The sequence below is a fragment of the Oceanobacter kriegii DSM 6294 genome, from assembly GCF_000422845.1.
Classification (GTDB): Bacteria; Pseudomonadota; Gammaproteobacteria; order Pseudomonadales; family Oceanobacteraceae; genus Oceanobacter; species Oceanobacter kriegii.
In genome coordinates this window covers 174,126-404,811 of the sequence record NZ_KE383931.1, presented here as the reverse complement: position 1 = coordinate 404,811, position 230,686 = coordinate 174,126, and the positions used below count along the sequence as shown (strand labels likewise).

The 230,686-nt window shown below is 55.4% G+C and carries 204 protein-coding genes and 1 tRNA gene (1 of these 205 running past the window's edge); 77 read left to right on the top strand and 128 right to left on the bottom strand.

Annotated features, from left to right (window positions below; all coding sequences use genetic code 11):
• A protein-coding gene (locus G516_RS0115150) for an AAA family ATPase (protein ID WP_028294354.1) crosses the window boundary here: on the bottom strand, window positions 1–553 show its 5' portion. The gene continues 407 nt to the left of window position 1, outside the view; only the first 553 of its 960 coding nucleotides appear in the window; its start codon is at window positions 551–553; its stop codon lies beyond the left edge, outside the window.
• A 229-nt stretch (window positions 554–782) separates the two neighbouring features.
• Here G516_RS0115150 and G516_RS0115145 point away from each other — a divergent pair, with 229 nt between their 5' ends.
• Window positions 783–5,630 (top strand): NAD-glutamate dehydrogenase, encoded by a 4,848-nt coding sequence (locus tag G516_RS0115145; protein WP_028294353.1) that lies wholly within the window; start codon window positions 783–785, stop codon window positions 5,628–5,630.
• 405 nt (window positions 5,631–6,035) lie between these two features.
• Window positions 6,036–7,145: a S8 family serine peptidase gene (locus G516_RS0115140; protein ID WP_028294352.1), complete on the top strand. Its 1,110-nt coding sequence runs from the start codon at window positions 6,036–6,038 to the stop codon at window positions 7,143–7,145.
• 64 nt (window positions 7,146–7,209) lie between these two features.
• Here the strand turns inward: G516_RS0115140 and G516_RS0115135 are convergent, their stop codons facing one another.
• The 6 genes from G516_RS0115135 to G516_RS0115110 are packed head-to-tail and all read right to left on the bottom strand — an operon-like array spanning window position 7,210 to window position 13,507.
• Window positions 7,210–8,037 carry a PilW family protein gene (locus tag G516_RS0115135; protein WP_156879059.1) on the bottom strand — a complete coding sequence of 276 codons (828 nt, stop codon included), beginning with the start codon at window positions 8,035–8,037 and terminating at the stop codon, window positions 7,210–7,212.
• Entirely contained in the window at window positions 8,022–8,654 is a 633-nt protein-coding gene (locus G516_RS0115130; RefSeq protein WP_028294350.1) for a prepilin-type N-terminal cleavage/methylation domain-containing protein, read from the bottom strand. The genes G516_RS0115135 and G516_RS0115130 overlap by 16 nt, the downstream gene beginning before the upstream one ends.
• Window positions 8,651–9,145, bottom strand: a complete 495-nt coding sequence (locus tag G516_RS24055) for a GspH/FimT family pseudopilin (RefSeq protein WP_051219481.1) — start codon at window positions 9,143–9,145, stop codon at window positions 8,651–8,653. Before G516_RS24055 ends, G516_RS0115130 begins: the two co-directional genes overlap by 4 nt.
• A 2-nt stretch (window positions 9,146–9,147) precedes the next feature.
• On the bottom strand, window positions 9,148–12,492 hold the full coding sequence (locus tag G516_RS0115120) for a PilC/PilY family type IV pilus protein (RefSeq protein ID WP_028294349.1): 3,345 nt from the start codon (window positions 12,490–12,492) through the stop codon (window positions 9,148–9,150).
• An 8-nt stretch (window positions 12,493–12,500) separates the two neighbouring features.
• On the bottom strand, window positions 12,501–12,854 hold the full coding sequence (locus G516_RS0115115) for a hypothetical protein (RefSeq protein WP_028294348.1): 354 nt from the start codon (window positions 12,852–12,854) through the stop codon (window positions 12,501–12,503).
• A complete protein-coding gene (locus G516_RS0115110) occupies window positions 12,854–13,507 on the bottom strand; it encodes a pilus assembly PilX family protein (RefSeq protein WP_156879058.1) in 654 nt (217 codons plus the stop codon). Before G516_RS0115110 ends, G516_RS0115115 begins: the two co-directional genes overlap by 1 nt.
• Window positions 13,508–13,865: 358 nt before the next feature.
• On the opposite strand from G516_RS0115110, the gene G516_RS0115105 reads away from it, so the two are divergent.
• Window positions 13,866–14,114: a DUF2835 domain-containing protein gene (locus tag G516_RS0115105; RefSeq protein WP_245582677.1), complete on the top strand. Its 249-nt coding sequence runs from the start codon at window positions 13,866–13,868 to the stop codon at window positions 14,112–14,114.
• 54 nt (window positions 14,115–14,168) lie between these two features.
• On the top strand, window positions 14,169–15,191 hold the full coding sequence (locus G516_RS0115100) for a quinone-dependent dihydroorotate dehydrogenase (RefSeq protein WP_036536723.1): 1,023 nt from the start codon (window positions 14,169–14,171) through the stop codon (window positions 15,189–15,191).
• Between the two features lie 153 nt (window positions 15,192–15,344).
• On the opposite strand, the gene rmf is transcribed toward G516_RS0115100, so the two are convergent.
• Window positions 15,345–15,542 carry a ribosome modulation factor gene (gene rmf / locus G516_RS0115095; RefSeq protein WP_028294344.1) on the bottom strand — a complete coding sequence of 66 codons (198 nt, stop codon included), beginning with the start codon at window positions 15,540–15,542 and terminating at the stop codon, window positions 15,345–15,347.
• Between the two features lie 177 nt (window positions 15,543–15,719).
• Between rmf and rlmKL the strand changes: the two genes are divergently transcribed.
• Together rlmKL and G516_RS0115085 are read left to right on the top strand one after the other, a co-directional pair.
• Window positions 15,720–17,921, top strand: coding sequence for a bifunctional 23S rRNA (guanine(2069)-N(7))-methyltransferase RlmK/23S rRNA (guanine(2445)-N(2))-methyltransferase RlmL (gene rlmKL / locus G516_RS0115090; protein ID WP_028294343.1), 2,202 nt, complete (start codon window positions 15,720–15,722; stop codon window positions 17,919–17,921).
• A 616-nt stretch (window positions 17,922–18,537) separates the two neighbouring features.
• Window positions 18,538–19,749, top strand: coding sequence for an ammonium transporter (locus G516_RS0115085; RefSeq protein WP_211225137.1), 1,212 nt, complete (start codon window positions 18,538–18,540; stop codon window positions 19,747–19,749).
• A 74-nt stretch (window positions 19,750–19,823) separates the two neighbouring features.
• Here G516_RS0115085 and G516_RS0115080 read toward each other — a convergent pair whose 3' ends face one another.
• Window positions 19,824–20,129 carry an antibiotic biosynthesis monooxygenase family protein gene (locus tag G516_RS0115080; RefSeq protein WP_028294341.1) on the bottom strand — a complete coding sequence of 102 codons (306 nt, stop codon included), beginning with the start codon at window positions 20,127–20,129 and terminating at the stop codon, window positions 19,824–19,826.
• 258 nt (window positions 20,130–20,387) lie between these two features.
• On the opposite strand from G516_RS0115080, the gene G516_RS0115075 reads away from it, so the two are divergent.
• On the top strand, window positions 20,388–21,551 hold the full coding sequence (locus tag G516_RS0115075; protein WP_028294340.1) for a PilT/PilU family type 4a pilus ATPase: 1,164 nt from the start codon (window positions 20,388–20,390) through the stop codon (window positions 21,549–21,551).
• Window positions 21,552–21,619: 68 nt separating this feature from the next.
• Here G516_RS0115075 and G516_RS0115070 read toward each other — a convergent pair whose 3' ends face one another.
• From G516_RS0115070 to pgm, 7 genes are all read right to left on the bottom strand, one after another.
• Window positions 21,620–23,644 carry an SWIM zinc finger family protein gene (locus G516_RS0115070; protein ID WP_028294339.1) on the bottom strand — a complete coding sequence of 675 codons (2,025 nt, stop codon included), beginning with the start codon at window positions 23,642–23,644 and terminating at the stop codon, window positions 21,620–21,622.
• Window positions 23,641–24,750 carry a VWA domain-containing protein gene (locus G516_RS0115065; protein ID WP_028294338.1) on the bottom strand — a complete coding sequence of 370 codons (1,110 nt, stop codon included), beginning with the start codon at window positions 24,748–24,750 and terminating at the stop codon, window positions 23,641–23,643. Before G516_RS0115065 ends, G516_RS0115070 begins: the two co-directional genes overlap by 4 nt.
• Window positions 24,735–27,020, bottom strand: a complete 2,286-nt coding sequence (locus tag G516_RS0115060) for a DUF5682 family protein (protein WP_028294337.1) — start codon at window positions 27,018–27,020, stop codon at window positions 24,735–24,737. The genes G516_RS0115065 and G516_RS0115060 overlap by 16 nt, the downstream gene beginning before the upstream one ends.
• A complete protein-coding gene (locus G516_RS0115055) occupies window positions 27,008–28,060 on the bottom strand; it encodes an AAA family ATPase (RefSeq protein ID WP_084645098.1) in 1,053 nt (350 codons plus the stop codon). Before G516_RS0115055 ends, G516_RS0115060 begins: the two co-directional genes overlap by 13 nt.
• Window positions 28,054–31,722 carry a DUF4132 domain-containing protein gene (locus G516_RS24050; protein WP_051219480.1) on the bottom strand — a complete coding sequence of 1,223 codons (3,669 nt, stop codon included), beginning with the start codon at window positions 31,720–31,722 and terminating at the stop codon, window positions 28,054–28,056. Before G516_RS24050 ends, G516_RS0115055 begins: the two co-directional genes overlap by 7 nt.
• A gap of 148 nt (window positions 31,723–31,870) precedes the next feature.
• Window positions 31,871–35,671, bottom strand: coding sequence for a DUF4132 domain-containing protein (locus G516_RS0115045; RefSeq protein ID WP_084645096.1), 3,801 nt, complete (start codon window positions 35,669–35,671; stop codon window positions 31,871–31,873).
• 171 nt (window positions 35,672–35,842) lie between these two features.
• The gene (gene pgm / locus G516_RS0115040) at window positions 35,843–37,492 is read right to left on the bottom strand and encodes a phosphoglucomutase (alpha-D-glucose-1,6-bisphosphate-dependent) (protein WP_028294334.1); all 1,650 of its coding nucleotides are present in this window, start codon (window positions 37,490–37,492) and stop codon (window positions 35,843–35,845) included.
• Window positions 37,493–37,648: 156 nt separating this feature from the next.
• On the opposite strand from pgm, the gene G516_RS0115035 reads away from it, so the two are divergent.
• Window positions 37,649–38,815, top strand: coding sequence for a DNA alkylation repair protein (locus G516_RS0115035; protein WP_028294333.1), 1,167 nt, complete (start codon window positions 37,649–37,651; stop codon window positions 38,813–38,815).
• Between the two features lie 11 nt (window positions 38,816–38,826).
• Here G516_RS0115035 and G516_RS0115030 read toward each other — a convergent pair whose 3' ends face one another.
• The 4 genes from G516_RS0115030 to cobB all read right to left on the bottom strand — a co-directional run bounded on the left by G516_RS0115030 (window position 38,827) and on the right by cobB (window position 45,047).
• Window positions 38,827–39,702: an oxygenase MpaB family protein gene (locus G516_RS0115030; protein ID WP_028294332.1), complete on the bottom strand. Its 876-nt coding sequence runs from the start codon at window positions 39,700–39,702 to the stop codon at window positions 38,827–38,829.
• 136 nt (window positions 39,703–39,838) lie between these two features.
• Window positions 39,839–42,982 carry an efflux RND transporter permease subunit gene (locus G516_RS0115025; protein WP_084645095.1) on the bottom strand — a complete coding sequence of 1,048 codons (3,144 nt, stop codon included), beginning with the start codon at window positions 42,980–42,982 and terminating at the stop codon, window positions 39,839–39,841.
• Window position 42,983: 1 nt separating this feature from the next.
• A complete protein-coding gene (locus G516_RS0115020; protein ID WP_051219479.1) occupies window positions 42,984–44,108 on the bottom strand; it encodes an efflux RND transporter periplasmic adaptor subunit in 1,125 nt (374 codons plus the stop codon).
• 183 nt (window positions 44,109–44,291) lie between these two features.
• A complete protein-coding gene (gene cobB / locus G516_RS0115015) occupies window positions 44,292–45,047 on the bottom strand; it encodes a Sir2 family NAD+-dependent deacetylase (protein ID WP_051219478.1) in 756 nt (251 codons plus the stop codon).
• Between the two features lie 300 nt (window positions 45,048–45,347).
• Here cobB and alr point away from each other — a divergent pair, with 300 nt between their 5' ends.
• The 7 genes from alr to G516_RS0114980 all read left to right on the top strand — a co-directional run bounded on the left by alr (window position 45,348) and on the right by G516_RS0114980 (window position 51,583).
• The gene (gene alr / locus G516_RS0115010) at window positions 45,348–46,469 is read left to right on the top strand and encodes an alanine racemase (protein ID WP_028294328.1); all 1,122 of its coding nucleotides are present in this window, start codon (window positions 45,348–45,350) and stop codon (window positions 46,467–46,469) included.
• A gap of 13 nt (window positions 46,470–46,482) precedes the next feature.
• A complete protein-coding gene (locus tag G516_RS0115005; RefSeq protein ID WP_028294327.1) occupies window positions 46,483–47,274 on the top strand; it encodes a putative hydro-lyase in 792 nt (263 codons plus the stop codon).
• An 18-nt stretch (window positions 47,275–47,292) separates the two neighbouring features.
• Window positions 47,293–48,033: a 5-oxoprolinase subunit PxpA gene (locus tag G516_RS0115000; RefSeq protein ID WP_028294326.1), complete on the top strand. Its 741-nt coding sequence runs from the start codon at window positions 47,293–47,295 to the stop codon at window positions 48,031–48,033.
• A gap of 9 nt (window positions 48,034–48,042) precedes the next feature.
• Window positions 48,043–48,726 (top strand): 5-oxoprolinase subunit PxpB, encoded by a 684-nt coding sequence (pxpB, locus tag G516_RS0114995; protein WP_028294325.1) that lies wholly within the window; start codon window positions 48,043–48,045, stop codon window positions 48,724–48,726.
• Window positions 48,719–49,675: a 5-oxoprolinase subunit C family protein gene (locus tag G516_RS0114990; RefSeq protein ID WP_028294324.1), complete on the top strand. Its 957-nt coding sequence runs from the start codon at window positions 48,719–48,721 to the stop codon at window positions 49,673–49,675. The genes pxpB and G516_RS0114990 overlap by 8 nt, the downstream gene beginning before the upstream one ends.
• A 36-nt stretch (window positions 49,676–49,711) precedes the next feature.
• The gene (locus tag G516_RS0114985; protein WP_051219477.1) at window positions 49,712–50,602 is read left to right on the top strand and encodes a DUF4392 domain-containing protein; all 891 of its coding nucleotides are present in this window, start codon (window positions 49,712–49,714) and stop codon (window positions 50,600–50,602) included.
• Between the two features lie 123 nt (window positions 50,603–50,725).
• Entirely contained in the window at window positions 50,726–51,583 is an 858-nt protein-coding gene (locus G516_RS0114980; protein ID WP_028294322.1) for a D-amino acid aminotransferase, read from the top strand.
• Between the two features lie 50 nt (window positions 51,584–51,633).
• Here G516_RS0114980 and G516_RS24765 read toward each other — a convergent pair whose 3' ends face one another.
• On the bottom strand, window positions 51,634–51,786 hold the full coding sequence (locus G516_RS24765) for a hypothetical protein (protein WP_156879057.1): 153 nt from the start codon (window positions 51,784–51,786) through the stop codon (window positions 51,634–51,636).
• A 115-nt stretch (window positions 51,787–51,901) separates the two neighbouring features.
• The gene (locus G516_RS0114975; protein ID WP_028294321.1) at window positions 51,902–53,059 is read right to left on the bottom strand and encodes a patatin-like phospholipase family protein; all 1,158 of its coding nucleotides are present in this window, start codon (window positions 53,057–53,059) and stop codon (window positions 51,902–51,904) included.
• 238 nt (window positions 53,060–53,297) lie between these two features.
• On the opposite strand from G516_RS0114975, the gene G516_RS0114970 reads away from it, so the two are divergent.
• The gene (locus G516_RS0114970; protein WP_028294320.1) at window positions 53,298–53,945 is read left to right on the top strand and encodes a riboflavin synthase; all 648 of its coding nucleotides are present in this window, start codon (window positions 53,298–53,300) and stop codon (window positions 53,943–53,945) included.
• A gap of 47 nt (window positions 53,946–53,992) precedes the next feature.
• Here G516_RS0114970 and G516_RS0114965 read toward each other — a convergent pair whose 3' ends face one another.
• The 4 genes from G516_RS0114965 to G516_RS22770 all read right to left on the bottom strand — a co-directional run bounded on the left by G516_RS0114965 (window position 53,993) and on the right by G516_RS22770 (window position 56,768).
• The gene (locus G516_RS0114965) at window positions 53,993–54,265 is read right to left on the bottom strand and encodes a hypothetical protein (RefSeq protein ID WP_028294319.1); all 273 of its coding nucleotides are present in this window, start codon (window positions 54,263–54,265) and stop codon (window positions 53,993–53,995) included.
• Window positions 54,258–55,874: a PepSY-associated TM helix domain-containing protein gene (locus G516_RS0114960; RefSeq protein ID WP_028294318.1), complete on the bottom strand. Its 1,617-nt coding sequence runs from the start codon at window positions 55,872–55,874 to the stop codon at window positions 54,258–54,260. Before G516_RS0114960 ends, G516_RS0114965 begins: the two co-directional genes overlap by 8 nt.
• A complete protein-coding gene (locus tag G516_RS22775; RefSeq protein WP_084645094.1) occupies window positions 55,871–56,179 on the bottom strand; it encodes a hypothetical protein in 309 nt (102 codons plus the stop codon). Before G516_RS22775 ends, G516_RS0114960 begins: the two co-directional genes overlap by 4 nt.
• Window positions 56,180–56,525: 346 nt before the next feature.
• Entirely contained in the window at window positions 56,526–56,768 is a 243-nt protein-coding gene (locus tag G516_RS22770; protein WP_051219476.1) for a glutaredoxin family protein, read from the bottom strand.
• 85 nt (window positions 56,769–56,853) lie between these two features.
• Between G516_RS22770 and G516_RS0114945 the strand changes: the two genes are divergently transcribed.
• Window positions 56,854–57,618 carry a sulfite exporter TauE/SafE family protein gene (locus tag G516_RS0114945; protein ID WP_036536719.1) on the top strand — a complete coding sequence of 255 codons (765 nt, stop codon included), beginning with the start codon at window positions 56,854–56,856 and terminating at the stop codon, window positions 57,616–57,618.
• Window positions 57,619–57,836: 218 nt separating this feature from the next.
• Window positions 57,837–58,169 carry a DMT family transporter gene (locus tag G516_RS0114940; RefSeq protein ID WP_028294316.1) on the top strand — a complete coding sequence of 111 codons (333 nt, stop codon included), beginning with the start codon at window positions 57,837–57,839 and terminating at the stop codon, window positions 58,167–58,169.
• 176 nt (window positions 58,170–58,345) lie between these two features.
• On the opposite strand, the gene G516_RS0114935 is transcribed toward G516_RS0114940, so the two are convergent.
• The 3 genes from G516_RS0114935 to purE form a co-directional block, all read right to left on the bottom strand.
• Window positions 58,346–58,900: a DUF2058 domain-containing protein gene (locus G516_RS0114935; RefSeq protein ID WP_028294315.1), complete on the bottom strand. Its 555-nt coding sequence runs from the start codon at window positions 58,898–58,900 to the stop codon at window positions 58,346–58,348.
• A gap of 18 nt (window positions 58,901–58,918) precedes the next feature.
• Entirely contained in the window at window positions 58,919–59,998 is a 1,080-nt protein-coding gene (locus tag G516_RS0114930; RefSeq protein ID WP_028294314.1) for a 5-(carboxyamino)imidazole ribonucleotide synthase, read from the bottom strand.
• Window positions 59,999–60,104: 106 nt separating this feature from the next.
• Window positions 60,105–60,599 carry a 5-(carboxyamino)imidazole ribonucleotide mutase gene (purE, locus tag G516_RS0114925; protein WP_028294313.1) on the bottom strand — a complete coding sequence of 165 codons (495 nt, stop codon included), beginning with the start codon at window positions 60,597–60,599 and terminating at the stop codon, window positions 60,105–60,107.
• A gap of 453 nt (window positions 60,600–61,052) precedes the next feature.
• Between purE and yaaA the strand changes: the two genes are divergently transcribed.
• From yaaA to G516_RS0114910, 3 genes are all read left to right on the top strand, one after another.
• Window positions 61,053–61,841, top strand: coding sequence for a peroxide stress protein YaaA (gene yaaA, locus G516_RS0114920; RefSeq protein ID WP_028294312.1), 789 nt, complete (start codon window positions 61,053–61,055; stop codon window positions 61,839–61,841).
• Window positions 61,834–62,442 carry a YajG family lipoprotein gene (locus G516_RS24045; protein ID WP_028294311.1) on the top strand — a complete coding sequence of 203 codons (609 nt, stop codon included), beginning with the start codon at window positions 61,834–61,836 and terminating at the stop codon, window positions 62,440–62,442. Before yaaA ends, G516_RS24045 begins: the two co-directional genes overlap by 8 nt.
• Window positions 62,443–62,717: 275 nt before the next feature.
• Window positions 62,718–63,566 carry a hypothetical protein gene (locus G516_RS0114910; RefSeq protein WP_028294310.1) on the top strand — a complete coding sequence of 283 codons (849 nt, stop codon included), beginning with the start codon at window positions 62,718–62,720 and terminating at the stop codon, window positions 63,564–63,566.
• A gap of 40 nt (window positions 63,567–63,606) precedes the next feature.
• Here G516_RS0114910 and G516_RS0114905 read toward each other — a convergent pair whose 3' ends face one another.
• Window positions 63,607–66,567: a transporter substrate-binding domain-containing diguanylate cyclase gene (locus tag G516_RS0114905; RefSeq protein ID WP_028294309.1), complete on the bottom strand. Its 2,961-nt coding sequence runs from the start codon at window positions 66,565–66,567 to the stop codon at window positions 63,607–63,609.
• Between the two features lie 149 nt (window positions 66,568–66,716).
• Window positions 66,717–66,911: a hypothetical protein gene (locus tag G516_RS0114900; protein WP_028294308.1), complete on the bottom strand. Its 195-nt coding sequence runs from the start codon at window positions 66,909–66,911 to the stop codon at window positions 66,717–66,719.
• Here G516_RS0114900 and G516_RS0114895 point away from each other — a divergent pair.
• Window positions 66,910–67,545, top strand: coding sequence for a LysE family translocator (locus G516_RS0114895; protein ID WP_028294307.1), 636 nt, complete (start codon window positions 66,910–66,912; stop codon window positions 67,543–67,545). The genes G516_RS0114900 and G516_RS0114895 overlap by 2 nt on opposite strands.
• A 107-nt stretch (window positions 67,546–67,652) precedes the next feature.
• Window positions 67,653–68,273, top strand: coding sequence for a DUF3750 domain-containing protein (locus G516_RS0114890; RefSeq protein ID WP_322785994.1), 621 nt, complete (start codon window positions 67,653–67,655; stop codon window positions 68,271–68,273).
• Window positions 68,274–68,300: 27 nt separating this feature from the next.
• Here G516_RS0114890 and G516_RS0114885 read toward each other — a convergent pair whose 3' ends face one another.
• The 4 genes from G516_RS0114885 to G516_RS0114870 all read right to left on the bottom strand — a co-directional run bounded on the left by G516_RS0114885 (window position 68,301) and on the right by G516_RS0114870 (window position 71,886).
• A complete protein-coding gene (locus tag G516_RS0114885; RefSeq protein ID WP_028294305.1) occupies window positions 68,301–69,188 on the bottom strand; it encodes a LysR substrate-binding domain-containing protein in 888 nt (295 codons plus the stop codon).
• Between the two features lie 60 nt (window positions 69,189–69,248).
• Window positions 69,249–70,019, bottom strand: a complete 771-nt coding sequence (locus G516_RS0114880; protein WP_211225127.1) for an amino acid ABC transporter ATP-binding protein — start codon at window positions 70,017–70,019, stop codon at window positions 69,249–69,251.
• A complete protein-coding gene (locus G516_RS0114875; RefSeq protein WP_036536967.1) occupies window positions 70,012–70,968 on the bottom strand; it encodes an amino acid ABC transporter permease in 957 nt (318 codons plus the stop codon). Before G516_RS0114875 ends, G516_RS0114880 begins: the two co-directional genes overlap by 8 nt.
• A 102-nt stretch (window positions 70,969–71,070) precedes the next feature.
• The gene (locus G516_RS0114870; RefSeq protein WP_028294302.1) at window positions 71,071–71,886 is read right to left on the bottom strand and encodes a transporter substrate-binding domain-containing protein; all 816 of its coding nucleotides are present in this window, start codon (window positions 71,884–71,886) and stop codon (window positions 71,071–71,073) included.
• Between the two features lie 316 nt (window positions 71,887–72,202).
• On the opposite strand from G516_RS0114870, the gene G516_RS0114865 reads away from it, so the two are divergent.
• Complete coding sequence (locus tag G516_RS0114865) at window positions 72,203–73,120, top strand: homocysteine S-methyltransferase family protein (protein ID WP_028294301.1); 918 nt, start codon at window positions 72,203–72,205, stop codon at window positions 73,118–73,120.
• Between the two features lie 157 nt (window positions 73,121–73,277).
• On the opposite strand, the gene G516_RS0114860 is transcribed toward G516_RS0114865, so the two are convergent.
• Window positions 73,278–74,174, bottom strand: a complete 897-nt coding sequence (locus tag G516_RS0114860) for a DMT family transporter (protein ID WP_028294300.1) — start codon at window positions 74,172–74,174, stop codon at window positions 73,278–73,280.
• 258 nt (window positions 74,175–74,432) lie between these two features.
• On the opposite strand from G516_RS0114860, the gene G516_RS0114855 reads away from it, so the two are divergent.
• Both G516_RS0114855 and G516_RS0114850 read left to right on the top strand, forming a co-directional pair.
• Window positions 74,433–75,332: a helix-turn-helix transcriptional regulator gene (locus G516_RS0114855; RefSeq protein WP_028294299.1), complete on the top strand. Its 900-nt coding sequence runs from the start codon at window positions 74,433–74,435 to the stop codon at window positions 75,330–75,332.
• Window positions 75,333–75,380: 48 nt separating this feature from the next.
• A complete protein-coding gene (locus tag G516_RS0114850; protein WP_028294298.1) occupies window positions 75,381–76,307 on the top strand; it encodes an NAD(P)-dependent oxidoreductase in 927 nt (308 codons plus the stop codon).
• 198 nt (window positions 76,308–76,505) lie between these two features.
• On the opposite strand, the gene G516_RS0114845 is transcribed toward G516_RS0114850, so the two are convergent.
• From G516_RS0114845 to G516_RS0114595, 50 genes are all read right to left on the bottom strand, one after another.
• Complete coding sequence (locus G516_RS0114845; RefSeq protein WP_028294297.1) at window positions 76,506–77,147, bottom strand: hypothetical protein; 642 nt, start codon at window positions 77,145–77,147, stop codon at window positions 76,506–76,508.
• A gap of 6 nt (window positions 77,148–77,153) precedes the next feature.
• Entirely contained in the window at window positions 77,154–79,058 is a 1,905-nt protein-coding gene (locus G516_RS0114840; RefSeq protein WP_028294296.1) for a hypothetical protein, read from the bottom strand.
• Window positions 79,051–79,689 carry a putative phage tail protein gene (locus G516_RS0114835; RefSeq protein WP_028294295.1) on the bottom strand — a complete coding sequence of 213 codons (639 nt, stop codon included), beginning with the start codon at window positions 79,687–79,689 and terminating at the stop codon, window positions 79,051–79,053. The genes G516_RS0114840 and G516_RS0114835 overlap by 8 nt, the downstream gene beginning before the upstream one ends.
• Window positions 79,686–80,264 (bottom strand): phage tail fiber repeat family protein, encoded by a 579-nt coding sequence (locus G516_RS0114830; RefSeq protein ID WP_028294294.1) that lies wholly within the window; start codon window positions 80,262–80,264, stop codon window positions 79,686–79,688. Before G516_RS0114830 ends, G516_RS0114835 begins: the two co-directional genes overlap by 4 nt.
• A gap of 20 nt (window positions 80,265–80,284) precedes the next feature.
• Window positions 80,285–81,334, bottom strand: a complete 1,050-nt coding sequence (locus tag G516_RS0114825; RefSeq protein WP_028294293.1) for a baseplate J/gp47 family protein — start codon at window positions 81,332–81,334, stop codon at window positions 80,285–80,287.
• Window positions 81,334–81,795 carry a phage GP46 family protein gene (locus tag G516_RS22760; protein WP_051219475.1) on the bottom strand — a complete coding sequence of 154 codons (462 nt, stop codon included), beginning with the start codon at window positions 81,793–81,795 and terminating at the stop codon, window positions 81,334–81,336. Before G516_RS22760 ends, G516_RS0114825 begins: the two co-directional genes overlap by 1 nt.
• Window positions 81,792–82,460, bottom strand: a complete 669-nt coding sequence (locus G516_RS24040) for a phage baseplate assembly protein domain-containing protein (protein WP_051219474.1) — start codon at window positions 82,458–82,460, stop codon at window positions 81,792–81,794. The genes G516_RS22760 and G516_RS24040 overlap by 4 nt, the downstream gene beginning before the upstream one ends.
• Window positions 82,457–83,515, bottom strand: a complete 1,059-nt coding sequence (locus G516_RS0114810; RefSeq protein WP_028294292.1) for a phage baseplate assembly protein — start codon at window positions 83,513–83,515, stop codon at window positions 82,457–82,459. Before G516_RS0114810 ends, G516_RS24040 begins: the two co-directional genes overlap by 4 nt.
• On the bottom strand, window positions 83,512–84,729 hold the full coding sequence (locus G516_RS0114805; RefSeq protein ID WP_028294291.1) for a DNA circularization protein: 1,218 nt from the start codon (window positions 84,727–84,729) through the stop codon (window positions 83,512–83,514). Before G516_RS0114805 ends, G516_RS0114810 begins: the two co-directional genes overlap by 4 nt.
• 8 nt (window positions 84,730–84,737) lie before the next feature.
• Window positions 84,738–86,657 (bottom strand): phage tail tape measure protein, encoded by a 1,920-nt coding sequence (locus G516_RS0114800; protein ID WP_028294290.1) that lies wholly within the window; start codon window positions 86,655–86,657, stop codon window positions 84,738–84,740.
• 99 nt (window positions 86,658–86,756) lie between these two features.
• Window positions 86,757–87,077 carry a hypothetical protein gene (locus G516_RS0114790; RefSeq protein ID WP_028294289.1) on the bottom strand — a complete coding sequence of 107 codons (321 nt, stop codon included), beginning with the start codon at window positions 87,075–87,077 and terminating at the stop codon, window positions 86,757–86,759.
• A gap of 9 nt (window positions 87,078–87,086) precedes the next feature.
• Window positions 87,087–87,440: a phage tail tube protein gene (locus tag G516_RS0114785; protein ID WP_028294288.1), complete on the bottom strand. Its 354-nt coding sequence runs from the start codon at window positions 87,438–87,440 to the stop codon at window positions 87,087–87,089.
• 12 nt (window positions 87,441–87,452) lie between these two features.
• Window positions 87,453–88,913 carry a phage tail sheath subtilisin-like domain-containing protein gene (locus G516_RS0114780; protein WP_028294287.1) on the bottom strand — a complete coding sequence of 487 codons (1,461 nt, stop codon included), beginning with the start codon at window positions 88,911–88,913 and terminating at the stop codon, window positions 87,453–87,455.
• The gene (locus tag G516_RS0114775; RefSeq protein WP_028294286.1) at window positions 88,910–89,089 is read right to left on the bottom strand and encodes a DUF2635 domain-containing protein; all 180 of its coding nucleotides are present in this window, start codon (window positions 89,087–89,089) and stop codon (window positions 88,910–88,912) included. Before G516_RS0114775 ends, G516_RS0114780 begins: the two co-directional genes overlap by 4 nt.
• Window positions 89,086–89,628, bottom strand: a complete 543-nt coding sequence (locus G516_RS0114770) for a phage protein Gp37 (RefSeq protein WP_028294285.1) — start codon at window positions 89,626–89,628, stop codon at window positions 89,086–89,088. Before G516_RS0114770 ends, G516_RS0114775 begins: the two co-directional genes overlap by 4 nt.
• Window positions 89,625–90,101 (bottom strand): phage virion morphogenesis protein, encoded by a 477-nt coding sequence (locus G516_RS0114765; protein ID WP_028294284.1) that lies wholly within the window; start codon window positions 90,099–90,101, stop codon window positions 89,625–89,627. The genes G516_RS0114770 and G516_RS0114765 overlap by 4 nt, the downstream gene beginning before the upstream one ends.
• Window positions 90,098–90,514, bottom strand: a complete 417-nt coding sequence (locus tag G516_RS0114760; protein ID WP_036536715.1) for a gp436 family protein — start codon at window positions 90,512–90,514, stop codon at window positions 90,098–90,100. Before G516_RS0114760 ends, G516_RS0114765 begins: the two co-directional genes overlap by 4 nt.
• Window positions 90,515–90,516: 2 nt before the next feature.
• Entirely contained in the window at window positions 90,517–90,759 is a 243-nt protein-coding gene (locus G516_RS22750) for an HI1506-related protein (RefSeq protein WP_036536712.1), read from the bottom strand.
• Between the two features lie 69 nt (window positions 90,760–90,828).
• A complete protein-coding gene (locus G516_RS0114750) occupies window positions 90,829–91,725 on the bottom strand; it encodes a Mu-like prophage major head subunit gpT family protein (protein ID WP_028294282.1) in 897 nt (298 codons plus the stop codon).
• Window positions 91,726–91,756: 31 nt separating this feature from the next.
• Window positions 91,757–92,158 (bottom strand): hypothetical protein, encoded by a 402-nt coding sequence (locus tag G516_RS0114745; RefSeq protein WP_028294281.1) that lies wholly within the window; start codon window positions 92,156–92,158, stop codon window positions 91,757–91,759.
• A gap of 38 nt (window positions 92,159–92,196) precedes the next feature.
• Window positions 92,197–93,219: a phage protease gene (locus tag G516_RS0114740; protein ID WP_028294280.1), complete on the bottom strand. Its 1,023-nt coding sequence runs from the start codon at window positions 93,217–93,219 to the stop codon at window positions 92,197–92,199.
• A gap of 69 nt (window positions 93,220–93,288) precedes the next feature.
• Complete coding sequence (locus G516_RS0114735) at window positions 93,289–93,987, bottom strand: hypothetical protein (RefSeq protein WP_028294279.1); 699 nt, start codon at window positions 93,985–93,987, stop codon at window positions 93,289–93,291.
• A gap of 240 nt (window positions 93,988–94,227) precedes the next feature.
• Complete coding sequence (locus tag G516_RS24480) at window positions 94,228–95,754, bottom strand: phage minor head protein (RefSeq protein WP_084645093.1); 1,527 nt, start codon at window positions 95,752–95,754, stop codon at window positions 94,228–94,230.
• Window positions 95,754–97,379, bottom strand: coding sequence for a DUF935 domain-containing protein (locus tag G516_RS0114725; protein WP_028294278.1), 1,626 nt, complete (start codon window positions 97,377–97,379; stop codon window positions 95,754–95,756). The genes G516_RS24480 and G516_RS0114725 overlap by 1 nt, the downstream gene beginning before the upstream one ends.
• Window positions 97,380–97,412: 33 nt before the next feature.
• Window positions 97,413–98,951 (bottom strand): terminase large subunit domain-containing protein, encoded by a 1,539-nt coding sequence (locus G516_RS0114720; RefSeq protein ID WP_028294277.1) that lies wholly within the window; start codon window positions 98,949–98,951, stop codon window positions 97,413–97,415.
• Window positions 98,948–99,073 carry a hypothetical protein gene (locus G516_RS25200; protein WP_281168044.1) on the bottom strand — a complete coding sequence of 42 codons (126 nt, stop codon included), beginning with the start codon at window positions 99,071–99,073 and terminating at the stop codon, window positions 98,948–98,950. The genes G516_RS0114720 and G516_RS25200 overlap by 4 nt, the downstream gene beginning before the upstream one ends.
• Complete coding sequence (locus tag G516_RS0114710) at window positions 99,073–99,645, bottom strand: DUF3486 family protein (RefSeq protein WP_028294276.1); 573 nt, start codon at window positions 99,643–99,645, stop codon at window positions 99,073–99,075. Before G516_RS0114710 ends, G516_RS25200 begins: the two co-directional genes overlap by 1 nt.
• A gap of 2 nt (window positions 99,646–99,647) precedes the next feature.
• Window positions 99,648–99,941 carry a VpaChn25_0724 family phage protein gene (locus tag G516_RS0114705; protein WP_028294275.1) on the bottom strand — a complete coding sequence of 98 codons (294 nt, stop codon included), beginning with the start codon at window positions 99,939–99,941 and terminating at the stop codon, window positions 99,648–99,650.
• Window positions 99,941–100,258 carry a DUF2730 family protein gene (locus tag G516_RS0114700; protein ID WP_028294274.1) on the bottom strand — a complete coding sequence of 106 codons (318 nt, stop codon included), beginning with the start codon at window positions 100,256–100,258 and terminating at the stop codon, window positions 99,941–99,943. Before G516_RS0114700 ends, G516_RS0114705 begins: the two co-directional genes overlap by 1 nt.
• 8 nt (window positions 100,259–100,266) lie before the next feature.
• Entirely contained in the window at window positions 100,267–100,491 is a 225-nt protein-coding gene (locus G516_RS0114695) for a TraR/DksA C4-type zinc finger protein (protein WP_028294273.1), read from the bottom strand.
• On the bottom strand, window positions 100,491–100,796 hold the full coding sequence (locus G516_RS0114690; protein ID WP_028294272.1) for a hypothetical protein: 306 nt from the start codon (window positions 100,794–100,796) through the stop codon (window positions 100,491–100,493). The genes G516_RS0114695 and G516_RS0114690 overlap by 1 nt, the downstream gene beginning before the upstream one ends.
• Complete coding sequence (locus G516_RS22740; RefSeq protein ID WP_051219473.1) at window positions 100,793–101,296, bottom strand: N-acetylmuramoyl-L-alanine amidase; 504 nt, start codon at window positions 101,294–101,296, stop codon at window positions 100,793–100,795. The genes G516_RS0114690 and G516_RS22740 overlap by 4 nt, the downstream gene beginning before the upstream one ends.
• A gap of 105 nt (window positions 101,297–101,401) precedes the next feature.
• On the bottom strand, window positions 101,402–102,202 hold the full coding sequence (locus G516_RS0114680; RefSeq protein WP_028294271.1) for a hypothetical protein: 801 nt from the start codon (window positions 102,200–102,202) through the stop codon (window positions 101,402–101,404).
• Between the two features lie 13 nt (window positions 102,203–102,215).
• A complete protein-coding gene (locus G516_RS24035) occupies window positions 102,216–102,635 on the bottom strand; it encodes a Mor transcription activator family protein (protein WP_051219472.1) in 420 nt (139 codons plus the stop codon).
• Window positions 102,625–103,005, bottom strand: coding sequence for a hypothetical protein (locus tag G516_RS24760; protein ID WP_028294270.1), 381 nt, complete (start codon window positions 103,003–103,005; stop codon window positions 102,625–102,627). Before G516_RS24760 ends, G516_RS24035 begins: the two co-directional genes overlap by 11 nt.
• A gap of 9 nt (window positions 103,006–103,014) precedes the next feature.
• Window positions 103,015–103,461 (bottom strand): hypothetical protein, encoded by a 447-nt coding sequence (locus G516_RS22730; RefSeq protein WP_051219471.1) that lies wholly within the window; start codon window positions 103,459–103,461, stop codon window positions 103,015–103,017.
• A complete protein-coding gene (locus G516_RS0114660; protein ID WP_051219470.1) occupies window positions 103,452–103,955 on the bottom strand; it encodes a gp16 family protein in 504 nt (167 codons plus the stop codon). Before G516_RS0114660 ends, G516_RS22730 begins: the two co-directional genes overlap by 10 nt.
• Complete coding sequence (locus tag G516_RS0114655; RefSeq protein ID WP_028294268.1) at window positions 103,952–104,134, bottom strand: hypothetical protein; 183 nt, start codon at window positions 104,132–104,134, stop codon at window positions 103,952–103,954. Before G516_RS0114655 ends, G516_RS0114660 begins: the two co-directional genes overlap by 4 nt.
• Window positions 104,131–104,568: a hypothetical protein gene (locus G516_RS0114650; RefSeq protein ID WP_028294267.1), complete on the bottom strand. Its 438-nt coding sequence runs from the start codon at window positions 104,566–104,568 to the stop codon at window positions 104,131–104,133. Before G516_RS0114650 ends, G516_RS0114655 begins: the two co-directional genes overlap by 4 nt.
• Complete coding sequence (locus G516_RS25195) at window positions 104,555–104,677, bottom strand: hypothetical protein (RefSeq protein ID WP_281168043.1); 123 nt, start codon at window positions 104,675–104,677, stop codon at window positions 104,555–104,557. Before G516_RS25195 ends, G516_RS0114650 begins: the two co-directional genes overlap by 14 nt.
• A gap of 61 nt (window positions 104,678–104,738) precedes the next feature.
• Window positions 104,739–105,233: a hypothetical protein gene (locus G516_RS0114640; protein WP_028294266.1), complete on the bottom strand. Its 495-nt coding sequence runs from the start codon at window positions 105,231–105,233 to the stop codon at window positions 104,739–104,741.
• Between the two features lie 2 nt (window positions 105,234–105,235).
• Entirely contained in the window at window positions 105,236–105,409 is a 174-nt protein-coding gene (locus tag G516_RS24755; protein WP_156879056.1) for a hypothetical protein, read from the bottom strand.
• Window positions 105,406–106,038 (bottom strand): DUF3164 family protein, encoded by a 633-nt coding sequence (locus G516_RS0114630; RefSeq protein WP_028294265.1) that lies wholly within the window; start codon window positions 106,036–106,038, stop codon window positions 105,406–105,408. Before G516_RS0114630 ends, G516_RS24755 begins: the two co-directional genes overlap by 4 nt.
• A gap of 20 nt (window positions 106,039–106,058) precedes the next feature.
• The gene (locus G516_RS0114625) at window positions 106,059–106,340 is read right to left on the bottom strand and encodes a hypothetical protein (RefSeq protein WP_028294264.1); all 282 of its coding nucleotides are present in this window, start codon (window positions 106,338–106,340) and stop codon (window positions 106,059–106,061) included.
• Between the two features lies 1 nt (window position 106,341).
• Window positions 106,342–106,692 (bottom strand): helix-turn-helix domain-containing protein, encoded by a 351-nt coding sequence (locus tag G516_RS0114620; RefSeq protein ID WP_051219469.1) that lies wholly within the window; start codon window positions 106,690–106,692, stop codon window positions 106,342–106,344.
• Window positions 106,692–107,312: a hypothetical protein gene (locus G516_RS22725; protein ID WP_051219468.1), complete on the bottom strand. Its 621-nt coding sequence runs from the start codon at window positions 107,310–107,312 to the stop codon at window positions 106,692–106,694. The genes G516_RS0114620 and G516_RS22725 overlap by 1 nt, the downstream gene beginning before the upstream one ends.
• Window positions 107,309–108,022: an AAA family ATPase gene (locus tag G516_RS0114610; RefSeq protein WP_036536706.1), complete on the bottom strand. Its 714-nt coding sequence runs from the start codon at window positions 108,020–108,022 to the stop codon at window positions 107,309–107,311. The genes G516_RS22725 and G516_RS0114610 overlap by 4 nt, the downstream gene beginning before the upstream one ends.
• A gap of 42 nt (window positions 108,023–108,064) precedes the next feature.
• Window positions 108,065–110,236 carry a Mu transposase C-terminal domain-containing protein gene (locus G516_RS0114605; protein WP_028294261.1) on the bottom strand — a complete coding sequence of 724 codons (2,172 nt, stop codon included), beginning with the start codon at window positions 110,234–110,236 and terminating at the stop codon, window positions 108,065–108,067.
• Window positions 110,233–110,715, bottom strand: coding sequence for a hypothetical protein (locus G516_RS0114600; RefSeq protein ID WP_028294260.1), 483 nt, complete (start codon window positions 110,713–110,715; stop codon window positions 110,233–110,235). The genes G516_RS0114605 and G516_RS0114600 overlap by 4 nt, the downstream gene beginning before the upstream one ends.
• Window positions 110,716–110,825: 110 nt before the next feature.
• The gene (locus G516_RS0114595; RefSeq protein WP_028294259.1) at window positions 110,826–111,107 is read right to left on the bottom strand and encodes a helix-turn-helix domain-containing protein; all 282 of its coding nucleotides are present in this window, start codon (window positions 111,105–111,107) and stop codon (window positions 110,826–110,828) included.
• Between the two features lie 226 nt (window positions 111,108–111,333).
• Here G516_RS0114595 and G516_RS22720 point away from each other — a divergent pair, with 226 nt between their 5' ends.
• On the top strand, window positions 111,334–112,050 hold the full coding sequence (locus G516_RS22720) for a S24 family peptidase (protein WP_084645090.1): 717 nt from the start codon (window positions 111,334–111,336) through the stop codon (window positions 112,048–112,050).
• A 488-nt stretch (window positions 112,051–112,538) separates the two neighbouring features.
• On the opposite strand, the gene G516_RS0114585 is transcribed toward G516_RS22720, so the two are convergent.
• Window positions 112,539–115,682: a DUF11 domain-containing protein gene (locus tag G516_RS0114585; protein WP_028294258.1), complete on the bottom strand. Its 3,144-nt coding sequence runs from the start codon at window positions 115,680–115,682 to the stop codon at window positions 112,539–112,541.
• Window positions 115,683–116,049: 367 nt separating this feature from the next.
• Between G516_RS0114585 and G516_RS24030 the strand changes: the two genes are divergently transcribed.
• A complete protein-coding gene (locus G516_RS24030; RefSeq protein WP_084645089.1) occupies window positions 116,050–117,204 on the top strand; it encodes an aminotransferase class I/II-fold pyridoxal phosphate-dependent enzyme in 1,155 nt (384 codons plus the stop codon).
• Between the two features lie 15 nt (window positions 117,205–117,219).
• On the opposite strand, the gene G516_RS0114575 is transcribed toward G516_RS24030, so the two are convergent.
• Window positions 117,220–117,816: an NADPH-dependent FMN reductase gene (locus G516_RS0114575; RefSeq protein WP_028294257.1), complete on the bottom strand. Its 597-nt coding sequence runs from the start codon at window positions 117,814–117,816 to the stop codon at window positions 117,220–117,222.
• Window positions 117,817–117,977: 161 nt separating this feature from the next.
• On the opposite strand from G516_RS0114575, the gene nfsA reads away from it, so the two are divergent.
• Window positions 117,978–118,715, top strand: a complete 738-nt coding sequence (gene nfsA / locus G516_RS0114570; RefSeq protein WP_028294256.1) for an oxygen-insensitive NADPH nitroreductase — start codon at window positions 117,978–117,980, stop codon at window positions 118,713–118,715.
• 47 nt (window positions 118,716–118,762) lie between these two features.
• Here the strand turns inward: nfsA and G516_RS0114565 are convergent, their stop codons facing one another.
• Window positions 118,763–119,650, bottom strand: coding sequence for an AraC family transcriptional regulator (locus G516_RS0114565; protein WP_084645088.1), 888 nt, complete (start codon window positions 119,648–119,650; stop codon window positions 118,763–118,765).
• 131 nt (window positions 119,651–119,781) lie between these two features.
• Here G516_RS0114565 and G516_RS0114560 point away from each other — a divergent pair, with 131 nt between their 5' ends.
• Window positions 119,782–121,221, top strand: a complete 1,440-nt coding sequence (locus G516_RS0114560) for an SLC13 family permease (RefSeq protein WP_084645087.1) — start codon at window positions 119,782–119,784, stop codon at window positions 121,219–121,221.
• Between the two features lie 78 nt (window positions 121,222–121,299).
• Here the strand turns inward: G516_RS0114560 and G516_RS0114555 are convergent, their stop codons facing one another.
• Entirely contained in the window at window positions 121,300–124,008 is a 2,709-nt protein-coding gene (locus G516_RS0114555) for a nitrate reductase (protein WP_028294253.1), read from the bottom strand.
• Between the two features lie 934 nt (window positions 124,009–124,942).
• Between G516_RS0114555 and nirB the strand changes: the two genes are divergently transcribed.
• Window positions 124,943–127,522, top strand: coding sequence for a nitrite reductase large subunit NirB (nirB, locus tag G516_RS0114550; protein ID WP_028294252.1), 2,580 nt, complete (start codon window positions 124,943–124,945; stop codon window positions 127,520–127,522).
• Between the two features lie 20 nt (window positions 127,523–127,542).
• Entirely contained in the window at window positions 127,543–127,857 is a 315-nt protein-coding gene (gene nirD, locus G516_RS0114545; protein ID WP_036536701.1) for a nitrite reductase small subunit NirD, read from the top strand.
• Window positions 127,858–127,993: 136 nt separating this feature from the next.
• On the opposite strand, the gene G516_RS0114540 is transcribed toward nirD, so the two are convergent.
• Complete coding sequence (locus G516_RS0114540; RefSeq protein ID WP_156879054.1) at window positions 127,994–128,542, bottom strand: hypothetical protein; 549 nt, start codon at window positions 128,540–128,542, stop codon at window positions 127,994–127,996.
• Between the two features lie 97 nt (window positions 128,543–128,639).
• Here G516_RS0114540 and G516_RS24745 point away from each other — a divergent pair, with 97 nt between their 5' ends.
• Together G516_RS24745 and G516_RS0114530 are read left to right on the top strand one after the other, a co-directional pair.
• Complete coding sequence (locus G516_RS24745; protein ID WP_169449544.1) at window positions 128,640–129,104, top strand: GNAT family N-acetyltransferase; 465 nt, start codon at window positions 128,640–128,642, stop codon at window positions 129,102–129,104.
• 197 nt (window positions 129,105–129,301) lie between these two features.
• Window positions 129,302–130,588 (top strand): nitrate regulatory protein, encoded by a 1,287-nt coding sequence (locus G516_RS0114530; RefSeq protein WP_028294249.1) that lies wholly within the window; start codon window positions 129,302–129,304, stop codon window positions 130,586–130,588.
• A gap of 329 nt (window positions 130,589–130,917) precedes the next feature.
• On the opposite strand, the gene G516_RS0114525 is transcribed toward G516_RS0114530, so the two are convergent.
• The gene (locus G516_RS0114525; RefSeq protein WP_028294248.1) at window positions 130,918–132,417 is read right to left on the bottom strand and encodes a RimK family protein; all 1,500 of its coding nucleotides are present in this window, start codon (window positions 132,415–132,417) and stop codon (window positions 130,918–130,920) included.
• Between the two features lie 212 nt (window positions 132,418–132,629).
• Here G516_RS0114525 and G516_RS0114520 point away from each other — a divergent pair, with 212 nt between their 5' ends.
• Window positions 132,630–133,736 carry a GNAT family N-acetyltransferase/peptidase C39 family protein gene (locus G516_RS0114520; protein WP_051219463.1) on the top strand — a complete coding sequence of 369 codons (1,107 nt, stop codon included), beginning with the start codon at window positions 132,630–132,632 and terminating at the stop codon, window positions 133,734–133,736.
• Window positions 133,737–134,082: 346 nt separating this feature from the next.
• Here G516_RS0114520 and G516_RS0114515 read toward each other — a convergent pair whose 3' ends face one another.
• Complete coding sequence (locus tag G516_RS0114515; RefSeq protein WP_051219462.1) at window positions 134,083–135,381, bottom strand: NAD(P)/FAD-dependent oxidoreductase; 1,299 nt, start codon at window positions 135,379–135,381, stop codon at window positions 134,083–134,085.
• Window positions 135,382–136,387: 1,006 nt separating this feature from the next.
• Between G516_RS0114515 and G516_RS0114510 the strand changes: the two genes are divergently transcribed.
• Together G516_RS0114510 and G516_RS0114505 are read left to right on the top strand one after the other, a co-directional pair.
• Complete coding sequence (locus G516_RS0114510; protein WP_028294245.1) at window positions 136,388–137,854, top strand: NarK family nitrate/nitrite MFS transporter; 1,467 nt, start codon at window positions 136,388–136,390, stop codon at window positions 137,852–137,854.
• 146 nt (window positions 137,855–138,000) lie between these two features.
• Complete coding sequence (locus G516_RS0114505; protein ID WP_028294244.1) at window positions 138,001–139,743, top strand: bifunctional protein-serine/threonine kinase/phosphatase; 1,743 nt, start codon at window positions 138,001–138,003, stop codon at window positions 139,741–139,743.
• Between the two features lie 132 nt (window positions 139,744–139,875).
• Here the strand turns inward: G516_RS0114505 and G516_RS0114500 are convergent, their stop codons facing one another.
• The 4 genes from G516_RS0114500 to G516_RS0114485 form a co-directional block, all read right to left on the bottom strand.
• Complete coding sequence (locus tag G516_RS0114500; RefSeq protein ID WP_028294243.1) at window positions 139,876–141,042, bottom strand: alginate export family protein; 1,167 nt, start codon at window positions 141,040–141,042, stop codon at window positions 139,876–139,878.
• Between the two features lie 283 nt (window positions 141,043–141,325).
• On the bottom strand, window positions 141,326–142,165 hold the full coding sequence (locus tag G516_RS22710; RefSeq protein WP_036536692.1) for an ABC transporter ATP-binding protein: 840 nt from the start codon (window positions 142,163–142,165) through the stop codon (window positions 141,326–141,328).
• Between the two features lie 105 nt (window positions 142,166–142,270).
• The gene (locus G516_RS0114490; protein ID WP_028294242.1) at window positions 142,271–143,275 is read right to left on the bottom strand and encodes an ABC transporter permease; all 1,005 of its coding nucleotides are present in this window, start codon (window positions 143,273–143,275) and stop codon (window positions 142,271–142,273) included.
• 188 nt (window positions 143,276–143,463) lie between these two features.
• Complete coding sequence (locus G516_RS0114485; RefSeq protein ID WP_156879076.1) at window positions 143,464–144,849, bottom strand: CmpA/NrtA family ABC transporter substrate-binding protein; 1,386 nt, start codon at window positions 144,847–144,849, stop codon at window positions 143,464–143,466.
• A gap of 445 nt (window positions 144,850–145,294) precedes the next feature.
• Here G516_RS0114485 and G516_RS24740 point away from each other — a divergent pair, with 445 nt between their 5' ends.
• The 8 genes from G516_RS24740 (at window position 145,295) to G516_RS0114450 (ending at window position 151,698) form a co-directional block, all read left to right on the top strand.
• Complete coding sequence (locus G516_RS24740; RefSeq protein WP_156879052.1) at window positions 145,295–145,471, top strand: hypothetical protein; 177 nt, start codon at window positions 145,295–145,297, stop codon at window positions 145,469–145,471.
• Between the two features lie 332 nt (window positions 145,472–145,803).
• Window positions 145,804–146,085: a glycine zipper domain-containing protein gene (locus tag G516_RS22705; RefSeq protein ID WP_051219461.1), complete on the top strand. Its 282-nt coding sequence runs from the start codon at window positions 145,804–145,806 to the stop codon at window positions 146,083–146,085.
• Window positions 146,086–146,145: 60 nt separating this feature from the next.
• Window positions 146,146–146,634, top strand: coding sequence for a hypothetical protein (locus G516_RS0114470; RefSeq protein WP_028294240.1), 489 nt, complete (start codon window positions 146,146–146,148; stop codon window positions 146,632–146,634).
• 74 nt (window positions 146,635–146,708) lie between these two features.
• Entirely contained in the window at window positions 146,709–147,167 is a 459-nt protein-coding gene (locus G516_RS0114465; protein ID WP_156879051.1) for a hypothetical protein, read from the top strand.
• 212 nt (window positions 147,168–147,379) lie between these two features.
• On the top strand, window positions 147,380–149,788 hold the full coding sequence (locus G516_RS22700; RefSeq protein WP_051219460.1) for a YgiQ family radical SAM protein: 2,409 nt from the start codon (window positions 147,380–147,382) through the stop codon (window positions 149,786–149,788).
• A gap of 122 nt (window positions 149,789–149,910) precedes the next feature.
• Complete coding sequence (locus G516_RS24475) at window positions 149,911–150,105, top strand: YHS domain-containing protein (RefSeq protein ID WP_084645085.1); 195 nt, start codon at window positions 149,911–149,913, stop codon at window positions 150,103–150,105.
• Between the two features lie 99 nt (window positions 150,106–150,204).
• Window positions 150,205–151,230: an isopenicillin N synthase family dioxygenase gene (locus tag G516_RS0114455; protein WP_051219459.1), complete on the top strand. Its 1,026-nt coding sequence runs from the start codon at window positions 150,205–150,207 to the stop codon at window positions 151,228–151,230.
• 258 nt (window positions 151,231–151,488) lie between these two features.
• A complete protein-coding gene (locus tag G516_RS0114450) occupies window positions 151,489–151,698 on the top strand; it encodes a cold-shock protein (protein WP_028294237.1) in 210 nt (69 codons plus the stop codon).
• Window positions 151,699–151,786: 88 nt separating this feature from the next.
• On the opposite strand, the gene G516_RS0114445 is transcribed toward G516_RS0114450, so the two are convergent.
• The 4 genes from G516_RS0114445 to G516_RS24470 all read right to left on the bottom strand — a co-directional run bounded on the left by G516_RS0114445 (window position 151,787) and on the right by G516_RS24470 (window position 154,383).
• Window positions 151,787–153,142: a sigma-54 interaction domain-containing protein gene (locus tag G516_RS0114445; protein WP_084645084.1), complete on the bottom strand. Its 1,356-nt coding sequence runs from the start codon at window positions 153,140–153,142 to the stop codon at window positions 151,787–151,789.
• A 216-nt stretch (window positions 153,143–153,358) separates the two neighbouring features.
• Complete coding sequence (locus tag G516_RS0114440; RefSeq protein ID WP_028294235.1) at window positions 153,359–153,805, bottom strand: hypothetical protein; 447 nt, start codon at window positions 153,803–153,805, stop codon at window positions 153,359–153,361.
• Window positions 153,806–153,859: 54 nt separating this feature from the next.
• Complete coding sequence (locus tag G516_RS0114435) at window positions 153,860–154,162, bottom strand: hypothetical protein (protein ID WP_051219458.1); 303 nt, start codon at window positions 154,160–154,162, stop codon at window positions 153,860–153,862.
• Between the two features lie 56 nt (window positions 154,163–154,218).
• Window positions 154,219–154,383, bottom strand: coding sequence for a DUF1328 domain-containing protein (locus G516_RS24470; RefSeq protein WP_028294233.1), 165 nt, complete (start codon window positions 154,381–154,383; stop codon window positions 154,219–154,221).
• A gap of 351 nt (window positions 154,384–154,734) precedes the next feature.
• Between G516_RS24470 and G516_RS0114425 the strand changes: the two genes are divergently transcribed.
• Window positions 154,735–156,378: a diacylglycerol kinase family protein gene (locus tag G516_RS0114425; protein ID WP_169449543.1), complete on the top strand. Its 1,644-nt coding sequence runs from the start codon at window positions 154,735–154,737 to the stop codon at window positions 156,376–156,378.
• A gap of 367 nt (window positions 156,379–156,745) precedes the next feature.
• On the opposite strand, the gene G516_RS24025 is transcribed toward G516_RS0114425, so the two are convergent.
• Complete coding sequence (locus G516_RS24025; RefSeq protein ID WP_051219457.1) at window positions 156,746–159,040, bottom strand: methyl-accepting chemotaxis protein; 2,295 nt, start codon at window positions 159,038–159,040, stop codon at window positions 156,746–156,748.
• Between the two features lie 319 nt (window positions 159,041–159,359).
• On the opposite strand from G516_RS24025, the gene G516_RS22690 reads away from it, so the two are divergent.
• Window positions 159,360–160,124 (top strand): DeoR/GlpR family DNA-binding transcription regulator, encoded by a 765-nt coding sequence (locus G516_RS22690; protein ID WP_036536690.1) that lies wholly within the window; start codon window positions 159,360–159,362, stop codon window positions 160,122–160,124.
• A 213-nt stretch (window positions 160,125–160,337) separates the two neighbouring features.
• Window positions 160,338–160,826, top strand: a complete 489-nt coding sequence (locus G516_RS0114410; protein WP_028294231.1) for a hypothetical protein — start codon at window positions 160,338–160,340, stop codon at window positions 160,824–160,826.
• Between the two features lie 20 nt (window positions 160,827–160,846).
• Here the strand turns inward: G516_RS0114410 and G516_RS0114405 are convergent, their stop codons facing one another.
• The gene (locus G516_RS0114405; protein WP_084645083.1) at window positions 160,847–162,253 is read right to left on the bottom strand and encodes an aspartate aminotransferase family protein; all 1,407 of its coding nucleotides are present in this window, start codon (window positions 162,251–162,253) and stop codon (window positions 160,847–160,849) included.
• Window positions 162,250–163,305: a phosphotransferase enzyme family protein gene (locus G516_RS0114400; RefSeq protein ID WP_028294229.1), complete on the bottom strand. Its 1,056-nt coding sequence runs from the start codon at window positions 163,303–163,305 to the stop codon at window positions 162,250–162,252. The genes G516_RS0114405 and G516_RS0114400 overlap by 4 nt, the downstream gene beginning before the upstream one ends.
• A 331-nt stretch (window positions 163,306–163,636) precedes the next feature.
• Between G516_RS0114400 and fabG the strand changes: the two genes are divergently transcribed.
• Window positions 163,637–164,416: a 3-oxoacyl-ACP reductase FabG gene (gene fabG, locus G516_RS0114395; protein ID WP_028294228.1), complete on the top strand. Its 780-nt coding sequence runs from the start codon at window positions 163,637–163,639 to the stop codon at window positions 164,414–164,416.
• Window positions 164,417–164,485: 69 nt separating this feature from the next.
• Here the strand turns inward: fabG and yghU are convergent, their stop codons facing one another.
• Both yghU and G516_RS0114385 read right to left on the bottom strand, forming a co-directional pair.
• Window positions 164,486–165,337: a glutathione-dependent disulfide-bond oxidoreductase gene (yghU, locus tag G516_RS0114390; protein WP_028294227.1), complete on the bottom strand. Its 852-nt coding sequence runs from the start codon at window positions 165,335–165,337 to the stop codon at window positions 164,486–164,488.
• A gap of 343 nt (window positions 165,338–165,680) precedes the next feature.
• On the bottom strand, window positions 165,681–166,781 hold the full coding sequence (locus tag G516_RS0114385) for an NADH:flavin oxidoreductase/NADH oxidase (RefSeq protein WP_028294226.1): 1,101 nt from the start codon (window positions 166,779–166,781) through the stop codon (window positions 165,681–165,683).
• A 107-nt stretch (window positions 166,782–166,888) separates the two neighbouring features.
• Here G516_RS0114385 and G516_RS22685 point away from each other — a divergent pair, with 107 nt between their 5' ends.
• Window positions 166,889–167,800, top strand: a complete 912-nt coding sequence (locus G516_RS22685; RefSeq protein WP_051219456.1) for a LysR family transcriptional regulator — start codon at window positions 166,889–166,891, stop codon at window positions 167,798–167,800.
• A gap of 606 nt (window positions 167,801–168,406) precedes the next feature.
• Window positions 168,407–169,408, top strand: a complete 1,002-nt coding sequence (locus tag G516_RS22680; protein ID WP_211225126.1) for a DMT family transporter — start codon at window positions 168,407–168,409, stop codon at window positions 169,406–169,408.
• A gap of 112 nt (window positions 169,409–169,520) precedes the next feature.
• On the opposite strand, the gene G516_RS0114370 is transcribed toward G516_RS22680, so the two are convergent.
• The 13 genes from G516_RS0114370 to G516_RS0114305 form a co-directional block, all read right to left on the bottom strand.
• Entirely contained in the window at window positions 169,521–170,297 is a 777-nt protein-coding gene (locus tag G516_RS0114370; RefSeq protein WP_051219455.1) for an amino acid ABC transporter ATP-binding protein, read from the bottom strand.
• 17 nt (window positions 170,298–170,314) lie between these two features.
• Window positions 170,315–171,451 carry an amino acid ABC transporter permease gene (locus G516_RS0114365; protein WP_245582676.1) on the bottom strand — a complete coding sequence of 379 codons (1,137 nt, stop codon included), beginning with the start codon at window positions 171,449–171,451 and terminating at the stop codon, window positions 170,315–170,317.
• 2 nt (window positions 171,452–171,453) lie between these two features.
• Window positions 171,454–172,650, bottom strand: a complete 1,197-nt coding sequence (locus G516_RS0114360) for an amino acid ABC transporter permease (protein WP_036536686.1) — start codon at window positions 172,648–172,650, stop codon at window positions 171,454–171,456.
• Between the two features lie 67 nt (window positions 172,651–172,717).
• Complete coding sequence (locus G516_RS0114355) at window positions 172,718–173,731, bottom strand: amino acid ABC transporter substrate-binding protein (protein WP_036536683.1); 1,014 nt, start codon at window positions 173,729–173,731, stop codon at window positions 172,718–172,720.
• 958 nt (window positions 173,732–174,689) lie between these two features.
• Window positions 174,690–175,577 carry a hypothetical protein gene (locus tag G516_RS0114345; protein WP_028294221.1) on the bottom strand — a complete coding sequence of 296 codons (888 nt, stop codon included), beginning with the start codon at window positions 175,575–175,577 and terminating at the stop codon, window positions 174,690–174,692.
• On the bottom strand, window positions 175,577–176,293 hold the full coding sequence (locus G516_RS22675) for a hypothetical protein (RefSeq protein ID WP_051219454.1): 717 nt from the start codon (window positions 176,291–176,293) through the stop codon (window positions 175,577–175,579). Before G516_RS22675 ends, G516_RS0114345 begins: the two co-directional genes overlap by 1 nt.
• Window positions 176,294–176,648: 355 nt before the next feature.
• Window positions 176,649–177,356: an electron transport complex subunit E gene (locus G516_RS0114335; protein WP_028294220.1), complete on the bottom strand. Its 708-nt coding sequence runs from the start codon at window positions 177,354–177,356 to the stop codon at window positions 176,649–176,651.
• Window position 177,357: 1 nt separating this feature from the next.
• The gene (gene rsxG / locus G516_RS22670; RefSeq protein ID WP_051219453.1) at window positions 177,358–178,020 is read right to left on the bottom strand and encodes an electron transport complex subunit RsxG; all 663 of its coding nucleotides are present in this window, start codon (window positions 178,018–178,020) and stop codon (window positions 177,358–177,360) included.
• On the bottom strand, window positions 178,020–179,081 hold the full coding sequence (gene rsxD, locus G516_RS0114325) for an electron transport complex subunit RsxD (protein WP_028294219.1): 1,062 nt from the start codon (window positions 179,079–179,081) through the stop codon (window positions 178,020–178,022). The genes rsxG and rsxD overlap by 1 nt, the downstream gene beginning before the upstream one ends.
• Window positions 179,081–182,164 carry an electron transport complex subunit RsxC gene (gene rsxC, locus G516_RS22665; RefSeq protein WP_036536678.1) on the bottom strand — a complete coding sequence of 1,028 codons (3,084 nt, stop codon included), beginning with the start codon at window positions 182,162–182,164 and terminating at the stop codon, window positions 179,081–179,083. The genes rsxD and rsxC overlap by 1 nt, the downstream gene beginning before the upstream one ends.
• Entirely contained in the window at window positions 182,161–182,805 is a 645-nt protein-coding gene (gene rsxB / locus G516_RS22660; protein WP_051219452.1) for an electron transport complex subunit RsxB, read from the bottom strand. Before rsxB ends, rsxC begins: the two co-directional genes overlap by 4 nt.
• Before the next feature lie 22 nt (window positions 182,806–182,827).
• A complete protein-coding gene (gene rsxA / locus G516_RS0114310) occupies window positions 182,828–183,409 on the bottom strand; it encodes an electron transport complex subunit RsxA (protein WP_028294218.1) in 582 nt (193 codons plus the stop codon).
• Window positions 183,410–183,712: 303 nt separating this feature from the next.
• Window positions 183,713–184,615 carry a hypothetical protein gene (locus G516_RS0114305; RefSeq protein ID WP_028294217.1) on the bottom strand — a complete coding sequence of 301 codons (903 nt, stop codon included), beginning with the start codon at window positions 184,613–184,615 and terminating at the stop codon, window positions 183,713–183,715.
• Between the two features lie 476 nt (window positions 184,616–185,091).
• On the opposite strand from G516_RS0114305, the gene G516_RS0114300 reads away from it, so the two are divergent.
• The 4 genes from G516_RS0114300 (at window position 185,092) to G516_RS0114285 (ending at window position 195,003) form a co-directional block, all read left to right on the top strand.
• Window positions 185,092–188,040 (top strand): cadherin-like domain-containing protein, encoded by a 2,949-nt coding sequence (locus G516_RS0114300; protein ID WP_028294216.1) that lies wholly within the window; start codon window positions 185,092–185,094, stop codon window positions 188,038–188,040.
• A 59-nt stretch (window positions 188,041–188,099) separates the two neighbouring features.
• Entirely contained in the window at window positions 188,100–190,982 is a 2,883-nt protein-coding gene (locus G516_RS22655; RefSeq protein WP_051219451.1) for a TonB-dependent receptor plug domain-containing protein, read from the top strand.
• Complete coding sequence (locus G516_RS0114290) at window positions 190,969–194,256, top strand: M16 family metallopeptidase (protein ID WP_028294215.1); 3,288 nt, start codon at window positions 190,969–190,971, stop codon at window positions 194,254–194,256. The genes G516_RS22655 and G516_RS0114290 overlap by 14 nt, the downstream gene beginning before the upstream one ends.
• Window positions 194,257–194,601: 345 nt before the next feature.
• A complete protein-coding gene (locus G516_RS0114285) occupies window positions 194,602–195,003 on the top strand; it encodes a hypothetical protein (RefSeq protein WP_028294214.1) in 402 nt (133 codons plus the stop codon).
• A 90-nt stretch (window positions 195,004–195,093) separates the two neighbouring features.
• Here G516_RS0114285 and G516_RS0114280 read toward each other — a convergent pair whose 3' ends face one another.
• The 3 genes from G516_RS0114280 to G516_RS22650 are packed head-to-tail and all read right to left on the bottom strand — an operon-like array spanning window position 195,094 to window position 199,969.
• Window positions 195,094–197,565, bottom strand: a complete 2,472-nt coding sequence (locus G516_RS0114280) for a transglutaminase family protein (protein ID WP_028294213.1) — start codon at window positions 197,563–197,565, stop codon at window positions 195,094–195,096.
• A gap of 26 nt (window positions 197,566–197,591) precedes the next feature.
• Window positions 197,592–198,908, bottom strand: coding sequence for a DUF58 domain-containing protein (locus tag G516_RS0114275; protein WP_028294212.1), 1,317 nt, complete (start codon window positions 198,906–198,908; stop codon window positions 197,592–197,594).
• The gene (locus G516_RS22650) at window positions 198,908–199,969 is read right to left on the bottom strand and encodes an AAA family ATPase (RefSeq protein ID WP_245582675.1); all 1,062 of its coding nucleotides are present in this window, start codon (window positions 199,967–199,969) and stop codon (window positions 198,908–198,910) included. Before G516_RS22650 ends, G516_RS0114275 begins: the two co-directional genes overlap by 1 nt.
• 187 nt (window positions 199,970–200,156) lie before the next feature.
• Between G516_RS22650 and G516_RS0114265 the strand changes: the two genes are divergently transcribed.
• The 7 genes from G516_RS0114265 (at window position 200,157) to G516_RS0114230 (ending at window position 210,142) form a co-directional block, all read left to right on the top strand.
• Entirely contained in the window at window positions 200,157–202,469 is a 2,313-nt protein-coding gene (locus tag G516_RS0114265; RefSeq protein WP_028294211.1) for an ABC transporter substrate-binding protein, read from the top strand.
• Window positions 202,469–203,446, top strand: coding sequence for an ABC transporter permease (locus tag G516_RS0114260; protein WP_028294210.1), 978 nt, complete (start codon window positions 202,469–202,471; stop codon window positions 203,444–203,446). The genes G516_RS0114265 and G516_RS0114260 overlap by 1 nt, the downstream gene beginning before the upstream one ends.
• A gap of 11 nt (window positions 203,447–203,457) precedes the next feature.
• Entirely contained in the window at window positions 203,458–204,831 is a 1,374-nt protein-coding gene (locus G516_RS0114255; RefSeq protein WP_028294209.1) for an ABC transporter permease, read from the top strand.
• Complete coding sequence (locus G516_RS0114250) at window positions 204,831–206,438, top strand: ABC transporter ATP-binding protein (RefSeq protein WP_084645080.1); 1,608 nt, start codon at window positions 204,831–204,833, stop codon at window positions 206,436–206,438. Before G516_RS0114255 ends, G516_RS0114250 begins: the two co-directional genes overlap by 1 nt.
• Before the next feature lie 429 nt (window positions 206,439–206,867).
• Entirely contained in the window at window positions 206,868–207,962 is a 1,095-nt protein-coding gene (gene apbC, locus G516_RS0114240) for an iron-sulfur cluster carrier protein ApbC (protein ID WP_028294207.1), read from the top strand.
• 183 nt (window positions 207,963–208,145) lie between these two features.
• On the top strand, window positions 208,146–209,888 hold the full coding sequence (locus tag G516_RS22645; RefSeq protein ID WP_036536668.1) for a subtype B tannase: 1,743 nt from the start codon (window positions 208,146–208,148) through the stop codon (window positions 209,886–209,888).
• 38 nt (window positions 209,889–209,926) lie between these two features.
• Window positions 209,927–210,142, top strand: a complete 216-nt coding sequence (locus G516_RS0114230) for a hypothetical protein (RefSeq protein WP_028294206.1) — start codon at window positions 209,927–209,929, stop codon at window positions 210,140–210,142.
• A gap of 110 nt (window positions 210,143–210,252) precedes the next feature.
• Here the strand turns inward: G516_RS0114230 and G516_RS0114225 are convergent, their stop codons facing one another.
• The gene (locus G516_RS0114225) at window positions 210,253–210,768 is read right to left on the bottom strand and encodes a lytic transglycosylase domain-containing protein (RefSeq protein ID WP_084645130.1); all 516 of its coding nucleotides are present in this window, start codon (window positions 210,766–210,768) and stop codon (window positions 210,253–210,255) included.
• A gap of 95 nt (window positions 210,769–210,863) precedes the next feature.
• The gene (locus G516_RS0114220; protein ID WP_028294204.1) at window positions 210,864–212,594 is read right to left on the bottom strand and encodes a proline--tRNA ligase; all 1,731 of its coding nucleotides are present in this window, start codon (window positions 212,592–212,594) and stop codon (window positions 210,864–210,866) included.
• Window positions 212,595–212,789: 195 nt separating this feature from the next.
• Between G516_RS0114220 and G516_RS0114215 the strand changes: the two genes are divergently transcribed.
• Window positions 212,790–213,434 carry a DUF938 domain-containing protein gene (locus G516_RS0114215; RefSeq protein ID WP_051219448.1) on the top strand — a complete coding sequence of 215 codons (645 nt, stop codon included), beginning with the start codon at window positions 212,790–212,792 and terminating at the stop codon, window positions 213,432–213,434.
• Here G516_RS0114215 and G516_RS0114210 read toward each other — a convergent pair whose 3' ends face one another.
• Window positions 213,435–213,770, bottom strand: a complete 336-nt coding sequence (locus G516_RS0114210) for a hypothetical protein (RefSeq protein WP_028294202.1) — start codon at window positions 213,768–213,770, stop codon at window positions 213,435–213,437.
• Window positions 213,771–214,570: 800 nt separating this feature from the next.
• The gene (locus tag G516_RS22640) at window positions 214,571–216,700 is read right to left on the bottom strand and encodes a carboxy terminal-processing peptidase (RefSeq protein ID WP_051219447.1); all 2,130 of its coding nucleotides are present in this window, start codon (window positions 216,698–216,700) and stop codon (window positions 214,571–214,573) included.
• A gap of 251 nt (window positions 216,701–216,951) precedes the next feature.
• On the opposite strand from G516_RS22640, the gene G516_RS0114200 reads away from it, so the two are divergent.
• Window positions 216,952–217,395: an acyl-CoA thioesterase gene (locus G516_RS0114200; RefSeq protein ID WP_028294201.1), complete on the top strand. Its 444-nt coding sequence runs from the start codon at window positions 216,952–216,954 to the stop codon at window positions 217,393–217,395.
• Window positions 217,396–217,451: 56 nt separating this feature from the next.
• Here the strand turns inward: G516_RS0114200 and G516_RS22635 are convergent, their stop codons facing one another.
• Both G516_RS22635 and G516_RS22630 read right to left on the bottom strand, forming a co-directional pair.
• Entirely contained in the window at window positions 217,452–218,369 is a 918-nt protein-coding gene (locus tag G516_RS22635; RefSeq protein WP_036536661.1) for a LysR family transcriptional regulator, read from the bottom strand.
• 195 nt (window positions 218,370–218,564) lie between these two features.
• Window positions 218,565–219,464, bottom strand: coding sequence for a DMT family transporter (locus tag G516_RS22630; RefSeq protein ID WP_051219446.1), 900 nt, complete (start codon window positions 219,462–219,464; stop codon window positions 218,565–218,567).
• A gap of 345 nt (window positions 219,465–219,809) precedes the next feature.
• On the opposite strand from G516_RS22630, the gene clpB reads away from it, so the two are divergent.
• The 13 genes from clpB (at window position 219,810) to G516_RS0114125 (ending at window position 230,684) form a co-directional block, all read left to right on the top strand.
• Entirely contained in the window at window positions 219,810–222,410 is a 2,601-nt protein-coding gene (gene clpB / locus G516_RS0114185) for an ATP-dependent chaperone ClpB (protein ID WP_028294200.1), read from the top strand.
• A gap of 278 nt (window positions 222,411–222,688) precedes the next feature.
• Window positions 222,689–223,144 (top strand): protease complex subunit PrcB family protein, encoded by a 456-nt coding sequence (locus G516_RS0114180; RefSeq protein WP_028294199.1) that lies wholly within the window; start codon window positions 222,689–222,691, stop codon window positions 223,142–223,144.
• On the top strand, window positions 223,141–223,683 hold the full coding sequence (ruvC, locus tag G516_RS0114175) for a crossover junction endodeoxyribonuclease RuvC (RefSeq protein ID WP_028294198.1): 543 nt from the start codon (window positions 223,141–223,143) through the stop codon (window positions 223,681–223,683). Before G516_RS0114180 ends, ruvC begins: the two co-directional genes overlap by 4 nt.
• A gap of 68 nt (window positions 223,684–223,751) precedes the next feature.
• Complete coding sequence (ruvA, locus tag G516_RS0114170) at window positions 223,752–224,363, top strand: Holliday junction branch migration protein RuvA (protein WP_028294197.1); 612 nt, start codon at window positions 223,752–223,754, stop codon at window positions 224,361–224,363.
• Window positions 224,360–225,382 carry a Holliday junction branch migration DNA helicase RuvB gene (gene ruvB / locus G516_RS0114165; RefSeq protein WP_028294196.1) on the top strand — a complete coding sequence of 341 codons (1,023 nt, stop codon included), beginning with the start codon at window positions 224,360–224,362 and terminating at the stop codon, window positions 225,380–225,382. The genes ruvA and ruvB overlap by 4 nt, the downstream gene beginning before the upstream one ends.
• Window positions 225,379–225,789, top strand: coding sequence for a tol-pal system-associated acyl-CoA thioesterase (gene ybgC / locus G516_RS0114160; RefSeq protein WP_036536657.1), 411 nt, complete (start codon window positions 225,379–225,381; stop codon window positions 225,787–225,789). The genes ruvB and ybgC overlap by 4 nt, the downstream gene beginning before the upstream one ends.
• Window positions 225,790–225,815: 26 nt before the next feature.
• A complete protein-coding gene (gene tolQ / locus G516_RS0114155) occupies window positions 225,816–226,523 on the top strand; it encodes a protein TolQ (protein ID WP_028294194.1) in 708 nt (235 codons plus the stop codon).
• A 1-nt stretch (window position 226,524) separates the two neighbouring features.
• Window positions 226,525–226,980, top strand: a complete 456-nt coding sequence (tolR, locus tag G516_RS0114150; protein ID WP_028294193.1) for a protein TolR — start codon at window positions 226,525–226,527, stop codon at window positions 226,978–226,980.
• Window positions 226,970–227,869, top strand: coding sequence for a cell envelope integrity protein TolA (tolA, locus tag G516_RS0114145; protein ID WP_169449542.1), 900 nt, complete (start codon window positions 226,970–226,972; stop codon window positions 227,867–227,869). Before tolR ends, tolA begins: the two co-directional genes overlap by 11 nt.
• The gene (tolB, locus tag G516_RS0114140) at window positions 227,863–229,143 is read left to right on the top strand and encodes a Tol-Pal system beta propeller repeat protein TolB (protein WP_028294191.1); all 1,281 of its coding nucleotides are present in this window, start codon (window positions 227,863–227,865) and stop codon (window positions 229,141–229,143) included. The genes tolA and tolB overlap by 7 nt, the downstream gene beginning before the upstream one ends.
• Window positions 229,144–229,178: 35 nt before the next feature.
• Window positions 229,179–229,754, top strand: coding sequence for a peptidoglycan-associated lipoprotein Pal (gene pal / locus G516_RS0114135; RefSeq protein ID WP_028294190.1), 576 nt, complete (start codon window positions 229,179–229,181; stop codon window positions 229,752–229,754).
• Between the two features lie 3 nt (window positions 229,755–229,757).
• Window positions 229,758–230,549, top strand: coding sequence for a tol-pal system protein YbgF (gene ybgF, locus G516_RS24020; protein ID WP_051219445.1), 792 nt, complete (start codon window positions 229,758–229,760; stop codon window positions 230,547–230,549).
• 59 nt (window positions 230,550–230,608) lie between these two features.
• A tRNA-Lys gene (locus tag G516_RS0114125) sits at window positions 230,609–230,684 on the top strand.
• Window positions 230,685–230,686: the final 2 nt, after the last annotated feature.

Here is a 230,686-nt window from a genome sequence, read left to right as displayed (position 1 = left end):
GACGCAGAATGGCCAGCTCGGCTTCGGCATCCGGGTAGTCGATTTTTACGTGCATCATAAAGCGGTCGAGCTGGGCTTCGGGCAGCGGATAGGTGCCTTCTTGCTCAATCGGGTTCTGGGTCGCCATTACCAGAAACAGCTCAGGTAGCTGGCGCGTTACACCCGCGACGGTGATCTGACGTTCGGCCATGGCTTCCAGCAATGCGCTTTGTACCTTGGCCGGTGCCCGGTTGATCTCGTCGGCGAGGATCAGATTATGAAAAATCGGGCCAGCCTGAAATTCAAAGTTGTGGTGTTCGGGACGATAGATTTCAGTGCCGGTGATGTCGCCGGGCAGCAAATCCGGGGTGAACTGGATGCGTTTGAAGTCGCCTTCAACGTTGTCGGCAAGGGCGTTGATGGCTTTGGTCTTGGCCAGACCGGGAGCGCCTTCTACCAACAAATGGCCATCGCTCAGCAGCGCCACCATCAAACGGTCTACTAGGTGAGGCTGGCCAATAATGCGGCTTTGCAGGGCATTGCGTAGCTGTTGGAATCCTTGTTGATGGGACATGTCGATTTCCTGTAATGCGGTCTGATCAGTCTCTCTGAATGGGCCAAATCCGCAACAATGGATTTCGGCCAGAACGGCCAGTGAGATTGGGGCATATCCACTAAGTTCAAGTCGTTATCAGGAGCATATCCTGAAGTGAACCCGCTAACATGGATAAGGTCACTGAAATATTCGTATTCACTGCTAGTCTTAAAATTTATAAAAACGTGGACTTTACGGGGTCTCCAGCATGCTCACCGCCTTGCACGACATCATCTCTGAACGTAACACCGAAGCCCAGGCCAAAGCGCTGGGCAAATTTGCCGATCTTTACTACGCCAATGCAGCGGTTGACGAACTGCTGGCACGACCGGTTGCCGATCTTTACGGTGCGACCTTGTCTACCTGGCATTTTGTCCAGAATCGTCAGCCCGGCGAGGCCAAGATTCGGGTGTTCAACCCGGACCATGAAAACCACGGCTGGCAGAGTATGCACTCGGTGGTCGAGGTGGTGTGCGACGATGTCCCATTCCTGGTCGACTCGGTGCGGATGCAGCTGAACGCCCGTCAGATGTCGCTGCATGCGATTCAGTACTGTGTACTGCATGCCAGCCGCGACAAGGACCACAACCTCAAGAGTAACATCGACTGGGCCAAGCCGGGCAAAAGCAAAACGCCGGAAGCCATCCTTTATATCGAGTTTGACCACCATTCCGACAAGGACGTGTTGCAGCGTCTGACCGATGCCCTGCACTCGGTGTTGGAAGAAGTGACCTGCTGCGTTGAGGACTTCCCGAAGATCGTTGAGCGTGCAACGGAAGTGGCCAACCAGCTGAAGCAGTCCAAAGCCGAGCAAAGCAAAGAAGCCGAAGCCTTTATTCGTTGGCTTAGCGAAAATCACTTTACCTTCCTGGCGTCGGATGAATTCCACTTCGAAACGAAAGGCAAAGAAGAGTGGGTAGTGCGTGATGAATCGCAAGACCTAGGCACATTCCGCTTCCACCGGGCTGAACGCTCCAGCCTGAAGCTGCAAGACCTGTCGGCAGACATCCACGACTTTATCACTGGCGACAGTCCGGTGAGCTTTATGAAATCTGGCGTGCGTAGCCGGGTTCATCGTCCGGCCTACCCGGACTACGTGGTGGTAAAACGCTACAACGACAAGGGCGAAGTGATTGGTGGTGTGCGCTTTATGGGCCTCTACACCTCCATCGTTTACACCGAAACTCCGAACAACATTCCGATTGTGCGCAAGAAGCTCGAAGCGGTTCGGGCGCTGGCCAACTTCGATCCGGTCAGCCACAGCGGCAAGGAACTGAACCGTATTCTGGAAGTGTATCCGCGTGATGAGCTGTTCCAGTCTGACGTCGAGCAGTTGCACAAAACCGCCATCAGCATTCTGAATATTCAGGAACGCCGTCAGACCCGCGTTTACCTGCGTCGCGATACCTACAGCAAGTTCGTCAGCTGTCTGGTCTATGTACCGCGTGATATCTACAACACCGAACTGCGCCAACGCATCGAAAGCGTGCTGCGCGTGGAGTTTGAACCGCTGGATGTGGAATTCACCACCTACTTCTCGGAGTCGGTGCTGGCCCGCGCCCAGTACACCCTGCGCCTGGACAGCGACCGCGATAACAGCTTCGACGAAGCGCTGGTGGCCCGCAAGATCCAGAGTGTGGTGCGCTCCTGGTCGGATGACCTGCACGACGCCCTGATTGAACAGGTAGGTGAAGAAACCGGTAACCGCCAGTTCCATAACTACCGTTCGGCTTTCCCGGCCGGATACCGTGAAAGCTTTGGTGCCCGCACTGCCGTAGCCGACATCCAGCACATGGAAAACCTGCTGCAAGGCAAGCCGGACGACCTCGGCATGGTGTTCTACCGCGAGTTGGAAGAAGACAACAACCACCTGCGCTTCAAGCTGTTCCACCGCGGTTCCATCCTGCCGCTGTCGGATGTGATTCCGGTATTGGAAAACCTCGGCCTGCGCGTGCTGGGCGAACACCCGTACGAAATCATCACCGAAACCGGTGAAGTGGTGTGGATTCACAACTTCCTGCTGCAATACACCTTGTCTGACAGCATCAGCATTTCTGAAGTGAAAGCGCTGTTTCAGGATGCCTTCCGCGCCATCTGGAATGGTCAGGCCGAGAACGACGGCTTTAACCGTCTGGTACTGGGTGGCCAGTTGGGCTGGAAAGAGATTTCCCTGCTGCGTGCTTACGCCCGTTACATGAAGCAGATTCGCTTTGGTATTTCGGAAAACTACATTGCCGATACCCTGTGCCGTTACATTCCTATCAGCTCCTCGCTGGTGCAGTTGTTCAACACCCGTTTTGGGCTGGATGTTGGCGACAGCGAGCAGCGTGAAGCGGCCTGTGCAGAATTGGAACAGAACATCATCGACAGCCTCGATGACGTTAGCCAGCTGAACGAAGATCGTACCATTCGTCGTTATATCGAACTGATCAAAGCGACCTTGCGGACCAACTTCTTCCAGCTGGACGAAAACGACGAAGTGAAGTCGTATATCTCGCTGAAGATTAATCCGGCCTTGATCAGCGACATGCCGCTGCCTCGCCCGATGTTTGAAATCTTCGTGTACTCCCCACGGGTTGAAGGTGTGCACCTGCGCGGCGGCAAGGTTGCTCGTGGTGGCTTGCGTTGGTCTGACCGACTGGATGACTTCCGCACCGAAGTGTTGGGTCTGGTAAAAGCCCAGCAGGTGAAAAACGCGGTGATCGTGCCGGTTGGTGCCAAAGGCGGTTTTGTGGCCAAACAGCTGCCGAAAGACGGTGGCCGTGATGCCTTTATTGCTGAAGGCATTGCCTGCTACAAAACCTTCATCAGCTCGCTGCTGGACGTTACCGACAACCTGGTAGAAGGCCAGCCGTATCCGCCAGAGCGCGTGGTGCGTCACGATGGCGACGACCCGTATCTGGTGGTCGCGGCGGACAAAGGCACCGCAACCTTCTCTGACATCGCCAACGAAATCGCCGTATCCCGTGGCTTCTGGCTCGGAGATGCCTTCGCCTCCGGTGGCTCGATTGGTTACGACCACAAGAAAATGGGCATTACCGCCAAGGGTGCCTGGGTATCGGTACAGCGCCACTTCCGTGAGCGCGGCCACAACGTGCAGGAAAAAGATTTCAGCGTTGTGGGTATTGGCGACATGGCGGGTGACGTATTCGGCAATGGCATGTTGCTGTCGAAGCATATTTGCCTGGTCGCAGCGTTTAACCACATGCACATCTTTGTTGATCCCAAGCCGGTATCTGCTTCCAGCTGGGAAGAGCGCAAACGCCTGTTCGACCTGCCACGTTCCAGCTGGGCCGATTACAACAAGGAGTTGATCTCCAAAGGCGGTGGCATCTTCGATCGTTCCGCCAAGAGCATTCCGATTTCCATTGAAATGAAACAGGTGTTCGGTATTTCTGCCGACCGTCTGCCGCCGAACGATCTGATCAGCGCGATCCTGAAAGCACCGGTCGACCTGATCTGGAACGGCGGTATCGGTACCTACGTCAAATCCTCCAGCGAGCGCAATTCGCAAGTGGGCGACAAGGCCAACGACGGTCTGCGGGTGAACGGTAAAGACCTGCGCGCCAAAGTGGTGGGCGAGGGCGGCAACCTCGGTATGACCCAGCTGGGCCGGATTGAATTTGGCCTTAACGGTGGCGCCAGCTACACCGACTTTATTGATAACGCCGGTGGTGTGGACTGCTCCGACCACGAGGTGAACGTCAAGGTCATGCTGAACGAAGTGATGGACAACGGCGACCTCACTCGCAAGCAGCGTAACAAGATCTTTATGGACCTGACCGACGACGTATCGTCACTGGTGCTGAAGAATAACTACCGTCAGACCCAGGCCATCGCGCTGGCCTACAAGGACTGCCTCAGCCGTTTGGAAGAGTACACCCGCCTGATGAAGGCCTACGAAGGCCAGGGCAAACTCAACCGGGCGCTGGAATTCCTGCCCGATGATGAGCTGCTGGCCGAGCGTCGCGCCAATGGCAAGGGCCTGACCCGACCAGAACTGTCGGTGCTGATTTCCTATGCCAAGGCTGACCTGAAAGAGCAGCTGAACACCGCCGAAATCTACAACGACGGCTATGTGTCTGAAATCATTACCACAGCATTCCCACAGGCGCTGGACGAACGCTTCGGTGAGCAGCTGCGCGGCCACCGTCTGCGTCGTGAAATCATTGCCACCCAGTTGGCTAATGACATGGTTAACTACATGGGCATCACCTTTATGCACCGGTTGCATAAATCCACTGGTGCCACCGTGGCCGACATTGCCCGCTGTTACGTTGCCGCCCGCGACATCTTCCAGCTGGATAGCCTGTGGCAGAGCCTGACGGAGCTGGATTACCAGATTCCGACCGAACTGCAGGAAGACATGATGTCGGAACTGATGCGTCTGGTGCGTCGTGCTACACGCTGGTTCCTGCGTAATCGTCGTTACTCGATCGACATTGAAGCCGAAGTTGCCAGCTTCCGTCCGGCGGTTGCCGCGATTGCAGGTAACCTGGGCGACGCCCTACGCGGTTCTGCGCTGGAGCGTTGGCAGTCAGCGTATCAGGCTCGTTTGGATCAAGGCGTGCCGGAGCAACTGGCGGCTTACACCGCCGGTGCTGTAAATCTGTACTCGACCCTGGGCATTATTGAAGCGGCAACCGAAACCGGCCGTCCGGTATCTGAAGTGTCTGCGGCCTACTTCGAAGTGGGAGAGCAACTGTCGCTGAGCTGGATGGGACAACAGATCAACACCCTGCCGACCAACAGCCACTGGGAAGCACTGGCTCGTGAAAGCCTGCGTGACGACCTCGACTGGCAGCAACGAGCACTGACCATCAGCGTATTGGGTCAGCAAACCGAAGGTGAAGATACCGCTGAATCGGTCGCCCGCTGGCAAACCGACCAGCAGCACATGGTCGAGCGCTGGACCTCGATGCTGGGTGAGCTGAAATCGGCAGACAACGTCGAATTTGCCATGGTAGCTGTTGCCCTGCGCGAACTGCTGGACCTGGCGCAAGCCAGCAAAGCCGCCGTGGTTGTGGCTGATGCTTCCAAAGAGGAAGACGCATAAGGCGAAAACCCCTTGAAGTGGTAAACCCGAAGCCGGTGCTGCGAGAGCAGTACCGGCTTTTTTATGCTGGATATATCTGCCCGAAAATACAGAGTCCGATATCGGAAATACGGTGTTAAATAAACATATGTTGTTTTACAGGTGAGATGAAGTTAGGTGTGTGGTTTTCTTTATCTTTTGGACTGATTTTATGGTGGTCGCTTTATGAATTAATTTTTAACGGATGTTTTATTTTTATCTTTGTATTGTAAAGACTTGTTTGTGCGTCAATGCCGCAGTCGTAGAGACTCGGTTCTCATCGTATTGGTTATTAAATCCTTATTATTGGTGGCCGCTAATAATGATTTCAGAGGGGTTTTGATCTCTGACTTGTTGGCGATAAATTGCTTATCAATAGGAAATGTAATGAAGAAATCATGTCTTCTGATTACTGCGATGCTTGCATGCAGTAGTGCTGCTCACGCTTTGAAAACAGATTGGAACTGGGCTCTCGACCGACTGGATGGTCGGATAGATGGACAGTATACAACCTCGGCAACTGGACGGGGTCAAACCGTGTTCATTATGGACACTGGCTTGACTCTCGGAAATAGTCGGGTTGCCAGTGAGTTCGGTGGCAGAGCTACGGTATATGATATGAATGAAGCGCTGACGCCTGCGGATGGTGATGAATATCAGTATCACATTACAAGGGATGACCCTGACTACGGCAGGGACTACCGTGGACACGGTACGAAGGTGGCTACTATCATAGGTGGAAAAACGTATGGTGTAGCAAAAAATGCCAATATTGTAATGGCAAAAGTGAGCAACGGAAGTAGCGCCTTTTTTAGTACTACTCTAATCATAAAAGCTCTGGAAGAGTTCAAAACTATCGCAAAACCAGGAGATATCCTGAATTACAGTGGTATGTTTCCTAATCAGGAGCCCAACAGAACAACTGTTGAAAACCTGCTGAAAGACCTGCATGGAAAAGGCGTTATTATCGTGGTTTCTGCGGGTAATGATCCTTCAACAAATACCAGTGGTGAAACGGGCTCCAGGCTAGAGGAAGTGTTCGTTGTCACTGCAACCAGCAATTTTAACTATTTTGATAATGTGACCAGTGCATCACGCTATTACAGTCTGTCGGAAGTGGTGGGCACTCAGGATATCATCTTGTCAGATATGGCCCGTCCAAACGCCAGTGACCCGATTATCGTAGACAGTCGGTCGGTTCCTGCCAATCAACCAAAAATCAGTGCGTATATGCCAGGGGAAGGTTTGTGGGGCTTGGATCAAAACGGTGTTGAAACCCGGAGCTTTGGCGAAACATCTGGCGCCACAGCCATCATGTCTGGTGTATTCGCGACAGCTTGTGAAGCCTATAGCAGCATATGTAAATCTGGCAATCCTCAGCAAATTTACAACGCGATTCGTTCAATTGGCTATTACGACACTATCTATGACTATGATGGAACAACCATTGTTAATCCCCAAGGGTACAAGGGACGTGCTATAGACGTTCAATGGTAAGCAAAATGCCCACGTTCTGTGGGCACTTTCTTTGAGTAGCTGGAAATCGATGCAACAAGACCTGTTACTCAGAGTTATCCGCCACCACGTTCTCGCTATTCATCAAATACACGGTGTCTTCAAACATCAGTCGTGGCACGCCGTCGCTGAAGCGCAGCGGGTCGGCGTCCAGTCGCAGGTAGCTGCGGGTGCCGGTCAGGCGGGCAGCGTCGCTGTAGCCACGGGCCAGGATGGCCAGCCGAACGGCGGAAATTGCGCTGACGTCGCTGATATCTGCCAGTGCAACAAAGCCATGGCTGTCTTCGGTGGCGTAGAGCAGCTGCAAGTCTTCAATGCCGCTGGTGAGCGTTTGCGCTGAATCCAGCAGGGTGCCGGAGGATGTGTAGGTGGCGCACCGCAACAGGTCGTCGTATTCATCATCGCCGCTGCCGGAATCCCGTTCGACCCAAAACACATCCACTACCATGTCGGTTTCGGCAACACCAAGGTCAGCCAGGCTGGCGCCGGTGCAGGTCAGGCCGTTGTCTGATACCCGTTCAATAGCAACCTGGTCCGGAGTGTCGGTGTTATCAATGGAGCAATGAGCGTTGGCGGCCGGTGGTGTGGCGTTGTTGCTGCAGGCGGCCATCACGATGCTGTCGGGTGCGACTTCACTGAACGGGTTGTAGCCGCCAGCGGCGATGTGCTCAGCCAGCCAGTGTATGGCGAAGCGGGCGTTCTCCTGTGCTTCCGACATGCTGCCAATACGGTTGCCACTGCGGTTGGCCCCCATCATCAGTTGAAACAGGATCATGCCGATGATGACCGACAGGGTGCCGGCAATCATCAATTCAACCAGCCCCAGTCCTCGCTGTTGTCTGAAAGACCGTTTGGGTATCAGTCGTTGTGCCACAGGCTGAACTCCGTTGAAACGCTACTGCGATATTGGCTGGCCTGGTCGCGGCTATAAACGGCGTTGCCCTCGTCGTCCTGGCCCGCGGTGCGGACGTCCCACGAAAGGGTAATCCTGACCTCGCTGGAGCTGGCGTTGTAGCCCTGATTGTCGTTAACGCTGACAATCAGTTCCGGGTTTGGCAGTGAGTCGGCGCTGCTGCTGTAGGTGTAGTCGGCACTGCTGTCGTTGATGGTTCCGGCACAGGCGATGTCCCACAGGTCGTAGGCGGCCAGCTCGCTTGTGCTGCAATTGGCGGCGGCTTGCTGGCTGCTGCCGTTGTGCCATGCCGCACATTGGCTTGGCTGACTGGTACAGCTGGCGGCCGCTCCAGCTGTGTCGTAGTCGGCGTAGGCCTGGGCATTTAGTCGAATGCGATGGCCAAGGTCATCGACCATGTTCATGGCTAACGACTGGTAGGTGTTTTCCTGCGAAAAGCGATCGGATTCCAAGAGTGTGAAAGCCAGACCAACCAGTCCGATGGTGGTGATGGCCATGGTGACCATCAGTTCGATGAGGCTGAAGCCGGCTAACCGGCGACGGTAATTTTCATGCGGCAAACGGTGGCGAACAGTCATGGGCAGTCGCTCGTGGTGACGGTGGTTTGCCCGGAAACACTGAGATTAACCTGATACACCCGGCTGCCAGTACAACCCGCCAGCTGCAAGGTTAAAGCGCCGGTGTTGCTGGCAAGGCCGTAGGCGTCAAACCCCAGTGCGCCGGTAAAACTGGCGCTGATGGTGGCGTCTTCCGGTGGTGTTGCCACACGCAGGTCGATGGACGAAGAATCTTCCCGCACGGTCCAGCCGTCTTCCCAGCTGCTGCCTGGTTCAATCACCACATCCGTGCTGTTGGAGATGGCATGGCTGCGGGCAAAGCTGAGGTCATTCAACAACTGGCTAAGCATGGCTTCGGATTGCTTGTTGGTCAGCCAGGTGTGAAGCGATGGCGTACCAACGGCCATCAGAATGCCCAATATGGCGATGATGACCATTAGCTCGATCAGGGTGAATCCTCGGAGGGTTCGCTGTGTGCAAGGCGGTGTCTGCGAGGTGTTGATTAACAGCATGTTCAGTACTCCTGCCAGTAGCTGCGGCTGATGGTGTTCTGGCAGTTGTCGGTTTTCACCGTGACGGTGCCGACCGCCAGAATGGCTGAGTTGTCGCAGCTGCTGACGCTGTCGTCATCACTGTCGCTCTCTATGGCATCGGAGCTGCTGCTGTCACTGTCGACGTACAGTGGTGCCGACAAACCGGCAATGCCCGGTGCGTTGGTGTCGATGGTATCGACTTGCAGGCTAGCTTCCTGGTCGCCGTCGTCGTTGACGCTGTACACCAGTTGCAGGATGTAAAGGTCGGTGGTGCCAAGGTCGGTTTCGCAACTGCTGCTGGTGCCATCGGGCGGCAGGTACGAGGTGATGTAGGTGTAGCCGTTGAGGGTGGTGGCGTCAGTGAGGATTTTCTCGCCATCGCCGGTTAGCTGGTAGTACAAGCCGGTTTGCATCTGGCTGGCAGTTGCTGAGGAGAGTGAGCCTACTTCGGCGAGGTCTGCCCGTTCAACGGTGGTGTAACTTTCAGGCGCGGCGTCGGTATCGAAGTCGTTGATCACGTAGATGTTGTCGACGGTGGTGGTGTCGAGCGGGTGAGCGCGGTAACCCGAGCCAATGACGATTTGGTAGCGTCCGGCGGTGTACACCACGCCGTCTTCGGCGACAAAACTGCCGCTGTTTTGGTACGACACATCGGGTGTGGTGTAAAAGCGGGTGATGTTGGTTTCGGTGTCGTCTTCGCCGACGTCGGCAATCACGCCGCCGCTGGCAAAGCTGCTGGCCGAGTTGGAATCGCTGCTGTCCTGGGCCAGGTCAAAGCGCCAGATCCGGCCACCGAGATCGGCGGTGTAGAGGATATCGGCATCGCCGTCGTTGTCGGCATCCACCGGAACAATGTCGGCGACGATGGCGCTGGTCATCTCGGTCAGGTTGAGGTTGGCACCGGTGTTGGAGGCTTTCCACAAGAGTTCGCCGGTTTGGTAGTCAACCATATACACGGCGTTGCCCATGCTGTGTTCGGTACGCTGGTTGTTATCGTCTTCGGCTTCGTCATAGCCACCGCCAAAAAACAGCACGGTTTGCTGGCTGCCTTTCCACATAACAGTAACGGGCGTTAGTTCGGACCAGCTCTGGCCCATTTCTTCAAAGTCACCGCTACCTCCGACGATTTCCCAGGCAAGTTTGGGGTTGTCGCGGTCGGCTACATTGAGGGCATAGTAGTTTTTGCCACCACGCCGCATGCCAATGAACAGCAAGGCTTCTTCGTCGCTGTCGACGATATCGTCGTTGTTGCTGTCGACATGGTAGGACGACAGCTTGCCGTCCAGTCCGTAGGCCTTGCTGGTGTCGTCGTTGAAATACGACAGTGCACTGTCGAACAGGTCGGTCGGGATAAACGCAAAGCGTTCGGCCGGGTCGTCTTCGGCGGTGTCGATGGCGTGAAAATAGCCGGAGTTGGTGCCAACGAACAGGGTTACGTCAGGTTCGCTTTCGCCGCTGGAGGCGTTGGTGCGGGTGCCGTAGGTCAGCATCAATGGCTGGCTGTGCAATGGGTCTTCCATTTCCCGACGGGCACCGCCATCGGCAGAATCCGGATCGATGCCGGACAGCCACAGCAGGAAGTCGGCTTTGTCGTCGTCGCTAAGGTCACTGAATGCATCGAGGTCGTACAAGTCGGTATTGTCTGAAGTGATCCGGTTGCCAGAGGCGGTCAGGTTGTTGCTGGCAAAGTTGGTCAGCACGTTGCGGGCGCTGGCATCGTCCATTCGACGGGCGGCGCCGCCCAAGGTGACGTCCGAGCCGTCCGGTGCGTCTTCGGATTCGGTCCAGTAGCTGGTGGCGTCGTCGGCAAAGTAGCCGCTGTCTTCGTCGATGGCAGCGTCGCCATTGGCATCGTAAATGGTGCCGTCGGAACCGAGCCGGTAGCGTTTGATGTTACCGCGCCAGGCTGCTGTTTCTGACGGCTTGAAGACCGAGTAATACAGCTCGTCCAGGTGCTCCAGGCTGTTGAACGCGCTGACGGCTGCAGCGGGGGCTGCAAAGGTGCCCGAGGTGGCGGTGATGGTGGCGAATACCTTGTTCAGAGCCTCGGTGAGTGCTTCGGTGTCGTCGCCACTGCCGGAAATACCACCACCGTACTCGGCCATGGCTGCCAGTCGTTCTTCGTACTCATCGCCGATAAACCCACCAATGGTATGCACGTAGATGGGCTGATCGTCGTCGAGTTCTTCGCTGTTATCGGTGTTGTAGAGAAAGTAGGGCAGTTCTTCGGCGCAATCGCCGTCGGCACCGTTGCTACCGCAGGTTTCGGAAAAATCTTCATCTACCGGGAAGTCGGCGCTGGCGAGGGTGCTTAACCAGGTGCGGATTTGGCTGTCTGCGCCTTTGTCGCCGTTGGGTTCGCCGTCGGTGAATACCACAATGTGGTTTTTCTGGCAGGAGGCGGTGATGGGCGAAACGTAGTCTCCGCTGCCGTCGTGGGTGTCGTCCAGGTTCAGGTATTCTTCACAGCTGCTGGTGTCGGAGCTGTTGTCTGAATTGTCATCAGAGCTGTCGTTGTTATTGCCGTTTCCGTTGCCATTTCCATTATTGCCACCGTTGTTCCAACCTCCGTTGCCATTGTTGCTTCCGTTATTACTGCCGTTATTACCACCGCCGTTATTTCCGCTGTTATTACCATTATTCCAGCCTGCCACCCGTTGGTAGCGGTATCCATTGCTGCTGAATACCTGACGGCTGGGAGACACCACATAGTCTCCGCGGGTCACCACGTAGCCGTCTGATGTTGTGGGTACCGCTGGCTCGAGCGAGGCGTATTGCCCCATGCCAGAACCATGATTGAAGGCGCTGTCGGTACTGCTGCTGACCATGCATTGGTCGGTGTCATCGGCGTCGGTTGAGCCATAGGTCATGCTGCCGCCACGATAAAACTGCGCTATTTCGTAGAGGCTTTCGGTCAGCGGGGTGCCACCGGAGGCCGAGTAGTTGTCCAGAACGTTGCCAAGCAAGTCCTTGATGCCGTCGTCATCGATCGACAGCATGGGGGTCGACAGGCGTCCTCCCTCGCTATCGGTATTGAAGCGAGCCAGCGCAATATTGATGCCGCTGACGTTGTTCAACACATCGATGGCGGCATCCCTGACCACATCCAGACGGGAGCCGACCGACTGGCCGTCTTCGTACACGCTGGTTGCCATGCTGCCGGAGGTATCGAATAAAAACACCACGTTTGGTGGTGTATCGGTATCGCTGTTGGATACGTAAATTTCGGTGTCGTCGGCAAGGCAAGCCGGGGCTGCCAATAGCAACGCCAATAGATGGCTGGCGGCGCTTTTATATACAGTCACAGACTTGTTGCGGGTAATCATGGTCGGTCTCAATACTGGCTGCTGGCGTGGCCGCCAAAGTTGACGTAATTGATGGTGTTGGCAGCGCGGTCGACGCCAATGAAAATGATCGCGGGTGTCTTGCGAAGATAGAGCTCGCTGGCGCGTTGCAGGTCGATGGTTTGTTGGTACTCCTGCAGCTCTGTTGTGTTGGTCAGGCTGAAGCTTTGGGCATTACAGCCATCGCACAAGGCCACAGACAGCGCAGTGCCGGAGAAGGTCTTCAGGTTGGTAGCACTAACCTGATACTCCACGCTGTTCATCAGGTTGTCGGCCAAACACACGTGGCTGATTAACATCCAGGCCAGTAACAGGCCGTGTTGCAAAGCACGATAGCAATTCATCAGTTGGCCCCTGCGCCGGTGAGTGTGATGCCCTGTACCTGGCGCGAAACAATCTTGCCGTTGCTGTCGGTGGTGGTGGCGACAATCCGGAACGGGTAACGGCTGGTTTGGCCGCCGCTGCTGCCAGCGTTGCACTTCAGACAGTTGCTATTAATCGGGTGGGCGGTGTCGTAATAAATCTGTGTTGATACGGTACCGACCGCGCTCAAGCGGGTGGTGGAGGGCTGTGCCCAGCCGTATTGGCTGTAGGGGTTCAAACCAACGTTGTCGTAGCTAAGCTCGTCGTCACTGGTGCCGTTGTCGGTTTGGCTTTGGATGGCGTTTTTCTCTGAGCTGATCAGTGCCATCAGGTCGTCGAGGGCATCGGAACCCAGGGCTTCGTAGTAGGCGTTGAGGTTGCCGTAGGTGCGGTCAATGCTGTTAACGCTGGCGGTACGAACCTGCTGTTTGACGTTGTAATTGGTGATGGCGCGGTTTTGTAAGGTGGTTTCCTGCAAGGCGACACCGGCTGCAACGGTGAGCACCGTCAGCATGGCCAGGCTGATGATCAGGGCCGAGCCACGCTGTCGATTGCCACTGCGTGCGAATGGATAAGGCTCTGGCGACCGGCAGCCGAATAGCAAATCGATAGCTGGCGTGTGGGTAGTTGGCAAAAGGAATCCGTTTAATCGGCCGAAGGCAGACACCGTGGCTCTCCGTGGCACTGTTGGAAGTGTTGGGTTGAATGGAAATTATCGCCACAACGGCGCTGGGGCTGGATCTGAATTGCACAATTTTTGACAGGGCGACAGAACCCGACAAACGCCGGTGGGTAGAGGGTTTAAGGCGTTTGCTTGTGTCACCTCAACTACCAGGTTGACCAGCAGTTTTTATAGGTGTGTCAGTAATGGTTATTTTGATGCTGACAATGTCTGGGTGTGTCGTTGGTCAGAGACTGATGCACAGTGAACAAAGACCTGCAAATGAGCCTGCGCGACTTCTATACTGTTTAAGTGCTACACAGATTTGAGAATGGCCAAAACGGATGACCATATGGCGCGGGTGATTTTCGACCTTTACATCAGTGCAAGTGACTACCAGCAGTATTATTCGGGGGCGGTGCGCATGGTGCAGGTGGTGGCGTTGGATGGCAGAACGGTCCGGTTTCCGGCCAATGTGCTACGTGGGGTGGTGCGCCATGACGGTATTCGTGGACGTTTTGCAATTGATACCGATGAACAGGGCAAGTTCCAGCGCATTATTGAGTTGTCTCGCGTATAATCCCGCCAATTTTGAAATCATCTCCCCCTTTACAATCACCCCTCGAGGATTCCTATGGATTGGTACAGCGCCATTCGCCCCCTGTTGTTCAGCCTGAGTGCCGAAACTGCCCACGAAGTCAGCCTTGACCTGATGGGCGCTGCAGAGCGTCTGAAGCTGTTGAAATTCATGCTGCCAGAGGTCAAGGGCGAGCCGGTGGAAGTGGCGGGTATCCGTTTCCCCAACCCGGTTGGCCTGGCTGCTGGTCTGGACAAAAACGGCGATTACATCGACGCCTTGAGCCGCATGGGCTTTGGTTTTATCGAAATCGGCACCATCACGCCGCGCCCTCAGCCGGGTAACCCGCAGCCGCGTTTGTTCCGTATTCCTGAGCGTCAGGCCATCATCAACCGCATGGGTTTCAACAACAAAGGCGTTGATTACCTGATCGAGCGAGTGAAGAGCGCCAACTACACCGGCGTGCTGGGCATCAATATTGGTAAAAACTTCGACACGCCGGTTGAAAACGCCGTGGACGATTACCTGATCTGTCTGGAAAAGGTGTACCAATACGCCACCTACATCACGGTGAATATTTCGTCCCCGAACACACCTGGACTGCGTACCCTGCAATACGGCGATGCCCTGAAGGAACTGCTGCAACCGCTGAAAGAAAAGCAGACAGAACTGGCACCGCATTTTGGTTACAAGCCAATCTTCGTGAAAATCGCGCCGGACATGAATACCGACGAAGTTGGTCTGGTGGCCAGTGCGTTGGTTGAGTGTGGTATGGACGGTGTGATCGCTACCAACACCACGCTGGACCGCGATGGCGTTGAAGGTTGTGAAAACTCCAACGAGCAGGGCGGCCTGAGTGGTGCCCCGCTGGAAGAGAAAGCCACCGAAGTGCTGGAAAATTTGTGCAAGGCGCTGGATGGCAAGCTGCCAGTGATTGGCGTTGGCGGCATTACCGATGGCGCAGGCGCGATTGATAAAGTGAAAGCCGGGGCCGAGCTGGTACAGGTGTACAGTGGGTTTATTTACCGTGGCCCTGAACTGATTCGTGAAATGGTAGAAGCACTGGCCAATCACGACTGAGGTTTGACAGGCATAAAAAAGGCCCCTCTTGGGGGCCGCCTCCCGGGGTAGGAGGCTTGCTTTTTTTTGTCAGCCCGAAGGCTGGAAATCGATGCTGTTGAGGCTCAAAGAAAGTGGTTTTATTACCATGCCCTGGAGAGCCCCCGAAGATGGTTAGACAACCATCCGATGAATACCAGAAACGCCGGTGTATCCATCCCAGTGGTCTGCGCGTCCAGAGCGCCAACCGGCCAGCCAGGCATCCCGGAGAGCCCCATCTGGCGGAGCCAGATCTTTGGATTTCCGTTCAATGCCAGCGCGATAGCCGCGTGAGTAAGCTCGTTCTTGCAGATCGCGTTTCTGTTTTTTCATACGATGCATCCTCGCTTCAATTAGCAAATGATCGCTGCGGTCGTTCAGTTCAAGACGATCTTCAACAGCGACACTGGTGTTGTATCGCGAATAGACACCACTTGTTAACGATTTTATTTAAATAAAATGTCACTCGTTTGTAACGTTTGGCTATTTCGTCCAATAGGCATGAACTCTATGCAAGAAAACCAATCACTCCCGACCCGTTCCTGGCTGGCTGTATGCAGCAAGGGTATCGAACCCCTGTTAGCCGACGAAATCCGCGCGTTGGGTGGTGAGGTTGAACGCGAAACCCACCTGGGTGTGCACTGGCAAGGCACGCTGGAGACCGCTTACCGTGTGTGCTTGTGGTCCCGACTGGCGAACCGTCTTTTGATGCCGATGCTGGAAGAAGACACCGACAGCGTTGAAGCCATGTACGATCATGTGCGTAACATCGACTGGACCATGGTGTTCCCGTCCACCGCGACCTTCCGCATCGACTTCCACGGTCGTAGCCCGTTTATTAATAACACCCAGTTTGGTGCCCAGAAGATCAAGGATGCCATTGTGGACTGTTTCCGTGAGGAAGCAGGTTCACGTCCTAACGTCGATAAAAACGCCGACATTCGGGTGGAAGCCCAGCTGCGCAAAGGCAAGCTGGCCATCTATCTGAACTTCAGTGGTTCTGGCATGCATCGTCGTGGCTATCGTTTACAGCCGGGCCTGGCACCGTTGAAAGAAACCCTCGCCGCGGCCTTGCTGGTGCGTGCCGGTTGGCCCGAAATGGCCAAGGCGGGCAAGCATCTGGTCGATCCTATGTGTGGTTCCGGCACCTTGTTGATTGAAGCAGGCCTGATGGCCGCCGATGTAGCACCGGGTTTGAACCGTCAGGAGCATGGCTTTGAGCGCTGGCATGGCCACAACCGCAAGCTGTGGCTGGAGCTGGTGGAAGAAGCCCGCGAACGCCGTGCCGATGGCATTAACAGCATGAAGAACCGTTTCTACGGTTTTGATAAAGACGCCAAACAGCTGGACGCGGCCAGCGCCAACCTGGCGCGCTCCGGTCTGGCGGGTCTGATTCATCTGGAAAAACGCGAAGTCGAACAGTTGCGCATCAGCAAGGACGCCATCGAACAGGGCGGTTTGCTGATTACCAACCCGCCATACGGCGAGCGACTGAGCGAACTGCCGCAGCTGGCACCGCTGTACCAGCAGCTGCATGATGCGGCGATGCGTGTACCAGAGTGGAAGTTGGCGGTATTCACCGGCAATACTGATTTGGCCAAGGCCATTCGTCGTCCGTTTGCCAAGCGTTACAAGTTCCTGAACGGCAAGATTGAAACCCAGCTGCTGATGTTTGACGCAGCGGATGAACGTTCCAGCCAGCCGCAGGCATCGATGATTCGTGGTCCGGTGGAAGCCTTCGCCAACCGCTTGAAGAAAAACCTCAAGCAAATCGACAAGTGGGCCAAGCGCGAAGAGATCTTCAGCTATCGGGTGTACGACCAGGATTTGCCAGAGTACGCGGTAGCTGTCGATATCTACACCGATGCCCGTGATCCACTCAGTGGCCGCTGGTTGCACGTGCAGGAATACGTGCCACCCAAGTCCATTGATGAAGCCAAGGCCGAACGTCGCTTGCTCGACGTGCTGGCAGTACTGCCTGAAGTAACAGGCGTTAGTGCCGATCAAATCGTGCTGAAGCGTCGTGAGCGCCAGGCGGGTAAAAAGCAGTACGAGAAACAAAGCACCGATGGCGTTGCTCGTCACCGTTTCCCGACCCGCGAAGGTCAGGCGCAAGTGTGGGTGAACCTGAAAGACTACCTCGACACCGGTCTGTTTCTGGATCACCGTCCAACCCGTCTGGACATTGCCAAGCGCATTGCCAAACTGCCTGCGCCGAAGTTTCTTAACCTGTTCTGCTACACAGCAACTGCCAGTGTGCACGCCGCCAAGGCCGGTGCCATGTGTACCAGCGTGGATATGTCACGTACCTACCTGAACTGGGGCAAGGACAACTTTGAGCTGAACGGTATCAAAGCGGGTAAACACGAATTTATTCAGGCGGATTGCTTGCAGTGGCTGGCTGACTGTTCAGGTAAATACGACTTGATCTTTATGGACCCGCCAACCTTCTCCAACTCCAAGCGGATGGAAGGGGTGTTGGATATTCAACGGGACCATGTTCGATTGATTGAACAAGCCATGGCCTGTCTGAACCCGGGTGGCTTGCTGATCTTCTCGACCAACTTGCGCAAATTCGGGATGGATACGGATGCCCTGCAAGCAGGAGCCGCAGGCCCACTGAAGATTCAGAACGTCAGCAAGAAGTCGGTGCCGCAGGACTACGCACGTCGTCCGAACATTCACCACTGCTTCCATATTGAGCGAGCGTAATTGCATGGCCAATACGGCTGCCCATTAGTGGCAGCCGTATTTGTATGGCTGGATACTTTGGTGGTGCGCAGTGCACACCCTACAAATGGAAATGTAGTCAGCTTTAGGTTGGGCCGTGCCCAACGATTGCTGGGCGGGGCCCAGCCTACAATCATGTTGTCGACACCCGACACCCGACACCCGACACCCGACACCCGACACCCGACACCCGACACCCGACACCCGACACCCGACGCACTACACCCAACATGCGATCGGCACGCATCGCATTCCAAACCCCAAAAACGCACCAAAATAAACTCTAATTTAAATCTGGTGTTTTTATCTGGTGCATAAATTGAGTTTGTTCGGCGACTATAAACCCTCCGAATTCTTTTTATCTTCTATCAAGTGCCCGCCCGTGGTGCTGTATTTGCCTGAGGTGCCTTGTTTTGAGTCTAAATTGTCACTTCGGTATGTGACAAAGATGACAAAGTTGGTACACATCCTGCTAATACCAACCCCTGTAAGAGAATAAGCACTCTTAAAGTGCAAAAAGCGCTGGTGGTGACCCTTTCACTAACCAGCGAGAACGACATAACGAAACAGAGGGGAAATTCTTGTGGAAAGTCTGGATCTGACAGGCGTAAACAGCGCAGTTGAAACACTGATGTCTGGCACCAATACGCTCTTTATCCTGCTGGGCGCCATTATGGTGTTGTTGATGCATGGAGGCTTCGCATTTCTGGAGGTGGGTACTGTCCGCCACAAAAACCAGGTGAATGCACTGGTCAAGATTCTGACCGACTTCGGGGTTTCTACCCTGGCTTACTTCTTTATCGGTTATCAGATCGCTTACGGCAGCAACTTCTTTGCCGGAGCCAGTGAACTGACCGTAAACAACGGCTACGAGCTGGTGAAGTTCTTCTTCCTGCTGACCTTTGCTGCTGCAATTCCGGCGATTGTGTCCGGTGGTATTGCTGAGCGTGCCAAGTTCTATCCATTCCTGCTGGCGTCGTTCCTGATTGTGGCGTTTGTGTACCCATTCTTCGAAGGCATCATCTGGAACGGCAACTACGGCTTCCAGAGCTGGTTGGAAGAAAGCTACGGTGCGGGTTTCCATGATTTCGCTGGTTCTATTGTGGTTCACGGTGTGGGCGGCTGGGTTGCGTTCGCGGCTATCTACTTGCTGGGTTCCCGCAACGGTCGTTACCGCAACGGTAAGGTGGTAGCGTTTGCACCATCCAACATTCCATTCCTGGCGCTGGGTGCGTGGATTCTGACCGTTGGCTGGTTCGGCTTTAACGTGATGTCTGCCCAAACCGTGGATGGCATTTCTGGTCTGGTGGCTGTGAACAGCCTGATGGCCATGGTTGGCGGCACGTTGGTCGCTATGCTGGTTGGCAAGAATGACCCAGGCTTTATCCATAACGGCCCACTGGCTGGTCTGGTGGCTGTGTGTGCCGGTTCCGACATCATGCACCCAATTGGCTCTTTGGTCGTTGGAGGTGTGGCAGGTGCTCTGTTCGTGTACGTATTCACCTTGGCACAGAACAAGTTCAGCAAGTTTGACGACGTACTGGGTGTATGGCCGCTGCACGGCCTGTGTGGTGTGTGGGGTGCGATTGCTGCCGGTATCTTCGGTTCCGAAGCCATGGGCGGCCTTGGTGGCGTGAGCATGATGGCTCAGATCATCGGTACGGTTGCCGGTGTGGTGATTGCAGTGGGCGGTGGTTTCATCGTTTACGGTCTGCTGAAGGCAGTTGCTGGCCTGCGTCTGAACGAAGAAGACGAGTTCAACGGCGCTGACCTGAGCATTCACAAAATCAGCTCAACCTGTGATGACTGATCGTGACCGCCTGACGGCTGTTTAGAAATAATAAAAAAGCGCCCATAGGCGCTTTTTTATTGTCTGCAATTCACTTACAGCACGGATTCGAAGCATTCCAGCTGCGGCGGGCCCATATAAATGTCCTTGCGGGCACCGCCTGCGTTGGCGTGGGCCTTACGAAACGCTTCAGACTTGGTCCAGCCTTCAAAGGCGTCTTTCGACTCCCAGACGGAATGGGAGGTGAAGAGGGTGTATTCGTCGTTGCTGGCACCTTGCAGCAGGTTGAAGCTCTTGAAGCCTGGTACTTCGTCCAGGTAGGTGTCGCGGCTGCGCCAGATTTCAATAAAGTCCTCTTCGCAGCCGGGTTTGATTTTGAAGCGGTTCATTGCAATGTACATACAGACAGACTCCTTATAGCCCATGTTGAATCAGTGGATTTGACAGCAAAGTTTGGATTGTTTGCCAAAGCATCGCAGATTTTTGCAAAGAAGTTCAGGGCTGACTTTCGATGATGCCCTGTGTGTTTTACGCGACCCGTTTCCGGTTAATGGCATTTTCGAGTCGGCTGTCGTGAATGTCAGTAAACCTTGCCAGATTACCCGTCTAGTCTTTACAGTCCCTTACCCGAAAATGGCTCAACGACGGAGAAGTAACCCATGAGCATGGATCACTGGCTGACCATTCTGGCCAAGAAAGACGGTTCCGACCTCTACCTGAGTACCGGAGCACCGCCTTGTGCCAAATTCCAGGGGCAGTTGAAGCCACTCAGTAAAGAACCGCTGGGGTCGGGTGATATCGAGAAAATCGCCTATGCGCTGATGAACGATGCGCAGAAGAAAGAATTTGAAGAAGAGCTGGAAATGAACCTGGCTACCTCTAATGCCGCGGGTCGCTTCCGGGTCAATATCTTCAAACAGCGCCATGAAGTCTCGATTGTAGCGCGTAACATCAACACCGAAATTCCTAATCTGGAAAAGCTCAACCTGCCGCCGATTCTGAAAGAAGTGGTGATGGCCAAACGTGGTTTGATTCTGTTTGTCGGTGGCACGGGCTCAGGTAAATCGACCTCACTGGCGGCACTGATTGACCACCGTAATGCCAGCGCCGGTGGCCATATCATCACCATCGAAGACCCGGTGGAGTTCGTGCACAAGCACAAGCGTTGCATTGTTAACCAGCGTGAAGTAGGTACCGACACAAAAAGTTTCCATGCAGCACTGAAAAACACCCTGCGACAGGCGCCAGACGTTATCCTGATTGGCGAAATTCGTGACCGCGAAACCATGGAACACGCGTTAGCCTTCGCTGAGACCGGCCACCTGGCCATCTCGACCTTGCACGCCAATAACGCCAACCAGGCGCTGGAACGTATCATTAATATGTTCCCTGAAGAACGCCGTCAGCAGCTGCTGATGGGGTTGGGGCAAAACCTGCGTGCGTTCGTATCCCAACGACTGCTACGCACCGTCGACGGCAAACGCTGTGCGGCGGTGGAGGTGATGCTGGGTAATAAAACCATCGAAGACCTGGTGATGCGCGGTGACCTGCCAAGCATCAAGGAAGTGATGGAAAAGTCCGAAAACCTCGGCATGCAAACCTTCGATGGTGCACTGTTCAAGCTCTACATGGACGGTCGGATTTCTCTGGATGAAGCGATCAAAAACGCCGACTCGCCAAACAACCTGCGTTTGCGCATCAAACTGGCCGAAAACGACGGCGGCTTGCCCGACGAAAGCAAGGAAGGGGAATCATCGGCTATGGCGTTCAGCCTGATTATGGATGACGACGAGAAAGACGAAGAAGAAGAGCCACTGACATAGGGGTAAGTGTTGGGCGTGGCCTCAGGCACTTCAGGCAGCAGCCATAAGAGGGCTTTCTTGGTTAGCAATCAACCAGTCCTTCCTTGCCTTTCCATTGGATTACTGACACTGGCTACTGGCAGGATGGTTGCTATCTCCAATAACTGGTTGACGCACCAGGCGGCGCGTAGCTGATCGAGTGGTTTGGCGGATTGCAGCAACCTGGCCAGAGTCTTCAGGCCGATATCCTCGTAGCGCCGTGCCAGCTCAGCATGGGCTGAGGCCCTCGGTGGCTGGTCGGCGAGTTGATCCAGGCAGTGAATCAGCAGCTGCTGCAAGCGGCTAGTGCGCCCGCTTTGGCTTGGTTGGCTGCTGAGTTTGGCCAGCCATTGACTGAAGCGGGTTGGTCTATAACAGCTTTCCAAGGTATCGAAAAAGAGGCTGAACCAGCGCGTCGGCTGTTGCTCTGGGTTGTTTTGCTCGTCCTTATGCGCTGAAGATTCCTTGTCATGAGCTGAAGGCTCGTGCAGCTGAGTCTGATAGCGGCTTTTCGGTGGCTTCGGCCAGACGCTGTGAGGGAGACGCACAGCGCAAGGCGTCAGATGCACGCGCACATGGTTACGTTCAATACGTGCCACAATGAGTTCCGGCAAATGGCTTTCCAGTGCCATCAGGTTGATGATTGCCGGCTTGCTCAGGCTTGAGCTTATCAGTTCGAACGCCAGCAGGTGGCCGTCTCGATCGGCGTATTGCACGGTCAGGGTCTGGCTAGCTTCATCAAATTCGGTGCTGTGGCAAGCACTGGGCCGGAAGCAGAGAAATTCGGCCTGCCAGTCGATATCGTCGACCTTATCAATGCTGATCGGCTCGGCAGGCGCGAATGGCTGGTCGGACGTTACTGAAGCGGCATCCGGAGGATAAACGTGTGTGGCTTGCAGCCGCCGCAATCGGTTCCAGCCATTCAGCTCGGCGTTGTCGAGGGCCATGATGTTACCCATCCAGGCGCTGCCGGACGGCGCACCGTCGAGCCAGCCGCCGCTGTGCCAGGTCTGTTGAAAGTTCAACTCAGGGCTTGCCGTCGCCCGGCTCTCGGCCAGGGTCACAAACTGGCCTTGCGGGTCTTGCAGAATCAGAGTGACGCCATGGGCGCCGCTGTCATTGCGCCAGGGGTAGCCACCCAGTCCAATCAGCCGTTGCGGAGCCTGTTGCAGCGGTTTGAGCTGCTCCGGCTGGACTTGCTCCAGGCTGACCAGCAGTTTGGCCATGCTGACCAGAATGGCGCTGCGATCACGAATCCCCCGGCCACTGACATAACGCTCCAGCCCGCTGAGCAGCTGCTTCAGCGCGGCGCTGTTCATTCCCAGTCGCTGCATCGGTATCACCATGGCCTCCAGTTCCAGCAAGGCGCTGGGGCGCAGCTGGTCGATCCCTTGCATCAGCATGTGTTGCAGGTGATGACCAATCCGCTCACCCAGCCACCGCTGTGATTGCTGGCTGATGCCGGCCTGTTGCTGCTGTTCTGCGCTGAGCCAGTCTGGCCATTCAAAAGAGATCTGTTGCTGCTGGCAGTAAAGCCACACCGCCAGCAGACGCAGCGACTCGCTTTGTGAATGACAGATCAGATCGCCCAGATCGTGCGCCTTGCGGAAGTGAATCTCGTCCTGATGGATCTTTACCCGCACCAGGCCGCTCTTGGTCGTGCTGTCTGTTTGAGTCTCAATGCTGTAGGCCCAGCGTTTTTGGCTTTGCTTCCATAACTGACGGACTTTCGCCTTGCCTGCTGACTTCAGCAGGGCGGGAATATCGAGGCTGGGTGTCCAGGGTTGGCAGCCAGCTTTTTGGACTTCTACATCCGACGTCAGACCTCCGACGTCAGACGTCTGACTCTTGTTGTCCGCCACATACAAACAGACGGCGATGATGTGCTTGCACAGTCCGGAGGCGGCGCAGTCGCATTGGCTGAGATTGGGGTTGTCGCGGTTGATCTGGCCGTGCTGGCCTTCAAATTCAAAACTGTCGCCAGCAGCCAGGACCGGGCTGGCCTTGTCCAGTGCCTTGCGAGCGCGGCGCACCAGTCCTGGGCTGCTGAGGCTGGCGAGTAAATCGTCGTTCATTTTCTGAATCCCATGGCACGTGCCAGCCAGTCGGCAAACTGGTCCGGGCTGAGGGCGCTGATATCCATGCCCAGTTGTTGCAGCTGGCTGGTGGACTGGCTGTCGTAAAAGGGCGTCGAGTCGCTGGTCATGGCGGTCATGCCGAGCATGTTGATGCCGCTGTCGATCATTCGCGCTGCCTGGCCAATCATGCCTTGCTGCGGGCCGCCTTCACAGAAGTCGGAGACGGTGGCGACTACGGTGCGTTTGGGTTCGCTGACCAGTTGCTCGCAGTACTGCCAGGCCTGGCCGATCAGGGTGCCGCCACCAAGCTGGGTGCGTAGCATCACAGTGACCGGATCATCAGCGTGTTCGCTGAGGTCAACCACGCGGGTGTCGAACACCACCAGAGACAGCCTGACGGTGGGCAAGCGGGTCAGAATCCCGGCAATCACCGCCGAATAGATCATCGACTCGGCCATTGAGCCGGATTGGTCGATGCACAGGATCACTCGCCACGGCAAGCTGGTTTGCTGGCGTGAGTTGAAATATACCCGCTCGTAGCGCAGCCGTTCGCCATCGAAGTTTTTCAGGTTCTTGCGAATGGTGGTTTGCCAGTCGAGGTTGGCCAGCCGCTTGATCGGGCTGTGCGCCTGCCGGTTGAGGCGGCCGGTCAGGCTGTGGCTGAACACCGGCATCAGTTTGCGCAGCAGCTGTTCGACCACGGCGCGGATAATCCGCTCGACCTGATCCCGTAGCGCCGGGTTGTGATGAGCGTTGAGTTTCATCAGATGTTTGAGCAGGTCGACGCTGGGAGTGATCTTGTCGAGTACGCCGGGTTGTTTGAGCACACCGGTGAGGCCATAGTGATCCACCGCGTCCTGTTGTAGTTTGTCGTTGACGCTGCGCGGAAACAGCTTTTCGGCCTGCTCCAGCCATTGGATGATCTGTGGCTCGCCGCTCTCGAGGCCGGCAGACAAGTCAAACCCGCGCTCCACCAGTCCTTGCTGATAGAGGGTTTGCAGGACCTGATCCTGCCCCTGTTGTTGCGCGCTGAGGTTGGCGTTTAGGTCGTCGGCGTAGCGGCCCAGTACCAGTCGCCAGCGTTGTTTCAGTGGCTCAGCCATGCGTTCAGTCCTTGCTGGTCGAGGCGTTGTTGCAGTTGCTGTTCGAGCGCCATGCCCTGTTCGACGTCTTGCTCGGAGAGGCCTTTTTGCAGCCAGTCGAGCGGGTCGTCCCAATCATTGAGAGTGCGCAGCTGGCGGGTAATGCCGTCAATCTCGCGGGCGTCCATCCGGCTAAATAGCTTGCGCAGGGCCGGCAGCTGCTCGGTGAAGTGGTCGTCTTGCAGCTGCTCAAGCCAGTGGTTGAGTAAGTCCAGTAGCCCGGACGTTTGACGCAGCCAATGCGGCACGACCGTAATAAGGGCTTCGAGGATCGCATACCGCTCATTGACGCCCTGACTGTGAACCTGTTGCAGCAGGGGGCCGGCGTCAGCGCCGCTCAGTTCCACTTCCAGCGCTTGCAGGGCAAACCACATCGGCAGCTGGTGGCGGTTGTGACTGATCAGCCAGTGCAGGCGCTCCTGCCACGGCTGGCGCAGTTCCTCTTCGTGCTGACGAGCGATGCCTTGCAGCGCAATCAGTAGTTCCAGTGCTTCGCCCATATCGAGCTGATTGAGCGCTGCCAGATGAAAGCCCAGTTGCTGCCACAACGCCCGATATAGATCATCGAGCGGCTGCTCAGTAAACAGTGGATGGCGTGACAGCTGGAAGATTTGCATAAAGCTCTGCGACAGCGTCTTGATGTCGGTGCAGTCGTGAATCTGCTGATACAGCGGTTGCTGCGGCAGGTGTTGATGCAGATCCATCTGCATGGCCTGTTGCAGCAAGGTGATGCTCTGGCTCAGGTTCTGCCGGGGCCGGTTCAGCAACTGGACGATGGCAACGCGTTCCAGGGAGCTGCCGTTGCGGCCCAGATTGGCCAGTCGTACTTCCACCGATGGCGTCCATTGGTAGCTCCAGGATTCACGTTTCTTGTTGGCGCTGAAGCTGTAAAAGCTGCCCGGCCCACCGGATGGCGAGGCAAATCCGGCGTCGACAAAGGCCAGTCGGCACAGCAGTTGGCGGCGTTTGGTGGCGGAGTCGTTGATATCCAGCAGATCAAAATGGCACTGGCCGGCGGGGCCGACTTTCAGTCGGCTGGCACGGACCTGTTGCAGTACTTCGTCGACCAGAGGTAGGCCGGGCAGGCCTTCCGGCAACTCGCCAATGGCATCACCTCGCAGCATCTGTTGCCAGGGCTCCAGGGCATCGGCGGTGAATTGCTGTTTGACCAGACAGCTGGTCAGCGAGTCGAGCAGGTCGTTGCTGCCGGGGCGGTCGAGCTGGCGCAGCAGACACAGCTGTTGCAGATGGTGAATGACGTTTTGGCGCTGCCCCAGGGTCAGACCGAGTTGCTTGAGCAGAAACAGTATCCAGTCTTCAGCAGTGCTCTGGTTCTTTTTCAGTCGGTCGGCCAGTTGCCAGCGGCTGAAGGCAGGCCATGGCATTCCGGCAGCGTAACCGGAGGCCGGATGCAGCAGCTCGTCACTGTAGCGTACCAGTACGGCAGTCTGACGCGGGTCGGTGGCATTGGGCTGGTCCAGCGCACTGGCCGGAATCGGCGCGCTTTCGTCGGCAAAGTCGAACAGCGCTGGGGTATGGAAACCGCCGGTCAGTACGGCGATACGATCGACCTGTTGGCGGGCGTCGCGAATATGGGCGCGCATGCACTGTTCGCGGGGCAGGTCGCCGAGCTGTTGCAGGGATTCTTCATCGTGACAGGCACGGCTAGCGGCGCAATACAGCATGACTTGCAAAAAGAAATCGTTGGCACTGGCAAAGTCGCGGCATTCAAACAGCCGTTGCCAGACTTCGTCCTGCGAGCGGCAGCCCAGTTGCTGTTGCAGCTGGCGGGTGTATTCGGAGCCGAGCAGCCGGCTGTCGCTCCAGCGATTGCCGCCGTCGCTCTGATTGCCGCCGTCGCTCTGATTGCCGGCGCGCTCGGGTTGGTCGAGGTCGATAAACCAGACAGGCACCTGATGAGCGGCGGCCCAGCGAATGGCCTGCCACTCCGGGCTGTTTTCGGCCATCGGGTAGTAGCTCTGGTGCTGATACAGCGCCAATGGTGGCCGCACCTCATCGCCTTGCAGCAGCGGCAGCTGGTCGACAAAGGCCATCGGCGCTTCGATCAGTACCATTTGCGGTTGCTGGCGGTCGAGCTGCTCGATGGTCATGGCGGCACAGGCCGGGCTGTGATGGCGTACCGGCAGCCAGCTCAGGCCGTCGTTACGCAAAAACGCTGCCCGACAGTCGGCCAGATACTGGCCAATATCCTGTTCGGCTAATTCATCCACAGGGCTTTACCTGCCGTGAAGAATTCTTTCCAGCTGGAACGTTCACGCACCACTACATCCAGATAGTGCGCCAACTTCTTGATGTCGTCCGGCTTGTCCTTGATCAGGGTGCCGTGCATTTGCTGCACCAGCTGGGCGGTGCTCATCGGCTGCTGCCAGTAGAGGCTGTGCAGGGCACAGGCGTGGACGATGTTCACCGCTTCGGCGGTCGATAGCGTGGCTTCCAGTGCCTGTGGGCCGCTACTGTGGCGCAGCTCGTGGAACACCTGAACCAGCAGTTCGACCAGATCGGCGTCGAGCGGATGCTCGCTGCCATTGTCGGCCAATCGCTGTTGCACCTGGCTCATGATCAGGGTTTTCTCCATGGCGGCATCCTGAATCACCGGCACGGTTTCGAAATTGAAGCGGCGCTTGAGGGCGCTGGACATGTCGTTGACGCCACGGTCGAGCAGGTTGGCGGTGGCGATGACGTTAAAGCCGGGCTTGGCCTGAATCGCAATGCCCAGCTCGGGAATGGTCAGGGTCTTTTCCGACATCACCGAAATCAGCACGTCCTGGATTTCCTGCGGACAGCGGGTGATTTCTTCCAGTCGCACCAGCTTGCCCTGTTCCATGGCTTCATATACCGGGCTTTTCAGCAAGGCTTCCAGGCTCGGCCCGCCGGACAGCAGCAGGGCGAAGTTCCAGCTGTATTTGATCTGTTCTTCGGTGGTACCGGCGGTGCCCTGAATCAGTAACTCGCTGTGGCCACTGATCGCAGCGGTCAGCAGTTCCGACAGCATGGACTTGGCGGTGCCCGGTTCACCGACCAGCATCAGGCCATTGTTGCCCATCAGGCTGACGATGGCGCGCTCAACCAGCGCATCGTCGCCATAGTATTTGCGGCTGATACCATGGGCGGCATCGCCACAGATAAAGCGGCGCACCGCCGCGGCCGACAGCGCCCAGCCCGGTGGGCGTGGGCCGCTGTCTTGTTCACGCAGGGTATCCAGTTCCTGTTGGTAGCGCTGTTCGGCGCGTTCTCGAATGACGTTTACCACGGCAGTTTTTTCTCCCAGTCCGGGTCGTGAGTGGCTTTGGCGGCCACGGCTTCGTAGTCGATGGCAATGGCGTTGAGCAGGTTGGCGGGCAACTCGGCCAGCGGGATGTAATCTTCTTGCTGGTACCAGCAACGACGCTTCGACAATTTAACTACCTGCATGCTGTAGATGGCGGCGCTGACCTGCTCTTCTGGCAGACAGTTACCGCTGAAGGTAAAAATCACCTTGAGGCCGAGGCTGTCGAAGTTTTTGGTGTATTCACCAAACCAGCCGCCGTCTTCGGCATGACCGCGTTCGTAACCGGCTTTGGTAAGCACGCCGCGTACGGTGAAAGCGTCGGTCATGTAGCCATGGTAGTGATCGATTTTACGCTGGCCTAGCTTGAAGGCGATGTGTACTGATCCAAGCTGATCGAACAGCGGCTTGATCTTGTAATCCTTGAGATGCTGTTGCCAGGCTTTGACATCTGCGGCATCTTGCTGTGCCAGTGCCGCCGCGCTCAGCAGGCGGATGCGGCTGTCATCAGGTACGTTGACTTCGTCATCATCGAGGTTGATGAATTCGTCGTCCTCTGTGGGGCGGAAGCTGACCCATGCTCCGTCGATCTCCACTTGCCAAAGCAGCCGTTGCAGCAGGCGGTTCATCACCGGGTGCTGATGCAGGTATTGCAGCCAGTCGTTGCTGTGCCATTCGCGGTCAGTGATCATGGCTTCGTAAAGCCGAGCCTGTTGCTGTTCGACCACTTGCTTGAGTTCTTTCTTGCTATTACCGAACCATTTTTTGGCTTCGCTGATGGCTTCCTTGTCATCGTCCTGGCGAGGCTGGGGCAGGGCTTTGATGACTTTGCCGTCGGGGTTCAGCAATTGCAGCTTGAAGTTATCATCGAGCTGGATGGCGAGGGTGCGACTGCCGTAGTCGAATTCGGTCGGGCCATGCAGCTGCTCCAGACCGGCCGTCTGAATGGTGCGGTCGGCCAGTTCGTCGGCGCTCCAGCCATTGCGGCTGGCGATGTTGTCGATCAGCCTGCGGGCCAGAGTCTGTACCGAGGCGGTGCGGTAACGGCGGGCGATGCCAAGCACAAACTGGATTATGGCTGGGTCGTCGGAGTCACCGACCGCGGCTAGCATGGCTTCGATTTGTGAGCGACGCTTGTAGTGCTCTTTCATAAATGGCCGGATCAATGCCAGCAGCTGCTGGCTATCGCCGCGTTTGGTCAGAGCCAGCAGGCCTTTTTCTTTAATGGCTGAACCCAGCAGGTTTCCTTTGCTGTTACGATATAGCTCGTTATAGGCGTCTTGTTCGGTCTTGTTGGCATAGTCCGCGCCCCAAGTGGAAGAGGCCCACCGCTGATATTGCTGATACTGAGCTGCCTTGCCTTTTTCGGCAATGGCATGGGCTTCTTCATCGGTTGGGCAACGGGTGTCCTGATGGATAAACGCCGACAACAGGAAATGCCCCAGGGTTTTCTGGCTGTTCTCGCTCAGCAACGTTAAATAGCTGTCCAGCAGCGCATTGCCTTCCGGCTGTTTCAGTTTCACTGACAGTACCACCCACCAGAACAACAGTGGCTCTGGCACTGGGCTGCCGTCGCTAAAAGTCAGCGTCGGCAGTTGCGCGCGAGGGAACCATTCCATGGATTTGGGCGGCGCTTTGCGCAGTCCAGCGTCGGCTTCTTTTTGCAGCAGTTCCAGTGTCAGGAATTCGCTGATGTCATAGCCGCTACGCTGCAGGGCATCGATGATCAGCGCCTGGGTTGGTGCGTCTTTTTCTTTCTTCAGAGCTTGCAGCAGAGCCGGTTGTGATTCTTCAAGGCCGAGGCGACCAAGCCACTGGATGATGTCGGCCCGGAGGGCTTTTTCACGACTGCCAAGCATCCCCAGTACTCGTGGCAGGTCGATACCCAGCACGTCGATGGTCTCGAATGCGGCCCGGCGAACGTAGCGGGATTCATGCAGGCAGAGGTCGTAAAGTGCGTTGTTCCAGCGTACTGGCAGCTGCGGAAAGCACTGCAGTAATCGCAGGCTGCTGATGATGAGATCGTTGGCGTCCAGGCGAACTGTATTGGCGCACTGGCCCTTGAGGCCGTCGTCAATGATCGACTCGTGTTCTGCGAGATATGGCCATAGTTGTAACTCAAGCAGGTAGTCGGGTAGGTCGTCGCTGGAAAATAGCAGCGCTTCGACGGATTGTGGCTCAATGCCTTCTTCGGCGGCAATGGCCACCAGTTGACGAAAGTCGCTCAGTTCACTCAGCAGCCGAGGAAAGTCCGGCTGATGGCGCAAAAATCCCCAGTATTGATTATGGTTACCCAGTAAACGGAACAGGTGGCGTAGATTGGCATCCGGCTGCTGGCTCAGACTGGCGTTTCTGATGATGGTGTCCAGCAACTGGTTGGTTGGCCGTGCTTCTGACTTGGCCAGCCAGTTGATGACTTGCTGCAGGTCTGCATCGGTAATGGCTTGCAGTTTGACCAGCGTCTCTTGGGCTCTTTCAAGATATTGAATTTCGTATGGGCGAGGGTTATCTGACTGCTCGATATAGCGCTGCTGGTTTTCAATATTGGATTCGGTGTAACGAATACGCTGCTGGAGGGACTGTTGCAGTAGCCTGAACCAAGGGGCCGGGACTTCCTTGCTGAGCTCAACGGTTTCGAGAACCGGAATTTGCCATTCAAATGGTGTGTCATCGGCAGGCTGTTGGTGATTGGCAAGCCGCTGCAGGGCTTCACACACTTTGGGCGCTGTCTCTGTTGCCAGCAGTTGGGTCAGTAGTGGCTTGCAGTCAGGATGCTCTGCCGCTGCGTTGACCCAGTATAGCCGGGTGGTTGCATTGACGGACGACCAGGCTCTTTGCAGGTGCTCGGCCAGCGCTTGCCCAGGTAGTTTTGGTATTTCCAGTAGGGTGGCCTGACGGACGCTTTTGGCGCTGTCGGCGGATAATTGCAGCAAGGGTGCAATAAAGCTTTCAGCCCTCTCGCCCTGTTCGGTTTGTAGCTGCTTGCCCAGCAGGCCGGCCAGTGTTGCCCGGGCACTGACATGCAGGGCTTTGAGGGATTGTTGCCAGTCCGGGTTACAGCTCAGAGTCAACCAGTCGGTGGTATTTTGAAGGTGCTTACGCAGCTTACCGTTGGGCGAGTAATAGCGGTTGGCATTTTCCAACAGCCAGGTATCCAACAGCATTGGGTCCTGCTGGTATTCCTGCAGGGTCGTTACCAGAATGTCGCGGCTGATTGCATCGTAATGCTCTGCCACTATGGCAAGCATTTGCGCGGCCCAGCCATCAGGACGGTCTGCCATGTGGCTGAAACTACGGTAGTCGTAGTAATGGCCAGCGTACATTACCCGTCCCAGCCGAACCCAAATAGCTGGTTGAGCGCCGCTTTCGGAGGCGAGAAATTCTTTCAGGGCTTGCTCAACTTTTTTGTGCTGATTGGTCAGTTCATCGGGAAAGCCGCCACGGCTACTGCCGGGATACAAAGGCTTGTGCTGCCTGGTCACCTGTTGTTCGAGATCCGCCAGGGCGGTTGCTGGAGCGCCGGTCAGAATATAACTGGCAATGGCCTGGCCAAGTCCGGCCCGGTAATACTCTATCGTGGTACAGGCGGTATTGAGCAGCGCCAGGCTGTCGCTTTGGCTGAGTGATGGGGTTAGTGCTTCTGACATGCTGAATCCTTGCTTGAAAACTCCTGTTGGAGCTGAAATTTGGTTGCTGATGCATTGTTCATCAGAACCAGCTGATTGAACCTGTATGGTCTGACACAAACTGTCGGGCCCAAGGGATCTCTTGCTGATTCTGATGACTGGCGATTGATTACTCCGGGTCGCTCGACTCATTTTGTTCGCAGTGTGTGGCCAGTACCTCGTAGTCCTGCGCAATGGCATTGAGCAAGTTGGGCGGAAGCTCGGCCAGCGTCAGCACGGTTTCATCCCTGTGCTGGTTAGTGCCAAGCACGTCCATGTAGTAAATCTCAACCTCGGAGGTTTCCTCTGGCAGATAGCTGCCGCTGAAGTGCAATCGGGCCGTCAGGTTGGACTGTGAGCCATTGGTGGCCGGGAAGTCCTTGATGTACTCCCAGAAACTGCCGTGGTCCATGGTAGTGCCACGGCGATAGCCGAGTTTTTCCATGATATTGCGAAGCTCGGTGTTCCAGGTTTTGAGGGCCCGGATTTTAAGGTGCTGGCTTTTAAGGCGATGGGCATGGTCTATTCGTTTGCCGCCGGACTGTTCCGGGCTGAGCCCTTGTGCCAGCAAGTCGGACAGTTGTAGTTGATCGAATAACGGCTTGATGCGGTAGTCCTTCAGATGAGCGCGCCAGCCGTCGATTTGATCGGCACTCAGCTGGGCGCCGCAGGCCAGACGAATCTGGCTATCAGCAGGCAGTTCCAGCTCGTCGTCATCGCTGTTGATGAAGGCGTCTTCCTCGGTGGGGCGGAAGCTGCGCCATTGGCCGTCGATCTGCACTTCCCAGATCAGCCGTTGCAGCAGGCGGTTCATCACCGGGTGTTGGTGCAGGAATTCCAGCCACTCGCTGACTGGCCAGTGACGTTCGTTAACCATGGCGTCATGCAGGCGCTGGCTTTGCTGGCTAATCACGGTGCTGATGTCTTTCTTGCAGGCGTTGAACCATTTGCGTACTTCGCCGACTTCGTCCTTGTTGTCGTCCTGACGTGGCTGCGGCAGGCTCTTGAGGACCTTGCCTTGCTCGTTGAGCAGTTGCAGTTTGAGGTCGTCGCTGAGTTGCAGCGCCAGAGTGCGGCTGCCATAGTCGAATTCGGTCGGGCCATGCAATTGTTCCAGACCGGCGGTCTGAATGGTGCGGTCGGCCAGCTCATCGCGGCTCCAGCCGTTCTGTTCGGCAATGGCATTGACCAATTCATTGGCTTCGGCCTGTACCGACTTGCTGCGGTAACGGCGCGAGATACCGAGCAGGAACTGGATCACCGCCGGCTCATTGAAGTGATAAATCACGTTCAGCAGCAGTCGGTCCTGAGCCAGTCGGGTCGGATGTTTTTTCAGGTAGTTTTGCACCAGTGGCAGCAGTTGCAGGCCATCGCCACGGCGGGTCAGCGCCAGCAGACCTTTCTCTTTGGTAGCGGTGCCCAACAAGACGCTGCGTTTTTGCTTATACAGGCGCTGATAGACGTCATCTAGGCTCAGTTTGGCCATGTCTTCAGCCCAGTCGTATTGCTGGCTCAATCTCTGGTAGCGGTTCCAGGTGTCCTGTTTTTCCGCTTCGGCGTACGCATGGGCATCTTCATGGCTGATGCAGGCCAGATCCTGAGAGATAAAGCTGTCGAGCATGAACCAGGCGAGTCGCTTCTGACTGTCGCTGTCGAGCAAATCCAGATACAGGTTCAGGATCGGGTTGCCTGCCGGGTCGGCAATTTTCACAGCCAGCACCGACCACCATTGCAGCAAGCGGGCAGGAACTTCGCTGCCATTGGCAAAGCGACAGACTGGCAGCTGCTCATACGGGAACCAGCTCATGTGCGCCGGGGCTGGTTTGGCCAGACCTTGCTCGGCGTCCTGTAGCAAGGCTTCCAGTGACATCCACGGTTGGATATCGGCAGCGCAGGCACGCAGGGCGTCAATCATCATGGCACGGGTAAACTGGTCCTTCTCCTTGTTGGCGGCCTGGGTCAGCGACTCAATGCTCTTTTCCCGGATCAGTGGGTCGGCACTCAGTTCGCGCAGCCAGTCCGCCGCTTGCTGGCGCACTGACTTGTCCTTGCTGGTCAGCATGCCGGTGATCAGCGCCAGCTCGATACCAAAATGACGGGCGGTCTGACGGGCGGGTTGGCGCAGGGTTTTGCGCGCGCCGGTGGCCAGCTCGTAGATCTTGAGCTTGTGTTCCGGCGGCAGCACTGGCAGCTCCCGGGTCAGCATCAGGCTATGGATCAGGTATTCCTGATGATTCCAGACGTAGCTGAAGGGGATGAATTCATCCAGCAGGATGTTCTCGATGTAATAGGGGTGCGCGACCAGGTAGGGCCAAAACGGCACCAGCCTGAAGATCTCGGGCAGTTGATCGCAGGGCTGATGGGTGCCCCACAGGGCGTCATGAAGCAGTTCGTCAATCGACAGCCCGGCGAGGTCATCCGGCAGCTGATCGAGCTGACGGAAGTCGCTCAAATCGCGCTTCAGCATCTTTAACACCGACTGGCCCCAGAGCCGGTAATTCCAGGCCCGACCGTCATTGCCGATGGCAATATGGCGCAGTCGCAGCCAGTGGATCAGGTGAATGTTCGGATCACTGTCGAGGCGTGCCTGTTGGGCTATGTCGTCAAACACGGCAGCCCACTCGCCCTGACCCGTAGCCAGATAATCGAGCTGCTGGCGAATAACCTCGGGAGTCAGTTCGCTGAGCTGTTGGTGTTTGTAACGGCGCTCGCCGATGTTGTAGTCCCGTGCTCCGGCCAGTGAGCGTTCTGACTTTTGCAAGCATTGATCAAGGGCATCCAGACACTGCTGATACCAGCTTTGTGGCACTGGAGCACGGCTCTGTAGTGGGGCTACAGCGGGTAGCTCTGGCGATGCCTGTGTTTGGGAAAGCAGGGTTTTGAGCTGTTTGATGCGCTCCAGTTCGGCCTTGATCTGGCGTTTAAGCTTGTTGTCAGTTTCCTGATTCAGCAAGCCTTGCAGCAGTGGTTCACGTTCTTCCAGCGTGGTGATCGAGCGGATTTTACTGAGGCCCAGCTGGCGATTGTCGCTGTTCAACAGCGTGTAATGCTGCTGCCAGAAATCACGTTTTTCGGCCTTGCTGAGCTTGCTCATGCTGGCTTCAATGGCGTCGTCGAGGTTGACATCATCATTCAGTGATAACGCCATCAGGCTGTTGGCGTGAGCCTGTTCGAGCTGGAATTCGTCGTTGATGATCAGACGACCGAGGGTTTCCCGTACACTGATATCCGCAGTCAGCATAAAACGACCATAATCCGGCTGCGCCAGCCGGTTGTCCCAATCGCTGTTACGGCGCAGATTCTTGATCATAACATGGCCAAACTTTTCGTAGCTGTGGGCGTCTCCCAATACCCAGGCGTCCAGCGTGTGACCCTGAGGGTCATCCGGTTGCAGAATCTCCAATAATGCACTGTGGTCGGGGTAATTCTGAACGCCGCTGCCCTGCTTGCGATTTCTTTGGGTATAGCGGTTATAGAGGTCGAGCAGATTGCCGCTCCAGCTTTCAATCGGTGTAGCGACATGTAAGTGCGACAGCTGGTCATCGCAGGCGTGGCACACCTGGCCCAGTCGGCGGGCGATATCTGGCTGAAGAGCCAGCGGCGAATTCATAAACCGCTGCATATGATCCTGTAGCTGCTTGATACTGGCCTTGTCAAAACCGGGAGGTGGCGTATCCAGCCGCACGCCGGGGCAGCAGTACTGGCGTGTTTCTCCCAGCTCCCCGATGGCATCGAGCACCTCGGCCTGTTGGCCATAGATAATAAAATCTACCGCCCGGGCGGCCAGCCCCGACCGATATTGCTCCATTACCTCACAAGCTTCGAGCAATGCCTGTATCGCTTCTTGATGAAGGGGGTCATCGGTATTTGATGAGGTGGTAGCGGTATTTGGTACTGGTGATGCTTTAGCGGGGTTCAGAGAGGTGGTCATGCCTGTCCTTATGGCGTTACTGACGAATGTTACCGGCTGGTGAAATTATCGTTATTTATGTTGTCTGTCAGTTTGGAAGTGGCATTGTGTGACTCAGGTTGTGTCAGCGCGGGGTAAACAAAAAACGGGCACATGGCCCGTTTCTTATCGTCAGACTTAAGCCGGAATAACTCAGCCTGCCAGTACAGAGTCCACCAGCGCCTTGGCGTCGGCTTCCAGCAGGTCTACATGTTCTTCGGATACGAAGCTTTCCAGGTAGATCTTGTAGACGTTTTCGGTACCGGAAGGACGTGCTGCGAACCAGCCGTTGGCGGTTTCCACTTTCAAACCACCAATCGGCGCGTTGTTGCCCGGTGCGTTGGTCAGAATGCGGGTGATGGCGTCGCCAGCCAGTGAATCGCCGTGTACGGCTTCCGGGCTCAGGCCTTTCAATACGGCTTTTTGCTCGGGTTCACACGGGACGTCGATGCGCTTGTAGTAAGGGCGGCCATAGCGAGCGACTTGTTCTTCGTACAAGGCTTGTGGGTCTTTGCCGGTGACGGCCAGAATTTCAGCGGCCAGCAACGACAGAATGATGCCGTCCTTGTCGGTGGACCATACGGTGCCGTCTTTGCGCAGGAAAGAAGCGCCAGCGCTTTCTTCGCCACCAAAGCCCATGTCGCCGTTGAACATGCCTTCCACATACCACTTGAAGCCAACCGGTACTTCACACAGCTCTCGGCCGAGGCCGTTGACCACGCGGTCGATCATGGCAGAGGACACCAGCGTCTTACCGAATTTGATGTCGTCTTTCCACTCGGCGCGGTGAGTGGCCAGGTACTCAATGGCAACGGCCAGATAGTGGTTCGGGTTCATCAGGCCAGTGGCTTTACAAACGATGCCGTGACGATCGTAATCAGGATCGTTACCGACGGAGATGTCGAACTGGTCCTTGATGGCCAGCAGGTTCTGCATGGCGTATGGGGAAGAGCAGTCCATACGGATGCGGCCGTCTTTATCCAGCGGCATAAAGCCGAAGGTTGGATCAACGTCTTCGTTTACCACGGTGATGTCGAGGTTGTACTTCTCGGCAATCGGCTTCCAGAAGTGCAAGCCGGAGCCGCCCATCGGGTCAACACCAATCTTGACACCGGCTTTGGCGATGGCTTCCATGTCGATCACGGAACCCAGGTCGTTGACGTAGTGGCTGATGTAGTCGAAGTCTTCCACCAATGGGCTGGCGTCGGCTTCTTCGGCCATGATCCATTCAACGCCATCAAGATCGTTTTCCAGAATCTCGTTGGCACGCTGGGCAACCCAGCCGGTGATGTCGGTATCTGCCGGGCCACCTTTGGCGGCGTTGTATTTGATGCCGCCGTCTTCCGGTGGGTTGTGGGACGGGGTGATCACAATGCCATCGGCCAGATCATCGTCGTCGGCATCGGCGTTGTGGGTCAGAATGGCGTGAGAAATCACCGGCGTTGGGGTGTAACCACCGCCGTCCTGAATGCGCACGCGAACGCCGTTGGCAACCAGCACTTCCACGGCGGTGCCAAAGGCGGCTTCAGACAATGCGTGGGTGTCTTTACCCAGGTACAGCGGGCCTTTAATGCCTGCATCGGCGCGGTATTCGGCAATGGCCTGACAAATAGCAGCAATGTGGTTTTCGTTGAAGGTGGTTTTCAAGGCAGAACCACGGTGACCAGAGGTGCCGAACTCGACCTTTTGGCCCGGGTTATCCAGAATTTCCGGTTGATTGCGATAGTAGGCTGCGACCAGCGCAGGCACGTTGACCAAAGCGTCACGTGGGGCGGTTTTACCGGCATCCGGGTGAATTGCCATGTGGGGTTCCTTGTTGTTCCATCGAATTGGCTCAATGCTGCGGGAAAGCGCTGCAGGTTTCAATTCCTCGCGGGGCGGAATACCAAAGTATCTTCGCGGCAAATTGTCAGTATGATTCAGCAATGACCCCATTTTACTGCTGAGGCACCGCTGAACATGGCCGAACTGCTGAAAAACCAATACGGGCTGGAAGTCCCCCAACAGCTGGCGCAGCAGTTACAGGCCGTCTGGCCAGCGTTTGATGCCGACGGCTTTATGCAGCGGGTGCAGTCACAGTATGAGTCCTTTGAGCTGATGGGCCGTGGTCGCTTTCTCGGTCAGTTGTTAGGCGAGTTTTTACCGAAGGATTTTCCTGCCGCTGTGGACGTCTTGCTGAAATCAGTCGGCGAGCCTCTGACCACCGACCGCAGCTTTTCGATGTCGGCGTTTTACTACCTGCCGCACACCTGCTTTGTTGCCGAATACGGGCTGGATTTTTTTGATGAATCCATGGCTGCTCAGTACGAGTTGACCCAGCGCTTTACCGCCGAATTCAGTATCCGGCCCTTTATTGAGCGCTACCCTGAGCAAACCCTGGCTTTGCTGGAGGAATGGGCTTCGGACGACAACTATCACGTACGTCGCTTGGTCTCCGAAGGCACCCGTCCGCGCCTGCCGTGGGGCAAACAGCTGAAAGGGTTTATGGCCGATCCAACGCCTGTTCTGGCGTTGCTCGAGGCATTAAAAGACGACCCGGAGCTGTACGTGCGTCGTTCGGTGGCGAACAACCTGAACGACATTGGCAAAGACAATCCTGAACGCCTAATAGAAGTGTGTTCACGCTGGATGACCGAAGCAGAAGCGTTGACGCCAGAGCTAAAAGCCAATCGTGAATGGCTGGTAAAACACGCGCTGCGAACAGCGGTTAAACGCTGTGACCCCGCTGCGTTGGCGGTACTGGGTTACGGAGCCGATAACGCGCTTGAGGCTCTGGGTGTGTCAGGCAGTTTGAGTGCTGCTGAGGCGCGTATGGGAGAGACGATAGAAGTACATGCTGAGCTGGCCTTGCCTGAGTCTGCAGGTGCTTCAGGTGCAGCCGAGTTGGCATTGATGGTCGACTTCAGAGTCCACTTTGTGAAAGCCAATGGCAGCACCTCCGCCAAGGTGTTCAAACTGAAAAAATTGACGTTGAAGGCAGGTGAGCAAGTGTCGCTGAGCAAAAAACTGTCGCTGGTAAAAATGAGCACCCGCACCTTGTATCCGGGCACACACAAGGTCGAGCTATTTGTGAATGGCCAGAGTTATCCGGTGGGGGAATTTGAGTTGGCGCTGTCCGAGGGATAGTTGAGGGTTGGTTATTTGACCTGAATCCCCATCCGGCGTTTCGCCCTGTGCGAGGCACCGTTGCGAATGGCCCATCGCAAGGTGTTGGCAATGCCGTTCATGCTGCGGTTAATGCCCCATTTTTTAGGCGCTGAAAAATGAATCCCCGCTTGCTGTTGGGCCCAGTCTGGCAACAGGTTCATGCCAGCGTAGGTCATCACCTTTCCTACGGGTACGGCTAACCGGCTGGGTGCCGGGGCGTTCAAGAGCAGTCGCTGCACTTCAGCCGTGCGTTCATCGAACACCAGTCCGGGGCGTTGTTGGTTAATCCATTCTTCAACCGCTTGTCGTGTCTTGGGTACGTTCGCCGCTCCGAGGTGTTCGGCTACTAAAGCGGTCTCTTCAAAATACCGATCCTGTTGCTCGCGGTTTAGCGGCTGGCTGCCGTAGCGTTGGAACGATTCCAGAAAACAATACACTTCGGCAACGTGTACCCAGGTCAGTAATTCCGGGTCGTTGGCAGAGTAAGTGCGGCCGTCCGGGTGAGTACCTGTCACCTGATCATGCAGGGATTTGACCCGTTCTATCAGGCGTTCAGCATCGGCTGTCGCCCCAAAGGTGGTGGCAGCAATAAATTGGCTGGTGCGACGCAGGCGGCCAAGCAGGTCATCACGGAAGTTGGAGTGATCCCAAACACCGGCCAACGCCAGTGGGTGCATCATTTGCAGCATCAGTGCGCCAATGCCGCCGCACAGCATGGCCGGGAAGTCGCAGTGCACCCGCCAGCAGATGGCGTCCGGGCCATAGAGGCCGGGGTCGCCGGGTGGGTTTTCGTAGTCGATGTTGTTTAACGCCAGGCCGCTGAGGCCACGAACCTGTTGTTCGATGCGTTTGCGAATCCATTCCAAGGTGGCTGATTCCGGTTGTTTTTATCGTTTTTGTTGTGGGAAGCAGCTTGCTGCCGATGGTGTTTTTTGTTGATGGGCACGAGTGCCCATCCTATTCTCCGCAATCACCCACATATAGGATGGGCGCTTGCGCCCATCACCTCACCTTGATGCGGTAGGCATAACTGTACAGCACCGGCACCACGCCCAGCGTCAGGATGGTGGCGAAGCCGAGGCCAAAGGCAATCACCACCGCCATGCTGCTGAAGAAAGGATCAAACAGCAGCGGCAGCATGCCCAGAATGGTAGTCAATGCCGCCATGGTCACCGGACGCAGACGACTGACCGAGGCTTCAAACAAGGCCTGATAGGGTTCCTTGCCATCGGCACTTTCAAGCTTGATCTGGTCGACCAGCACAATGCCGTTTTTCACAATCATGCCCGACAAACTCAGGAAGCCCAGCAGCGACATAAAGCCGAATTCCGCCCCCAGTAACAGCATGCCGGCGGTGACGCCAATAATCGCCAGAGGCACGCAGGCCCAGATCACCAGCGCCGCGCGAGCTTCGTTAAACAGCAGCACGGTGATGATGAACATAATCAGGTAGCCCATCGGCAGCGAGGCAAACACGTTGGCCTGGGCTTCGCTGGAAGACTCATACTCGCCGCCCCATTCCAGTGAATAACCGGTTGGCAGGTGCAGGGCTTCGATTTGTGGCCGCAGCTGCTGGAACAGGTCGTCGGCGGTCATGCCGGAAGCCATGGTCGGGTCGGCGTACACTTCGATGGTGCGTTTGCGGTCACGACGCATGATCAGTGGGTCTTCAAACACCACATCAAAGCTGTCGACCACTTGCTGGATCGGAATGTAACGGCTGAACACCGGGCTCCAGATTTGCAGGTCCATCAGGTTGTTGACGTTCAGGCGCTCGCTTTCCGGCGGCCGAATCAGAATCGGCATCAAGGTGGTGCCGTCGCGGTACAAGCCCACTTGCTTGCCGGTGAAGCTCATCAGCAGCAGGTCGTCGAGGTCTTGTTTGGCAATGCCGGCACGGCGGGCGGCATCGTCACGCAGGTGTGGGCGAATCACCTTCACTCTCTCGCGCCAGTTGTGGCGAATATTGGTTGCACCGGCTTGCTGGTGGAAGATGTCTTCAGCTTGCTCGGCCAGTTGCCTCAGCGCCATCTGATCCGGGCCGGCGAAACGGGCAACAATCTTGGCCTGTGGGCTTGGGCCAATTTGCAGCCGTTTGAACTTCACAAAGGCATTCGGCATGTCGGTGGCCGTGAACTGCTGTGCTTTGGCAATCATGGCTGGAATCATGTCACGCTGTTCGGTGCGTACTAGTACCTGAGCAAAGGCAGGGTATTCCTTTTCCACGGCGTAGGTCAGCATAAAGCGGGTTTCGCCGCGTCCTACGGTGGACGAGGTAAATTCAACGCCATCCTGTTGGAGCATCCAGTTTTCCAGCGTGCGGGCTTGCTGCTGGGTGGCCTTGATGTCGGTGCCTTCTGGCATCCAGATATCGACCAAAAAGATCGGCGTATTGGATGGCGGGAAGAACGATTGTTTTACCTGGCCAAAGCCAATCACTGCAACCACCATCAGCACCACCATTAACAGCATGGATACGCCTCGGTGGTGCAGCATCAGTTGCAGCATGCCACGGTAGGCGTTGTAGAGAGCGCCATGGTAAGGATCAGAGCTAGTGTTGTTTCCTGTGTTGCTATTTGCGGTGTTGTCGTCATCAGAGCTGTTGGCCGTTTGCTCACGAAACATCAGGTTGCACAGAAACGGCGTCAGCGTCAGTGCGGTGACCCAGCTCAGGAACAGCGAAATCAACAGCACCCAGAATAGTGAGCCGACAAACTCGCCGACGCTGTCGGGGGACAGGCCAATCGGCGCAAAGGCGGTGATGGCAATCACGGTGGCGCCTAGCAGCGGCCATTGGGTTTGCTTGACGATGTCCCAGGCGGCACGCACGCGGGTCTGGCCTTTTTGCAGTCCTACCATAATGCCTTCGGTGACCACCAAAGCGTTATCAACCAACATGCCAAGGGCAATGATCAGTGCGCCGAGGGAAATACGGTGCAGGTCGATGCCAAAGAACTTCATAGCAATAAAGGTGCCCAGAATCGTCAGCAGCAGCACTGAGCCAATGATGACCCCGGCACGCGCCCCCATAAATACGAACAGAATGCCGATCACAATGGCGACCGACATGGCCAGGTTCAGCACAAAGGCTTGCGAGGAATTATCCACTTCCACCGGTTGGTCGTAGATGGTGTGCAGTTCAATACCAACCGGGCGATTGCTGTCCATATCGGCCAGCTTGGCGCGCAGTCGTTCGCCCACTTCCACCACATTCACCTTGCCAGTGAAAGCGATGCCCAAACGCAACGATGGAATGGCCTGATAATTGGCCAAATGGGTCGGGTTTTCGGTCACACCGGAGCGGATGGTGGCAATGTCTTTCAGATAAATCAGTTTGTCGGAACCGGGTTCGCTCAATAGCAAATTCCCCAGTTCCTGAATGCTCTGGAATTCGCCGGTGGGGTGGATGCGAATGGATTCAGAGCCAATGCGAATACGGCCCGCGTTGCTGACGATGTTCTGGGCGCTTAACAGCTGATAGAGGCGGCTGACTGGAATGCCGAGGTTGTTCATCTGCTCATGGGAGATATCGATGAAGACTTGTTCGGTCTGGTCGCCAGCAATCTCAATATTGGAGATGCCGTTCAAGGTCATCAGCTCGCGCTTGAGGTAGTCGGCGTAGTCAGCCAGATCCTGATAGCTGTAGCCATCGCCAGTGATGGCCAGCAACACGCCGAATACATCGCCAAAGTTGTCGAGCACAATCGGGGCCGCAGACCCCGGTGGCAGCGACGAGGCTTCGTCGTTGACCTTGCGGCGCAGCTCATCCCAAATTTGAGGCAGTTGGTCGCCCTTGTAGCTGGATTTAACCTCCAGGTGAATTTGCGACAGCCCGGCTTTGGAAATGGAATCCACATGCTTGATGTACGCCAGCGACTGAATGGCACCTTCCAGCTTTGAGGTGACTTCTTCTTCCACCTGCAACGGCGACGCACCCGGATAGTAGGTGTACACCATGGCTTCCTTGATGGTGAATTGCGGGTCTTCAAGGCGGCCAAGGCCAAGGTAGCTGATGACGCCGCCCAGCAACAAAATAAGCAGCATCATCCAACTGGTGGTTTTGTGCTTGATGAAGTAGGTAGCGGCGTTGCCTGAGGCGCCTTCGGGCAGGCTGTTGCGGGCAGTTGTTTGAGTCGGTTCGCTCATCTTACAAACCCCGCTCCTGCTGCCATGGGCGTACGCTCATGCCGGCTTGGGCGGTGTTCACACCTGCCGCCAGAATGCGATCTCCGGCCTCCAGACCAGAAACCACTTCAATGCCTGCCTGGGTGATCTTGCCGGTAACGATCTCGCGCAGTTCCAGCTGATTGCTGCTATTCACCAGCCAGACGCTGGCTTGCTGTGAGCCTTCCTGCTGTTGGGCAGACTGAAAGACCGCTTCAACCGGAATCACCAAAGCCTTGCTGCTGACCGACAGCACCTTGCTGAGATCGGCGTAGACGCTGGCCGACATGCCGGGCAGTGGGTTCAGGCCTTCGGGGCGAGGCAACTGCAGTTGAATTTGATAACTGCCGGTGGCCGGGTCGGCTTCGGTGTTGTGCTGTTTATAAGCGGCGTCAAAGCGCTGGCCGGGCAGGGCATCGAATTCGACTTCCGGGTGGTATTGATTGTCAGATCGGCTTAGCTGAATCATCAGCTGCTCCGGCACCTGAATCACCACCACCAGTTGGCCCCTGGCCTGTAGCTTCAGAATGGGGGTGCCTGCGGCAACCGACTGATGGTTGTCGGAGTATTTATCCGCAACGATGCCTGCAAATGGTGCTTTGAGGGTGGTGTAGGAAAGATCAGTGGTGGCACTGTCGTAAGCGGCCTTGGCGATATCCAGCTCGGCTTTTGACTGGTCGTATTGGGCGCGGGATACCTGATTTTTCTGGTAGAGGTTGTCGATACGATCAAACTGCGAGCTGGCCAGCTGATAGCGGGCCTGACGTTCGTTAACCGCCAGCTGGTAATCCGACGGGTCCAGTGTGGCGAGTACCGCGCCTTTGGCCACTTGCTGACCGGCTAACGCTGGTAAGGTTTGCAGTTCACCGGGAACCCGGAAGGCCAGCTGTACTTCCTCTGCGGCCGCTACTTTGCCTGGAAAGCGGCGCAACAAGGCATCGGCGCCAGAGCTGACCTCGACAATGCGGGCCGGGCGCGGCGTGTCAGTAATGGCTGCCGGGGCGTCAGCCTGCTCTGAACCACAGCCGCTCAACAGCAGCATGGGTAGAAACAGGGCAGTAAGCAGGGTGCTGGTCGGGATAGCAGGGAATCGCAATGGGCCAGTCATAAGGAATCTCTTGATCGTCAGAAGGGTACTGATGGGCGGGCATCAGCAGCGGCTGTCCATAGAAGAATAATAATTTACAAATTGTAATTTTAAGGGCGTGTGATGCCAAGCCTGTTTCTTTTCAGGCGCGTCGTTACCAGTCAGACCTGTCGTTATCGTTCAGGCGAATCGTGACAGGCTAGGTCAATTCTGCTGCCAATCGCTCAGCAACTGTTGCAGATACCCCGGCAGCACCTCGCCCGCTGGGCCGTACAGTTGTTCGGCAAAATTATCCCTCACCTGACTGGGCTCCAGATTGATCTCTATCGTATGTGCGCCAGCATTGTTGGCCACTTCGACAAAGCCTGCCGCAGGGTATACATGGCCCGAGGTCCCGATGCTGATAAACAGGTCACAGGTATCGAGTGCACGATAAATCTCGTCCATAAACAGAGGCATCTCGCCAAACCAGACGATGTGTGGACGCAGGTTAGGCTCGTTACAACATTCGCAAAGGCTGTCTTCCAGAATATCGCCACTGTGAGGATAGATGGTGTGGGTTCGGCTGCAACGTACCTTTCTCAATTCGCCGTGCATGTGAAGCAGGTTTTGGCTGTTGGCGCGTTCGTGCAGGTCGTCGACGTTCTGTGTCACCAGCAGGAACTCGCCGGGCCAGGCGGCTTCAAATTCAGCAAGGGCCTGGTGGCCTTTATTGCAGCCCACATCGTTCAGCTGTGCCCGACGGGCATTGTAAAAGCGCTGCACCAGCGCCGGGTCGCGCAGAAAGGCTTCCGGGGTGGCGACGTCTTCCAGCCGGTGGTTTTCCCACAGGCCGTCGTTGTCGCGGAAGGTTCGGACACCGGATTCGGCCGAAATACCCGCGCCGGTCAATACCACAATGCGGGGAGCGGAACGGGAAGTACTGCCTGCTTGCCCGAAATCCGAAGGCTTGATGCTCATAGCGATGATCCTGAGTGAGATGCCTCTTCTATGTAACCATGTTTGGCAGGAATTTCGACCTCCTTCTGGGCCATGAAGAGAAAAAGGCTAAAAAGAGCATGTACCGCTTGACGATAGTTTCACAGTTTTTTCCTTTTTGTTTCATTTTAAATAAAGATGAATATTCTGCTTAAGGCGTTTTTTTAAGTTAAACGCTCCTTCAGTAATTGCATCGCCAACGTATAATTTTGAAAGTTCGCCCGCCAGAAGCAAAACCCGCTTCTGGCACTGGTAAAGAAGTACCGAATCTGAGGATTTTCAATGTTCTATCGCGACACTTGGGTAGAGGTCGATCTCGACCGTATCGCCCACAACGTCAGCAGCATCAAACGTCATAGTGGCTACCAGCAATTGTTTGCTGTGGTGAAGGCCAATGCCTATGGTCATGGCGATGTTGAAGTGGCGCGAGCGGCGTTGGAAGCCGGAGCCACGCACTTGTCGGTGGCGTTTCTGGACGAAGCGCTGAAACTGCGCCGTTCAATCAAAAACGTACCGATTCTGGTGATGGGGCCAATCCGCCCATCTGATGCTGCGGTGGCGGCCGACAACCAGATTGACGTAACCGCCCACACGCTGGACTGGATTCAACAGATTGCCGGTTATCAGGGTGCCACTCTGAATGTGCACCTGAAAATGGACAGCGGCATGCACCGCATCGGCATGAGCTCTGCGACCGAATTGCAGGAAGCCTGTCGACTGCTGCAGCTGAACCGTTCGGTGAAACTGACCGGTATCTTTACTCACTTTGCCACCGCTGATTGCGATGCCGACTACTACCAGCAACAGCTGGCCAACGTCGACGAGATGACCGCCACCATCGACATGAGCCAGTTTGAGCTGGTGCACGAGTCCAATAGCGCGGCGTTGCTGCACCACAGTCAGCAGCCGCATACCAATTGCGGTCGTCTGGGCATTGCCATGTACGGTCTGGCTCCGGGCGATGTATTCGATATGCCGGTTGAACTGCAGCAGGCGATGTCGCTGCACAGCCGCATCACCCAGGTGAAGACCCTCAAGAAGGGCGAGAAACTGGGCTATGGCGTAACCTTCGAAGCCAGCGAAGATACTCGCATTGGCACCATTGCCATTGGTTATGCCGATGGTTGGTTGCGTTACCACCAAAATCGACCTGTACAAATCAACGGCAACACCTTCAAAGTGGTGGGGCGGGTTTGTATGGATCAATGCATGGTCACCATTGACGATAGCGTCAAGGTGGGTGACCGCGTCGATTTGCTAAACGATCAGTGCACCATTGATATGGCTGCCAACGACCTCAACACCATCAACTACGAAATCGTTTGTTCCATCTCCGATCGTATCCCGCGCGTGTACAAGCACGGTGGCCAGGTGGTTGGCGAACGCAATGATCGTTTCAGATAACAGGGTTAGTGATATGAATTTGAAGACTTTATCTCCGGTAGAACTGCGTCACCTGATTCGCTCTGGTGAACACACCAGCAACACCTCTGGTCTGGCGCAGGGCTTTGTTCAGTGCAACCTGGCGATTTTGCCAGCAGATTGGGCTGATGATTTTCTGAAATTCTGTCAGCTGAACCCGAAGCCATGTCCGCTGGTGGGCATTTCAGCCAACCCGGGCGACCTGGTGATTCGTGATCTGGCCGAAGACATGGACATCCGTAAGGACGTACCGAAATACCGCATCTTCAAGGACGGCGTGTTCGTTGAAGAAGTGACTGACATTACCGAACACTGGCGCGACGACCTGGTGATTTTTGCACTGGGTTGTTCGTTCTCGTTCGAAGAGGCGCTGCTGGCCGACGGTCTGGACGTTCGCAACATCTCTGAAGGTGTGAACGTGCCTATGTACCGCACCAACATCGAGTGCAAGCCTGCCGGTCGTTACTCTGGCACCAACGTGGTGTCCATGCGTCCGATGAAGCCTGCTGATGCCATCCGTGCGATTCAAATTTGCTCCCGCTTCCCGTCCGTTCACGGTGCTCCGGTGCACTTTGGTGATCCTGCTGCCATTGGCATCAAGGACATCAACACCCCGGACTTTGGCGATGCCGTGACCATCCGTGAAGGCGAAGTGCCTGTGTTCTGGGCCTGTGGCGTGACGCCTCAGGTTGCGCTGGAGCAGGCCAAGCCATCTTTCTGCATTACCCACAGCCCGGGTCACATGCTGATTTCCGACGTGCCTAACAGCCGTCTGTCCATTCTGTAAGCTGAGCGGGAGTAAACGATGAAACTGAATTGTGATCTCGGCGAAAGCTTCGGTTCCTGGAAAATGGGCATGGACGACGCTGTCATGCCATTTATCGACCAGGCCAACGTTGCCTGTGGTTTTCACGCCGGTGACCCGGTAGTGATGCAGCGCACGCTGGAACTGGCCAAAGCACATGGCGTGGAAGTGGGTGCTCACCCGGCCTACCCGGACCTGCAAGGTTTTGGTCGTCGTTCCATGAACTGCAGCGCCAAAGAGATTGTGGCGTTTGTGCAGTATCAGGTAGCTGCGCTGGACGGCATGGCCAAAGGTCAGGGCATTGATATCCAGTACGTCAAACCACACGGTGCGCTGTACAACGACATGATGGCCAAGGCTGATGTTCGTGCTGCCATCATGCAGGCGATTGCGACTTACCATCGTCCAATCAAGCTGATGCTGCAAGCCACGCCACAAAGTGCAGAGATTCGTGAAGAAGCCAAGGCGGCGGGCATTGAAGTGCTGTTTGAAGCCTTCGCTGACCGTTGTTACGACGACGACGGTAAGTTGCTGTCCCGTACCAAGCCGGGTGCTGTTCACACTCGCGAAAAGATGCTGGCGCAGGTTAAGCAACTGAACGAGCAGGGCACCCTGACTACCGTTAGCGGCCACACTCTGAACATCGACGCCGATACCTTGTGTGTGCACGGTGACAACGCCGAGGGCGTCGCCGCGATCGAAGAAATCCGTAAGGTCGTCTATTCCGGCCAGCAGGCGTAAGGACAGCGGATGAGAATTGAAGTAGCGGGCGAAAACGCCCTGATCATCTACGTTGGTGAGCACGGCGAAGCCGGTGTCGCCAACCGCGTTGAGCAGATTACCCGTTTGTTGCGTCAGCAGCTGGGCGCCGATCTGATCGATCTGGTGCCTTCTTACGCCAGCGTGCTGGTGGTGTTCGATATGTTCCGTTGCGATCACCTGAAAGTGCGCAACGCCATTCGCGACGTCGAGCCACTGCTGACTGACGATGCGTCTGCGGAAGGTCGCATTGTGACTCTGCCGGTGTACTACGGCCCGGAAGTGGGCGTTGATCTTGAAGATCTGGCTCGCAACGCTGACCTGACCACCGACGAAGTGATCGACATCCACCGCAACGGCGAATACCGCGTCTACGCCATCGGCTTTGCGCCGGGCTTCGCTTATCTGGGCGACGTTGACCCGCGTATTGCTGCGCCGCGTTTGTCGACACCACGCCAGAAAGTCCCACGTGGTGCGGTGGCCATTGCTGACCGTCAGACCGCTATTTACCCGGCGGTATCGCCGGGTGGATGGAACCTGATTGGCCGTTGTCCGACCCGTATGTTCAACCCGGATCAAGAGCCAACCATGCCGGTACAGGTGGGCGATATTGTGAAATTCGATGCCATCTCCCGTGATGAATTCCTGGCACTGGGAGGTTCTCTGGATGACTGATCAAGCTGCGAACAAACAAGGCTTTAAAGTTGTACAGCCTGGCCTGATGACCCTGATTCAGGACGCTGGCCGTTACGGTCAGCACGGCATTGGCCTGACTGTGGGCGGTCCGCTGGACGGCGAAGCCTTCCGTTGGGCCAACCGTCTGGTTGGTAACGACGTCAACGCCACCGCGCTGGAAGCCAGCTTTGGTGGTTTGGTGCTGCAGGCGCAGGTGGATTCTGCCATTGCCCTGACTGGCGCTGAAACGCCGCTGACGATTAATGGCCAGCCGAAAGACCAGTGGCGCACTCATGCCGTGAAAGCTGGTGACGAAATCAAGCTGGGCTTTTCGACCAGCGGTTGTCGCGCCTATCTGGCAGTCGTCGGTGGCTTTGATATTCCACACAGCTTCGGCAGTGCGGCCACCGTGGCCCGTGAGAAAGTCGGTGGTTTGAAAGGTGACAAGCTGGCGGCTGGTGATGTGCTGGCAGCCAGCGCAGTGAAAGAGGTTGAGCTGAAGCTGCTGCCGGAATGGGAACGTCCTGATTACAGCGCCGACGTCAGCCTGCGTGTGATTCTGGGTTACCAGCAGGCGGCCTTTACTGAATTGCAGGTGGCACGTTTCCTCAGCAGTGAATACACCACCACCGACCGTTCAGACCGGATGGGCTATCGTTTGGAAGGGCCGGAGGTCAAGCCATCCATCGACGGCATTCTGTCGGAAGGCATTTGCCACGGTGCCATTCAGGTACCGGCCGACGGCCAGCCGATTGTGCTGTTGAACGACCGTCAGACCATTGGTGGCTATCCGAAGATCGGCTCTGTGCTGTCTCTGGACACCGGCCGTCTGGCGCAACTGACACCTGGCTCCAAAGTGCGCTTTGAAGCCATCAACATCGACGAAGCGCACAACATTCATATGCTGTCGCGCTACCGTGAAAACGCAACCCGGATGGTGCGTGGTTAATCCCGCACCCTCTGATGCTTGTTAGAGAACTTCCCTATGACACTGACTTCAACGCCCATTCGTGCAGAACACACTCTGGCTGGCGCCATTGAACTGAGTGCCCGCATTGAAGACCTGCTGGTCGCCCGCAATCCGCGCGGCATGCAAACTGTGCAGGCTTCCATGCTGAAAGGCTACGTGCTGCGTGCTGCCATGATGATGCAGCAATGCGACGGCACGGTACTGATTGGTACTGGTTTCCCGGTTGCCGGTACGTTTGAAACCGATGGCCCGGTCGGCGCAATTTCCCTGTATCGCGGCCTCGAAGCACTGGGTGCCAAGCCGGTACTGGTGTGTGGCGACCCACTGGCGTCCGCCATTGAAGCCGACTACCGCGTTGAAAAACTGCCGGTTGGCCCGGCCAGCCAGGAAGAGCGTTGCGCCAAGGCGGCTGAAGTGCTGGAGAAGCACCAGCCACAGCTGGTGATCTCCATCGAGCGTCCAGGACAAGCCGCTGACCACGGTTATTACAACATGCGTGGTGAATCCATTTCCGCCGGTGCCGCAAGCTTCGACGAAATCATGCAAATGGCCGGTTGTCCGACTGTGGCGGTAGGCGACGGTGGTAACGAAATCGGCATGGGCAACGTTGGCCCGGCGTTGCGCAGTCTGGATATTACCCCAGCCCTTACCCGTTGTGGCGAGCTGGTCGTGGCTGACGTTTCCAACTGGGGCGGCCATGGCTTGATTGCCATGCTGGGCTGGCTGGTTGGTAAGGATTTGCTGGCCGATTTCGACAACCTGGCGGTGCTGCAGTACTGCTCCGAGCACGGCAGCGTGGATGGCGTAACCCGTGAAAACACCCTGACCGAAGACAGCCTGCCAGCGGAAGACGGCATTGAAATGCTGAAGCAATTGCGCCAGCTGACCGGTTTTATCAACGCCTGATGTGACGGCTGATTTAACCCGGCGGTAACGAATTACGACTGAATTATCATTGAAAAGAGAGGGCTGGCGGTTCGCAATAGCAAAGAGTCGACTGCCAAATCCTCCGCACTACTGGAGAAAGAGATGAGCATTGTTTATCTGAACGGCGATTACATGCCGATGGAAGAAGCCAAGATTTCACCGATGGACCGCGGTTTCCTGTTCGGTGACGGTATCTACGAAGTGATCCCGTCCTACGACGGCAAGCTGGTTGGCTTTGGCCCGCACATCGATCGTATGAACGAAGGCATGGGTTTCATCGACATCAAGCTGGACTACTCCCACGACCAATGGCGTGAAGTATGTGAAGCGCTGATCGAGAAGAACGGCGGCGGTAACCTGGGTATCTACCTGCACGTTTCCCGTGGTGCAGACAGCAAGCGTTTCCACGCTTACCCGGCCGACATCCAGCCTACCGTTTACGCTTTCGCGTTCGAAATCCCGGCTGCTCCAGTAGCTGATAAAGCCAAAGCCAAGGCTTACAAAGTATCCAGCACTGAAGACCTGCGCTGGAAGCGTTGCAACATCAAGTCCACTGCACTGCTGGGCAACGTGATGCACTTCCAACAGGGTTTTGCTTCCGGCAACAACGAAATTATCCTGTACAACGCCAACGGCGAAATGACCGAAGGCAGCGCATGCAACGCTTACATCGTGAAAGACGGCGTAGTGATCACTCCACCACTGGACAACCAGATCCTGCCGGGTATCACCCGCCTGATGCTGCTGGACATCCTGGCCAAAGACGGTTCCATCAAGGTGGAAGAGCGTACTGTGACCATGGAAGAAGTACGTAACGCCGATGAAATCTGGCTGACCAGCTCTTCCAAGGAAATTGCTCCAGTGGTTGAACTGGACGGCAAGCCAGTAGGCACTGGTGAAGTTGGCGACGTGTGGGTGGCAGCCCAGACTCTGTACAGCGCTGGCAAGCACAACTACTGAGTTGTGGCAGACGCCTGCAATGGCTGTCGGATGGCGCAAGCTTATCCGCCCTACAGGCAGGCGTTTGAGTCGTAATGAGTAGTACGGAAAGTGGTTGAGGTGAACACCGCCAAGGGGTGATGCAGGCCCAGGGTGGTGTTGATCAGAACCAGAAAAAACGCCCGTCGGAGTGATCCGGCGGGCGTTTTTTTATTGATCGACATGCAGAGTGGCACCTGGTCTGTGGGAGGTAGCTTGCTGCCGATGGTTTGTGTTTATCGAGAGCAAGCTCTCTCCCACAATTTTCTATCAGACTCCAGACTCCAGACTCCAGACTCCCTATAACTGACAATCATCAAAATGATCGCGGAAGAAGTCCCGAATCTCGGCGGCTTTGTCCATGGCATCGTCGTGGCCCAGCTGAATCAGGCGGCGGCAATAGCCTTCTGAAAACAGCAAATAACTCAGGATGCCCGAGCCATTTTTTTTGTTGTTGCCCTGACCATTCAATACCAGTTTCAGGGCTTTGGGCATTTCGTCGGCGTGTTCGCCCGCCAGCACATCCAAAGAGACACTGGGGCTAATGTCGAGCAGTTGAACAGGGCGTAGCTCCATGTCGTAGTGCTGACGTACGGATTTGGGGATGTGTTGCAGTGTGCGGTTAATACGCAGCAGGCGTTCAATGTCGGTTTCCATGCTGTCCAAAAACGCCGCATTGAGCATGTGGCCGAGCATTTTGGCCGGTGCCGGATAGGTGGTGTCGGGCACTTCCGGTTTGGTGCGGTGGGCAATAGCGCTAACGCCAATCACCATGATTTTTTCTGCGCCCAGGTGCAGGGCAGGGCTGATTGGAGCCAACTGACGTACCGCGCCATCGGCGTAGTACTGGTCGCCCAAGAACATGGCCGGGAAAATCATGGGAATGGCCGATGAGGCTAACAGGTGATCGATAGTTAGCTCGGCGCGCACGCCAACACGGCGCTGGCGTTCCCAGTTCTGGATTTCCGGGTGTCCCTCGAAAAACGCCGTCGACTCACCGCTGTCGATGCCCGAGCAGCTGACGGCAAGGGCGTACAAATGGTTTTCGTCAATGCAGCGTTTTACACGCTGAAAATCGACCACCTCTTCCAGCAGTTCTCGCAATGGCGCGTTGTCCAGCAGTGATACCGGGTCGTTTTTGTAGCGCCGACCGAAAATCATACTGCGGCTCATTTTCGCCAGCGAATTGGAAATGCCCCAGAAATCGGTGCGGTAGATTTGGTCGGGAGTGAAGTGCCGCCAGATGCGGTCCAGCTGGCGAATGCCACGGCGGTAGTCGTCGGCGTAACTGGCCAGGGCTATGCCGTTAATGGCCCCTGCTGAGGTGCCGGAAATGATATCGAACGGGTTGTAGTGTCCTTTGGGAAGGATCTCGTGGACGGCTTTTAATACCCCAACCTGATAGGCGGCTCGAGCACCACCACCTGACAAAATCAGACCGGTTCGTTGCAATTTCATAGCGTGCTACCTTGCTGAAGGCTGGCCTTGTGGTGCCAGCGAAATTTCAATGCCTGACCATGGACTTACGGTGATTGGCTACGGTCAATTGTTACAGTGAATGGGCACTTGCTGGTTGCTGGAAAACCGCCGGTCAGGCTGGAAGCCGTTACTGCGTTGGCGACAACGACTGTCCGCACGCTTTCAGTATAGTGCATAATGCCAGCCCGCTTTTGAGTCCTTGTTTGCAGGAGCAGCCATGTTTACCGGTATCGTCCAAACCCGTTTGCCCATTCATCATGTTGAACGCAAAGCCGATTTTGCGACCTTTGTGCTGAAGTTTGATGACCAACTGCGTGCCGGTTTGGAAATTGGTGCCTCGGTGGCGCTGAACGGAACCTGCCTGACGGCTCGTGAGATCAACGGCGAATTGGTCAGCTTTGATGCCATTGGCCAGACTCTGGCAGTGACTAACCTCGGCGCGCTGGAAACCGGCCACGAAGTGAATATTGAGCGCGCGGCCAAAATGGGCGACGAAATCGGTGGTCATATGATTTCAGGCCATGTGATGGGACAGGTTGCGGTAGTGGAGCGAATTGAATCGGAGCACAATCTGGTGCTGTGGTTCGAACGGCCGTCAGAGTTGGCGCCGTATCTGCTGGATAAAGGCTACGTGGCACTGAACGGTTGCAGCCTGACCATTGCAGAAGTAGGCGATGACCGCTTCTCTGTGCACCTGATTCCGGAAACCCGCGATGTTACGACGTTTGGTACGGCCAAGGTGGGGGATTTGATTAATCTGGAAGCCGACCCGCACACCCAGGCCGTAGTCGATACCGTCACTCGTTTGTTGGGCGACAGCCAGCTGCTGGTGCAACTGACTGAACGGCTGGCAGGCAAGGGCTGATTCCGGTGCGACTCGGTATGTGACCTGAGCATTGGCTCAGGTCTGGTTTACGGCTTTATGGCCTTTGAGGGCTTGGGCAAGGCCACTAGCCATCCAAGCAGTGGGAACGCCGCGAACCACATAACAAAGGCAGCATTCTGTTGCAGCAACAACAACACTCCCCCCGGAACCATGCTCAATAGCCACCACAGGGTGGTATTGCGTTTTCCCTGATAGGGAGACGCTTTGTGCGCGTGGCGGTTTTTGGGATCGGTATGTCGAATCCATGCAAATGCGGCCATTGTCGCGGCCAAAGCTAACAGGGTTGAGAACTCAGCCATGAGTCGTTGCTCCCTTGGTCGTTTCTGTGGCGGCTTGCATCGAAGTGATTGGCTTTAAGGACGTGGCTTTCAATGCCAACCATACAAACAAGGCCCCAAGTACTAGCAGGCTGATGTCCATACCGATGACTACGGCGTTGTCCTCCAGTCGATAAACAGACCAGTCACCATCTGCCGTAATCAGTCGTGCAATTGGCAGTACCAACAGGCTCAGACCCATCAACGCTTGTAATATCTGACTGGTTGCAGCGCCTGCGGGGCGAATAAAACCGACCAGAATACTGACCAGTGCTGCCGCAAAAAAGCCATTGATGGTCCAATCAATAACAACGTCCGGCTGGCGGTGGTAAGTTGCAAGGAAGCCAATAGCCGCACCGTTCATGGCAATCACAGTACCGTAAGCGGTGATGTCGGTGAGGCGTCCCATAAGTCGCCAGCGCGCTTGCTGCTCGCGGCGTGCTACCCATAGCTTGAGGCCGGTATAGGTGACATAGCACGTTGCCAGGCCAAGGCTGAGCCAGATGATTTTTGACAGCATCCCGGCAAACAAGCCGAAGTGAAATACCCCTACCAAAGAGATCAAGTCACTGCCAAAGGACGGTTGCTGACCCAGAGCGGGCTTTTTACCAAGGTACTCACCGGTTGCGCCATTGAACAAATGTGATCCACCGAACAACTGGCCATTGGCAGGTTCATGAAAGGTGGTAACACGAGCATCGACTCGGCCAGGGTGCTCAATAGAAATGAAGGTTGGCAAGCTGCCTGCCGCATCCGTTTGTTGCACACGGCTTACAATCGCTTCTACCCCAACAAATGGACTCGGAGTTGGATCTTCAGCATCCTGTATGCCCAACACAGCTTCAATGGCGGCTTGCTGGTCGCCTTCGAAGGCCGTGATGGCGATGACCGGCAACCCCAGTGTGGTGGCAAAACTGAAGAAAGCCCCGGTGAAGGCCACGATGATTGAGAACAGAATGCTCCAGGTACCCGCGAGAGTGTGTTTATCCCGCTTTTTGATGAGTCTGTTGGCACCGCGGGGCGACAGGAACAGGTCACGAATCAGGTTGCGGTGCATGATAAAGCCAGAGATAGCTGATACCAGCAGCAGCAATCCCAATAAGCCTGTCAGGTAAAGGCCGATGGGATTAGGTGCGTGCAGGCGAACGTGCAAGTCGACGAAAAAGTCTTCAAGGAAACTGCTGGTGATGTCGGGCATATCGTCAGCAAAGCCATCATGGCGGCTGACAATACTGAAGTCTTCGGGGTCAAGCACAAAGCGCGTGCCGATGTCGGCCAGCATGCCGCTGTCATTTTTTTCATGGGTATGAAAAAACGCAATCAGGTAGCCCGCAGAGTTTTGATAGAGGCTAACGTCGTGGCGGTACTCTTCTGGCACCTGCTCGGTCAGTGTGGCCATGGATTGGTCTATTTTTCCGGCCAGTGCGCCATCCATTTTGTGGCCACTGACGGACCAGGCGCCAATTTCGTGGGCAAATACCACCACGGCTCCGGTCAGAACGACGACATAAAGGGCGAGCCCAAAAAGTACCGCGCTCCAGCCATGAATATCGAGCATGCGGGCGGTTTCTGCTTTTGGCATACGAATCATGACAACATCCCCATAATGGAGGCCGCCACCAGCGAGCCGTTGATGATCAGTAACGCCGTCATGACCAGCGTGGCACGTTTAAGGCTTGGGTCCATGACGGCATAGAAGAAGCATAGGGCCCATATAAGTGGGAAGATCACCAGCGGGATAATCAGGTTGTCGACGGCCGCAGGGCCCTCTGGTAGCCATAAGGACATGGACGCCATGATGACAATGGAGAGGATCAGTGCCATCAAACTGGCCAGCCAGAAACGGCCGGACCACAAATATCGGAAGCGGCGAGTGCTGTTGGGGGTGTCTCTCATCGGAGTACCTGTGAACGTTGATCGTCGTGGTATTATTGATATGGTAATGATTATCATTAATTTATGGGCGAAAGTGTACCGCAATTTCTTCCGGGTTGGCCCATAGGTTACAGGTGCCTCTGTGGTCTATGACTGGGAGCTGGGAGCTGGGAGCTGGGAGCTGGGAGCTGGGAGCTGGGAGCTGGGGAGTGCTTTATGTTTGTTGGGGCCTGAACATTTCTTGCGTGGTTTTTAGAGGAAGGTTGAAGGTTTCTGTCCCACTAGCGAAATAACTGGAGAACAAATGGGCATTGCTGGAGCCTCTGAATAACTCGGTTATCGCTCTGTCATTCAGAGGCCCTGGCCGTTACAAGCTATTCAGAAACGCGATAATATCGCGGGATTCGAACATCCACTGTTCTTCGCCTTGTTCGTTGGTGATCAGCAAACAAGGAACCGTAGTGCGGCCAGTGGCTTTTTGCTGCTGTTGGCGATATTCCGGATTTTGCAACACATTGCGTTTTTCTACCTCCACATTCAGGCCCGGAAGGCTGCGAAGAACCATCTGGCAGAATGGGCACATATCGTAGTAGTAGAGCGCGTAATTCATAGTTTTCCTCTAACACAGCGGATGATGGATCGGCATGCAAGCGTGTCGCCAGCCGTCAGGGAATCCGCCTGAACAAGACAATTTCATGGATATTCTAGAACACCTTATTCTCCTTGTACTGGCGATAATCGCCAATTGGTTTTCTGCATTGGCCGGTGGTGGTGCGGGTTTGATTCAGTTGCCGATGCTGATTTTCCTCGGTTTGCCGTTTTCGCTGGCACTGGCGACCCACAAGGTGGCGACAGTGGCTTTGGGGGTGGGGGCCACGGGGCGTCATCTGAAAGAAGGCCATTTGCAGTGGTGGTTGATTGCACTGATTGCCGGTGCCGGTATTCCCGGTGTGGTGAGTGGTGCGCTGTTCATCATTGGAGTAGACGATCGCAGCGCGGAAATTGCGCTGGGGATTTTGATGCTGGCGCTGTCGGCTTATTCCATTTTCAAACCGGATTTGGGGTTGGATGAAACACCACGTCACAGAGATGCGTCTGGCATGGTGATCGGCGGTCTGATTCTGTTTGTGATTGGTGTGATGAACGGTGCACTGTCGGCGGGTAGTGGGTTGTTTGTCACTCTATGGCTGGTGTACTGGTTTGGATTTGAATACAAAAAAGCCGTAGCACACACCCTGGTGGCGGTTGGCCTTGGCTGGAACGGCTCGGGGGCGTTGACCATGGGTGCTGTGGCCGATGTGCAGTGGAGCTGGATTCCAGCGCTGTTACTCGGTTCGGTCATTGGCGGTTATCTGGGAGCGAACAGCTCCATCAAGGCTGGCAACCTGACCATCAAGCGGTTGTATGAGGGGGTGACTCTGGTCGTGGCATTGAAGCTGTTGGTCGGGGAGTTGTTGTAAGTTTCTCTGTGGTGTTTGCCTGATGGGCACGAGTGCCCATCCTGTCTTGCGGCTTGTCACCTCGTTTGAGGTACCCCACTGTCTATGCCATGCAACAGCGTGACCCATGCCCCGATTTTGCTTCCCAGGGTGAAAATCCGACAGGCATAATCCGCCTCCATTTGCTCATTTTTCAGAGCATCCCTGAACCATGCTGAGTTGATTGATCGGAGGGCGATATGAATCATTGGTTGATTCTGATGGTGGCGATTGTGCTTGAGGTGATTGCAACGTCGGCACTGAAGCAGTCGGATGGCTTTTCTAAGCTGGTGCCATCGGTAGTGGCCGGTTTGGGGTACGCCGGGGCGTTCTGGCTGTTGGCCATTTCGCTGAAAACCATTCCGGTGGGCATTGCCTACGCCGTTTGGGCTGGGGTTGGCATTATGGCAATTACCTTGATTGGCTGGGTGCTGTATGGCCAGAAACTGGATGTTCCGGCGATTGCCGGTGTGGCCATGATTGGCGGCGGGGTAGTGCTGATTAACGTGTTCTCAAGCGTGAGTACGCATTGATCATTGGGTCTGAGGGCGTATGTCGTAGGAGCGAATCGGGACGCGCAGTTTCATTCGCGAATGAATTCGCTCCTACAATACCGGTGATTACCACATCAGTTGGGCGGGGCCCAACCTACAGGGAATCCCGCTGATGGAATCTGATATCCATCACCGGGATTAAAAGGCCTAAGCCATTACCACATCAGGTCGTCTGGAATCTGGTACGCCGCGTATGGGTCGTCTTCTTCCATTACGTCGCCGGATGCGTCGGCAATCATAATGTAGTGTTCAGGGTCACGTTGCTTAACCTTGTCAGCAACCTGCACCGGCACCACTTTGTAAACCGCTTCTTCCTTCACTACTTCCAGCAGGATGATGGCCAGCTGGCCACGGCTCAGGCGATCCCACACGGCCTGATTCACGTACATCTGTTTCACTTTTTTGTCGTGAACGAAGTTGTACTTGATCTCACCGTCGCAATCGATGGCGTTGGTTTTGATCAGCTGCTTCACCTGAGCGACGATGGCCTTTTGCTTGGCGGCCTCTTCGCGCTGACGGTTCAGCTCTTTATCGCGGGCGGCTTTTTCCTTGCGCGCAGCTTCTGCGGCGGCGGCGGTGTCTTCGATGCCTTCGTCGTTACCGGTACGCTTGGCGTGCGCGGTTTTCTTCATTTCCTTGGCGTTTTTCTTGGCCTTCTTCTGATTGATCAGGCCCATTTCCAGCATTTGTTCTTGCAGTGACTTGGCCACTTGAATCTCTCCCTTGCCTTACTTGCTGCCGCCAGCCCAAACGCCTTCCGGCATCAGGCCAACCAGTTTGTCGATGGTGCTGTTGCGTTCTTCTACGGATGCAGAAGTGACCGTCACGTGGCCCAGCTTACGGGCAGGACGTGCTTCCTTACCGTAAGAGTGTACGTACACACCGGCCAGACCATCGGCAGCAATGGTTGGGGTCTCGTCACCGATGACGTTCAACATGGCAACGGCCGGGTATTTGGCTTCGGTGTTGCCCAGTGCTTTGCCGGAAATCGCCAGCATGTGGTTGCGGAACTGACTGGCGTCCGCACCTTCGATGGACCAGTGGCCGGAGTTATGCACACGTGGTGCCACTTCGTTGGCTACCAGACCGGATTCAGTATCGAACAGCTCCAGGGTGATGGTGCCGACGTAATCGAGGCTGTTGGCCAAATCGGTGATGTAGGTACGGGCTTGTTCGGCCTTGGCATCGCTCAGACCTTCGCATGGGAACAGCGAGTAACGCAGAATGCCTTCGTGGTGAACGTTTTCGGTCATCGGCCAAATCACCACATTGCCTTCAGCGTCGCGGCTGGCAATAACAGACGTTTCACGGGAGAAGGTAACGAAAGCTTCAGCAATCAGCTCACGGCCGCCAATGGCGTCCCAGGCTGGCTCGGCGTCTTCCGGCGCGCGCAGTACAAACTGACCCTTGCCGTCATAGCCTTCGGTGGTGGTCTTCAGCACGATTGGCAGACCCAGCTGCTCAACGGCACTTTTCACGTCTTCCAGCGAGTTTACGGCGCAGAAGTCGGCGGTGGCGATGCCCGCAGCACGCAGGGCGTTCTTTTCCAACAGACGGTTCTGGAAGGTTTTCAGGGCATTCAGGCCCGGTGCCAGTTTGTCGGCGTGGTCTTCCAGAATGGCAACGATATGAGCCGGGATGTTCTCGGTCTCGTAGGAAATAAGGTCATTCACGGCGATAAACGCACGCAGGGCGTCATCACTGTGAGCGCGCAGGTCGTACAGGTTTACGTCGATGTCTGCCAGGTCGGTGATGCTGTCTTGCAGCATCTGACCCAACTGGCCATTGCCGAGAATACCGATCTTCATATCTTGCTCTTGCCTTAATTACGGTTGTCGGAGTTCAGAAAAACAAAAAGCGGCTGGAGAGCCGCTTTTTGGAGTGCGATTCAGATCGCGAATTGTACCTGCTGAATCAGAAGGCGTCGCGTGGATCTGGCTGCGACAGCACAGTTTCGGTCTGATTGGCACGGAATTCGTCGATGCGAGTCATCAATTCAGGGTTGCTGGTGGCCAGAATCTGCGCAGCCAGCAGGCCTGCGTTCTTGGCACCGGCATCACCAATGGCCAGCGTACCCACGGCAACGCCGCCTGGCATTTGCACGATGGACAGCAGCGAGTCCAGGCCATTCAGGGCGCGGGACTTAACTGGCACGCCCAGCACTGGCAGGGAGGTTTGGGAAGCAACCATACCTGGCAGGTGAGCGGCGCCGCCAGCACCGGCGATGATGACTTTCAGACCGCGATCGTGGGCGCTTTTGGAGTAATCGAACAGCAGGTCTGGAGTACGGTGTGCGGAAACAACCTGTACTTCGTATTCCACACCCAGGGTGTCGAGTGTTTCAGCGGCGAACTGCATGGTAGGCCAGTCGCTCTTGGAGCCCATGATGATGCCAACCTGAACTGTCATTGGGTAAACCCTCTTACTGCGGGTCGGCCATGCGCTGATAGAAAGTGTGCGCTTCCAGCCAACCTTGATTTAACACCGGAAGGCCCAGGCCTTGCCGGTGAACATTCTCTCGCCAGAAAAAATAACTCCACGCCCCGGCGGAACCTGAAGAGGTCCGGGCTGGTCTTGTTGGCAATTGGGAATCGACCAGCGACGTTGCTGGTACAAAATTCGGGCCGAAGGACCATCGGAGATCGGTCTCTGGCGAGGCCGATGAAAGAAAGCGCGAAAGACTATCACATGGCGATTTAATAAACAGCCAACAAAAAAACTACCGATCTTCTTTGTTTAATTGTTTTGGGCTATTAAAAACAGCTATCGGAAGGATAGCTGTGCGGCGCTCCAGCAGGCTTGGGTTCGTCCTGTGGCACCGTTATGATGGCGTTATTCATTTAAAAGGAACGAGCACGCATCATGTTGACTCTGTTATCGCCAGCCAAAACACTGGACTACGAGACACCCGCAACGACCAGCACCAGCAGCCAGCCACGCTTTCTGGACGACTCTGCCGAACTGATCGACGTGCTGCGCAAATACTCGCCGGATGAAATCGGCGGTTTGATGAAGCTCAGCGACAAGCTGGCCGAACTGAACGTTGAGCGTTATTCCAGCTGGCAATTGCCGTTGAATGAAAGCAACGCCAAGCAGGCCATTCTGGCCTTCAAGGGTGACGTTTACACCGGTCTTGAGGCTGAAACCTTGCAGCAGCAGGATCTTGAATACGCTCAACAGCACGTGCGTATGCTGAGCGGTTTGTACGGCATCCTGAAGCCGCTGGATATGATGGCGCCATACCGTTTGGAAATGGGCACCAAACTGAAGAACCCACGGGGCAAGGACTTGTACGAATTCTGGGGCAATACGCTGACAGAATCGCTCAATAACGAGCTGGTAGAACACGACAGCAAGGTGGTGGTGAATCTGGCGTCTAACGAGTATTTCAAATCGGTAAAGACCAAACAGCTCAGCGGCGAGTTGATTACGCCCGTGTTCAAGGATGAGAAAAACGGTAACTTCAAAATCATCAGCTTCTACGCCAAAAAAGCCCGTGGCATGATGGCTCGATACATCATCGACAAACGTATCGACACGCCAGAGGAACTGAAAGCCTTTAACGTGGCCGGATACAAATACTGCCCAGAAGATTCCAAAGGCAATACCTGGGTGTTTAATCGAGCCGAAAAGGATCTGCCAAATGCATAAACTGACCTCTGTTTTCCGCAAAACCTTGTTGACGACTGCCATGGTTGCAGGCGCAGGTTTGGGGTTGAGCGGTTGTGTGCTGTCGCCTCAAGTGGTTGAACTGAACGAAACCGCCAACGTACCGGCCGGAGAACTGAGCCAGCCACGCAATGCGCTGGTGCGCGTTGTTGACCAGCGCGGCATGGAAAACGATTTGCTAGGTTATCGCGGTGGCCGTGAGCCGGAAAACTCGCCGCTGCTGACCAAAACCGATCTGAAAACCTCGCTGACCAACCGCCTGCGCTCGTCACTGGCAAACGTGGGTTTTGGCAACGGCACAGGTGCCGATCCGGTGAAAGTTCAGCTGGACGTCAACACCTTCAACTACCAGTGTAATGAAGGGGTGATGGTGAACGAATGCACCCTCGACCTGACCTTCGCGATGACTGTCATGAACGGTGCTGACACCTTCGACAAACCATACAGCATCAGCGAAACCCGCTCTGTGGTGGCGTCACCAGCACAGGTGTACAACGAAGAATGGGTGAACGAAGCGCTGGATAAAATCTGGGGCCACATTTTCAAAGACCCTGAATTCCTGCGTGCGTTGGGCGTTCGCTGAGAGACCGGTTTTAATTAACCGATGAACTGAAAAGCCCCGGCGGGAAACCGTCGGGGCTTTTTCATTGCGCTTGTGCTGGTGAATAAACTGGTATCCATGCGGTTACTGGTCTGTATTCTGATGCCATAGCGTCAGGATTCTTTTTGGTCTGGTACGGTTCATTTGGGTTTCGTAACTGATACTGATCTGATACTTCGGTTCGCCTTTCCTGTTGATAGCCTGTTCATCATACGGTTGGACTTCCCTCTGGCATCTTTCTTATCAACGGATATGACATGGCTACTTTTCTAAATGACTCTGACATGGACAGGATAATTGAGTTATTGATTCTCAAGGCAAAGAGGGAAGTCACGCTCATTTGTCCGAACATCAGCATGCCAGAGCATTTGCTGACATTGCTGTGCGAACGCGCAGAGCAAGGCATCAAGGTAAGCCTGGTATACCGCCATCAAAAATTTGTCTCACGTCTTTATTCGTTGACCCGGTTGCCGAATTTGTCGGTGTTCGTCAGTCATAATCTGAATGCGCGTTGTTATTGCAACGAGAGCAATGTGGTCATGGCCAGTCGACCACTCAATTCCGAGGTTGATTCGCTGGACATGGGGGTGTTGTTGACTAAATCGGGCGACAGCGCTGCCTTTGTTTCTGCGCGTTCAAAGATTGATGACATCAAACAAGCGGCGGAGATGCTGATTCATAACACGCCGGAAACGCTGGACGAGCCACCGAGTGTCTCGGCGTTGTCGAGTGTTTTCTACGCATCAGCCGAGGAGCCTGTAGAGTCTCCCTCGGCCATACGTTACTTCGCAATGGCCAATGATCCTGCCATTAACGATGCTGCTGCGGCAGCAGTGCCTTCTGTACCTTCGCATCAATCGGCGGTCATAGAGTCACAGAGTCCTTCAGAAAACGTCAATCTACTGACCACCACTGAGCTGGCTGATCATTTGAAAGTGACAGAAGGCGCTTTGGTTAGCCAATTGGTTGCCGATGGCTTTCTAATCAAGCAGCAGCAAAACTATTACATGGCGGCCTGTGCCAAGCGGTTGGGCGCCATCAGCCGAGTGGTTGATAACGTTTTGGTGTTTATGTGGCCGACGGACCTTTGGCGAAAGACAGCCTGAGCATATCCAACTGAACAGGCTTCGGCTTGCTCCGTCAGTCCTAGGCCAGCTCCGATTGAATATCGGCAATCACTCGGTTACGGCCCTTGCTCTTGGCGCTGTAAAGGGCGTTGTCGGCCCGCAATACCAGCTGGCGGGCGGTGTTGCCCGGGCCGTGGCATTCGGCCAAGCCTATGCTTGCAGTGACGTGGTCAACTTCGCCAAACTGTTCTGCGGCAATGGCCGTGCGCAGTTTTTCTGCCAAACGGAATCCCATGGAGCCGGAGGTGTTGGGCAACACCAGCATGAATTCTTCACCGCCCCAACGGCCAATCAGGTCGTTCTCACGGCTGTGCTGGCTCAGCACGGTTGCCACGCGCTTCAGCACTTCATCGCCTTCCAGGTGGCCGTAGACGTCGTTGATTTGTTTGAAATGGTCGATGTCGAGCAGCATCACAACGAAGGTTGCGTCATCGTCCAGTACCTTGTTGAGCTGGGTTTCAATGTAGAGTCGGTTGGACAGCCCGGTCAGGCTGTCGGTGGTCGACAGAATCGACAGTTCACGGTTTTTGCTGCTGAGGGCGTCATTGGCGTCTTGCAAACGGGCTTCCGCCGCATTGCGCAGGCCCATCTCGGTTTTTAATGCCCGGTTCAGGCGCGCCAGTTTCCAGTTCCACAGCACGATGCCCAGCATAATAACGAAAATAATGGCGACGATTTTCCACACCAGATCGTAGTTAACCTGCTGATCAAACTTCACCGCCACCCAGCGTTGGAACACCCGGGAGCGTTCTTCTTCGGTGATGTAGTCGGTGGCCTTGTTGAACATCGACAGCAATTCGGGGCTGTCGTTACGAACGGCAATAGCGAGTTTCCAGTCTTCGTCCAGTCGGCCGCCAATCTTCAGGTTAATAAACCGTCCTTCACGAATCGCGTGGCCCACAGGGGCAATGGCGCCAATCATGCCGAACAGGCGGCCTTCTTCAACCTGTCGCAAGCCTTCGGTGATGTCATCCACTTCAATCACTTTCAGGCTGGGGTAATCCTGTTGCAGCTTGTTGAGCAAACCGTAGCCACTGGGCACCGCGATCACCTGATCATCCAGCGACTTCAGGCCGTCCACAAACATGGCGTTTTCCTGAATGGCAATCACCAGAGGCAGGCGCAAGTAGGGTTTGGTGAAGTTCAGCTGGCGCGCCGCTTCCGGAGTTTCAAAGGCGGCCGACATGATGTCGCAGCGGCGATTCTGGGCGTATTGCAACGACTGCGATGTGCTGTCGGTTTGCACCATGGTCAGGCCAATCCCAATCTGATTGGCCATCAGATTGAGGTAGTCGGCCACCATACCTTCGTGTTTGCCGCCCTGGCCGATCTTCTCTAACGGCATCCAGTCCGGGTTGGCGCAGAAGGTGATGTTTGGCTGATTGGCCAGCCAGGCTTTTTCGGCTTCGTTCAATTCCATGCCGTTTTTGGGGCGGGCGACGTAGTTCTCGTTGCCCATCCAGCGCTTGGAAATCAGCGCCATTTCTTCCCTTGAGATCGACTCGATGGCGCGATCCATAATGCCTTGCAGGATTGGCCAATCAGAGCGAACGCCAATGCGCAGGTTGGCCAGATCAGGCTGTCCCAGCTCGACTTCACCGGTAATGGAGAGGTCATTCATCAGATTGCGGGCAATCAGGTGGTTCACCACGGCGGCCTCTGCCAGCGAGGCATTGGCTTTACCAATAGAGACTGCTTTTAGACCGTCTAACACGTCTTCGACGTAATGGATTTTGATGTTGGGGTAATCACGGGTGAGCACTTCTTCGTAGAAAGAGCCTTTGGTGATGGCGACCGTTTTACCGTTGAGTTGATCGATGGATTCGTAGCGTTGGTCTTTCTTGCTGGTAATCACGTTCGGGTTGTAGGCGAACGGGCGGGTGAACCGAATGTACTCACGGCGTTCCGGCGTATTGACCACATTCAACATCACGTCCAGCTGACGATCCTTGGTCATCGCCAAGAAGTCGCCCCAGCTTGGGCCGCTTATGTATTCAATCCGAAAACCGGTTTTGCGGGCAATCAGGTTCATGACATCGATCGAATAGCCCTTTGGTTTGCCCTGTTCGTTGAAATTGAACGGCGGCCAATTCAGCTCGTTGTGAACACGCAAGACCGGATTGGCCTCCAGAAAGGCCTTTTCGTCCTTGTCCAGTTGCAGCACTTGGGTGCTTTGCAAACCGCTGCTCAGCCAGCGGCGCGCCAGACGATCACGCTCCTGGCCGGTTACGGAACGCAGGGCTTTCTGCAAAATGCCCTGGAAGATGCCCCAGTCGTTACGGATGCCGATGCGCAAGTCGATGTTGAACAGGGGGTTGTCGATGCCACCAATGACCTTGAGGTTGTTCAGCATGTGATTACGGATCACAAAATTCTGCACTGCAACGCCGCTTATCGTGGCGTCGGCGTGGCCGAACGACACGGCCTTCAGGGCTTCCAGTTGATCACTGACCAGCAGTAACTGGATGCCGGGGTAATGCTTCTCGATGGTTTCCTGATAGAAAAACCCTTTTGGAATTGCCAAAACCCGGCCATTCAGGTCGCGCAAATCGCGTACTTCGTTGTTGTCGTCACGAACGGCAATGCCGGGTGGGTTGTTGAAATAGGGATCGGTGAAGAGGATGAACTTGCTGCGGTCTTCGGTCTCGACGATGTTCAGCATTACATCGAGATCCTTGTTGGCCAGCATGTTGGTGAATTCGCCCCAGCTTGGCCCGGTAATGTACTGAACCTGAATGCCAAGTTTCTCGGCCAGCAAGTCCATAAATTCGATGGAATACCCCTTGGGGCGGCCAAACTCGTAGTAGTTGAACGGTCCCCAGCTGGTTTCATTGTGAACCCGGATGGTTTGATGGTTTTTCAGCCAGGTTTTTTCCTGCTGGGTCAGCCCCATGTCGGCTGCCGGTTCATTGGATTCGGAGGCCGCAGAAACCGGATTGATAACGCCGAACAGACCCAGGCACATCGTGAAAAGCAGCATTCGGCAGCGTTGCCACACTGCCGAGAGGGAATGGAAACTGGCAAACAAGGAATTCACAAAGCGCCTACATCTTGAAACAAATGGAAACAGAGCCGTGATTCTAGCGCCTGGTGGTTGTTTTATAAACGACCAATATGGCCAACGGTTGTTCAATGTTCGTGAATGGTTGAGTGGCCGGAAATAGGGTGGCTCACGCTGGCCAGCGGAGGCTGATAGAGCCTGCCAGGGCACTTTTGGATGGATTGCTGTCGTTCGTTGAGACGAAATACGGTAAATTGCACGTTATTGTGCGCCGTATCTTCGGCGCTTTTATTTTCGCCTGTGACGTTCAGGGATACGAACATGTCAGATCTCAGTTTTTGGTTTCTCTTCTTTTCTACGGCCTTGGCGTTGAATATCGCACCGGGTCCGGATTTGCTCTATATCCTCACCAAGACCATTGCTAACGGCCGTAAGGTTGGTGTGGCGTCTGCGCTGGGCGTTTGCACCGGTGCACTGTTTCATGTGTTTGCCGCAGCGGTTGGTCTGTCTGCCATTTTGGTGTCGTCAGCGTTGGCGTTTACGGTGGTGAAGTTTGTGGGTGTGGCGTATTTGCTGTATCTGGCCTGGGATTCATTCAAGTCGGCAGGCACCAGTTTGCAGGTGTCGGCTGATGGCCAGCCAAAGGAATCGGCATGGGCCGCATTCCGTCAGGGTGTACTGGTGGATATTCTGAACCCGAAGGTGGCTATTTTCTTTATGGCTTTCTTGCCGCAGTTTGTGCGCGAAGGGCAGGGCGCGGTGCCATTGCAGTTGGTGTATCTGGGCTTGTTGGTGATTGCCGTGGCGGTGGTGGTTGAAGTGTTATACGTGTTGCTGGCCTCCAAGCTGACCAATAAGGTTCGCAGTAGCAAGCGTTTGAGTGTGTGGCTGGACCGTACCGTTGGTGCGGTGTTTGTGGCGCTGGGCATCAAACTGGCGGTCAGTTCGAGCCGATAATCAGTCGTTCAGGTAACCATACAGCTATTACAGCAGCTGTTCTGGCAGCCGTTTTATCCGGTATGCCGTGTTGATGAGCCGCTTTAATAGCGGTAATCAATCGCTCGATGCTGAACCCGGCCGCAGCGCTGGCGTCCCAGAACGGTGTTCAGAATTTCAAGGCGTTCGATCTTATGATGCGATGGTTACAACCCCGATGGCTGTTCCCCCTTCTGATGCTGGCATTGGTATCGGCCTGTAGCAATGCGGACTGGCGTACTGCCAGCCGGGAGCCAGCTGGTTTGGCACCAGATCCAGAGCAAACGTCGGAAGCAGTGATTGAAGTGTATGGCGCGGATGCGTTCAGCTGGCGTGGCTGGTTTGCTATTCATACCTGGATTGCGGTGAAGCCCGCACAGGCGTCTGAATATACGGTATATGAAGTGGTTGGTTGGCGCGTGAAGCGTGGCTTACCTGCGCTGCGCGAATACACTACAAGCACACCCGACCGGTTTTGGTACGGTGCCGAGCCGGAGGTGCTGTTGTCTATCACGGGTAATAAAGCTGCCGAGTTGATACCGCGTATTCAGGAGGCTGTGACTCGTTACCCGTGGGCCAATGAATATACGGTGTTTCCGGGGCCAAACAGCAATACCTTTCCGGCTTGGGTAGGCCTGCAAGTTCCTGAGCTGGATCTGGATTTGCCATTTAGTGCGATTGGCAGTGGTTATGCGGATAATGATGAGTAGCCAGGGAGCCTCTGAGTCAGTAGTGGCTTATCCCCCCTCCCGCAGCTCCCGCTCCAACCAATCCAGAAACAGTGCCGCATCGGGTGCCAGTTTCTTGCCGGATTTCCGTACCAGATAAAATGACTCGCTGGCTGGCAGGCGTTCCGGTAGCGGGGCGACGAGTCGGCCTTCAGCAAGAGCGTCTTCCACCATGGCGCTTCGTGCCAGTGCAACTCCGGTTCCAAGTTCGGCCAGTTTGAGGGCCGATACCACGTTGTCTACCTGAATACCGTGGGATGGGTCGATGTCGTCTTCGTTCATCAGGGAAAGCCAGTAGCCCCAGCCTTCTTCATAGCCCATGACGTGCAGCAGGGTAAGACCTTGCAGGTCTTGTGGGCTGTTAATGGGATGCTGCTTCAGCAGCTCTGGCGAACAAACCGGGAAGAGTTCGTCCCAGCTCAGGCGTTGCGACAGATGCCCGGCCCATTCACCGCTGCCCCAGCGGATTTCAAAATCGTCGTCGGCTTCGACGTCTTTCACCCACAAGGTGCTGGTGTAGCGGATATCGATGTCTGGGTGTTGGGCATTGAAGTCGCGAATGCGCGGGGCCAGCCAGGTCATAAAGAACGACAGGCTGCCACGAATTTTTACCGGAACGCGTTGGCTTTGGCTGAACAGTTCGGTGGTGGCAGCGGCCAGTCGTGAGATGGAGTCCTGAACAACCGGCAGGTAAGACTGGCCTTCGTCGGTAAGGGCAATGCCGCGCGGCAGTCGTTTGAACAGGGCAACGCCCAGATGACGCTCCAATAGCCGGATTTGCTGGCTGACGGCCCCTTGGGTCAAGTGCAGTTCCTGCGCGGCTTTGGTGAAGTTCAGGTAGCGGGCAGATACTTCAAAGGTGCGAAGCCAGTTCAGTGGTGGCAGGGTTTTTTGCATGGTTTTGTTGGGGCCGGTGTCAGTTCGGCCCCGAGTATACTGGATTGTTTTGTCGCGCGGTTAAACGTGGTGCAGCACCTGGCCCAGGAACTGTTGCAAGCGTGGATGTTGCGAGGTGAAGAAGGTGTCCGGGGATTCTTCCAGTACCAGCTCGCCGTCTTCCATAAATACCACCCGGTCGGCGACTTCTTTGGCAAAGCCCATTTCGTGGGTAACCACCACCATGGTCATGCCTTCGCGGGCGAGATTCTGCATAACCTCCAGTACTTCACCGACCATTTCCGGGTCGAGGGCGCTGGTGGGTTCGTCGAACAGCAGGATGTCGGGCTTCATGGCTAGCGCCCGGGCAATGGCCACTCGCTGTTGCTGGCCGCCTGAAAGCCGTGCCGGGTAGTTGCTCATGCGGTCAGCCAGGCCCACGCGGGTGAGCAGTTGTTCGGCGGTTTGTTGGGCTTCTTTGCGGCTTTGTTTCAGCACCTTCATCGGCGACAGCATGACGTTTTGCAGCGCGGTTTTGTGTGGGAACAGATTGAACTGCTGGAACACCATGCCGACTTCTTCGCGCACCTTGTTGATGTTGGTCGCTTTATCGTTGAGGTCGACGCCTTCAATGCGAATGCTGCCGGAAGAAATGGTTTCCAGCTGGTTCAGGGTGCGCAAAAAGGTCGATTTGCCCGAACCGCTGGGGCCAATAATCACCACGACTTCGCCACGATGAATGTCCAGTGATACCTGTTTCAGGGCATGGCAGCCGTTAGGGTAAACCTTGTCGACCTCGTGGGCTTCGATGATGACATCGTTTGCGCGCTTGTGTGCAGTTTGCTCAGGCATCAGCGGCCATCCTTTTTTCCAAACGTTGGATCAGCAACGACAACAAGCCAGTGATCAACAGGTACAGCAGGGCAACGGTGAACCACACTTCAAAGGGCGCAAAGTTGCCGCTGACCACTTCGCGTCCGGCTTTGCTGAGGTCGGTAATCGAAATCACCGATACCAGTGAGGAGTCCTTGATCAGGTTAATAAACTGGCCCGCCAGCGGTGGCAGGGTGCGTTGAATGGCTTGCGGCATGATGACGTACACCATGGCTTGCACGTAGTTCATACCTAACGAGCGTGCGGCCTCCATTTGCCCAGGTGGAATTGATTGAATGCCCGCTCGCACAATTTCGGCCACATAAGCCCCGGTGAAAATCGCCAGCGCCGCGACACCCGCCGTGAAGCGGTCCAGGTCGAACACGGTGCCAATAAAGAAGTAAACGATGAAAATCTGCACCAGCAGCGGGGTGCCACGGATGATTTCAATGTAGGTAATGGCCAGATCGCGCAACACCACTTTTTCAGAGATGCGCATCAGGCCAAAAATCACCCCCAGCAGAATGGCGAACACCAGCGATACCACCGATATTTTGATGGTGACCCACAGACCAATGGCGATGGTGCCAAAGCGCCAGCCGTGTTGCTGGGCAATGGTGTCGCCCTGAAACACCATGTCGCCGTCCATTACCAATAGCTCGTAGCCAACAGGGACGAGTTGCGGCTCGCCGCCAGCATCCGGCTCGACGGTCAGTTGGCCGTTTTCATCAATCCACGCAGTACCGTCGCTGTGTGCCAACACGTCTTGTGGGGTGGTGTCGATGACGTGCGGCCACAGCCGTTCCCAATTCCAGGTGTAATTAATGCGTTGGCCCGACAGGTAAATACCGGATACCAGTACTGCCATGATCAGCAGGTACAGGCCGTGGCCCAGCCAGGGGCTTTTGGTGGAGGCGTTTGGAGTCATGTCTGGAAAATGCGGTGGCTGAAAGTTCAACAGCCGCGGCTATGGGAAGCATAACCGCGGCTGCTGCTGACCAGTGTAGCGTTTTACCGCTACAACTGTGGCTTATTGAACCTGTTTTACCCAGGCGTCGGACTCAAACCACTTGGCGTAAATGCGATCGTAGGTACCGTCGTTCTTGATCATCTTCAGGTAGTTGTTGAGGAAGTTCAGGAAGTCCGGGTCGCCGCGACGAATGGCCCAGCCCAGTGGCTCGTAAGTGAAGCTGGCATCCAGGTGGATCACTTTGTCTTTGTGCTGGGAGGCGTACAGGGCGTTGTATGGCAGGTCGTAAACGAAGGCGTCGGCCTTGCCATTGATGACTTGCAGCACGCCATCGGCGGAGGTTTCAAACAGGTTCAGTTTGGCTTTTGGCAGGTGCTTTTCCGCAGCCATGGCACCGGTCGTGCCGATTTGACTGGTGATGGTGTACTGACCGTTGTTCAGGTCCTTGTAGCTTTTGATGGTGCCAGCCAGCTCTGGACGGATCAGTACGGTTTGGCCAATTTCCAGGTAAGTGTCGGCGAACATCACTTGCAGGTTACGCGCTGGGGTAATGCCCATGCCACCAATGATGATGTCGCATTTGCCGGTTTGCAGGGCCGGGATAATGCCGTCCCACGCGGTGTTAACGGGTACAAACTTTACGCTCATGGAGCGCGCCATGTGCTTGACCACGTCGATATCAAAACCAATGAAATTGCCGTTTTTGGCCTTCATGTAGAACGGCAGGTAACCCGCTTCAAAGCAGCCGTGCAGTTCGCCGCTGGCCAGAATGCCATCGATGGCGGATTTGTCCGCAGCGGAAGAAGAGGCAGATGCGCCCAGCAGGGAGGTGCCCACCAGCAAGGTGGCCAACATGCGTTTCAGTACAGAGGTCATAACAGGTCCCGGTTCTGTTGTTATTTGGCGTCAGAAAAGCGCGTAACTATAAAGAAGCGGTTACGGTCTGAGTAACGACGATATGGGTGTCTAAGACCAAGGTTTTTTAATGGCTGGTTTTGGTGGGTGGTTTTGAAAGTGTAAAAATAGAGGTTTTTAGAGGAGTTTTCGGGCGGTTTAGCAGGATTTAGAGAGGTCCTGCCAAGTTGTTGAGATTGAATTTCAACAAAAGCATCAATTCGATTAATGAAATGATAGGTTGAAAAGATCGATTCGGCTACACTGCCGCGCTGATTTAACCAACGGAATTTCCCTTATGACTTCTCTGACGATTCTGGATGGCGGCATGAGCCGCGAACTGCAACGCCTGGGCGCCCCTTTCCGACAGCCTGAGTGGTCGGCACTGGCCATGATGGAAACTCCGGAAATTGTTAAGCAGGCACACAAGGAATTTATTCAGGCGGGCTCTCGGGTGATTACCACCAACAGCTACGCCCTGGTGCCGTTTCATATTGGCGAACAGGTGTTCGAGCAGCGAGTGGGTGAGCTGGCTGCCAATTCTGTTGCAGTAGCCCGTGCTGCTGCTGAGGAAAGTGGTGAGGCGGTGACCGTTGCAGCGTCCATTCCGCCGCTATTTGGCTCCTACCGTGCCGACCTGTACGAAGCCGACCGCTTTGAGGAAATCGCCCGCCCGTTGGTTACCGCACTGGAAGCCGGCAATCCGGACGTATGGCTGAACGAAACCCAAAGCCTGTTGGCGGAAACCCTTGCCATGAAAGCGCTGGTGGACAGCATCGACAACGAGAAAAAGCCGTATTGGGTGTCGTTCACGCTGGAAGACTTTGAACCTTCCGATACCCCGAAACTGCGCTCAGGCGAAACTGTTCGTGACGCGGTTGAAGCCATGGCAAACGCCGGTGTTGATGCGATTTTGTTCAACTGCAGCCAGCCAGAAACCATCTCTGACGCCATTCGCGTGGCAAAAGACGTATTGGCCAATAGCAGTGACGAACGCATTCAGAACATCAAGGTGGGTGCTTACGCCAACGCTTTTGCGCCTCAGCCAAAAGATGCCACGGCCAACGACGGCCTTGACGAAGTGCGCCCGGACCTGACGCCAGAGACCTACACCGTGTGGGTTAAAGAGTGGAAAGACATGGGCGCTGATATGATCGGTGGCTGCTGTGGCATTGGTGTGGAGCACATTGCCGCGATTAAAGCGCTGGGGTTGTAACCGCTATCGAGAGCAAGCTCTCTCCCACAGGTTGTGCAGTTGCTTGTGGGAGGGCTTGTTGTTGAATTCAGCGGGACTGTATCGCGAATAAATTCGCTCCTACGATTTTGTCAGACCCAAAAAACCAACCCCAGGCCCCTTAGGCCCCTTAGGCCCCTTAGGCCACTTTGGCCGCTGTCACTGCATTGCGTGGCTTCCAGAACATCACGGCATTTCCTGCCAAAATCAGCACCAGCCCGACGACAGCCGCGAAGCGCCATTCATAACCTTCAAACAGGGTGGATATGGTCAGCGCGACCAGCGGGAACATGACGGTAGCGTAGGCAGCCTGGCCGGTTCCTATGCGGCCAATCAGCAGGAAGTAGGCACCAAATCCCAGTATCGATCCAACAATGGCAAGGTAAAACAGGCCACTCAGGTAGGGCAGTCCGGTGTCTATGCGGAATTCGGTGCCGCTCAGCAGGATTACTGCCAGCATGGTGATGGCGCCGTAGGTCATGGCGTAGGCGTTGGTGGTGAATACATTGAGGCCCCGTTTTTGGTGGCGGGCGCTGATGATATTGCCGAGTGAAAATCCATAAGTGCCCAACAAACACAGGCCAATGCCCAGCAAGGTGTCAGTATTGGCGCTGGAGGCGGTCAGGTCGTGCCAGAACAGGCTGATGATGCCGACGATGCCGAGGCTGTTGGCCAGCATCAGACGGGCGGTTACCCGTTGTCCCAGAAACAGCACACCGTTGATGGCATTGAACAGGATCGCCATCGAGAAAAGCACCGACTCAAGCCCGCTGTTGATGTAGTGGTTGGCCTGATAGAAGCACAGGAAATTGAAGCAGAACACGCACATGCCTTGCAGCACACAGAACAGGTGATCGGTGCGGCTGATGCGGGTTAGTTTGCCCATTAAGGCGACCATGGGCACCAGCAGCAAGGCGGCCAGTGCAAAGCGGTAAAACACAGAGACCGCTGCCGGCACGTCACCGGTTTGCATGGCGATGGCGATCCAGGTGGTGCCCCAGATCAGTACGGTGGTGGCGTATAAAAATACTGTCATGGTGTTTACCTGTTTTGGATTTGAAGAAGGATTTTGCAGTCGGATTGTGAAGTCAGATTGTGAAACTGGACTGGTCGATATGTGAGTATGCTGCCGTTTTGCCTGCGTGGTCGCTGCTACCAACTTGCGCCATTTGCACATTCTTGCGGTTAATTTTTCAAAAACGTCTGTTTCAGGGCTTTGCCACGGGCGACCGCTTGGCGGTTGTTGATCACTCACTTAAGATAATTTGAACAGTAATGAACAAGGCCGAACGGCGTGGCAGAACAGTACCAGGTGTATAACAACTTGCAGCAGCACAAGACGCGTTTGCTCAATGAGGGCAGGCTGGTGGCTGGCTCGGCATCTGGTTCAGAGGCCGTCGACGGCATTGGACTGGCGGCCTGGAATAATCGCAACGATCGGGTGGTTGTCGACGGTGCTGACCACCACACCTTGAGCCTGTATGTTGAAAACGGCTACGAGTCGTACCTGAAAACGCCCCATGGCTGGAGAAATGGCGGTGCGCCGGACCGGCTGTGTTTAATGCCCAAAGGCTACGCTTCCACCTGGGACATTCGCGGTGAACTCACCTTTGTGCACCTGTATTTTACCGATCGTCACCTGAGTCAAATAGCCGAGCAGGTGTGGGATAAAAGCCCGGCCGGGCTGACGGTAGACGAGCATATTTTTGCCGACGACCCACAAGTCGCGATCTTGTACCGTCAGTTTCTACTGGCCAGCAACTGGCACGACAACGCCGATCGCTTGATGCTGAGCAGCGCAACGGCCATGTTGCTGACGCATCTGGTAAAAGAGTACACCCACTTTCAATGGACGCCGCTGACGGTCAAAGGCGGGCTGGCACCATTTCAGCTGGCGCGGGTAAAGGCCTTTGTAGACGCCAATATTGATCAGCCGTTACTGCTGGCAGATTTGGCCGCGCTGGTGCAACTCAGTGAGTTTCATTTTGCGCGCATGTTCAAACAAAGTGTTGGTCTGGCACCGCACCAGTACGTGATGCAACAGCGCTTGTTAAAAGCCGAGCAATTGCTCAAACACACCGATACGCCGCTGACCGACATTGCCCAACGCTGTGGTTTCAGCTCCTCCAGCCATTTCTCCAATCGCTTTCGTCAGCTACGAGGCACAACCCCTAGCCAGTACCGTCGCCGCTGAGTTGTGTTATACGTTGACGCGTTTACAACGATTTACCGGGATAATTTCATGAAGATTGTGTTTGCCGCGCCATCACTGGACGCACAGCTGTGGCTGCCGGAGTTGAACCGTGCCTTGCCAGATGCCGACATTCAGGTTGATGGTCAGCAACCAGACGGTTGGTTGGCCGACTATGCACTGGTGTGGTTGCCTGCAGCCGGTTTCTTCAGTTCGCAGCCGCAATTGAAAGGCATTGTGAATCTGGGGGCGGGTGTCGATAAGTTATTGGCGCAAGCCGACTTCCCTCGTCAGGTGCCGTTAATGAAGTTGCGCGATGCGGGCATGGGTGCCTTGATACTGGATTACGTTCGTTATGGCTTGCTGCACTTTGGTCGTGATTTTGACCGCTACCGCGCTGATCAGCGTGCACTGGTATGGCAGCCTCTGGAACTGAATAACCCTTTGAAGCGAAAGGTGACCGTATTGGGCACCGGTGCCATTGGCCAGACCGTGGCTAACGGACTGGTTGCCGATGGCTATACCGTTCGCAGTTGGGGCCGAAGCTCAAAGCACATTGAAGGCGTTGAGGTGTTTGCCGGGCAGGCGGCCCTGGCAGATTGTTTGGCTGATACCGATGTGCTGGTGAATCTGCTGCCTTGCACCCAAGAGACCCAAGGTCTGATTCAGCAAAAGCAACTACAGCTGCTGAACCGAGGAGCCGTGGTGATCAGCGCTGGACGTGGCGAAATCTTCAGCGAGTTGGCGTTGGTGCAGGGCTTGGAATCTGGCCAGCTGCGGGGAGCCTTGCTGGATGTCTTCGAGCAAGAGCCTTTGCCCGCCAATTCGCCGTTGTGGCGAATGGATAACGTGCTGGTGACCCCGCACATTGCAGGGCCGACCCTGATTGACGGCGCGGTCGAGCAGGTGAGTGATTATTTACTTAAGCTGGAGGCGGGTGTTTCGGTGCCTTGTGTGGACGTTGAAACGGGTTACTAGGGACCCTCTGAATAACCCGGTGCCCGCTCTGGATGACAGGGCGAAGCTGAATCACGAAGCTGATTTGCAGGCCTGACGGGTCAAGTCAAAAATCAGCGACACAGAGTTGTAGCGCGCCGAATGATTTTAGACAGAAAGCCGTTTGTTTTTAGACAAAAATAAAGGGCGCATCAGCGCCCTTTTTACCCTTCCTTGAGTTTACTGCTCATTGATCACTACCCAGTTCACGTAGGCAAACCCTGAACGGCCATTCTTAGCCACTGTCAGTGTAATTGTACCTTCAGCATCAGGAGAGATATCTGTCCATTCAGCTGGAGTGCTGTTCGCATTGCCGTCGATTGTTTGAGTCAGCCCGCCGTTGATGCTGTAGTCACCAACCCGATTGAGGGAGCCTGAAGGGACGCGCCGTGCAAGCAGCGTAATTGAATACTGCTTGTAGGGGTCGAGGTTTTTGAAATAGATATCCCCCGAATCCACGGTTGTCACTGGATTACCCGTTTCACCACCTTCTGCTGAAACAAAGATATAACCCGCATTTTCAGAGTCGACGTCTTCCGCTGTTGTTGTGTCAAAAAAGCTCTCTGACGCCGATACAAGACAGCGCGATAGCGACCCTGTCGATGAGGTCGCCTGAACCTCATCGATCCCGTAGGGAGCTGCCGCACCAGCATAATCGGTTCCAGTCGGGAGCAATTTTTGCCATGCGGAACTGACGAAGTCACTCGATCCGAAGTCGATCTGAACCGACCCCATAGCAGCGCTAAGATCAACGCCTTCCGCATCGGGCAGGAATGGGTTGTCAGACGTAATGCCGCTCAACACGAGCACTGGGATATTCATGTTCGCTTACTCCGTTGTGATTAATTCATTGAAGACGAGGCAGAAGTTGTGCAGAGGAAATTCAAACGGGCCGCCATCGACATCGACGTCATACTCAACATACTTGTCGTGATCGCCTGCGTTGTCTCGCAAGGTGCCGCGTGGATGATCGCCAGTCAGAGCACTGCCGTCGCCCGTCCAGACTTCGCCGTATGAGAGGCGCGGGTTCGACCCCAGAGTCTCAGACGTGGTTATTTGGACTTTGCAACCGGCAATGATGCGGACGTCGGTGATCGTCAATTCACCGCTATCATCAAAGACTCGGAACCCCTCATTCGCTGGCAATTTGGCGATCACGTCACGGTCGAATTCCAACCGTCCATTGTTCAAGCTGAATGCCGCTGTAATGACGTTGCCTGTCGCTGTAATCGAATCAGGAAACAGTGGCTTCCATTGGCGACCACGAATAACGACTTCACGATATACGCGCCCCATGAAGTGCCCCAGGGCTTTGCTCGACGTGTTTGTCAGATGTACTGCGTCAACAAACTGAAAAATGTAATAGGGGCAGGCGATATGGATCTCTTCCACATTCTCTGCCGCGTGTCGTTGCGCATCGGGAACATCCAGCGTTCTTAATGCACCACCACTGACGCGAGCGCCGTTCTGCCATGCGATACAGTGCAGCTTCACCGGCCGATTCATTTCTGTCTGCAACGTGCTTTCACGCTCCGATCGAATACCAGTCAGCGCGTCGTAGTAGTCCTGATACGCTGTCCCGGCATTCATGTCCGATCCACCGAGTGTCCATGTAAAGGCATGGATCTGATACTGCAAACCGAGTGCCTGGGCTGCCGCCTTCATTCCCCAAACCTGCTTGTAGAATCGGCCGTAATGAGCACCTCCGACGATGTATTTGTCGATTGTTGTTCCGTTTACCCCACTGTTGGAAATGCCAAATCGACAGCGAGTGTCTGCAACCCGGATTCCGTGAGCCTGATCCAGCCACTTAAAAACGCCTTGAATCAACCCTGCAGATGGGCTTTCGCCATTGTTGTTTGATGTGGCTATCTCACCACCTTCAGCCAGTGGAGCAAACGTTGTCTGTGCCTCAGTGCCGCCAGCTGGGATGAAGTAGCCATCGTTTTCTCCCTGCGCTGTCAAAACTGGCAGTGACTTATAGCCGTTCGCCTGTGATTGGCCATCGTTGATGACGTGGTACATGATGGGGTAATCGAGCAGATTCAAACCGGGCCACGACGATCCACCGTTGGTTTGTATGCCGTTCGCGGAGATGGAATGCAGCAAGCGCGGATTGTCGCCATCAGTGACCACCGCATAGCTGTAAGCATCTTTCAGACTGAAGAACCCTGTCAGCTTGCAGCCTCTTCCCGCCAGCGCCTTGTCGACCAACTCGGTCGCTGTTTGATCGTCAGCGTCGAACCGAAGTTGGCCAGCACTGTTGTATCCCAGGATGGTTTTCAACGAGCCATTAACAAGACCGATCGCAATGGGCAGTATTTTGGCATTCGCTGCTGGCAGGAATTGCTGAGTGCTCGCTCGATTTTCGATTACCGTTGTGCGGCGGTCGACAGATTTCAGCAAGCCAGTGTTGGTCGCCATGGATACAACCCACTCAGATCCATTCCACGCAAACTCGCCGTTATTTGCCAGCACGGGGTCACCCCAGACCAGTGCAATTTCACCATTCGGCGGCGCTCCAGCGTTGATCATTTCTGCAGCTGTTTCGAATGGCAAGCGACCTGCGACCAACGCCCGATATTCGTCAATGCGAGCATCGACTGCCTGTTGAACAGTGTCCATATCCACCATGGCCGTATCCTGACCATTAACAACCAACGCACGGTCGCCAGCTTTGTAGTTCCGTACCGGCACTGCGGCGGTGTCCGTTAATTCAATGTACTCAGACATTATTGATCTCCACGGGATTTGTTGAATTTCGGCTAACGGCTACCGGCTTGCCGCCGTAGTAAATGAGAGTTCCACCAACGCTCAGGTAATTCGTTTCTGTGCGGTTCGACAGAACGACTTTGTGCGCGTGAATCAAGCGACGCAGCATCTGTTCCAGGCGATTGATTGAGTCGGTTGCGCGGTTGAGTTCGGCGATGTCGATTTGCGCTGTGAAGGCCCAATCAAGACCTACAAAATCACCGCCGAATTCACCGCCGAATGTGGTTTCCTGATATTCAGTGATGGCCACGTCGAACCCCAACGCAGCGGCCATGGCGATCAGGAACTCACGAGACTGGGAACCGTATTGCTGATACTTCTGGATCAGCTCTGTGCGACGGGCTTGCAACGTTGTTGCAACGGTGTTGCCGTTGTCGGGCAACCCGTATTCAGCCTCCCATTCGTTGATTAACTGAGTGACCTGGCTTGGCAGTGACTCCGCTGCAATGTCGTCCAGCATCGCATCGACACGCGCAAATTCTTCTGCGAGGCCACCGAACAACTGAGCGATCGGCGTGTTGTCGTCACGCGGCCACGCTGCCCCGAGCGGCAGCAGCGCAAGCAGTTGTGTTTGATACGCCGCAACCGTCATACAACCACCGCTATAAATCCGAGCTGATGACTGCCGCCGGAGCTGTTGCGAATGGTGATGGTCGTGCCCGACCACGTTGCACCACAGCCGGTTTCGATGTCCCCCAGGCTGTTAAAAAACGGAACAACGCTGATCACGGTTCGGCCAAGATCGATGGTCGATTCGGAATTCGCTCCTATGGTGACCTCTCCAGTGAGCACCGTGCTCTTGTCGTTCAATGCGGTCTGCAAACCGCTAACTTCGCTGATTGAGTGGCCGTGGCCCGTGTTGCTCTTTCCATTCAGCGCTGCCTGCAGACCACTAACGTCGCTGATTGAGTGGCCGTGGCCCGTGTTGCTCTTGCTGGCAATTGCGCTGGCGATGACGTTGTTGATGGCCGTAATCAGCTGATTGACAGACTGATCGGACGGCTCCAAACCGCCTGCCGTGATGACGTTCAGCAGCTCGTCGAACACCATGTTTTGATAGGCCGCGCTGTTCTTGCTGGGCGGCACGACCGGACTGGCACTTACGTCGCCATCGGTAAATTTGCCATCGGCCAGCCGGGCTTCAGAATCAGAAGTTGGGTAATCCATAAACGTCCTTTAAACCCTTGTTAAGACGGCCATGAAACCGTGCCCAACGTGATCAATTCGTTGCTGGCACAGGTGACATCGGCAGTCAGGTTGATTGTGTGGTCGGTCTCGCCAGTGGCCAGCGAGATGGCCTCACGAATGCGAGAGAGTTTGATGGTGCCGCCCGGTGTCGCATCGCGGCGAATCATGTCGTCCAGCTCGGCTTCAACCGCTGCACGCACGGCAGTCGTGTTTGGCGTCAGGCTGGTGACCGTGATGTTCAATGGCGCGGCGGTCAGGGCACCTACAGAGAAACCACGCATGCCTGCTGGTCGCTGTGTGTTGATGTGCGCAGCGACTGTGTTGATGATCACAGTGCTCGGAATCGGCGACTCCAGATCATCTGTGGTCACACGTACCACAACCGTGCCGGGGCCGTTTTCGTTGGAGTAACACCAGGCGCGTGTCACGTCGCTGTGTGCGGCTTTGGCCCATGCTACGTAGTCACTGGAATTGCCGCCTTGGGGTGGATTTTGCTTGCGTTCTGCCAGGCGTTCACGCAGCCGGGTGATGGTTTCAATGTCGGAACCGCCTGCCAGCTCAACGACCGTAGCGACGGTATCCAGACCGGCTACAGTTTCTGTTAATGACAGCTCGACACCCGCTGACTGGTTTCCAGCCGAGCCGGTTTCAACTGCACGGATCTGCGCAGTCAATGTGCCGCTCGCCACAGTCGCATCGGCTGTAACCCGGTAGACCAGATCGCCTTTAGTCAGCAGGCTTTCTGCAGCCAGTACAGCGCCGTTATTGCCGGGAATGGTGACGGTGCCTGATGCGCGGCTGGCGGCCACTCGATAGATGCCGACTTCGTTTGCGCGTTTGACAAGGTTGGCATCGGTACAGGTATCGTCAAGCAGCTGCTTTTCCAGATGGTCCGCCTTGCGATACAGACCGTGTGCAACCCCCGCCATCGCCTGCCGGATGGGGTAATAAATGTCGCCACGGGTGCCAGCGGCTTTGCCTGTCCAGCGTTCGATGTCAGCCTGAATACGGTCGCGAATGGATGACAGTAGTTCGGACACAATCGCCATCAGTTGCCTCCTGCGCTTGTGCTTGCTGTTGTTGCTTCAAGAGTCATGCTTAATGTTTCTCCGTCCAGCAGCGTGATGTCGATTTGGTAGGCAATTCGGTCTGGTGGTTGGCGTTCTGCCGTTACTGCCAACGCACTTACGTGCCCATATTCAACAAGCCAGTCGAGTGCGGCTTGCGCTTCGTCGCGCACCTGGTTGGCCACATCGGTCGTGAGCTTTGAACGCCGATGCAGCCACAATTTGCTGCCTAAACTTTCGTCACCGTCCAGATCGATGTCACCCCAGTAACCGCGACGATCTTTGATTTCTGGCTCTTCGTCTTCAGTAGCGCGGCCGTCTGTGAACAGGCTCATAATGACTGCCGAGCGCAGGTAGGTTTCCAGCGTGTCGTCGGCTTCGATCAACTCGGCAGTTTGCGTTTCAGCGTTCCAGGTCAGGGCCAGAACTGTGGTTGTCGTCATTGGGCACCTCCCGTGGTCATGGCGCTGCCATCGTCTGTGTAGCTGTGGGCATGGCTGGCAAACTCAACACCGCCCACGGTGGCTGACGCTGCGGTCATGGCCCCGGCGAACACCGCGCCTGGTGCAGTGATTTGGCCGCCTGCTGCGATGGTCATTGATACGCTAAGAGTGTTTTGCAAGGTGGCAGCAGAGGCAACGCTGAGCGTGTTCAGCAGCGTGGTTGCGCCGGTTACTTGCAGCGAGCCAGTGATCTCGGTTGCAGGCGCATCGATGACGGCTTTCGTGGCTGTCTTCAGCGTCGCGGTGCCGTCTTTGCCCATTTTCAGGAAGTCGCCTTGCTGGTTGTAGATGGCGGCTTCGCCTTCTTCGATCACCAGCCGATAGCGGCGATCGCCAACAAGCAAACCAACGCTGTGAGAGCCGTTGCCACCGAATGCCAACACAATGGCTTCAGCGCCCTGCGGGGCATGAGAGGTAAAACCGAACGGCTCCAGATGCTCAACGTCAGACAGGGCTTGTCCGCCCGGTACCTGAACCTGCAGGATGCGGATCTTGCCGTTGTATTTGGTCAGTAACACTTGGCTGCGCTGCAGCAACACCCGCAAGCGGCGAGACAAAGGCGCAGTGAACGCCTGCAGCGCTCGGATCAGCTCGGCGCGTTTCATAGCCAGCCCCCTGTACTTTCTGGTTGAGCCAGTAAGTCGAATGCCTCAGATGGCATCACCGTCAGTTCGGTGGTGCGGCCGCTGCGGCTATCCATCAGCAGGCGCGCTTCGGTGATCAGGCGCGTGGCGTTGCTCATGTGGTTGCGGCTGTCGTTGATTTGCACCAGCTGATTCGGTTGCCAAATATTGCCGCCGTCGGTCTGACGCCAGCCTTGCACGGTATAAATGACCTGACGACTGCGGCCGTAGCCGATGCGTCGACGATGCTTGGCCTGTGCCTGGCAATTGGCGGCATCGGACGGGCTGTCGGAAAACAGCACGGATGGACGGTAACGAGTAGCGTCTCCGGCTTCACTGGCAAGCGGTTGTGAGGTGGCTCCGGTGTCAGAACTGAGGAACGCTGGCTGCTGACCGGTCACACTGATTTCAGAGAACAATGAACGGTGAGAACGGCTACCCTTGGCCGCCAAAATGTTAGAACCCAGCTCCAGCGCGACAGCGGCTTTGCCGGTACCGGCGCGGGTAATCAGCAGGCCGCCAGCGGCAGTGCTTACCAGCATGACGCCACGAACACGGGCCAGCTCTTCCAGAAACTCCCAGACTGGCTGACCAGCATCCAAGGCCAGATCAGTGGCTTTGAATGCCTGGTTAGCAGCGCTGCTGGCCGAGCTGTCGACGGACACGCTGATGTCGAATGGTTGGCAGACCTTCTGGGCGACACTCAGCAGGGTTTGGCCTTGCTTGACTTGCTGACCCGTCGTTGAGCAGTCAGCAAGATCCCCCAGCTTGGAGCGGCCGCGAACCGTGACAGAGCTGCTGCGGTGGTCGTAAGCAACGTCTACGTCGTCGACATAGCCGGTCGTGACCAGGTCATCGTCGACAAACACTTCCACGGCCATGCCGTCTTCAATGGCAAAAATGCCAGCGGCGGCGTCCAAATCCGGTGCGGCTTCCACTTCAAACTGATGCGGCCCCATTTCCAAACCACGAGAAACCGCAACGCGCTTCCAGCCGGTGTATAACTTGCCATCAATGTTCAGAATCAACTCATTCACAACAACACCTCCAGCTCGGTACCGGCCGGTACAAAATTCGGGTTTTCGATGCCGTTGCGGTCGGTCAGCTCGTCCACGCGGCTGGCGTCACCGTATTGCATGTGAGCCACAACCAGAGCAGGCAGAGAGGTTTTGAGCGTGATGTCTTGAGCACTTAACAGCCCTGGTTCCAGAGCGGTGATGTGCCGTTGCAGCGCGGTTGCCAGCGCGTTGATGGCGTCGTATTGCTCACTGCTCAGGTCGTCGGCTTCAAGCTGCTCGTCCAATTGCTCCAGCAGTGCATCGCGGATCTCGCGGGCCTGCTGCAGAGAGTCAAACTCGGATGCGTCCGAATCAGCAATGCGAGCAACAAAGGCGATCACCACCACTGCGGTGAACGCGCTGCCGATTGCCTCTTGATTGTCGGCCATACGAGCACGGGTATCGGTTGCCGTGCCATTGGCGGCGGTGCGGGATACCGGACGGGTAATGCCGAAGGCGGCCTGCAAATTGTTGTATGCGCTGAACGCATTGCTGATTTCGTTGAATGCGCCGATCACAGACGTAACCACAGCCCCGACGTTGTTGATCAGGTTTAGTGGCTGGGCGATCAGGTCTGTGACTTCGTCTGTCAGCGCGTTGATGTCGTTTGCGATGTCGGTGATTTGATTTAGCTCGGCCTCGATCGCGCCATTAATTGAATTCAGAGCTGTGAATGCGTCTTCCAGCATGTTGGTTGCCGATTCGGTGACGAACTCTGGTTGGCTATCCAGGCTGAACGATTCAGCGAAGGTCTGTGCATTCAGCGCCTCGGCTGCGGTGGCTGCTGCTGTCAGATCGGCTGCGGTTGACGCAGCTGCAGGTGCCGGGCGTTTGCCTGCCAACACGTAGCTGATGGAGAACTGGCAGTAGCCACCCTGACGGCTGCTGATCGTCCAGTCATAGGACTGAACTTGAATCATCTGAGTGCCTGTGTATGGATGCACCAACTTGCCTGCACCGGGCTTGTCCAGGGCTTCGATCAATTGGTCTCTGGCAGCATCGTAGTCGTCGCCAACAAGAAACACAGTCAGGCGTTCGGAGCCTGCGGTTTTGCCCATGTCTTCCGAATAATGCTGTTCCTGCATTGGGAATTCATGCACGACCACATTGCGGCCGCCTTGGCCGGATGCAGATTGAGTGTGGAATTCAACGCCACGGAATGAACCGGACTGTAAACGATCACGCCACGTCATCGGTCACCTCACATCATGCTCATGGATGCGCCGGAGACATCAAAATCAATGCCTCTGGACTCCACGTGTTTGACGTGAGTGCCGTCATCACTCACTTCGATTTTCAGGCTGGCCTGTGCTTGCTCACGCTGTTCTTTCAACTGACGACGCTCACTTTCCAGCGCTGCTTTTGCGGTGTCGTTGCCAAACAGTGCCAACACATTCGCAACACTGCGGCCGATCGCGTTGCCGACTTCTGTGCCGTCGATTAAGTGGTCATTGATCAGCGTGCCAACGCCATAACCGCCAGCGGCAGCAGCGGCGATACCACCGGCCCACAACGCAGCGGTACCCAGTGTGCCTAGACCGGCAGCGGCACCACCTGCAGCCCCGCCTGATAACACAGGCGCTGGCAAACCCAGCGGCCCGGAACCGGGCAAGCGCGGCACGGTTTTACCAGGCAAACGACCAGCACCTTGTGAGCCGCGTGGAATCCACTCTCCAGCAATGCCGCCAGTGCCTGGCAGGCCGCCTTTGGTGCGGTTGATGTTGATGTCTGGACCACCGCCGAAGCTGGACGGCATATTGACGACGTAAACCGGCTGCACGCCTGTTGCGGCCTCCAACGCCATGCCAGTGGCAACGCCAGCCCCCAAACCGCCAGCCTTGCCCAGCACTCCGCGCAGGGCTTTGGGGCCATAGCGGTAAGCTGCGCCCCCGGCGGCCAGTAAGCCGCCAGCGCCCAGCAGCAGGTCGTTACCATCCAGACCAAGGCCGCCTTGTTCACGGCTGTCTAACAAGTTACGGGTCAGGTCGTTGAATGCGCCGGTCAACGGCTGCACAAAGCTATCGACAGACTCCCTTAAAGCCCCTTTTAAACGGCTGGATTGGTCGATGGCGTTGTTGAGCGCGGCATCCAATTCGCGGGCGATGGTGCCGTTGGCGGCAAGGATTTCGCGAGTGGTGGCACGGGCTTCGTCGATTTTGCCGGACTGCAGCAAGGCACGGATGCCGCGCTGGGTGTCCAGATCGGTTTCGCCAAAGGCAAATGAGACCAGCGCATCACGCTGTTGGTCGGTTTGTTGGCGTTGGTAGATGGCGCTAATGTCACCCAGCACGCTGAATGGATCACGGCGCTGGCCGTCTTCGCCATAGAAATTGATGCCCAGACCGGACTGCACGTTTTGCAGATACTTCTGGTTGGTGAATATGCGCAGGGTGGAATCGGCCAACGTGGCCAGCCGTTCAGGCTGACGCTCAATCAGCGACAGCTGCTCAATGAAGCCGAGAGACTGCTCAAACCCAAGCCCAGCGGTTTGGGCGTTGCCGCCAACGCGGGCAAAGATGCTGGCAAGGTCTTCCAGCTCGGCATTACCAGCACGTCCTGCCACGGTCATTTTGTCGAGCAGGTCGGTAGCCACTTCGACCCGCGCCAGATCGTAGCCAAAAATCTCCGAACTGACCGACAGCGCACCGGCCAGAATTTCTGGCTGAGCACCGGTCACGGCACTGGCTGGGGCAATGGCCTGCGTTGCACCACGGGCCTCGTTGAAACCAAGGCCAGCCGCCAGCAGTGCGCCAGAGGCATTGCGACTTTCATCCACCACCACGCCATACTGCCGTTGCAGCGCAAACAGCTCTTTGCGCAGCTCGGCGGTTTTTCCGGTTGTGACTCCGGCGGTCAGACCGATCTGAGTCAGTTGCTTGTCGAGGTTGGCGGATTGGCTGGCAGCATGCACGGCCGCAAAACCACCGGCCAACCCCAAGAGCTCGCCTTTCAGGCGGCCAAAGCCCTGGCCAGTGAGCTGCTGGAAGTCCTGTTTCAAGCCACGGATCTGGCGACTGCTGCTGTTGGTGAACTGATCCACCTGACGAGCAGACGAACGCAGTCCCGCAGTGAACTGCGAGTTGCGCAAGCTGAGTACCAGGCTAGTCGTCAGATCGGTCACGAGTCAGCAACTCCAGATAATGATTGAATTCGTAAACAGGAAGAGCGCGGATTTCAGCCCGGCTCCATTTGAAATGCAGTGCGATCAGCGCGATGGCGTCTAGCTGTTTGCGCTGTCGCTCTCGGCGTTTGGGTCGTCATCTTCCGTGTTGAGCTGAGCCTGAGCAGCGCGCAGGATTTTCCAGTCGCGTGGACTGAGGGAGCGCACCTGGCTAATGCTGAACGGCCCGGTGCATTCGCCAATGCGCTTCAACTGGCGAGCCATCAAGGAACCGTGGAACGCCAGTTGGTTTTCGACGCCACCGGATTCGATTTCAGCGTCGAACAGTTCGCCAGCGGTTTGGAGTGGCCGCATCTCGAAGTCGTACTGACGCTTTTCTCGAAACAGCAAGCCGTCTTTCAATTTGCCTTTATGGTTCATGTTGACTCCTTAAACAGGTTCAGCCGGAGCGCCCTGCATTTGCACGGTGATTTCACCGGATTGCAGTTCGCTTGGGGTGGTTGTAAATGCACCGTTGATGATCCATGCCTGGCCGTTATCGTCCTGGACGTTCACGTTCACGCCGGACAGGTCGCGCAGTGCTTCCAGATAGCCGGGCAAGTTCGGCGCTCGGAAGTTGAGCTGCGAGGCTGCGGTGGCCTCGCTGTAGTGAACGCTGCCGGTGTCGGTCGTGATCGGGTCGCGGTTGACGCCACCGGGATTGAAACGACCGCTGTTTTCGATGGACTCCACTCGGCCTACGCCGGGGACATCCAGAATGATTTTGCGTGCTACTTTTGCCATGTGCTCGGCTCCTTACACGATGAATTGGGTTTTGCCGGCACCAACACGGAATTGGTTGACCAGGTTCGGGGTGTCGCGCCAATCCAGTCGGTTTGCGTCATCTGCATTGCGCTCAACAATCAGGTTCGCCTTGTACGTGTCGTAGTCTTCAACCCAGCCCTTGGTTTCCAGCTCCCGGTACAGCGCCAAAAACTGACCTTTAATAATCACAGGGGTCACGATCGCTTGGCCTGCGCCGTACTGAGTGCCATCACTGGCCAGCTTGTGGCGTGGATACATTTGCGCAATCAGGGAACGTTGTTCGTAGCGGAATCGCTCCAGCGTTTCTGGCGTGTTGATGTCCAAATAGCTGGCGTCTGGCATTCCGGCCTGATTGGTCTGGTAGGTGGTAATCAGGCGTTCGATTCGGCAGGTGCCGTCGCTGCGATCTACTGTGAAGGTGCTGATGCCATCAAACAGCAGCACGTTGCGCTCACTTTGAATCCAACGCGCTTCACGCACCGGAGCTTTCATGCCCTTCAGCTCCAGCGTCTGGCATGGGCGAGTCGGGTCGATCGACAAGCTGGCGGCAGCGGTGGCCATCAGGATGGACGCAACCAGATAGGTCGGTGTTGGGCTATCGTTGGTCGCCATGATCACAACGTGAGGGTTGTTGCGGGTGTTGCCGAAGGTGCCAGCTGCAGACAAAGTGCCCGCATAAGCAGCAAAGGCGCGGCAGCCTTGCTGACGCATCGGGCCAAAACGGCTATCCATTTCTTCGTCAACGGCCAGCAGGTTGGCGGTGTCGGTATAGGGCGTGCAACACCAGTTAAACCATTCGTCACCCATCGCATCGAGCGCGGCCGTCACATCCGGATTGCCACTGCCGCTGCTCAAGTTGGAGCAAGTAACAGACAGGCCAGCGGGTTCTTCTTCGTCGTAGTAACTGGTGCGCAGGTCGAAGCCGTTCATGAATTCGCCTTTGTGGCGAGCCTTCACCGTCACCGTGTTGGTGGACACGGTGGCCGTGACGGGCAGGTCCAGCGAGCTGTTAATTGCAGCCGCAATACTGGCAGCAATGGCAGCAGCGTCGTCGGTGGATGCAATACCAACAGCAACGCGCACACCGCCCAGGTAAACGTACAAAGTGCCGGCTTCGGTGGCTGCGCTATCAACCACCATGGTGCCCGTTGCCGCTGTGCCTGCTTCGAGGTCGTCCAGCGCGACAGCCCACATTTCCACGGTAGTGCTGGCATTGAGAGCCGCTGCGACCATGCCGTGCAACATGGAGCCACGCCCAAACAGCATGGCGGCACGTGATGGATCAGTAACCAACACGGGTACGCCAGCCGATTGGGTGCCATTGGACAAGCGCTGACCGATCACCAGCATCTTGAATTCAGTGCTGGTTGCACCCGCCAGCTCTGTGTTGAATTCCACATAGCTGCCCGGCGTGCGCAAGGCGGACGGAATGCTGTCGAAACTGATAGTCATTTGGCGGCTCCTTTCTTGTCGGCTGCGGTGTCAGATATCAACACCAGATCGCCGTCTTTTACGCGGCGGCGGTAGTAGGTTGTGGCGGGTACGGCCTGACCAGCGGCAGCAATAAGGCTGCCGGATTCCGTGCGGACCTGCTTACCCTGCGCTGGCTTTACGTTCATGGTCTTCATGCGCTTGCTCCTGGCAGTGTTTGTTTGGTGGTGATTGCAGCGCCATCGGTGGTGGCAGACTCACCAGCAGCGGTTAAAAAGTCGTTGAGCTCTTCCCAGAGCACGCCATCGTCCAGCTGAAATTCCTGCGTCCAGGTGACGGCCCAGATCATTACCCCTTGGCCTGCCGTAGCACTGCCAAACAAATTCTGGCTGCTGACGCGTTCTGGATCTGAGCGTGCGTGTTCCAGCCCCCAGCTCTGTTCTGACAACAAAACATTCACCCCCTGAACAAGATTCAAAGCGGTGGTGCTGCGGTCAGCCTTGGGAGCATCTTTGGTAACAACAAACACCCCCCAACGAATGGGAGCGAATGGCGTACCACTCAGCACAGGCTGACCCAGCCCAAGGCAAGCGACGTACAACGCGGGGCAGCGACCTGCAACGCGCTTGAGTTCGTTGGCGTCGAAGCGGCCTTCATGGGCTTCGCAGGTTTTCAACTGAGGCAGCTTGCTGTTAAAGGTGGCCACCATGGCAGTTTGGATTTCAGCCAATGTCATCGGGCTAACTCCTTCACCTGGTCGGCCAGAAAGTCTTCCATCAGGTCGGCCACGTCTTGTTCGTCGTCTTGGCTCAACCCCAAAAATGGGCGAGCGGGAATGGCGGCTGGTCCGGGTGCCATATCCGGTGTGCCACCCAGTTGATGGATGGCGGCGTAAATCAGATTACTGCCCACCGAGACCTGGTCGCCTTCGATCAGGTACTGGATGGAGTCGTCCAGGTGGCCTTCGCCCATCAGCAGGCTGTTGCCACCGTGGCGGGTGTTGCGGTAGCCATCTGACCAGCCATCCCATGGGGTGCCATCGGGGCCGGTCTTTTCGTCGCGAATGCGGCGGTGCGTTTGGCTTTCGACCAGCGCCCCGATGCCTTCCAGCAGGTCGGCCTGATCCTGTTCGTTGAGCTTGGCCAACGCTTCCGGTCGCGCCCCCAGCCGGTTAAGTTCGGCGGTTGAAAACTGCAGGTCGATACTCACAGCAGGCGGCCCCGTTTGAAGTTGCGCTTGCCACCGCTGATGAACACGGCACCGCTGCTGCTGGCCGGTGCCTGTTCCAACCCCAGCGAGGCTGCGCCAGTGGCCAGCCGCTTCAGCAAGCTGACGGCATCGTCGTAGCGTTGGCGGCGCTCTTCAGTGGCCATGTCGGCATCGGCGGCCAGTCGGTAAACCGCGACATCCACACACAAGCGAGTCAGGACGGCGGGCACCTGCGGCAGTGGTAGCTGGTACTTGGCCGCCAGATAGGTGTCGATTTCGGCACTGGCGTCTTGCAGTGCTTGGTCAACCACGTTGGCATCTGGCGCGTCGTCCTGGTCCCGATCCGTCAACAGCAGCAGCTGATCTTGCGAGTAGCGAGCGCTGATGTCGGACTGTGCGGCGTAGATGGCCATGGTTATTCAGCCTTTGGCTCGGCTGACTCTGCCGCAGGCTTGGCGGCGGCCGTGGCTGTGGTTGCGGCTTCGGTTTCCACCACACGCAGCAGAGGCTCTGCTTTTAACGCGGCGATCTGCTCGTCGGTCAGGTCGTCCACTGGCAGTTGCACCGGCTGTTCGCTGAAGCCGTAACCCGCGCGGCGGAAGGACTTCACGCCTTTGGTGGTGCTGATTTCCAGCAGCTTGGTTTTTTTGGTCGCCATGATGTTCTCCGGTTATCAATCAATCGCGAATGAATTCGCTCCCACTGCTTATGCAGGGGAGCGAGTGGATCAGTTGCCCTTGGCCGCCAGCTGCCAGAAGCCGTAGCCACCCTGACCGCGCGCTTCACAACCAAACAGAAACTCGCCCAGGCTGAAGACGTGGTCGCTGGTGATGTCGGTCAAGGCCATCATTTGTGGCTTTTCACGATCCTGGAAAATGAACGGCAGGATCGGCTTGGTGGTGTCCAGCAAATACCAGTCGGTATCGTTGGCAATGCGCGCATCCACAACTACGGTCGCGGTGCCCTTGTACGGGTTCGGCTTACCGTCTTCGAGACGATCGGCAGTCATCAGCGTGTTGGCGGTGTCTTCCAAAGCTGGACCTACCAGCAAGATGTTCGGAGTGACATTCAGCGGACGGCCTTCGTCATCCTTGTACAGCTTCATAGCAGTACGCACGGCACCGTAGCTGGCCTTGGCTGCTGCCTGGCTGCTGATGTCGAGCGGCAGCGTGAACTTGTTGGAGACCGATTCATCGCCGACTTCGTGGTCGGTATCGAAGAAATACTGACCGTCGTGGCAGATCTGGCTGGTGCCCTGATTCACCGCTTCAAACACCAGTTCGTCCGGCCACTGCTTGGCAGAGTAGCCAGCGCCTTCCGACTGCGGACCAATAAAGCCGATGTTGTCGTCGGCAATGTCGTGCTTGTGAATACCGATAGTGGCTTCGAACGGATCGTTAACCAGGGTGTATTTGTGCGCGCCCAGCGACTTGATGTGCTTGGCACCAATCCAACGGCGCATCTTCGGAAAGTTGTTCAACCAGGTGTAATCGTTCTGGCTGGTTGTGGACGGCACGCGCATGGCGATCTGCTGCCACTTGGACGGGGCCGCTTCAAACGCCTTGTTAAAGGTGGTTTTGATGTTGGTGAAAATAGCACCAAGGGTCTGCTTGTTTACCAGCATGTGAATGCTCCTTTAAAGAGGGTTAATCGGGTTATTCAACCCAAACGCCGTCGGATTCGATCGCCACCACCACACCAGCAGCGGAGCGCGTGGAACTGCCGTCGGTTGCGGCAACGGTTTCGTCGTCGACGATGTAGCAAGGCGTTCCCAGGCTCGCCTGAGTGACGGCATCGGTGCCGGCGTTCTTCCACTTGAACGCTTTGCCACGACGCACCGTCACCAACAGGTCGCCGTCAGCACCGCCGCTGTTGTCGACCTGTTCGTCAAAGCGACCCAAGTAGGTCAGCGTGGTGGCGGTTGCGCCGGGGGTGGCGTAGCCGGTTGCGTTGGCAGTGGCGAGGCCACCGGCATAGCAGACAGCGCCAGACGCAACCGGAACCGCGATCAGTTCGGCGTCTTGCATGGGGGTGTTGCGATCTTTGGTCAGTGCCATGATGGGTTCCTCAGTGGCGAATGGGTGTCAGTACAGGGTTAGCCGCCGTACTTCTGCAGGTCGTCAGCGGAGTTGCCAAACAGCTCGGCAATCTTCTGCTCTTCGGCATTCAGTGCGGTGCTGGTGTCTGCTGGCTTTTTGGTATCCAGCCCGGATGCACCGGCAATGACGGGTGCGCCGTCGATGAACTTGCGGAATTCGTCCAGACCGCCTTCGTGGTTGCAGGCGCGCACGTAGAAATCTTTGGAGGCAGGCGCGATCTTGCCTGCTTCGATGGCGTCGTTGACTTCGGCCTGAATGGCTTGATCACGCTCGGCTTTGGCGTTGTCGGCCAGCTGCTGCTCGGCGTTGGTGGCGCGGTTCAGTACCTGGTCGTAGTCGGCACGGGGTACGTATTGGCTCAGCGATGGCTGCTGCGCATTACGAGCGGTGGCCAGATCGGTGTTGAGCTGCTTGGCGTGGTTGAGCGCCTGATCGGTGGTCAGTGTGTCTGGTTGCTGCCACGCAGCAGCCAGCAGCTTCAGGAATTCTGAAAGTTCCATGGTGGTCTCCGGGGGTGAGTGATTCAGGGATTGCTGGGCGTTGAGTGCGGTCAACAGCAGGTTTGGTCGGTTAGTGAGGCCAGCCGATACAAAGCGCACTACGCGGCCGGTGGCTTGCTCGTAATCGAACACAGGAGAAAAGTATTTGTACTGGCCAGAGGCAACGTCAGCACGGCCTGCGGCGTTCCAGGACACATGACCCCAGATCTCGCCATTGCGGGATTCGAGCTGGTCAATCCAGCCAGCGGCCGGTGCTTTTTCGCCTTTTGGGATTTTCAGCTGAGTGCTGTGCTCCCAGTCGAGCGGTTTGTCGCGGCCATCAAGACTCACAGCCAGCACCTGATCGGGTTGGTCGTTGATCCAGGCGCGCTGGTCAAAGCCCTGGAATTCACCCGCCGGAATCAGCTTGATCCAATCGGGTACGGTGCCATCGGCAGGCAGCTCGAAACAAAGCGCGGTTAGCAGCTCGGTTTGGCTGGCTTGGCAAAGTGCTGTGCGGAGTGCGTTTGAAGTAGTCATGGGGCCATGATGGCCCCAGAATCAGAAGGGGTGGTTTAACGCGGGTTGGAGGTTTTTCTGGCTGGCAGCTCAGGAATAAATATCGTTTGAGAATGCTCTGATGTTGTCACACGAAGTTCTGAGCAGATCAAGTACATCGATATCAGTGCCTTTTACTACGAATTTCACCCATTCATACTTTCTGGCCACAGGAACTGAGTGGCCTTCTTGCAAATCACTCACAGAAGTTTCTGCATCCAATTTGTAGCCTTCGGGCAACTTTTTCCCATTAATAATTGCCCCGCCGAGATATATCGTACCGCTACCGCTGACAGCTGCAGCTCCATTTCCCAATACTGTCATAGAGCCAGGGCTATTCTGTCGATTCTGTTCTTGCAGGTCTTTGTGCTTGTTGTCATTGGTCAGCCTACAAAGCTGCAATAACCACTTTGAGCCACACTGATGTGGCTGTATTGATTCAACCTTGGCTTTTAGCCTGTCATCCAGGCCGGGCAGTCTTTTATTCAAAGCACTAATAAACGTTGACTTATTTTTGCCGTATGGGAAATAAACATCTCTAGTAGATCTTGATGGTGCTGTTTGCTCAAATAAATCCATTGCAATGTAGTCTAAGCAACTTCGCAATTGCTCCAGACAGCTCTTCACCTTGGGCCTTGCTACTTTGGATATTTCTTCCCTTTCGGTTGCTTCTTCATAAACCGAGTGAATACTGGCCAGCAGCTCATCAACATCGTCCAATAACTCGTTAACACTTGATTCTCTTGTCATGCACAGACTCCTTGAGACTACTCTGCCACCGACGCCACCTAGGCGCCGTTTAAAAGGCGTTTAAAACACCACTCAGCAAGTTTTTATCATTTATCCAAGCCTCCACCAAGAAAATCAATCAGATCTACTCACAACGCCGAATATTAGCCTTCCACCTCTGACTTCCCTCCATCCCTGATCCACTGATCAATCTCTTGTTGATGCTCTTCAGGACCAGACGCATGACTGATGCCAGGCAGATCATTCAGATCCTTCACCAAACTGTCTTCGATACCGAGTTCGGACAACTGCTGCAATTCGGCTGGCGTAAGTTCGCGGGCTTGGGTTGTTGCACGCTTCTGCCCAGCATTCGGCGATGAACTCTTTGATGTTGGTGTCGGCATATCTTGAAACCTCTGTCGCCATGCCCGCATCGCGAGCTTGCTTGAATAACGTTTGAACTTCGGGGTCGTCGCGCAGCTTTAGCAGGTCGTCGATCTGGTGCGCTAATTCATGGTCAACCACGCTGCGGATGGTGTTGCAACCCACAGGGTGGAATCGTGCGGACATGTCATTCTGCAGTTGCTCTTTCCAGAATGCCGGATCTTTCCCCCATACCTTGTTTACTGTAACGCCAGCAACATCGGGTTGCGACCAGGAATGGGCATAGGTTCGGCTGGATACCTTGGGCTTTTTGACCGATCGCTTGGCCCATGTTCGTGCCAGATCTTCATCCAGACCTTTTTCGACCGCGCGTTGCACTGCACGCTCCACCTGAATTTGATGGTAGCGGGCAAATTGCCCCTGACCGGTGCCGACAAACTTTTGGTTGTCACGCAAGGCTGGGAACTCCTGCAGGTGATCCCACAAGGATTCGTTCCAGGCATTGGCAACTTCTGGTTTGACTCCAGCATAGTCGGCAACGTCGGCCAGGTTGGCTTCAACGGCCCATTGCGCGGCTGCCTTGGTGGTTTTTTGGGGTTTGAACTCAGGCTTGGGCACAGGTACATCCAGTGCCTTATCCATCGCCTGCTGACTGCGCTGCTCGTTGTCTGCCAACGCCTTGCTCTGGTGCATGCCGGGGTTGTGGTCCCAACCGGGGTCGATGCCTTTGGGCACTTGCAGCACTTCGCCCGTGCGGCCGTTGGTCCATTCTTTGGTGGTTATTTTGGGTGCTGTGGTCAGGTAGTTTCCTGACGCTTTCAGGCGGTCGTATTCGCGTTTGGACACTTGGCGGATGCGGCACTTACAGCCCCAGCCATTGGGCGGGTAATGGGTTTGCCACCATGGGTCGTCCGCTGGTAACAGAATACCTGCCCAGGATACGTGCTCGCGTCGGTGTTGTTCAGACGGCCCCAGCTCGTACACCAAGTACGGCATGGCGCGCTTGCTGCGTTGGATGCGTTGCCACTGGCCAGCCGCACGAGCGGTGCGCAGGTTGGTGTTGTAGATGGTTTTAAGCCGGCGCGGGCTGCCAAGCTGCACCTCACGGATTTCACCCGTGACCGGGTCGGTCATTTCCTGCTTGCCCCACCATCCCAAACGCTCCAATTCTGGCTGCAGCTCTTTTTTCCATTGGGCGAAGGTTTTGCCGTTGGCCAATGCGCCGTCCAGCGATTCACGAATACTGGTGAGCACGTCCATCTTCATGGCCTTGGCCACGGTAAAGGCGTGGCTGTGTTGCTCTTTCCACACTTCGCGATGATCAAACGCTGGCTTAAACCCTTTGGCACGGAACCATGCCTGCGCCTCTTTGGGGGGCGTGGCGCTGAAGCGATAGCTGGCCATCAGTCGTTGGCTCCTTCACCCGCGCCGTTTGCAAGATACAGCTGCCGCGCCAGCTTGCTGACCAGATCGCTGTCGTCCATTTCATCCAGCAGGTCTTGCAGGCCTGCGGCAAAGTCTTCGGCCGTGTCGACCAACTCCAGCAAGTCGCGGATCGGTTGCAGTACCGGGTCCATTTGCTGTTGCCAACTGGCCAAGCCGTCTTGCTCCAGTTCGTCCAGCGATCGTTCTACGGCGGGTTGCTCGCGGTTCATTGCTGTTCCATGGCAGTGGCCGCACTGGCACGACTGCTGGCTGTTCAATGCGGACGTGGTTGGCGGTTGCGACTGCTGTGGCATGGCCAGCAGCTCGGCCCCTTCTTCGGGATCTGGCAGGCCCAGTCGATCGCGCATGACGCTGGCTTCTACTTTTAGCCCCAGCGGCACCAGCTCTTTCACGTTTTGCACCAGTGCGGTGGTGTCTTCGCTTTCAACCACCTGGAACTCAACCCGTGGGTATTGCTCTTGCGGGCCGAAGTTGAGGTCCACGAACGAGCGTACCAGGTGTTTGTTGATGGTGTTGCTGAGCTGACGAGCATCAGCCTTGAGGATGTCGTTTCGCACTTCGTCCTGGGCATCTTCGTTGCCCAGGCGGCCGGGTGTGCCTTCGGTCGTTGCTGTTTGCCCCAGGACGGCCTTGGAAACCTGTTTATCCAGCCACTCGGCAAGGTTCTTGAACAGGTCCGCGCCGCCGGTGCTGTTGCCGGGGGATTCAAAATCAATCCGCATGGTGTCGGGGATGGCAGCAGCGGCATCGGTGCCGATGTTGGCAATGGCGTTCACCAGCGTGTTGATGTCGGACTGGGTGGCGTTGGGGTTGTAGCGGCCCACGCGCAGCGGCATGCCAAACACTTCGGCAAACGCCAGCCAGTCTGTCAGCGAGTAGCTTTTGCACATATAAGACACCGCGACCAGGCGGGCCAAACCGCCACGGATCGGCAGGCCCGTTTTCAAGCGCGGCTTATGCACGATGAACTTGTGCGGTGGCAACGGCAGACCATTGAGCATGTTGGCTTCGTCTTTGATGCGCAGCTGCTTGCCGGTGATGCGGTCGAAACGAAAGAAGCGCGGGTCGCGGTGTTCGTAACCTTCCACCTCTTGCCATTCACCGTCGACCTTTTCGTTGCGGGTGCGTGGCTCCCACGGCTGATGCTTGGTGTCCCAGTTCATTTCGACCGCCGAGAATCCTTTGCCTAGCGCGTCCAGCAGGTCGTCGGCCATGTCGTGGAATTCAGGACGGCGGATCAGTACGCGCACGGCGTCCGCGATTTCCTGATCTCTGGCATCGTCGGTTGCGGCTTCGACCATGGTGGGCAAGCCGCTGACGGCCCGCTTGCGGGTACCCAGCACACTGGCGTAGTGCGGATCGCGTTCTTCGATTTCTTCAGCCAACGTTAAATAGGCATCGGCGTCGCCTTCGGCGGCATCGCGCAGTATGGCGGCCAGTCGTTCAGGGCTGAGCCATTCGGCCTGGGTTCCGAAGTTCCAGATGTTGCGAATGCCGGTCATGCTGGGGGCAGCAACCTGACGGCTGAGTTCGGCTTTTTTGAAGGGCTGACCGTTGTGGTCAAGGATGGTGGCGTCAGCCATATACGGCCTCTTTAATGGGTGTTAAAGGGCGGCTTACAGGCAGCCGCGACGGAAGCCGCCAGTGGTTTTAATCTGGCGCTGATGTTGGTCGGGTTGTTGGTTGGTGGCCTTGGGCACGGCGTGGTAGCCGAAGTGCTCCATTTCCATGGTGGTGGCGTAGTACGCCAACGCTAATGCGATGGCGGCGTCACCGTGGCGCTCTTTCTTGTCGTCGGTTTTGCCTTCGGGGATTTTCGGAATGCCCTTGATGACTTGGATGGCGCGCATGTCGGACAGCACATCGGCATCGCGTGGGATGCGAATGGTTTGGTCTTCAAAGGCGGCCTTGAAGCGGGGCATGTTGTCGAGGTACCAGCTTTGGCTGAGCATCACGGCTTCGATGCGGCCTGAGCCATATCGGTAGCGGGTTTGCTCGGCCAGATATTGGCCATTGCCTCGGGCATCCAGTGCGCCTGCCATGAAACGCGGCAAGCGATCGCACAGGTAGTTAACGACTTGCTCTTGCTGTTTGAACGGCACGTTCTTGAGTTCCACCAGAAACGGCACATGCCGCTCTAGCTGCTGGGTCAGTTCCATGGGGGCCAGCACGGTGAAGTCGCCGCTGCGGGCAAAGTCTTCCCCGAAAGCGTGCTGGCTTTTGGGGTTGAGGGTTTGCAGCAGTGGCAGCAGGTGTTCTTCGCACCAGTCGCGCATCTCGGCTTCGCGCAGGTGTTCGGGCCAGCCGTTGAACTCAGCAGAACCTTCAAACCGAATCACCGGGGCTGTGTGCATACAGGCTTCAATCTGGGCACGACTGATGTAGGCACCTCCACCGGCTTTGGGTACGCAGTAGTATTCTTCTAACGCATCGTCTTCGCTGGCGGTGGCGCGCAGCAAGTCTGCCGTCCATTTGTCTTCAGCAGCCTGACTCCACGGCTGACCAATACGTTGACAGATACGTTTATAGAGGCCTTCGCGGCAAGCATCGTCCAGCGTAATGCGGTGGATGCTGTAGTCTTTTTTGCCTGCTCGGCTGTCGTTGATCAGCTCGTTAAACAGGTTTTCAGTGCCGTTGTGTGTGCTGATCAGCCGGACTTTCGCGCCCCACATGGTGAGTGCCAGAGCGGCTTTGAGCACTTCGGCCAGGCGTTCGTGGAATGCGGCTTCGTCAATCGTGACGTTGCCTTGCATGCCGCGCAGGTTGCTTGGATTGCTGGACAGCGCCTGCACTTTGAAGCCGCTAGCAAAATGGACGACAAAGGTAAGGATCTCTTTGCCATCCTTACCGTCTTCAATAAACAGCTCTTCCTGAATGTCGCCCGCTGCCTTATTAAAGGCTTTGGCCCACATGGCAACGGCGTCGATAAATTCGCGGGCCATCTCTTTGTTGGAGCCCACGTAAAAATGGTTGGTGCCCCCAGCGCTTTTGGCAGCGCTGGCGGTCAAACAGGCGTCGGCGGCTTCGGCCCAGGTGATGCCTGTCCGGCGGGATTTTTCGGCGATTTTGAGTGGCGACTCGTCAGCGATCCAGCGTTTCTGGTAGCCCAGCAGCAGCTCGTTTTCGTCGTAGGGGATATAGGCGGGAGCGTTCATTTTCGGAGCAAACCGTTAAACAATCCGGCAAGTGCGATACCAAATCCAATATGGAACATGCCATCGGAAAGGTGCTTAGCAGCCACCACCAAATCAGCTGAACAAAGGGTCGGAATATCCATCACGCAATCCCCAGAATGTCGTTCTTGATGGTTGTCACGGCTTCGCGCGTCAGACCTGCTGCCGTAGCGACTTTTTCTGCCGCGCTGGCGGCTTCTTCGGCAAAGGCTTTGCGGATCTCTTTTTCACGTTTGAGGCTGTCCATGCTGGCCTTCTCCAGCCGCTGAACCGTCAGCGCGAGTTCCTTAATCAGCCCCAAGCTGGCCGGGTCTTCTTCGTCCAGCGCAGCTTCGGCCACATCGAATGCCATGGTCTGGGTCATTTGAATCAATAACTTGCCAATATCGCCGGTGGGCTTTTCGCCCAGCTTGGCCACCCACGCGTTGGCGGTGGCCTGACGCTCCTGCATTTTCTTGCCGATCTTGGCCATCTTGGTGGCGTAGCGGTTCAGGCCGGAACGGCTGATCTGGTCGGATTCGTCAACGCCAATGTCGGTCAGCTGGCGGTTAACTTCTGCCAGAATGTCGTCTTGGCTGTTGGCCGGATCGCGCAGCGCGGCATCCAGAAATGCGCGCACCTGGTCTGGCAGCTGGTCGATTTTGGACGGGCGGCCTCGGGTGGTTTTTTCTGCCATGCTCAGGCTCCCGGACGCGGTACGCCCACGCCCGGCACGCGGGCACGGCCTTGAGCTACGTCGATACCACGGCCGGTAATGGTGGCCACGTCGGTCGACATCACGCTGTCGAGTGAGATCAGGCCTTGCTCTTCCAGCCAATACAGGTGGGTTTTCACCACGTCGCGACTCACTTTATGGCCGTACGCGTCCAGCATCTTGTTGATGATGGAATCGTTGGCGGTGCCGTTTACGTCGTTGAGGCTGCGCAGAATCACCAGACGCTGGTCTTGATTGAGGATGTCTTGGTAAGCCATCAGTTGCTCCGGTTCAGCAGGTGTTCCTGGATTAATCCCAGATTGCGGTTCATTTGTGCCAGCTGGCCTTCGACTCCGTTGACGCTGTTGCCGATCTGGGCCACGCGATCGCTCAGGCGGTCGAAGTCTGCGCGTGATGGCGCGTGTTCAACGTCTTTTTCAATACGGATTAAACGGTCGTCGATGTCATCGATGTCGCTTTTGGTGGCCCGCTGTCGTTGCGACAGCCATACATAAACAGCGATCAAAAAGGTCACAGTCGCGTTGAAAACGGCAAACCAGAACTGCAGTGCCTGGTAGTTGATTTCGGATTCCATCGGCACTCCTAGCAGTGGTTCTGTAGTTCGCACAGCTGCTGACAGTCGATACAACGAGCCGCAGCAGGTTTGGCCGCCAGGCGTTTGATGGAAACGGGCTCTGCGCAGTCGATGCAGAGCACAACGCCGTTTTCGATCCACTGGTCGGGTTCGTGTTGGCGAGCGGCATGGTTGCGCAATGCACGCTCGCGGTCTTGCTGTTCCAGTTCCTTGGCTTCATCCAGGGGGCTCATCAGAGATCCTTGTTGGCCTTGGCGGCGGTTTGCGGTTTGCGGTTGATGGCCTTCTGATACTCCTTGGCTTTGGCCAGTCGCTTTTCTTCCAGCATGCTGGCGATCAGCTCGACGGTTTCATCAACCACGTCGTTGGTGCTGAGGCGCTGAATCCAACGCAAAAAGCTGATCATCAGGCGGGTAAGCAATCGCTCCAGCACAACCGCCCATTGGATGCGCCCGAATACGGCCTGCACGGTGTCAATAATCAGATCCTTCGTCAGTGCCGAGAGGATCGGTTTTGCAATGGCGAGTAACCAGTTCATGAAGAAGCCTCCAATACGTGCTTGGTTTTGGGGTTGTAGTCAGCGTTCACCCAGTCGGCCACATCGAAGCCTGGGCAACTCTTCGCTTTGTTGTATTCGCGATGGCCTTTGATGTGCTGGATGCTTAAACCCTGTGCAACAAGACTGGGCATTTGCAGAGCACGCACCAGCGACTCCAGAGCAATCCACTGTTCATTGGTGTACTGGTCGCGGCCGATCAGGCAGATGCCGATGGTGTTGTGATTGTGTCCGGACACATGCGCGCCGGTTTCCAACACAGGACGGCCACAGCGCACCGTGCCATCCACTTCGATTACATAGTGGTAGCCGACGGCGGTCAGGTTTGGCTGGTAGCTTGGCGCGATCGACAGGTCGCGGCGGAAGCCACGCTGACGGTGCCAAAGATCAATGTCTTCGATGGTGTTTGCGCGGCCGTTGGGCGTATCTGCGCAGTGAATAACGATGGTGTTGATTTGCGATGGCTCGCGGCGGATACCCATTACATGCTCCTGACCTCGGTCTGTTTGTGATGGAAAACAGTGATGAAGTCAGGGTATGGGGTTGTGCTGTCGGGCTGGTTTAACGTGGGTTTTAGAAGTAATTGGCTAGTTGGACGACAGTATTTGAAGCACGTTGCCATCCATATCAACAGATGCTGCGAGTTTGTGCAGTGTTGGTGCTCCAAATCCGTTTGTTGCTCGGTAATCCATGATTATGATGAGATTGCTGCCTTGGTCGGAGTATGTCGTTTTTACATGCTCGAAACCGTCCGGGTTATTAAGAGCCGCTTTTAGCATGGTCACAAGGTTTTTGTGTGATCCATCCCATGATGAAAACTGACTTTTGACTCTTTGGATATGTTGTTCTTCTGGAGCTTCAGAAAAGGCAACGGTTTTATTAAGGACAACGTAACCACCTGAAGATATTTCTTTCTCGCTCAAGGCACAGAGTTTTTGACAGGGTGTTTTTGAGACAGTCATCCCCTGGTTTCCGTTCAGGCTCAAATCAACATAACAGGTGTGACCATTGGCGCGGTATGAATTCGGAATTAGCGCTGGTGACTCTTTGAGGTGGAGCTCCAGCTGTAACTGCCTTTTCCAGCCCTTGTCCTTGAGCATCGACTGGACCGTGTCGCCAACTGTGATCTTGGTAGATTCTACATCTCCCCAGTAGGCAACAAATGGACTGCACTGGCGGACAAATCCATCCAGCGCTTTACTGACTGCATTGATGCTGATCTTGCTGTGGTTGCGCTTTTTCAGTTCAGCAACAATGGCTGTTTTGCCATCCCAGTCCGGCTTTTCTTGGTAGGTGGGGTCTTGAAACGATGTGGCAACCCATATTACAGAGAATGTACCGAATATAACCATGGCAACCATGGCTGCAATTTTTTTCATGCGATCCATTTAGAATTCCTTGTCAAAACAAACTCGGCTGCACCTTCGCCTGATGATAAGCCCGTTGTTCCTTGATTACCCGGTACACATGCTGCACCGTGATTCGGTACTTCTGTGCCAGCTCATTCGGCAGGATGCCATGATCAGACCAGTCTTTGTAGAGTGCTTTGTCGCGAATCGCTCTTTCCAATACATCGCCCTTAGGCAAGTAGAAATAGCGGCCACCACAGTAGGCTGCTTGCTCCATAACCATCGCGTAGGTAATGCGGTGAGCTTCGTCTTCTGAGTAGCCCATGCGTCGCAATTTGGCATTCAGCAAGTCGATGATTGCGACCAGGTCACGTGGCCATTTTTTGCGGACTTCGGCGTCTTCCAGGTGGTTGATGGCGTCGTCTGGAATTGGTGCGTCTGGCATCAGGTCGTGCTGGTGTTCAGTATTCATCTCCGAATGCTCCAGTTTTCCATGTATCAATTGGTAATTCATAGTGATCAATGATGCTGTTCAACTTGATCCAATATTTATAGTCTTCGGGCGATTCGAGGATTAAAACAACACCTGCCCGCTTATTCGTTTCCATGGCGTAGCCCAGTGCCTGACCAATCGCTTCTGACCACTTATTGCCGAAGTCGAACTCAATGGCGTGTGTTTGGGTTATACAGTCCACTCTAGTTCTATCTGACTGCACGATTTCTGTCTGACCTTTTGCTTTTGAGCACCAAGACTCTTGATACCATTTCTCGTGGTGCTGCCTGGCCGCATGAGAGTTGGTAGATACGAATAAAAGCGTCGTTACTGCGAGAAGTGTTTTCATTTGAAGTCCTTACCAGCTGGTGTCTTTGAGTCGTTCCACCGACGCTTCGGCAGATCGGTAATTGTTTGCGCTGACGCTGCCACTTACTGCCGGTGCTAGTGGCACAACCGCGCCGGTGTTGCTGGCCACCACGGCTTTTAAGTAGTTGTGGTTTGCCAACGGCTTTACAGTGCCTGCTTCGCGTTTGGTGCGCATGCTTTCCACCGTGCCCTGCAGTGCTGGCAGCAGCATGCGCGGGTCGCCGATCTCCATGGTTTCGTGCAGCAGTTTCAGCGCCCGGTCATTCGAGAGGTCACGATTGGCGCTGCGGAACAGCCCAAGGTAACTTGCCAGCGCGCTCCTGACTGGCACATCGAAGCTGAACAGCAGCTTGGTCAGTTCGCGGCCTGCTTCGTCCTGACACAGCTGCTCCAGTGTCAGTCGTGTGTGGCAGTTTGGGCAGCGGCCTACTTGCATGCGTTGTGCTCCTGGGTAACGTGCTTTTCAGCGCGAGTGCGCCACTTTTTCAGGCTTTCGATGACTGTCCATGCGGTTGCGTCATCACAGAACTGAGGTGCCTCGAACCGGTTCTTACTCATGCGTTTCACGTATTTTCTCAATGCGTCTTCAGAGCCGTCTTTAACAATTCCGCTGTTTGCCATTTCAATCCAAAGCGCGCGGATTTTGTCGCCTTGGGTTGGGCCGCCATGCTCAACACCGTTCTGATCCACGACCCTGCGGCGGCTCGTTGGCCCATTTTTCTTGCTTGGCCGGGTTTTGAATCCCCGGACCTTGAGGGCATCGACAACCTTGTTAAGCTCGTTAAGTGACATATCTGCGCAACTGGCCTTGCCTGTAGCGCCAACCAGTAATGCACGATACGTTTCGTCATCCAGACCCAGCTGCTTTTTGGCGATATGAATCATCGCCTTGGCCTTGCCTTGGGCGGTGGCGCCATTCATCGCACTCATTGATTTTGCTCCTTTTGCATGCGCTTTAAACGGGCGTTAACGGCTTTAATAACCGTCTTCTGCAGGTGCGGCAGCTGCAGTGCCTGCTGACATTGGGCAATGCCAAAACTGCGCACCATGTCCAAACGGTTTTCGGTGCTTTGGGCGACGTAGCCGGTTTTACTGGTGAAAGGGTTCATGCTGCCGCCTCCACATCTACGCCGTTCAGTTTCAGCAGTTGCAGGTTCTCCAGCTTTTTGAACTGACGCACCAAGCTGGCAGCAGTGTTGAACGTCGGGTCAAACCATTCGAAGGTTTTATCCAAATTACTGAAGGTTTGGCGAGCACCGCGTTTACCAAAGGTCTTTTCGATTTTGGCCTTCTTGGCCGGGCTGTATGCGGCTTTACTGCGTTTGCGCCAAATTTTTTCAACCAGTGGGTCATAGTGGTCTGAGTCGGGCAAGCCTTTGCCGGGCTGGATGGTACCGTTCAGGTATACGGCCAGGGCGGTTTTGTTCTCGCTAACACTAACGCGCTGCACGCTGATTTCATCATCGCCCCAGCGGAACTGGACGCTGACAAACGAGCGCGCCAGTTTTTCCTGAATGTCTTTCCATTGGTCATTGCTGATCATGTTCGTGCTCTAATTTGATCAGCCGCTTTTCAATCGCGGCTTTGACAACCGGCTGCAGATCGGTGAGCTGCAGCGCCTGTTTCAGTTGCTCTGCGGTAAATTCCTGCACCAGCCAGAGCCGGGCCGCAGGGTCGCGGGCTGGGTGGCCGGTGTTGGGGTAGTGAAAACCGTCAAAGCTGGCTTTTTGCGGCTGCGATGGCTGCGGCTGGCAGTTGTTCCCAGCGCTGGATGTTGACGGCGACTTCATCGGCATAGGCCCACGCTTGCATGGTTTGGGACAGCTTTGGGAACAGCTCGCTGGCAACCAGCCCCTCAAGGGTGTGGGTCAACTGTTTGCCATTAATGCCGTACAGCTCGCGTGAACCTGGACGCAGCTGAATTTCCATCGGCTGACCGTTGATAACCAGCTGGCCTTCGTAGCTGCTGGCAAAGCGAAAACGGATGTCCATTACTGGCCTTTTGTCCATGGCTACTTCATAGGCTTTTTCCAGTGCGGCGATCAGCGCTGGAATGCGATCCACATCGACATCGACCAAGTCCTCGTTGATGTCTACTTGCACTGTGTCGCAGTCAGCAAAGTTGGCGTAACAGGGGCGGACGCTCAGCCAGTCATCCAGAGTGATGACCTCGTCTTTTGGATTTGAGTCATAGATGATGGTTGTCATTGTTAATCCTCAATCACGTTCAGGTTCAGAATGTAGTCGGGCTGGATCAAATCCAGGGCAAAGTTGACCCCAAGGGTCAGGCTGAAGCCGATAAACTCGGTGACGATGAAAAGCACATAGGCTTTCCATACGCACTGCCACAGAAAGGCCAAGGCGTTATATGCTGTGCCGCTCATGCCGCACCTCGCACGCTGGCCAGATCCAACGGGATCTGCTGATAGCGATCGCTATCGCCAATGCGTTCGTACACGCGCACATAAACCGTTGAACCAGAGACCCGGATGGAGTCCTTCAGGGCGGCGGTTGCGAGTTGCCAGTCTCGGTCGTCAATCTCCAGCTGCAGCAGTCCCAGCAGTTCGGCGGTTTTGATCTGGCCAGATCGGGTGGTTCTGAAGGCCCGGTCGACCAGTGCGCGAACGTTCACGTCGGCGTTTTCAGTCCATTTATCCAGGCATACAGCAAACAGCTCTTTTGCTGCCTCCAGTTCCTCACTGAAGTGGATCTGTTCGGCAAACACGCGCTGGATCTTGTACTGGCCGTTATAGCTGGCAAGGGATACGTTGCCCTTCTTACCGCCCAGGGTGACTTCGTACTTGTCGGCGGCGATTTGCAGCAGGTCGGCAATGTCGGCCAGTGCCTTGCGTTTGAACTCGGTCAGCTGCTGGCTGATGGCCTTGGCCTGATCAACAAGATCGCTGACGCATTGGTCACGCAGCTTGTCTTGTTCTTTTACCTGGTCTTCCGGTACCAGACGGCCGCGAGCGTCTTGCATGTAACCAGCGGGAATGGGTTGTACTGCAGTCATAGTGTTGTCCTTTGTATGAATCATTGGTTGATCTCCCATTCGATCCGGCAGCCCGCCAAAATGGCGCACATGGTTTTAACCCGGTCGCGGTTGGCGTTGGTGCGGGTTTGTGCCCAGCTCCCGCCAATCGCTTTCAACTTGGCGCTGCTGCGAACGTGTAACACGGGCACGGCCAGTGTCAGGTTGGCTTCCAGCACTTCCACGCCCATATCGTTCAGCGCAGATAACGCATTAGCCGCGCCAATCAGTTTGATGCCCAGATGCCGGTTTCCGGCTGGTAGTGTTTCTGCTTGGTGGTTCATGTCACTTTCTCTCCGCGTAGCCACAGGTTTTGCAGGCGCGGTACAGCTGCACTCGCAATGGGTTGTGTGTGGTGATGCCGTCGCGCTGGTAGCGCTGGCAGTTGTCCAGTTCCAGTTCGCCCAAAATTGGGCAGGTCACGGTGTCGCCCAGGTATTGGCCCCGAACGAGTTTTTCAATCCGGCTTAAATCGCCTGGGTATTTGCCATTCAACACTTGGCTGACCAGTGTTCCAGACACTTCCAGCTCACGGGCGACCTGTGCCTGGGAACGGGACAAACACTGGTTGCGCAGCTCGGTCAGCCAGCGCGGTTCGTCTATGCTGAGTGCGTCTGTCAGTTCGATGGCGTCCATCAACAGGCCTCCTGTTCTTCGTCGGCAGACCAAACGATCTCGCCGGTGTTGGCATCAAACACCTGGTCGATCGTTTGAATGATTGGCGGTAGCGGGCCGGTGTAGCGCTGCTGCACAAAGCGGTATACGGTCAGCGACTTTTTATGCACTGGCGGCTGTGCAATCACGACGTAGCCTGCGCGCTCCAAATAACGGCAAAAGCGTTTGGCTTCGGAGTCGCTGACAGCAACGTCGTCAGTGCGGGCGGTTGATGCCAGCTCGCGGCTGGTGAACGTGCCCAGCGTGCGCATCGAGCGCCACAGGTTTTCCCTTACACGGCCCAACTTGCTTGGCTTGCCGGTGTTGGTAAGGCGCGGGGCTTCGCGGCCGGTGTTGCGTGCCAGCTGGTAGGTGTAGCGCTTGTGGTTGCGTGGCAGCGCTTCTTCTGCCGCGACGGTCACGAATCCGCCCAGCTTCAGCTTGTGCAGGTAGGCATGCACGCTGGCGTCGGTGACGGTTTGGCCCGCTCGCTTGCTGGTCTGGATGATCAGATCCGCTTCGGTGAACTCTCGCAGTGCGCGCACGGTGTCCCAGATCGTCTGCTGAATTCGGATCTCTTTAGCGTGGGCAAAGCTGCTCATGCGCGCCCCCGTGGTGCTTGGCCGGTGAACAGTGGCTGGTCGAAGTTCGCGATGGTGACGCGGTCGGTGCCGTTGTCCGCCGCCCAGTTGCGGATATTCTCCAGATTGACGCAGATCCGGCGGGTAACCCCCTTGGTGGCGTCCAGCAGGTTCAGCAGCAGTTGTTCGTCAATGTCCACATCGCGGGCATAGATGCTGGCCAGTTGCAGCACATCGTTCATTTGGCACGGCTGCGCGGGCTCCCAACGCAGAATGCGGTTATGGATCTTTTCAAAGTGGCTCAGCTTGGCGGGCAGTCGTTCTTCGCCAATCAGCAGGATGCTGGCCTGTGAGCCTTCGTACAGGTCCATCGCCATCATTACGTGCGACTTGCTGTCGGCCAGCCAGTCGGCCTCGTCGATGATCAAGGGGCGTCCGGATTGCATCAGTTCTTCACAGGCTTGCTCGGTCATGGAGGCGAGGTTTTTGGATGGCAGAATGCCCATCTCCTTCAGGATGGCTTCCAAAAACGCGCGGCGTGTCCAGGTGCTTTTGCACTGCACGTAATACGCGCGGTGGGCGTTGGCCACGTAGCTGGCGGCAAAGCTCTTGCCGTAGCCAGACGGACCATGCAGTACACCCAGACCGGGCAGTGATGGGCTGCGTTCCTGCAGTTGCATCATTGCGCGATTGGCCAGTGCGACGTTGGTGATACCTGCAATATTCGACATAGTCGTTCCTTCCTTTATTGGGTGTTTAAACTGCGTTAATCGTTACTTGCGGCCGGTCAACGGCAGGCCGCCGGTGCGCATCTGGTGCAGGTCGCGGCCTGTTTTGAATGCGCTGCTGTTTTTGAAGCGGTTGAACCAGTTCGCCTCGGCTTCGGTGGCTTCGCCGTCATCGATGCGCTGGCTGATGTCCAGGGCAAACAGATAACGTTCGGCGTAGTCGGTTGGCGGTGTGATGGCCGGGGCTTTGAACTCAGGACGAATCACCTGCGCGGCTGGCTTGGCAGGTGCCTCAGTTACTGGCAGAGCTGGCAGATCGGCCGCTGGTTGCTGGGCAGTCAGTGCTGCTTTGGCGGCCTCAATGCCTGCGCTGGTGTGTTCCTGTTCTGGGCGTGGGAAGTGGCGCACTTTCTCGGCACGTTCTTCGGCCGCACGGTGTTCCAGGATCTGCTGTGCCACGTCGCGCTTGGTGACTTTGCGGGCAGCAGCTTTCAGGCGGCGACGCTCTTCTTGAATCGCTTCCTTCTGGATAGCCTTGGCTTTGGTGCCAACTTCTTCGCGGCTGATGCCGGTGATCTCAGGATCTTCAGCGGTGCAGAGATAGTCACCGTCGATGCTGTACACGTACACACGGCCCATATCCGCTTCGTCGTAGAACACGTTCACCTGCTCGCCGGTGTGGGCAGCCAGCTCTGCGTGGATGTAGATGCCGCCGTCGATCTTGAGTCCTTTTTTGGTGATGGTGCGGGTACCGGCAGGCTCGCTCAGCAGTACGTCCAGCAGGCGTTCGTCGTTGATGGTGCGAATGTTTCCGGCGTAGCTGGCCACGCGGGCGGCTGGGGATTCGCCCAGGCTGCTGTGACGGCGCGGGTGGTATTCGTGCTCCAGCCAGTCGTTGCAGAATTGCTGCAGCTCGGCGGAACTCATTTTCACTTCAATCAGCTCGTCTTTCTGAAACAGGCGATCGCTGAATGATCTGCGGCTTTCGATGGCTTGGCGCTCGGTGATGTTGTGGCCAATGTAGCCCGGCAGAAGCTCGGCGATGTCGTGCGAGAACGTTTTGAATACGCGTTCAATGTGAGGCTTTTTCCAGCCCTGAAACGGTGGGCAGAATTCCTGCTCAACGCCCAGCGAGCGGAATACCTGCTGGATGTATTTTGATTTGTAATCCGCGCCGTTGTCCGTCTTGGCGGTTTCTGGCACGCCCCAGCTCAGCAGGCAGCGGCGGATAACCTGGGCAACGCCCTTGCTGTTGGATGTTGGCATCACAACGAACAGGGTGCGGCGGCTGTAAACGTCAATCGCTCCCAGAATGGAGTGACGACCGTCGGTTAGCATCAGGTCGGCTGGCGTGCTGTCGAATTCCCACAGCTGGTTCAGGGCGTGGACGTGTTCAGAGGCAGAACCTTGCGCATCCATATATTTGTTCTTCCACGCGTCCGGGTTGGTGACGGCGGTAAATACGGCGCGGTTGTCGCTTTTCCATTTGCTGATCCACTCGGCCAGACGGCGCTCGGATGGCAAGGTGACTTCGGTGCCAGCGAATTCAGCGCGCAGGGCCTTAACCAAGGTGGTGATCTTGATGTGTGGGCGGTCAACCACCATGCCCACGATGTACTCGCGCAGTGCTGGCTGGCTGTCGATCACGCCGGTACCGCGACGGCCTTTGCCGGTGTCGCCTGCCAGTGCGTCGATGCCGCTGTCGTTGATCTTCTTTTCCCAAAGGTACAGGGATGGTCGGCTGCACTTGGGTTCAATCTCGCGCACCCATGCTTCAACGGCGATTTCTTCCGCTTTGTAGAGGGTGCTGAATTCGGTGTATGCCTTGCCCTTTGGCAGTCCGCTGGCGCGGTGGAATTCCTGCGCGGCGTGCAAAATCGCCAGCTTTGCGTCGACTTTCTTCTTTTGGCCATCGGACAGTTTTTTGTAACGGTTCAGCGCCTGCTCGCGTTGCAGCTGGGCTGCGGCTTTGGCGTTGTCGTCGTCCAGTAAAACCGGATTCGCACGGCTGGCGGCTGCGGCCTTTTTGGCCATGCTGATGCGTAGGGCACGCTGGCTTTCTGCAGGCAGGTTACTGATGTGGTATTCGTTGCCTTTGCCGACGGCTTTCGGCCGTGACTGCCAGCTTTCGGCTTTCGCCTTAATTTGTATGGCCCGCTCGGTACCTGGAAGCCCGGAAATACCGGCCAGATCCTTGGGGGTAAACCAGTCGTTCATTGGTCGTCTCCAAACAGTTCCAGCTCAGGTGCGCACATGCGTTCAACGCGTGTGTGGTGGCTGGCAACATCGCCCATCAAACGGGTCAGTTCGGCCATGGCGGCTTCGCCTTCTTCGTCGCCCTGATAAAAGGCAGCAAGAACGGCAACGGCAGCACTGAAAGAGCCGTGCAGCGCCATCAGGTCTTCGGATTTTGCTGGCTTGGAGTTGGGCATTGGCACCAGAAGTTGGTGTGAGCTGGCGGCCAGGTATTGGGTGACGAAGCTCTGGCCGCATGCGTGTTCAAATGGACGGATCATCAGTGCAGGCATGCGAGCCTCTTCCAGCCATTTGTAAAGTGTGTAGTGATTCGGCAGACCCATCAGGTCCGCGATGCGCTCGACAGACAGGCTCTTAACCTGCTTTGCGTGCTCAACGCACAATTCCATGCCGTGCTTGAGCGACCGAGGTTGTTGCCGTTTCCAATTCCGCTTTGCCATTGCTACTACCTGCGAGTTGGGGTTCTAAATAAAAAGTGGTTTTGCCTCTATCGGCGGGATTTCGCTCTGCCTATGCTGATTTCAGCCAAACAAGACAGAGGTCGCGCAACTTATGACGCATTTCGGTAAACTTCCGCGCAGGTGCTGCTCGGACGAATTCGGGTAGGCTCCTGATAACGACTCGGCCAGATGACATCTGGCGTGGTGCCCAGAAACTCAGCGATGATGCTTTCAACCTTCGGATACTTGAGGTTGAACACATTGCTGAAGGTGCGCGGGTTGTAACCATTGGCGCGAGCCAAATCGGCCATGGTTACGCTGCGCTTGCGGATTGCTGCTTTGATGTCTTCCTTGTGCCAGTCGGCTGGTGAGCGGTTCTCGGACTTGCTCATTTTTTTCGCCCTCTTACTAATGACTTCGGTTAAGCGTTGTTACTTGTCGGTACTGCTTAACGGTAGGGCTAAGTTAGCGAGATTTCGCCAATCGGTAAAGCGAAAATTCGCTTTTCGTTTTCATTTTTCGGTTTTATTTCGCGATAAATCCGTAATTCATTGATTTAAAAGATAATTTTTAAAAGCGAAAAGTCGCCATTGCTTAACCTTAAATTTCGGATTCGCCATGAACAAAAACGAAGAACTCGATGCACTTGCATTACGAATAAAGGAGTGCGCGAATATTTGCGGGGGTATAGGAAAACTTTCGCTCACATCTGGAGTGCCGAGACGAACCATCGACTACTACATATCAGAAGGAACTGAGCCAAAGTGGTCCAACCTGGTATTGATTGCCAATGCAGCTGGCGTCAATCACGAATGGTTGATGGTGGGCACAGGGCCAAAGTTGCGCGGTGACTACCAGTCTGGGGTCGATTGCGTCAAAGAAGAGGAACCCGCGCCGTACGCAGCAGACATCGCTGACGAATACGCGCTGATCCCAGGTTACAGCATCCAGGTAAGCGCAGGACCAGGGGCGCTTGCTGGTAGTGAGGATGTATCGCGCAAGCTGGCATTTCGCCGCAAGTGGCTGAATTACAAGGGATTGCACGAAAAGGATCTGGTCGTGGTGTTCGCAAAGGGCGACTCTATGGAGCCAACGATTAGCGACAACAACACCATCATGGTCGACACAAGCGACAGAAGCCCGCAGGACGGCCGCATGTATGTGATTCGCGTCGATGGCCACTTGGTGGTAAAGCGGACGTCGCTCGTTCCAGGGCAAGGCGTCCTGCTAATCAGCGACAACAAAGATTATCCACCCAACCTGGTGAAGTTCGACGGCAACATGCCGGATCTCGAAGTGATTGGTCGGGTTGTGTGGGTTGGCAAGGATTACTGAGTCGCGACATCTTCTTGGACAGTGTAATTTTGTCTAGGAACATACCGCCAAAATACAAACGCCGAGCAATTTCGCTCGGCGCATGTTCTTAGATAGATTTCATTCAATTTCGGTTAAAGCATCGCTTAAAACCGCATGAATACTGAATCCGTCCCATTTGATTCCATTCAATTCCACTTAATCCCGGATTCAGTATCTATCTAAGGAGATCTATCTGGTTACAAGAGTCAGCAATGCCCTGCCATCCCCGCAGGGCGCGGCCTGCAGGCCGCCAGAACGGTGTTGGCGAATTTGGAAAGGACGAGTCATTCCACTGCATTCGCCGCCTTGTTCTGACAACCTGCAGGACTCGCGCAGAGCTGTGCAGAGTTATTCAGAGGGTTCCTATTATTTTAAATCCGTTACCAAATTATTGGATGCGGGTTGTCTTGGCGCCGGATTACTGAATGGCTGATAGAGCAACTGGCCTGTTAAAAAGAGCAGGGTGGTTATTCCACCCTGACCTGATACTGCAGTTTAAACTCGGGAATGTCGGTGCCATCCGCTGCGCTCATCACGCCCCTTGGGTTAAGGCGAATGTGCGTGATTGCTTCGTCGATGCCGCGGGCATCCGGTTGCGGCACATAGTCGAAGTTGGTTCCATCGGTTGAAAAATCGACATCGTCGGTCAAATCGTCCAACGCGGTAAAGTTAAAGGTCAGCCCTGACGGAGTGCTGTCTCCGTCGGTGAAAATAATCGGGCCGCTGTTTCCCGGGTTGGTGGTATTGGTGAAGTCGTCGGCAATAAACACCAGTTCGGAATCAATCACGTCGACAATCACAATGCTGTTGTTAGTGATGCTGCCGTCGCCTGGGTTGCGTATCGTCAGTGTGTACATGACATCAGCACCGGGAATGGCTTTGGGGTTATTGGTGCCGTTCACCGGGTCCCATATGGTTTCTGTCGTTTTGATCAGTTCAGGCTCCGGCCGCCCAGTGACGTTGATAATCACCGTCCGTTTGGCCATAACGATGCCTTCATAGCCCTCGTCGGCTTCTATGGTGATACGCCATTGGCCTATCCATTCCTCGCCATCCGGAAACTCCATGCCTGGCTCGTCTGCGGGTGGATATTGGTAGGTTTTGAACGCCCCTGAGCTGATGATGGGGTCGAGCAATACCGGGCTGGGTTCCGTACCTCCAAATGAGGGCAGTAGCTCATCACCTGCCGGTGTTCTGATGCTGGTGATGCGGGCTTCGGTGATGTCTTCAAAACCGAAAGGGTCGCTGACAACGATTCTAAGGTAAGCCTCAGACCCTTCTGTAACCTGAGTGGTGGCGGTGCCATTTGGGTATGGGGCATCGTAAGCGAGGATGCTGTTGATGTTGATGATGGTATTGGAGTTCAGCTCAATTCGTGCCCGGGTGTTGGACCGGTTGGCGTAAATGCGCATGTCGTCTTCAGCGTCGAGGCTGATGTGAAGCTGCAGGCTGTCTCCTGCATTAATAGAGGCCTGGTTGATGATTTCCAAAGGGTAGGAAAAGCGGTAGAAGCGGTTGCAGCGCAGCCTGTTCCAATTACTTGAGAAGGATACCTGGTAATCGGCAATTGTCTGTCCAAGGGTCGCGTTGACCAGCTCGACCTCGAAGTTGTAAATCCTGCTTCTGCCATTTCTACAGTCCATCTGTACGTAAAACTCACTGGCTATGTCTTCGCTGTAATCCAGTGACAGGTTGGTTTGAACCGCCGGTGTCAGTGTCCAGACTGCGGTTGTTCCACTGTCGATGGTGAAGTAATCCGGTGCGCCAGAGGCTTCCTCCGACATACGGCTTAGCGTCAAATCCGCACTGTTGTCACTCATATGCAGATACAAGGGTTTGTTGCCCTCGGTAGAAAAGGCTTGCCCGACGGTGACGGTTTCTGAGGTGATATTGGTTGAATTCAGATTGCTGTCGGTTACCACGGCTGTGTTGGTGAAGGTGTCACCGCTTTGCGCGGCGGTTGAAACGACAGCGTCGAGGGTGATGGCAACGCTGCCGTTGGCCGGTACAAACACATCCGTCAGTTCAAAATATCCGGCACCATGGTCGCCATCCGGTGCTCCATAGGTTTGTAAGCTCGCTCCTGAAGGCACCGTAATGACACTGAAGGAGTCGATGCCGGCGGGCAGGTGGTCCAGCAGTGTGGCAATGGTCGAGCTGTTGCCGGTGTTATTCAGGGCGATGGTGTATGTCAGTGTATCGCCGGGGTGAAGTGTTTCCCCAAGGGTGCTGAATTCAACATTTTTGACCGACGTCGTCAGGTCGGCGGTGCCAATGGTAAGGCGCAGGGTGGTTTCATTATTCCAGGCGTTGTTGTCGAATTCCCCAGCGGCAATGGAAACCGTTGCCGTCATGTCGATTTCGTCCAGTGTGGTTGCTGCCGTCCCCAAAGTCAGTAACAGGTCTTCACTGAGTTCTTCGTCCCCGATCGAACCAGAGTAAACGCAGCTGACGGTGCTACTGGTCGCGGCATGACATTGCCAATTGGTGCCGCTGAAGCCCTCGTATGAAACATTGTCCTCCAGGTCTATTTCAACCGTTCCGCCGCCTACGGCGTCACTGGGGCCGTTATTGACTATATTCATCACAAACGTGGCATTTGTACCTCGTACAACACCGACGTCGCCGTCATCAATAATGGTCAGATCGGAAACCGGTTGGTTGGGAATACTGATGATTTCTGCACTCAGGAAAACCCTGTCCTGGCCGGTAGAATAGACGGTTGTCGCCGAGGTCTGATTAGCGCTCAGGTAGTTGCCAATTTGATAGCTGTCGATGTCGACACCAGAGGTGGAACCGATCTCATTGGAACGGGAGTTAAATTGGTTTCTGCTGGGGTTGTTGCTGTCGGTCAGCTCGTTGTTGTTGAAGAAAAGGTCTTCTCGAACGCCATTTTTGGTTTGAGAGTTACCGTCGTCTCCCTCCCAGGTGATATGTGCGTGGTGGCCTTGCTTTTGTCCAGGATTGTTATCGACGACAAAATTGTTCGGCGTCAGTGTGATGGAGCTTCCCCAGAAGGTCTGGAAACCATCGAAAATATTCACAACTCGCAAAGGCTCGGTCGGCGCTTCGTATACAATGACCAGTGCCCAGCCGCCAAAGACGGTGGCGTTGTCGCAATAGCGACTGTTCTGCCCGGTTTCGAATGTTAGGCCGCTAAATGTGTAATTGGTGGACGTGCTGTTGCTGACGTATTCGGTGACGTCGGCTTTGCCAGCAAAATAGGTGCGGTTATTGTCGGTTTCAACGGTGTGATAATTACCCGGTGTGGCGCGGATAGAACGTCCATTAAGGGTCACCTGGGAATCAACAGAGCCATTGCCAGCCCAGTATAGAAAAGCCGCTTCAATGGTCGCATTGGCCGGGAGCTGTACTGTGTCTTCAGATACGCCTCCCTGTACCATTTGGCATTCGTCGTCGCTTCTGCGTAAAGAGCCGCCTGCCAGAGCGAAGTCGATGTTACCTGCAAAGGTCTCGTTCAGTTCTACCTGGGTGTCGGCATGAGTGTAGATAGCAGCAAGCAGAAAATAGCAGGCAAAAAAACAATAACGGACCAGGCGCAGCAGTGTCTTCCAGCCGCTCGTGGCGCATCCATACGCTCGATTTGACATGTCGTCGCTTTACGATAGTGAGCCAGTACTACCTTGTTCTGGCTTGGTGTGTGTGATTTTTAGTCAGAATACCATGCTGACTGTAAATATCTGTGAGTTGTTGTTAATTTTGCGTTGACCGGCTGACGGTGCCTGTTGTTCTTGCGAAGTTTGTCACGCTTTGCTGGTCTTCAGTTTTTCCAGATAGCCTCTGAATAACTCTGCATAACCCGGTGCCGTAAGCGTTTTTGATCCTGACAGGCCTGACTACTGTATCTGGCTTTCACTGGATGCTGCCGCGCCGCGCCAATTCGTGATCTGGCCCGCAGTAATTGATGTACTCCTTCCGCTACAAGGTTGAAATCCCCTTGTGTGAGGTAAAGCCCTGATGAAGTTCCCAATGCATGGTGGCGATCTGGCCGCTGCCGCTGCGTATTTTGGTGTGCCAATGAACGGTTGGATTGACTTGTCTACCGGCATCAATCCGGAGCCGTATCCCTTTCGCGTTCCTCCGCTGGAAACCTTTGCCTCCATGCCGTATCTGGATGCAAGCGCGCATGCCGCAGCCTGCGGCTATTACGGCAGTGACCAGCTGGAGGTTATTCCGGGGTCGCAGTCCTTTATTGCCCATCTTCCCGGCTGGTTGGAAAACAAACCGATGCTGGTTCCTGACGTGGGTTATCAGGAGTATCAGCAGGCATGGAAAGACGCTGGCAGAACCGTGCAACCGTACAGCGCCATGGACGCGGGCTCCATGGTGCGCAGCGTGGAAGATCAGCTGGCGTTGAATCCGGATCAGCACCTGGTGGTCATCAACCCGAACAACCCCACGGGTGTGCAGATGCCGTTGTCGGTTTTGGACGGCTGGGCCAAACGACTGGCACCGGGTTGCTGTTTGCTGGTGGATGAAGCCTTTATGGACATGACGCCTGACCAATCCATTTTGCAGTCGCCTGATCGCAGTGCGGCAGATTTGCCTGCCAACGTGCTGGTGTTGCGTTCGTTTGGCAAGTTTTTCGGGCTGGCGGGGTTGCGCATTGGTGCCGTAGTGTTTGGTAATCAGGTGTGGGAACGCTGGCAGAGTGTTCGACGGGGCAAGTCGCTCTGGAGTCTGAATGGCCCGGCGCAAACCATCGCGGCGGATGCCTGGCGAGATACCGACTGGCACCGTTTTGCCCGCCATCAAATCCCGATTTTGGCCAATCGTATGCACCGGACGCTGGCGCCTTTAATGGCCAATGCACGGCTGCAAAGCCGAGGTGGCTTGTTTGTGAGCTATGTTTTGCCAGAAGGCGAGGCGAGTGCAATTTATGAGGGGTTGGGCAGAGAAGGCATTCTGGTCCGGCCGGTAGCCTTGTCCGCAGGCGCTGAGATGGCTGGTAATGGTGAAAGGGCCGTTAGAGGTCAGGCAATGCTGCGATTTGGACTGATTTCGGCTTCCAGAACGGATTCCTGGGACCGCTTGGCGGCGGTGGTCGATGAGCTGTCGCAGACGCTGCACGCAACAACCTCATTAACAACGGCCGCCGCCAAAGCTGGCTAGGGTCCCTGGAAACTATCAGGACATGCCGTTGGCGTAATCCGCTTGGGCTTCCAGCAGCTTGCCACGGACTGGCTTCAGGGCTTCGGCGTAGGTCAGCAGTTGATCGACTGCGAACTGCGCGCGCTTGCTGATATAGGCGTCGGATTCCGCTTCAACACCGTCTTCCCACAGATCGCCTACGCCGCGCAGAATCAGGTGTTCCGGGGTGTACATCAAACGGGCGTTCTTGTAGCCGCTGGCGCGCAATTCTGCGATCACAAATGCACCGCCAACCGCGGCAGAAACACCGACCAACAGCACGGGCTTATGAGCCATATGCGGCTGTCCTGCATTCCACAGCAACAGGTTTTTCAAACCGGCAGGTGCCATGCCGTGCCACTCCGGTACCACAAAGATAAAGGCGTCGGCATTGGCGGCGGTTTGCTGCACTTTACTTATGGCTTCATTGGCCGGCGTTTCGCCATCCCACAGTGGCAGGGAATCTTCAAACAGATCAATGATATCGGCATTGCCGTTCAAAAAATGCTGCTTCAGTACTTCGGCAATGCGGGCGCTTTGGGAGTCGCGGCGATGAGCGCTGGAGATAATGGCGGTGCGGAGAGTGTCGGACATGGTCTGTTCCTTTCAGAAGGTCACTGTTGTACGGCGGTGGATTCTAGGGGGAGTTGGCGTCAGTCCCTATGTCTACTGGTGAAACTATCTGTTTTCTGGTTCATTACAGAGCCAGGGATTAACGTAGATGGCCCTGAAAAAGTGACCAATTGGGAGTGTGTATGAACCCCGTGATCGACTTGTTGAAGTCTCATCGATCCATTCGAAAATTTACCGATCAGCAGGTCGACGATACCGTCATCCAGCAGTTGGCCGAAGCCGGACAGGGGGCTTCCAGCTCCAACCACGTTCAGGCCTACACCATTATCCGCGTCACCGACCCACAGCTGCGTGAGCAAATCCAGCCACTGGCGGGTAATCAGCCGTACATTACTGGTGCGCCGGAATTCTGGGTGTTTTGTGCCGATATGAAACGCACTACCGATGCCATCGGCCGCGCTGGCGTCGAGCCGCAAATGGGCATGATGGAGCAGCTGATCGTCGCAACGGTCGATGCCACACTGGCAGCGCAAAACGTCGCCGTTGCTGCGGAGTCCCTTGAGCTGGGCATTTGCTACATCGGCGGTGTCCGCAACAACCCGCAAGAGATCAGCGAACTGCTAAAACTGCCGACCCATGTGTACCCGGTGTTTGGTATGTGCATTGGCTACCCGGATCAAACACCAGACATCAAACCTCGGCTGCCGCTGGCGCTGGTGTTGCAGGAAAACACCTACAACGATTCCAACGATCAGGCACTGGTGGAGCAATACAACGCCGACATGGAACGCTACTACCATGAGCGCACCGGCGGCCAGAAAAGCTCCAACTGGACGGAAGGCCTGAAGCCGATGTTTGCCGGCAAACTGCGCCCGCACATGAAAGATTTTTTGTTCAAGCAGGGGTTTGAGGGGAAGTGAGGGGGTTGAGGTGAGGTATGAGACAGCCGATGAACCAGACGGGGCGTTCATCCGCTGTCTGAAAACCGCTGCGGCGGCACTCCAAAGTTCTTTTTGAAGGCAGCCACGAAGGCGCTGCTACTGGAATAGCCCAGCGACAGCGCGATGGCTGCGCTGCTTTCCCCATCTCCCAGTCGCTGTACGGCTTCCAGTAGTTTCAGGCGGGTACGCCATTGGCGAAAGCTCATACCGGTTTCGTTCTGAAACAGTCGTTCGATGGTGCGTGGGCTTGCGCCTGCTGCTGAGGCCAGTTGTTGCAGGTTACTGCTTGCGGCCGGGTCTCGGGTAAGTATGTCCATCACCGCCTGAAGGCGGCGATCGCGGCCGCCGGGCAGGTGCAGCGGCGATGTCTGTTGTTCTCCGAGTTGATCCAGTACCACTTCAATCAGGTTGGCGGTTTTGACACTCATGGGCGGGCTCAGGTCGAGCGAAGCCAGTTTGAGGATCAACTCTCGCATCAGCGGGTTGATGGTCAGTACCAAACATTGATCCGGTAGCCGATGAGTGACGGATACATCAACAAACAGGTAGCCGATGCTGGCGTCACTGACCACCTGGATATCGTGCTCCATATTGCTGGCAATCCAGACGGCATGGCTGGGCGGCACAATCCAGCTGCCGGAGGCCGTATTCACTTTCAATACACCGCTGGCAGCCCACGCCAGTTGTGCGCGGGGATGGCTGTGTGGGGTACGTAATGAGCCCGCTGGTAGTTGTTCAGACAGGCACAGCACCGGGCATTCCGGGTCCATACGACGGCCAAGCCGTGTGCCAGTGCCGTCTTCCGGGCGCAGGTATGGTGCTTGAGTATCGGCCGAGTGTGGCGATGCACTGGAGTGACCTGATGATTCCGGGCTTGAATGACAGTGTAAACCTGGCGGGTTATCGATATCCATTGGCGTTCTGTCGACTGATCGCAATTGGTTAACTTGCCACAATACGCTGACGGTGCAAATGGCTGCAGCAACATTCTGTGTTCCTGTGGGGCATTTGCTGCGATCCAGTTCGATTCAGAATCAGGTGTTTTATGTCCAGTCCGACACTCTCAAAACCCCAAGGTGTTTTCCATCCCAAGTATATTTTTCTGGCCTTGATGTTTGCCCTGGCGGCTTGGGTATTGGCGTTTCCGGTTGCGGAGTTGGACGCCACCCAGAACTACGCTTTGGTGCTGGTGTTGTTGATTGTGCCTCTGTGGTCCACCGGTGCCGTTCCGGAATTCTTGACGGCTCTGATCTTTTTTCTGATTGCCATTCTGGCCGGTATTGCAGAACCCAATGTGGTGTTCTCGGGCTTTGCTTCTACCGCCTTGTGGCTGATCTTTGCCGGCACGGTGATGGGCATGGGCATTCAAAACACCGGGCTTGGTGATCGCCTGGCGTCGGTGTTGCAACGGGTGTTAGCGGGTAGCTATGAGCGCCTGATTATTGGGCTGGTGGTTGGCGGCCTGTTATTGGGGTTTGTGATGCCGTCGTCGATGGGGCGGCTGGTGATGATGCTTCCGATTGTACTGGCGCTGTCTGAACGAATCGGCTTTCAGCCGGGCACTATGGGGCGGTCGGGAATCATTATGGCGCTGGCGATTGGTACTCACATTCCAACGGTGGCGATTTTGCCTGCCAACATTCCGAATATGGTGCTGAGTGGTGCTGCAGATTCCTTGTATGGCATCCAGTTTGGCTACCTCGATTATCTGATTCTGCATTTTCCGGTACTTGGCGCTCTGAAAGCGGCGTTGCTGATTGCGATTATTTTGTGGGTGTACCCGGCGCGGGAATCCAATGCCATTCTGGCGAAGTTAAATGGTGGTGCTGATGTCGGGACGATGGCTGCGACTGCGGTGAAAGGCTTCTCGAATGGTCAAACCCGCATGCTGTTGGTGTTGCTGGCGGCATTGGCCTTGTGGTTAACCGACAGCTGGCACGGTATGAATCCCGCCTGGGTTGGTTTGGCTGCCGCCGTCTTGATGATGATGCCAGGGGTGAATCTGGTTGACCCCAAAAAGCTGAATGTGAATGCCACCATGCTGATTTTTATTGCAGGCATTCTGGGTATTGGCGCGGTCATCAATAACTCGGGTCTTGGCCAGTGGTTCGCACAGCAACTGGAGCACCTGTTCCCAATGGCGCCCGGTGACCATTTTCGCAACTACCTGTCGTTAGCCAGTATGTCGTTTCTGGCAACCCTGCCAACTACCCAGGCAGGCGCTCCGGCCATGTTGGCGCCGATGGCAGCTCACTTTGCAGAAACGTCCGGATTTGCGTTGAGTACGGTATTAATGACCCAGGTGCTGGGGTATTCCAGCATTATGTTTCCGTACCAGTCCGGCCCTTTGTTGATGGCCATGCACCTGAGTGGTGAACCTGCAAGTCGGGTGCTGAAAGTGCAGTTTCCGCTGGCCTTGATTACCTTGTTGGTGTTGGTGCCGCTGGACTACCTCTGGTGGGATTGGCTCGGCATGTTTGATTGATAAGCTATTACTGCTCAATAGCTTGTTAGGCTATTGAGCAGTATCGATGCAGCAAAATAGTGCCAGCCTAACTGGTTCTCAGGCTTCAACGGCCAGTGCGGCGGCTGCGTCTTTATGCTTTTCGATCAGGCCGCGCAGTTCCGGAACGCAAGAGCCACAGTTGGTGCCGCATTTGAGTGCCTCACCCAAGCCTTCCACGCTGCAACATCCGCCCATAATGGCGTCCATGATTGGGCGTTCGCCAACGCCGAAGCACGAGCACACCATTTTGCCCTGATCAACGACACCATCTACCGGGCGTCCAGCCAATAGGGCGCGACGGTCACTGGTTTCCAGTGTGTCTTTGTCAAAACACTGCTGTAACCACTGGCGCGATTCAAAGCGCAGTTGCGGGTGGCAGAACATCACCGCCTCAATGCGTCCTTCCCGAATGGCGACCAGGCGCAAGTGCTGGTTCTTGTCGTCCCGCATTTCCTGCCATTGGCAGTCGCTGTGGGGCAGTTGCTGGCGCAGCCAATTGGCCATGTCGGCGGGTGTTTGGTTGCCAGCCAATTCGTAGCCATGGCAATGGTCGTTGAGGCCATAAGCCCAGTAGTCGCAGGGTGGTTTGCCAAGGTCGGAACGGCTTAACAACATGCCTTGCCAGTTCAAGGCGGCTGGCTCGGCCTTGATGAGGGTGTACTTCAGCTCCGGCTGGCCTGAAAACGGGTCGCGGGTTTTGGCAATCAGGGTGCCCATGCGGGCTTTGCTGGCGTAACGGTCGGTCCAGTGCATCGGCACAAAGACTTCGCCTTTACGCTGGTCGGTGCGGATGCGGGTTCGCATCAGGAGGTCGCCGCGCTGATTGAACAGCCGTGCTATTTGGTCGTCCTTGAGGCCGTATTGCTCGGCGTCGTCCGGGTGTACATCAACGTAAGGTTCGCTGATGTGCTGGGCCAGACGGGCAGATTTTGCGGTGCGGGTCATGGTGTGCCAGTGGTCCCGCACACGCCCTGTGTTCATCACCAGTTCGCCATCGCCTGCGGGTTCCGGCAGCTGGTTGGATACCGGAACAAAGCGGGCCTTGCCGGTCGGTGTGTAGAAATGGCCATCGTCGTAAAAGCGGGCACGGCCGTTGGGGTATTCGCTGTTTACCGGCCATTGAACGGGCGTCAGGTTGTCGTACTGATCGCGGCTCATACCGCTCAGGCCGCTCAAATCCAGATCGCGCTTGGCATGGCCATCACTGCCGTTTTCAAAACCGGTCAAGCGGGTGTGCTCGTCGAAAATCTCCGCCGGATGTTGGTACCCAAACGCCTGTTCGAAGCCGAGTTTGTTGGCAACCTGAGTCATCGCCCACCAGTCCGGCATGGCTTCGCCGGGGGCCTTGATGAAGTTACGTTGACGGGATATCCGGCGCTCGGAGTTGGTTACGGTACCGTTCTTCTCGCCCCAGCTGGCGGCTGGTAGCAGCACATCGGCCAGCTCGGCGGTATCTGTATTGGCCATGCAGTCCGATACCACCACCAGATCACAGGCCTTGATGGCCGCTTTGACGTCGTCGGCGTCTGGTAAGCTGATCAATGGGTTGGTGGATACCACCCAAAGGAATTTGATCTTGCCGTCCTTGATGGCATCAAACAGGTCGACGGCTTTCAAACCCGGGCCGCTGATCAGATTGGGTGCCTGCCAGAAACGCTGAATGCGATCGCGGTCGGCATCGGCGAAGTCCATATGAGCGGCCAGCTGGTTGGCCAGGCCGCCCACTTCACGGCCGCCCATGGCGTTGGGTTGGCCGGTAATTGAAAACGGCGCAGCACCGGGCTTGCCAATTTTGCCCGTCGCCAGGTGCACGTTGATGATGGCGTTGCCTTTATCGCTGCCGTTGCGGGCCTGATTGACGCCTTGTGAGTAAAAGCTGAGCGCCTTTTCGGTATTCCCAAACCAGTCGAAGAAGGTTTGCAGGTCGTCAACGGCAATGTCGAGTTGCTGGGCAGTCGCTTCAAGTCCCAAGTATTCTGCATTGGCCGCTTCAATGGCCTGTTCGAAGTTTTCCGTGTTGGCGTCGATGAAGGCCTGATCCAGCTTGCCGCTTTGGGCCAGATGCGCCAGCAAGGCATTAAACAGCAACACGTCAGTGCCCGGACGAATAGCCAGATGCAGATCGGCAAAATCACAGGTAGCGGTTTTCCGAGGGTCGATTACCACTACTTTCTTGTGCGGGTTAGCAGCTTTGGCGGCAGCCATGCGCTGATACAAAATAGGGTGAGCCCAGGCGGCATTACTGCCTACCAGCACCAGCAGGTCGGCCAATTCGAGGTCTTCGTAGCAGCCCGGAACCGTGTCTGAACCCAAAGCGCGTTTGTAGGCCACTACCGCAGAGGCCATGCACAGGCGGGAGTTGGTATCGAGGTTGCCACTGCCAATAAAGCCTTTCATCAGCTTGTTGGCGACGTAATAGTCTTCGGTGAGGATTTGTCCGGCGGCGTACATGGCAACGGCTTCTGGCCCATGTTTGCTAACCACGTCGGCAATGGTGTCGGCGACCAGTTGCAGGCTCTCGTCCCAGCTGGCGCGCTTGCCATGAATGGATGGGTAAAGCAGCCGGTCGGTGTGGTCGAGGGTGTCGTGCAGAGCAGAGCCTTTGACGCACAGTTTGCCAAAGTTCGATGGGTGGGCGGTGTCGCCCGCTACCGGCAATACTTGCTGCTCGATGCGGTCTTGATTCTGATCCAGGGTCACCGAAACACCGCAGCCAACACCGCAGTAAGGGCAGGTGGTGCAAGTGGTGTGATTGGCTGTGGTCATGATCGAATCCTGTATTTCGGGTAAAAAAAAGCGCTCGCCGGACTAGCCGGGGAGCGCCTTTGCTCTCGAAAGAACCGCTGGGGTAAACGGCTTCATCGCAGTTTGCCCATTCCGAAAATCAGCTTTCGGGTCACCATGATATGGCGGTTCTTTCCATCAAATTGTTTTCAACTGAACGTTGTACATCCAAAAACAGTGCCACATCCAACAATGTTTGGCCAATCGAGGTTTGAACAAGCCTCTGACGGCTGCATTGTGCTGTTCACTGGTTCTGTCGTTTTCGGGGTACCCCGTTTGCAGGAAAGCGTGGATAGAGGACTCAAGCCCATGGGCATGGGCGCCAGTCAGTATGGAAGAGGGCATTGCCCGTGTCAGGTGCCGAATATCTTGTTATTTGGCGGGTGGTTAAAGGAACAAGGGTTAAATAATGGTCGCGCCGATGGTGTGCTGTATTACCTTGGCCGTTTTGTGACCAAAGCATGACAAACTTGGCTGAATTTGTTTGCTTGTGGTGCGTGGCGCACTTTCGTGGTGCGATTTGTGTGGTTTTGCTTGGTCAAAGATTCGTTGTTCAAACTCAGGCGGTAGAGGGACCAGCTGTCGCGTTGCTGTTTCTGTGTCGTTTTCTTTTTAAAGAGTTGTGAGGCCCCGTCGGTCATTGGTGAACTGGTAAAACTACCAACAAAGCCCATGAATACGCCTTTTTGTCCCGTATTTCAGCCGGTGTAGCGAGTAGCAAAAAGGAACTGGTTTCGCCTTTGTCTGGCTTGCCAAGTGAGGTTTGGACACGAAATACGACATCCATTTGCTGATTTGGCACCTGACTTGCTTTGGCAACTCTGATGTCCGTCCATGGCAACGACGCCCGGATTGGTCAGCGCAACGATGCACATAAGGAGAAAAAGCCTGATGACAAGATAGAGAGACCCCTCACATGAGCAAGAAACGCATCGTCGTTGTTGGCAACGGAATGGTTGGCCACAATTTTATCAATACGCTGGTTACTTCTGACCACGCATCCGAATTCGATATCATTACCTTCGCTGAAGAAGATCGCCTGGCCTATGACCGGGTGCAACTCAGCAAGTACTTCTCCGGCTCCAGCGCCGATGATCTGGCACTGACCACCGAAGCCGAATACCAGTCGCAAGGCGTTATCTATACGCTAAACGACAAAGTGGTTGAGATTGACTCCCACGCAAAAACCATCACCACCGCCAGTGGTCGTAAAGAGGGTTACGACAAACTGGTTCTGGCTACCGGTTCTTTTCCTTTTGTGCCTCCAATCCCGGGTAAAGACCAGGATCACTGCCTGGTGTACCGCACCATTGAAGATCTTGAGAACATCGAAGCATCTGCCAAAGTCAGCAAAACCGGTGTGGTTGTTGGTGGTGGCCTGTTGGGTCTGGAAGCCGCTAACGCACTGAAAGAAGCGGGCCTTGAAACCCACGTTGTTGAATTTGCTCCACGCCTGATGGCCGTTCAGCTCGACGAAGGCGGCGGTAAGCTGCTGCGTCGCAAGATCGAAGACCTCGGCGTACAAGTCCACGTGGAAAAGAACACCAAGGAAATCGTTGCTGGTGAAGAATGCCGTTACCGCATGAACTTTGCGGATGGCTCGTTCCTTGAAACCGACATGATCCTGTTCTCTGCCGGTATTCGTCCACAAGACGAGCTGGCTCGTCAGTTTGGCCTCGATATCGGCGAGCGCGGCGGCATCGTTGTTAACGATTACTGCCAAACCTCCAACGATGACATCTACGCCATCGGTGAATGTGCCCTGTGGGACAACAAAATCTACGGTCTGGTGGCTCCGGGTTACCAGATGGCCAAGGTGGCGTTCAACCACATCGTTGATAGCCTGATCACGCATCAGGAGCCAGCGCTGGCATTCCAGGGTGCCGATATGAGCACCAAGCTGAAACTGCTGGGCGTTGAAGTTGCCTCTATTGGTGATGCACATGGCCACACGGCGGGTAGCCAGAGCTATGTGTTTAACGACGACATCGCCGAAGTGTACAAGCGTCTGATTGTATCCGCCGACGGCAAAAAGCTGTTGGGTGCGGTGCTGGTCGGTGATTCCGAAGCGTATGGCACCTTGCTGCAGCTGATGCTGAACGACATGGACATTCCAGGCAATCCGGCGTCACTGATTCTGCCTGCCTCAGATGGTGCTGAGCCTGTCGGTCTGGGCGTGTCAGCACTGCCGGAAACCGCACAGATCTGTTCTTGCTACGACGTCACCAAAGGCGATATTTCCAAAGCTGTGCAGGGTGGTTGCTGCACCATGCCTGACATCAAGGGCGAGACCAAAGCGACCAGTGGTTGTGGTGGTTGTACCGCCCTGGTGAAGCAGGTGATGGATGCCGAGATGGAAGCGCTGGGCATGGAAGTGAACACCGATATTTGTGAGCACTTCTCCTATACCCGTCGTGAACTGGCCGATGTGATTCGTGTGAAAGGCTACAGCACTTTTGCTGAGGTGCTGGCTAACGAAGGCAACGGTGGTTGTGGCTGTGAAATCTGTAAGCCAGCCATTGGCTCCATTCTGGCGTCGTTCAACAACGAATACGTATTGAAAGACGAGCATATTGGCCTGCAGGACACCAACGATATCTTCCTTGGCAACATGCAGAAAGACGGTACTTACTCCGTTGTGCCTCGTGTGCCAGGTGGTGAGATCACGCCAGAAGGCCTGATTGCCATCGGTGAAGTGGCCAAGGAATTCGACCTGTACACCAAGATTACCGGTGGTCAGCGTATCGACTTGTTTGGTGCCCAGCTGCACGAACTGCCGACCATTTGGGAAAAGCTCATCGATGCGGGCTTTGAAACCGGCCACGCCTACGGCAAATCGCTGCGTACTGTGAAGTCCTGTGTTGGCTCCACCTGGTGTCGCTATGGCGTACTGGATTCCGTGTCCATGGCGATTGCTTTGGAGAACCGCTACAAGGGCCTGCGCGCGCCGCACAAGATCAAGTTTGCGGTATCTGGCTGTACCCGTGAGTGTGCTGAAGCCCAGTCCAAGGATATTGGTGTGATTGCCACAGAGACCGGTTGGAACCTGTACGTCTGTGGTAACGGCGGTATGCGTCCTCGTCATGCCGACCTGTTCGCTACTGACCTGGATGACGAAACCCTGGTGAAGTACATCGACCGCGTGCTGATGTTCTACGTTCGTACCGCCGACCGTTTGCAGCGTACCTCGGTTTGGATGGAAAACATGGAAGGTGGCCTCGACTACCTGAAAGACGTAGTGATCAACGACTCACTGGATATCTGTGAAGACCTGGAGCGTGGCATGACGCGCGTTGTGGGCGCTTACCAGTGTGAATGGAAAACCACCGTCAACAACCCAGAGCGCCTGAAGCGCTTCCAGCACTTCATTAACGCCGATGAAGAAGACAAAAACCTGTTCTACGTGCGTGAGCGTGGTCAGCGTCGCCCAGCGACCGAAGCCGAGCGTATTGAATTGGTTGAACTGGCCAGCAACCCTGTCGCCGGTGGCGAGTAAGCAGTAATAGGAGAGAGATCATGACTAACGTATGTGCCCTGACAGACATTGCCCCGGATACTGGCGTATGCGCACTGCACGAAGGTGAGCAGGTTGCGCTGTTCCGTATTGGCAACACCGAACAGGTGTTCGCCGTCAGCAACTACGATCCATTTGGCAAGGCCAATGTGATGTCTCGTGGTTTGATCGGCACCAAGGGTGACCGCTACATGGTGGCCTCGCCGCTGTACAAGCAGCATTACGACCTGGCAACCGGTGAGTGCTTTGAAGACGAAAACATCAAGCTGAAAACCTGGACGGTTCAGGTGAAAGACGGCCGGGTCGAACTGGTGTAAGCACCAGCCTGCCATTGTCTGGCAGGCAAGCCTCATCAACCGCTGTAACGTAGCCAGAAATGGCGGAGTTACAGCGGTTTTTTATGGGATTTTATGGGCCTTTGTGTGAGGTCTACAGCTGGTTGCGAAAGCAGGCTCAGCAGTCGACTTCTTCGTAGTGCTCTGCAAACAGGGTACGAGAAACAGTTGAATCAATGCGGTACAGGTAGTAGTTGTATACCGGCTCATACAAGGTATTACAGGCGTACTCGTTATTGTTGGTGCAGCGTTTGACGTTATTGATGTTGATCGTCAGGTTGGTCGTAAGAGCATCGCTGTCTGCCGGGCGAGTGACACTGAGTGACTCCACCGAGGTCGCATTGCCACAGGTGTTGCCGTTGGATACCCCTTCGTAAACCAGCAATAATTGGGCACTGTCGAAATCAACCTCGGGTGGCTCGCTGGTAAACATGGAACTCCAGGAGCGATTCAGGTCATCGGTATTTTGAAAGGTGCGAACGAGAGGGCCGTCGCCAATCACGTTGTACTCGCCCATATTGCCGCTATTCAGCAATTCGTAGTTGATTTCGACATTGCTCTGCTCTGGTGTGCTGTCATCTGATGAGGAGTCATTGTCTGCAACGCAGCCGCCCATCGATAGCAAAGCCGGAAATAGTAGGGCGGATATTGGTGGCCGAAATTTCATAGTGTTTCATTCCTTTGAGCTCTTTGTACGTATTAAACCCCACTGCTCATTGATGAAGCCACCGTTTATAACGCCAGTAATTATGAAGCAGCTATTTGTGAAATCGCTATCTGAAATACGTTTTTCTGCGGATGTGTCGCTGGCGGATATCAATGCCTTGTACAAGCGCAGCGGTGAATCCGGACGGGCATCACCGTCGGATGTTCGGCTGGGGCTGTATTTGAACAACGAACTGGTATGCGCGGCTCGCCTGCAACGCTATGACTGCGGCTGGCTGCTACGCAATGTATGCACGCTGCCGGATCATCGATCCCAAGGGCTGGCGTCGTTGCTGCTGGATAATCTGCGGAGGTTGCATCTGGAAGAAGGCGCTGGGCTTTTGCGTCAGGATGCAGCGCCAATATTCACTTTACCCTTGCCTCATCTGAATGACTTTTATCGTCGCAACGGGTTTGTGGTAGTTAAGAGTCCCCATGATCCGGATTTGCAACGGGTGTTTCATAGCGCCAGGAAACGCCATTCGCACATCCAGTGGATGAAGTTACGGCCTCTCGATAATTGATCTGCTGTTTTTGTCAGGATGCACCATCACGGTTCACATTGATGGTGTTTGGTGGCGTTTAGTGGTTCGGAGGCTGAATCATGCGCCATTCTCTGGAGCTGCCTACCTCAAAAAAGGCAGGTTTGCCCCAAGTTGGAACACTCCTTGCTGTAACAATTAGATAACTATATCCGTGATGCTTGCCAGGGCCTTTATTCATGAGCCAAACCCCTTCCACTGAAGACTTCCTGTATGCTGCCCGTCGGGCTGAAATTGCTTCGTTGAAGCAGCTGGAGGTCAGTTGTGATCTGGTGATTCGCGCCACCGAGCTGATTCATGAGCTGCAGCGAGAGCGTGGGCTATCCAATTCCTTCCTGGTGTCGAGTGGTACACGTTTCTCCCGTGAACTGCAGGATGAGATGAGCCAAATCCATGCAGCCGAGAAACACTTCTGCACCATGTTGGGGCGACTTCCGCTGGGCGATAGTTCCCTGAATTCTTCACGACTGTTCAGTAGTGTGGCGTTTGTACTCCACGGACTGGATGAGTTGCCTGAACTGCGCCAGCAAATTCTGGCGCAAAAGTTAACCGCTGCACAAACCACCGGGCTGTTTAATCGCCTGGTCGCTGGCTTGATTCATGTGGTGTTTGAAGCTGCAGATATCTCTCACGACCCGGACATTACCCGCTCTCTGATTGCGTTGTTTAATTTTGTTCAGGGCAAGGAATACTCCGGTCAGGAACGGGCGTGGGGCTTGATTGGCTTCACCAGTGGTGAATTCAGCAACAAGGTTCAACAGCGGGTAAAAGACCTGCAAGAAGCGCAAATTCGTTGTTTTGATATCTTCACCGAATTCACGCAGCCGGTGCATGCCGACACTTTGCGCCGGATTGAGTCATCAGAAGCGGCGACCGAGTTGGAAAAGCTGCGCCAGATGATCGCCCGCGCCCGCCATGGTGACAGCTTGCCCGCGGCCATGAGCGAAATCTGGTATTCGGTCTGCACCCAGCGCATTGATGCCATGCAGCTAGCCGAAAAAGCATTGGCGACGTCGTTGCAACAGCTGTGCGAGCAGAAGATCAAGCAGGCGGAAGAAGAGCTGACGCTGCACACGGAGCAGATCAAATCCTTGCTGAGTGCCGAGGAGCCGCCGATTTCACCCTTGTCGCGCGATCCGGATGGCGATGACCTCGACGGCCCCGTGGTCAACGTTGCCGCTGGCTTTAACATCAAGCTGGCGCAGTCTGTGTCCGAGTTGGTGCAAGGGCAGGCGGCTCGCATTCAGCAAGTCAGTGCCGAGCTGGCAGAAGCTCGTCAGGCATTGGATGAGCGCAAGCTGGTGGAAAAGGCCAAAGGCCTACTGATGCAGTCAAAAGGCATTTCAGAAGAAGAGGCTTATCGCGAGATTCGCCAGGCGGCGATGAACGGCAAGCAGCGTATTGTCGAAGTCGCCACCCATATGATCCGGGTGGCAGACATGCTTTTGGGCGAACAGCAAAAGTAATGTCTGGGGGACATCTATTTAATCCGGTGCTCACTCTGGGCTACCGGATGGTTTCGAATCACGAAGCCGAGTTGCGGGCCTGACGGGTCAAGTCAAAAGTCGGCGACACAGAGTCGAGATCATCTGGCAGCCCCCGTAGGGCGCGGGTTGCCGCTGTCCATTGCTGTGTTGACGAGCTTGGAAAGGACACGTCATTCCGCTGCGTTCGTCGCCTTGCACTGAACAACGGCAACACTCGCGCAGAGCCGTGCAGGATTAAACAGATGTCCCCCTAGCCACGGTTGTGGCCGGATTGATGCTCAGCGCGTCGGATGTCTCTGGCGCGCCTGTCAGGCCCCCTGATGCTGGTTTTCCATCCGGCGCAGAAACTCCGCCATGATGTCATGGTACAGCGCAGGCCCTGTGGTCTGGTCTTCAACCCCAGCGTCCACGCTGGGGTTATCATTCACTTCAATCACCACCACACGATCGTCAACCTGCTTCAGATCGACGCCATAGAAGCCGTCACCAATCAGGCGCGTGGCTTGCAGAGCGGCGTTCAGTACAGGCGTTGGTACATCCCACACCGGCAAGGTATCGAAATCGCCAGAATCCACCTGTTGCTGATCATGCTGATAAATCTGCCAGTGGTCCTTCACCATGAAGTACCGACAGGCAAACACCGGTTTGTTATTCAACACGCCAATGCGCCAGTCGAAGTCGGTGTACAGGTATTCCTGTACCAGCACCAATGCCGATTTTTGCTTCAGGGTTTTCAGGCCCTGCGCCAGCTCCTTGCGGTCCTTGGCTTTGGTCACGCCACGAGAGAAGGAACCGTCTGGTGTTTTTAAGACCATCGGGTAGCCTAACGCCTGTTCCAGTTGATCCATCACCGCGTCGCTGACCTTGCTGACGATCAGGGTATTGGGCGTACCAATCTGATGATTTTTCAGCAGGTCGGCCAAATACACCTTGTTGGTGCAGCGCAAAATAGACGTAGGGTCATCCATCACAACCAGACCTTCGGCTTCGGCTTTTTTCGCGAAACGATAGGTGTGGTGGTCAATGGCGGTGGTGGCTCGGATAAACAAACCGTCGTACTCCGCCAGCCGCATGTAATCCTTCTTGCTGATCAGCTCAACGTTAATGCCCAGGGTGTTGCCCGCCTGAATAAAATGCGTAATGGCCTCACTGTCGCTCGGCGGCAGCGCCTCATTCGGGTCCAGTAAAATAGCCAGATCGTAGCGGTAGCGCTTGCGGGTTTTTGGCTTGCGCCAAATCTGGGTTGAGTAATCTTCCAGAGCGTTGGCAAACAGGGTTTGCTGGTCTTCGCCAATGTCTGGCAACGCCAGTACTTTCAGTTTGTCGACCTTCCAGCCACTGCCTGCCAGGTTGCCGCGACGCATGGTGACGTCCAGCACGGGAGCCGGAAAACGCTCGAACAATTGGCGACCCAGCTTTGCCAGAGCACCATGATCCTGGTGGCCTGCCACGCTGCCAAAGAACACCTGAAAATTGAACTGTTTGCTACTGGCATCGGTGGCTTCCAGTTCCGCGTCCAGCGCCTGATCCAGGCCTTCCAGCTGCAGTGCCAACAGGGACTTGCGGCGCACGTCGTTAAACACGGTGATGGATGGAATCACGCTGTGGCCACGGGCTTCAGCCAGTAGCGAGCAATAGTAGCCCTTGCCCAGCGCGGTGCTGTTACGGCAGCAGTTCAGAACGCGTACTTTCTGGTCGGAGACGTCGCTTTCCAGCGCCAGATATTGCTCGAAGGTAATCACGTCCTGGCTTGGGTAATAAGGTGCCCAGTCGTTCAGGTCATCAACCACGACGTAAAAAGCAGGCATAGGGCAGGGGTCCTTTGGGTAGTCCGGCACTGTTATGTTGAGAGTCAGTGCTGGTTGGGGAAAAGAAGTTTGATGGAGCCATAATGGAATTGGGTGCGCGCTTTGAAAAGCGAAGGTTTCTTGTCGTTAAGAGTAGAAACCTTCGTTTTTCTTTATGAAAACCTCGGCCTATGGTGGCAATTCTATTCCCACATAAGCGGCGTATTGGCCCTATGTCTTCTGCTGCACCTGTATCGATTCGAATGGCGCTGCCTGCTGATGTCGATGCTCTGTTCGACCTTGAAATGTTCTGCTTCGATGGCGATCGTCTGTCCCGCCGTAGTCTTGCCTATTTTGTACGCCATGCTCACGCGGATGTGATGGTCGCGTTGCTGGACGGCAATGTGATTGGCTACGCCATTGTCATGTATCGGCGCGGAACACGATTGGCTCGCTTGTACTCTTTGGCGGTGCATCCGGCTGCTCGTGGTTTGGGTGTAGGCAAGCGTTTACTGGCGCAGTCGGAGGCCATTGCGACGGATAAGGACTGCGGCTTTATTCGGCTTGAGGTCAGTGTCGAGAATGAAGCTGCCATCGCTCTCTATCGGGCGTCAGGTTATGTTGCTCGTACCCGCTTGAAAGCCTATTACGAAAACGGCAGTGATGGCTGGCGCATGGAAAAAGCGCTCAGTCGCCATGCCAATCCGCCAGCGCGGCCGACCCCTTATTTCGAGCAAACAACGGATTTTACCTGTGGCCCCGCCAGTCTGATGATGGCGCTTGATGTATTGCAGCCGGACTATCAACCGTCCGAGCAGGAAGAGCTGCAAATCTGGCGCGAGGCCACCACCATTTTCATGACTTCTGGCCACGGCGGTTGTTCGCCCTATGGCCTGGCCCTGAGTGCCGTCAAACGTGGCGTGAGTGTCAGTTTGATCACCGACCACGACGGTGTGCCCTTTGTTGATGGCGTGCGCCATGAACGCAAAAAGCAGGTGATCGAAAAGGTACATGCGGACTTTTTGAAACAACTGCGTGAAACAAGCGTTAGCTTGTTGTACCAGCCGATGGCGTTGGAGCCGGTGCTGGCGGCGTTAAAGCAGGGCAAGGTGTTGCTGTGTTTGATCAGTACCTGGCGGCTAAACCGCAACAAAGCGCCCCATTGGGTGGTGCTGAACGGCGCCGATGACCGCTTTGTGTACCTGACCGATCCGGATTTTGACAAAGAGCAGGGCCAAAGCCCGACGGATTACGTTGATGTGCCAGTGACTCATCAGGAGTATCTGGCGATGGCATGCTACGGCAAGCAAAAGCTGCATGCGGCGCTGGTGTTGGGGTGAGGGTTATGGTGGAAGGATGAGTCTTCGTTGGTGAGAATTTATTGCCGATAGTTGGTGGCGGAGCTGGTGCGCCGTGCGCACCCTACATGAGTGCGTTTGAAGGCTTGATGTAGGTCTGATAAAGACGCGGAGCGGCTGCCATCTGACGTGTTGTTTTCGCTGACGCTGCGGTGTTGGATGGCGCTCGCTGCGCTCGTTTATCCAACCTACGTTGTTGGTTATGTAGGAGGGAATTTATTCCCGATAAGACCATCGAGAGCAAGCTCTCTCCCACAGTGTCTGGCGACATCCGACATCCGACATCCGACATCCGACATCCGACATCCGCCCCCTAGCCCCCTAGCCCTCAAGCCACGTCTTCGCACCAGGCTTTGCCGAACAGCAGGTTGGTGCGCAGGTCGCTGATGTCTGCTTGTTGGCACAGCAGGTCGAAGTACCAACCCGAATCGAGGACGTCGCCAACGCACAGGACGCCGACGATGCGGTTGTTGTTGATTACCAGTTTTTTGTACACACCGGCGGCGAGGTCTTGCAGGTCCATCACTTCGTCGCTGTCTTCCGGTTCGTAGCGTCCCATGCTGTGCATATCGACGCCGGATACTTTCAATTTGGTCAAGTGGTCTTGTTCGCAGTAGTGCTTGGGCTGATGTTCGCTTTCCAGTGCGGCGGGGATGTGTTGTGCATCATGGTCGTAGTGTTTGTAGCGCAGCAGTTCATGGGCAAGGGTTTTGGCTTGTTCCCAGATCGGAGCAACGAGGCCGTAGGTTGCTCCTTCAAATTCGCAGCATTCACCCAGTGAGTAGGTGTTCGCGGCGGTGGCGTGCATGCGGCTGTTGACCTTGATGCCTCGGCCCACCTCCAGTCCAGCGGCTTTGGCCTGTTCGGCGTTGGGAATGATGCCGGTGGCAAAGACAATCAGGTCGGTGTTGAGCGTATGGGGGCTTTTATCGGCGCGGTCTTCATAGTGGATGGCGGTGGCCAGCCCGGTGGTGGCGTCTGAATCGATATTCAGTGGGTTAACTCCGGTTCTGACGTCAACACCGCGGCTTTCCAGATCGCGTTGCAAAATACCAGATGCGGTGGCGTCCAGCTGGCGGTTCATCAACACCGGATTGCGGTGCATCAGGGTGACGTTAATGCCTTGTGATTTCAGACCAACAGCGGCTTCAACTCCCAGCAGCCCTGCACCAATGACGGTGGCGTGCTGAATCTTGCCGCTGGCAGCTAACATGGCGTCAACGTCGGTCATGGTACGGAAGCCGAGTACGTTGGCGGGCTTGTGCTCCAATCCCGGTAGCGGCGGAATGGATGAGCGCGAACCAGTAGCAAGCACCAGTGCGGTGTATGGAAACTGCTCTCCGGTGACGGTGGTAATGTGCCTGGTTTGGGTGTCGATGTGGTCAACGGCAGCGTTCAGGTGAATCTGGATGTGGCGTTGTTGGTACCACAGGGCATTGTGCGGCGTGATGGCTTCCAGTGTGGTTTCCTGAGCCAGCAGCGGTGACAGCATAATGCGGTTGTAGTGGTGGATGGCTTCATCACTGAGTACATGAATTGCGTCGAACGGGTGATCGATTCCCAGTTGCTCCAATACCCGGTTGGCCGCCATGCCGTTGCCAACGATTACCAGTGTTTTTGCGCTCATGTACGTTTGTCTCACCATAAAAAAAGCGCTTGCTGAACGTTGCCAGTGGGCAGGTTCAGAAAGCGCCTTTGCGTTCTTGTCAGGTTGTTTGAAAGGTCTGTGCTGACGGGCTGCTGTGTCGAATAACCTTTCTGACTACCAACAGGTTTTGAAGTCCGGCGTCTTTGCCAGTGCCCTGCGGTGGTGTCGCCCGTGGGTTAATCTTTCATTAAAGCAGTATGTGTGCCAGTGAGTGGTTGAACATAACACTGGTGAGGCTGCGCGCGTCTGCTGGCGTATCTGGCTTGTGGTTGTGTATTGGCCGTCTGGCTGACCCAGGATGACCGGGATGGGATTTTGCTCTGTTCTGGTGCTAGTTGCACATAAGTGGGTTGGTAATGGTGCGGGACGGCGCGGAATGAGGGTGATATGAGCATCCGGCTGCACTGCAATGTAATGGGCCAGAAGTGCATCTGTGGGCTCTGTTTGTATCGTCTTATGCTTAGAACGTAGCCACTTTGCCGCTGCTGTGCGGATCATGGTCGCACAGAGCACTTCAGTGCAACGGTCGGCCGGTTGCGGCTTTGTCCTGGCTGGCTGCAAGACCGGCAGGACAGGCTTGGCACTTGGCTCAAATTTGATGCTAAAAAGTACCAGTTGCACCAAATGTTGGCGGGATGGTGGTGGTTTATCAAATAGGTTTTCAGGACTCAATAAACGCAATGCTGACATTTTTATGGCAACGTCCGATTCGTCATTTTTTAATTTGGCCCGCTGCTTGCTAGGGATAAATCAACAACCAATTAACCGGCTTTGGCAACGAAGTACATGGCCGGATACAGATGCAACGATGCACCTTAAACAGGCAGGGCAGTGGCAACGCTGTTGATCATGGCCGCCCGGGCATTGTTGTATGGGTTTATCCCTCCATACTGTTTTCCCTCTCTGTGTGTTTAAGGTTGCTGACGCTCTGTATTCGGTCATCTTTTGCGACCATGCCCAGATTAACCTGATGAGTTTCAGACCTATGAGCGCAGAACGTTTTAACCTGCTGAGCTTCAGCGGCAAGATGAAAGTCCTCCACATGAGCTGGATGGCGTTTTTTATTACCTTCTTTGTGTGGTTCAACCACGCTCCAATGCTGCAGGCCATTGCGTCCAGCCTGGGTCTGGCTCCGGCGGAAGTGAAAACACTGCTGATTCTGAACGTTGCGCTGACCATTCCAGCCCGTGTCATCATCGGTATGCTGACCGATAAATTTGGTCCGCGGCTGGTGTATTCCGTGTTGCTGGCAGTGTGTTCTGTGCCGTGTTTCATGTTTGCCATGGCCGATACCTTCGAGCAGGCCGCCATCGCTCGCTTTATGCTGGGCTTTATTGGTGCCGGTTTCGTTATTGGTATTCGTATCGTGTCTGAGTGGTTCCCTGCCAATGAACTGGGTACTGCTGAGGGCATTTATGGCGGTTGGGGTAACTTCGGTTCCGCCGCTGCAGCCTTCACCTTGCCTGTGATTGCCCTGTGGTTCGGTGGTGACGATGGCTGGCGTTACGCTGTTGGTATTACCGGCGCGCTGTCGCTGATCTTCAGTGTGATCTACTACAAAAACGTGACCGATACGCCAAAAGGCTCTACCTACTTCAAACCTAAAAATCTGGGTGCTATGGAAGTGACCAGCAAGGGCGATTTCTTCTTCCTGCTGATCATGAAAGTGCCTATGTATGCCGCTCTGGCATTGCTGACCTGGAAGCTGTCCCCAGCGGGCGTCTCCATGCTGAGCGAATCCACGGCCTTGATGATTTATGTGGGCCTGGTGCTGTTGTACGCCTATGAGGTTTACAACGTTTGGAAAGTGAACAAGAACGTATTCGTAGAAGAAGTGCCAGAAATGCACCGCTACGAATTCAAGCAGGTGGCGGTTCTGAACGTATTGTACTTCGCTACCTTTGGTTCCGAGCTGGCAGTGGTATCCATGCTGCCATTGTTCTTCGCTGAAACCTTCGACCTGTCTCCTGTTATTGCCGGTATGGTGGCGTCTGCCTACGCCTTTATGAACCTGATGTCGCGCCCTGGTGGCGGCTGGTTGTCGGATAAATTTGGCCGTAAATCCACTCTGCTGATTCTGACCGCTGGTCTGGCTCTGGGTTACTTCGTTATGTCGCTGGTGGATAGCAGCTGGCCGGTATGGTTGGCCGTGGTTGCAGCAATGGCGTGTTCCTTCTTTGTTCAGTCCGGTGAAGGTGCGGTATTTGCTGTGGTACCTCTGATCAAGCGTCGTCTGACCGGTCAGATTGCGGGTATGACCGGTGCCTACGGTAACGTTGGCGCGGTAACTTACCTGACTGTGTTGTCGCTGGTTGATTACTCCACCTTCTTCCTGGTGATTGCCGGTACTGCGGTACTGGGCTTCGTGGCGCTGCTGGCCATGCGTGAGCCAAAAGGTCATATGGTTGAAGTGAACGACGACGGCAGTGTGGCTATGATCAGCGTTGACTGATGTTTCAGAGAGTCTGATTAGCTAACTTAAATCACCCGGTTCGCCGGGTGATTTTGTATCTGGAGTTTGCCCTGTTGAAGCAACAGGCTGATGTCTCCGGGCGTGGGTAAACCGCGTATTCTGAATGCGCACAAGGGGATTGAGCCATGGGGCAGCCCAGCAAACAGCAGTTGGATATTCGTGTTGGCGGTTGTTCAAAAGCCGGTGTGAAAGCCGAAAATCAGGATGCCTTTGCGGCTTATCAGCCGGGTGTTCAGGGGGCGCGTTACAAAGGCGTTGGTGTGTGTGTGGCTGACGGGGTCAGTTGCAGCGAAAACGCCAGTCAAGCCAGTACCCTCAGCGTTACCCATTTCTTGCAGGACTACTACAGCACGCCGGAAAGCTGGGATGTAAAGAGCGCGGCCAGCAAGGTGTTGTCTTCTCTGAACGCCTGGCTGTTTCATCACAGTTTGCAGGGGGGCGTTAAGCAGGATGGCTTGATCACCACCTTTACCGCAGTGGTGGTGAAATCTGCAACGGCGCATATTTTTCACGTTGGCGACAGTCGTCTGTTGCACATCAGCGGCAGTTCGGTAGAGCAGGTCACCCGTGATCATGTTCAGCCGCAAACGGGCCACCTGACCCGGGCGTTGGGGATGGATTCGCATCTGGAAGTGGACTACCGGCAGCGGGATGTGCGCATTGGCGATTTGCTGTTGCTGGCCAGCGATGGCTTCTATCGTTTTGTGTCGTTACCGGAACTGACCGCCAGCCTTGAACAGCTGGAGTTTCCGGCCAGCCAGCGGGTGCTGGAGCAGTGGTGCCAACAGTGGGTCGCGACCGCCGAAGGCAATGGCAGTGACGACAACATCACCTGTGTGCTGCTTCAGGTGGTTGATTTGCCTGCGCCTGAAATTGAGGAGGTTGCACGGCAGAATGCCAATCGGGTGATTCCACCGGTGCTGGATATCGGCCAAAAGCTGGATCAATACCAGGTGCTGGATGTGTTGCATTCCAACAGCCGGTCCCATGTTTATAAGGTTCGTAATACGCTCAATGACGAGATTGGCGTGCTAAAAGCCCCATCGATCAACTTTGAGGACGATGAACAGTACCTTGAGGCGTTTGGTCGTGAGCTATGGGTTGGCCGGCGTCTGGATCACCCCAACCTGATGAAAATGGCGCCGCAGAATGACCGCAGTCAGTTTCTCTATCAGGTGTGCGAATACCTCGACGGTGCCAATCTTCGCCAATGGATGCACGATCACCCAAACCCGGAATTACCGATGGTGCGGGAAATCATCATGCAGGTGATTGCAGGCTTACGGGCGATGCAGCGAAAGGGCATGGTGCACCGCGACATCAAGCCCGAAAATATCATTATTGGTCATGACGGCCGGGTGCGGATCATCGATTTTGGCGCTGTCTCGGTCAAAGGACTGGCGGAACTGGGCAGCGGCAAACGTGAAGAGCGGCCGGAAGGGGATGTCGGTTACATCTCACCTGAATATGTGATGGACGGCATTGCAGTGACGGCCAGTGATCAGTTCTCACTGGCGGTGATGGTGTACGAAATGCTGGCCGGATGCCTGCCTTATGACATGGCGCAGGTGATTCGTCGTGGTGCCAAATCCACAGGAGAATGGCATTACCGTTCCTTACGGGAGGCTCGGCCTGATCTGCCATTGTGGCTGGATTTGGCCATCAAGAAAGCCTGTCACCCAAAACTGGAGCAGCGTTATGAAAGCTTCTCTGAGTTTGCTGCCGATTTGCAGGCACCGAATCAGGCTCTGCTGAAATTACACACCCGCAAACCCTTGATGGAGCAGGCACCAACCCAGTTCTGGATGTTGTTGAGTTTGCTGCTGGGGATGATGTCTCTGGCCCAGTGGTGGTGGATTTTGAGGTAGGGCGGGAGAGAAGAGACGACTGGTAAGAGGAATTAACACCAGAACAGCAGCCACGCTGTTCTGGTGAACCGGACGACCGTTCAGCCTCCCAACGGAGAAAGAAGGCCAAAGCAGACGTCGGCTGTTAAGCGATCAGAACTTGGCAGACACCCAGGCCCACAGCTTGTCAGTGTCGGCACCGCTATCGCCTTTGCTGTACATGGCAGCTTTCAGGCCAACGGTGAACATATCGTCGATTTTCTTGACGGCCAGCAGGTCCAGTTCAGAACCCAGATCGGCGCCGCCTTCATCGGCATCAAACATGTGGTACATACCCACCAGTTTCACACCAGCGACATTGCCAACGGCTTTGAGGTAAGTGTCTGTCAGACCGGATGCCGGGGTGCTCAGGAACTTGTCAGCCCAGCCATTGAAAGCGTGCTTGGTGGCCATAAAGGTCTGGAAACCGTACGCGCCGTCGTCGCTGCCCAATACTTCATAACCTGCAAAAACCTTGGCCTTGCCCAGCGTCGCACCCAGTTCAGCGAACAGGTAGTTGGCGCTGTAGTCCTTGGCGTCCTGCATGGCGTATTCCGCCGTGTACATCAGGGTGGTGCTTTCCAGCGCGTGCTTGCCAGCAAAACGGACACCCAGGGTGTCGGCGTTGGACGCTGCGTTAGCCGGGTTGTCTTCGTTCTTCTGGTAGTAGCCGTAACCGGTCAACTTGCCAGCCTCAAGGCCTTTGTAGCTGACGTTGAAAAGGTTGTTGGCGACATCAATCTGGGTAAACAGGATGGTGTTGATTTTGTCGATGTAGGCATAGGTGACGTCCCAGTCATCGTTGCTGAAACCGGCCTTGAAGGCATCGAAGGTTTGCTCGTTCTGGCGCCAGCCAACGTTACCAACGAAGCGGGCGTTATCCAGAATAATGCGCTGGCGGCCCAGAACTGCGGATACGCCATCTTTGGCGTAGCTGATTTGCACGCGGTTGAATTCGGTATTAACCGGGTCGGCCACGGTGTTGTACTGGGCGTCTTCCGGGTTGTATTCATCGATCAGAGCGCGGGTGTCTTCCAGTTCCACCAGCGCCTTGAAGCCATACAGGGAACCGGTTTCATAACCGAGGTTGGAGCCCAGAGTCAGAGCCGTGGCTGCATCCAATGTGTTGTCGGTGTCGTTGGTTTCGTAGCGTAAGTTGAACTGGGCGATGGGCTTGCCTTCAGTCAGGGCTTTTGCAACGTCGGTTTCGGCAGAGGCGGTTTGGCTGACGGCGGCAGTTGTCATGGCGATAGCAGCCGCTAACAGTGACTTCGTGTACATGCAGTTGATTCCTTCATCGGTATGTTCAGTTTCAAACCGCCGAGCGAATCCATCCCGATGCCGAAACGGCAGCAGTGACTCACCGGGCTCCCCGGTTTTTTATGGTTGTTGGTATTTCATGTGCGGGGCAGGAGCCAGGCTCCTGCGGGCAAGCGGCGCTTTTTTATTCTGTTACTGGCCGCTGTGATGCAAGCTGCCGCTTTCTGTGAGCGGCTTTTCAGGTGCTTCTGTGTACCCCGATGCCTGTTAACTGCTACACCGGGTTTACAGAGGCCCTTGTCGTTCAGGCGACTTTGGTTTTGCCGTCGCTCTTTTTGGATTTTACGTCGCTGATGTGCTCAACTTTTTTTTGCTTCTCGTACAGGAACTGCAATACCTGGCTACGGTAGTGGTTGTAGCGTGGGTCATCCGCCAATTCGAGACGGTTCCGTGGGCGTTCCAGTTCGATATCGAGAATCTCGCCGATGGTGGCGGCTGGGCCGTTGGTCATCATCACAATGCGGTCTGACAGCAGTACGGCTTCGTCAACATCGTGGGTAATCATGATCACGGTGTTGTTCAGGTCTTTCTGGATTTCCATCAGTGAATCCTGCAGGTGGGCGCGGGTGAGGGCGTCCAGGGCACCAAACGGTTCATCCATCAGCAACACTTCTGGTTCCATGGCAAGAGCGCGAGCAATACCCACACGCTGCTTCATACCACCAGATATTTCATCCGGGCGCTTGTGCATGGCGTGGTCCATGTGCACCAGCGCCAGATTGTGCTCAATCCATTCCTTCATTTCGGCTTTGGATTTTTTGCCTTTGAAGACGGTTTTTACCGCCAGCTCAACGTTCTGGTAGGCGGTCAGCCATGGCAGCAGCGAGTGGTTCTGGAACACCACCGCGCGTTCAGGACCTGGCTCGTTTACTTCTTTGCCATTCAGTACCGCACCGCCTTCGGTGGCTTGCAGCAGACCGGCAACGATGTTCAGTACAGTCGACTTACCACAGCCGGAGTGACCAATCAGGGAAATGTATTCGCCTTTTTTGATCTTCAGGTTCACGTCGCGCAGGGCGCGGAAAGAACCTTTCGGAGTCTGGAATTCGATGCCGCAGCCGGTGATGTCGAGGAAATTGCTCATTGTCTTGCTCCTGGTGCTTTCGCATTCCCCTCCAGCCCAGAGGTCTGGGGTGGAAGGGCAGTCATTTGGTGATCGGTTCAACCTGGGTTTGTTCAGCAATCCGGATCAGCGGATTTCTGCGGACTTGTCCCAGCTAAAGGCCTTCTGCAGGCTCAGCATCATGCGGTCGAGCAGGAAGCCGATGAAGCCAATGGTCAGTACCGCAACCATGATGCGGCCAAGGGAATCGGAAGAACCGTTCTGGAATTCATCCCAGACAAACTTACCAAGGCCCGGGTTCTGAGCCAGCATTTCGGCGGCAATCAATACCATCCAGGCAACGCCCAATGACAGACGCAGACCAGTGAAGATCATTGGCAGTGATGATGGCAGCACGATCTTGGTCACATGAGTCATGAAGTTCAGACGCAGTACCTTGGAAACGTTTTGCAAATCACTGGAGATAGACGCCACACCCACAGAGGTGTTGATCAGGGTTGGCCACAGGGAACACAGCATCACGGTGATCATGGAGTTGATGAACGACTTCGGCACGGCTGGGTCGGCAGAGGTGTACAGCGCGGATACCACCATGGTTACCAGCGGCAGCCAGGCCAGTGGGGAAACCGGTTTGAAAATCTGGATGATCGGGTTAAAGGCCGAGTTCAGGGTAGGGCTCAGGCCAGTCAGAATACCCAGTGGAATGGCGATCAGGGACGCCAGAATAAAACCGGACAGCACCGTCACCAGCGACGTTGCAATCTGGTCGAAATAGGTTGGTTTACCGGTGTAAGGGCGAATCTTTGGCTCATAGGATGGGTCTTTTGCCATTCGGGCTTCGTTGCGTTTTTCCTGGCGCTCGTAAAAGGCTTCGGCTTTTTCGCGTTCGGCAAAATGCTCTTCGATCAGGCCAGTGCTTTGCTCATACACATCGGCCGGGCCAGGGAAGTTACCCAGTGAGGTTTCAATGTTGCTGGCAGCAGCGTGCCAAAGCATCAGGAATACCAGAATACCAGCCATTGGCACGCCAATAGCCTTGATGATGACCTGTAGATTGTTGCTGACGTCGTCGCCTTTGGCGATTTTAACGACTGGCTCCAGCCAGCTGATGTTGGATAACGCGATGCTCATTTCTCTCTCCTGCCAGGGTTATATCCCCGTTGTGGTTGCCAGCCTTGCTGTTGGATGGGCTGGCAAAACCGGGTTTAGGGGATGATCCCCCTGCTGCAATTGACGACTGCATTCTGCCAACTGCGGTATTTCTTATGGGTGCCCCTGATACAACTGGATTCAGGGGCGGGTTTCACAAGGCGTCGGGATCAGATGGTGTCTGAGCCTTTCAGGCCAATCTCAAACTTCTTCAGGTACTCGTTAGGCTTGGTACCGTCGTAAGTAATGTTGTCGATGAAGTGCTTCTGTGGTGCCTTGAAGCCGGTTTCCTTGTCGAAATCCGGGAAGTCCTTGGCTTTCAGCTTGCCTTCGGCGATCAGCTCTTTGGCAGCCGCTGCATAGATGTCTGGACGGTAAACCTTCTTGGCGGTTTCCATGAACCAGTCATCAGACTTCTCTTCAGCAATCTGACCCCAGCGACGCATTTGGGTCAGGTACCAGATGGCATCGGAGTAGTACGGGTAGGTGGCGTTGTAGCGGAAGAATACGTTGAAGTCCGGCACGTCACGCTTGTCGCCTTTTTCGTATTCGAAGGTACCGGTCATGGAGTTGGCGATTACGTCGTAGTCGGCGCCTACGTAGTTAGGCTGTGACAGGATCTTCACCGCTTCCGGACGGTTGGCGTTATTGTTGGCATCCAACCACTCAGCCGCACGAATCATGGCTTTTACGACTTTCTTGTGGGTGATCGGGTACTTGTCAGACCAGGCCTTGGATACACCGAACACTTTTTCCGGGTTGTCTTTCCAGATTTCGTAGTCGGTAACCACTGGCACACCAATGCCCTTGAATACCGCCTGCTGGTTCCACGGTTCGCCTACGCAGTAGCCGTAGATAGTGCCGGCTTCCAGAGTGGCTGGCATTTGTGGTGGCGGGGTAACAGACAGCAGTGCGTCGGCGTCAATCTGACCAGAGGTGTCGCCCTTGGCCGGTGCGTAGTAGCCAGGGTGGATACCACCGGCTGCCAGCCAGTAACGCAGCTCATAGTTGTGGGTAGAAACCGGGAATACCATGCCCATGTTGAACGGCTTGCCTTCGGCCTTGTACTTCTCAACCACTGGTTTCAGTGCGTCAGCCTTGATTGGGTGAACCGGCTTGCCGTCGGCCTGCTTTGGAATGTTTGGCTTCATCTGGTCCCAAATGTCATTGGAAACCGTGATGGCGTTACCGTTCAGGTCCATGGAGAAAGCGGTAATGATGTGGGCCTGGGTGCCGAAACCGATGGTCGCGCCCAGTGGCTGGCCTGCCAGCATGTGTGCACCGTCCAGCTGACCGTCAATCACGCGGTCCAGCAGTACCTTCCAGTTGGCCTGCGCTTCCAGAGTGACGTACAGACCTTCGTCTTCGAAGAAGCCTTTTTCATAGGCCACAGCCAGTGGTGCCATATCAGTCAGTTTGATGAAACCGAACTTCAGTTCTTCCTTCTCGGCCCATTCCTCTGCGCTGGCAGACGGTACAGACAGAGTGGCCAGTCCGCTTGCCAATACAACCGCTGTGGTCAACAGCTTGCGGCGCAGTGTGTTGATACCTCGCATCATGCTTCCTCTTCTTAGGCTTAAAAAAACAAAAAAGGCGCTACGACATAACGTCGGTAGCGCCTTTGCTGAAACTTCAGGTGTTCTTGATTTTTTGGTTAGCCCGCCATTGGGCTTGTGAAATGACTAATACAAGCGGTGTGCCAAATTGTTTGGAACCGGTTGGCGGTCAGGATCGATTGGCAGTTTGTTAAATAGTCTGCCTTGACAAGATCACCGGTTCGAGAAATTCAAGACTGCGGTGGGCTTGTGAAACGTGGTTTAGGGGACGGCAGTGTTGGTCGAAATTGAATGGCTCAAATTGCCACAAAGCCCCGTCATTACTGGTGTTTCCAAGAGAGTGAAAGGCTGTTGGGTTTTTGATCACAAATATACATCGCTGGCTCGAAGTTCTTGTTCGGTTGAGTGAAAAAACGACGCTTCAGCCATCCTGAAGGGATTGTTCATGGCTATGAAACGCAGTGAATCTGGCCTGATTTCACTGTTTTTTGTCAGCTTTGGTCGTCATTCGCCCGGCGACATTTTTGACAAATTGGTCGTGATTCGGTGGCCGTCGGTACCAGCTGAAGGAGGATGCAGGGAAATGCTGGAGCATGCTGGTGCATTGTTGTGCGTCAAATGAGCATCTGCGTATTAATACGGTGCGCTGTTTCGGTGCGCTGTTTAGGTGTAAGAAACGAAAACTTCAGCTCCGTATGCGATGGCGATGATGAGAAGAATGAAAGTGCAATATCTACAGCATTGGTCTGAAAAATATACACGGCGAGAGGACGGTTAACGATCTGGATTTTAATAAATATCAATAAAAACAATTAGTTATGATTTGGCATGAGGCTTGAAACACTCTGAGTGTGAGTGAGAAATCACCACGGCGGTAACCCGCCACCGCATTCATACATCCGCTTGAATCGGTTTGGGTTAGTGTCCAATGACAGGTAAAGAGGAGTTAGCACTATGGCTAATACAGCTCGCGTTCAAGAGAACACTCAAGCCAAGAAAGACGTGAAAGAGGCCGCCGAACAGGCCGCCGACATTACAGAAAGCAACGTCAAGAAGATGCAGCATGCGGCCAGTCATCTGTATCACCAGGCGCATGATGTGGCCGAAAGCGCCGCTTCGCGCTCCAAAGAGATGGGGCAGGTCGCCACGACCTACGCCAGGGAAAATCCGCTCAAAACCGCCGGTATGGCCTTTGTTGCCGGAGCACTGCTGTCTGCGCTGATCAAGCGTAAGTAATTCAGATGCGGGCTTTGGCCCGCTCGGAACACTTGTATGGCTACGCCGAGGGTAAGCGTTATGAATCAGTCGGCATCGATAGATGAAACCGTATCCAACACAGCACCACATGCTCACAACGATGAACGCGTTGACACGGCCGCGCAACAGGCAGCGGAGACGGCAACCGACGACGTGAGCTGGGACCAGTTGCTGGCCGGGGTTAAACAAGGCTCGGCAACCTGGCTGAAGCTGGTGCAAACGGAAGCACAGCTGGCCGTGGATACGATTGCCCGACTGCATGCGCTTAGCCTGTCGATGGCGGCCATTGCGGTGACAGGCTGGATGGCTCTGATGGCGACCATCGGAGCGCTGGCCTGGAAGCAGGGGATGGCGCTGGAAATGATTTTTGGCGTCGCTACCCTGATGTGTTTGGGGGTTTTGTACGGTTTACGTCAATACCACCGAAAGTTGCTCCGGTCGCTCGGTTTTCAGGCGTCGTTACGACAGCTTGGTCTGGGAACCTCGGGCAGCACAGCGGCTGAAGATAGCCCTTCAGATAAACAGTAAACCGTTTCTTCTCAGGAGGCCTTATGTCGAATCGCGCTGATCTGATGGCCAGACGAGACGATCTGGAAGTCCGTTTGGCCAATCAAAAGAAACACACTGCCAGCGATTGGCACAGATTCAAGCTGGGTGTAACCGCCAGGCTGGTGCACCCGCTGACGCTGCTGGGAGTTGCCGGAGCCGGGTATCTGGTCAACCCGGTGTCGCTGCGGAAGCCCAAGGCTGCAGGGCAGTCGAGTAGCAATTCAAATACCGAGTCGGCACCTTGCCAACAGCATTCGCCAGACAGTGAGCAGAAAACGAAGCAGGATGATGCAAATGAACCGTCTGTGCTGTGGGGCTTCATCAAGGGAGTGGCGGCGCATCATGTGAAGCTGAAAGCCGAACGGCTTATTCAGCAGGCGCTGGCGGATTGGAAAGATAACCGCAATACCGAGCATTCAGAGGCTGCTCAGTATGCTAACTCTGAAGAAAATGCCGAGCGCAGCCAGACTGAGCATAATCAGCCCGAGCGCAATCAGACTGAACGTCACTAGCGAATTGCAGTAAATAGCCCTTTTAAGCTGCAAATCATCAGCAATTTCCGAATTCAACGTAAAAATCCGACTTTCTGGCTCGGTTATTCTTCAGCTTGAAGCCAGTTTTTGGGAGAATACGGCGCTTTGGCGCTCACAGCTCGGCCCATGTTTCTGCATTTGGGCACAAGAAGCTGACTCTGCCGCACCCGTATTTCCAAGAGCTTGATTTCATGCCTTCTACACTGCCTCAACAAAAGCCGGTCACGGACGATGCCCAGCACCTGTTCTCCCATCATCCTTATTGGGCGGAATGCTTTGGTACTGCGCCGTTTTTACCTATGTCCCGGGAAGAAATGGATCAACTCGGCTGGGATAGCTGCGACATCATTCTGGTAAACGGTGACGCCTACGTCGATCACCCAAGTTTTGGTGTCGCTGTGATTGGTCGCTTGCTGGAAAGCCAGGGTTTCCGTGTCGGTGTGATTTGTCAGCCGGACTGGAATAACCCGGAAGAATTCATGAAGCTGGGCAAGCCCAACTTCTACTTCGGTGTATCGGCGGGCAACATGGACTCGCTGATCAACAAGTACACCGCCGACCTCAAGGTGCGTTCCGAAGACGCCTACACCCCACACGGTACGCCGGAAAAACGTCCGGACCGTGCGGTGATTGTGTACTCGCAGAAAATTCGCGAAGTGTATAAAGATGTACCGATCGTTATTGGTGGTATTGAAGCCAGCCTGCGTCGTATTGCCCAGTACGATTACTGGAGCGACCAGGTGCGTCGTTCGGTTCTGATCGATTCCGGTGCGGATATTCTGCTGTACGGCAACGCCGAGCGGGCGCTGGTGGAACTGAGCCATCAATTGGCGTCGGGTCGCAAAATCGAAGACGTGATCGACCTGCGCGGCACGGCGTTCATTCGTGATTTGCCGCCAGCGGGCTGGACCGAAATTGACTCCACCCGTATCGACTGGCCGGGGCATATCGATGCGCTGCCAAATCCGTACGAGATGAAGGAAGCCAACACGGAGTCCTGTGCTTCTGATCAGCAGGCGAAGGAAGAGGGTGCCGACCCGGACGTGATGCCGGTGAAAATTGTGCCAATGCCACTGCAACGCAAGGTCGAGCACGACAACAGCACCACCTACATTCGCTTGCCGTCGTTCGACAAGGTGCGTAATGACAGCGCTTTGTATGCCCATGCCTCACGGGTGTTGCACCAGGAATCCAACCCGTATAACGCCCGTCCGTTGATGCAGAAGCACGGCAACAAGGAAGTGTGGGTTAACCCACCGCCGATCCCGCTGGAAACGGACGAAATGGACACCGTGTTCGCACTGCCGTATCAGCGTGTAGCACACCCAAGCTATGGTGATGCGCGCATTCCGGCCTACGAGATGATCCGTTTCTCGGTCAACATCATGCGTGGCTGCTTTGGTGGTTGTACCTTCTGTTCCATTACCGAACACGAAGGCCGCATTATTCAAAGCCGCTCCGAAGACAGCATCATCCGCGAGATTGAAGAAATCCGTGACAAGGTGCCTGGCTTCACCGGTTCCATTTCGGATCTGGGTGGCCCAACCGCCAACATGTACATGCTGAAGTGCAAGAGCCCGACCATTCTGAAGAATTGCCGTCGCTTGTCCTGTGTGTACCCAGGTATTTGTAAAAACCTCGAAACCAGCCATAAGCCGACCACCAATTTGTACCGTCGCGCTCGTGCGCTGCCGGGCATCAAGCGTATCGCCATTGCCTCCGGCCTGCGTTACGACCTGGCGGTGGAAGATCCGGAATACGTACGCGAGCTGGTGACCCACCACGTGGGTGGCTTGCTGAAGATCGCGCCGGAGCACACCGAAGCCAACGTGCTCAACAAGATGATGAAGCCGGGCATGGGCACCTACGACAACTTCAAGCGCATGTTTGACAAGTTCTCGAGAGAAGCCGGTAAAGAGCAGTATCTGATTCCTTACTTTATTGCCGCGCACCCGGGTTCTGACAGCACTGAGATGATGAATCTGGCGTTGTGGCTGAAGCGCAACAAGATGCGGGTGGATCAGGTGCAAACCTTCTATCCATCACCAATGTCGCTGGCGACGGCGATGTACCACTCCGAGCGTAACCCGCTGCAACGCATGAGTTACAAGAGCCCGAAAATGCACATCTCCCGGGATGTAAATGACCGTCGGGTGCAGAAAGCCTTCTTGCGTTACCACGATGAGCGCAACTGGCCAATGCTGCGTGAAGAGCTGCGTCGCCTGGGTCGCCATGACCTGATCGGCAAAGGCCCGAACGCCTTGATTCCAGACGAAGACATGCCGAATGGCCGTACCCCTCGCCCGGGCTTCAAGGCCAAGGGGCGCGGTAAAGCCACCGGGGCAGGTAAAACCCACGGCAAGGCTTCCGGTTATGGCATGAAAGATGGCCGCGGCACGCCGGGCAAAACCCATAAGGGCGGCGTCAAAAAAGACGGTGGTCAAGGTCAGGGCACTGCTAACAAGCCGGCCGGCAACAAGTCTGTGGGCAAGCCAGGTGCTGGTCGCAGCAAGCCGATCACTTCCAAAGCCTCTGGTGGTAATAAGCCATCAAATAACGCTGGCAAGCCGGGTGCTCGTAAAGTTCGCAAGCTGAAGTAATTCCTGTGCGCAATGTGCGCTACCAGAATTACTGACAAACCAAAGGCCCGCAAGCACAATGCTTGCGGGCCTTTTTTATGCCGGGCTTATTGAATCATCTTCTACAAGGCAGGGAGTCTTTTATGACGACAGCGATTAACAAATTTTGCCCTCGTTCCGGCAAGCCCGTGGTCGACACTTCACTGACGGAGTACCGCGGGTTCACGGTGGGCTTTTGCAACCCGGGTTGTCGCGATGACTTTGCTGCAAATGTGTCCGAGCGGCCAGATGACCGTCGCTACTTCGATGTAGTGATTAAAGAGTCAGAGGGTTGCTGATTCGGATCAGGACGATTGGCTGCTGATGGTTGGAAATACCGTCTTTATGGTCTACTTTCAGTCCCTTGTTCTGATTCCCCAACCTGGGAGACCCTGGTCGTGCCGTCCTCTTTTACCCAACTTCCCATCATTGATATTCGTGGTTTGTATTCTGATAACGAGCATGAACGGCTGGCGGTGGCCGCTGAGCTGAAGCAGGCAGCCTCTGATGTTGGCTTTATGTACATCAAGGGTCATTACGTCCCAGAAGCGGTGATAGATCGCCTGCTGGAAGTAACCCGGGAGTTTTTTGCCCAGCCACTGGCGCGCAAGCAGGAAAGCTATATCGGCCATTCCAGCAATCACAGCGGCTATGTGCCAGAAGGCGAAGAGGAATTCTATTCCAGTCAGCAAGGGATTACCGGTACCGACTTCAAGGAATCCTACGATGTCGGCTTTGAGCTGGATGATCCTTCCGCCCAGCGGCCGATGCTGGGGACGAACCAGTGGCCACCGTTACCAGGCTTCAAGGAAGCGGTGTTGGCGTATTACCACGAAGTGTTTCAGCTGGGGCTGGACCTGTTTCGTGGCTTTGCCCTGGCGCTGGGATTGCCCGAGCACACCTTTGTTGAGCAGTGCACCCGGCCGCCCAGTCAGTTGCGTATGGTGCATTATCCGTTTAATGCCCAAGCGGTGGATCGCCAGGGTATTGGTGCGCACACCGATTATGAATGCTTCACCTTGTTGCTGCCGACCGCGGATGGTCTTGAAGTTCTGAACGGTGATGGTGTCTGGATTGATGCGCCGGTGAAACCGGGCTGCTATGTGGTGAATGTTGGCGACATGCTGGAACTGCTGTCCAATGGCCGTTTTGTGGCCACGTCCCATCGAGTACGCAAGGTGAAAGAGGAACGCTATTCGTTTCCGCTGTTTTGCAGTCTGGACTACGACACAGTGGTGAAACCGATCTTGCCGCCACTGTCGGAAGCGCCAGCCGATCAGTACCAGCCGCTGGTGTGTGGCGACCACCTCTATGCGCAAACCATTCATACCTTTCGTTATATGAAAAAGCGTCTGGCGGAGGGCAAAATCCAGCTGCCGGACAGTTCCAAAGCGTTGGCGAGTTTTGGCAAGCATGCGCAGTGATGTGGGGCGAGCGAAGCGGCATTTGACGCCAACGGATCAACGCATATTGACCAATTACATGGGGTTACCCTAAAACGATTGACATTGATTCGGGGCCTGTATAGATTCGCTTGCAGCACGAAAGCAAGTCCTGTTTAACAATCTCCATTACGTAGCTCAATTAGTAGTTCTCCGTCCTGTAGTTTTTTAAATCAGCTGTCTTCTCGTTGGCTATCGCTCGCAAGGGCACTAACCAATTTTTTCTACAGGATATATAAAATGTCTAATACAGTTACCGGTACCGTTAAGTGGTTCAACGAAGCTAAAGGCTTTGGTTTCATCGAACAGGAAAACGGCCCAGACGTATTCGCTCACTTCAGCGCCATCACTGGTTCTGGCTTCAAAACTCTGGCTGAAGGCCAGAAAGTTGAGTTCACTGTAACTCAAGGCCAGAAAGGTCCTCAGGCTGAGAACATCGTTGCTCTGTAATAGCAACCTGTTTCGCTGAAGCAAAAGAAAAGCAAGCCATCTGGCTTGCTTTTTTTATGGGCGCTATTCAGCGAATGTCACCGTAAAATCACTCCGCTTGTTCGTATTGCTCCAGCTTGTTGTACAGCGTTTTAACGCTGATCCCCAGCATCTGTGCCGCATTGGTCTTGTTCTGCTGACACGCCGTCAGGGTGTTCATAATCAGCTGACGTTCTGCTTCCCGAATCGACATTCCCGCCGCCAGCGTCGCATTGTCACTGGCTTCTGACTCCAACGATTCGTTGCTGAAGTCTTCCGGGGTAATTGCTCCCAATGACAGTATGTGTGCCCGTTCCACCCGGTGGCGCAGTTCCCGCACATTGCCCGGCCACTGGTGGCTCTTGATGATGTTGATGACGGCATCGGAGAAAAACTTGCTGGTGCCGGTTTCTTCATTGCGAGTGGCCAGAAAGTGATGCGCGAGCTCAATCACATCGTCGCCGCGTTCTCGTAGCGGGGGCAGCTGGATCGGAAAGTGGGCCAGGCGGAAATACAGGTCTTCGCGCAGGTGGCCGTTGTCGATGGCATCGGCGGGTATCCGGTTAGTGGCTGCAACCACTCGCACCCGGGTATGTCGTGTTACTTCTGAGCCAACCCGACGAAACTCGCCGGTTTCCAGCACCCGCAGCAGCTTGCTTTGTAGCTCCTGCGGCATTTCGGTGATTTCGTCGAGAAACAGGGTGCCATTGCCTCCCTGCTCAAAAAAGCCAATATGTTGCTGGCTGGCGCCGGTAAATGCGCCTTTTTCGTGGCCAAACAGCTCACTTTCAACCAGCTCTTGTGACAGTGCTGCGCAATTGATGGCGATGAAGGGTGCGTGTACCCGTGGGCTTTGCTGGTGGATCGTGCGTGCGGCGAGTTCTTTGCCACAGCCACTTTCGCCCACCAACAGCACGTTAGCGTCGGTACGCGACACCCGTCTAATGAGGCGGTAGAGCTTTCGCATTGCGTTGGATGACCCCAACAGCAACCCATACTGATCCAGATTGGAGGTATGCGGAGCCAGGTTGGACGGCTTGCTGTGGCGCAGTCGGTATTCACTGGCCAGCTCTTGCAGCACTTCCTTGATGTAGCTGTGATCCAGTGGCGTACGGAAATGGAACGCCACGCCTTCCGCCATCATTTTATCGAGCCACTGGCTCGGGCTGCCGTCAGAGACCACCACCCAGTCTGAATGGGAACCCTGGTCTTCGCTGAAGAGGGCGTAATCCTGTTCACTGACCTTATGGGTGATCAGCACATTAAGATCGGTTTGGGCGGGGTTGTGGGTATCGGCCAGGGTAAATTTCAGGCTATCCAGCTCTTGCGCGAACAATGCGGTGGCCTGGCTCAATGCGGCAGGCAGCGTATCGCTGGTGTCAAAGGGGTCGTTACCCGGGGTCAGCAAGATCGATGCGCTTGGCATGCCGTCTACTCCCTGTGGTGGCGTATCCGGGGTAAGCCTTTGGGCTCAACCGGAAGGATCTGCCGATGTTTTGGTGAATGAGCCGGATTTGACCGCTCTGTTATAGAGGCTCTGATGGCTGGCAGGGAAGCAGGTTCAATAAAAGTTGTACGAGGCCGACAAGGGTTGTCAAATTCTTGAACTGGTTTTGATTGCGAGAATAGTGGGAAACCAGGCTCAGGCGGCGAGGGAGAGTTTGAGGCGGTCGAGCAGTTGCAGGCCACTGGCCAGTTCTGACGACATTGTTTGGTTGAAGTTTCGCTGCTGCTGGCTTGTTTGACTGTCTTGTAGCAACGATCGCCAGCCAACCAGCGTTGCTGACAGGCTGATGATCAGGTGTTCGGTGGCGTCTGCCGATTCCGTACCGGTCGCTGCCATCGAGGTTTCCGGCAGCAGGGGGGCTAACCCCAGCTGCTGGTCGGCGACATTCAGAAAGCGTCCGAGCTGCTGACAGACCTGGCGGGCATGTTGCCGACTGCTCGGCGTTTGCTGCGAGAGATCACAGCGGCACCAGTGTGCGTGTTGCAATCCGGTTTCAAAGGCGATGCGGGCAACCTTGCTGCTCCAGCTGTGCTGTTGGTTGCGGATGATCAAATCCTTCATGGTGATGGCCTTTGTGGTCACTGTCTGAATCCGTCCGGTTTCTTGCGCCAATTATCCTGAAGCAGTAATCCTGAATCAGCAATCCGTATCGCTGGCACCGGCTTCCTGCTTCACGGTTTCACAACCGTCTTCAATGGCGTTGCCCGCATCCGTTGCGGCATCTTCGGTTGCATCCTTGGCGTCGTTCCAGGCATCGACGGTGGCGTCTTTGGCGTCGTCCATGGCATCAGATGCATCGTCGGCCATTTCTGAGGCGCTGTTCTGAATTTTTTCGCTGGTGGTTTCTTCTTCGGAACAGGCGGTGATACCAGCACTGGCCAGCAATACGACAAATGCAGGTGCCAGCAGTTTACGAGTGATGGAGTGTTCGTTTGTCATGGTGTTTTCCTTCTTCAGAAAATCGTAATAGGTGGTAGATCGATGTGAGTTTGAGGTTATGAGCGTCGAATCGCCCGGCTTACCAGCGACAGCACAAACAGCACGATAAAGATCATGAACAGGATCTTGGCGATACCGGTGGCTGCGCCTGCAATACCGCCAAATCCGAAGATGGCAGCGACAATCGCGACGACAAAAAACATAACTGACCAGCCAAGCATGGTGTCCTCCTTACCTCGTGGATGAGGTTGTGTTGGTTACGTTGGCTTGTTTCACATAACGCTTATTGACGTTCCAAAGGCTGTGCCAAATATGAAAAATTCAATAAAAACAATAGCTTGTAGTGTTTTTGGTGTTCCTGGTCAGGTGCTTGAACAACCGCTTTCAGGAATTTCTTACAGGCTGTAAGGAAAAATTTTCAGACTTTGACACGGCTGATGGCCGAGTGGCTTGTTGCTATGTGGAATGAACCAACCAGGGGGGTTGCTGCTCACATTGTTTGTGTACATTGAAAGCCCCATCGGTCCGTTAGCCGTTGGGAAGTTAGCAGCAGCTTTTGGCTCGGAGGGATGATGCGCCTGTTCCAATACTATTTTCCGTTGTCGGTTATGACGCTGGTGGTTGCCGTGTTGGTGAAAGGCTGGCTGGCAACGTTATTGTTGTTTTGGGCAGGGCTGTCCTTGATGTTGGCGGCGGCAGTGCAGGCCGCGGGGAAACCGGACCGCTGGCGCAAGCGGTTGGATGGCCGCTACCGTTTGCCGATGTTAGTGGCATGCGCACCGCTGGCCCTCGGGGTGTATTGCTACAGTGCGGTCAATCGCCAGTGGCGCCGTTGGCATGGTGTGCAGCGGGTCGGCAAATATTTGTATTTTGCCTGCGAGCTGACGCCATTGGACATGCGCCGTGTACGGGCCTCACGCGTAATGGCGGTGCTGGACGTGACCGCCGAATTTCCGGGGCTGGGTTTGTTACGACAGCCCGCTGGCATGGACTATCTGGCCGTGCCAGTCGCGCCGGGACGAGCTCCCCGAGAAGATCAATTACGTCGAATGCTGAATTGGCTCGACGCCCATCGTAAAAACGAAACGCCGGTGTTGATACACAGCGCCCGGGGCAGCTCCAACGCACTGTTTGTGGTGGTTGCCCAGCTGCTGGCATTGAACCCGAAAAAAAGCGCCCGCGAGCTGGTTGAGCAAATGGCCGAACACATCAAAGGGGTCAAACTCTCGGAGTCGCAACTGGGCGCACTGGAGCGCTATCGCCGCGAGGGCGCGATACAGGCTCTTAATCATGCCTGGATCATTGCCAATCCGGTGGCCGGTGGCGGTAAATGGCACAGCGCCGAGGCCATGGTGCTGGAGCGGTTGGAAAAGTATTTCCGCCTGACCGTCACGACCACGACGGAGCGCATTTCGGCTCGGGATTTGGCCATGAAGGCGCTGGCGGATCAGGCCGATGTGGTGATAGCCTGTGGTGGTGACGGCACATTGGCCGAAGTCGCCGATGTGATTGCCGACAGTGATGCCGTGTTGGGCATGATGCCCCTGGGTACATCGAATTCGTTGTGTTTTTCGTTGTGGGGTGTTGAGGCAAAAGTGCTGCCGGTCGAAACCGCCTGTGACCATATTATTGCGGGCAACGTGCGCTCGGTGGATGTGGCCGATTGCAATGGCCAAACCATGCTGCTGGCGATGGGCATCGGCTTTGAACAGGCGATGATTTCTGCCGCAGACCGGGGCCGTAAAGATCAGAGCGGGCAGTTTGCCTACCTTCAGGGGCTGTGGGACAGCTTGCAGAAAAATGATATTCAGCAGTTACGAGTCGCGTTTGACGACGGTGATTTTGAATCCATTGATACGTCATCGCTGGTCGTCGCCAATGCCTCACCGTTCAGTGCCGTATTGGCTCAGGGCGGCGGCAAACCATCCATCAGTGATGGCTTGCTGGACGTTACCTGGTTGGACCCAAGGGAGTCGGCGTCTGAAAACCTGCAAAGCCTGGCGCAGCTGCTGATATCGGGCTTGACCGATACACCGGCTACCGAGTTTGTGCACCATCGCAAGGTCGAGCGCATTCGGCTAAGGGCGGTGGATGGTCGCTCATTGGACTATGTGCTGGATGGCGAAGTGTTGGCTGGCACGGAAATCGATCTGTGCGTGCACGCCAGGTCGCTCGATATTCTGTCGCCCGCTGCTGTGGATGGTACTCAGGCATAAAGGGCTGGGAAGAATCACCAGGCGCTAGGGACCCTCTGAATAACTCAGTGCCCGCTCTGGATGACAGGGCGACGCTGAATCACGAAGCTGATTTGCAGGCCTGACGGGTCAAGTCAAAAATCAGCGACACAGAGTCAGCAATGCCCTGCCATCCCCGTAGGGCGCGGCCTGCAGGCCGCCAGAACGGTGTTGGCGAACCTGCGCGGCCCGATTTGGAAAGGACTGGTCATTCCGCTGCATTCGCCGCGGGGTTGTTGTAGATAGCCAATGACAACCTGCAGGACTCGCGCACGACTGCATGGATGCAGGAGGTAGGGCGAAGCAGGAAGCCAGAGCCGAGAGCTGTGCGGAGTTTTTCAGAGGGTCCCTAGAACAAGGTAATGTCTTCATCCTGGTTATAATTTTTGTCTGGCTGCGCAGAGGGCGATACAGGTGCTGTCGCTGAAACCGCTTGCGCTCTGAGGTCTGCTTCCGGTTCAGACTGAGCTGGGCTTGTCTCGATGCTGTTCAATCCTGCCGTTGTGGCGGCTGCGGTCACAGGTATCGCTGCAGACATGCTGTTTTGCGCTGTTAGCGTGGAATTTGTAGCGGTGTTTTTAGCAGTATCTGCGTTTTGGCCACTGTTTTGTTGGCTGTTTTGCTCAGGAGCCAGCTCATCAGCCGAATCCAGATTGTCGATGGTGCTGAGGTCAAAATAGCCAACAGCCTGATCCAGCGCTTGCGCCAACAAGCCCAGCTCACGGCTGCTCTGCTGATTCATTTCCGAACCCTGCTGGCCTTTGGCTGTTTCATTCAAAATACTGTTCAGGTTGATGTCGATGTTCTGAATGGCAACGGTTTGCTCGTTGGTCAGGGTGGCAATCTGCTGGTTGCCGTAGCTGATCTGGTGCATCAGGTCGGTGATGATATCCAGGGTCTTACCGGACTCCTGACCAATCTCCAGTACCAGATTGGCGTTGCTGGTGCTCTCTTTCATGGCCTCAACGGCCTGTTCGGTTCCTTCAATAATCTTGTAAATAATTTGCGTGATCTGGGTGGTGGATTCTTCCGTGCGTTTGGCCAGCGAGCGTACCTCGTCTGCAACCACGGCAAAACCACGACCGGATTCGCCCGCTCGTGCGGCTTCAATTGCCGCATTCAGGGCCAGCAGGTTGGTTTGTTCGGCAATGCTGCGGATTACATCCAGCACGCCGTGGATGTTGCTGATGTCCGACGCCAGGGTCGACATTTTGGTTGAGGTGCTGTCCAGCAGCTGGTTGAGGCTTTGCATGGCGTCGATGCTTTCAGCCACTTTGGCCTTGCTGCGCTGGGACTCTTCGTCACCGGTACGGGAGGCTTCTGCCGCCTTGACGGTAGCGGCCTGCATCTGCAAAAACGCGGTGCCAATGCTGGTGACGGCTTCCACAGATTCCGAAATGGCCGCCTGCTGGTTATGAACGCCGTCGCTCATATTGCCAGCCAGTTCACTCAGCCTGGTGGCGTTGTTGGAGATCCGGTTGGTGCTGCTGGCAATTTGGGCAATGGTGGCACCCAGACCGTTTTGCATATCATCCAGCGCCTGTAACAGCTGGCTGCCTTCGTCATTGCCGGTGACTCGAATACGGTTGTTGAGCTTGCCATCGGCAATATTGCGGGCAGTTTCCATCGCATATGACAGTCGCCCCAGCAACGGCCGGGTAATAAAGTACAGCGCTGCACTGATCAACAGCGTAGCGGTGATGGTGCCGATCACGCCTACTAGTAGTAGGGTGTTTTGCAGGTGGTGAATCGTCTCCAGATACAGCTGCTTGGGCAGGGCAAACACCAACGTCAGTTCACCTGCTACCAAGTGGGCAAAGGAGGCCTTGTAAAGGTTGCCTTCCAGCTCCAGCAGGCCAATACCGTTTTCCTGTTTCAGCGAATCGGCGAAGAATTTCGCTGAGGATTCCTGCTTGGTGAAATCCAACGACAGAATCATGTCTTCACGGTTGCTGGCGAACACCACGCCGTCCTTGTTCAGCAGCAGGGTGATGACGCCTTCATCCAGTGAACCCAGGGCTTCTTGTGAGGCGTTGGCCAAATCGATCGGCATACCCAGTGAACCAATCAATTTGCCGGTAAAGCGGTCGGTGATGGGACTGGTGTGGAAGATGATCGGGCGATCGGTGATCGGCGAGATCATGGTGTCTTCCATGTGAGGAACATCCGACAGCAGTTGCGCGGTGATCGGATTGGATTCTTCAAAGATGTAGTCTTCGGACAGGCCGCCAATGCCATCGGCGATGATCAAGCGCCCATTGGTGATAAAAATGTTTTCGTACACCCCTTCGGTGGATTGATGGATTTTGCCCAAATAGTCACGCACGTTTTGCTGTGTGCCTTCGTGTACTTCGCCCATCAGATCGTATTCTTCCGCCAGCCCGACGACTGAGGGCACGTTGGTGGTGGCGATGGCCTGGTTTTTAAGGCTTTTGAAAATAGCGTCCAGCTGGTGACGTTTTTCATAGGCTGCCATGCGGATATCGCGCTCGATTTCTTCCTCAATGGCTGCCACCGAGGTCTTGATGCTGATCCAAAGGGTAATGCCCATCAGAACCCCCAGACACAAGGCCGAGGCGATGGATACCTTGAGGAAGAGAATGTTTTTTGAGGCGCTGCGCGGCACGGTATTCTGCTGACTCATCGTTTGGGATATCTCACCTTGTTGACGCTGAATCCGACGATCGGGTTATTCAGAAACGCTCAGCCAGCGAAACGGCTGAGTGCGCTTTGTTTCATTAACAATAGGTCAATGACCGTACTCGGTGGCGACAAACCGGCATGTAGTATTTGCAGCTTGGGGCTGGTGTCAGCAAAGGGAGGAATGGCAGCTATGAAAAACGTTTCTGGCTGTAACCGGTGCGTTGCATTGGATAGGTCCTCAGAAACGTTGTGCAGAGCTATTCAGGGTGTAAGCTAACGTTCCCAGATACTTTGGCCTGACTGAACGGATTAACGGCACCATGTCGCGTAAGAAAATACAACGCCAAACCGCGCTGCTGGAGCAGCTGGCGGTGTCACCGACCATGCGTGTGAATGCATTGGCGCAACTGTTTGCGGTGACCACCGAAACCATCCGACGCGATCTGGAAGAGTTGGCAGAACAAGGCATGATCAGTCGCACGTACGGCGGTGCCGTGATTCGGCAAGCGCTTGAACCGGTGGTGTCGGAGCGGCACAAGCTGTATCTGGCAGAGCGCACCCGTATTGCGCAAGCAGCGATTAGCCAGTTGCAGGACGCCCGGGTCATCATGATGGGCTCCGGCGCTACCACCGCTGAGGTGGCGCGTCAGATGGCGCGCCAGCTGAATGATAAAACTGTGATTACCCATGCGTTCGGCGTTGCCAAGGCGCTGGCCAGCAACCCCAGTATGGATATCATCATGGCACCTGGCAGTTATCATGAAGGGGAAGCGGCCACGCATGGGGCCATGACCCAGCGCTTTCTCAGTCAATATCAGGCGGATGTGGCGGTGCTGGGGGCATCGGGGCTGGATGTCGATGGCTGCAGTGATGCCTTGATGGACGCTGCCGAAGTGTACAAATCCATGGTTCAGCAAAGCAGCCGGGTGGTGCTGGTGGCCGATCATTCCAAGTTCGACAGAGTGGCGCTGGCCCGTTGGTGTGGCTGGTCGCAGCTGGACTGTGTGATTTCAGATCGGCAACCCGAATTAGCGCTTCAACAACGCATTGAGCAAAGCCGGGCAGACTTTGTATTGGCTCCTTGATGAGCGGTAAGCGAAAACTGGTTTGAAATTGCACAGCGGTTTTGTGATACATTTCGCGTTACGGGCAGGTAATGCGCCCGTTTGATCCACATAGGGGATAGAGTGTTGCCGATTAAGCAAGACTGCCTGGTCGAGCTGCCCCTTGTGTGATCGGCTGTACGGATGTTCATGAACGAACCTCCGTGATGGGATTTTCGAATTTCAGGGATGAGTATGAACAAAGCACTTCTGATTTCTTGTCTGGTGGCTCTGGCGAGTTGTTCTGGCCTGCAAACGGCACAACAAGGACAGAGCTATTCTCTCGGTATTTACGACTACAACGCCCCGAATGGGGAAGTACAACGTGGTCGTGAAATACTGGTCACCGACTTCTTCTACCGCAATGATGAGCAGGTTGACCCGCGTAAGGGGTTACAGCTGAAAGCCGTCGATATTGGCGCGGGTCATCGTCCGATCAAGGTACAACCTCAAGACATTCGCAGCTTCCATGCGGATCTGGAACATATGCTGAAGGCAGCCGACGGTGAGGCCATTGGTCGGCCGATGGCGGGTTATTCGTTACGCCGTGAAGCGGTGCGGGAACAGCAGTTTTTGAGCATTCGCAATCAGGATGAAAGCTATGAGTTGCGCTTGGCGGATGCCGAGCGTATTCAGCGGTTGGTACAGCAGCTGATGGAAGACAACGAGTCTGGCGGCGAGTGACGCCGCCAAGCGTTATTTACTCAGTCGATCGTTGATTTTCTCAGCGCGACTCGCATTGCGGTAAGAAAAAAATCCACCTCACGGTCGTTCAATGTCATGGACGGCCGCAGCTTCAGCGTTGCACCTAGCAGTCCCGCGGCACCACTCAAAACCTTCTGCTGTTTTAACTGCTCTATCAGGTGTTTGGTTGTACTGGCGCAAGGCTGACCGGATGCGTTGTGTATATCGACGCCAATAAACAGCCCCTGACCACGAACTTCGGCCAACGTCGGGTATTCCCTGGCCAGTTGCAACAGTCCCTGTTTTAGCTCCTTGCCGCGCTGGCTGGCATTGGCCAACAGATTTTCCTGTTTCAATACTTGCAACACGGCCAGGCCCGCCGCACAGGCCACCGGGTTACCACCGAAGGTATTAAAGTAGCCGGTGGTTTGGCAAAAATCGGCCAGCAGATCTGGGCGGGTTACCATGGCAGCCATGGGAAAGCCATTGCCCATGGGTTTACCCATGGTCACCACATCCGGTATCAGACCGTGAAATTGAAACCCCCAGAAATGGCTGCCAAGTCGACCAAACCCGGGCTGCACCTCGTCCGCAAGGTACAAGCCTCCGGCACGTTTGACGGCAGCCACGGCATCGGCCAGAAACCCCTGCGGCGCGGTGTGAATGCCATCGGATGAAAAGACCGAGTCGACCAGCAAACCGGCAACGCCATGACCGCGCTGTTGCAGGGTGTCGATGGCACGTTGCACATCACGGGCAAAGCCCTGTCGAATGGCCAATTCAGCCTGCTGCGGGTCTGTAATGTCTGCTGCGTAATACGACTTGGCCGGGGCCGGTATCGTCACCACATGGTCTGGCAGCTGGCCGCGCTTCAGTGACGAAGGCGATGCGTCGGTTACCAGTGCGGTGTTGCCGTGGTAGGCGGCTTCCGTAACGATGAATCCGCGGGCACCGCTGTGGGCCATGGCCACACGCATTGCCAGGTCGTTGGCTTCGCTGCCTGAACAGGTCAGCATCACGTTGGACAGCTCGGCGGGTAACCGTGCTTTCAGAGCTTCCAGATACTCGTCGACCACATCCACCAGATAGCGGGTGTGGGTATTGAGTTTGCTCAGTTGCTGGCTCACCGCTTCGGTTACTGCCGGGTGGCTGTGGCCAATGCAGGGTACGTTGTTGTAGCAGTCGAGGTATTCGGTGCCGTCAGCAGCTTGCATCCAGGCCCCTTGAGCAGACACCATTTCAATCGGTTGCTGATAGAACAGCACGGCAGCAGCGCCTTGATTGGCAAGCCGACGTTTTGCCGCCGGGGATTGCGCGCTGTGATGATCAAAGGCGTTCATGTCCAGAATGCCTTTATTGGTGGTGCCCTGGTTATGGCTTTGGGGCGCGGCAGTGTTGGAGGTGCCGGAAGTGGAAGAGTTGATCATGCCTCACTGACCTCCGCAGCGTGTGCCTGTAAATACGCTTTTGCCAGCGCCACTGTACCTTGGGTATAGCGCTCGTGACCGGCTTCAGCTGCCGTTTCGGTTTCGGCATGGGATGCTACCCAGGCGGTAAGCAGCATGCGGCGGAACATGATGAAGTCGGGCAGCATGGCTTCGTGTTCTGGCGCCAACTCTCGTACACGGCGGTAGCCACGTAGCCAGGCTTGCTGAAGTTGCGGCACCTGCGGTGAGTCTTCAAAAAACGAGATGGCCGACGCAAAGTCGTACATAAACCAGCTGAAGCCTGCATCGTCAAAATCAATCACCGCCAATTGATCTCCCTGAACCAGCAGGTTAGCCAATCGCAGGTCGGTATGAATCAGGCCAAATCGGTCGGCTCCGTCGCCGTAGTCAGCCAGTCGCTGTTGCAGTACATTCAGCAGCTGTTGCAACACCTGTTTGCCGTCCTGATCCAACCCAGCGGCGGCTTTCCAGTCACCCCACAAAGGCGTGTCGCCAAAGGCCGATGTGAAATCCCAACGTTTGCGTACAAAACCATCTGGCAGCGGCCATTGGCGGCTGTGTTGATGCAGGCGGGCAGAAATGGCCCCTAGGGTTTCAAACCCTGCTGTGAGGTCGTCGTCGGTGCTTGGCTCAGACCCCGGCATGAATTCAAAGGCGACGACATAACGGCTGGCGCCGTGATCGTCAAAGCGAGCGATGAATGGGTCTTCGTGAGCCGGCGCTTTATGTCTCAGCAGTGGAGCAGGGGTGGTGACCAGCTGGCTGGCTTTTAGCGCCTGAATCCATTCCAGTTCCGAGCGAATCTCCGCCTCGCTGTGATAGTCCGGGCGATGCACCCGCACAATAAAGCGATTCGGGCCTTCTGTTTTGGTACAGAACTTAAATGTTGGATCTTCCACAATAAATGTGGCGTTTTCCGACAAGGTCAACAATTTCACCTGAGCCTGAGGGCTGGCTCCCCATTCACTGATCAGTGATTCAACACCGCGCTTCAGTCGTTGCACAAACTGCTCGTCGTAGATAGTGGTCATGCTGTTTGTCTGCCATCTTGATGAGGTTTGGGTCATCCTGTCACGCCTAGGCTCGACTGCCGAGTGTGAAGCCGGTAATTTGCAAGTTCGACAACTTTGGCATCTTGGTATGTCATTTTTGTGGTTCTTGAAAGATTTATTCATTGAAACGACATTGCTGATTCCACATTCTGAAATGAATCCGAACACTGGGTTCGGCATCCAAAGGGATCTCTGCCTACTTGCTGCTGAAGCTGTCGCGAAGGCAATTACCGATGTTGTTTACCGATGTTGTGGCAGAGCAGTTTGCAGTTGTAGCTGTAGCCAGAGAGCCCGTTCAAGCGGAGGACGTATGCTGACGTCAATTCAGAACAAGGTAGTGATCGTTACGGGTGGTTCCAAAGGTATTGGCAAAGGCATTGCCTCGGTGTTTGCTCGCCAGGGCGCCAAGGTAATGATCGCCGCCAGAGGCATGGCCGATGCTGAGGCTGCGGTGGCCGAGATTGTGGCAGCAGGGGGCACCGCTGCGTGTTGCAAGACGGATGTGGCCGATTGGCAGTCGGTGAAGAACATGGTGAAAATTACCGAAGCGGAGTTTGGTCCGGTCGATATCCTTTGTGCCAACGCCGGTATTTTTCCTCAAATCAAACTGATTGATATGGAGCCGGATGACTGGGATTCGGTGATGGCGACCAACCTCAAAAGCACCTTCTTGTGTGTGAAAGCCTGCATACCGTCGTTTGAGCGGGCGGGTAAAGGACGGGTGGTGGTGACTTCGTCGATTACCGGGCCCATCACCGGCTACCCGGGTTGGGCTCACTACGGTGCATCAAAAGCCGGACAGCTGGGCTTCCTGAAAACCGCAGCCATGGAACTGGCGCGCTACAACACCACCATCAATGCGGTGATGCCGGGCAACATCATGACCGAAGGCTTGCAGGACCTTGGGCAGGAGTATCTGGACACCATGGCAGCGTCGATTCCGTTGAAGCGTTTGGGAGCAGTGGAAGACATCGGTAATGCAGCGCTGTTTTTTGCGTCTGACGAAGCCTCGTACATCACCGGCCAGCAAATGGTGGTGGATGGCGGTCAGATTTTGCCGGAAAGTCTGGAGTCGCTCAGCGAGATCTGACTTCCGGTTCCAAAACTAGAGGGAGCCGTTTAGCGACGGCTCCCTCCTTGTTTCATCCAATTCCGACGTTTAATCGTCCGATTGATCAAAATCAGCGGCGCTGTGCCGCTCAGCCATGTGTGGCGCATCGTCGCCCCAGATTTTGTTCACCCGAACGCCACGTTTTACTGCCGGGCGGGCGTCCATGGCCTTGGCCCAGCGCACCACGTGGGTGTAGCTGGAAACATCGAGAAACTCAGCGGCATTGTACAAACGGCCAAGCACCAGGCCGCCGTACCAGGGCCAAATAGCCATGTCGGCGATGCTGTAGTCATCACCGCAGATCCATTGGTTTGTGGCCAAATGCTGGTCCAGCACATCCAGCTGACGTTTCACCTCCATGGTGAAGCGATTGATCGGGTACTCGTATTTTTCTGGCGCGTAGGCATAGAAATGGCCAAAGCCGCCGCCCAGAAATGGCGCACTACCCATTTGCCAGAACAGCCAGTTGAAGCACTCTGTGCGACCTGCCGCGGTGGTGGGCACAAAGCGGTCAAACTTTTCGGCCAGATACATCAGGATAGAACCCGACTCGAACACCCGTTGTGGAGGGTTCGTGCTGTGATCCATCAAGGCCGGAATTTTTGAGTTGGGGTTGGCCGCCACAAAGCCGGAACTGAACTGATCGCCTTCCAGAATATTGGCCAGCCAGGCATCGTATTCGGCGTCGGCCACACCGGCTTCCAGCAATTCTTCCAACAGGATAGTGACCTTTTGGCCGTTTGGCGTTGCCAGTGAGTACAGCTGCAAGGCATGTTCGCCAGTTGGCAGGGCTTGTTCGTGGGTGGCGCCCGCAGTTGGTCGGTTGATGTTGGCAAATTTACCGCCATTGCCCGGGTTCCACTGCCATACCGCAGGCGGCGTATAGGTGTTGTCTGTCATCGTCTTGCTCCCTGAAATTTGCATCATGATAAATCACTGCGCGTTGTTGGCGACGCGACAGTGATTTCCATTAGGACCCTCTGAATAACTCGGTGCCCGCTCTGGATGACAGGGCGAAGCTGAGTCACGAAGCTGGTTTGCAGGCCTGGCGGGTCAAGCCTGCAAACCAGCGACACAGAGTCAGCAATGCCCTGCCATCCCCTTCGGGCGCGGCCTGCAGGCCGCTAGAACGGTGTTGGCGAATTTGGAAAGGGCCAGCCATTCCGCTGCATTCGCCGCCTTGTTCTTACGACCTACAGGACTCGCGCAGAGCTGTGCAGAGTTATCCAGATGGTCCTTGGGGTTATTTGGCTTCGCTGTAGCGCTCCAGCCAGTGAGCGTAAGACGCGGGCAATACCCAGGAAGGCTTGTCGATACCCAGCTCTTTGGCGGCGTAATATGGCCAGTGTGGATTGGCCAGATGCGCTCGGCCAATCATCACCAGATCGAGTTTCTGTTCAGCGACCATGGCCTCGGCCGTGGCTGGCAGATCGAACCCCCACGCTGAAGACACAGGGATCTCCGCTTCGTCACGAACGCGCTTGGCGATGTCGCCCAAAAAGGCCGGGCCCCATGGAATCTGCGCATCCGGCGTGCTGAATCCCATGCTGACACTCAGCATATCCAGACCAATCTGTTTGAACTGACGGGTCAGACCAATGGCTTCGGCAAGGGTTTCTTCGTCACGGCCATCAAACTCCAATACCCCGAAGCGAGCGGTGAAAGGCAGGTTCTGCGGCCATACGTCTCGTACTGCTTGCATGGTTTCCAGCAGGAAACGGCTGCGGTTGTCGATTGAGCCGCCGTATTCGTCGTCGCGCTGATTGGCATGTACCGAGAAAAAGCTCTGCGCCAGATAACCATGGGCAAAATGTAGCTCCAGCCATTCATAGCCGGCTTCTAACGCACGTTTGGCGGCGCTGACAAAGTCATCCCGGACGCGTTGAATATCGGCGTGAGTCATTTCCTGCGGCACTTTGCGCAGATGCTCGCTGAAGGCCACAGCCGACGGTGAGATGGTGTCCCAGCCGCCTTCAGAGGCTTCCATAATATGGTCGTCGCCTTCCCACGGGCGATTGGCGCTGGCTTTGCGGCCGGCGTGGGCAATCTGAATCCCTGGTACTGCTCCGGCTGCCTTGATGGAGCGAACGATCTGCTGGTGGCCTTCAATCTGGCCGTCTTCCCACAAGCCCAGGCACCCCGGCGTAATACGACCGTCAGGAGAAACGCCGGTGGCTTCGACAATCACCAGGCCTGCGCCGCCACGGGCCAGCGCGCCGTAGTGAATCTGATGCCAGTCGTTGGTGTAGCCATCAACGGCCTGATACTGACACATGGGTGGGATCGCAATGCGGTTACGCAAGGTGACGTCTTTCAGGGTAAAGGGTGTAAACAGTTCGCTCATGGCGGTTTCCTTTGGAAATAACGGAAAGTGGATCAATGGAGAGATCCTAGGGCGTTCCTGTGATAAGTTGAACTATCGATGACTTATAACTTTTATAAGAGATTCTAATGATTAATCCGCAATGGCTTCGTTCTTTCGCCACTCTGGCATCGGAAGGCAATTTCACCCGAACGGCCGATCAGCTTGGGCTGACGCAGGCGGCGGTCAGTCAGCACATTCGGCATCTGGAAGATGAGCATGGCATCTTGTTGATTCGTCGTCCGCGCAGCGTCGAACTGACGCCAGCGGGCAAGGTGATGTTGCAGTACTGGCAAGACATGCAGCTGGCGCATGAGCGTATGCAGCATCGTATGGCAGACCACGAAGCACTGGCTGGCGAAGTGCGGCTGATAACACCGGGCAGTGTGGGTTTGCTTTTATACCGTTATCTTATTGGTCTGCAAGCTCAGACGCCGTCGTTGCGAATCCATCATCGCTTTGCGCCGGATGCCGAAGTCGAGCAGTCGGTAGTGGATGGCTGCCATGAGCTGGGTGTGTTGCCGTATCAGCCTGAGGACAGCCGGCTGGAGAGTCGCTTGTTTTGCATGGAGCCGTTGGAGCTGGTGGTGCCAGCAGGGGCGGATGTGACCGGCTGGAAAGACCTGCAGGCGTTGGGCTACATCGGCCACCCTGATGGTAAGGCGATGGCCACGCGGCTGTTGGCGCGTGTGTTCCCCGGCTGTCCATCGCTGGATCAATTGCCGTGTCGTGGCTTTGTCAATCAGATCTCTCTGATTCTGGAGCCCGTAGTGCTCGGTCTGGGCTTCACGGTAATACCTCGGTATGCCCGTCAGGCGTTTGCCAATCAGGAAGGTATTCAGGTGATGCCGGCGCCTGTGGTGGTGCGGGATTCTCTCTATCTGATTCATCGCAATGACTGGCCATTATCGCGTCGGGCGGAGTTTGTGATTGGGTCGTTGCATCAATCCCTTTGTGAAGTGGACGGCTACTTCAAACCGCCGTGTGTCAGCTGTGATTGAAGACCCTCTGAAAAACTCTGCACAGCTCTGCGGGAATCCTGCAGGTTGTCATTGGCTCTCTATAACCCCGCGGCGAATGCAGCGGAATGACGGACCTGTCCGGCCGAGTCTTTCCAAATTCGCCAACACCGTTCTGGCGGCTTGCAGGCCGCGCCCGAAGGGGATGGCAGGGCATTGCTGACTCTGTGTCGCTGATTTTTGACTTGACCCGTCAGGCCTGCAAATCAGCTCCGTGACTCAGCGTCGCCCTGTCATCCAGAGCGGGTACTGAGTCTTTCAGAGGGTCTTTAAGCTTTTTACATTCTTTCAGGAAACTGTCGTTCGTTTTCAGGCTCTTTGAAAGAGTGCCTTCATGTGAATGTTCAAACATTAGCCATCGGTAGGCCAAGCGCCGCGCTGAGTAAAACGCTGCCGCTTTTTTGCTGGTCGGTAGGCCGGTTTTGTGTGAGTGTGTCTTGCCATGGCGGCCTCCCGGCACTGGTAGCAGGGGGCCGAGTACCGAGCCGTGGTATCAGGAATCTGTGCCGGTCAATGTCGACTGGATGCAGTAGCAGGAATTATGCACGCAGCGTTAACGAAGACGCTGTGCCTTTTAGGAGTTTGGCTGTGAATACGGAAAAGCGGGCGGTTATATTTGCCCTGATGGCAGTGCTTTGCTGGTCGACGGTGGCGACCGCGTTCAAACTGGCGTTAGAAGAACTTTCTCCACGCTGGATGCTGACCATTGCGGTGATCAGCTCGTGGTGCGTGCTGTCGGCGGTGTTGATTCACCGTTCTCAGTTTTCAATGGCCCTGGCGTCGTTTCGCAGTCACGGTTTCTCTTACGCCCGTCAGGCCTTGATCAATCCGGTGTTCTATTACCTGATTCTGTTCGAAGCTTATAACCTCTTGCCGGCTCAGCAAGCGCAGGCGATTAATTATACCTGGGCCATCACCATGAGCGTATTGGCGGTGCCTCTTCTTGGTCAGAAACTGTTCCCGAGAGACATTGTGGCGTTGATTCTGGCGTACCTTGGTGTGTTGGTGATTGCCACCAAGGGTAATGTGTTTGGGCTGGAGTTTGAGTCGCTGGCCGGGGTTGGTTTGGCGCTGCTGAGCACTTTGCTGTGGGCCATGTATTGGATTCTGAATACCCGTGCCGCCCAGCGGGGCGAACAGCTGGAGCCAGCCATCAGCCTGTGGGCCAGTTTTACCCTGGCCATCCCTGTGTTGTTGGCCATTGCCATTGCATGGGATGGCGCACCGTTTTCAGTCAATGAAGTGGGCACCCTGAAAGAGGTTGCCGAGGGTGGGGAGGCCATTGAGCCAAACCTGTTCAAAGGCATTGCCGCCTCTGTTTACATTGGTCTGTTTGAAATGGGGATCACCTTCCTGTTGTGGCAAACCGCCATGAACCTGACCAAGCAAACGGCCGCCATAAGTTCATTGATTTTCCTCAGCCCGTTCCTGTCGCTGATCTTTATCAGCCGGATTCTGGGTGAGCCAGTACATATGGCAACGCTGGTTGGGCTGGTGTTGATCATTGCCGGGCTGGTGATTCAGAAGCTGTCCTTTGGCAAGAAGAAAACGCCGGTGGAGCAAGAGGAAGCACTGGCTGCTCACGAGTAACGGGGTCTGGTTCCTCAAGTTCAGAACCGAGAATCAAAAAAAGCCCCCGACTGTTACCAGTAGGGGGCTTTTTCTTGTTCACAGGCCGCTGTTTGCGGCCGCGAACCCTTGATCAGTGTTGCAGAACCTGGCTCAGGAACAACTGCAGACGATCCGTTTGTGGGTTGTCGAAGAACTCATCTGGCGTGTTTTCCTCAACAATTTCACCGCCATCCATGAAGATCACACGGTCTGCCACTTTCTTGGCGAAACCCATTTCGTGGGTAACACAGATCATGGTCATGCCTTCTTCAGCCAGCTCAACCATCACGTCCAGTACTTCCTTAACCATTTCAGGGTCAAGCGCGGACGTTGGTTCGTCGAACAGCATGATTTCCGGGCTCATGCACAGAGAGCGGGCTACAGCCACACGCTGCTGCTGACCACCGGAAAGCTGGCCCGGGTACTTCAGTGCCTGGTTGGCGATTTTTACACGCTCCAGGTACTTCATTGCCGTCGCTTCCGCTTCTTCCTTCGGCTTCTTCTGCACCCAGATTGGGCCGATGGTGAGGTTTTCCAGAATGGTCAGGTGTGGGAACAGGTTAAAGTGCTGGAACACCATACCCACGTCCTTACGGATGGCTTCGATGTTTTTCACGTCATCGATCATTTCAATGCCGTTTACGAACATCTGGCCTTTCTGGAATTCTTCCAGACGGTTGATGCAGCGAATCATGGTGGACTTACCGGAACCGGAAGGGCCACACACCACGATACGCTCACCTTTTTTCACCTTCAGGCTCACGTCTTTCAGTACGTGGAAGTCACCGTACCACTTGTTCATCTTGTCGATGGTGATGATGTCTTCCTGGCTGGCATCTGTCGCAGATGTAATGTGTTCAGTTGTCATAATTCTTGATTCCTGCTTCAGGAGCGGTGGCTGGTGTCGAGTTTACGTTCAATGTGGGCAGCTACAGAGGACATGCTGAAGCAGCATACCCAGTAAACCACGGCCACAAACAGGTAGGCTTCGGTCGAGAAACCACCCAGCCAGTTGGAGTTTGTCAGGGCGTTCTGTGCGGTGCTGAGGACTTCAAAAATACCGATAATCATCAGGAAGGTGGTGTTTTTGAACAGCATCACAGCGGTTGCCAGAATGTTTGGCATGGAGACCTTGATCACCTGTGGCAGGATCACCAGCAGGGTGGTCTGCCAGAAGCTCAGGCCCAGTGCGTCGGCCGCTTCGTACTGGCCTTGTGGGATCGCTGCGAAACCACCGCGATACACCTCAGCCATGTAGCCCGCCATAAACAGGGTCAGAACGATCCAAACCCGCAGCAGCTTGTCGACATTGGTACCTTCCGGGAAGAACAGCGGCAGCATCACCGAGCCCATGAAGAACAGGGCCAGAACGGGTGTACCACGGAAGAACTCAATCAGAATCACACAAATACTGCGCGCCATCGGCATTTGGGAGCGACGACCCAGTGCCCACAGGAAGCCCAGCGGCATACCCAGAATGATACTGGCAGCAGCCAGGAACAGGTTCAGGGCAAAGCCACCCCAGTAATCGGTAGCAACGTAGTCCAGACCCAACAGACGACCATCCAGAATGATGATGGCGATGAAAGGCAGGGCCAGCAGCATGGCAATATCAACCTTGTTGCGCAGGTGCTTTGGCAGCCAGAACGGCGATGCCAGGGTACCAAACAGCAATACCAGGCTGAGGTTTACACGCCACAGCGACTCGGTTGGGTAGCTGCCGTACAGCAGAGGTTGCAACCAAACCTTGATAAACACCCAGCACGCACCGTCACCGGTACAGTCGGCCTGGGTTGAGCCACTCAGGTTGGCGTCGAAGAACAGCCAGTTGAACAGTGGTGGCAGCAAGGTCATCAGCAGGGCAACCACACCGATGGTTACCAGGCTGTTGAGCCAGCCAGAGAACAGGTTTTCGCGCAGCCAGGCGTAGGCACCGGTAGAGGTGACTGGCGCTGGTTGAGCCGGGCTGGGTTCAAAAACCCGAGCTTGAGTGCCCATGGCACCCGTAGTTGTCTTGGTCATGATTACTTCCTCTCTACCAGGGCAACGCGACGGTTAAACCAGTTCATGCAGAACGAAATGGTCATGTTGACGGCGAAGTACACCGCAATGGTCATAAAGACGATTTCAATCGCCTGACCCGTCTGGTTCAGGGAGGTACCTACAAACACGGTAAACAGATCCGGATAACCAATGGCCGTCGCCAGCGTGGAGTTCTTGACCAGTGACTGATATTCACTGTTCAGCAGAGGAACGATCACGCGCATGGCTTGCGGCACGATGATCAACTTCATGATCTTGCTGTCTTTCAGGCCGATGCTGCGAGCCGCTTCGGTTTGGCCTTTGGGCACGGACTGAATACCGGCACGTACGGCTTCTGCAATGAAAGCACCGGTGTAGATGGTGAGCGCAATTGCCAACGCCATCAGTTCCGGAATGATGGTAATACCACCGCGGAAGTTGAAGCCTTTCAGTTCCGGGTATTCCAGGTGGAAAGGAACGCCCATTACCAGAGTGGCCAGAATTGGCAAACCCAGCAGAATGGCCAGCGAGATGCGGAAGGTTGGCAACTGGGTGCCTTCCAGATCCTGCTTCTTCTTGGCGTATCGAACAAAGAACCAGGTGCCAACAACGGCAACGGCCATGGCAACGTAAACCACCATTGCACCGGGCTCTTCCAGTGGTTTTGGCAGATACAGACCGCGGATGTTAAGGAAGAAAGCATCGCCAAGGTTAAGGCTGTTACGAGCATTGGGCAGTGCCGCCAGCACTGCGAAGTACCAGAAAAATACTTGCAGCAGCAACGGGATGTTTCGGAAGGTTTCTACGTACACCACAGACGCCTTGCGAATCAGCCAGTTTGGCGAGAAATAGGCAACGCCCATGATAAAACCAACGATGGTAGCCAGAACGATACCGATGGCACTGACCAGAACCGTGTTCAGCAAGCCAACGTAAAAGGTATCGAGGTAGGTATAGCTGGCATCGTAAGGAATCAGCGACATCAGAATGTCGAAGCCGGCCGTCGTGGTCAAGAAGTCGAAACCGGTCTTGATGCCGCGAGCTTCCATGTTGGCCAGAGTGTTACCAATAATGGTCAGCAGGAAATAGCCAAGCGCCGCTACCAGCAAAATCTGGTAGAAAACCGCTCGGATATGAGGATTGTTATAAAACGCCGGGGCAGATCCTTGCCCTTTAGTTGAGCTGGATGCGTTTGTCATAATGATCTCTTGGTGGAATTACCCGCCGCAGAGCAGCGGCGGGCAGGTGTAGCGGAATAAACCCGAATTAACGGATTGGGTTGGAGTACATCAGGCCGCCCTTATTCCATTGAGCGTTTTGACCACGAGAGATTTGCAGTGGGGAACCCTTACCAACGTTGCGCTCGAAGGATTCGCCGTAGCTACCAACCTGCTTGACGATGTTGTAAGCCCACTTCTGGCCAATGCCCAGTTTCTCGCCGGAATCGCCTTCAACACCCAGCAGACGCTGCTGTTCAGGAGAACCAGTTTTAACCATCTTGTCAGCGTTGGAGCTGTCCAGACCCAGGTATTCAGCTTCAATCATGGCAGTCAGAGACCACTTAACCACGTTGAACCAGGCGTCATCACCCTGACGAACAACAGGACCCAGAGGTTCTTTGGAGATTACTTCTGGCAGAACCACGGCGTTGGATGGGTTTTTCAGACCAATACGGATGGCGTACAGCTGGGATTGGTCGGAAGTCAGTACGTCACAACGACCGCTTTCGAAGCCAGCACGAGTCTGGTCAGAGGTGTCGAAAGTGATGGCGGTGTACTTCATGCCGTTAGCGCGGAAGTAGTCAGCCAGGTTCAGTTCGGTGGTGGTACCGGCGTGGATACAAACGGCAGCGCCGTCCAGTTCCAGTGCAGATTTAACACCCAGGTTCTTGGAAACCATGAAGCCCTGACCGTCGTAGTAGTTAACGCCAGCGAAGTTCAGACCCAGAGAAGCATCACGGGTCAGAGTCCAGGTGGTGTTACGGGACAGCATATCGACTTCACCAGACTGCAGGGCGGTGAAACGCTCTTTCGCAGTCAGTGGCTTGTATTGCACCTTGTTGGCGTCGCCCAGTACAGCAGCGGCTACTGCTTTACATACGTCGACATCCATACCGCTCCAGTTGCCTTTCTCGTCCTTCTGAGAGAAGCCAGCCAGACCAGTACTTACGCCACATGACAGCATGCCGCGTTCTTTAACATCGTCCAGAGTACCTGCCTGTGCAGATGCTGCGATGCCCATGGACAGTACTGCTGCTGCGGTAGTCAGCTTTTTCAACATAGGTGTAGCTCCCTGATTTTTTAGTAGGTTGTTTCATCAGTCTCTTGGTGCCTCTATGTAATACAAAGACAATGCCAACCTTGAAAGTCCTGTTGATAAAACTAAATAAAAAGTACAAATGGATAAAAACCCTTTTTTTAGAGAATTAAATTCTGAAAACCAAAGTTGAAATAGGAAAAGATTGCTAGGGGCGATAAAAGGCCCTAAAAAGGTGCATTTTTTTAGTGCAATGTGCTGCGCAACTGTGCGAAACGGGTGCACACAATTGGGGCGATACGTAACACCCCCTGTAAAACAGGGATTTCCGGAAAGTGTGCAAGTTCACAAATAGTGCAAATGAAAGTATCAATGGCCCGCAATAACGTATCGACGCAAGCGTTGCTGCTGGTTGTGGATATCGGTATGGCTGATGCTCGCCTATAGAAGAGGGTTGTTGGTGCGGCGGCGGCACTTGTTCTTGAGGCGAAGACACTGTCATGAGCCTGATCGACCCAATATCCCATACGGTAAGGCCTTCAGCGGCACTACGGGCCTCTATATAGATTGTTCTATGAGGTATTCGTTGCTCTTTTCTGAACCGGTTCGGAGAGAGGGCTGATGGCTGAGTAGGTGATCAGCGGAGAGATTGGTCAAAAGAATAAACCGCAGAGCGAGCTGAATGGTCTGTGTGGAATATGTGCTGGTGGCTCTTGAATTGTGCGACGCGGAATTACCAAAAGTAGCAGTACAGTCGTGTGATTTAACGCTCTTTTGCAGCGACAGGGGCGCAGGATTTAATTCTGCTGGCGCGTTGCTCGGGACGCTATGGAAGTAGCTTATGGGTGCGTGTTTTGGCCGCGTAGTTTAAAGAAGCTAGTTTAAAGAAGGTGGTTTAAAAAGAGTGGGTAGAAAGATTGGTCTGAAGCACCGAGGCAAGGCCGTTTGAGCTGACCTTTGCCTCGGTTGGTCTTTATCAGAATCAGAAAGACATCGACAGTTGCGTTGCGCAAACGTCATCGACCTTCAATCTGGGCACAATGGTCAGCTCACCGCGGAGAGACTCGAACATGGTGTAGCGGCAGGATTCCGCCAGTACCCGTCCTCGTTCAACCTTCTTGCTGCTGTTTTCAATGAAACGGACCGTTGCCATTTTTGGAGCTGCGCTGGATTCGCCAGATGCATAACGCAGGGCGGCTTCAATAGATACCGCCAGCAGTTCGCGGGTTGCCAAATGGAACTCAGCAAAGTCGTCCTGCTCCCAGGAGCCAATATCCGTTACCGGGTAGCGTTTGACGCGTACCTTCATGGTGCGTGCCTGCTCAGTGTTTGCATCGAACACAATGATATTGTCGATGAACAAGGCGTCGGCAGTGCGAGACATGGTGTAGTAGGGCATTGCATCGACCGCAATCACATTGCTGCCGGTGGACGGTTCGGAATCGTTGCCAGCAACCAGGTGAGGAACCACTTGTTGAAGGTGCTCGCCGACATACTGCGACATGGTCGCGGTGTCGATTTGAGCAATGGCGGCCTGATAGGGCAGCAACACCTCATTGGCAGCGCGTTGTTCAGCACTGTCTTCCATCGCACTGATGCCCGACTGAGCAGCGCTGTGAACCGCCAGGGACAGCAGCGCTGTGTAAGCATCCGTGGCTGGATAGGCCATGTTGCCTACCTGACCTTCTGCCGAATCCGGCAACTGGCCGCGAAACGGGATGTTGCTGATATTCGGATTCAGCGAAACAGCAAAGACCCGGTTGTCGTCCTGGAATGAAATGCTGGTCATTGGGTCGTGTTTGACGGCTTGTGTTCCGCAACCCGTCATAACAGCAATGGCAGCGCCCAGCAGTAGCTGACGAAGTGCCATCAGTCTGCACTCACTTGAACAACAGCCTGTGATACTGGCTCACGGATGGTATCCATGGCTTCTTCAACGGCCTGGTAGTAGGCATTGGTTACACCCGGGAAACCCTGGTCGGCTTCGTCCCATTCGCCTTCAACATTTTTGGCGATACGGATTGGTGCATACCAAACCAGCTTCTGGTCGGCAGCGTTGACGATGTATGCCGCACCGGAAATGGTTGGGATTGGGTCGCTGGTTGGTACATAGGATGCGTACGTACGAACCACGCCGACAAGACTCAGATCAACAACCAATACCTGATCAGCACCGTACTGGCTGGCTACACCAGAGAAGTCACGACGGGCGGTGTTGGCTACGTCCGATTTGTATTTTTTCAGCTTGGAAGGTACCACGCCTTCTGTCAGAACAACGTCTTTACCCAGTGCAGTCAGCTCGTCTTTCAGGGTGTGAGGAAGATTGGTGAAATCGTCGACGGGCAATGCCTGGGTATGATCGGTCAGGCTTGAGTTCATCATGGCAGCAGCACCGGCACACAACAGGCAGTTGGCACCCGGGAAATAGGTATCGGCTTTTTCTGGTGTGTTAACAACAATGGCAACCTTGCCGGATGCGTAAAACTGGGACGGATCGTCCAGTGCAATTGGAGCTTGTGGCGGTGTGGAGGAGCAGCCTGCCAATAAGGTAAGTGCCAGAGCGGAAATTAAGGTAATAAAACGCATCGGTTCAATTCCATTGAGTTATTGGGATGCGTAATTTAATGAAAACTGTTCTCAAAACCAAGAGGAAGTTCCTTGAATTTCTTTAAGAAAGCTTACGCTGGTCGCCAATTGATACATTTATTGACATGGCTCAGAGGGACTATTTATGAGTCGTTACCCTGGAGGTAATTGTCTTTTAGAGGATTGGCAGGGATGGCAGGGCATTTCTACCCAGGCATTGCTGCCAAGGGAAGGAGGTATTAAACGATTCGCTCGGTGAGGGGGTGGGAGTTCAGGAGCGCTGCCTCCTTTAAGCGCTGCCTCCTTTAACAGAGGCAGTGCTGCCAGCAATAGGCGCGTATAAATGAACAGAAGGTTAGTTGCCGGTTACCCGAACCCGTTTCGGAGCGCTGGCTTCAACGGGTTCCTTACGAGCTTCGGCAGCATCCTTGATGCGTTTGTCGATCACGTTTTTCACGGCAATCAACAGGCCCATCGCCACAAAAGCACCGGGAGGCAGGATGGCAAACAGGAAGTCCGGGTAGTTGCTGAACAACTCGATCTTCCAGTTGGCGGCCATTGGGCCAAACAGCAGTTGCATGTCGGAGAACAGCACGCCCTGGCCCAGAATTTCACGCATGGCGCCCAACAACACCAGTACCACGGTGAAGCCCATGGCCATCATAAAGCCGTCAACCACCGAAGGCAGAATCGGGTTTTTACAGGCGAAGGCGTCGGCGCGGCCGAGAATGGCGCAGTTGGTTACGATCAGCGGAATAAAAATACCCAATACTTCATAGAGTTCGTAGGTGAAGGCTTGCATCACCAGTTCAGCCACGGTTACGAACGAAGCAATGATCATAACGAAGGCCGGCAGGCGCACGGCATCTGGCACATGATTACGAATCAGCGACACCGAGAAATTGGAGCCGATCAATACCATCATGGTCGCCATGCCCAAACCAAGGGCGTTCACGACAGAGCCGGTTACGGCCAGCAGCGGGCACAAGCCCAACAGCTGAACCAGCGCCGGGTTGTTGTTCCACAAGCCGTCGAGGGAAATATCCTGAAGGGATTTGGCCATATCAGTGTTGCTCCTCGGACGAATCGGTGGCTGGCAGGCTCAACAGCTGAGCCTTGTGCAGTTCAAAAAACTGCAACGCATGTTTGACCGCGCCAACAACGGCGCGTGGGGTGATGGTGGCGCCGGTGAACTGGTCGAAGGCACCGCCGTCTTTTTTAACGGCCCATTCGTCTTCACCAAGGCCAAACAGCGATTTGCCGTTGAACTCCAGCACCCAGTCGGACTTCTTCAGATCAACCTTGTCGCCTAGTCCCGGGGTTTCGCGGTGGGCAACCACTCGCACACCGGCGACGGTACCGTCGGCGTTAATCCCAACCAGCATGTCGATTACGGTGGTGTAGCCGTCCGGAGCAACGACCGGGAAAATCAGTGTGCTGATTTCACCATCGCGGCGAGCAATGTGAATGGCGGCGTCGTCTTTCAACGGCCCCAGCAACTGCTGGTTAAAGCGTTCATCGACGGCGGTAACATCGGTCAGCAAGTTGTTGTCGTAGCTGCCAATGGGCACGATTTCATTCAAGGCGCGGGCTTCTGCGGCGCGAATGTTCTGCTGAATACGCTCTTTGGTGCCTACCTGGGCGACGGCAATGGCACCGGCGGTGACAACGGCAAACAAACCGAGGCCAACGGCGTTTTTACGAATGGAGGCGAACAGCTCTTTCATTATTTGGCCTCCGGTTTTTTCAGGCCACGGGCCGCTTTCTTGTGGCCGTAGGTACGTGGCTGGGTGTAGGCATCAATAAACGGGGCGGCGAAGTTCATCAGCAAGACGGCAAAGGCCACGGCATCCGGATAGGCACCCCAGGTACGGATCAGGTACAGGAAAATACCAATGCCAGCACCGTATATCAGTCGGCCCAGTTTGGTGGTTGAGGCGGACACCGGGTCGGTTGCAATAAAGAAGGCACCCAGCATGGTCGCGCCGCTCAACAAATGCAGCGATACCGGAGTGTAAAGGTCTTCATCCCAGCCCAGTACCAGCGAGCAAACCGCCAGTGCTCCCAGCATGGATGCCGGAATGTGCCAGGTGATGATGCGCTTCCATATCAGGAACAAACCACCGGCCAGAAACGCCAGGTTGACCCATTCCCAGCCGCCATTCAGCCAGCCGTTGAAGACGGGTTCGGCCAATACTTCGGCGGCGGTCTTGCTGGCAATCTGGTGTTTGTAGGCATCCAGAGGGGTAGCACCTGTGAACGCATCCGCTGCACCACCGGCAAAAATGGTGCTAAGGGCATCACCAAAGCTGGCCAGACTCAGCGCTGCGCCATCCAGGCCCATTTGGCTGGAGGCTGCCCAGTTGGTGGTCATCTGTACCGGGAAAGATACCAGCACCAGGGCGTAGCCAACCATGGCAGGGTTGAATGGGTTGTTGCCAATACCGCCGTACAGTTGCTTGGCAAAAATGATGGCAAACATGGTGGCCACGACGGTGATCCACCAGGGCGCGAGGGGCGGCAGTGCCAGACCCAGTAATACGCCTGTCAGCAGCGCGGTGTTGTCTTTAACAAAAAACGATACTGGGCGATTGCGCAATTTCAGAATGGCGGCTTCGGTCGCCACGGCAACCAGAGCAGCCAGCACGGTATTGATCAGAGTGCCGAAACCGAACAGCCAGGTCATAACGGCAAGCCCTGGCAGGGTTGCCAGGGTCACGGTCATCATCACCTTACTGGTACTGTTGCGCCCGTGAGCGTGAGGGGACGATAGAGTCAGCAAGGCCATCAGTGGGTTCCGCTTTCGGTGGTTTCTGGGTTCTGGTTCAAGCTGGCGGCCAAATCGGGAGCGACGGCAGCCAGCTGTTGTTGCATGGTGGTCAGCTTATCGCGCTGTTTCACCACGCCCTTGTTGATGGCTTCAATGGTGTCGAGGCCTTGTTCTTTGGCCATCTCCAGACGTTCTTCCATCTTCGCCAGCTTGTCCTGCTGGGCCAGCAGTTTCTTGTGCAGGGCGTCGATTTCTTCAGCGCTCAGTTGTGGGACCTCTGCTTCTTCCGGCTCGGCAGCTGGGGCAGTATCGGCTTCAGCAATGGGAGCAGGCGTCGCTTCAGATTCTGGCAACTGCTGTTGCAGTTCTGCCACTTTCACACGAGCCTTTTCAACGCCTTTGGCGATGGCATCAACGGTGTCCAGACCTTGCTCTTTGGCAGTGGCCAGACGTTCTTCCATTTTGGCCAGCTTATCTTGCTGAGCCAGCAGTTTCTTTTGCAGGGCGTCGATTTCTTCGGCGCTTAGTTGTGGGACTTCTGCTACTTCTGGTGCTACTTCTGGCTCAGCTGTCGGAGCTGGGGCTGCCGGAGTCTCTTCAGACGCTGGCAACTGCTGTTGCAGTTCTGCCACTTTCGCGCGTGCTTTTTCGACGCCTTTTGCGATGGCATCAACGGTGTCCAGACCTTGCTCTTTGGCAGTGGCCAGACGTTCTTCCATCTTCGCCAGCTTGTCTTGCTGGGCCAGCAGTTTCTTTTGCAGCGCTTCGATTTCCTCGGCGCTCAGTTGTGGGGTTTCTGCTACTTCTGGCTCAGCAGCCGGAGCTGGAGTGGCAGAAGTCGCAGGCAACTGCTGTTGCAGTTCTTCCACCTTGCTGCGCTGCTTTTCAACGCCCTTGGCGATGGCATCAACGGTATCCAGCCCTTGCTCTTTGGCAGTGGCCAGACGCTCTTCCATTTTGGCCAGCTTGTCTTGCTGAGCCAGCAGTTTCTTCTGCAGGGCGTCGATTTCTTCAGCACTCAGTTGCGGTTGAGCATCGGCGCTGCTGTTGCCGGATGGCTGTGCTGATGTCTGGCCAACAGATGCCTCGTAGGCGGCTTTGGCTTCGTCAACACGCACTTGCTGTTTGTCGATGCCGGTTTGCAGGGCGTCGATGGTATCCAAGCCTTGTGCCTTGGCTTCTTCCAAACGCTTCAGGGCCGTGTCCAGGCGTGCCTGGGCGGTTTCCCACTTGCGTTTCAGTCGCTCTGGGGTGTTTGGATCGCCCTTGTCCGGGCCATCGGCCGCCGGGGCGCTGGCCTGTTCTTTCAGGGCTTTCTTTTCGGCTGCAATGTCTTTTGCCAGTGCCTTCATCTTGGTCTGGGATTTCTCCAGTGCCGCGGTGAAGGTATCGACCTTGGTTTGCATGCTTTCGTCGCCAGCTTCTACCGCTTGCTTGGCTTCGGAAAGCTTTTCCTTGGTCTTGGCAATGGCAGTTTGCGTTGCCGTCAGTTGCTTCTGCAGTTTCTCCAGTTCTGGACTGGTGGCAGGTGCTGCGGATGTAGCTGCAGCCGGTTTGGCCGCGGTCGGAGCAGCATTGCCAGCGGCAGCAGCGGCTTTTTTCTCGGCTGCGGCTTTGGCGGCAGCTTCGGCACGGGCTTTACGCTTGGCTTCTTTTTCAGCAATTTCGCGTTCCTGTCGAGCCAGTCGACGCTCGTAGCGTTCCTTGGCCTTCTCGGATTTCGCCTGGGCGGCGCGTTCTTCACGAATGGCACCCTTGGCGTGGCGATAGTACTGCACCAGTGGAATCTGGCTTGGGCATACGTAGGAGCAGGCACCACACTCAATGCAGTCAAACAGGTTGTGCTGTTCGGCCTTGTCGAATTCTTCAGCGCGGCTGAACCAGTACAGTTGCTGTGGCAGCAACTGAGCCGGGCAGGCCTCGGTGCACATACCGCAACGGATACAGGCCATGGCGGCGTCGTTCAGCGGCATTTCTTTTTCAGTGGGCGCCAGCAAACAGTTGGTGGTTTTCACCACCGGCAGTTCGGTGTGGGGCAGGGCAAAGCCCATCATCGGGCCACCCATCACAACCCGTTCGCGCTTCTGTGAGCGGTAGCCGGACAGCTCCAGCAAATGCGATACCGGGGTGCCAAGCAGCACTTCCCAGTTACCCTTGTCGGCCACGGTGTCACCGGTCACTGTGGTGATGCGGCTGATCAACGGCTCGCCGTGGTACACCGCGCGGTAAATAGCCGATGCGGTACCAACGTTCTGACAGACGATGCCGAGCTGAGCCGGAATACCACCGGACTGGACTTCCTTGCCGGTCAGAATCTGGATCAGCTGTTTCTCACCGCCAGAGGGGTACTTGGTCGGAATGGTCACCACATCGATGTGATGTTCTTCGTGCAGGCTTTCCGCAGCGCGGTTCAGTGCGGCAATGGCTTCCGGCTTGTTGTCTTCCACGCCAATCATGCAGCGTTTGGCATTCAGCAGGTACATCAGCACCTGGGCACCACGAAGGACTTCTTCGGCGCGCTCACGCATCAGCATGTCGTCGGCGGTAATGTATGGCTCGCACTCGGCACCATTAAGAATCAGGGTGTCGATTGGCGTATCGCCATTGTCATCGCGCTTGACGGTCAGTTTGACGGACGTCGGGAAGCCTGCGCCGCCCATGCCGGCGATGCCACAACCGCGAATACGATCAACCACCTTAGCGGGATCAATATCGGTGAGGTCGTCCACGCCAAGCTCGGTTAGCAGGCTTTGGTGTTCAATCCACTGTTCCTTGCCATCGGGCTCAATTACCACACACAGGTCTTGCAAGCCTGAAGCGTGGGGAACCGGACGCAGCTCAATGGCCTTGATTACGCCGGAAGTCGGGGCGTGCAAGCCAACACTGACGAAGCCTTTTGGCTCAGCAATCAGCTGGCCTTTCAGAACGCTGTCGCCAACATTCACGATCGGATCGGACGGGGCACCAATGTGCTGGCCCAGTGGCAGCACCAGTTGGTCTGGCAGAGGCGCCGGTTGAATCGGTCGCTGGGTACTTTGGTGCTTGTTTTCAGCCGGGTGAATACCCCCATCAAAGCTGTGCAGCTGAATCAGATGGGTCATGCGGCCTGGTCCTTGTTCGAATCGTCAGTATCGTTGGTGGTTTCGTCGTTGCTAACGGCAGCAACGCCTGGCTTGCGGTCGGTAGCAATCAGCTCGACGCCGGACGTTGGGGCTTCCCAGTACCAGGTGTTGGTGTTGTGTTCGATGGCCACCATGTCAATGCAGTCTACCGGGCATGGCTCGACACACAGGTCGCAACCGGTGCATTCGTCCGCAACCACGGTGTGCATCTGCTTGGCGGCGCCAATAATGGCATCAACCGGGCACGCCTGGATGCACTTGGTGCAACCAATGCATTCGTCTTCGCGAATAACCGCCACTCTCGGGCCTGCCGCTTCGGCACCGTGCTCGGCGTCCAGCGGTTCAGGTTCAACACCCAGCAAGTCGGCCAGTGCCTGAATAGTGCCTTCACCGCCCGGCGGGCATTTGTTGATTTTTTCGCCGCTGGCAATGGCTTCGGCGTAGGGTTTACAGCCAGGGTAGCTGCACTGGCCGCATTGGGTTTGTGGCAGCAGGTCGTTGATCTGGTCAACGATGGGGTTGCCTTCAACCTTGAATTTTACCGCAGCGAAACCCAGTACCGCGCCGAAAATCAGCGCCAGAACGGCGAGCACTGCAATAGCAATAATAATGGTGGTCATGTGTGTGCCTCGTCTTCCGGTATCAGATGCTCACCAGGCCGGTGAAGCCCATGAATGCCAGTGACATCAGGCCCGCCGTTACCATGGCAATGGCGGAACCCTTGAATGGCGTCGGTACGTCGGCGACGGCAATGCGCTCACGCATAGCGGCGAACAGCACCATTACCAGAGAAAAACCAACGGCTGCGCCAAAGCCATAAAGAATTGAGTCCACCAAGCTGTTGTCGCGTTTGATGTTCAGCAGGGCAACGCCCAGCACCGCACAGTTGGTGGTAATCAATGGCAGGAATATACCCAAAACCCGGTACAGAAGTGGGCTGGTTTTCCGAATAGCCAATTCGGTAAAGCCAACAACCACCGCAATCACCATGATGAAGCTGATGGTTTTCAGGTACACAAGGTCCAGCGGTAGCAGCAGGTAGTTGTAAACGATGTAGCTACACAGGGACGCCAGTGTCAGTACGAAGGTGGTTGCTGCGCCCATGCCGATGGCGGTTTCCAGCTTGTTGGAAACGCCCATGAATGGGCACAGGCCGAGGAACTGAACCAGTACAAAGTTGTTCACCAATATTGTGCTAACCAGAATCAGCAGATACTCGGTCATTCGGTGCTCCGGGTGAGTGGCTGCTGGTTAAAAAACAGCCAGCCAGGAAATCAGGGTGGCGCATTATCCCAAAAACCTGTTATTGCCATCAATAAACAGAGAGCAATGTTTTTATTGGTTTTGGTAATAACGCTATGCGGAAAAACTGGAGCAGAGGGTGTTGGGGCAGGATTTTGAGCAAATGACGTTCATTCGTCTACGCGCAAGCAGATCGCTGCGTTTCTGTAGACGAATAATGGAACAGACTGAAAACAAACGCAACTGATAGCTGTTTGCATTTGAAGGCATTACCTCAGAGAGGTCCTAATCCTCGACCTCAAGCTGCTGCTCGAATGCCTTGAGGTACACATCCGTGCCAGACAGCCCGACTAAATCCATCAGTCTCAGGCTCCTGTTGTTACTTTGGATGCCGAGTTGATAAAGCCTGTCCAGCATCGACGACAATTTGATCTTGTCTTCAGGCGTTACTGTATTCTGATGGTATTTGGATGAGTAAGCGGCGATTGCCATGTTAACGAACTCGGCCTTGGATGCGGCCGGTATGTCCGCCCATGAGTCTGTTTTCGTCATGCTATGCAGTACATCGGAGTAGTTATTGAAAGCCGCTGCTTTTGCCATTTTGGTAACAGAGAGAGCGCTGTCTTCAAATACCTGGTTATCCTTCAGTACCTTGATTTTGGCCATAACGTCCTGTTCGGTCAGGCTGTCATTCTTGTGGTTCAACACAATGTCTCTTTGCAGTTCAGTAAAGTCGATATCAGGATTTCTATTGAGTACTTCAACCAGTTGTTCAAGGGACTCGGGCGAACTACGACCGGTGACTTTGAGTAGAGCCAGGGTTTTCAGCGGCGGGATCATCTCGTCTATGCCGAAGCTGTTGTTAACCAAATCTTCTATGTACTGCTGCTGGTCTTGGGCTCGGCGTTTTAATTCAGCCAGTTCATCGGTCATGTCGTTGGGGTCGTCTTTCCAGCTGTAACCTGACTGTTTGGATGCGGTGCTTCGTGAGTGTTCGCCATCCGGAGACGTTTGAGCTCTGTCTTCTTGTCTCGCGCCGGTTACGTTGGTCGCTGAAGAGGCTGGCTGCTCTTGCAGATTTTTACTGAGGCCCGTTGCGGCCTCTGAGTCTGAAAACAGCAGGTTGGTGACAAAAGCAATCAATGCTGCCGCCACGATGACGCTGCATCCTGCAGTTATTCTGTTCACGTAAACGTCCTTGATAAGTTGCCCCTCGGTTCGCAGGGCTGCCAGTGCGTATGCACTCTTGGGTTCTATTCTGAGCCCAGTGTGAAACCTGTCAATTTCACCCTTTCAAAAATTTACAAAATGATAATCAGTATCAAGGAACTCGCTTGTCGGATGAGTCGTAAGAGCAGGGCTCTGGGATACGGATGTCATGCGTGTCTTTTTATTCTGGCGTTTCGTTAGCTCGTGAGGGCTCTGTAAGCCCGCCAATTCAAAGCTTTCGGTGCCAATGGCCAGACATTTTCTTATTGGCAAACTTCGACGGGCGTATCCGGGTGAAAGTCCGTTTTCTGCGGTTGAAGTTCCCACCGAAAGCCCGTTATTGGCGTTGGAGGCGCCATCGTAATTAAATGTTGCTAGTGATAACGATTATCAAAAATATTCGTATGTGATAGCCTCCGCGCCGGGATTCAGAGCGATTTCTCGCGGAGAAACAAATGCAATTTAAGCAATCAACCTTGCGCGGAGCCTTGTGCTCTGCCGCCGTGTTGCTGTCTGCCTGTGGTGGCAGCAGTAGTAGCGGCAACTCGGGTCCCGTGTTTGGTCAAACCAGTTATGACTTTTCGGTTACCGAAGACACCGCCTACAACGGCAGTGTGACGGCCACCGACAGTGATGGCGATACCCTGGCCTACACGGTCCAAACCTCACCCACGATGGGAACGCTTTCGGTTAACGCCGATGGCACCTTTGTGTATACCCCTGCGGACAACCTGTTCGGTGACGACACTGCCACGGTCAATGTTACCGATGGCGAGGTGACGGTATCGGCGGTGCTGAACTTCAGCATTGCAGCGGTTAATGATGCCCCGGTGATTGATAGTGTATCTATCATTGCCGATGTCGACGGTGAAACCCTTAATGGTCAAATCGACGCCTCGGATGTTGATGGCGACAGCCTGAGTTACTCGGTCGCACAGGCCCCTGAGGCGGGCACCTTGACGATCAACGACGACGGATCGTTTGACTACGTGCTGGAGTCGGTGACGTCGACGGCGAATGAATTCACTGTGCAAATCGACGACGGTAACGACGGCGTATTGCAGCAAGTGATTGCTTTGCAATCGTCTTACGCGACCAACGAACAGCGTCGTGCCTATTACTACGCCTCTGATGTATCGCATTTGCGCACCGCGGAAAATCGCATTTTGCTGAATGGCGACGATGACGCTGAAACCATCACCGACACCACGGTTGCTGCGGATGTTTACGTCAACATTGCCGAAGGCTATGCCCTTAATGGCTATGTCGACGAAGCGCTGGCGCTGGTGGAAGAGAACATTGCGTCTCTCAAAACCCAGGGCGACGCTTACCGTGCGATTGGTCAGGCCCTGAACTCGATTGAGGAGTTCGAGCAGGCCAATGATGCGCGTGAAATGGCAACCGCCGCGTATAACCAGTACATCAGTGGCAACGGCGTTGCCAATATGTCGAGTTCTGTTGCGTCTTCCTTGATGGGCGTTATCCGCGATTACAACGAAGCGGGCGCGGATACCGAGGCTCAGGCGCTGCTGGACGTTATTCTTGGCTACTATGATCAGCTGGGTGGTGCTGACGAAGAATCGTCTAGAACTCGGCGCTATCTGGTTATTGCCATGGAAAGCTACGTTGCGACCTTGCTGGAAAATTATCTGGCTGACACAACCGATGCCAACCACGATCTGTTGGTGGAGTACATTGGTGTGTTGGGCGATATGGCATCTGATGCTGGCTACCGCTCAACCTCCCGTTATGACCGCTATGAAATCTACAAAGCGACGTATTCCGGCTATGTAGCGACGTACTACTACTTGTCATCCCTGCCAGCGAATACCGCTGCGGATCTAGAGAAAGCGAGTGAGTGGTTGGCCAAAACCACGGCTTACTACAGCGCGGTTAATTACGACGACACATACACCTTTGAAGCCGATGCCAATGCCGAATCAACCCTGGCTGGCTCTCCAACCGGCTTGCACCAAATGGCGGGTTTGTTTGCAGCTCTGTACCCAGAGCTTGTGGCGTTTGAGGACGACGGTACTCAAACCGGCAACGTACCACTGAACATCCTGCTGGATTCAGGTAAATCACACTCGAGCTTGTTCAACGCCTATCGTTATATCTTCAGCTATGGCATTGCCGCTCGTATTGCCAGTGGTGAAGAACAAGCAGCGGTTATGGCTGCCCCGGAAGCCTACTACTCCGAGGTATTTACCAGCTCAACTCGTCTGGACAAACTGCGTCAGGCTGCTGTGGAATTCGGTACGGCGACCAATAAGTTCAACATTGGTGCGGCAGCCATTCTGAATTATCAGGGCGACCACGAAGCATCTCTTGCTTTGCTGGAATACGCGCTGACCCTGGTGCAATCCGATGACTACACCAGCCTGAATAGCACCAGTGTTACTGACCTTATTGGCAGCACAGGTTGTGGTCGTGTGGCATGGCTGATCAATCAACAGCAGGCCGATAGCGCTGCTTATCAGGATGACCTTGCCCAGTGCCAGACGCTGGCGGCCAACACGTTGCTGCCGTCCAGTGGCGATACCTACAGCTACAGCAAGGCGCTGGAATCAATTGAATACCTGATGCTGTTGTGGAACGACGCCGGCAATTCGGACCAGGTAGCTGCCAACGCTGAGATTGCCAACAACATCATTGCCGAGCTGCAAACCAGCGAATCTGATGAATACGACTACGATGCTACTGAAACCTACGCCCAGTCGCTGTTGCAAATTGCCAACGCCCACCTGGCGGTCGGTAATCTGAGCGAAGCCAGAACCGCCTATGGTCTGGCAATGGATAGCGTCGATGCCCTGGTTGGCGAAGAGTCACTGGATGAAGAAGGTCAACTGGATCAGCTGAACGACATCATCAACGCCATCGTAGATGGTGAAGTAACATCGCTGGACGCTTCTTCCAGCTGGATGGCACTCCGCGACTACCGCCTTGGCGTTCAGTATCTGGCCGGTGTTGCCGATTCTGCCGAGTATCAAACCACCATTCAGAATACCGACGACCGTTTGCAACAGCTTTATGGCAGCCTGATTACCCAGGCCTCTGGTTTTGCCGACGGCGCCAAGCTGGAAGCGTTCGAGAATCTGGTCGACTCTCTTGCCAACGCGGGCCTTTATGACACCGCTGCCTCACTGGCAGTGGATGCCATTCATTCCACCACCGAAACCGAAGCCCTGTTGCAAATCATTGCCAAGGCCGAAGCAATTCGCGACCAGTTCCCGGCGCAAACCATTGCGGCTGTGGACACCGATCTGGATGGCTACCCGAACTTCTTCCTTCCAAACGTAGAGATTGTGGATGACAGCGCTGAAGGTCTGGTGCTGGACGCCGACGATGACGGCGACGGCATCAACAACCCTCAAGACGTTTACCCACTGATTCCCGGTTCCTGATCGGGCTTAACCGGCCCGCATGAACAAGCGGGCCATCAATCAAGGTTCTGAATCCCACCATGAAGTACATGAACATTTTACGATTGATTGGACTGGCCACGCTGCTTACCGCAGCCTGGTCAGCCCAGGCCGAAAACAACCCAAGCGGTGATTCGGCCACTTCTCCTCTTGAAGCGGCCCGCTTCTCTGAATTCCCGACCGACGTGCGCCAGCAACTGCTGGCCATGTTGGATCAATATCAGCTTGATCCCCAACGCTTGTCTGACTGTGTTGACCAAAGCCGTGAAGCGGCTGTTCCTGAATCAGGCACGGTTGCAGCTCCAGACACAGGCTCAGACCCGGAAATAAACGAGGCTGGTGCCCGGTTTGAATTGAACTGGGACCAACTGACCGCCTGTCTCGAACAACCAATCCAGACCCTTGATGAAATTGTGGTCACCGGCAAATACATCGGGCTGGACGTCGAAGTGCCGGAAATTGCCGGTCGATATGTAATGAACCGCGCCATGATCGACGCCAGCCCCAAAGGCAATGGCGAAATCAGCGAACTGCTGGCGGTATTGCCCGGTGTGCAGCTGGGTGACGAAACCCTAAGTGCCGACGAAGCCGGTGAAATCAAGGCCAAGCGAGTATCCATTTCCGGCGGTCAGGCCTGGCAAACCGGATTCTTTCTGGACGGTGTGAACATCAACAGCCGCCAAGACCCGGCGTCCTACAACCGCGATGTTGCCAATATCAACGACGTTGCTGGCAGTGCCCAGTCGGTCAACATTAACGAACAGTTGGTCGAAACCATCGAGGTGTTTGATAACAACATCCCGGCCCAGTACGGCGACTTCAGCGGTGGCGTGGTGGAAGTCAGCACTCGCGAGCCGGACGACGAATTCCGTTACGGCATTGGCGTACGTGCCAACAACAGTAGCTGGGGTGAATATCACGTCTTTCTGAACGATGAAGACGTCGAATTGCCCAGTGAGCCAGAGTACGAAAAACGCTCCTACAGCCTGAATATGGAAGGCCGTATCGGCGACCACCACAAGCTGATGCTGGTGGCGAACCACAGCACCAGCGACATCACCAAGGTGTCATTTGATCAGGCGCAACAGACCAGCCGCGAAAACAGCAATCTGATGCTCAAGCTGGTGCAGCAGGATTTGTGGGTCGACCAGCTGGAATGGACGGTGAATGTATCGCCCTATGAGAGCAAGGACCTGCTGGTCAACGTCAAGGACAGCGATATCTCCATCAAAGGCGGCGGTTACAGCACCAGCCTGAAGCTGCAGCAGGAATTCGACGACTTTACCCTGAAAAGCAAACTGGCCTACAACCTCAGTGAGAACTCCCGCCGGGCACCGCAGCATTATTTGCCGTGGATCAAATCGTTGGGTAAGGAATGGGGGATAGACGGTACCGGCTTGTCCCGCGAGGGTGGTTATGGCGATATCGACAAAACCCAGCAGACGCTAGGGTTTGACCTCGACCTGACCAACATGTCCTGGCATTGGGGCAACAGTCAGCACTGGTTGCAGGCCGGTGTGCAGCTGAACCATGAGCAACTGGAACGCCAGCGCTACAACGACAGTTACGTTTACAGCAACGCCCAAAACGGCATTCAGGACCTGAACTGCAGTGGCTTTACCCTCGACTGTATTGAGCTGCAACGTTCGATGACTGAGGAAGAGCTGGCGGCGCAGCTGGGTGTCGATGAGCTCGACTTCAACAACGCCGAGCACATTGCCGCTTATGAGGCCACCATCATCAGCTCGCCGCAATACTTCAAGGTACGTCGTGTTTACCACGCTGAACACATCAATGTGGCGGTCAACAAGGCGGCGGCTTTCATCACGGATACGGTCGACTGGCACAACTGGACCCTGAACCTGGGGCTACGCTACGAAACCGACGACTTTTTTGGCAACCACAACATTGCACCGCGCATCGGTGCTGGCTATCGCCTGTTCGGTGACGAAGACCGCCTGATCACCCTCGGTTTTAACCGCTACTACGACTCCAATCTGCTGACCTACAAGGTTCGCGAGAAACAAACTCCGTACAGCATTGAAAGCCGTGCCTTGAACAGTGACAACTACGTTCAGGGATGGCAAACCGCGACCGGTAGCGGCGGTGATCGTTATGTTTATCAAGACGTTAAAACGCCCTACAACGATGAAGTCGTGGTGGGCTGGAAACACGCCACCTGGGCGGGTAACTACTCGATCAAATACGTGCAGCGTTGGCAGCGTGACCAGCTGGTGCGCTCCGATGAGGACTACTACAACCCGACCGATGGTTACACCTATCGTTATCAGGTGAACGAAGGCGAAGGCCTCAATCGTCGTGTCAGTGTGTCGTGGGCTCTGTCGTTGGATGAGCACAGCCTGTGGGCCAACAGCAGCTATCAGATTTCCCAGAGCTACAACGGTGGCTACGACAGCGCAGCGGAAGACACCGATGAAGCCGATCTGGTCGCGCTGTATACCGAAGATGAAAACGGCGAGGGGGTTTATACCGAAACCAGCCGTGATTCGCTGGAGCGCTTTATCAGTGAATTTGGTCAGCCTCTAACGGTGAACTTTGGCTGGAGCAGCCACTGGTCCGACCGCTGGATGACCAGCCTGTTTGGCTCTTTCCGGGGCGGTTACAAAAGCTGGCGTGATACCGGCAGCGAGTACGAAAGCACTCAAATCATAGCCAATAGCGATGGCTCAGGGGCGGGCACCAGCCTGGCGATACCTGTGTATGAAGAATACCGGGTACCCAAACGCTGGCTGTTTAACGCCGCCATGTCGGTGAAGGTATTCAACGGGGAGCACCATCAGCTGACCCTGCGTACCGACATCAACAACCTGTTCAACAGCCGTACCTTCACCGTCGCAGACGGTGACTCCGGTATCGAGCTGGGTCGTCAATTCTGGTTTGGAGTGAACTATGACTTCCGTTAATCGCTGGCAGACCCCGCTGAAAGGTGCTGTGAAGAAAACGGCGTTTGTTGCTATGGCCGTTGTGTCTACTGTGATGACAACGAGCCTGTCAGGCTGTGCCGTGTGGCAGGCCGAGCAGGATTCAAACGCGGCATCGCAAGACGCCAAACACCAGCGCTTTGACCCCGATCCTCGCATTGTCAGTGAAACCCTGGACAACGGTTTGTCGGTCTATCTGGTCGACACCAGCCAGAATTTGCAGCAAGCCACAGCGCGTCAGCAGAGCAAAGAAGAAAGCCATCAGGAACAAACACCGGCACAGACACCGGCACAGACAAACAGACCAGCCACCAGCGAACTGATTGTGCGCTTGGTAGTGCATACCGGCTCGGTGGATGAAGCCGACGATCAGCTGGGTGTTGCACACATGCTGGAGCACATGGTGTTCCATGAAACCGAAGATTTCCCCGAAGGGCTGCATGCCAGATTCAAGCAGCTGGGCTGGATGACCGGCCGGGAAATCAATGCGGTTACTCGTGAAGAACTGACCCAGTTTTACGTGCGTTTGGCCGGTTCCGATGCCCAGATTCGTACCCAGTTAACCCATGCGCTGGCGGTGCTTTCCAACATCGCCACCAAGGCTGCTATTCAGCCGGCTGCCTGGCAGCAGGAACGGCAAGTGGTGCTGAACGAATGGCGTCGTTCCGATCCCAAGCGCGATCGGGTGAACCGCGCACGTAAGTACATTGTGCGTGACGGTAGCCAGACTGCTCAGCGTCCAACCATCGGTACCTATGAGAGCATCAATGCGCAAACCGCCGATCAATTGCGAGCGTTTTATCGGCATTGGTACCAGCCAAATAACATGTCGCTGGTGATTACCTCGGCCTTGCCGATTGCTGAACAGCAGGCGCTGGTGGCGGCATCATTCGGGCGTCTGGAGGCGGATCATCAGGTGGAACCCTTCTGGCAGCGCAGCTGGCGTCAGATACCAGTGCAGCCTCGACTGACGCTGGGCACCATTGAACGTCAATCCGCCCTGCGTGTGGTCGATGGCGTGCGTTTGCCGCTGGGCAAATCGAGTGAGCGGGGCGATGTGAAGCAACGCATGATCGAGTATGTGCTGCGCAAGGCATTGCGAGCGCAACTGTACCGACAGAACGATGCGCTGGACGACGCTTTCATCAGCATGACGCGCTCGGAGCTGGATGGTAATACCCAGGTGGTTGGTTTTGTGGTGCGCTCCATCAATGATGCCCTGCCAGCCAATGAGCAAAACGTTGCCCGCTTATTGCAGCGGTTGCGAACTGAAGTTGCCCGCTTGCAGCAGTTTGGTATTCAGCCGGAGTACATCAACAAGGAGATTTCAGAAACTCTGGCCCTTGCCACCAAACTGAAAAACCATCCATCGGAGCCCGATGCCGCCCAGTGGCAGGATCGGATAGTGAACGCGCTGATTGACCATGATGAACGCACAGAGCCGGTGCAGTATTTTGCCGAGCTGGAAGCCGTACTGTCTGCCATGACCGCGGATGACGTCAACCAATGGCTGTCGCAACACTGGTTAAGCAGCGCTGACCGTTTCTTTTACGTCGAGGGTATTGATGCCGAGAAGCTGGATGATTCGCAGCTGATCGCGTTGGATAAACAGATTGCGATCACGGACCAACAGCCAGCTCAGGCTCCGCTTAAGCCAGAACATCAGCTGGAAGCACCGGTAGAGCTGGATTTGTCCGATCTGGTCGTCGAGGCATCCAAACAGCAGCAGTCCGGCAGCTCAGCGAATATCTCAGGCAGCGCAGCTAGTGCGACAAATACCAGGACTCTCGGCACGGCCATTCAGCAGTGGGCGCTGGGCAATGGGGATTCTGCGGTGGTTGTGACTGTGCCTGTGGGTAAAGGGCCTGTGGGTCAAGGGTTTGCTGATCGAGAGGCGGGCAGCGGTTCCCCCGAGCTGTCCCAGTTGCAAGTACGCGGCGCTTCCGCGGCGGGTTATGGCTCAGTGATTGAAAACGGTAACCAGCCAGAGGACGTTCAGCGCGCCGCCGATCAGGTGCAACTGCGGCAGTTGGCGATGCAGCTGGGTGAACAAAGCGGTCTGCCGGGCTGGAGCGAGTGGCAGTTTACGGATTGGAAAAAACGCCACGGCGTACACTGGAGTATCGACCAGTCGGCCCGACAGTTGTCGTTGGATCTGAACCTGTCGGATGAACAGGCCTTTGGTAACGACACCCAGGGGCTGCTGAACGGCATGTGCCTGATCCAGCAATGGCGCAAGCAGGGCGCGCTGAATGACGAAGCGATGGCGTTTATCAGCGATCAATACAGCCAAAAGACCGCCAATATTGAGAAGCAAGCCCGCCAGCAGGGTGCAGATGACGCGAAGCGGACCAACAAACAACGCATCACCGATGCTCAGCTTGGAAAACGACCGTTCCGGGTTGATATCGATTGGTCGAAGATCAAGCGAGAGCAGCTGGATGCCTTGTATCGCCAACAAATGCAGCAACCGGTGCAGTGGTTGATTCGGGTGCCTCAGTCTCGCGTGTCAGAACTGCAACAGGCCATAGCAAGCTGTATGGACGGTGTTGAGGCACTGCCTTCCAGCGCGAATGCTCTTAACAGCGACAATACGGCAGCGAATGCCAACCGGGCTACTCTGCGGCAGTCTCCGCAAGTACGCCAGGTGGATGGCAAGCAGCAGTTGCAGCTGACTGGCAAGGCTGAACACCGCGCCGAGTATCAGGGATTGGGCGAAGCCGAGTACCAGTGGTCGGTTACCAATGAGTTGATACTGCCAGTGGTGCAGGAACTGGCGGTCAAGGCATTGAAGCAACGACTGCGACAGGAACTGCAGGGCATTTACAGCGCCCGCTTTGCGCTGGAACCAGACAGCGACAGTCAGGCATTGAAAGTGACGCTGTCGTTTGAAACCGCACCGCAGAGACTGGATGAAATCGCGTTGGAAAGCCAAAAGGTGCTGGAAAGTTTGTCGGATCGGTTTACCGATGCCGACATACAGCGGGTGCTGGACTTTCATCGTCAGCGCATGCTGCTGCCGCAGGCCCAACCGATTCTGTCCGTGCAGTGGCTTGACCAGTACCGTCGCTATGAAGGTCCCCTGGCGTTGTGGTCGGCCTTGCATCAGTCTGCAAGCGAGGCTCAAGGTGCGGCCTTGATCTCGCGATGGCAGCAGGCGTTGCAGCACGTATCGGTGGCGGATGTTCGGACGGCGATAAGCCAGTGGGTACCACCGCAGAAGTGGTTGCAGGTTTATACCCGCGCGGCGAAATAACCAATCAGGCTCGCTAACCCTGATCAAGGCCAAGCCCTCTGGATCGATGATTCAGAGGGCTTTTTTGTACCTGTGAGTGGATGACTAGGGACCCTAGAGAAAATTTAAACAGCCAGTCAGTTTGCCAGACAATCCGTCATTGAACAGCTGTTAAGTGTCGACAATGGCAATGCAAATAATGAGAACTGGGTCCGGAAACGCCAATTCATCGGCTTCGGCGTTGACGTTTTTTTATGGGTGGTGAAAATTCGAGCCATTCGGAGTGAGGGGCTTCCTCATCCCAAAGAACCAAGAAAGAACCCAGCTCGAAAAACACAAAAAAAGAGATGTCACAGGAGGTGATGTATGTCGCAACCGTTATCCGCTGACGCGGCCGCATCCATGTCGGCGTTGGCGTTAAAGTTTGAACTTGAAACCGGCAACCGTATTCGTTGGCGTAATGCTCCGGAAGGTATGGCGGCCATTTTGAATATGTCGCTTCATTCCGGCCGCGAAGAGCTGGTCGCCTTGGCCAATCAGGTCGTCGCCAAACTCTGTGATGTCTGGTTGAGCGAGCTTGCCAGCCGTGGTCTGAATGTCGCGGGTGCAAGTAACTATCGTGGCGCGACGCCGCTGGTGGCAGACAACACCCAGCCTAAAAAAGCGAAGCAAACCACGTATCGTGGGGTCACCAGTCAGACGACTTCCGAGGCCCCTGTCGCTGCTAAACGCCAGCGCATGTACCGTGGACAGGTTATTGAGGATTGATCGTTTCTTTCTAATTTTCTAATTTTCTAACTTTCTATTTATACCTGAAGCAAAACCTGAACGTCCGTTTTGACCTTTACCCTGAGAGCTTTACCTCAAACCAGCGGTGGTATTGATTGGCAACGATGCCAGCCAGTCCACCACATCCAATGCGATCGATGGCAGATCTTCCTCCGGCTGTTCGATATCTTCCTGGCCGTACCAGCGTTGCTGCAGCCAGGCACAAAACTGATCCAGTGCAGCGGTACTGGTGTCGCCCTTTGGCGTCGTTGCATCTGTTGATGCTGTACCTGTTGGTGCTGCTCCTGTTAATGCTGCCGCATAGGACGTCATCCGGGCTTGCCAATGTTCAATCGGTTCGCCGGTGTTGCGCTGCAGCCCCTGCAGTGTTGCCATCCGGTCAATCCAGCGATGGCAATAATCCAGATCCTCTTGCCAGTTGTGGTATTTCCGTTTTTGCAGGCGATATTGAATCCAGCGTTGCAGTGATGTTGCCAGCCAGCGTTCGCGGTAATACCAGCCTGCGGTCGCGGCGATAGCAAACACGAACAACAAGGGCCAGGCGTTGGTGAGTAGCCATAAGAACCTGCCAACCACAAATCCCACCGGTGCCAATAGCAGCCAATACAGCGCAGACCAAATCCAGCGGCCAAGTTGACCCAGCAGGTTGACCAAGGTGTCTGTGATGGAGTGAGTTTGAGCGGACTCCAGCTCGCTCTGCTGGCTGCGGTGCTGAATGTAACGATTCAGCTGGTCGGCGGTGCTGTTAAACCAGCCTTCGTCTGCTGTGGTTGGGCGCGGGTAGGCTGGCGTCGGTTCGAAGCTGAGCCACTTGCCTTCAATCCAGGCCTCTGCCCAGGCATGGCCGTCAATGGCGCGCAGTTCGAAGTAGCCTGTCACCGGGTTGCGCTGGCTGGCGCTGAAACCGGTTGCCAGCCGCGCAGGGATACCAAGGCTTCGCAGCATCACCACCATGCTGGATGCAAAGTGCTCGCAGTGGCCGCTTTTACGATCAAACAGGAAGGGCGCCAGCGGCGTATTGCCCTGATTATCGATCACCGATTGCAGGCTGAATTGATAGTTTTCCCGTAAATAACTTTCCAGTTGCTCTGCCCGTTGCAGTGGTGTTCGGCCAGCTTGGGTGATGTTGCTGGCGAGTTTGCTGATGCGCGGGTCCATTTTGGCTGGCAGTTGCAGATCATTGGCATCCGGTGCGGGCAGTCGACTGATGCTGCGGCCATGGATATGTTGCGGCTCACTGACGACGGTATAGCGGGTGTCGGCTGGCAGCGGCTCTGCGGTCACCGGGTGATGCCAGCGATCACTGGCAATGCTGCTGGCTGCAATGGCAACGCGAACCGGGGTATCGACGGCGGGTAGCCAGGCGCCAACAGGGTGCTTGACGGTAAATTCCTGATACAGCAAGCCCTGATCGGATTGTTGTCCGTGTTCAACGGGCAGCTCGAACTGGCCATCGCCATTGGGTAGCCACTTCTGCAAATGGTCTTGCTCGGTGCGCCATTGGCGTCCATCAAAATGGTTAAAGTTACGGACTTTTACGTAGTGATTGCGTGGCTGGGGGTGGTCTGCATGGCTGGCGTAGCTGGTTTTCATCAGCAGCACTACCGCATCCAGATCGAGCCCGGAGGTGGTTGCCGGATCACGGCTGTCGACGGCGTCTTCAATGGAAAACTGCTGGCGAAAGCCCGGGTAATCATAGGCTTGCTGGTTGGCAGGAATCTGGTCGCTTTCCCACAAGGCTTTGGGGGCCAACGAGCTTTGTTCGTCTTGTGACTGTTCAGTTTTGCCCGTGTCTGAATCTGAATCTGCCGGTTGCTGCTGCGAGCGCTCGGCTTCAGCATCCCACAGCGGATTGCTGATGCTGCTTGTTTGGCTCAGTGGCATCACGGTGCCGCCAATATTGGCTTGCGGAGGCATCGGCAGCAGTAAATACGCCAACAGCGCGAGTCCAACCACCGCTGCGGTTGGCAGCCAGGGGGCCATGCCGCCAACATGCCCAGGTGTCTTTGCTGAATCTGGGTGTTTTGTTTCAGCAGATTGTTCGGTGTTCAGTTCCCGCCAAAGCGCTGGCAGCAGTAAACACACACACGCGCTGTAGGCCAACATCAGCATCAAATAACTGGCTGACGTCGATTCAGCAGCGCCAATCATCAAGGCGGCAAAGCCGGATGCCAGTCCAACGTAGTGGCGCTTGGAAGCCGCTTGAGCAGTCTCGCTGGTCAGGTTCAGCGCCAGCTGGCTGGCCACCAGTAAGGCCATCAGGGCCAGCATCAAATCGGTGGTGAACAGCAGCATCAGAAAGCACAGCAACCCCAGGGCTGCGATGGCATTGCCGAACACAAGGCGCTGTTTGGTATCGGGACGATTGGTTTGCGCCATGCGTAGGCAGGCATAGCTGCCAGCGGCGGCCAACATGGCCAGTAGCAAGGCAGCCCCCGTGCTGCTAAACAGAGTGGCAGCGGCTCCCAGTAGGCCAAGGCCAAATTGGGCGCTGTGCCAGAGAGCGAACGGGTTGAGGGAGCGGGGTAGTGGTTTAAACATGGCGGTTCTTTTTGTATTCACCCGAATCACATTTCGCGCAGCCAGCGTTGCAGTCGACTGGACGCGTGCAGTTTCAAAATCCGTCGGTTCGGGTTGGTACCCGGTTCCGACTGCCAACCTTCGGGCCACTGCTGCATGGGCTGATCAAAACTCGCATCACAAAGCTGAATGTCCAACACACTGGCGCCGCTCGCCAATGGCAAGCGCGACACATCCACTTTTGTCAGTTGGCTCTGGTTGCGGATCAGAATCAAAGTGCTGGCATTGGCCCCCGTCAGTGCACTGCCGATGACTGATTCATAAGTCTGAACATTGAGGGAGTGTGTTTGCCACGGATTTGCCCGGGTCAGCGCCATCAGGTAATCCCCTTCTTGGCTGCGGCTGTTGCCGCCAACCGCAACGTCAAACGGATGTTGGCCACCGCACACCAGCCGTATGGAAACGCCGTTTTGTTGCGCCCAGTGCATCATCGACGCGGCAAGGGTGATGCTGTGTTCAAAACTGCACCTTGGGTATGGGCCAAGATTGCTGGCAGGGTCGGCGTCGAGTACCAGCAGGAAGTCCTGATGGCTGATGCTGTCGAACTCTCGCACCATCATTTGCTGGTGGCGGGCTGACGCAGCCCAGTGAACGTGACGCAATGAATCGCCATGCCGATAGTCACGGATGCCTGCGTATTCATTGTGTGCCAGAGCAGCACTGCTGTGGGTCGGGGTGGGTGCCATCGGTTGCGGCTGAGCAGCAGTGGTCGCTGGTATGGCGGTAATGGGCACGATCTCGGGCTCAATCAGTAACTGGCAGTGTGCCAGTGGCACTGTGCGGTAGTGGGTTTTCAGTCCGAATGGCCAGCTGCATCCAACTCGTACATGCGTTAGTTCGAATAGGCCGCGTTGGCCGGTTGCGACCTGGATGACAGGACGGTCCTCGGTTGTCCAGCAGACCAGAGTGCGGCGTGCGATTGCGGATTCTGTAGTTTCCGAATTGACGTTTTCAGTGTCAGTGCTTTCTGAATAGCTATTCGATACGAAGGGTAACGACTGTTCGATAACGCACATGGCCAATGGGGCATGGGAACGCAGTCGGTATTCAATACTGACCTTGCCATTGGCGTGGGCCTGTCCGGATTGCCGAGCTGACACCTGCACAGAGCGTAACGGCAGCAGCGGCAGTAACCAGCTGGCCAGCCATAAGGCCAATACCAGTGCCACCATGCCGTACAGCAGATTAATGCCACGATTCCAGGCCACCAGAAAACACACGACGGCGATCACCAACAACAGCCGATGGCCACCCAGTTGGGCTCGAGTGGCTGCCAGGGCCGGATGCGTGGACGCAGCCGCCATCAGACTGTCTCGGTTGGGCCGTTGGTATTGGCTGTTTGCCCGGATGTTTGTCCCGAAGCTTGTCCAGACGAGTGCTCAGAAGTCTGTTTAGTGTCGTCGTTCGGCTGCTTGGGCGTAGCCGCTGTTTGGTCTGGCAGTGGCAGGTCGGCAAACAGCTTGCTCCAGAACTCAGCCCGGGCTTCCGCTTTTTGCAGCGCCGGGTCGCGGAAAATAATCCGATGGCTCAATACCGGCTCGGCAAGCGTCTGTACGGTGGCTGGCGTTACCTGTTTTTTACCGGTCAGCAACGTCAGGGCGCGGGCGGCGCGCATCAGCGCCAGTGCGCCGCGTGGGCTGGCTCCCAGTGTGACTTGCGGATGCTCGCGGGTGGCGCGCACCAGTTGATTGATGTATTCGAGCAGGCCTTCGCCAAGCGGAATCTTGTCGCAGTGGGCTTGCAGCGCTTGCAGGGCTTTTTCGCTCATCACCGGTTGCAGGGCGTCCAGCGGGTGACCATTAAGCTGGGATTTCAGAATCTCCAGTTCCTGGGCTTCACTCGGGTAGCCCAATGACAGCCGCATAAAGAAACGGTCGAGCTGGGCTTCCGGCAGCGGGTAAGTGCCGCTGAATTCAACCGGGTTTTGGGTGGCGATCACCATAAACACCTTGGGCAAGGCATGGATATCGCGGTCGAGGCTGACCGTGCCTTCGGCCATGGCTTCCAGTAATGCCGACTGGGTACGGGGCGTGGCGCGGTTGATTTCGTCGGCCAACAAAAGATTGGTGAACACCGGGCCCTTGATCAACTCAAAGCGATGTTCGCTCTGGTTGTAAACGCTGACGCCGGTAATGTCCGACGGCATCAGGTCGGGGGTGCATTGCAGGCGTTTCATGTCCACCTGTACCGATTTTGCCAGCGCCCGCGCCAGTGTGGTTTTGCCCAAACCGGGAACGTCTTCCAGCAGCAGGTGGCCACGGCACAGCAGGGTGGTGAGTGTCAGCAGCAGCGATTGAGGCTGGCACATGACGACGGACGACAGGTTCTTGTGCAGTTGTTGCAGCGCGGCGACCGGGTTGCTCACAGGGAATTCCTTGAATGGCTGGGCAAATAGGTCGGTCAATATAAAGAGCCTGTGTGACAAGCGCAAAAATTGGCGCACATAACAGCCACTGCATTTGTTCTCAGAGTCGACAGTGGGGTCTTGTAACCAGCGGTTTTACTGGCACACTGAGGCATTCAGAGGGTTCCTTGCCTCATACTGGACGGATATGAAATCAGCCCAAATTATTTATAAGGCCATGGCGTGTATCGGCGTTTCGCTGCTGTTGCAGGGGTGCTCGGATGATTCCTTGAGCCGCGCCATCAACAGCCCGCATCCGGCGGGTGAAGACAGCCAGCAAGTCGTTTATTACTCCAGCTTTTCCCAACGCCCAAAGCATCTGGACCCGGCGCGTTCCTACAGTGCTGATGAAGGCCGCTTTATCGACCAGATATACGAGCCGCCGCTGCAATACCACTATCTGAAACGGCCCTATGAGCTGATTCCGTCAACCCTGACCGAAATGCCCGTTATTACCTACACCGATGCCGACGGTAACCCGGTCGCGGAAAACGATCCTGCACTGGCCTTCAGCACCTATACGTTGACCATCAAACCGGGCATTCGCTATCAGCCGCACCCGGCCTTTGCGCAAAATGACCAGCAACAGCCGCGCTATCGATTTGCCGATGCCACCGCATCGGCGGGCTACCGATCGCTGGCGGATTTCACCGAAACCGGCAGCCGTGAGTTGGTGGCTGAGGACTATGTTTATCAGCTCAAGCGGATTGCCGATCCGGCCAACCTGTCGCCCATTCGAGGTGTGCTGGCGGAGTACATTGTTGGCATGGACGAATTCGCCGAAACCGTCAGCGAGGCCCGCAAGCAACAGCAGGAAAGTGATCCCCGTTATCAGCAAACGGGCTGGCTCGATTTGCAGCCGTTTGATTTTGCCGGTGTGCAGGTGCTGGGCAAATACCAATACAGCATTCGCCTGAAGGGCAAATATCCGCAGTTCAAATACTGGCTGGGTATGCGCTTTCTGGCTCCGGTTCCCAGACTGGTGGACGAGTTTTACCACCAGCCCGGAATGGCCGACCGTAACATCGTGCTGGACTGGCACCCAGTCGGCACTGGCCCCTTCATGATGACGCAGAACGATCCCAACGAAGCCATCATTCTGCAACGCAACCCTAACTACCACGACGACCGCTATCCGTCAGAAGGCGAACCAGGCGACGCCGAACACGGTTTGCTGGCCGATGCGGGCAAGCGGTTACCCCTGATCGACAAGGCAGTGTATCGACTTGAAAAAGAAAGCATCCCACTGTGGACCAAGTTCTTGCAGGGCTATTATGACCGTTCGGGCATTGGCAGCGACAGTTTTGATCAGGCGGTGTCGGTCAGCAGCACGGGTGTTGATCTGAGTCCGGAGCTGAAAGAGATGGGCATCAGCCTGAGTGTCGAAGTGGTGCCAGCCACCTATTACTTTGGCTTCAATATGCTCGACCCGGTGGTGGGCGGGCAGTCGTTGCCGGAGGCCGGACAACCAGCCGATCCAGAAGCCCAGGAACAAGCCCGGGAACGGGCCCGCAAACTGCGTCAGGCCATCGCCATTGCCTACAGCGAGGAAGACCGTATTTCCATTTTTCTGAATGGCCGGGGTGAGACCGCCCAAAGCCCGATTCCGCCAGGCATCTTTGGTTATCAGCAAGGGCCAGAGGGCATAAACCCTTATGTGTTTGACTGGGACCCGACCATTCGCAAGGAAGGCTCGGACAGCGTCGGCGCACCGGTTCGCAAGCCCATTGACGTGGCTCGCAAGCTGCTGGCGGAAGCCGGTTACCCGGATGGCCGTGATGCCAAAACCGGTGAACCCCTGGTGTTGAATCTGGATACCCCAACCGGTGGCGGCGCTGCCAGTGCCCAGCAGGTTTGGTTGATCAAGCAATTCAAGAAGCTGGGTATTCAGCTGAATATTCGCGGCTCTGACTACAACCGCTTCAAGGACAAGATGCGTTCGGGTAACGCCCAGCTGTTCCAGTGGGGTTGGTCGGCGGACTACCCGGATGCCGAAAACTTCCTGTTCCTGCTGTACAGCAAGAATGGTCAGGTGATCACCGGTGGCTCCGGGGTTAACGCCAGCAATTTCAGCAATGCGGAATACGATCGCTTGTTTGAACAAATGAAGCTGATGCCGGATTCGCCAGAGCGACTGGCGCTGATTCGACAGATGCTGGAAATCTATCACCACGAGGTACCGTGGGCGTCGGGGCTGCACTTGCACTCTTACGTGCTGGATAACCCCTGGGTGCGTAACACCAAGCCTCATGGCATCAGCACCGCAACCCTGAAGTACATGGGCATCGACAGCCGCATGCGTGAGTCGCTCCGAAAAGAGCGCAATCAACCGGTGTGGTCGCCGCTGTGGAATGTCGGGCTGGTGGTGCTGGTGTTGATGATTCCGGGTTATCAGGCCTATCGCCGCCGCCAGAACCAGCGCGTGCTGGTATCCCCCACAGCCAAAGGAGGGCACAACTGATGCTGGCATACATAGTTCGGCGTTTGCTGTACGCCATTCCGATTCTGATTGGGGTTAACCTGCTGACGTTTGCGCTGTTTTTTATGGTCAACTCGCCCGACCAGATGGCTCAGGCCCAGCTGGGCGACAAACACATGGACCCGCAGGCCATTGAGGCCTGGAAAGCCCAACGCGGCTACGACAAGCCTTTGTTTATCAATGATGCCGAAGACAGTGACGGCTTGCTGACCGACACCATTTTCTTCGATAAATCCGTACGCCTGTTTGTGCTCGATTTTGGCAAATCGGACGAAGGCCGCTCGATCGCCGAAGACATCCAGCAACGCATGTGGCCAAGTCTGGCGGTGGCACTGCCAACCTTTGTGATTGGTCTGGCGGTGAACATTGTCTTTGCGCTGTTTGTGGTGATGTTCCGCGCCAGCCTGTTTGATACCGCCGCCATGGTTGCCTGCGTGGTGCTGATGTCGATATCCGGGGTGTTTTACGTGTTTGCCGGTCAGTTCTTTTTTGCCCGGATGTGGAATCTGGTGCCCATCTCCGGCTATCTGGGCGGGATGGATGCCATTCGCTTCCTGATCCTGCCAGTGATCATCGGCGTGATTGGTGGTATCGGCAGCGGCACCCGTTTGTATCGCACCTTGTTTTTGGAAGAAGCCAACAAGGATTACGTGCGTACTGCCCGCGCCAAAGGTGTGCCTGAATTGACGGTACTATTCCGTCATATTTTGCCCAATGGCCTGATTCCAATTCTGACCAGTGTTGTTGTGGTTATCCCGTCGCTGTTTATGGGCAGCCTGTTGGTGGAATCGTTTTTTGGTATTCCGGGGCTGGGCAGTTACACCCTCGATGCCATTCAGGCCCAGGACTTTGCCGTGGTGCGCAGCATGGTGTTTTTGGGTTCTATTTTGTACATCGTTGGACTGATCCTTACGGACATTTCCTACACCCTGGTTGATCCGCGAGTGAGGTTGTCCTGATGGAAATGCTGATGACGGTAAAACCGGTGTTGCTGTGGAGCGACTGGCTGATTTTCCTGCTGGTGCTGACGCTGATTCTGTTCTTTATCAACCTCGGTAAAAACCCGGTGGCACGCAAACGCTGGCGCTCGGTGTTTGCTTCCCGGGTGGGGATGGCGTCGTTTCTGGTGATTGTGTTCTACGTGCTGATCGCCTTGCTGGATTCGATGCACTTTCGGTATCCACTCGACAAACTCGAAGGCTCGGATGAGCAGCACTACAGTCAGGAGGTCAACAGCCTGCTGGATGTGGTGCTGGAGGACTTGCGTGGCCATGACGAAAAAACCTATTCGTCGCCGTTCGCCATTCACTCCTTCTCGAAGGAAAACCGTACCCTCGAAAACGGTCAGGTGGTGCGTGACTACCCCAGACTGGAGTATGCCGGTAGCCACTTGCGCAAACACGAAACCGTTGGCTCCGATGTGTTTGAACGGTCAATGAATGCGCTGGTTGTGGGGCTCGGCATTGCGCTGGTACTGGCGTTGCTGATTCAGTTGCTGCGGCGGCTGACAGGCAAACAGGCATCGGCATGGCTCCCCTGGAAAACCGTGTACCTGACGCTCGGCGGCTTGATTCTGGTGACTGTCTGGATTTTGCAGGTAGGCGGCTACTACCACATTCTGGGCACCAACAAGGTTGGTCAGGATGTGCTGTTTCAGGCGATCAAGGCAGTGCGCACCGGGGTGTTGATTGGCACGCTGGCGACGCTGATCACCTTGCCGATTGCGGTAATCCTGGGCATTGCCGCTGGCTATTTCAAAGGCCTGATCGACGACGTGGTGCAGTACATCTACACCACGCTCAGCTCAATTCCGGGCATCCTGCTGATTGCCGCGTCGGTGTTGCTGATTGATGTCTACATCGAAACCCACGCCGAGCAATTCCGACTGTCGGCCGAACGTGCTGATTTCCAGTTTTTGGCGCTGTGCTTCATTCTTGGTATGACCAGCTGGACCGGCCTTTGCCGCTTGCTGCGAGCAGAAACCCTGAAGGTGAGTCAGCTCGACTATGTGCAAGCCGCACGGGCTTTTGGGGTCAGCCACAGTCGTATTATTGGCAAGCACATCCTGCCTAATGTCACCCACATTGTGCTGATTGCGCTGGTACTGGATTTCAGTGGTTTTGTATTGGCCGAAGCGGTGTTGTCTTACATTGGCGTCGGGGTTGATCCGTCGATGGCCAGCTGGGGCAATATGATCAACGAAGCCCGCGCCGAGCTGTCTCGTGAACCGGTGGTCTGGTGGTCGGTCAGTGCCGCGTTTGTGATGATGTTTGTATTGGTGCTGGCAGCCAACCTGTTTGCTGACCGCGTTCGTGATGCCTTCGACCCAAGGACGGTGAACTGATGTCGCTGCTTGAAGTTTCCAATCTCACCATTGAATTGCCTGCCAGTCGTGGCCCGTTTGCCAGCCCGGCACACACTTTGGTGAATGGCATTTCCTTCGCCATTGAGCCGGGTGAAATTCTGGCTCTTGTTGGTGAAAGTGGTTCGGGCAAATCGCTGACGGCGTTGTCTATCTTACGCCTGTTACCCGATGCCCTGACGATTATCGCAGGCAGTGTGCAGTTGCAGGGTGAAGAGCTGTTTGCCCTGACCGAAAAGCAGATGAACCGGGTGCGTGGTTTCCGTGCCGCGATGATCTTTCAGGAACCGCAGGTGGCACTGAACCCGGTGCAAACCCTCGAGCAGCAGATAGGTGAAGTGCTGACCCTGCACAAGGGACAAACTGGCCAGGCTCGACGAGATGCCGTGGTTGGGTTGTTGCAGGAAGTTGGCATTCCCGATCCGCAGCAGCGCCTGAGCTGGTACCCGCATCAGCTCTCTGGTGGTCAGAAGCAGCGCGTAATGATCGCCATGGCACTGGCCTGTGAGCCCGACTTGCTGATTGCCGATGAGCCAACCACGGCTCTGGATGTGACCATTCAGAAGCAAATTCTGGAGCTGCTGAATCAGCTGCGCAAACAGCGTCAGCTGGGGGTGCTGCTGATTACCCACGACATGGGGGTGGTGTCGGAAATGGCGGACCACGTGGCGGTGATGCGCCATGGCGACATTCTCGAATACCGCTCAGCAGTGGAGTTCTTTGCCAATCCCCAGCATGAATACAGCCGTCAGCTGATTCATTCATTACCGGAACGCCGTTTCCGACCTTCCCAGCAGCAGCCGCAAGCGCTGCTGACCGTAGACAACCTGAAAGTGTGGTTTCCACAGCGCCAGGGCATTTTGCAGCGTGTCGTGGGCCATACCAAAGCGGTGGATGGGGTGTCGTTGCAAATTCACAAAGGCGAAACCCTGGCTCTGGTGGGCGAATCCGGCTCCGGCAAGTCGACAGTCGGGCGAGCCATTCTGGCACTGGAACAGGCTACCGAAGGCGATATCCGTTTTGACGGACAGTCGTTGCAGGGACTGTCTGACAAGCAGTTTTTGCCGTATCGAAAACGCATTCAGGTGATCTTTCAGGACCCGTTCTCGTCGATGAATCCGCGCATGACCATTCGTCAGATTCTGGCCGAAGGCATGACCAGTCTGGGGTTGGCAGGTAAGGGAGAAGAGCACGAAGCCAAATTGGAACAACTGCTGGAAAGGGTAGGGCTGGAAGCCCAGCATCTGGATCGTTACCCGCACGAATTTTCTGGTGGTCAGCGCCAGCGCATCGCCATTGCTCGTGCCATTGCGGTTGAGCCCGAATTGATCATTTGTGACGAGCCAACCAGCGCCTTGGATGTGTCGATTCGTGGTCAGGTGATGGAGCTTCTTCTGGAGCTGCAGCGTGATATGGGGCTGAGCTATTTGTTCATCACTCACGACCTGTCGATCATTCCGCATCTGGCCCATCGGGTCGCGGTGATGAAAAACGGCGTATTGGTGGAGCAAGGGTTGTGTGCCGACGTGATGGACGCCCCGCAGCACGAATACACCAAGGCATTGCTGGCAGCAGCGCCGGTGCTTTAAGGACCCTCTGAAAAACTCTGCACAGCTCTGCGCGTGTCCTGCAGGTTGTCATTGGCTCTCTACAACCTCGCGGCGAATGCAGCGGAATGGCTGGCCCTTTCCAAATCGGGCCGCGCAGGTTCGCCAACACCGGTCTGGCGGGCTGCAGGTCGCGCCCTACGGGGATGGCAGGGCATTGCTGACTCTGTGGCGCTGATTTTTGACTTGACCCATCAGGCCTTCAAATCAGCTTCGTGATTCAGCTTCGCCCTGTCATCCAGAGCGGGCACCGAGTTTTTCAGAGGGTCCTTAATCAAGGGCAGAAATTTCACCGCAAAGGGAGATGAAACCGACATCGCCCTTGAATACCGCGCACTTGCCACCATAACCTGTGGCAATCGTTATTTATGCCTGCCGGATTCCGAGGCAGGCCAATGTCTGGAGCATTGCGTGAGCCAACTGACCCAAAGCCAGGTAGAAACTGCCCTGGCGAGCTACACCGACCCGTACCTTGAAACCGATTTGATCTCAGCTGGTGCCTTGCGCTCGGTGCAGATTGAAGGTGCCCGTGTGGATGTTGAACTGGAGTTGGATTATCCGTCCGAATTCCTCAAGGGCGGTGTTGCCCAGTTGCTGCAAACGGCGCTGGAAAACATCGACGGCTGTGAGCAAGCGACCGTCAACATCGGTTGGCATGTAGACGCCCACAAAAGCCACGACGGCGGCGAAGCGCTGGCGGGTGTGAAAAACATTGTCGCAGTGGCGTCGGGCAAAGGCGGCGTTGGCAAATCGACCACCACGGTGAATCTGGCCCTGGCGTTGGCCAAAGACGGCGCCAAAGTCGGTTTGCTGGATGCTGATATTTACGGCCCGAGTCAGGGCATCATGCTGGGTGTGGCGGATGGCACCCGCCCGGAAACCATCGAGGGTAAGTGGTTTGTGCCGGTGGAAGCCCACGGCTTGAAAACCATGTCGATGGCATACCTGGTTACCGAACAAACGCCAATGGTATGGCGTGGCCCGATGGTGGCTGGGGCACTGACCCAGATTCTGAATCAAACCCAGTGGGGCGAGCTGGATTACCTGCTGATCGACATGCCACCGGGCACCGGTGACATTCAGCTGACGTTGAGCCAGAAATACCCGATTGCCGGCTCGGTCATTGTCACCACCCCGCAGGATATTGCCTTGGCGGATGCCAAAAAAGGCGTCGAGATGTTCCGTAAAGTGGGCATTCCGGTACTGGGCATGATCGAAAATATGAGCATGCACATCTGCTCGAACTGCGGCCACGCCGAACACATATTTGGTGAACACGGTGCGGACCGTCTGGCCGAAACCTATAACACCAGGGTGCTGGGTTCACTGCCGTTGGCTAAATACATTCGTGAGCAGGCCGATGCCGGTACGCCAGTGGTGGCAGCGGATGACTGCTCGGAAGTGGCGATGATGTATCGTCATGCGGCTCGCCGCTTGGCCGTTGCACTGGCTCGTGGTGGTGAGGCCGCCAGCGATATGCCAGAGATTGAAATCTCGGACGATTAATCTGTGTCTGCTGCCGTTGCCGTTGCTGTTGCCGCTGCATCAGGCATCGGCCGCAGAGCGGAAACTTACGGTTTCCGACGGATCTATTCAGCTGATAAGTGTTCTCATTTGGGTGCAAAAGCGTCAGGGCCTTACTGAATAACTCAGTGCCCGGTCCATACCAACCCTTTGTCAGGACAGACAATGACTCCCAGATCCATGCTTATCACTGCACTGGTGGCTGCCGGTGCTTTCTCCGTTGCATTGGCGGTAACCCAATCGCGCCAACACACCTCCAGTGACACCTTGTCGACACCGGCTTCGGACGCCAGCCCGGCTGATTCGACGACGAGTGATCCTTTGCAATTTCCGGCCGACGATTTCACGGTAGAAACGGTTACTGTGAAAACCGCCAGTGGCGAGCAGCAGGTCACCGTGCACAGCTACAAGCACATTCCGTACGTCGCCAACCCGGTTGATGCTGATTACCAGAGTCTGGATGTGCAGGTGCCGGTGGCTATCAACGGTCAGCCGCTGGACGCCGGTGCCGCGCCGGTGCTGCTGAACATCAAGATTGGCGGCTATCGCTCGGTCAACAACGCCAACCCGGATCAAGGATTTGGTGGACGTCGTGGCGGCGAGGGTAAAGGTCGGCCTGCTCCTGGTGAGGGCAGAGCTCAAGAAAGGGTTCAGGGAACGGCTCATGGGATGCAAGCAGGCCTGGAAGTGCCAGCAGAAGGCTTTGGTCCTCGTGACGGCGGCCGTAAAGGACGAGATGGCCCTGATGCTAAGGGCCCAGGCCCGCAACGCGGTGCCCGAATGGGGGAAGGCATGGGCTCAGACAAGGCACAGTTGGCGCTGGCCGCCGGCTATGTGGTGGTTACACCGGGTGCCCGTGGCATCGATAACGTCAATGCCGAAGGTATTTACTACGGCACAGCCCCTGCTGGAATCGTCGATTTGAAAGCGGCGGTGCGTTATATCCGTCACAACGATGCGGTGATGGCGGGTAACGCCAACTGGATTGTGTCGGCAGGTTGCAGCGCGGGTGGTGCCATGTCGGCGCTGTTGGGCGCTTCCGGCAATCAGGACTGGTACGCGCCGTATCTGAAGGCGCTGGGAGCAGCCGATGAGCCCGACAATATCTTTGCCAGCGCCTGCTACAGCCCAATCACCGATCTGGATCATGCCGATATGTCCTATGAGTGGATGTTTGGCAATCAGCCTCTGCGTGGCGAGCTGGTCGACCAGCAGGTATCCGGTCAGTTGCAGCAGCAATACCGTGTCTATCAGTCCGAGCTGGCCTTGCAGGGCCACCATGGTTTCGGCGTGTTGACGGCGGATAACTACGCCGACTACCTCAAGCAGCAATACCTGCAACCCATTGCTACCGCCTACATTCGCAAGCTGGATGATGAAGCGCAGCAGCAGTACCTGACGGACAACAGTTGGATTCGTTGGGATGGCCAGCAAGCAGACTTTGACTTTGCAGACTATGTGGCTGATTTCGGCCGCATGAAAGGCGCACCGTCGTTCGACAGCTTTGAACTGTCGACGCCTGAGAACCAGCTGTTTGGTCTGGATAACCAACGCGCCAATCATTTCACGGCGTTCAGTCAGGACTACAACTCGGCCTCCGAGGCGCCCTTGGCCGATGAGCTGCAACAGCGGGTGAATATGATGAACCCAATGTATTTCGCCACCGCGCCCAAGGATCAATCGCGCAGCGATATTGCACCGCACTGGTGGCTACGCAACGGCAGTCATGACAATAACAACGCCGCGGTGGTGATGTTCAATCTGGCGCTGGGGCTGGAGCAGCAGGGCGTTGATGTGAATACCGCACTGTTTTGGGAAGGCGGTCATTGTGCCGATGATGACCCGCAGGGAATGGTCGACTGGATTGCGGCCATTACCGGTTATAAAGCGGGTAGTGCAGGTCAATGATTGGCTGGAACTGAGTGAACAGCAGACATCAGAACAAGATGTCAGAAAACAAAAAAGCGGCCGTCCATGGCCGCTTTTTTGAGGTGGCGCCGTCATGGTTTCCCATTAACCAAACGCTCCTTGTTTGGGCTGACGCCCGGGTGCTGTGGCTTGGCCACATTCTGACAGCCACGGGTGGCTGCCTGAAATCTGATGCTTCGACTTGGTTCTGTGTCGATAAGAGTGCTGTCAGCTTTGGCATAAAAGCCAGCTAAGTCAGCCTCGCTTTCATCAAAGTATCCGAGCTATTGATAAAAAGGAATATTGGATAATACCGTAGGGTTTGATCGAAAAATTAGAAAGGTTTTCCAGTTGAGAAGCAATCTTATTGGTAGAACCAATAGCGCTGCCAACGATCGAGGACTTTTTCAGGGTAGGTGGTGCGGCCAAGGCTGCCGTTGTAACGAGCCAGTGCCCGTATCCAGTTGCCTTTTTCCTTGTCGAGGTAGTGTTTGAGGATGGTGCAGCCGTAACGCAAGTTGGTGGCCATGCTCATCAGATTATCGTCTTCACGGCCAATCTCGCGTTTCCAGAATGGCATGATTTGCATGTAGCCCTGGGCGCCTACACGGGATACAGCAAAGCGGTCGAAGGCACTTTCAACGTGAATAACCGCCAGCACCATTTCTGGCGAGATGCCTGCTCGGGTGGCTTCCTGATGCACCAGTCGGAGGAATTCCAGCCGTCGTTTGCGGTTCTTGAGTTTGATCCACTTCATGCCAGCCAGTCGGGATTGCATATCAACCAGCCAGACTTCGGCATCAAAACGGTTGGGGAAGGATTCGGCGGCAGAGGCGGCTTCACGCAGGGCCTGACGCAGCTCCGGGTCGTGATTGGGCATGGCTTCTGCCTGGCTCTGGAGTGAGAGACCCCAGAGCAGGCAGCAGGTCAGCGATGCGGTGACAAGGGCGCTGAGGCCCTTGTGCAGTGGCTGTATCAGCATTTCGCCTGGGAGGTCAGGAAGGCCACCAGTTCTTCAGCGGCAATTTCCTGTTTCTCATCGCTGCGACGAGCCTTGTACTCAATGGTGCCAGCTTCCAGGCCGCGGTCAGAAATAACGATGCGGTGCGGAATACCCATCAGCTCCATATCAGCAAACTTGACGCCCGGGCTGGTCTTCTTGTCGCGGTCGTCCAGATACACTTCCAGACCCGCAGTGGTCAGCTCGGCGTACAGAGCTTCGGTTTTCTCACGCACGGCTTCGGAGCGGTGATAGTTCATTGGCACGATGCCAACGTGGAACGGTGCGATGGCGTTTGGCCAGATGATGCCATTGTCATCGTGGTTCTGTTCAATCGCAGCCGCCACCACACGGCTGATGCCGATGCCGTAGCAGCCCATCATCATGGTGCGATCTTTACCGTTCTCGTCCAGTACGGTGGCCTTCATGGCTTCGGAGTACTTGGTACCCAACTGGAAGATATGACCGACTTCGATACCGCGTTTGATCTCGATGGTGCCTTTACCACATGGGCTTGGATCGCCAACCACCACGTTACGCAGGTCGGCAAATTCCGGCAGTGGCAGATCGCGCTCCCAGTTGATGCCGAAGTAGTGTTTGCCATCAACATTGGCGCCAGCGCCAAAGTCCGACACTACGGACAGCGCGTGGTCGGCAATGATGCGCATCTTCAGGCCAACAGGGCCAATGGAGCCAGGACCGGCACCGACGATTGGGCGCATTTCTTCTTCGGTGGCAAACTCAAAAGGAGAGGCCACACCGTCGAGTTTTTCGGCTTTGATTTCGTTCAGCTCGTGGTCGCCACGAACCAGCAGGGCAATCAGTTCGTAGTTGCCATCTTCGTCTTTCTCGCCACGAACAATCAGGGTCTTGATGGTTTTTTCAATGGCAATGCCATGCTGTTCAACCAGAGCAGCAATGGTCTTGGCATCCGGGGTGTCCACCAGCTCCATGGCTTGAGTGGCCGCCGGGCGCTCACCAACTGGTGGCAGTGCTTCGGCCAGCTCGACGTTGGCAGCGTAGTCACTGGCGTTGGAGAACACGATGTCGTCTTCACCGGAGTCGGCCAGCACCTGGAATTCGTGGGACTTGGCACCACCAATGGAACCGGTGTCTGCCATCACCGGACGGAAGTCGAGATCCATACGCTTGAACACATTGCAGTAGGCTTCGTGCATCTTGTCGTAGGTTTCTGCCAGACTTTCCTCGTTGGCGTGGAACGAGTAGGCGTCTTTCATGATGAATTCACGTGAGCGCATCACACCGAAGCGAGGACGGGTTTCGTCACGGAACTTGGTTTGAATCTGGTACAGGTTCAGCGGCAGCTGCTTGTAGCTGCTGATGTTGTTACGAGCCAGGTCGGTGATGACTTCTTCGTGGGTTGGACCAACACAGAAATCACGGTTGTGACGGTCTTTCAGGCGCAGCAGTTCGCCACCGTACTGGAACCAACGGCCGGTTTCTTCCCACAGCTCGGCAGGTTGTACGGCGGGCATCAGTACTTCCTGGGCACCAGCGCGATTCATTTCTTCACGTACGATGTTCTCGACCTTGCGCAGGGTGCGCAGGCCCAGAGGCATCCAGGTGTAAAGGCCAGCGGCCAGCTTGCGAATCATACCTGCACGCAGCATCAGCTGGTGACTAACAACAACCGCATCAGCGGGAGTTTCTTTTTCAGTGGCGATCAAAAATTCTGTTGCGCGCATATCAGCTCGTCGAATCCGGTTGTCAAAACGTGTAATTGGCCCCGATTCTACTGTCTGAGCTGGCTCGCGGCAATTTGGCGAATTATTTGATACTTTCGTCGTTTGTATACTTGTGTCGTATTCGGCGCTGGAATACTCTGCCGCCCAGTGTGCTGCGGTGGCACGCCTCTTAGCCCCGATCCAACAGGAAACCTTATGACCCCGGCTGATCAACTACCGGAATTCCAGATTCTTGAGCATGCTGACTTGCCGGTTTCGGAAGCCTGCCTGCGCAACCAGCAACCCATTGCGGATGTGCTGGAATCAGTGCTGGAGCCTCATTCGGTGGTGCTGGAAATCGGCAGCGGCACAGGCCAGCATGCGGAATACGTGACCGCCCGGCTGCCTGATGTTACCTGGCAACCCTCAGAGCTGGCTGAACGTATTTCAGTGATCAATGCCCGTCGATTGCGCTCTGGTCGTAATAATTTTCTGCCGCCTTTGGTGCTGGATGTCGCGCAGGACCTGTGGCCGGTGAAACAGGTTGATGCCGTTTTTGCTGCCAACGTCGCGCATTTCATCAGCTGGCCGAAGTTGCGCAGCATGATGGCTGGTGTGGGCCGGGTATTGCGTCAGACGGGTGTGGCGATTCTTTATGGCCCGTTTAATTATGACGGCGCGTTCACCAGTGATGGTAACAAGGCATTGGACGAGTGGGTCAAGCGGGACATCGACCCGGCAGCGGGCATCAAGGATATGGAACAGGTGGTGTTGGCGGCGCGCAAGGAAAAGCTGCGTTTGATTAAAGACATCGCTATGCCGGCCAACAACCGCATTCTGATTTTGAAAAAATACGCCTGATCAGGCTCTTACACTATTCTCTTCACTGAAGCTGCGCAGTCGTGAGCGTTTACGGCCAGACTGCTGTAGCTGAATCCATTCTTTCAGTGGGGTGAAATCGACCCCCAGCACTTCAAAAAATACCACCTGCTTGTCGTCCATCAGACTCACGGTTCTCACCAGTGCATCCAGCACGGGCTCCGACTCGGATTCCAGCGCTTTACTGATTAGGGTGGTGAGCTCTTCAACACTTTTATTGGCGCGCACTGCGTGCCCGTCGTGCAATTCCAGTTGCAGTTTCAGCACCTGAAGTGCCGTTTGAAGTGTGCTGTTGAGTCTCAGTCGTTTGATATCCATTGAAGGCTTCCTGATACAGCTAACAGTTATTTTGTGAAGTAGATAACATTTTTTAGGTGTTCTGAGTTACAGCTTTGTTAAGAATGTTGTCTTTGTGGCACTTAATGGAACAAACAACCGGTTAGCCAAGTGGTTAATTATACGGTGTGAAAAACAGCGCCCGACAGCCTCAGCACACTGTCTGCTCATCGTGGTTTCTCGTTCGGAAGTATCCGGCATTGGCCTGAGCTGAGGGGGCAGGGTCATCTTTCGGGCATAAAAAAGCGCCCGGCGAACAAGCCCGCCGAGCGCTAAACAGGTAATTGGGTACCTGTCGGTTCCCTGAGAGCACAACGTAAACGACGCAAAGCCGTACGTTACTGTTGTTATATCAAGATCAATGCCATCGACATGGTCGATCTGTTGGGGCGGCTGACCATGCTGACAATGTTGCTCTGCGGCTCGAAACCGGCTGTTGATAGACGTGGTGAGAGCTCATGATCGCCCCTGCCTGTGTAATCTGGCGACAACGGCTGTCGCAGATTGGCAACCGATCACATGGGGTATGGCTTTAACGGCAGGTGGCTGATGCTGTTACGCAACGGCATGGGCCAGATCCATTCAGCCCGATGCGCAGCAGCAGTTCTTTGTCTGCGTGTTATGCGCTTTGTCAGTGCGTTTTTAGTCTGCTGGGTTTGAGTGTGGCTGGGCGTGGCTGTGTTTGAGTGTTACGGAGAAGCTGATAGCAAAACGCCCACCGTGCTCAGACTCCGTTGCCTGGCAGGGTGGGCGTTTCGAACCGCGAGAAGAGAGTGCTTGGCTTAGCGAGCGGCTTGCTTCTGGGCAGATTCAAGCTGAACGTAGTCGAGCAGGATGCGACCGGATTCCGTCAGCAGGGCATCCTCTTCGGCTTTTTCATCTTCTTTTTCGTCGGTCTCGTCAGCGTTTTCCGTGGCTTTGTCATCGGTGGCTTCTTTCTCGTCCAGCGACGTCAGCAGCTCCAGCCCTTTGGCTTTACGACGTTTGTTTTCCAGATCCAGACGCTTGGCATCGTTGGCATCACGCTCTTGCTTACGAAGCTGCTCGTTGAGGGATACATCCGTCTGTTCGCGCAGCTGCTCAACCAGTGCTTTCTGTTCGCGCATGAAGATGAAGTCCGGATCATCCTTGACGCGTTCGGCGTGCTCTTTGCGCAGCACCGCAATGGCGTTGGAAATCTGGTTGTCGTGTACGTACTTGGCCGGACGAATGGTGTCCCAGGGCAAGGCACGCTCCAGCGAGCTTTCACCAATCTTGTCGGTATCAAACAGGGTTGGGTACAGAATGTCCGGGATCACGCCCTGGTTTTGGGTGCTGTCGCCAGATACCCGGTAGAATTTGGCCTGGGTGATTTTCAGCTGACCATGACGCAATGGGCGCAAGGACTGTACGGTGCCCTTACCAAAGGTTTGACCACCCACCACAATGGCGCGGCCATAGTCTTGCATGGCTCCGGCAAAAATTTCCGAGGCCGACGCACTGAGGCGGTTAACCAGTACCACCAGTGGGCCGTCGTACAACACACTTGGGTCCTGGTCAGGCAGAACATCGACATTGCCACGGGCGCTGCGTACCTGCACAACCGGGCCTTGAGGAATGAACAGGCCGGTCAGGCTGATGGCTTCTTCGAGGGAGCCACCGCCGTTATTTCGCAGGTCGATCACCAGTCCTTCAATGTTTTCTTCGCGCAATTCCTTGATCAGCTTGGCGACATCGCGGGTGGTGCTTTTGTAGTCCGGGCGATTTTCCATCTTGCCCTGAAAATCAACGTAGAAGGTTGGCAGGTCGATTACGCCGATTTTGTGCTTCTTGCCGTTTTCTTCGATGGTCATCACGTCTTTCTGAGCTGACTGCTCTTCCAGCTTGACCTCATCACGGGTGATGGAAACCACTTTGGTGTCGGTGGTGGTGGCATCGGACGGAATAATTTCAAGGCGAACGGTGCTGCCTTTGGGGCCACGAATCAGGTCGACCACTTCATCCAGACGCCAGCCAATCACGTCGACGATTTCGCCATCGGCATCCTGACCAACGCCAACAATCTTGTCCGCTGGCTGCAGGTTCTTGGCCTTGTCGGCCGGGCCTGCTGGCACCAGACGCACTACCTTGGTGTATTCATCTTCGCTTTGCAGTACCGCACCAATGCCCTGTAAGGACAGGCTCATATTGATGTTGAAGTTCTCGGTGTTGCGTGGCGAGAAGTATTGGGTGTGCGGGTCAAAAGAGCGGGTCAGCGCGTTCATGATGGCCTGATAGGCATCTTCCGGCTTGGTCTGGTGAATACGATTGAGCTGGTTCTGGTAGCGCTTGTGCAGCAGTTCCAGCGCTGCCTTGTGATCCTTGCCGCTCATGGTGAGGTTGAGGATGGAGTTCTTCAGACGCTTACGCCACAGGTCGTCCAGCTCGGCGGTCGAGGTCGCCCAAGGGGCGTTTTCACGATCAAGGTCGAGGCGCTCGGTGTCATCGAAACGGTAGTTGGCCGCGTTCTCATCAAGCTCCTTGATCATAAAGGTCAGGCGCTCGTTGATGCGCTCTTCGAGACGATTGTAAATAGCGAACGGGATACTCAGGTCGCCACGCAGCAAAACGTCGTCCAGCTTCTTGCGGCTGCCGGTGAATTCGTTGATGTCGGATTGCAGGAAGTAGCTGCGGGTGGAGTCGAGGTCGTCCAGATACAGATCGAACACGCGTTCGGACAGGGCGTCATCGAGTCGTTGTAATTCGTAGTGGCCGCGCAGCAGGTTATTGAGAATCTGCTGGGTGGTAACCGCTTGCTCGCGGGTTGGCTCAAGCGGTTGGATTGGTGTGCCAGGAACCACATCCGGGATCTGGGCAACCGCATTCAGGCTGCCAGCCAGAGTCAGGCACAGCAGCAGGGACGAAACAAAGGGTTTGAAAATCTTTTGATACATAAAATAGTCAGCCGGTTCGCTCAGTGTCTCGGGTAGGTATCCGCGTATTTGCTATCTTGCGGTGCATCGCTATTCTTTTTGACGCTATTGATTCACCATAAAACACGGCAATCAATATGCCAAGTATAGCCCGTTGTAATGCGGGTGGCGGTGAAGTAGCCGGTAGCCCAAGTATAGATACAAATAACGAGAATAAATTCCCCCGCGCGACAACGGTCATGCGAGGAAGTGTCAATGCAGGAGGTAGTAGTATGGCGCGCATAACCCTTGATTTACCTGAAGAATTTGAATTCAAGGTGGATCTGGATGTACGGGTATCCGATATCAATTATGGCAATCATCTGGGCAACGATCGGATGGTGACCTTGTTGCACGAAGCGCGGCTGCGCTACCTGCGTCATTTTGATTTTGCCGAGTTCAATATTGGTGGGTTTGGTTTAATGGTAACGGACCTAGCGGTGTGTTTCCGGGCCGAGTCTTTTGTTGGCGATATGCTGACGTTTGAAATGAGCCTGACCGAATTCAACAAGTACGGCTGTGACATGGTCTATCGCGTTACTAACGCCGATCAGGATCGATTGGTGGCAGAGGCCAAAACCGGCTTGGTATTTTTTGATTACGACGAACGCAAATTAGCTCGCGTGCCGCCGGTGTTCTTGCAGCGCTGTGCGCCGGACAGAGCCGGGGAATCGTAGGGTGGTAGCAATATCAGGAGGGCGGCTGATGCTCAGTCGCCGTCCTGTTAAAAAACTCAGGCTTCTTCAGAGCTGATGCCGAGGTCGTCGAAGTACTCGGTAATGAAGTCGAGGAAGGCGCGGCTTTTGGTCGCCAGATAGCGGTTTTGCGGGAATACCACCTTGATGGTGCGAACCGGAATTTCAACATCACTGAACAGGCGTACCAGTTCGCCGGTTTGCAAGTGGTGGTCGGCAATGTAGGTCGGGATGGCTGTGATGCCCATGCCCGCCAAGCATGCTTCGTAGACCAAATCGATGTCGTTGACCGACAGTTTTCGCTCGACGCTGGACAGGGTGAAGCCATGGTCTTTCTCAAACTGACGCAGCCAGTTGATACGGGCAAATTCCGCATTGGTGACCATCAGAATGCGGTGCTTGTTAAGGTCTTCCAGCGACGTCGGTGTGCCCCAGCTTTTCAGGTACTGAGGGGAGGCACAAATCACAATGTTCTGACGGGCGACCGGCTTGGCGATCAGGCGGGAATCTTCCAGCGTGCCAATGCGCAGGGCGAAGTCGTAGCCTTCCTTGACGATATCCAGTGGTCGATCAGAAATGTGCAGGTCGAAGCTGATGTCCGGGTACTTTTCTGAAAAATCATTGAACATGCGCGCCAGCTCGCGGCGACCGAAATTAGACATGGCCGTGATGCGCAAGCGACCGCGCGGAGTAACGTCGAAATCCGTGACCAGCTTTTCTGCCTCGGAAATGGATTCGAGGATGTTCTCGCAGTGCTGATAGAACATCTGACCCGCTTCTGTGGGACTCACCGAACGAGTGGTGCGATTCAGCAGGCGTACACCCAAACGTTCTTCGAGGCCGCTGATCTGCTTGCTGACAGCGGACGGCGTGACGCCAAGTGCGTCAGCAGCAGAAGTGAAGTTGCGTGCACGCACCACGGAAACAAAGGTTTGCAGAGTGTCTATTCTGGACATAGGGCTAGGCGGCCATCGTTTGTGTAAGTCATCGAGCTTGCCGAAATTATAGTTAAATGAAAGGAAATAATCAGCTCTATTAGTTCCTGATTCTTGCAAGTGGCTCGATAAATAACATCTTTGACAGGAAATTACCGGTTTGGGGGCGACGGTCGCTCCTTTATTGCCCCTCACTGATTTCATGCCGCCTTTTGGTCAGGCCGTTGGCGGACCGTTTTGAACATGGCCATCCGGTTTTGCCTTGGCGGCCTTGGGGGATTTCAGGTTGATCAACCCGGCCAGCACAATCAAGGCGGCCCCCGCGACGGTGGCCCAGGTCGGGATTTCATCCCAGAACAGCCAGCCCATCAAGGCGCCGTACACCACTGCGCTGTATACGTATACGCCGACCTTGCCGGTAGGAGCGATGCGATAGGCTTTGGTCATGGCTAATTGACCAGCAGTGGCCACTCCACCCATGGCAACGATGACCCACCAGGCGGAGCTTGGCACTGGCTGCCAGTTGAGTAGCGCCGCCGGGAAGGAAACCAGCGTGGCGACAACGCCAAAATAGAACACGATGCGTTGGCTCGGCTCGGTGGCGGACATCCGGCGAATGGTGACCTTGGCGAGTGCGGCCAAAAAGGCCCCCAGCAAGCCGACCAGCGCGGCCTGGGTCAAGGCACTGTCGCCGCCCGGGCGCAGAATGACGAAGACACCGGCAAAACCGACCAGCAGTGCCAGCCAGCTATACTTGCCGGCGGGCTCTTTCAGCCACCACAGCGCGATCAACGGCATAAAAAAGGGACTCGACAGCTTGACCAGAAATGCCTCGGTCAGCGGCATGTTACCCAATGCCCAGAAGTAGCAGTACATGGCGCTGAGGCCAACGATGCCGCGCATCAGGTGCCAATGCCACTGGCTGGTCTTGAGCATTTGCGGGCCACTGCGAAGCAGCAGTGGCATCAGTACCAGAAGACCAAACAAATTACGAAAGAAGACAACCTGCTCGGTGGACAGGTCGTCTGACAGGGACTTGATGATAGCGCCCATGATGGCCAGCAAGGCTTCGCCAGCCAGCAAGAACAGAGCACCGCGTTTGATATCCTGGGACAAGAACGAATCCGGGTCTTTAAAAATGGAAGATAGCCACTATTTAACGGTTTGATGACCGTTGTTTTCTCGGTTCGCTGCACTCCTGTACGTGCCTACGGGAGACGCTGCATGAAGCTGCTGGTTGATAGCGGCTGCTGGTTGATGGTGATAGTGGCATGAAGACAGCAGAGTATATCGGATGTGAACCGTCGGGTGTGCTGCGATTATCTATTAATGATTTTAAATTTTAACGTGATGGACTTGAATTATGCTCAAGTTGACTCCAGATAAGGATCATCACAAAGAACTGCAGCGGTAGCGTGTTGTGTAACAAAGTCTGCAGTCATTACGTTGGAGATTTTTCGTATGCGTATGGATCGTTTGACAACCAGTATGCAAAACGCCCTGGCTGAAAGCCAGAGTCTGGCACTGGGACAAGACCACAATCAAATTGACACTGTGCACTTGCTGTTGGCACTGCTGCAGCAAGCCAATAGCTCGGTAAAAGACGTGCTGCGCCGTGGTGGTGTGCACGTGCCGCAATTCGAGCAGCGTCTGCAAGCAATACTGAGCGACCAGCCCAAGGTCAGCGCACCGGATGGCCAGATTCAGATTTCTCCGGAGTTGGGCCGACTGCTGAACCTGACGGAGAAGAAAGCCCAGCAGATGCACGACCAGTATGTGTCCAGCGAAGTGTTCTTGCTGGTGGCGCTGGAAGATCGCGGCGCAGTCGGCAAGGCGCTGAAAGACGTCGGCCTGACTGCCGAAGCTGCAGAAAAAGCAATCAAGGATATGCGTGGTGGTGAAACTGTGAAAGACGCCAATGCCGAAGACAGCCGTCAGGCACTGGAAAAATTCTGTATCGACCTGACCGAGCGCGCGGAAGCGGGCAAGCTCGATCCGGTGATTGGCCGTGATGAAGAAATTCGCCGCACCGTCCAGGTGTTGCAGCGCCGTACCAAAAACAACCCGGTGCTGATCGGCCCGCCAGGCGTGGGTAAAACCGCGGTGGTGGAAGGTCTGGCTCAGCGCATTGTGAATGGTGAAGTACCGGATACGCTGAAGAACAAACGTATCTTGTCACTGGATATGGGCGCACTGGTTGCCGGGGCCAAATACCGCGGTGAGTTTGAGGAGCGTCTGAAAGCCGTACTGAAAGACGTATCCAAAGAAGAAGGCCGCATTGTGCTCTTTATTGATGAGCTGCACACCATGGTTGGCGCTGGCAAGGGAGAAGGTTCCATGGATGCGGGTAACATGCTCAAACCGGCGTTGGCCCGTGGCGAACTGCACTGCGTGGGAGCTACGACGCTGGATGAATATCGCGAGTTCATTGAAAAAGACGCCGCGCTGGAACGTCGTTTCCAGAAAGTGCTGGTGGACGAGCCATCCGTGGAAGACTCCATCGCTATCTTGCGTGGCCTGAAAGAACGTTACGAAGTGCACCACGGCGTGCAGATTACCGACAGCGCCATCATTGCAGCGGCCAAACTGTCACAGCGCTACATTACCGATCGCCGCTTGCCGGACAAGGCCATCGACCTGATCGATGAGTCGGCCTCGGTGATTCGTATGGAAATCGATTCCAAGCCACAGGAAATGGATCGTCTTGAGCGTCGTTTGATTCAGTTGAAGATTGAACGTGAAGCGCTGAAGAAAGAAAAAGACGACGCAGCCAAGGCGCGTTTGAGTGGTCTGAACGAAGAGATTAACAAGGCGGGTCGTGCCTACGTCGAGCTGGAAGAAGTCTGGAAGCACGAAAAAGCCCTGCTGGAAGGTGCCAGCAAAGCCAAGGAAGAACTGGAGCAAGCCAAGCTGGAACTGGATGCCGCGCGCCGCAGTGGTGATCTGTCGCGCATGTCCGAATTGCAGTACGGCAAAATCCCGGAACTGGAAAAGCAGTTGGCCAACGCCAACGAGGCCGAAGCGACAGGCACTCAGGAGTTCACCCTGCTGCGTAACAAGGTGACCGAAGACGAAATTGCCGAAGTGGTATCGCGTTGGACCGGTGTGCCAGTGACCAAAATGCTGGAAGGCGAGCGCGAAAAACTGCTGAAAATGGAAGAGGTTCTACACGACTCGGTGGTTGGTCAGGACCAGGCCATTCAGGCGGTATCCAATGCGGTACGTCGCAGTCGAGCGGGGCTGTCTGATCCGAATCGCCCGAACGGCTCGTTCCTGTTCCTAGGCCCTACTGGCGTGGGTAAGACCGAGCTGTGCAAAGCGTTGGCGACTTTCCTGTTCGACAGCAAGGACGCCATGGTGCGGATTGATATGTCCGAATACATGGAGAAGCATTCGGTGGCTCGCCTGATTGGTGCGCCTCCGGGTTATGTCGGTTACGAAGAGGGCGGTTACCTGACCGAAGCCGTACGCCGTAAACCGTATTCGGTGATTTTGTTGGATGAGGTCGAAAAAGCGCACCCGGATGTTTTTAACATTCTCTTGCAGGTGTTAGATGATGGTCAGCTGACCGACGGTCAGGGCCGCAAGGTCGACTTTAAAAACACCGTGTTGGTGATGACGTCGAACCTGGGCTCGGATGTCATCCAGACCCTGTATAAAGACGAACCATACGAGCAGATGCGCGACGCCGTGATGGAAATTGTTGGTGGGCACTTCCGCCCTGAATTCATCAACCGGATTGACGAAGCGGTGGTGTTCCATCCACTGTTGAAAGACCAGATTCGTGGCATTGCCGATATCCAGTTGCAGTTGTTGCGAGGCCGCTTGATGGAGAGGGAGCTGACGCTGGAACTGACGGATGCTGCGTTCACTCGGCTGGTGGACATTGGCTACGACCCGGTATTTGGGGCACGTCCTCTTAAACGGGCGATACAGCAGTGGATTGAAAACCCGCTGGCGCAGGATATTTTGTCTGGCAAGTTTATGCCGGGTGACGTCATCCTGGGCGATGTTGCCGAGGACGAAAGTGGCAAGGCCCGATTGGTGTTTCGCAGTCAGTAAGGTTAAATCCTGAGATGACGGCGGTTCACCGCCGTCTTGAATACGCTATTGATAGTGTTGTTATTTGTGTCCAATATAGCCCCGCCTTAGCGGGGCTTTTGCGTTTAAATGCGATAGATTCCTATCTGGAAAGTCTGTTTTCTGAACGGCAGGTGACTGTATTTGCGTACGCCGCGGGTGTTTTAAGTCAGAATAGTGGCTGCAAGTATCATTGCTCCCATCAATAAATGAGCTAGCATGCTGTGCCACACTGAATGGAATCTATTTGGAATTGATCGATGATGAATCGCTTTTGGGCCTCTTCGGCACTGATCGCCGTATTGGCAGCCACAACCGGCTGCGCAACCACCTCTACCTCTGATGTATCCGCAGCCCCTGTTGAGCAGCCACAGGCTGTGCGACTGGTGCAAGAATCTGAACTGCGTTGTTACGGCAAGGCCGGTGTGTATATCCAGGACGAAGAAAGCCGCGTGCGTATCGCACTGGGTCGTCGTCCAACCGCCGGTTACAACGTGATGGTGACCGAATCGACCGTAACCGGGGCTTCGGTAACGCTGCATTTTCGCGAGGCTGCGCCAGAGCCCGGCATGATGGTGCCGCAAGTGCTGACTTATCCGTGTTTGCGCGTCTCACTGCCTGATACCTGGGGCCATCTGCATGTGGTGGACGACAGCAGTGGCCAGGAGTGGGATTTCTACCACTCTGGCTATAACCGCGTCAGCGGTGATTCTTGAGCATTATTCTTGGCATCGACCCCGGCTCCCGCTTGACGGGATTCGGGGTGATTCGTGTGATTGGCCAGAAAACGGAATACCTGACCAGTGGCTGCATTCGCTGCGGTGAGGGTGAGATCCCGGATCGGCTCAATATCATTCATAGCTCGATCTCGTCGCTGATTGATCAGGTGCAACCGGATCAATACGCCATTGAACGGGCTTTTATGGGTAAAAACGCCGATTCTGCCCTGAAGTTGGGGCAGGCTCGTGGTGTTGCACTGTTGGTTGCTGCCCAAAAGGGACTGCCGGTCTTTGAATACGCGCCTCGTGCGATCAAACAGGCGGTGACTGGTATGGGTGGCGCCGACAAAAGCCAAATCCAGCACATGGTGCAAAGCTTGCTCAAGCTGCCAGGCAAGCCGCAGGCGGATGCCGCCGATGCGTTGGCGATTGCCTTGTGTCACGCTTTTATGGTCAATAATCTGGCCATTACCTCCGGCCGTACATCTGGCCGACGCTCCCGTTCCATGCGCAGTTTTGTGCCCCCGTCGAGCTAGCCGAATCTGTTGAGCTGGCGCTCCCTTTGCTGCTACGCTAGGCCGCTTTACAAACAGGTAAACTCGCTATGATCGGCCGCTTGCAGGGCATTCTGCTGGAAAAATCTGCTCCTGAACTTTTATTGGACGTTAACGGTGTGGGCTACGAAATTCAGGCCCCGATTTCCACCTTTGCCGTCCTTGGCCGAATCGGTGATCCGGTAATCCTCTACACCCACCTCGCCATCCGCGAAGACGCCCATCAGCTTTATGGTTTCAGTGACAAAAGCCAACGCACGTTGTTTCGCACCCTGATCAAGGTCAGTGGTGTCGGACCAAAGCTGGCACTGGCTATTTTGTCCGGTATGGACGTCAACGCGTTTGCCAGCTGTGTGCACGCCGAAGACGTTACGGCACTGACCAAGTTGCCAGGGGTCGGCAAAAAAACCGCTGAGCGTTTGATTGTTGAGATGCGTGACCGCCTGAAAGAATGGCAGTCCGCTGGCCCATTATGGGACGCCGTCGACCAACAAGAGCAGGCGTCTGCCGACTCCATGCTGCAAGACGCTGAATCGGCGCTGGTAGCGCTGGGCTATAAGCCAACTGAAGCCGCCAAAATGCTGAACAAGGTTGCCGGCCAGGCCGACAGCTCGGAAGACCTGATTCGTCTGGCGCTTCGCAACAGTTTGGGTAACGCATGATAGAAACAGATCGCTTCATCAGTCCGATCAGTACGCCGTCGGAAGACCATCAGGACCGCGCCATTCGTCCCAAGCAGCTGGCTGACTACATCGGTCAGCCCGCGGTGCGGGAGCAAATGGAAATCTTTATTGGTGCTGCTCGCGCCCGTAACGAAGCATTGGACCATACGTTGGTGTTTGGTCCGCCGGGCCTGGGTAAAACCACGCTGGCCAACATCATTGCCGAGGAAATGGGCGCGTCGATCAAGTCAACGTCAGGGCCTGTGCTTGAAAAAGCCGGTGATCTGGCGGCCTTGCTGACCAACCTTGAATCTGGCGACGTACTATTTATCGACGAGATTCATCGCCTTAACCCGGCGGTGGAAGAAGTGTTGTATCCGGCGATGGAAGATTACCAGCTGGACATCATGGTCGGTGACGGCCCTGCCGCCCGTTCGATCAAGATTGATCTGCCACCGTTTACCCTGGTTGGCGCGACGACCCGGGCAGGTTTGTTGACCTCGCCACTGCGGGACCGTTTTGGCATCGTTCAGCGTCTGGAGTTTTATAACGTTGACGACCTGTCGCACATTGTCTCCCGTTCCGGACGCCTGTTGGGCCTGGAAGTGGACGATCACGGTGCGACGGAAATTGCCCGCCGTTCCCGTGGCACGCCGCGTATTGCCAACCGCTTGTTGCGACGGGTGCGGGATTACGCTCAGGTGAAAGGCAATGGTCAGGTCGACAAGCAGTGCTCCGATTTGGCGTTGAACATGCTTAATGTCGATTCCCAGGGGTTTGATCATATGGACCGTCGGTTGTTGCTGACACTGATGGAAAAGTACGATGGCGGCCCGGTCGGCGTGGATGCGTTGGCGGCCAGTATTGGTGAAGAGCGCGATACCATTGAAGATGTGTTGGAACCCTATCTGATGCAGCAAGGCTACATCACCCGTACGCCGCGTGGCCGCACGGCCACCAAGTTGGCGTATCTGCACTTTGGACTCGACCTGCCAGACCGGTTTGGAGTATCCGAATGACACAATTTGATTGGCCAGTACGTATCTACATTGAAGATACCGACGCTGGCGGCATCGTGTATTACGCCAATTATTTGCGATACACCGAGCGCGCTCGCACCGAATGGCTGCGGGCGATGGGCATCAGTCAGGAGCTTTTGCGAGAGCAGGGCATTCTGTTTGTGGTTACCTCGGTGGAGGCCAAATATCGCAAGCCGGCCCGTCTTGATGATGAACTCAATGTGTCGGTTCAGGTCGATAGTATCGGCAAGGCGAGGCTGGGTATCCGACATCAGGTCACTCGCATGGCAGAATCGGGTCAACCGGAATTGTTGGTAGACGCGGGCGTTACCATCGCCTGTATGTCCACTGCCGGTAAGGCCATGGCCATCCCGAAACAGATTTTGGAAAACATTCAGGGTAAGTAACCCGACCGAGAGAATCAGGAGCTGTAGTGAACGAGTCCCTTTCCATTTTTGGTTTGATCGCCGAAGCCAGCATTGTGGTGCAGCTGGTGATGTTGTTGTTGCTGGCAGCCTCGGTTGGCAGCTGGGTGGTGATTGTCCAACGTAGCCGCTTGCTGTCGGCCAGTAAGGCAGAACTGCACGACTTCGAGGATCGGTTCTGGTCTGGCGATGACCTCAACGAGCTGTACCGTGAATGTCAGGCCAAGGAAGAGACCAGCTCGATCGAGAATGTGTTCATGGCCGGTTTGAAAGAATTCGGCAAGATGCGTCAGCAAAGCGCCTCCGATCCGGATGCTGTTATTGCCAGCTGTCAGCGTGCCATGCGCATTGCCATTACCCGTGAAACCGAAGCGCTGGAGCAGCACCTGCCGATGCTGGCAACGATTGGCTCTACCAGTCCGTACGTCGGTCTGTTTGGTACGGTGTGGGGCATCATGCACTCTTTCCATGGTTTGGCGGCGGTTAAACAAGCCACCATTGCGACTGTGGCGCCGGGTATTTCGGAAGCGCTGGTGGCAACGGCTATGGGTCTTTTGGCGGCCATTCCAGCGGTTATTTTCTACAACCGCTTTGCCACTCGCGTGGATCAGCTGTCGACCGGTATGCACACCTTCGCGGATGAATTCTCCTCGCTGCTGTACCGTCAGGCGTTGCGTTTGAAGCAGGGGGCCAAGCCAACCTCAGGAGCCAACTGATATGGAACCGATGCAATATCCGGTTGCCAAGCGTCGGCCAATGGCCGAGATCAATGTGGTTCCCTACATTGACGTTATGTTGGTGCTGCTGATTATTTTCATGGTGACGGCACCCATGCTGGTGCAAAGCGTGCCGGTGGATTTGCCGCAGGTGCAATCGGCGCCGACGGAAATTGAGCCCGACGACAACACCCTGATTGTGTCTGTGACCAGCGCCGGGGAATATTTCATCGAGCGTGAAGAAGGCAACACCAAGTCGATGTCGCTGGCGCAAGTTCAGGACTACATCAGCAAGGTCAAGGCACAGGTTGAAAGCACCCGGGTAATGGTGCGTGGCGACGAACAGGTGCCATACGGTCGAGTGGTGGCGTTGCTGGGCGGCTTGCAAAGCGCTGGCATGCAGAACGTGGGATTGATTACCGAAGCGCCGGACCCGGATGGTGGTCGTGAAAAATAAGCTGTTTGCACCGTCATCCTATACCCCAGCGGTGTTTGCCGCTGTGGTGCTGCACGTGCTGGTGGGGTTGGTGTTCTGGTTTCAATGGCCAGCCGACGAGCCACAGCTGCCGCAGCCTGTGCCAAAACACATTGTGGCTACCGTGGTGCAGGAAGAAAACCGTGCCGCTGCTGAGCGCAAGAAGCAGGAAATCCAAAAACAGCAGGCTGAGCGCAAGCGTCAGCAGCAGTTGGCGGAGCAGAAGCGTAAGGCCCAGGAGCAAGCGGCCCGCAAGAAACGCGAAGCCGAGGCGCTGAAAAAGAAACAGGCTGAGCAGGCTGCCCGGGAAAAGGCCGCCCAGGCGCAACGGGCAAAAGAACAAAAAGCCCGGGAGCAGAAGGCCCAGGAACAAAAAGCCAAAGAAGCGGCCGAGCAGGCCCGCCAGAAAAAACTGGCGGAAGAAAAAGCCGCCGCCGAGCGCAAGAAACAGCAGCAGGCCGCGCTTGAACGTCAGCTGAAAGAAGAGCAGCAAATGCTTGAGCGTATGGCGGCAGAGCAGGCGGAGCAAGAGCTCCGGGAACGAGAAGCCGCAGAGCGTTTGGCCAAGGAGCGTGAAGAAGCGGTCATCAGTTACACCGCGCAATTACGCGACAAGATTGAACGCAGCTGGCAGTACCCGCCCGGAGTCGAGCCGGACCAACAAGTGACGGTCCGGATTAACCTGGTGCCTACGGGTGAAGTCATTGCCGTGACGGTGGTGAAGGGCAGCGGCAACTCGGCACTGGACCGTTCGGTGGAGCAAGCGGTTATGAAAGCCTCACCGCTGCCAGTGCCCAAGGATATCAAGGTGTTTGAAAGTAATTTCAGAACCTTCACGATTAACTTCAGACCGGAGAATGCAACGTGGTAACTCGATGGTTAGGGTTTGTTGCCCTGATGGTGGTGGCATTGGCTGCCAGAGCGGAGTTGGTGATTGAAGTCACCCAGGGAAAGCAGTCGGCCATTCCGGTGGCTGTGGTGCCTTTTGCCTGGGCAGGGCCGGATGCCTTGCCAGAAGACGTCAGCGGTATTGTTGCCAATGATCTCGGTGGTTCCGGTTACTTCCGGGTGATGCCGGAAAGCAACATGATTACCAAACCGGCCACGGCGGACGAAGTGGTCTATTCGGAATGGAGCAATTTGCGCCAGGATTTCGTGGTGGTGGGCAATATCAGCCGCGACGGTGATGGCTATGCGGTGGAATTTCACGTGATGGATGTACACCAGAAAGTGGAACTGCTTCGCCATCGAGTGAAAGGCAAGGGAACTCAGTTGCGGGATATTGCTCATTATATCAGCGACTTTGTGTTCAAGAAGTTGACCGGTATTCCGGGGGTGTTCTCGACCAAGCTGGTGTACGTCACCACCAATCGTGATCGTACGCGCTTTAACCTGAACTATGCCGATGCCGATGGCGCCCGCGAGCAGCTGATCTTCTCGTCCGATCAGCCGATCATTTCGCCGGCCTGGGCTCCGGATGGCAAGAAAGTAGCCTATGTGTCGTTTGAAACCGGCCGTACGGCGATTTACTTCCAGGAGCTGGCAACCGGTAAGCGTGAGTTGGTTCTGAAGATGAAAGGCTCAACCAGTGCACCGGCATTTTCGCCAGATGGGACCAAATTGGCGTTTGTGCACTCTTATTTGGGCAATCCGGACATTTATGTCCTTGACTTGAACACCCGTAAGACGGAACGTCTTACCAATCACTACGCGATTGATACCGAGCCGCAATGGATGGCCGACAATCGCCACCTGGTGTTCACCTCAAGTCGTGCTGGCGGACCGCAGATTTATCAGCTGGATACCAGTAATAAAGCGGTCAAACGGATGACATACGAGGGTAATTATAATGCCAGGGCCCGGGTCACGGATGATGGTCGCAAGTTGATTTATGTGCACCGCAGTGGAGAGAGCTTCCATATTGCGTCACAGGATCTCAGAACCGGTATGGTTCAGGTGCTCACCAGCGACACCGATCTCGACGAGTCGCCCAGTGTTGCACCTAACGGAAGTATGGTAATTTACGCAGCCAGTGAAGCTGATCGCAGCATCTTGGCGGCAGTATCGGTGGATGGAGATGTTAAATTCCGCCTGCCGTCCAAGTACGGTGACGTCAGAGAGCCTGCGTGGTCACCAATTTTTTAAAAAGTAAAACCATTGAGTGGAGTGGGAAAACAGTTATGCAAAAGAATGCATTGTACAAAGCGTTGGGTTTGACTCTGGGCGCACTGCTGGTGACTGCATGTTCAAGCACTGGCGAAGTTAACGAAGGCGAAGCAAGCAACACCACTGCTTCTGCACAAAGCCAGACCAAAACTACCAACGGTTCTGCCAGCAGCAACGGCACCACCGCAGTAGACACCTCTGCTGTAAGCGGTGAATCCCTGAAGTCTGAAATGTCTCAGGCTGAAGCGGCTCTGATGGAGCAAACTGTTTTCTACTTTGACTTCGACCAGTCCACCATCAAGAGCGACAGCAAGGCTGCTCTGATGGCTCACGCTGCGTACCTGAAGTCTCACAGCAGCGCTCGCGTTGTTCTGGAAGGTCATGCTGATGAGCGTGGCACAGTAGAATACAACCTGGCTCTGGGTGAGCGTCGTGGTATGGCGGTACGTCGCTACCTGCTGGCCAACGGTGCAAGCGCTTCCCAGCTGGAAGTGGTTAGCTTCGGTGAAGAGCGTCCAGCGGTTATGGGTCACAACGAATCCAGCTACGCCAAGAACCGTCGCGTAGAGATCAAATACCAGAGCCGTTAATTTATGAAAGCCCATTTTGTCCTCTGTGCGCTGTTGGTGTCGTCTTTCAGCGCCACGGCGGAGGAGTGGGTTTCGGTTGGAGCAGCGCCCAGCGTTGCTCCCGCCTCCTCCTCTGACACCGCGCCAGTTCTGGCGAACTCTCAAACCCCTGTCGTCGCCGATACGTCTTCTGAATCTGCCGATCCCTCGCTGGTGAACGAGTTGCTGATGCAAATCGAACAGATGCAGCAGGAATTGTCGATGCTGCGTGAGCAGCTGGATCAGCAAGGCAATGAATTGCGCGAACTGCGACAGGACAGTGATAACCGCTATCTCGATCTTGATCGTCGAATCGTGTTTCTGACCAACGAAGCCGACAAGCAAGTGGCCGCCCCGGTAGCTGCTACTCCGTCTGCTACGGCCGGACAGACGCCTCAGGAGGCGTATGCCGCGGCAATGCAGTTGGTTAAGGATAAGGAATTCGAAAAGGCCAATGCGGCGTTTGATGAATTCGTCCATAACCATCCTGACAGCAATCTGGTTGCCAACGCCTACTACTGGAATGGCGAAATTTCGCTGGTGCGTGGGGATTACCCGGCAGCACTGACCAATTTCCGTCAGGTAGTGGATCAGTACCCGGACCACAGCAAAGCGGCAGATGCTTCCTACAAATATGCGGTGACCTTGCATCGCAGTGGTAAGGATGCGGAAGCACGTCAGTGGTTGCAGAAAGTGATCGATACCTACAAGGGTAGTTCACAAGGCACTGTGAGGCTGGCCGAGACCTATTTGAAGAAAATTTCCGTAAACCCTTAATTTTTTTAACAAAAAGGGTTGCCAAGCGGAAAAAGATCAGTAGTATATGCGCCTCCTTCGGGTCGTTAGCTCAGTTGGTAGAGCAGTTGGCTTTTAACCAATTGGTCGCTGGTTCGAATCCAGCACGACCCACCACT

What these genes read in the sequence shown, in the direction of transcription:
- yghU (WP_028294227.1), bottom strand. Translation starts at nt 165,337, where the DNA reads ATGACAGACAACACCTATACGCCGCCTGCGGTATGGCAGTGGAACCCG.
- rsxB (WP_051219452.1), bottom strand. Translation starts at nt 182,805, where the DNA reads ATGACCACCATTATTATTGCTATTGCAGTGCTCGCCGTTCTGGCGCTG.
- G516_RS0114425 (WP_169449543.1), top strand. Translation starts at nt 154,735, where the DNA reads ATGCGCCTGTTCCAATACTATTTTCCGTTGTCGGTTATGACGCTGGTG.
- G516_RS0114600 (WP_028294260.1), bottom strand. Translation starts at nt 110,715, where the DNA reads ATGGCAAAGCGGAATTGGAAACGGCAACAACCTCGGTCGCTCAAGCAC.
- G516_RS0114265 (WP_028294211.1), top strand. Translation starts at nt 200,157, where the DNA reads ATGAAATCAGCCCAAATTATTTATAAGGCCATGGCGTGTATCGGCGTT.
- G516_RS0114445 (WP_084645084.1), bottom strand. Translation starts at nt 153,142, where the DNA reads ATGCCAAGCGCATCGATCTTGCTGACCCCGGGTAACGACCCCTTTGAC.
- cobB (WP_051219478.1), bottom strand. Translation starts at nt 45,047, where the DNA reads ATGAGCATCAAGCCTTCGGATTTCGGGCAAGCAGGCAGTACTTCCCGT.
- G516_RS22750 (WP_036536712.1), bottom strand. Translation starts at nt 90,759, where the DNA reads ATGGCGACCAAAAAAACCAAGCTGCTGGAAATCAGCACCACCAAAGGC.
- G516_RS24040 (WP_051219474.1), bottom strand. Translation starts at nt 82,460, where the DNA reads ATGAAACGCGCCGAGCTGATCCGAGCGCTGCAGGCGTTCACTGCGCCT.
- G516_RS0114555 (WP_028294253.1), bottom strand. Translation starts at nt 124,008, where the DNA reads ATGACCACAGCCAATCACACCACTTGCACCACCTGCCCTTACTGCGGT.
- G516_RS0114520 (WP_051219463.1), top strand. Translation starts at nt 132,630, where the DNA reads ATGTCTTCTGCTGCACCTGTATCGATTCGAATGGCGCTGCCTGCTGAT.
- G516_RS0115140 (WP_028294352.1), top strand. Translation starts at nt 6,036, where the DNA reads ATGAAGAAATCATGTCTTCTGATTACTGCGATGCTTGCATGCAGTAGT.
- G516_RS0115000 (WP_028294326.1), top strand. Translation starts at nt 47,293, where the DNA reads ATGAAACTGAATTGTGATCTCGGCGAAAGCTTCGGTTCCTGGAAAATG.
- G516_RS24030 (WP_084645089.1), top strand. Translation starts at nt 116,050, where the DNA reads ATGAAGTTCCCAATGCATGGTGGCGATCTGGCCGCTGCCGCTGCGTAT.
- G516_RS0114975 (WP_028294321.1), bottom strand. Translation starts at nt 53,059, where the DNA reads ATGAAATTGCAACGAACCGGTCTGATTTTGTCAGGTGGTGGTGCTCGA.
- G516_RS0114450 (WP_028294237.1), top strand. Translation starts at nt 151,489, where the DNA reads ATGTCTAATACAGTTACCGGTACCGTTAAGTGGTTCAACGAAGCTAAA.
- G516_RS0114525 (WP_028294248.1), bottom strand. Translation starts at nt 132,417, where the DNA reads ATGCCTGCTTTTTACGTCGTGGTTGATGACCTGAACGACTGGGCACCT.
- G516_RS0115065 (WP_028294338.1), bottom strand. Translation starts at nt 24,750, where the DNA reads ATGGCTGAGCCACTGAAACAACGCTGGCGACTGGTACTGGGCCGCTAC.
- G516_RS0114900 (WP_028294308.1), bottom strand. Translation starts at nt 66,911, where the DNA reads ATGTTCGTATCCCTGAACGTCACAGGCGAAAATAAAAGCGCCGAAGAT.
- G516_RS0114785 (WP_028294288.1), bottom strand. Translation starts at nt 87,440, where the DNA reads ATGGCAAAAGTAGCACGCAAAATCATTCTGGATGTCCCCGGCGTAGGC.
- pxpB (WP_028294325.1), top strand. Translation starts at nt 48,043, where the DNA reads ATGAGAATTGAAGTAGCGGGCGAAAACGCCCTGATCATCTACGTTGGT.
- G516_RS0114405 (WP_084645083.1), bottom strand. Translation starts at nt 162,253, where the DNA reads ATGATCAACTCTTCCACTTCCGGCACCTCCAACACTGCCGCGCCCCAA.
- G516_RS0114875 (WP_036536967.1), bottom strand. Translation starts at nt 70,968, where the DNA reads ATGACTCCAAACGCCTCCACCAAAAGCCCCTGGCTGGGCCACGGCCTG.
- G516_RS0114880 (WP_211225127.1), bottom strand. Translation starts at nt 70,019, where the DNA reads ATGCCTGAGCAAACTGCACACAAGCGCGCAAACGATGTCATCATCGAA.
- G516_RS0115080 (WP_028294341.1), bottom strand. Translation starts at nt 20,129, where the DNA reads ATGTACATTGCAATGAACCGCTTCAAAATCAAACCCGGCTGCGAAGAG.
- G516_RS24765 (WP_156879057.1), bottom strand. Translation starts at nt 51,786, where the DNA reads ATGTCGATCAATAAAAAAACGCCCGCCGGATCACTCCGACGGGCGTTT.
- G516_RS22760 (WP_051219475.1), bottom strand. Translation starts at nt 81,795, where the DNA reads ATGACGACAACCACAGTTCTGGCCCTGACCTGGAACGCTGAAACGCAA.
- G516_RS0114385 (WP_028294226.1), bottom strand. Translation starts at nt 166,781, where the DNA reads ATGAGCGAACTGTTTACACCCTTTACCCTGAAAGACGTCACCTTGCGT.
- tolR (WP_028294193.1), top strand. Translation starts at nt 226,525, where the DNA reads ATGGAACCGATGCAATATCCGGTTGCCAAGCGTCGGCCAATGGCCGAG.
- G516_RS0114250 (WP_084645080.1), top strand. Translation starts at nt 204,831, where the DNA reads ATGTCGCTGCTTGAAGTTTCCAATCTCACCATTGAATTGCCTGCCAGT.
- G516_RS0115025 (WP_084645095.1), bottom strand. Translation starts at nt 42,982, where the DNA reads ATGAGCGAACCGACTCAAACAACTGCCCGCAACAGCCTGCCCGAAGGC.
- G516_RS0114890 (WP_322785994.1), top strand. Translation starts at nt 67,653, where the DNA reads ATGCTGAACCCGGCCGCAGCGCTGGCGTCCCAGAACGGTGTTCAGAAT.
- G516_RS0114840 (WP_028294296.1), bottom strand. Translation starts at nt 79,058, where the DNA reads ATGTCTGAGTACATTGAATTAACGGACACCGCCGCAGTGCCGGTACGG.
- G516_RS0114990 (WP_028294324.1), top strand. Translation starts at nt 48,719, where the DNA reads ATGACTGATCAAGCTGCGAACAAACAAGGCTTTAAAGTTGTACAGCCT.
- G516_RS0114575 (WP_028294257.1), bottom strand. Translation starts at nt 117,816, where the DNA reads ATGTCCGACACTCTCCGCACCGCCATTATCTCCAGCGCTCATCGCCGC.
- G516_RS22655 (WP_051219451.1), top strand. Translation starts at nt 188,100, where the DNA reads ATGAAGTACATGAACATTTTACGATTGATTGGACTGGCCACGCTGCTT.
- G516_RS0114770 (WP_028294285.1), bottom strand. Translation starts at nt 89,628, where the DNA reads ATGACATTGGCTGAAATCCAAACTGCCATGGTGGCCACCTTTAACAGC.
- G516_RS0114905 (WP_028294309.1), bottom strand. Translation starts at nt 66,567, where the DNA reads ATGCTGCTTTTCACGATGTGCCTGGGTCTGTTCGGCGTTATCAATCCG.
- G516_RS0114780 (WP_028294287.1), bottom strand. Translation starts at nt 88,913, where the DNA reads ATGACTATCAGTTTCGACAGCATTCCGTCCGCCTTGCGCACGCCGGGC.
- G516_RS0114775 (WP_028294286.1), bottom strand. Translation starts at nt 89,089, where the DNA reads ATGAAGACCATGAACGTAAAGCCAGCGCAGGGTAAGCAGGTCCGCACG.
- G516_RS0114745 (WP_028294281.1), bottom strand. Translation starts at nt 92,158, where the DNA reads ATGGCACTGACCAAAGATCGCAACACCCCCATGCAAGACGCCGAACTG.
- G516_RS22640 (WP_051219447.1), bottom strand. Translation starts at nt 216,700, where the DNA reads ATGTATCAAAAGATTTTCAAACCCTTTGTTTCGTCCCTGCTGCTGTGC.
- G516_RS0114365 (WP_245582676.1), bottom strand. Translation starts at nt 171,451, where the DNA reads ATGACCAAGACAACTACGGGTGCCATGGGCACTCAAGCTCGGGTTTTT.
- rsxG (WP_051219453.1), bottom strand. Translation starts at nt 178,020, where the DNA reads ATGAAAGAGCTGTTCGCCTCCATTCGTAAAAACGCCGTTGGCCTCGGT.
- G516_RS0114360 (WP_036536686.1), bottom strand. Translation starts at nt 172,650, where the DNA reads ATGACAAACGCATCCAGCTCAACTAAAGGGCAAGGATCTGCCCCGGCG.
- G516_RS22775 (WP_084645094.1), bottom strand. Translation starts at nt 56,179, where the DNA reads ATGAGAGACACCCCCAACAGCACTCGCCGCTTCCGATATTTGTGGTCC.
- G516_RS0114400 (WP_028294229.1), bottom strand. Translation starts at nt 163,305, where the DNA reads ATGACCACTATCTACGACGAGCAGTTTGTGCAACGACTGAAGCGCGGT.
- G516_RS0115005 (WP_028294327.1), top strand. Translation starts at nt 46,483, where the DNA reads ATGAATTTGAAGACTTTATCTCCGGTAGAACTGCGTCACCTGATTCGC.
- G516_RS24045 (WP_028294311.1), top strand. Translation starts at nt 61,834, where the DNA reads ATGCATAAACTGACCTCTGTTTTCCGCAAAACCTTGTTGACGACTGCC.
- purE (WP_028294313.1), bottom strand. Translation starts at nt 60,599, where the DNA reads ATGACAGTTCAGGTTGGCATCATCATGGGCTCCAAGAGCGACTGGCCT.
- G516_RS0114335 (WP_028294220.1), bottom strand. Translation starts at nt 177,356, where the DNA reads ATGGCCAAATCCCTTCAGGATATTTCCCTCGACGGCTTGTGGAACAAC.
- G516_RS24035 (WP_051219472.1), bottom strand. Translation starts at nt 102,635, where the DNA reads ATGAATACTGAACACCAGCACGACCTGATGCCAGACGCACCAATTCCA.
- clpB (WP_028294200.1), top strand. Translation starts at nt 219,810, where the DNA reads ATGCGTATGGATCGTTTGACAACCAGTATGCAAAACGCCCTGGCTGAA.
- G516_RS24470 (WP_028294233.1), bottom strand. Translation starts at nt 154,383, where the DNA reads ATGCTTGGCTGGTCAGTTATGTTTTTTGTCGTCGCGATTGTCGCTGCC.
- G516_RS0114565 (WP_084645088.1), bottom strand. Translation starts at nt 119,650, where the DNA reads ATGGATATCGATAACCCGCCAGGTTTACACTGTCATTCAAGCCCGGAA.
- G516_RS22675 (WP_051219454.1), bottom strand. Translation starts at nt 176,293, where the DNA reads ATGCGTTTTATTACCTTAATTTCCGCTCTGGCACTTACCTTATTGGCA.
- G516_RS0114735 (WP_028294279.1), bottom strand. Translation starts at nt 93,987, where the DNA reads ATGACAAGAGAATCAAGTGTTAACGAGTTATTGGACGATGTTGATGAG.
- G516_RS24480 (WP_084645093.1), bottom strand. Translation starts at nt 95,754, where the DNA reads ATGGCCAGCTATCGCTTCAGCGCCACGCCCCCCAAAGAGGCGCAGGCA.
- G516_RS22740 (WP_051219473.1), bottom strand. Translation starts at nt 101,296, where the DNA reads ATGGGTATCCGCCGCGAGCCATCGCAAATCAACACCATCGTTATTCAC.
- G516_RS0114220 (WP_028294204.1), bottom strand. Translation starts at nt 212,594, where the DNA reads ATGCGCGCAACAGAATTTTTGATCGCCACTGAAAAAGAAACTCCCGCT.
- G516_RS0114985 (WP_051219477.1), top strand. Translation starts at nt 49,712, where the DNA reads ATGACACTGACTTCAACGCCCATTCGTGCAGAACACACTCTGGCTGGC.
- G516_RS22705 (WP_051219461.1), top strand. Translation starts at nt 145,804, where the DNA reads ATGGCTAATACAGCTCGCGTTCAAGAGAACACTCAAGCCAAGAAAGAC.
- G516_RS24025 (WP_051219457.1), bottom strand. Translation starts at nt 159,040, where the DNA reads ATGAGTCAGCAGAATACCGTGCCGCGCAGCGCCTCAAAAAACATTCTC.
- G516_RS0114640 (WP_028294266.1), bottom strand. Translation starts at nt 105,233, where the DNA reads ATGACAACCATCATCTATGACTCAAATCCAAAAGACGAGGTCATCACT.
- G516_RS24475 (WP_084645085.1), top strand. Translation starts at nt 149,911, where the DNA reads ATGACGACAGCGATTAACAAATTTTGCCCTCGTTCCGGCAAGCCCGTG.
- G516_RS0114500 (WP_028294243.1), bottom strand. Translation starts at nt 141,042, where the DNA reads ATGTACACGAAGTCACTGTTAGCGGCTGCTATCGCCATGACAACTGCC.
- G516_RS0114200 (WP_028294201.1), top strand. Translation starts at nt 216,952, where the DNA reads ATGGCGCGCATAACCCTTGATTTACCTGAAGAATTTGAATTCAAGGTG.
- ruvB (WP_028294196.1), top strand. Translation starts at nt 224,360, where the DNA reads ATGATAGAAACAGATCGCTTCATCAGTCCGATCAGTACGCCGTCGGAA.
- G516_RS0114345 (WP_028294221.1), bottom strand. Translation starts at nt 175,577, where the DNA reads ATGGCACTTCGTCAGCTACTGCTGGGCGCTGCCATTGCTGTTATGACG.
- G516_RS0114845 (WP_028294297.1), bottom strand. Translation starts at nt 77,147, where the DNA reads ATGAATATCCCAGTGCTCGTGTTGAGCGGCATTACGTCTGACAACCCA.
- G516_RS22700 (WP_051219460.1), top strand. Translation starts at nt 147,380, where the DNA reads ATGCCTTCTACACTGCCTCAACAAAAGCCGGTCACGGACGATGCCCAG.
- rmf (WP_028294344.1), bottom strand. Translation starts at nt 15,542, where the DNA reads ATGAAAAAACAGAAACGCGATCTGCAAGAACGAGCTTACTCACGCGGC.
- G516_RS0114740 (WP_028294280.1), bottom strand. Translation starts at nt 93,219, where the DNA reads ATGACTACTTCAAACGCACTCCGCACAGCACTTTGCCAAGCCAGCCAA.
- G516_RS24050 (WP_051219480.1), bottom strand. Translation starts at nt 31,722, where the DNA reads ATGTCAGAAGCACTAACCCCATCACTCAGCCAAAGCGACAGCCTGGCG.
- G516_RS0114605 (WP_028294261.1), bottom strand. Translation starts at nt 110,236, where the DNA reads ATGAACGACTGGTTTACCCCCAAGGATCTGGCCGGTATTTCCGGGCTT.
- G516_RS0115035 (WP_028294333.1), top strand. Translation starts at nt 37,649, where the DNA reads ATGGCCGAACTGCTGAAAAACCAATACGGGCTGGAAGTCCCCCAACAG.
- G516_RS0114410 (WP_028294231.1), top strand. Translation starts at nt 160,338, where the DNA reads ATGAACAAAGCACTTCTGATTTCTTGTCTGGTGGCTCTGGCGAGTTGT.
- G516_RS0114825 (WP_028294293.1), bottom strand. Translation starts at nt 81,334, where the DNA reads ATGGCGATTGTGTCCGAACTACTGTCATCCATTCGCGACCGTATTCAG.
- G516_RS0114650 (WP_028294267.1), bottom strand. Translation starts at nt 104,568, where the DNA reads ATGATCAGCAATGACCAATGGAAAGACATTCAGGAAAAACTGGCGCGC.
- G516_RS0114660 (WP_051219470.1), bottom strand. Translation starts at nt 103,955, where the DNA reads ATGAGTGCGATGAATGGCGCCACCGCCCAAGGCAAGGCCAAGGCGATG.
- yaaA (WP_028294312.1), top strand. Translation starts at nt 61,053, where the DNA reads ATGTTGACTCTGTTATCGCCAGCCAAAACACTGGACTACGAGACACCC.
- G516_RS0114680 (WP_028294271.1), bottom strand. Translation starts at nt 102,202, where the DNA reads ATGGATCGCATGAAAAAAATTGCAGCCATGGTTGCCATGGTTATATTC.
- G516_RS0114470 (WP_028294240.1), top strand. Translation starts at nt 146,146, where the DNA reads ATGAATCAGTCGGCATCGATAGATGAAACCGTATCCAACACAGCACCA.
- G516_RS22645 (WP_036536668.1), top strand. Translation starts at nt 208,146, where the DNA reads ATGACTCCCAGATCCATGCTTATCACTGCACTGGTGGCTGCCGGTGCT.
- G516_RS25200 (WP_281168044.1), bottom strand. Translation starts at nt 99,073, where the DNA reads ATGGATATTCCGACCCTTTGTTCAGCTGATTTGGTGGTGGCTGCTAAG.
- G516_RS22685 (WP_051219456.1), top strand. Translation starts at nt 166,889, where the DNA reads ATGATTAATCCGCAATGGCTTCGTTCTTTCGCCACTCTGGCATCGGAA.
- G516_RS22730 (WP_051219471.1), bottom strand. Translation starts at nt 103,461, where the DNA reads ATGCAAGTAGGCCGCTGCCCAAACTGCCACACACGACTGACACTGGAG.
- G516_RS0114760 (WP_036536715.1), bottom strand. Translation starts at nt 90,514, where the DNA reads ATGGCCATCTACGCCGCACAGTCCGACATCAGCGCTCGCTACTCGCAA.
- G516_RS0114435 (WP_051219458.1), bottom strand. Translation starts at nt 154,162, where the DNA reads ATGACAAACGAACACTCCATCACTCGTAAACTGCTGGCACCTGCATTT.
- G516_RS0115120 (WP_028294349.1), bottom strand. Translation starts at nt 12,492, where the DNA reads ATGATTACCCGCAACAAGTCTGTGACTGTATATAAAAGCGCCGCCAGC.
- G516_RS0114290 (WP_028294215.1), top strand. Translation starts at nt 190,969, where the DNA reads ATGACTTCCGTTAATCGCTGGCAGACCCCGCTGAAAGGTGCTGTGAAG.
- G516_RS0114895 (WP_028294307.1), top strand. Translation starts at nt 66,910, where the DNA reads ATGTCAGATCTCAGTTTTTGGTTTCTCTTCTTTTCTACGGCCTTGGCG.
- G516_RS0114210 (WP_028294202.1), bottom strand. Translation starts at nt 213,770, where the DNA reads ATGGATATCAAACGACTGAGACTCAACAGCACACTTCAAACGGCACTT.
- G516_RS0114655 (WP_028294268.1), bottom strand. Translation starts at nt 104,134, where the DNA reads ATGAACCCTTTCACCAGTAAAACCGGCTACGTCGCCCAAAGCACCGAA.
- G516_RS0115115 (WP_028294348.1), bottom strand. Translation starts at nt 12,854, where the DNA reads ATGAATTGCTATCGTGCTTTGCAACACGGCCTGTTACTGGCCTGGATG.
- G516_RS24055 (WP_051219481.1), bottom strand. Translation starts at nt 9,145, where the DNA reads ATGCTGTTAATCAACACCTCGCAGACACCGCCTTGCACACAGCGAACC.
- G516_RS0114790 (WP_028294289.1), bottom strand. Translation starts at nt 87,077, where the DNA reads ATGAACCATAAAGGCAAATTGAAAGACGGCTTGCTGTTTCGAGAAAAG.
- G516_RS0114595 (WP_028294259.1), bottom strand. Translation starts at nt 111,107, where the DNA reads ATGAGCAAGTCCGAGAACCGCTCACCAGCCGACTGGCACAAGGAAGAC.
- G516_RS24755 (WP_156879056.1), bottom strand. Translation starts at nt 105,409, where the DNA reads ATGAGCGGCACAGCATATAACGCCTTGGCCTTTCTGTGGCAGTGCGTA.
- G516_RS0114805 (WP_028294291.1), bottom strand. Translation starts at nt 84,729, where the DNA reads ATGACGTGGCGTGATCGTTTACAGTCCGGTTCATTCCGTGGCGTTGAA.
- G516_RS0114830 (WP_028294294.1), bottom strand. Translation starts at nt 80,264, where the DNA reads ATGGATTACCCAACTTCTGATTCTGAAGCCCGGCTGGCCGATGGCAAA.
- G516_RS0114940 (WP_028294316.1), top strand. Translation starts at nt 57,837, where the DNA reads ATGAATCATTGGTTGATTCTGATGGTGGCGATTGTGCTTGAGGTGATT.
- fabG (WP_028294228.1), top strand. Translation starts at nt 163,637, where the DNA reads ATGCTGACGTCAATTCAGAACAAGGTAGTGATCGTTACGGGTGGTTCC.
- G516_RS0115045 (WP_084645096.1), bottom strand. Translation starts at nt 35,671, where the DNA reads ATGACCACCTCTCTGAACCCCGCTAAAGCATCACCAGTACCAAATACC.
- G516_RS24740 (WP_156879052.1), top strand. Translation starts at nt 145,295, where the DNA reads ATGGCTATGAAACGCAGTGAATCTGGCCTGATTTCACTGTTTTTTGTC.
- alr (WP_028294328.1), top strand. Translation starts at nt 45,348, where the DNA reads ATGTTCTATCGCGACACTTGGGTAGAGGTCGATCTCGACCGTATCGCC.
- G516_RS0114515 (WP_051219462.1), bottom strand. Translation starts at nt 135,381, where the DNA reads ATGAGCGCAAAAACACTGGTAATCGTTGGCAACGGCATGGCGGCCAAC.
- G516_RS0114970 (WP_028294320.1), top strand. Translation starts at nt 53,298, where the DNA reads ATGTTTACCGGTATCGTCCAAACCCGTTTGCCCATTCATCATGTTGAA.
- G516_RS0114860 (WP_028294300.1), bottom strand. Translation starts at nt 74,174, where the DNA reads ATGACAGTATTTTTATACGCCACCACCGTACTGATCTGGGGCACCACC.
- G516_RS0114945 (WP_036536719.1), top strand. Translation starts at nt 56,854, where the DNA reads ATGGATATTCTAGAACACCTTATTCTCCTTGTACTGGCGATAATCGCC.
- G516_RS0115100 (WP_036536723.1), top strand. Translation starts at nt 14,169, where the DNA reads ATGGATTGGTACAGCGCCATTCGCCCCCTGTTGTTCAGCCTGAGTGCC.
- G516_RS0114540 (WP_156879054.1), bottom strand. Translation starts at nt 128,542, where the DNA reads ATGAAATTTCGGCCACCAATATCCGCCCTACTATTTCCGGCTTTGCTA.
- G516_RS0114870 (WP_028294302.1), bottom strand. Translation starts at nt 71,886, where the DNA reads ATGACCTCTGTACTGAAACGCATGTTGGCCACCTTGCTGGTGGGCACC.
- pgm (WP_028294334.1), bottom strand. Translation starts at nt 37,492, where the DNA reads ATGGCAATTCACCCGGATGCCGGTAAAACCGCCCCACGTGACGCTTTG.
- G516_RS22720 (WP_084645090.1), top strand. Translation starts at nt 111,334, where the DNA reads ATGAACAAAAACGAAGAACTCGATGCACTTGCATTACGAATAAAGGAG.
- G516_RS0114355 (WP_036536683.1), bottom strand. Translation starts at nt 173,731, where the DNA reads ATGTTGAAAAAGCTGACTACCGCAGCAGCAGTACTGTCCATGGGCATC.
- G516_RS0114850 (WP_028294298.1), top strand. Translation starts at nt 75,381, where the DNA reads ATGAAGATTGTGTTTGCCGCGCCATCACTGGACGCACAGCTGTGGCTG.
- G516_RS0114260 (WP_028294210.1), top strand. Translation starts at nt 202,469, where the DNA reads ATGCTGGCATACATAGTTCGGCGTTTGCTGTACGCCATTCCGATTCTG.
- G516_RS0114370 (WP_051219455.1), bottom strand. Translation starts at nt 170,297, where the DNA reads ATGACAACTGAACACATTACATCTGCGACAGATGCCAGCCAGGAAGAC.
- G516_RS22725 (WP_051219468.1), bottom strand. Translation starts at nt 107,312, where the DNA reads ATGAGCAGCTTTGCCCACGCTAAAGAGATCCGAATTCAGCAGACGATC.
- G516_RS0114725 (WP_028294278.1), bottom strand. Translation starts at nt 97,379, where the DNA reads ATGGCTGACGCCACCATCCTTGACCACAACGGTCAGCCCTTCAAAAAA.
- G516_RS0114965 (WP_028294319.1), bottom strand. Translation starts at nt 54,265, where the DNA reads ATGGCTGAGTTCTCAACCCTGTTAGCTTTGGCCGCGACAATGGCCGCA.
- G516_RS0115130 (WP_028294350.1), bottom strand. Translation starts at nt 8,654, where the DNA reads ATGACTGTTCGCCACCGTTTGCCGCATGAAAATTACCGTCGCCGGTTA.
- G516_RS0114690 (WP_028294272.1), bottom strand. Translation starts at nt 100,796, where the DNA reads ATGAACTGGTTACTCGCCATTGCAAAACCGATCCTCTCGGCACTGACG.
- G516_RS0114490 (WP_028294242.1), bottom strand. Translation starts at nt 143,275, where the DNA reads ATGAGCATCGCGTTATCCAACATCAGCTGGCTGGAGCCAGTCGTTAAA.
- G516_RS0114700 (WP_028294274.1), bottom strand. Translation starts at nt 100,258, where the DNA reads ATGGAATCCGAAATCAACTACCAGGCACTGCAGTTCTGGTTTGCCGTT.
- rsxA (WP_028294218.1), bottom strand. Translation starts at nt 183,409, where the DNA reads ATGACCGAGTATCTGCTGATTCTGGTTAGCACAATATTGGTGAACAAC.
- ybgF (WP_051219445.1), top strand. Translation starts at nt 229,758, where the DNA reads ATGAAAGCCCATTTTGTCCTCTGTGCGCTGTTGGTGTCGTCTTTCAGC.
- G516_RS0114510 (WP_028294245.1), top strand. Translation starts at nt 136,388, where the DNA reads ATGAGCGCAGAACGTTTTAACCTGCTGAGCTTCAGCGGCAAGATGAAA.
- G516_RS0114620 (WP_051219469.1), bottom strand. Translation starts at nt 106,692, where the DNA reads ATGGACGCCATCGAACTGACAGACGCACTCAGCATAGACGAACCGCGC.
- G516_RS0114530 (WP_028294249.1), top strand. Translation starts at nt 129,302, where the DNA reads ATGAGCCAAACCCCTTCCACTGAAGACTTCCTGTATGCTGCCCGTCGG.
- G516_RS0115145 (WP_028294353.1), top strand. Translation starts at nt 783, where the DNA reads ATGCTCACCGCCTTGCACGACATCATCTCTGAACGTAACACCGAAGCC.
- G516_RS22710 (WP_036536692.1), bottom strand. Translation starts at nt 142,165, where the DNA reads ATGAGCAATTTCCTCGACATCACCGGCTGCGGCATCGAATTCCAGACT.
- G516_RS0115075 (WP_028294340.1), top strand. Translation starts at nt 20,388, where the DNA reads ATGAGCATGGATCACTGGCTGACCATTCTGGCCAAGAAAGACGGTTCC.
- G516_RS0114695 (WP_028294273.1), bottom strand. Translation starts at nt 100,491, where the DNA reads ATGAGCCCCCTGGATGAAGCCAAGGAACTGGAACAGCAAGACCGCGAG.
- G516_RS0114485 (WP_156879076.1), bottom strand. Translation starts at nt 144,849, where the DNA reads ATGCGAGGTATCAACACACTGCGCCGCAAGCTGTTGACCACAGCGGTT.
- G516_RS0114630 (WP_028294265.1), bottom strand. Translation starts at nt 106,038, where the DNA reads ATGACTGCAGTACAACCCATTCCCGCTGGTTACATGCAAGACGCTCGC.
- nirD (WP_036536701.1), top strand. Translation starts at nt 127,543, where the DNA reads ATGACTAACGTATGTGCCCTGACAGACATTGCCCCGGATACTGGCGTA.
- G516_RS0114255 (WP_028294209.1), top strand. Translation starts at nt 203,458, where the DNA reads ATGACGGTAAAACCGGTGTTGCTGTGGAGCGACTGGCTGATTTTCCTG.
- G516_RS0115020 (WP_051219479.1), bottom strand. Translation starts at nt 44,108, where the DNA reads ATGACTGGCCCATTGCGATTCCCTGCTATCCCGACCAGCACCCTGCTT.
- G516_RS0114885 (WP_028294305.1), bottom strand. Translation starts at nt 69,188, where the DNA reads ATGCAAAAAACCCTGCCACCACTGAACTGGCTTCGCACCTTTGAAGTA.
- ruvA (WP_028294197.1), top strand. Translation starts at nt 223,752, where the DNA reads ATGATCGGCCGCTTGCAGGGCATTCTGCTGGAAAAATCTGCTCCTGAA.
- G516_RS0115105 (WP_245582677.1), top strand. Translation starts at nt 13,866, where the DNA reads ATGGCCAAAACGGATGACCATATGGCGCGGGTGATTTTCGACCTTTAC.
- nirB (WP_028294252.1), top strand. Translation starts at nt 124,943, where the DNA reads ATGAGCAAGAAACGCATCGTCGTTGTTGGCAACGGAATGGTTGGCCAC.
- G516_RS0115070 (WP_028294339.1), bottom strand. Translation starts at nt 23,644, where the DNA reads ATGAACGACGATTTACTCGCCAGCCTCAGCAGCCCAGGACTGGTGCGC.
- G516_RS0114300 (WP_028294216.1), top strand. Translation starts at nt 185,092, where the DNA reads ATGCAATTTAAGCAATCAACCTTGCGCGGAGCCTTGTGCTCTGCCGCC.
- rsxC (WP_036536678.1), bottom strand. Translation starts at nt 182,164, where the DNA reads ATGACCCATCTGATTCAGCTGCACAGCTTTGATGGGGGTATTCACCCG.
- G516_RS0114625 (WP_028294264.1), bottom strand. Translation starts at nt 106,340, where the DNA reads ATGAACCACCAAGCAGAAACACTACCAGCCGGAAACCGGCATCTGGGC.
- G516_RS0114230 (WP_028294206.1), top strand. Translation starts at nt 209,927, where the DNA reads ATGTCAGAAAACAAAAAAGCGGCCGTCCATGGCCGCTTTTTTGAGGTG.
- G516_RS0114285 (WP_028294214.1), top strand. Translation starts at nt 194,602, where the DNA reads ATGTCGCAACCGTTATCCGCTGACGCGGCCGCATCCATGTCGGCGTTG.
- rlmKL (WP_028294343.1), top strand. Translation starts at nt 15,720, where the DNA reads ATGCAAGAAAACCAATCACTCCCGACCCGTTCCTGGCTGGCTGTATGC.
- G516_RS22770 (WP_051219476.1), bottom strand. Translation starts at nt 56,768, where the DNA reads ATGAATTACGCGCTCTACTACTACGATATGTGCCCATTCTGCCAGATG.
- G516_RS0114720 (WP_028294277.1), bottom strand. Translation starts at nt 98,951, where the DNA reads ATGAACGCTCCCGCCTATATCCCCTACGACGAAAACGAGCTGCTGCTG.
- pal (WP_028294190.1), top strand. Translation starts at nt 229,179, where the DNA reads ATGCAAAAGAATGCATTGTACAAAGCGTTGGGTTTGACTCTGGGCGCA.
- rsxD (WP_028294219.1), bottom strand. Translation starts at nt 179,081, where the DNA reads ATGGCCTTGCTGACTCTATCGTCCCCTCACGCTCACGGGCGCAACAGT.
- G516_RS0114560 (WP_084645087.1), top strand. Translation starts at nt 119,782, where the DNA reads ATGTCCAGTCCGACACTCTCAAAACCCCAAGGTGTTTTCCATCCCAAG.
- G516_RS0114960 (WP_028294318.1), bottom strand. Translation starts at nt 55,874, where the DNA reads ATGATTCGTATGCCAAAAGCAGAAACCGCCCGCATGCTCGATATTCAT.
- G516_RS0114280 (WP_028294213.1), bottom strand. Translation starts at nt 197,565, where the DNA reads ATGTTTAAACCACTACCCCGCTCCCTCAACCCGTTCGCTCTCTGGCAC.
- G516_RS22690 (WP_036536690.1), top strand. Translation starts at nt 159,360, where the DNA reads ATGTCGCGTAAGAAAATACAACGCCAAACCGCGCTGCTGGAGCAGCTG.
- G516_RS0114865 (WP_028294301.1), top strand. Translation starts at nt 72,203, where the DNA reads ATGACTTCTCTGACGATTCTGGATGGCGGCATGAGCCGCGAACTGCAA.
- nfsA (WP_028294256.1), top strand. Translation starts at nt 117,978, where the DNA reads ATGAACCCCGTGATCGACTTGTTGAAGTCTCATCGATCCATTCGAAAA.
- G516_RS0114930 (WP_028294314.1), bottom strand. Translation starts at nt 59,998, where the DNA reads ATGAAGATCGGTATTCTCGGCAATGGCCAGTTGGGTCAGATGCTGCAA.
- G516_RS0114225 (WP_084645130.1), bottom strand. Translation starts at nt 210,768, where the DNA reads ATGCCCAATCACGACCCGGAGCTGCGTCAGGCCCTGCGTGAAGCCGCC.
- G516_RS0114180 (WP_028294199.1), top strand. Translation starts at nt 222,689, where the DNA reads ATGATGAATCGCTTTTGGGCCTCTTCGGCACTGATCGCCGTATTGGCA.
- G516_RS0114215 (WP_051219448.1), top strand. Translation starts at nt 212,790, where the DNA reads ATGACCCCGGCTGATCAACTACCGGAATTCCAGATTCTTGAGCATGCT.
- G516_RS24760 (WP_028294270.1), bottom strand. Translation starts at nt 103,005, where the DNA reads ATGAAAACACTTCTCGCAGTAACGACGCTTTTATTCGTATCTACCAAC.
- G516_RS0114610 (WP_036536706.1), bottom strand. Translation starts at nt 108,022, where the DNA reads ATGTCGAATATTGCAGGTATCACCAACGTCGCACTGGCCAATCGCGCA.
- G516_RS0114750 (WP_028294282.1), bottom strand. Translation starts at nt 91,725, where the DNA reads ATGCTGGTAAACAAGCAGACCCTTGGTGCTATTTTCACCAACATCAAA.
- G516_RS0114980 (WP_028294322.1), top strand. Translation starts at nt 50,726, where the DNA reads ATGAGCATTGTTTATCTGAACGGCGATTACATGCCGATGGAAGAAGCC.
- G516_RS0114835 (WP_028294295.1), bottom strand. Translation starts at nt 79,689, where the DNA reads ATGACGGTTGCGGCGTATCAAACACAACTGCTTGCGCTGCTGCCGCTC.
- G516_RS0114910 (WP_028294310.1), top strand. Translation starts at nt 62,718, where the DNA reads ATGGCTACTTTTCTAAATGACTCTGACATGGACAGGATAATTGAGTTA.
- G516_RS22635 (WP_036536661.1), bottom strand. Translation starts at nt 218,369, where the DNA reads ATGTCCAGAATAGACACTCTGCAAACCTTTGTTTCCGTGGTGCGTGCA.
- G516_RS0114585 (WP_028294258.1), bottom strand. Translation starts at nt 115,682, where the DNA reads ATGTCAAATCGAGCGTATGGATGCGCCACGAGCGGCTGGAAGACACTG.
- ybgC (WP_036536657.1), top strand. Translation starts at nt 225,379, where the DNA reads ATGACACAATTTGATTGGCCAGTACGTATCTACATTGAAGATACCGAC.
- G516_RS0114710 (WP_028294276.1), bottom strand. Translation starts at nt 99,645, where the DNA reads ATGGCAGAAAAAACCACCCGAGGCCGCCCGTCCAAAATCGACCAGCTG.
- G516_RS0114505 (WP_028294244.1), top strand. Translation starts at nt 138,001, where the DNA reads ATGGGGCAGCCCAGCAAACAGCAGTTGGATATTCGTGTTGGCGGTTGT.
- G516_RS0114275 (WP_028294212.1), bottom strand. Translation starts at nt 198,908, where the DNA reads ATGGCGGCTGCGTCCACGCATCCGGCCCTGGCAGCCACTCGAGCCCAA.
- G516_RS0114705 (WP_028294275.1), bottom strand. Translation starts at nt 99,941, where the DNA reads ATGGCTTACCAAGACATCCTCAATCAAGACCAGCGTCTGGTGATTCTG.